Genomic DNA, 226,001 nt, shown 5'->3' on the forward strand with positions numbered 1-226,001 from the left:
GGCACCTCCGAGGACATCCTCGTCACCCCGGCCAACGACTACGTCGCCGCGTTCACGCAGGACGTCGACCGCTCCCGGGTCCTGACCGCGGGCGCCATCATGGCCGACCCCGATGACGGCTTCGTGCAGGCAGACGCGCCCGCCACGGTCGCCGCGGACGTTCCCATCATCGAGCTGTTCACGCCCTGCTCCACCAGCGTGGTGCCGGTGGCCGTGACCGACGAGGACGGCACGCTCATCGGAGTCGTGCCGCGCTCCAGGCTGCTCGCCGTGCTCGGCGAGCCGATGGAGTCCGAGGACGCGGTGGAGGCCCTCGCGAAGGGCTCCGCCGACGAGGCCGCGCAGGACGACGGCGGCAAGACCGCGCAGGACAACGGCGGCAAGAGCGTGGGCAAGGTGAGCAGCGGTGCCTAGGATTCCCTTCGGCGACTGGGTCAATGACTCGGTCGAATGGCTCAGAACGAACATGGACTGGCTGTTCGCGTTCATCAAGACGCTCTTCCAGAACATGTGGGACGGCGTCTACGACGTCCTCTCCGCCCCCGAGCCGCTGCTGATGGCGGGCATCCTCGCCATCGTCGCCTTCTGGCTGCGCGGCGTGGTCGGCGGCATCCTGTCCTTCGCGGGCTTCGCGTTCATCGTCTCCCTCGAACTGTGGGACAACGCGATGATGACGCTGGCCCTGGTGCTCGTCGCGACGTTCGTGGCGCTGGTCATCGCCGTGCCCGTGGGCATCTGGGCGGCGCGCTCCAAGACGGTCAGCGGCATCGTGCGGCCCGTCCTGGACTTCATGCAGACGCTGCCCGCGATGATCTACCTCATCCCGGCGCTGCTGTTCTTCCGGATGGGCGCCCCCGCGGGCATCGTCGCCACGATCGTCTTCGCGCTCGCCCCCGGCGTGCGCATGACCGAGCTGGGCATCCGCCAGGTCGACAAGGAGCTGGTCGAGGCCGCCGACGCGTTCGGCACCACGCCCCGCAACACCCTCTTCCGCGTCCAGTTGCCGCTGGCGCTGCCGACGATCATGGCCGGTGTCAACCAGGTCATCATGCTCGGCCTGTCCATGGCGGCCCTGACCGGCATGGTCGGCACCCCGGGCCTCGGCGCCGACGTCAACGCGGCCATCGGCCAGCTCGACGTCGGTCTCGGCGCGGAGGCGGGCGTCTCCATCGTGATCCTCGCCATCTACCTGGACCGCGTCACCAGCGGTCTCGGCGGCCAGGTCTCCCCGCTCGGCCGCCGCGCGCTCGCCAAGCTGCGGGCCGCGCAGGGCCTGAACCTGTGGAACTACCGTCCCCGGCCCGTCGTCGCGGGCGTCGGTGTCGTCATCCTCGCGCTCGTCGCGGGCGGCATGGGCATCTTCACCGATGACAAGACCGAGTCCGTGGCCGACTCCAAGAACGTCGGCCAGGGCAAGGAAATCAACATCGGCTACATCAACTGGGACGAGGGCATCGCCTCCACCTTCCTCTGGAAGGAGATCCTGGAGCAGCGCGGCTTCAAGGTGAACGCCAGCCTCCTGGACGCGGGGCCGCTCTACACCTCGCTCGCCCAGGGCGACGTCGACTTCCAGACGGACTCGTGGCTGCCGACGACGCACGCCACGTACATGAAGAAGTACGGCGACAAGCTGGAGGACCTCGGCTCCTGGTACGACCAGACGTCCCTGGAGCTGACCGTCCCCGCCTACATGAAGGACGTCGACTCGCTCGCCGACCTCAAGGGCAAGGGCGACAAGTTCGGCGGCAAGATCACCGGCATCGAGCCGAGCGCCGGTGAGATGCAGCTCCTGAAGAGCAAGATCCTCAAGGAGTACGGCCTCGACAAGGAGTACAAGGTCGTCGACGGCTCCACCACGGCGATGCTGTCCGAGCTGAAGGCGGCGTACGACAAGAAGGAGCCGATCGTCGTCCCGCTCTGGTCACCGCACTGGGCGTACAACGACTTCAAGCTGAAGAAGCTCAAGGACCCGAAGGGCGCCTGGGGCAAGGGCGACGGCGTGCACTCGCTGGCGCGCAAGGGCTTCTCGAAGGAGAACCCGCAGGTCGCCAAGTGGCTGAAGAACTTCTCGATGGAGGAGAAGCAGCTCACCAGCCTCGAAGCGGAGATCAACAAGGCCGGCAAGGGCAAGCAGCAGGACGCCGTCCGCGCCTGGCTGAAGAAGAACCCCAAGGTCGTCAACAAGCTCGCCCCGCTGCCGAAGAACACCGGCGGCGAGGAGAAGAAGCGTCCGCTGAAGGCCGCGTACTTCGCCTGGGACGAGAACATCGCCGTCACCAACCTGTGGAAGCGTGTCCTGGAGAAGCGCGGCTACACGATGGAGCTGACGCCGGCCGACGTGGGCCCCGCCTACACCGGTCTCGCGCAGGGTGACATCGACCTCAACCTCGACGCCTGGCTGCCCACCGCCCAGAAGACGTACTGGGAGAAGAACAAGGCGAACCTCAAGGACCTCGGTTCCTGGTACAGCCCGACCTCCCTGGAGGTCGCCGTCCCGTCCTACGTCAAGGACGTCAAGTCGCTCGCCGACCTCAAGGGCAAGGGCGACAAGTTCAAGGGCAAGATCATCGGCATCGAGCCGGGCACCGGCGTGATGCAGGCGCTCAAGGACAAGGTCCTGCCCGGGTACGGCCTGGAGGACGAGTACGAGATCGCCGCGGGCTCGACCCCGGCGATGCTCACCGAGCTGAAGGCCGCGTACGCCAAGAAGGAGCCGGTCGCGGTCCTGCTCTGGTCGCCGCACTGGGCGTACAGCGAGTACAAGCTCACCAAGCTGAAGGACCCCAAGGGCGGCTTCGGCAAGGGCAACACGATCCGCACGCTCTCCGGCAAGGACTTCCCGAGCCAGTACCCGCAGCTCACGAAGTGGCTCAAGAACTTCAAGATGAGCGAGCCGGAGCTGGCGAGCCTGGAAAACGAGATCAACAAGGCGGGCAAGAACAACGAGCCCAAGGCCGTTGACGCCTGGCTGAAGAAGAACCCGGGCTTCGAGGAGAAGATGACCTCCGCGAAGTAGTCCCACCGCGGCACCCTCTGGAGGGGTGGGCCTCGCCCTGTGGCGAAGCCCACCCCTTCCGGCGTTCCCGCGGGCCGTCCCGGTGCCTAATCTCGACTGGGCCCGCCCCATCCGGAACAGAACCATCCGGAACCGGGTCATCCGGAACAGAACCGAACGAACGTGAGCCCCGTGAACGCCAGGCAGCCAAGGACGGCCCGCCTCTACCTCGCCGCCGCCCTCGCCCTGGCCGCCTCCCTGCTCGTCGCGCAGTTCGCGCGGGCGGAGGCCGCCCCCGCGTCCGCGGCCACCGCGCGCCTCGCCGCGCTCGCCGGGGACGTCACCGCCGCCGACGGGCACCGCTACGACATGCGGGACCACACCGGGCGCACCATGGACGCCGCGCAGATCGAGCAGGCCCAGGACGGCAGCTATCTCGCCGTCTACCACACGCTCCTGGCCGACGGCCGTTTCCACGCGGCGGTCGCCACCTCCACCGACCTGCTCCACTGGCAGCGCCGCCACGACTTCGGCCCCGGCACCCACCAGGCCTCGCTCGCCCACGACGGCCGCGGCGGCTACGTCCTCGCCCACGAGAAGGACCCGCGCAACCACATCGCCGTGCGGTCGTACGAGGATGTCGCGGCGCTCCTCGCGGGCCGCGCCCGGCACTCCTTCGACGCGCCGCTCACCCTGTCGCGCTGTGCCGAGGGCACGCCGAGCATCACCGCGGTGCGCGGCGCGACCGTCCACCTCACCGGGCACTACCGCGCGGGCTGCGACACAGACCGCCAGCTCCGGGCCACGCTCACCGGCTTCAGGCACTGGCACGCCGAGCCCGACCGGCGGCTCGACCGGGCCGTGCGGTCCCAGGGCAACGGCGGCAACATCGGGGACCGCGCGCCCGTCGAGCTCGGCGGTCAGCGGGTGGTCCTCGTCGAGGGACAGGGGCGGCGCGGGGACTTCGGGAGCTGGGCCACGTACGCCTACGATCCCCCGAGTGGACGCGCCGACCGCCTCGACATCCGCACCCACGGCGGCAGCCGCGCCTTCGCCAACCCCTCCGCCACGCTGCTGACCGACCCGCGCGGCGAACCGGCTCTCCTCGTGAGCCTGTTCGTGCCCCGCGAGGGTTCCGCCCCGGGCGAATCCGGACAACTGCTCTACTGGCGCGAACTCGGGAAGTAAGGTCGGCGGCCGGAGCTTTTCCGTACCCGCGGTGGGAGGCGAGTGACGGGCGGTCCCGGCAACGGGGCAGAACCGTCCGGCGAACATGCGTAGGGTGCAGACAACCCCTCAGGGTTGAGAGTGGACGATGCGCTGAAGGGAGCCGAGGCGATGGACGAGCACAAGGAGACCCTCCGGGTGGGCTCGGCCGTGCGGCGGCGCCGCAGGCAGCTCGAACTCACCCTCGCCGTCGTCGCCGAGCGCAGCGGCCTCTCCGTGCCGTTCCTCAGCCAGATCGAGAACGAGCGCGCCCGGCCCAGCATGCGCTCCCTGCAACGGGTCGCCGACGCTCTGTGCACCACCGACGTGGAGCTCCTGGCCGCCGCCGACCCGGCCCGCACCGTCGAGGTCGTGCGCGCGGACGACGACACGGACCTGGACCACTCGACACCCGAGGCGCGCGTACGGGAACTGGCGCGCGGCCACCATCAGCTGCACGCCCTGGAGTTCATCGGCGACCACGACGAGGGCCGCGAATTCCAGCACCGCAACGACGAGTTGATGTACGTCATCGAGGGTGCCGTCGAGATGGAGGCGGAGAGCCGCGCCTACCGCCTCGGACGCGGCGACTCCCTCTTCCTCACCGGCGGTGTGCGCCACCGGTGGCGGGCCACCGTGCCGGACACCCGGGTCCTGGTGGTCGCCGTCGGCGACCACATCGAGGCGGTGGACGACGGGGGGCGCTGACGTGCCGCGCGGACCGCTGCGGGTCGTCTCCCTCGTGCCCTCGCTGACCGAGGCGGTCGCCGTCACGGTGCCGGGGGCGCTGGTCGGGGCGACGGAGTGGTGCACCCACCCGGCGGGCCTCGACGTCACCCGCGTGGGCGGCACGAAGAACCCGGACGTGCCCCGCGTCGTGGCCCTCGCGCCCGACCTGGTGATCGCCAACGAGGAGGAGAACCGCGCCCCCGACCTGGCGGCGCTGCGGGCGGCCGGCATCGAGGTCCTGGTGACCGAGGTGCGGACGCTGCCCCAGGCCTTCGTGGAGCTGGAGCGGGTCCTCGTGGCCTGCGGCGCCGGGCGCCCCCGCTGGCTCCGGGAGGCCGAGACCGCGTGGCGGAACCTGCCGCCCCCCACGGCCCGGCTGCGGGCGGCCGTCCCGGTCTGGCGGCGGCCGTGGATGGTCCTCGGCCGCGACACGTTCGCGGGCGACGTCCTGGCGCGCCTGGGCGTCGACAACGCGTACGCCGCTCACGCCGAGCGCTATCCGAAGGTCTCCGTCGAGGAACTGCGGAGCCCGGACCTGGACCTGCTGGTCCTGCCCGACGAGCCCTACCGCTTCACACCCGACGACGGCCCCGAGGCGTTCCCCGACTCCCCGTCGATCGCCCTGGTCAGCGGCCGCCACCTCACCTGGTACGGGCCCTCGCTGGCCCGGGCTCCCGCGGTGCTCGGCGCGGCGCTGCGAGCAGCGATCCGTTGAGGACGCCGCGCAGGGTGTGCGCGAGGGCCACGGCGCAGGCGACGGCGAGGGCGGCGAAGAGACCGGCCGCGAGCCAGTCGTAGGCGGCAAGGCCCGTGTGCCGGGCGAGGCCCTCGGCGCCCGTCACGCAGGTGCCGACGGGGAAGGTGAACGCCCACCAGGTCATCGCGAAGCCCATGCCCTCGCGCCGGGCGCGCAGCACCATGGCTGCCGCGAGGGCCAGCCAGAGCAGGGCGAAGCCCATCACGGGCACTCCGTAGAGCACGGCGAAGGCGAGGAAGCCGCGGGCGAGCGGGGCGGGCAGGACGCCCGGCGCGACGTCCGCGAACTTGTCGGCGGCGGTCGTCGACTGCCCCAGGGGGCCGAGCACCAGCAGGAGCGTGGGGGTCAGGGCGGTCGGCAGCGGGCCCGCGGTCACCAGACGGGCGAAGATCACCGGCAGCATCACCAGGGTGGCGAGCAGGCTCAGGCCGAACATCGCGAAGCAGGCGTACAGCAGCGTCTGCTGCGGCTGGCCCGGGGGCAGATGCGGGACCAGCAGCGGGCCGACGGCGGCCGACACCATCGGCGCGACCACGGGCAGCAGCCAGACCGGCGACGCCTGGTCGGCGGTGATGCGGTGCCGGACCACCATCAGGTACGGGATGGCGACGGCCGCGGCGAGGCCGATGGCCGTGCCGAGGGTGAACAGGACGGTGTCGAGGGCGAGCGCCGCGCCGGTGCCGATCCAGTCCTCGCCCACGAGCAGCGCGCCCGCGCCGACCGAGAGCAGGGCCATCGACAGACAGCCGTAGAACGGTGCGACGGCCGGGTCGAGGAGGTGGGCGCGGGCCTGGTCGCGGTGGTGCGCCCAGTGCGCGGCGCGGGCGACGAGCAGCACGGCGAGCATCACCAGGGACAGCGCCCAGACAGCGGTGCAGGCGGTGCGCAGCCCGGGGAACCCGTAGGGGAGGGCGGCGCCCGCGTTGGCGACGATGGCGGTACCCATGACGCAGGCGTACCAGTTGGGCCCGAGGTGGCGGACGCCTGACGCCCGGGCACCGGCTTCGGGGGCCTGACCTGCGGCTGCGCCGGACGACGCGGTACGAGAGGGTGGGACGGCGGTGACCATGGCCTAACTGTCGTACGGAGCGGTGACCGTCACCAGGAGAGCTCTTCCTATGGGCACATAAGCTGGCTTTATGAGCTCGTCCCCTGTACCGCCTTCCCGTCCCTTCGACCCCGCTTCGCCGCAGGCCTCACTCGCCCACCGGGTCCCCGATCTCGGGGGGCTCCAGCTGCTGCTCGCCGTGGCGCGGCTCGGCAGTCTCGGGCGGGCCGCGCGGGAGCTGGGCATCACGCAGCCCGCCGCGAGCAGCAGGGTCCGCGCCATGGAGCGGCAGCTCGGCGTGGCCCTCGTCGACCGGTCGCCGCGCGGCTCGCGCCTCACGGATGCCGGGGCCCTGGTGACCGACTGGGCGGGGCGGATCGTGGAGGCGGCGGAGGCCTTCGACGCGGGGGCGCAGGCGCTGCGCGACCGGCGGGACTCACGGCTCAGGGTGGCGGCGAGCATGACCATCGCCGAGTACCTGCTGCCGGGCTGGCTCATCGCCCTGCGCACCCAGCGGCCCGACACGGCGGTGTCGCTGCTCGCGGGCAACTCCGCGGCCGTGGCGTCCCGGCTCCTCGCCGGTGAGGCGGACCTCGGCTTCGTCGAGGGCCTGACGGTGCCGGGCGGCCTCGACGACGTGGTCATCGCGCACGACCGCCTGGTCGTGGTGACGGCCCCTTCGCACCCGTGGGCGCGCCGCGACAAGCCGCTCGACCCCGCGGAGCTCGCTGCCACGCCCCTGATCCTCCGCGAGGAGGGCTCCGGCACCCGCCAGGTGCTCGACGCGGCGCTCGGCGGCCTCGCCCGCCCGCTGATCGAGCTCTCCTCCACGACGGCGGTCAAGGCCTCGGCGGTGAGCGGCGCGGGCCCCTCGGTCCTGAGCGAGCTGGCGGTGGGCGAGGAGCTGGCCGCCCGCCGCCTGGTGGAGATCCCCCTGCGTGACGTGCGCCTGCGCCGCGAACTGCGAGCGGTCTGGCCGACGGGCCACCGCCCGGCGGGCCCGGCGCGGGACCTCCTGACCCTGACGAGGAACGGCCCCGGCACGCGCACGGCGTGAGCGGCGGCTACTCCCGCGCCGCCCGGTCCGAGTCGCCCGTATCCGTACGGGAGGCCAGCCGCTCGTACCGCTGCCGGGCGGCCTGCGGGGTGCCGAGGCCGAGGCCGAAGGCGATCTCCGGCCAGGTCATGCCGCGGCCCCGCGCCATCTGGAGCAGCCCGGTCTCCAGTTCGTCCAGCTCGCCGCGGACCAGCGGCAGCAGGGTCAGCGCCGCCGTGATGTCGGCATGGTCCACGTCCGGCTCGCCGTCCGTCGGCTTCGCGGCGCCGCTGAGCAGGAACGACACCAGCCTGACCGCTTCGTGGGGGCCGAGAACCGTGGGGTGTGCCTGCCTGCGCCGCTGCTCGTCGTCGGCGCCGTGCCGTTCGGCGACGCGCATCAGCGCCGCGTAGACCCGCTGGGCGCGGGCCTGCTCCGGGTGGGGTGCGGTGAAGGGGTCGGCGGCGCCGGGGGGCCGCTCGGGAGTGGCTGTCATGAGATCAGCGTGCGCCCGCACACAAGATACTGTCAACCTCTCGTTGTGAACAGAGTGTTTGCAAGGGTTGCGGCTGCCGCTGCGGCGGCCCCGGGCCGGCTCAGGATGCGGCTCTGACCAGCGCCTCCATCACCCGTGTGTCGTCCCCCATCTCCGGATGCCACTGGACGCCAAGTGTCCAGGCGGGGCCGGGAAGTTCGATGGCCTCGGGGGTGCCGTCCTCCGAGTGGGCCGAGACGACGAGGTTCTTGCCGAGGCGGTCCACCGCCTGGTGGTGGTAGGTCGGGACGCCCGTGGAGGCGTCCGGGGCGATCGACGCGTAGAGCGTGCCCGCGACCGGCCGCACCGCGTGGGTGCCGAACGCGCCCACCTTCTCCGAGTGGCCGTCCAGGTGCTGGACCAGCGTCCCGCCCAGCGCCACGTTCAGGAGCTGCATGCCACGGCAGATGCCCAGCAGGGGAGTTCCGGAGTCCAGGGCCGCCTCGATCAGGGCCAGCTCCCAGGCGTCCCGCCGGGGCGCGGGCGGGCCGGTGCGCTCATCCCGTTCGGCGCCGTAGCACGCGGGGTCGACGTCAGGGCCGCCCGCGATCACCACGCCGTCGAGCCGGGCGACGGCCGACGCGGCCCTCTCCGGCTCGTCCGGCGGCAGCATCGCGGCGAGGCCGCCCGCCGCCTGCACCAGGAGCGGGTACCCGGCGGGCAGCAGGGCCGCGGGCAGCTCCCAGGCGCCCCAGCTCGCGCTCGGCACCCAGTACGTACTGACTCCGATCAGTGGCCTGTTCATTGAACTCCCCTCGTGTTGGTGATGTTCACCGTGCCACCGCCGCGCGGCGGTCAGTCGTCAGTCGCGTGCCAGCTCCGCCTCGGCCGCCGCCAGCGCAGCGAACTCCTCCTCCGGGGCGCGCGCCACCAGGTGCTTGCGGCTGTAGAGGCCGAAGTAGGCGAGCGCGACCACGTACACCCCGAGCGCGATGAACGCCGCCGTCACGTCCACGAGGAACGTCGCGACCAGCGCCGCGCAGGCGAGGACCAGCGCGACGGAGGAGGTGAGGACGCCGCCGGGGGTGCGGTAGGGCCGCTCAAGGTCCGGCTCGCGGCGGCGCAGCACGATGTGCGACAGCGACATCAGGGCGTACGAGATGGTGGCGCCGAACACCGCGACGTTCAGCATGCGGGCACCGTCCCCGGTGGCCGCCGCGAGCCCGAAGCCGATCGCGCCGGGGACGAGGAGGCCCAGGTAGGGCGCCTTGCGGCTGCTGGTCAGGGAGAGGAAGCGGGGGAGGTAGCCGGCCCGGGAGAGCGCGAAGAGCTGGCGGGAGCCCGCGTAGATGAGGGAGAAGAAGGAGGCCACCAGGCCCGCGAGCCCGGCGTAGTTGATGACGCGGCTCAGGCCCGTGGCCTTGCCGTCCGGCTGCAACGCCTCCACCAGCGGATTGCCCGCCGACTGGATGGCCGCCGAGCCGCGCGCGCCCGCCGAGGCGAAGAAGGTGAGCAGGGCGAGGAAGACCAGGATGCAGAGCGACCAGCGGATCGCCCTCGGCAGCGTGCGTGCCGGGTCCTTGGTCTCCTCGGCGGCCAGCGGCACGCCCTCGACCCCGAGGAAGAACCACATGCCGAACGGGAACGCCGCCCAGATGCCCAGCAGGCCCAGCGGCAGCCACGAGTTGGAGCCGAGGGCGTCCGTGTCCACGGGGATGTCATTGAGCCGGGAGGCGTCGAACTCCATGAACGCGCCGACCGCGAAGACGAGCAGCGCCACCACCGCGATGCCGGTCACGACGAAGCTGAACCGCAGCGCCTCGCCGACGCCCCAGAGGTGGATGCCGATGAAGACGACGAAGCAGGCGAGGTAGACCGGCCAGCCCGAGGTCAGACCGAAGAGGCCGAGCGACTCCACGTAGTCGCCGATGAAGATGGAGATCGCGGCGGGCGCCAGGATGTACTCGATGAGGATGGCCGTGCCGGTCAGGAAGCCGCCCCAGGGGCCGAGCGCCCGGCGCGCGAAGCCGTAGCCGCCGCCGGCCGTGGGCAGTACGGAGGAGAGCTCGGCCAGCGAGAAGACCATGCAGGCGTACATCACGCCCATGAGCGCCATGGCGATGCCGAGGCCGCCGAACCCCCCTTCCGCGAGGCCCGAGTTCCAGCCCGAGAAGTCGCCGGAGACGACGTAGGCGACGCCGAGGCCGGTGAGCAGCACCCAGCCCGCGTTGCCCCGGCGGAGCGACCTGCGCTCCAGGTAGTCGTCCGCCGGTTCGGCGGGGCGAGGTTCGGCGGCGCCCGGTGCGGCGGGACGTGGTCCGACGGGACCCGGATCGGAGGATTCCACGGTCATGGCACGGCTCCTATGCGGCGGCGGCACTGCGACGGGCGGCTTAATGGAACGGAGCCATACCTTTGCCGCCCCGGGCGGCGGAAATCAAGACCCGTGCGTTACCGCGTGGTTAATGTGTGCCCTCACGTCAAGAATCCCCGCAACAGCGCCGCCGTACCCGCGCAGTGCTCCCGCATCATCTCCCGCGCCCCGTCCGCGTCCCCGTCGAGCACCGCGTCGACGAGCGCGGTGTGCTGACGCTGGGAGTGCTCCAAGTTCCGTACCAGCAGCGGGATGCAGTCCAGGAGCTCGTTCACGGTCGCCCGCACCGCCGCGTACTGCGCGGTCAGCGTCGGCGATCCGCAGAGCTCGGCGAGCGTCAGGTGCAGCAGGGTGTCCAGGCGGCGGTACTCCGCCAGCGGCGCGTCATGCGTCCGCGCCAGCGCGTCCCGCAGCCGGTCCGCCTGCCCCGCGTCGAGACCGTGCGCCGCGCAGAGCCCGGCCGCCCCGACCTCCAGCACCTCGCGGAAGCGCAGCGCGTCCTCGACGTCCACGTCCACGACCCTGCGGCGCAGCTCGTCCTCGCCCGCGGCCCCGGGGCGCCGGCGCACGAAGGTGCCGCCGTACCGCCCGCGCCGCGACTCGACGAGGCCCTGGTCCTGGAGCACCTTCAGGACCTCGCGCAGTGTGACGCGGCTGATGCCGAGGCGGTCGGCGAGCTCCCGCTCCGACGGCAGGCGCTCGCCGCCGGGCACGAGGCCCAGGCGTACGACCTGGAGGATCTGCTCCAGGGCCTCCTCGAAGCCGTTGCCCGCGCGCACCGGACGCAGCACCGGGGTCAGCCGGTCGTCGTCCTGCGGCGCCCGCGCGCTCCCCACGCCCCGCACGGGCGAGGTGTCCTCTTCCGTGTGCGACATGCCCGCACCCCCTTCCCAAGCAAAGGTTCTCCGCAATACCTTATGGCCCTCGGCTGACCCAAGGAGGCTTTTCCCGTGGCAGACCGCACACCCCCGCTCGCCGTCGAGGAGCTCAAGGCCCTCGTCGCGAGCGGCGAGATCGACACTGTCGTCCTGGCCTTTCCCGATATGCAAGGGCGGCTCCAGGGCAAGCGGTTCGCCGCCCGCTTCTTCCTCGACGATGTCCTCGAACACGGCACGGAGGGCTGCAACTACCTCCTCGCCGTCGACCCGGAGATGAACACCGTCGACGGATACGCGATGTCCTCCTGGGACCGCGGTTACGGCGACTTCGCCATGCACGCCGACCTCACCACCCTGCGGCGCGTCCCCTGGAACGAGGGCACCGCGATGCTGGTCGCGGACCTCGCCTGGAGCGACGGCTCGCCCGTGGTCGCCGCGCCCCGGCAGATCCTGCGCCGCCAGCTGGAGCGCCTCGCCGAACTGGGCCTCAGCGCCCACGTGGGCACCGAGCTGGAGTTCATCGTCTTCAAGGACACCTACGAGCAGGCGTGGGACGCCGGGTACAAGGACCTGACCCCGGCCAACCAGTACAACATCGACTACTCCGTCCTCGGCACCGGCCGCATCGAACCCCTCCTGCGCCGTATCCGCAACGAGATGGCGGCGGCAGGCCTCGTCGTCGAGTCCGCCAAGGGCGAGTGCAACCCCGGCCAGCACGAGATCGTGTTCCGCTACGACGAGGCCCTCGTCACCTGCGACCAGCACGCCATATACAAGACCGGCGCCAAGGAGATCGCGGCCCAGGAGGGCGTCTCGCTCACCTTCATGGCCAAGTTCAACGAGCGCGAGGGCAACTCCTGCCACATCCACCTCTCGCTCCAGGACGCCGACGGCGACAACGTCATGGCCGGTTCGCCGGACGACCCCGGAGGCATGTCGCCCCTCATGCGGCACTTCCTCGCGGGCCAGCTCGCCGCGCTGCGCGACTTCTCCCTGCTCTACGCGCCCCACATCAACTCCTACAAGCGGTTCGTGCCCGGCTCCTTCGCCCCCACCGCCGTCGCCTGGGGGCAGGACAACCGCACCTGTGCCCTGCGCGTCGTCGGCCACGGCCGCTCCCTGCGCTTCGAGAACCGGCTGCCGGGCGGTGATGTGAACCCGCACCTCGCGGTCGCGGGGCTCGTCGCGGCGGGTCTGTACGGCGTGGAGCAGAAGCTCGAACTGCCCGAGGAGTGCACGGGCAACGCCTACTCCGGCGAGTACGCACACGTCCCCACCACCCTGCGCGAGGCCGCCGAGCTCTGGGAGAACAGCCCGGTCGCGAAGGCCGCCTTCGGCGACGAGGTCGTCGCGCACTACCGCAACATGGCGCGGGTCGAGCTGGACGCCTTCGACTCCGCGGTGACCGACTGGGAGCTCCGCCGCTCCTTCGAACGCATGTGAGGCAGCCTTGCCAGACGCACCGAACGTCGACGTACTGAACCTCGACGTACTGAACCCGGCGACGGAAGAACTCGTCGCGACCGTCCCCGCCGCCACCCCGCAGGACGTCGACGCCGCCGTCGCCCGTGCGGCGCGCGCCCAGGAACAGTGGGCCGCGGCGGCCCCCGCCGACCGCGCCCGGCTGCTTCGCCGCTTCGCCGCCCAGGTCGACGACCACCTGGAGGAGCTGGCCCGCCTGGAGGTGCGCGAGGCGGGGCACGTCATCGGCAACGCCCGCTGGGAGGCCGGCAACGTCCGCGACCTCCTCGACTTCTCCGCCGGGGGAGCCGAACGGCTGAGCGGCAGGCAGATCCCCGTACCCGGCGGCCTGAACGTCACCGTCCTGGAGCCCCTCGGCGTCGTGGGCGTCATCGCCCCCTGGAACTTCCCGATGCCGATCGCCGCGTGGGGCACGGCCCCCGCCCTCGCGGCGGGCAACGCGGTGATCCTCAAGCCGGCCGAGACGACACCGCTCACCGCGCTCCGCCTCGCCGAACTCGCCCTGGCGGCGGGCCTGCCCGAGGGACTCTTCCAGGTCCTGCCCGGCGTGGGCGGCGTCGCGGGCAGGGCGCTGGTCGAGCACCCCGGCGTAGCCAAGATCGTGTTCACCGGCTCCACTCGCGTCGGCAAACAGATCATGGCCACCTGCGCCGACCGGGTGAAGCGGCTGACCCTCGAACTCGGCGGCAAGAGCCCGAACATCGTCTTCGCCGACGCCGACGTGGAGGCGGCGGCCCTCGCCACCCCCATGTCGTACCTGGACAACTCCGGCCAGGACTGCTGCGCTCGCACCCGCGTCCTCGTGCAGCGCTCGGTGTACGACCGCTTCATGGAGATGGTGGCGCCCGCGGTCGAGTCCGTCGTCGTGGGCGACCCGTCCGACGAGAAGACCCAGATGGGCCCGCTGATCTCCCGGGCCCAGCTCGACCGCGTCCGGTCCTACGTCACCCCCGGCGACGGCATCCACGGGACGGCCCCCGACGGCCCCGGCTTCTGGTTCCCGCCGACGCTGCTCACCGATGTCGACCCGGGCGCCCCGGTGGCCACGGAGGAGGTCTTCGGCCCCGTCGCCGTCGTCATCCCCTTCGAGGACGAGGCCGACGCCGTGCGTCTCGCCAACGCCGGCGACTACGGCCTCTCCGGCTCGATCTGGACCCGTGACGTGGGCCGCGCGCTCCGCGTCTCGCAGGCGGTCAAGGCGGGAAACCTGTCCGTCAACTCGCACTCCAGCGTGCGCTACTGGACCCCCTTCGGCGGCTACAAGCAGTCCGGCCTCGGCCGCGAGCTCGGCCCGGACGCCCTGCACGCCTTCACGGAAACCAAGAACGTCTTCATCAGTACGGAGGCCTGAACCCCTATGTCAGAGAACATCTGCCGCCGCCTCGTCGGCCGCACCGCCGTCATCACCGGCGCCGGCAGCGGCATCGGACTCGCCACCGCGCGGCGCCTCGCCTCCGAGGGCGCCCACGTCGTCTGCGGCGACATCGACGAGGCCGCGGGCAAGAAGGCCGCCGATGAGGTCGGCGGGATCTTCGTGAAGGTCGACGTCACCGACGCCGAGCAGGTCGACGCGCTGTTCAAGACGGCCTTCGACACCTACGGCTCCGTCGACATCGCCTTCAACAACGCGGGCATCTCGCCGCCGGACGACGACTCCATCCTCGACACCGGCCTCGACGCCTGGAAGCGCGTCCAGGAGGTCAACCTCACCTCCGTCTACCTGTGCTGCAAGGCCGCCATCCCCTACATGCGCCGCCAGGGCAAGGGCTCCATCATCAACACCGCCTCGTTCGTGGCCCGGATGGGCGCCGCGACCTCGCAGATCTCCTACACCGCGTCCAAGGGCGGCGTCCTCGCCATGTCCCGTGAGCTCGGCGTCCAGTTCGCCCGCGAGGGCATCCGCGTCAACGCGCTCTGCCCGGGCCCCGTCAACACCCCGCTGCTCCAGGAGCTGTTCGCCAAGGACCCCGAGCGCGCCGCACGCCGCCTCGTGCACATCCCCGTGGGCCGCTTCGCCGAGGCCGACGAGCTCGCCGCCGCCGTGGCGTTCCTCGCCAGCGACGACTCCTCGTTCGTCAACGCCACCGACTTCCTCGTGGACGGCGGCATCTCCGGGGCGTACGTGACCCCGCTGTAGGCACAGCGCGCAGTTCACCAAGGAGCCACCCAGGCGTCAGCCGGGCGTCGCACGACGCCCGGCTGACCTGCGTAGACACGGGAGTGTGTTCGTGAACCTCAAGCGCCGCGCCGCCGCGGCCACCGCTGTACTCGCCGTCGCCGCCGCCGGTCTCGTCGCCGTCCAGGCCACCGCCGAGGCCACCCAGACCGAAGCCCGCGGCCGGTCGCTGACCTGCCCCGCCCTCACCGTCTCCCAGGGCTGGTACGGCGAGAACCGGGCACGGCTCCAGCACATGATCGATACGTACGGCCACTGCGGCCCCCGGCGCCACCACGGCGGGGCCAAGCCCGTCGCCACGTTCGACTGGGACAACACGGTCATCAAGAACGACGTCGGCGACGCCACCATGTACTGGCTGCTGCGCAACGGCAGGATACGCACCCCGGCCGAGGGCGACTGGCACACCACGAGCCGCCATCTGACCGACCCGGCCGCCAAGGCCCTGGCGAAGGCCTGCCCGGCCACCGCCGCCACCCTGCCCACCCGGCGGAACACCGCCTGCGCCGACGAGATCCTCTCCGTCTACGGCGAGGGCACCACGACCGGCGGCGCCCCGGCCTTCGCGGGCTTCGACCACCGCCGCATGGAGCCGCAGTACGCCTGGCTCGCCCAGCTCACCCGCGGCTGGACCACCCAGCAGGTCGAGCACTTCGCGGCGGCCGCCCGCAAGGAGAACCTCACCGCGCCGGTCGGCACCGAACAGCGGGTCGGCAGCGGCAGGGCCACCGGCTGGGTCCGCCACTACGACCAGCAGCGCGACCTGATCCGCACCCTGAAGAAGGCCGGCTTCGACGTCTACGTCGTCTCCGCGTCACCCGAGCCGGTCGCCGAGGTCTGGGCGCGCGGCGTCGGCGTCGACGCCCGCCACACCATCGGCATCCGCAACGTCACCGCCCACGGCAGGCTCACCGCTCACCTCAAGGGCTGCGGCACCGTCAGGGACGGCGACGACTCGATGATCACGTACATCGACGGCAAGCGGTGCTGGATCAACCAGGAGATCTTCGGCGTGCGCGGCGCGGCGGCCGAGAAGGTGCGACCGGCCGCGCACCGCCAGGTGTTCGCGGCGGGCGACTCCGACACGGACGTCTCCTTCCTGCGCGACGCCACCGGGCTGCGGCTCGTCCTGAACCGCAACAAGGACGAACTGATGTGCCGCGCCTACGACAACGGCGACGGCCGCTGGCTGGTCAACCCCATGTTCATCCGGCCCAAGGGCGCGAGGACCGGCCCCTACCCCTGCGCCACCACCGGCTACACCGAACGGGACGGCACACAGGGCCCGGTGCGCCGCGCGGACGGCTCCGTGATCCCCGACCAGAGGGACGCTGTGCACGGCGCGCCGACGCTGTCGTCAGGCTCGTAGTACTGATGTACGGTGCACTCACATGCGTACCAGACACCTTGTGGCGCTGACGCTGGCCACGGCCGCCTCCCTGGCAGCCGTGCCCGCAGCTTCCCCCGCGGCCGCCGCCACGCCCGCGAACTCCCGTACCACCGACGCGCACTGTCCGCAGCTCTCGAAGAAACTGAAGTGGCACGGTGACAACCGCGCCAAGCTCCAGCGGATGATCGACGAGCGCGGACGCTGCTCGGACCCGCACCTCGGACACGGCGGGAAACGCCCGGTCGCCGCCTTCGACTGGGACAACACCATCACCAAGAACGACGTGACCGACGCGACCATCGCCTGGTCCCTGCGGCACGACAAGATCCTGCGGCCCAAGAGCTGGAAGTCCACGAGCAAGTGGATGACCGACGCCGCCGACCGCGCCCTGACCAAGGCGTGCGGCACGAAGGTCCCCGTCGGCAAGCCGCTGCCCACCTCCACGAACACCGCCTGCGCCGACGAGATCTTCGAGGTCCGCGAGGACGGCAGGACGATGAGCGGCGCCGCCGCCTTCGCCGGGAAGTGGGACCACCGCCACACCGTCCCGCAGTACGCCTGGGTGCCGCAGATCTTCGCCGGGCACACCGTCCCCGAACTGGAGTCGTACGCCGCGAAGGCCCGTAAGGAGGCGCTGGCCGCCCCCATAGGCAGCGAGCAGACCGTCGGCACGCACGAGATCCCCGGGTACGTGCGCTACTACGACCAGCAGCGCGACCTGATCCGCACCCTGAAGAAGGCCGGGTTCGACGTCTACATCGTCTCGGCGGGTTCCGAGCCGGTCACCGAGGTGTGGTCCAAGAGCGTGGGCATCGACCGCGCGCACACCGTCGCCATCCGTTCCGTCCTGGACCGCGAGGGCCGCATCACCACCTGGAACCAGGGCTGCGGGGGAGTGCCCGTCAACAAGGGCGAGGCCATCCCGTACATCGACGGCAAGCGGTGCTGGATCAACCAGGAGATCTTCGGCGTCAAGGGCAAGGCGGCCTGGCAGAAGCAGGACCGCGCCCACCGCATCGCGCTCGGCGGCGGTGACGCCGACACGGACGTGACCTTCGTCGGCGACGCCACCGGCGCGCACCTCGTGCTCAACCGCAACAAGGCCGAGTTCATGTGCCGCGCGTACGACGACGCCGACGGCCGCTGGGTCGTGAACCCGATGTTCATCGAGCCGCTGCCGCGCAAGTCCGGCACCTACCCGTGCTCGACCGCCGCGTACAACGAACACGGCGGGGACAAGGGCCCGGTCCTGCGCGCCGACGGCTCGGTCGTGCCAGACCAGCGGGACTCGGTGTACTGACCTTCGCGCCACGTCCTACAGTGCCGGGATGAGTATGTCGCCTCCGCCCGGCTGGTACCCGGACCCGCAGCAGCCCGCCGTCGAGCGCTGGTGGGACGGAACAGCGTGGACCGAGCACCGGCGCACTCCCGAGACCGCTCAAGCGGCCCCGGCGCAGCAGGGCTTCGGCCCGGCGCCGGACCCCGCCGTGACGACGGTGACGGCCCCGGTGTCCTCCGGCGGCGGCCGCGCGAAGATCCTCGCGCTGGTCGCCGCCGGAGCCGTGCTCGTCGCGGCGATCGTCACGGGCGTCGTCGTCCTCGGCAAGGACGGCGACGACCCGGAAGGCGTGGCCGCGCCGAGTACGAAGGCGGAGACGAGTCCCACGGCGACCGCCACGGAGCAGGAGTCGAAGTCCCCGACCGCCGACCCCGACCCGGACACCCTGGTCGACGACCTCAACGGCATCACGCTGCCGGTGCCCGACGGCTGGGAGAAGGACGACGACACCGTCGGCGGCGGCGCCACGATCCAGACGCCCGACATCGTCGACTGCCCCGGTGACTCCGGCAACTGCCGCCACGGGACGGTCACCTCCAGCACGGCCACCGGCACCGACGAGACCGACCCGAAGACCCTCGCCCTCGGGGACATCAAGGACGCGGCGGAAGCCGCCTACGACAAGGACACGCTCGACCGGCAGCCCTACGGCGGCATGACCGGCCACGAGCAGGTCGAGGCGGGCCAGGTGGCGGTCGCGGGCCGCGCGGGCTACTACGTGCGCTGGCGCGTCCACACGGCGAAGGGCCCCGGCGGCTACGTCCAGTCCCTCGCGTTCGCCTCCAGCGTCGGCTCCGAGTCGATGGTCATCGTCCGCTTCGCCGTCGGCGCGCGGGACGGGGCGCCGCCGGTCTCGGACATGGACGAGATCACGAGAGGCATCCGGTCCGTGGACGACGGCGAGTCGAGCGGCGGCGTGGGAAGCGGCGTCACTCCCACGGGGTGAGGCGCCCGGCGCCCTGAAAGCCGGTCAGAGGAAGGTGTGCCCCTCGCCCCGGTAGGTCGGCACGCTCGCCGTGACCGTGTCACCTTCCACCAGCCGCAGGGTGGCGAAGCGTTCGCACAGCTCGCCCGCCTTGGCGTGCCGGAACCACACCTTGTCGCCGATCCGCAGATCGTCCGCCGGCGGGCCGAGCAGCGGGGTCTGCACCTCGCCCGCGCCCTCCTGCGGGTCGTACCGCAGCCCTTCGGGCAGGTACGGCACCGGCGAACGGTCCGGGCCCGCGACACCCGACGCGGGGTAGCCGCCGCCGAGCACCGTCACAATGCCAGGGGCCGGCCTGCGCACCACGGGCTGCGCGAAGAGGGCGGCCGGACGCCCCCGGAAGGACGTGTAGTTGTCGAAGAGCCGCGGCACGTAGAGCCCCGACCCCGCGGCGATCTCCGTCACCGCCGGCTCGGCCGCGGTGTGCTGCACGCTGCCCGTGCCGCCGCCGTTCACGAACTCCAGATCGGGAGCGGCCGCACGGACCGCCGCGATCGTCCGCGCCCGGCGCTCCGCCAGCTCCTTGCGGGCCGCCGCCTGCATCAGCCTGATCGCCCGTGAGCGCGCGGGCCGCCCCTGGACCGCGTCACCGACGCCGGCCACATGACCCTCGTACGCCATGACGCCCACGAGCCGGAACCCGGGCCGCCGGGCGATGGCGCGGGCCAGGGCCGCGACCTGCTCGGGCGAGTGCAGCGGCGAACGCAGGGCGCCGACGCGCACGTGGCCGCCGAGTGCCCGCAGGGAGGTGTCCAGCTCCAGACAGACCCGGATCTCCTCCTTCCCGCCGCCCCTGGCCCCGTCGATCAGCCGGAGCTGGGCGGGGTCGTCGACCATCACGCTGACGCTCGCGGCCAGCTTCGGATCGGCGGCGAGCTCGGCGAACGCGGCCCGGTCCGCCGAGGGGTAGGCGAGCAGCACGTCGTCGAAGCCGGAGCGGGCCAGCCACAGGGACTCGGCGAGCGTGAACGACATGACCCCGGCGAAGCCGTCACGGGCCAGGACCCGTTCGAGCAGGGCCCGGCACCGGACGGACTTGCTCGCGACGCGGATCGGCTTGCCGCCGGCGCGGCGCACCAGGTCGTCGGCGTTGGCGTCGAACGCCTCCAGATCGACGATCGCTACGGGGGCGTCGAGGTGTGCGGTGGCCCGGTCGTAGCGGGCCCTGTCCGCGGCAGGGGCAGTCATGGCCGAAGCCTGTCAGACACGATTACCCGGGGGTAGGGGGATGATCCGGGCAGATCGCCCGGGGGCGCGATCCGGGTTCCCGCGCGACCTGCGTCTGCCCGTAGAGTGACGCGCACGGAGCCTCGCCGGGCCGAGCGCTCCGGCACCGGAGTGCGAGGAGACGGGGGAGCATGAGCACGGAGGCGCGTCGCACCCCGATCCCCCCGAGGCCCGCCACGCCCCCCCGTCCGGCGCTCCCGCCGGACCCCCCGCCGCCCCCGTCGGCCCGCTTCCCCGACGTGCGCCCCCCGGTGGACGAAGACTGGCTCCTCACCGTCCCGGACCCCGCCACGGCCGACACGACCGCCCCTGAGGAAACCTCAGCTCCCGCCGTCTCGAACACCACCGCCCCGGTTGCTTCGGCTCGCCTGCCGGATGGGCGCCCGGCGGCCGTTGAGGGTGCGGGTGATGCCGCGGGCGGCACGGCTGATGGTGGGGACGGTCTGGCCCCCGGGGCGCCTCCGGCTGCTTCGGCTCGTCTTCCGGATGTGCGTCCGGCGGTCGTTGAGGGTGCGGGTGATGCCGCCGGTCGTGCGGCCGGTGTTGTCGACCGTCCGGCTTCCGGGGCGCCTCCGGCTGCTTCGGCTCGTCTTCCGGATGTGCGTCCGGCGGTCGTTGAAGGTGCGGGTGTTGCCGTTGGCCGTACGGCTTCCTCGGGTCGGGCTTCCGGTGCTCGTACGGCGGGCGATGAGGGGCTGCCCCTTGACGGTCCGCGTCAGGAAGCCGGTGCCGACGACAGGTCCGACCGCGCGGCCCGTATAGAGGACCTCCTCGCCCCCTTCGAGCGTGCCCGTACGCCCCGCGAGGTACCGCCTCCGCCGCCGGCGTCGGCACGGCTCCCCGACGCACCCCCGGAGGCCCCCGCGCGGCCCGCCGCCGTGCCGCCGCAGCCCTCCGCCCCGCCCGTCGAGGCCACCCCGCCAGGTGAGCCGCGCCCGCGGCAGGCGCCCCCCGAGGCCGAGGTGCCCGAAGAGACCACCGCCCGGCTGCGGCCCATCCCCGATGCCCCGCGGGCCCGGACGGCGGACACGCACGTGAGCCCACGCGGCGACGCGCCTCGCGCCACGGCCGCCCGGCGTGCCGTCGGGGCCGTCGATCTGACGCCGGGGCCGGGGGCGGGACGGCCCTTCGTCGTGTTCGCCCGGCCCGCCCTGTACGACGACACCACCACCCGGCTGCGCCGCGTCGGCGCCTGGGCGCGCCCCCGCGTGGCCGCCGCCACGGCCTGCGCGGTCGTCGGCCTCGGCCTCATCGGCGGCGCGGCCACCGGCAGCTGGCTGACCGGCGAGTCCGCGGCGAGCGGCAGCGCCGGCAGCGCGTACGAGGTCACCGGCGCGCTCTGGCACAGCGTCCCCGTGGACCGGCTCTTCCCGCGCACCCTCAAGGGTGGCGGCGCGGGCCCCGGCGGCGCCGACCGCTCCTGGACCCGTATCGCCGTCGCCCCGGACGGCAACTGCCGGGCCGCCTTCGACCCGCTGCTGGCCAAGGCCCTCGCCCCCGCGGGCTGCCTGCGGCTGCTGCGCGCCACGTACACCGACGCGACCCGCAGCCACGTCACCACGGTGGGCCTGATGTTCGCCAAGGCGGACGCCGACGCCATGCGGGCGCTGCGGAACCGCATCACGGAGGAGGGGCTCGACCGGCGCACCGACCTCATGCCCCGCGCCTACGCCGCCGACGGCACGGTCGCCGAGGACTTCGGGGACGCCCAGCGCGCGGCCTGGACCCTGTCCGTGCTCCCGGACGCGCCCGTCATCGCGTACGCCGTGTCCGGCTTCGCCGACGGCAGGGCCGTCACCGACCCCGAGCCCGCGGCCGAGGCGATGGACGGCAACGACTCCGCGCCCGCCCAGTCCGGCCTCGGCCACGAGGCGAAGGGCATCGCCGACCGCGTCGAGCGCGGCCTGCGCAAGACCATCGCGGACGCGGAGAAGAACGCGTGAGGACCATGAGGACCACGAAGGCCGCGAAGGCCGCGAAGGCCGCAAAGGCCGCGAGGGTTACGAGGGTCATGACGGCGCGGCAGGGACGGCCGCTCGGCCGGCGGGCCCTCGTCGCCGCCCTCGCCGCCGCGCTGGTGCTCGCCCCGGCCGCCACCGCCCGCGCCGACGACGGCATCCGCGTCCAGCAGTGGGGCCTCGACGCCATGCACACCAGCCAGGTCTGGCAGACCACCAAGGGCAGGGGCGTGACCGTCGCCGTCCTTGACACCGGCGTGGACGACCGGCACCCGGACCTCGCGGGCAACGTCCTCGAAGGCAAGGACATGGTCGGCTTCGGCGCCTCCCGCGGCGACCGCCCCTGGGCCCGGCACGGCACCGCCATGGCCGGCATCATCGCGGGCCACGGACACGGCGAGGGCCGCGGCGACGGCGTGCTCGGCATCGCGCCCGAAGCACGGATCCTGCCGGTCCGCGTGATCCTGGAGGACGGCGACCCCGCCCGCAAGAAGGCCCGCAACACCCGAGGCAACGCCCTCGCCGACGGTATCCGCTGGGCCGCCGACCACGGCGCGGACGTCATCAACCTCTCCCTCGGCGACGACTCCAGGTCCGCCCACCCCGAACCGTCCGAGGACGCCGCCGTGCAGTACGCCCTCAAGAAGGGCGTCGCCGTCGTCGCCTCCGCGGGCAACGCCGGCGAGCGCGGCGACCACGTCTCCTATCCGGCCGCCTACCCCGGCGTGATCGCCGCGACGGCCGTCGACGAGAACGGCGCCCGAGCCTCCTTCTCCACCCGCCGCTGGTACGCCACCGTCGCCGCGCCCGGCGACGACATCGTCATCGCCGACCCCGACCGCAAGTACTACGAGGGCTGGGGCACCAGCGCCGCGTCCGCCTTCGTCTCGGGCGCGGTCGCACTGATCCGCGCCGAGCACCCGGGCCTCGCGCCCGCGCAGATCAAACAGCTCCTGGAGGACACCGCCCGCGACGCCCCGTCCGGCGGCCGTGACGACTCCCGCGGCTTCGGCCTCATCGACCCCGCGGCGGCCCTCGCCCGCGCCGGAAAGCTCAAGCCGGACGAGCTGCGCGCCACGGCGTACGGAGAGACGTACTTCGGCCCGGGGCCTGACGCGGACAAGGGGGACACCAGCCCCGCGGCCTGGACCGGCCCGACCGCGGCCGCCCTCGGCGTGGCCCTGCTGGCGGCAGCGGTCCACCTCTGGCGCACCAGACGCCCCACCCGCTCCGACGGCCACCCGGAGCTGCCGCTGTAGGCCCGGAGGCCTCGCGGGGCACACCCCACCGCCGACTGCGGGCGCCCTATGGGCGAAGCCCCGGTCCGGACGCCGCCCGCAGCCGCCGCCCCTGCGAGGCCCGACCGGCCGTCCTCGCCACGGCTCCCGGGGGCCCACCCGCAGGGCGACCACCCAACCTGCCGCCAAGGCCCCCGGCCCGCCTCTGTAGGGTCGGGGACCGTGGCGAACAAGAACATTCCCGACCCCGGTTTCTCCGACGACGACGGGTCGGCCGACCCCGCGCTCGCCGCGGCGCTCGCCGCCTGGGCCGGGGACCGCACGGCCCACGGCCCCGTCCTCGCGGCCCTGGCCGGAGCCCGGCTGCTCGTCCCCGTCGTCGCCGTGCTCGGCGAGGTCGAGGAGGACGAGAACGGTCTGCGTCGCGAGAAGACCAGCGACATGGCGGTGCCCACCCTGAAGGCAGGCGACCGCAAGGCCCTGCCCGCCTTCACCTCCACCGAGACCCTCGCCCTGTGGGACCCGGCCGCCCGCCCGGTCGCCGTGCCCCTGCACCAGGCGCTCCAGGCCGCCGCCCACGAACAGGCCGACACGATCGTCCTGGACCTCGCGGGCCCCGTCCCCTACGAACTCGGCAGGGCCGCGCTGCTCGCCCTCGCCGAGGGCCGCGCCGACGCGGACCCGCTGGCCGACCCCGCCGTGCGCGAGGCCGTGCGCGCGGCCGTCGCCGCCGAGCCGGCGGTCGTCAGGGCCCACCTCGGTGCCGGCTCCGCCGACGGCACCCTGGCACTGGTCCTCGACGCCTCCGCCGACCCGGCCGAGGCCGCCCAGCGGGTGGCCCGGGCCATCGCCGCCGACGAAACGCTGAGGGCCCGCCTGGTGCGCGGCCTCGACCTGGCACTCCTGCCGGCCGAGGCGACGCCGCCGGGCGAGCCCCTCTACGTACGTACAGCCTGATCCAAGTACGTACAGCTGATCCAGAAGCTCAGCCGAAGACCGGGCCCGTGTACTTCTCGCCGGGGCCCTGGCCGGGCTCGTCCGTCACGACCGACGCCTCGCGGAACGCGAGCTGGAGGGACTTCAGGCCGTCCCGCAGCGGCGCCGCGTGGAACGAGCTGATCTCCGTGGCGCTCGCGTCCATCAGGCCGGCCAGGGAGTGGATCAGCTTGCGGGCCTCGTCGAGGTCCTTGTGGCCCTCGCCGCCCTCGGCGAGGCCGAGGTTCACGGCGGCGGCGCTCATCAGGTGGACCGCCACCGTGGTGATCACCTCGACCGCGGGGACGTCCGCGATGTCACGGGTCATGGTGTCGAAAGTGGGGGAGTCACCGGCGGGGGACTCGGGGGTGGGGGTCGTGTCGCTCATGTCCCACACGATAAGCCGCGCCCGGGGCGGGCCGGGCGCCGGGAGCCGCGGCGCCGAGGGTTCGCTCCACCCCGGCGGAGCTGCTAACCTTGTGTAACGACCGGCCGGACACCCGTGTGCCAACGCGCGAGGTTCCGGCCCACAAGTGGAGGCTCCGTTCTCCCACCTGACCGCTCCCCGGAGCGGCGGGTCACCGGTCAGGCGGCCGAAGTCCATGGGGCTTCGGGTCGTCCGATGTGCGCCCCGCGATCACCGCGGAGGTGCTCCGGTAGTACATGGAGCCCCTTCAGTGTGATCGGTCGGGGCATTTTTTGTGGCCTCGTTCGGTTGGTCGAGTAAACAGACGTAACGCGGCTGTCCGCCAGACGGTCGCGTGGTGCTACCGAGGAGGATCCATCAGCGCCGAGCCCCGCATCAACGACCGGATTCGCGTTCCCGAGGTGCGACTTGTCGGCCCCAGTGGCGAGCAGGTCGGAATTGTTCCGCTTGCCAAAGCCCTGGAGCTCGCGCAGGAGTACGACCTTGACCTGGTCGAGGTCGCGGCGACCGCCCGGCCGCCCGTGTGCAAGCTCATGGACTACGGGAAGTTCAAGTACGAGTCGGCCATGAAGGCCCGTGAAGCGCGCAAGAACCAGGCGCACACGGTCATCAAGGAGATGAAGCTCCGGCCGAAGATCGACCCGCACGACTATGACACCAAGAAGGGTCACGTCGTCCGGTTCCTCAAGCAGGGCGACAAGGTCAAGATCACGATCATGTTCCGTGGTCGCGAGCAGTCCCGCCCCGAGCTGGGTTTCCGACTGCTCCAGCGTCTCGCTTCGGACGTCGAGGACCTCGGGTTCATCGAGTCGAACCCGAAGCAGGACGGCCGAAACATGATCATGGTTCTCGGTCCGCACAAGAAGAAGACCGAGGCGATGGCCGAGGCCCGTGAGGCCCAGGCGGCCCGCAAGGCGGACGCGAAGGCCAATCCGGGCCGTTCGCAGAACTCCGCCGAGGGGGAGGAGCTCGACGAGGCTCCCGCCGAGGCCCCGGCCGAGGCTCCCGCCGAGGCCTGATCCTCCCGGACGCGAGTCCAGGGGATCGCCAACTGACACATATGGCTTCCGGATGCCCGGTTTCACGACCGGGCATCGGAGTGCCACTGACGAGGAGAGAACGGCGCTATGCCGAAGAACAAGTCGCACAGCGGTGCCAGCAAGCGCTTCAAGGTCACCGGCTCCGGCAAGGTGCTCCGCGAGCGCGCCGGCAAGCGCCACCTGCTCGAGCACAAGTCGTCCCGTCTGACGCGTCGCCTGACCGGCAACGCCGAGATGGCCCCGGGCGACGCCAAGAAGATCAAGAAGCTTCTCGGCAAGTGAGCCGGGGCGCGCACCGCGCGCCCGAGCTCTGACCGGGACCCAATCGATATCGGGCCGTGTGATTCCCACCACGGCCCCGCTGCAAGGAGTTAACAAGTGGCACGCGTCAAGCGGGCAGTCAACGCCCACAAGAAGCGTCGGGCGATCCTCGAGGCGGCCAAGGGTTACCGCGGCCAGAGGTCGCGCCTGTACCGCAAGGCCAAGGAGCAGGTCACCCACTCCCTGGTCTACAACTACAACGACCGCAAGAAGCGCAAGGGCGACTTCCGTCAGCTGTGGATCCAGCGCATCAACGCCGCTGCCCGCGCCAACGGCATCACCTACAACCGCTTCATCCAGGGTCTGAAGGCCGCCAACGTCGAGGTGGACCGCAAGATCCTCGCGGAGCTCGCCGTCAACGACCAGAACGCGTTCGCCGCGCTGGTCGAGGTCGCGCAGAAGGCGCTGCCTTCGGACGTCAACGCGCCCAAGGCTGCCGCCTGAGCCGTGCGTCCCTGAGCGCCCCCCGGACCCGTAGGCCACCTGTGGCTTGCGGGTCCGTGTGCGTCCGCCGTCGCCCGCGCCCCTTACGGGGCCTCACATCCCCGAAGGTGAGTTCATGACCGCCGCCCCCGAGTTGCTCTCCCCCAAGTCACCCCGCGTCAGTGCCGCGCGGCGGCTGGCCAAGCGGAATTTCCGGGGCAAGGAGCGGCTGTTCCTCGCCGAGGGGCCGCAGGCCGTGCGGGAGGCCGCCGGGCACGCCGAGACGCTCGTCGAGCTGTTCGCCACCGTCGACGCCGCCGAGCGGTACGCCGACATCGTGGGGGAGGCGCGCGCCGCCGGAGCGCGGGTGCACCTCGCCGATGAGGACGTCATCGCCGACATCTCCACCACCGTGACACCGCAGGGGCTCGTCGGGGTCTGCCGGTTCCTCGACACCCCGTTCGCGGAGATCCTGGCGGCGCGGCCGAAGCTCGTCGCCGTACTCGCCCACGTACGCGACCCCGGCAACGCGGGGACCGTGCTGCGCTGCGCCGACGCGGCGGGCGCCGAGGCGGTGATCCTCACGGACGCCTCCGTGGACCTCTACAACCCCAAGTGCGTACGGGCCTCCGTCGGGTCGTTGTTCCACCTTCCGGTGGCCGTGGGCGTGCCCGTGGAACAGGCCGTGCGCGGGCTCAAGGACGCGGGCGTGCGCATCCTCGCCGCCGACGGCGCGGGCGAGGACGACCTCGACACGGAGCTCGACAAGGGCACCATGGGCACCCCCAGCGCCTGGGTCTTCGGCAACGAGGCCTGGGGCCTGCCGGAGGAGACCCGCGCGCTCGCCGACGCCGTGGTGCGCGTCCCGATCCACGGCAGGGCCGAGAGCCTCAACCTCGCCACGGCCGCCGCCGTGTGCCTCTACGCGTCCGCCCGTGCACAGCGCGCCGCCGGAGGGTGCCGCTCCGTCACATCGAGCTAGTAGTGTGACGGGCTCGGGGGCCCTCCCCAGCTCGCGGTCGCTCCCCCCAAGTTCTCGGTTCCGCTCGCATGTTCCCGGTTCCGCTCGAACAAAAGGGGCACCGCTGAGCTGGAGGCACCCGCACCGGAAGTGCGAGAGGCGGGGTACGGGGAATGAGCGTCGGCACGAGCAGAGCACCGGGAGCACCGGACGTCGTCCGTGCCCGCGCGGACCGCGGCGGTCCCGGTGACCTCGGCGACCTCGGACTCGACCCGGACGAACTGCCCGACGGGCTCGTCGTGGCGGACGAGACGGGCCGGATCATCTGCTTCAACGCGGCGGCGGCGCGCATCACCGCCGTCCGCGCCGACGAAGCCATCGGCGCGCCCCTTGAGCGCGTGCTCCCCTTAGAGGACCTCGAAGGCCGCCGCTGGTGGCAGCTGACCGATCCCTACGGAGGCCTCGCCATCCGCGTGGGCCAGCCCGAGCGCAATCTGCTGCTCCCCGGCGGCCGCGAGGTCCTGGTCTCCGCCCGCTATCTGCGGACCCACCGCACCGGGCCCGTGCGCCGCGTCGTCGTCTCGCTGCGGGACACTGAGGCCCGCCGCCGCACCGAGCGCAGCCACGCCGAGCTGATCGCCACGGTCGCCCACGAGCTGCGCTCGCCCCTCACCTCCGTCAAGGGCTTCACGGCGACGCTGCTCGCCAAGTGGGAACGGTTCACCGACGACCAGAAGAAACTGATGCTGGAGACCGTCGACGCCGACGCGAACCGCGTCACCCGGCTGATCGCCGAGCTCCTCGACATCTCCCGCATCGACTCCGGGCGCCTGGAGCTGCGCCGCCAGCCCGTCGACATCGGCGCCGCCGTCGGGCGGCACATCCAGTCCCATGTCGCGTCCGGCCAGGACGCTGACCGCTTCCTCGTCCGGGTGCAGCAGCCGCTGCCCGACTGCTGGGCGGACCCGGACAAGATCGACCAGGTGCTCGGCAACCTGCTGGAAAACGCGGTGCGGCACGGCGAGGGAACCGTCACCATTGGGGTGGCGCCCTCCTCATCGCCGCGCGAGCGGGGCGGCGCCGAGACCGCCGTGACCGTGAGCGACGAGGGTCCCGGCATTCCGGAGGAGTCGATGGGCCGCGTCTTCACCCGCTTCTGGCGGGGCAGCAAGCGCGGCGGCACGGGACTGGGGCTGTATATCGTGAAGGGCATCGTGGAGGCGCACGGCGGGACGATCACCGTCGGCCGCGCGCCCGGCGGCGGCGCCCAGTTCCGATTTACGTTGCCCGTGGGGGCCCCGGCGTATCTCCAGTAAGGACGCCGTGAGCAGCCCGCGGGCTCATTCGTTCACCACACCCCCGTTAGACTCGGTCGTTGGCACTTTGTGTCCCCATATCTGGGACAGCTTGTCTCCGAGTTGTTGACGGGGACCCATCCGCCAGCCAATCGGAAGCACGGGAAGAGATGTCGGCACCGAACAAGTCGTACGACCCTGTTGAGGTCGAGGCACTGAAACCTGAAGAGATCGAGCGCATGCGGGACGAGGCGCTCGCCGCCTTCGCCGCCGCGGACACGCTCGACGCGCTCCAGGAGGCCAAGGTCGCGCACACCGGCGGCACCTCGCCGCTGGCGCTCGCCAACCGCGAGATCGGCGCGCTGCCCCCGCAGGCCAAGGCCGAGGCGGGCAAGCGCGTGGGCATGGCCCGCGGCGCCGTGAGCAAGGCGCTGGCTGCCCGCCAGACCGATCTTGAGGCCGAGCGGGACGCCCGGGTCCTGGTCGAGGAGGCGGTGGACGTCACACTGCCCTACGACCGCACCCCGGCCGGCGCCCGCCACCCGCTGACCACGTTCATGGAGCGCGTCTCCGACGTCTTCGTCGCCATGGGCTACGAGGTCGCGGAGGGCCCCGAGGTCGAGGCGGAGTGGTTCAACTTCGACGCCCTGAACTTCACGCCCGACCACCCGGCCCGGCAGATGCAGGACACCTTCTTCGTCCAGGGCCCCGAGGGCGCGACCGGCGAGGAGTCCGGTGTCGTACTGCGTACGCACACCTCGCCCGTGCAGGCCCGCGCGCTGCTCGAACGCCGTGAGCCGCCGGTCTACATCGTCTGCCCCGGCCGGGTGTACCGCACGGACGAGCTGGACGCCACGCACACCCCGGTCTTCCACCAGATCGAGCTGCTCGCCGTGGACGAGGGCCTGACCATGGCCGACCTGAAGGGCACCCTCGACCACATGGTCCAGGCGCTCTTCGGCCCGGACATGAAGACCCGGCTGCGGCCGAACTACTTCCCGTTCACCGAGCCGTCCGCCGAGATGGACATGGTGTGCTACGTCTGCCGCGGCGAGTCCGTGGGCAACCCCGACCGCCCCTGCCGCACCTGCGGCAGCGAGGGCTGGATCGAGCTCGGCGGCTGCGGCATGGTCAACCCCAAGGTGCTCACCGCCTGCGGCGTCGACCCCAAGAAGTACAGCGGATTCGCCTTCGGGTTCGGCATCGAGCGGATGCTGATGTTCCGCCACAACGTCGAAGACATGCGAGACATGGTCGAGGGTGACATCCGGTTCACCCGGCCGTTCGGGATGGAGATCTGATGCGGGTCCCGCTTTCCTGGCTGCGGGAGTACGTCGACCTCCCCGCCACCGAGACCGGCCGTGACGTGCAGGCCAAGCTCATCGAGGTCGGCCTTGAGGTCGAGACCGTCGAACAGCTCGGCGCCGGCCTGAAGGGCCCGCTCGTCGTGGGCAAGGTCCTCACCATCGAGGAGCTGGAGGGCTTCAAGAAGCCCATCCGCTTCTGCACCGTCGACGTCGGCACCGCCAACGGCACGGGCGAGCCGCAGGAGATCGTCTGCGGCGCGCGCAACTTCGCCGTCGGCGACAAGGTCGTCGTGGTCCTGCCCGGCGCCGTCCTGCCCGGCGACTTCGCCATCGCCGCCCGCAAGACGTACGGCAAGACCTCGCACGGCATGATCTGCTCCGGCGACGAGCTGGGCATGGGCGACGACGGCAGCGGCGGCATCATCGTCCTGCCGCCCGAGCACGAGGCCGGCACCGACGCCATCCAGCTCCTTGAGCTGGTCGACGAGGTCCTGGACATCGCCGTCACCCCCGACCGGGGCTATGCCCTGTCGATGCGCGGCGTCGCCCGCGAGACCGCCATCGCCTACGGCCTGCCGCTGCGCGACCCGGCGCTCCTCGACGTCCCCGCGCCGAACTCCTTCGGCTACCCGGTCAAGATCGACGACCCGATCGGCTGCGACCGCTTCACCGCGCGCACGGTCACGGGTCTGCGGCCCGAGGCCCGCTCCCCGATCTGGCTCCAGCGCCGCCTTCAGAAGGCCGGCATGCGCCCGATCTCCCTCGCCGTCGACATCACCAACTACGTGATGATGGAGCTCGGCCAGCCCCTGCACGCCTACGACCGCTCCCGCGTCCAGGGCACGATCGGTGTGCGCAGGGCCGAGCAGGGCGAGAAGTTCACCACGCTCGACGGTGCCAAGCGCGTCCTGGACGCCGAGGACCTCGTCATCACCGACGACCGCGGTCCCATCGGCATCGCGGGCGTCATGGGCGGCGCCAACACCGAGATCGCCGATCACGAAGAGACCGGTGGCACCACCGACGTCGTCATCGAGGCCGCGCACTTCGACGCGCTCTCCGTGGCCCGCACCGCGCGCCGCCACAAGCTGGGCTCCGAGGCCGCCAAGCGCTTCGAGCGCGGCGTCGACCCGCAGGCCGCGTCGGCCGCCGCGCAGCGCACCGTCGACCTGCTCGTGCTGCTCGCGGGCGGCACCGCCGAGGCCGGCGTCACCGAGGTCATCGCGCCGACCGCGCCGCGCACGATCACCATGCCCGCCGACCACCCCGACAGGGTCGCCGGTGTGGAGTACGGCCGCGAGACCGTCGTACGCCGCCTCCAGCAGGTCGGCTGCGACGTGTACGGACAGGACGACCTGACCGTCACCGTGCCGTCCTGGCGCCCCGACCTCGCCGAGCCGAACGACCTCGCCGAAGAGGTCATCCGCCTGGAGGGGTACGAGAACCTGCCCTCCACGCTGCCCAAGCCCCCCGCGGGCCGCGGGCTCACCGAGCGGCAGCGGCTGCACCGCAGGGTCGGCCGCGCGCTCGCCGGGGCCGGCTACGTCGAGGCGCTGAGCTACCCCTTCATCGGCGAGAACGTCTTCGACCAGCTCGGCCTCGACGCGGACGACCCCGCGCGCCGCGTCGTCAAGCTGGCCAACCCGCTCTCCGACGAGGAGCCCGCTCTCCGTACGACGCTGCTGCCGGGGCTGCTCTCCGCGCTGCGCCGCAACGACGGACGCGGCAGCCACGACCTGGCGCTCTTCGAGACCGGCCTGGTCTTCTACCCGCGCCAGGAGCTCAAGGTCGCGGTGCGCCTGCCCGTCGACCGGCGGCCTACCGACGAGGAGATCGCCTCCCTCACCGAGGCGCTGCCCGTCCAGCCCCGGCACGCCGCCGTCGTCCTCGCGGGCGCCCGCGAGCAGGCCGGCTGGTGGGGCAAGGGCCGCCCCGCGGACTGGGCCGACGCCGTCGAGGCGGCGCGTTCCGTCGCCCGCGAGGCCGGCGTCGAGCTCATCGTCGACCAAGGGCAGTACGGCCCCTGGCACCCGGGCCGCTGCGCGGAGCTGAAGGTCGTCGTCGACGGCGGCATCGTCTCCGTCGGGCACGCCGGTGAGCTGCACCCGCGCGTCGTCAAGGCACTCGGCCTGCCCGCGCGGACCTGCGCGATGGAGCTGGACCTGGACCGCGTGGAGCAGGCCGGCGAAGGCGCCCTCCAGGCACCGCGGATCTCCACCTACCCGGTGGCGACCCAGGACGTCGCACTCGTCGTCGACAAGGAGGTGCCGGCCGCCGTGGTCGAGTACCACCTCACCGGCGGCGCGGGCGACCTGCTGGAGTCGATCCGGCTGTTCGACGTCTTCGAGGGCGAGCAGATCGGCGCGGGCAAGAAGTCGCTGGCGTACGCGCTGCGCTTCCGCGCGGCCGACCGCACGCTGACCGTCGACGAGGCGTCGGCGGCCCGTGACGCGGCCGTCGCCCTGGCTGCCGAGCGCACGGGCGCCGTGCTGCGCGGAGCGTAGTCACCGCGAGCAGGCGAGAAAAGGCGCACAAGAGGCGCACAGAGGGGCTTGTCCGCACCGCCGGACGGGCCCCTCACTCGTTCGAGTGGCTGGAGAAGTCACCATGGCCCGATAGACCCATCCGATGGTCAGAATCGATCCGGCCGTGGGGGCCTACCTGCGCGCCGTACACGGTCCTGAGGGGGCGTCGGCATGATGCGGATCAAGGCTGGGCCTCCCTGCCGGAAGCTGCTCCGGGCCGGCACGAGAGGTGTGCGCCTGGGCAGGGTGCGGGGTCTTGGCCTGCCCCTGGGCTGGGGCGCCGTCGCCGCCACGTACAAACTGGCCTGTCCGCTCGCGCAGCAGGACGGCCTGGAGGCGCGGCTCGTCAGCAGTGCCGTCTTCTTCGCCGTCGGGACCGGGCTCGTCGTGCACGTCCGCAGGGCGCTGATGCGGGAGCTGCGGCAGCTCCGCGAGGTCGCGGGCGCCGCGCAGAACGTGCTCCTGCGGCCGCTGCCCGCCCGCGTCGCCGGGCTCGCCCTCGCCGCGGGACGCCTCTCCGCCTCGCGGGGTGCCACGGTCGGCGGTGATCTGTACGAGGTGGCCGCCACCGAGCACGGTGTCCGCGTCGTCATGGGGGATGTCCGCGGCCACGGCCTCGCCGCCATCGGGACCGTCGCCGCCGTCCTCGGCAGCTTCCGCGAGGCCGCGCACGACGAACCCGAACTGGCCCTGGTGATGCGGCGCTTGGAGCGGACCCTCGGACGCCACCTGCGGGAGCGGGCGCGCGCTGAGCACCCCGCCAGAGGCGGCCCCGGGCCGGAGACCCCCTCGGCCGAGGAGTTCGTCACCGTACTGCTCATGGAGATCGGCGACGACGGCGAGATCTCCGCGCTCAACTGCGGGCACCCCTGGCCGCATCTGCTGAGCGGACAGGCGAGGCCCCTCACGGAGGCCGAGCCGCTGCCGCCGCTCGGCTCCTTCCCGCTCCCCGCCGAACTGCCCGTGTTCTACGGCGGCCGGCTGCTGCCCGGCGAGACGCTGGTCCTGCACACCGACGGCATGGAGGACGCGCGCGACGCGGCGGGAGCCTTCTTCCCGCTGCGGACGAAGCTCACCGAGGCCGCGGGCAGGCCGGTCACGCCGCAGGGTCTCGTCCACGAGGTCTACGCCGAACTGCGGCGGCACACCGGCCGACCGCCGTCCGACGACGTGGCGCTGCTCGCCCTGCGCAACGACCGCACGAGGCTGCCCGTGCAACACCCGGAGCAGGGACGGCGCGCCGGCACCCTGACGTGAGGCGCCCCGCGCGTGGGAACGGCATGCGCCGCCCGCCCCGCCATGGAGTTGTCGGGCAGACGGCGGGACGGGCGGCGCCCATGAGGACCGCCGCACTGTACGAGGGGGGAGCCGGCGGCCCGGCCGGCCTCCTTAATTGATGAGGCACCTCAGTCAAGCGAGCCCACACGGCATGCGGCAGAGCGCACACCCCCCGGACGCGGGCACTCCGTTCACACCCCGTGTGAAGGCACCTGGACTAATCTGACAAGGGACCGAGCCACCGGAGGGCATCCATGCAGCCCAACACCCTGCTCGACGCGATCCTCGACGAAGCCGGCGTCTCCCACGCGGGACTCGCCGCGCATGTGAACCAGGCCGGCAAGTCCCGGGGTCTCGCGCTGCGTTACGAACACACGGCCGTGTCCCGCTGGCTGAAGGGGCAGCGTCCGCGAGGTCAGGTCCCCGACCTGATCTGCGAGGTGCTCGCGGCCCGGTTGCAGCGGCCCGTCACGCTGGACGACATCGGCCTCGGGCTGCCCGGTGTGCCCTCCGCCCGCGTGGGCTCGGCGGCCACGACGCTCTCCGGCTTCGTGGAGCGGGCCACCGCGCTGTGGCGCTCGGACGAACAGCAGCGCCCGCATCTGCTCGGCGCCCCCGCGGTCACTGGCACGCCCGCGGTGATGCCGGTCTGGGAGTGGGAGAACCCGCCGGAGGACGTCGACGTCTCCCGCGGCGGGCGGCACCCCGTCAGCACGGCGGACATCGAGATGATGCGGGCAGCCCGCGCGCACTACGAGCAGATGTACCGCAAGACCGGCGGCGTCGCGACCCGCACCCGCATCGTCGGCTTCCTCAACGCCGAGGCGGCGCCCCTGCTGCGCGGCAGCTACACGGACGAGATGGGCCGCCAACTGCACCGCTCCACGGGCGGGTTGGTGGCGATAGCGGGGATCTGCGCCTATGACTCCGACGCGCACGGCCTCGCGCAGCGCTACTTCCACCAGGCCCTGCGGCTCGCGAAGGCCAGCGGGGACATGGGGCTCGGGGCGTACGTGATCGCGCTGCTCGTCAACCAGTCGCTGTTCATGCGGGAGTACCGCCAGGCGGTGGCGTTCGCCGAGGCGGCGCTGCGGGCCGCGGGCCGCGACCTCACCCCGGCGCTCGCATCGGATCTGTACGCCATGCAGGCCAAGGCGTACGCGCACCTGGGCGACGGCAGGAGCGCGCTGTCCTGCATCAGGCGTGCCGAGGCCGCGGCCGACCGGATCCTGCGCGGCCGGGAGCCGGACGAGACGGGCTATGTGCAGCCGGGCCTCGTCAACGTACAGGTGGCGGAGGCGCTGCTCAGCCTGGGGGACCTGACCAGCGCCCAGGAGCACGCCGCGGCGGCCGTGGACACACCGGCGCACGACCGGGGCCGGGTCCACCGCCTCGCGATGCTCAGTCAGATCGAACTGCGCCAGGGAAACACCGACCGAGCGGTGGCCACGGCCGTCGAAATGGCGGAACAGGCGCGGGGCATGGAGTCGCAGCGGCTGCGCGACCGGCTGCGCGCGGTGCGCGAGCACCTCGTGCGCAGCGACTGCGCGGGCACCGCCGAGGCGGCCGAACTCATCGCAGGGGCGCTGCGCGTTCCACTGTGACGCGCCGGTGGCGCCGACTTCCGGGCGCGCCGCGCACACCTCTCCGCGCCCCACACACTCTGCTCTGACCTTCCACCTGCTGCGATATTGCCAGCAACTCGGCGGAAGGTGGCAGAACCGTGCAATGGACGAAACAGAACGAACAAACTGTGTATGGAAACCGGTGGTTCACGGTCAATCTCGCAGATGTCGAGCTACCCGACGGCCGGCATCTGGACCACTTCCTCATACGGCTGCGGCCCGTCGCCGTGGCCACCGTCGTCAACGAGGCCAACGAGGTCCTGCTCCTCTGGCGGCACCGCTTCATCACCGACAGCTGGGGATGGGAGCTCGCGGCGGGCGTCGTCGAGGACGGCGAGGACATCGCGTACGCGGCGGCCCGCGAGATGGAGGAGGAGACCGGCTGGCGGCCGGGCCCGCTGCGGCACCTGATGAGCGTCGAGCCCTCCAACGGGCTCACCGACGCCCGGCACCACATCTACTGGTCCGACGAAGGGACGTACATGGGCCATCCGCAGGACGACTTCGAGTCGGACCGCCGTGAATGGGTCCCGCTCAAACTCGTCCCCGACATGGTGGCCCGCGGGGAGGTCCCGGCCGCCAACATGGCCGCGGCGCTGCTCCTCCTGCACCATCTGCGCCTCGGCCAGGACGCGCGCTAGCTAATGGCCGATGGCCTGCCAGACCGCCACGGCCAGTGCCGCGACCGCCGCGAGGGCGACGATGGTGGGCAGCGGCCAGCGCGTGTGTTCCAAGGCGGCGACCCGGGCCTCCAGGGCCTGCACGGTCTTGGCGTTCTGGTCGTCGTGCTGTGTGAGCAACGCCAGCCGTCCGTCGACGCGGGCCAGACCCACGTCCAGGCTACGGCGTAACTCGGCGAGTTCTTCCGGGACCACGGCACTCTCGCCGTCGGTGGTCACGAGCGCACTCCTCTCTGTAATGGCGCGTCCCCCCTTCATCCGCACAGAAAGTGAACTCTCCTGGTGGACAGGGCGGGAGAGTGTGCGATGGGCATATGCGAGCCCATTGCGCACACGGTGTGTGAACGCCGCGGGCCCGGCACTCGCAGGAGTGCCGGGCCCGTCGGGTACGGAGTGTGTTCGTACGGGGAGTGAATCGCTCCGGATGACGCGTGACCGCGCGGCTCAGACGTAGCTGTAGAAGCCCGAGCCCGACTTCCGGCCGAGGCGGCCCGCGTCGACCATCCGCTGGAGCAGCGGGGGAGCGGCGTACAGCGGCTCCTTGTACTCCGCGTACATCGAGTCGGCGACCGAGGCGACCGTGTCCAGGCCGATCAGGTCGGAGAGCTTGAGCGGCCCCATCGGGTGGGCGCAGCCCATCTCCATGCCGTTGTCGATGTCCTCGCGGCTGGCGATGCCCGACTCGAACATCCGGATGGCGGAGAGCAGGTACGGGATGAGCAGCGCGTTGACGACGAAGCCCGAGCGGTCCTGGGCGCGGATCGCGTGCTTGCCGAGGACCTTCTCGACCATGACCTGGGCCCGGCTGATGGTGCCCTCGGACGTGGTCAGCGCGGGGATCAGCTCGACGAGCTGCTGCACTGGCGCCGGGTTGAAGAAGTGTATGCCGATGACCTGGTCCGGACGCGAGGTCGCGACGGCCAGCCTCACGAGCGGGATGGACGAGGTGTTGGAGGCGAGGATCGCGTCCTGCCGGGTCACCACCTGGTCGAGCACCTGGAAGATCTCGGTCTTGACCTGCTCGTTCTCCACGACGGCCTCGATGACCAGGTCACGGTCGGAGAACTCGCCGAGGTCGGTGGTGAAGCTCAGGCGCGCCAGCGTCGCGTCCCGCTCCTCCTCGGAGATCTTGCCGCGCTCAGCCGCCTTGGAGAGCGAGTTGTACAGGCGCGTACGGCCGATCTCCAGGGCCTCGCCGGTGGTCTCCGCGACCTTCACGTCAAGACCGGAGCGGGCGCAGACCTCCGCGATTCCCGCGCCCATCTGGCCACAGCCCACCACTCCGACGCGTGCGATATCGGTCATGGAGTCGGTCACCTCGTGCCTTTCGCTGATTACGGGGGCCGGCAGGCCCCCACCCCCCGTTCGGACGCGGTGCCTGCCTCGGCCGTGAACGTTACTCCGCAACACGGGGTCCATGGCGGGCCGGGTCGGGCATGCTGTGCGCACAACCGGCGGTGGAGCCGGACGGATGCGAGCTCAGGGGCGTAACGATGAGGCATATGTCACGTCGGGGATTCTCGGTGCTGGCCGCGGCGACGGTCGCCGGCCTGACGTCCACGGGGGGCGCGGCGGCGTCCCCCGGACGGCGTCCGCACAAGGGCCGCGAACTGCGCGGCATGTGGCTGGCGACGGTGGTCAACCGCGACTGGCCCTCCAAGCCGGGACTCACCGCGCAAGCGCAGCGGAGCGAGTTGCTCGCCTTCCTCGACTCCGCGGTGAGCCGCAGACTCAACGCGGTCGTCTTCCAGGTGAGACCCACCGCGGACGCGCTGTGGCCGTCGCCGCACGAGCCGTGGACGGAGTACCTCACCGGGGTCCAGGGCAAGGACCCGGGCTGGGACCCGCTGGGCACCGCGGTGAAGGAGGCGCACCGCAGGGGCCTGGAGCTGCACGCGTGGTTCAACCCCTTCCGCATCGCGAACCACACCGACCCCTCGCGCCTGGTGGCCACCCACCCCGCACGCGTCCACCCCGACTGGGTCGTGCCGTACGGCGGGAAGCTCTACTACAACCCGGGCCTGCCCGAGGTGCGGCGCTTCGTGCAGGACGCGATGCTCGACGCGGTGCGGCGGTACGCGGTCGACGCCGTGCACTGGGACGACTACTTCTACCCGTACCCGGTGGCGGGGCAGGTCTTCGACGACGACGACGCCTTCGCGCGCTACGGCGAGGGCTTCCCCGACCGTGCCTCCTGGCGGCGCGACAACATCGACAAGCTGGTGCGCGAGATGTCCGCCCGGGTGAAGAAGACACGCCCCGGCACTCAGTTCGGGGTGAGCCCCTTCGCGGTCTGGCGCAACATCGCGACCGACCCGACGGGATCGGACACCAGGGCGGGGGTGCAGACGTACGACGATCTGTACGCGGACACCCGCGGCTGGGTGGAGAAGGGGTGGCTGGACTACATCGTCCCGCAGGTCTACTGGAACATCGGCTTCACCGTCGCGGACTACGCGAAGCTGGTCCCGTGGTGGAACGAGGTCGTGCGCGGCACGGGCGTGAACCTGTACATCGGCGAGGCCCTGTACAAGGCCGGTGACCCGGCGCAGCCCGCGCCCTGGCAGGACCCGGCGGAGCTGTCCCGGCACCTCACGTTCGCCGAGCGGTACAGCGAGGTGCGCGGGCACATCTACTTCTCCGCGAAGGAGGTCGGCGTCGACAAGAACGGCGCGATGGCGCGCGTCGTCGCCGACCACTACCGCAAGCCGGCGAAGCCGCCGCGCTGACCGGTCGCCGCCGAGTCCTATTCCGTGCCCTGATGCCGTACGACGGTGTCGGGGCCCGGCGACATCAGCGTCTCGTGGCCGTCCTCGAACCGCACCCGGTACGGCGGACCGCCGTCCGGGCCGAGCACCTCGACGATCTCCGCGATCCGGTCGTGCTGCCCGACGATCCTGCCGTGCACCAACAGCTCGTCGCCCACGGTTGCACGCATCTGGTGTGTCCCCTCGTCCCGCTCTGTGGTCGCTATCCGTGGCCGCCAGTGTACGACGAGTGGCGGAAATTGGTGCGGTTCGGACGGCCGGCGGCTCAGCCGCGGGAGCGCTGCGTGACCGCGATGCAGACGAGCACGGCGGCCGCGGTGAGCGGGGCGGCGACGGTGAGGTGCTCACCGAGCAGGAACACCGACCAGACCAGGGTGAGCAGCGGCTGCGCGAGCTGGAGCTGGCTGGCCTTGGGGACGCCGATGGCCGCCATGCCGCGGTACCAGACGACCAGGCCGAGGAACTGCGAGCCGATCGCGGAGTAGAGCAGGCCCGCCGTGCTGTGCCCGGTGAGCTGGAAGGACTCGTGCCCGAGGGCGACGAAGGCGCCCACGGCGTTGAGCGGCAGGCAGAGCATCAGACCCCAGCCGATGACCTGCCAGCCCGGCATCTCGCGGGCCAGGCGGCCGCCCTCGGTGTACCCGGCCGCGCAGATCAGGAGCGCGCCGAAGAGGTAGAGGTCGGCGCCGGTCAGGGCGCCGCCGCTCTGCTGCACGGTGAAGGCGATGACCGCGGCGGCTCCGGCGAGCGCCGCCACCCAGAACATCCGGGAGGGGCGCGCCCCGGTGCGCAGCGCCGAGAAGACCGCGGTCGTCAGGGGGAGCAGCCCCACGACCACGGCGGCGTGGGCGGTGGTGGAGGTCTGCAACGCGAGCGTGGTGAGCAGTGGGAAGCCCACGACGACGCCGGCGCCGACCACCGCGAGCCCCGGCCAGTGGCGGCGGTGCGGGACCGGTACGCGCAGGGCCAGCAGGCAGCCGCCCGCGATGAGCGCGCTCAGCGCGCCGCGCAGGGTCACGAGGCTCCAGGGTCCGATGCCCTCGAGGCCCCAGGCGGTGGCGGGGAAGGTGAGCGAGAAGGCGACGACGCCGAGGGCGGCCATGGCGGTGCCGCTCCGGCGTCTGCCGGTGGCCACGGAGCCGGCCGCGCCGGTGGCCGCCGATCCTGTCGTGCCGGTGGCCGCTTCGCTGACCGCTATCCGCTCCGGGCGGGTAGCGCTATCCTGTGCTGTCATGCATGACGGTAGCAGTGTCGATGATCTGGCGAAACACCTGAAGAACGAGCTGGACCGCTACTCCCCGGGTGGAAAGCTGCCGTCGAGCCGGGCGCTCGTCGAACGGTTCAGGGTGAGCCCGGTGACCGTCTCCCGGGCCCTGGCCCAGCTCGCCGCCGAAGGGCTGGTCGTCACCCGGCCCGGCGCGGGCGTCTTCCGCGCCGAGCCGCAGGCCGCCGTCGCGCCCGCCGGCGACACCTCGTGGCAGGAGGTGTCCCTGAGCGCCGACGCCACGGCGGAGCTTGTGCCGCGCGCCGTCGACGCCTCCGGGGTGCTCGCCACGCTCGCCGCACCCGCGCCCGGCGTCATCGAGTTCAACGGCGGCTACCTCGACCCCGCGCTTCAGCCCGAACGGGCGATGGCGGCGGCGCTCGCGCGGGCGGGACGGCGGCCGGGGGCGTGGGGGAGGCCGCCGATCGACGGGCTCCCCGAGCTGCGGGAGTGGTTCGCGCGGGGGATCGGCGGGGCGATCACGGCCGCCGAGGTACTGATCACGGCGGGCGGCCAGAGCGCGCTGACCACCGCGCTGCGGGCGCTCGCGCCGCCGGGGGCGCCGGTGCTCGTGGAGTCGCCCACCTATCCGGGGATGCTGGCCATCGCCCGCGCGGCCGGGCTGCGTCCCGTGCCGGTGCCTCTCGACACGGACGGGGTGCGCCCGCAGCTCCTCGAAGCCGCCTTCCGGGCCACGGGCGCGAAGGTGTTCGTCTGCCAGCCGCTGTTCCAGAACCCGACGGGGGCCGTGCTCTCCGCCGCCCGCCGCCCCGAGGTCCTGCGGATCGCCCGCGCGGCGGGGGCGTTCGTCATCGAGGACGACTTCGTGCGCCGCCTGGTCCACGAGGACGCCGGGCCGCTGCCCAGGCCCCTCAGCGCCGACGACCGGGACGGCGTGGTCGTGCACGTCTGCTCGCTCACCAAGGCCACCTCACCGAGCTTCAGGGTGAGCGCGCTCGCGGCCCGCGGCCCGGTCCTCGAGCGGCTGCGCGCCATCCAGGTCGTCGACCACTTCTTCGTACCGAGGCCACTCCAGGAGGCGGCCCTCGAACTGGTCGGCTCCCCGGCCTGGCCGCGCCACCTGCGCGCGGTCTCGGCCGAGCTGCGGCTCCGCAGGGACACCATGGCCGCGGCGCTGCGGCTGCGCATCCCCGAGCTGGCGGTGCCGCACATCCCGGCGGGCGGCTACAACCTCTGGGTACGGCTGCCCGACGGCACCGACGAGACGGCCCTCGCCTCGGCGTCGCTGCGCGCGGGCGTGGCCGTGGCCCCCGGCCGCCCCTACTTCGCGGCGGAACCCCCGGCGGCCCACGTCCGCCTGAGCTTCGCGGCCGTCGCGGGCCTCGGGGAGATCAACGAGGGGGTACGGAGGCTGCGGGCCGCCTGTGACGAGGCGGGCGGATAGCGCCACTCAGGCGCGGACGTACTCCGTGACGAGCAGGAGGTCCTTGGCCGGGCCGCCCACCCGCCAGCGGGAGACCCAGCGGTCCGGGGCGGGCACCTCGAACTCGCCGCGGTAGAGGTCCCGCGCGCAGGGATGGTCGACGGTGTGCCGGCCCCTGCGGAGGTCGAGGCCGTGGAAGAAACGCCCGTCGGTGAACTCCACGCGGGCCGTGCCCGGTTCGTCGCCCGGCAGGAACCGAAGGGTCCGCTCGGCGGGGCGCTTGACGCCGCACCAGGTGAACGTCCCCGACTCCTGGTGCAGGAGCCCGCCCTCGTCGGGAGCGGGCAGCGCCGAGAACACCGTCGTACCGGCGAAGCGGCCCTCGGACCCGTCGCCGAGATCGACGACGGTCCGCGTGACGAGCCACTCGCCCGCGAGGTGGGCCAGGACGTCGGGGACGGGATGGAAGGCGGGGCGCGAGGCCGCGCCGCCCCGCCTGTCCCGGGCGGCGCCCACGGCCTCGGCGCTCTCGTCGTCGGAAAGGGACATGCCCGCAGGCTACGCGCCCCCACCGGGCGCTGCCCGTGGCATCGCGGGCGACCTGGTCAGACGGGAGTGTGACGACAGGGCCTAGCGGTCCACCACCGACATGCTGCGCTCGTCGTACCGGCCGCCCGCGATGCGGCCCGCGGGCGCCGCCGCGTCGATCTCCGCGAGCTCGTCGGCGCTCAGCTCGATCGTGGCGGCCGCCACGTTCTCCGCGAGGTACTTCTCGCGGCGCGTGCCCGGGATCGGTACGACGTCGTCGCCGCGGTGCTGCACCCAGGCGAGCGCGAGCTGCCCGGCGGTGACGCCCTTCTTGGCGGCGAGTGCGTTCAGGGCGTCCACGACGGCGAGGTTCCGCTCCAGGTTGCCGTCGGCGAAGCGGGGCTGGGTGCGCCGCAGGTCGTCCTCGGGGAGCCCGTCGAGCGAGGTGTAGCGGCCGGTGAGGAAGCCGCGCCCGAGCGGCGAGAACGGTACGAGGCCGATGCCCAGCTCACGGCAGACCGGCGCGATCTCCGCCTCCAGATCCCTGGTCCACAGCGACCACTCGCTCTGCAGCGCGGCGATCGGATGCACGGCGTGCGCCCGGCGGATCGTGCGCGCACTGGCCTCGGAGAGCCCGATGTGGCCCACCTTGCCCGCCGCCACCAGCTCGGCGAGCGCGCCCACGGTCTCCTCGATCGGCACGTCCTTGTCGACGCGGTGCACGTAGTACAGGTCGATGTGGTCGACGCCGAGCCGCCGCAGCGAGGCGTCACACGCCTCGCGTACGTACGCGGCGTCGCCCCGTATGAGCGGCGGCTCGCCCAGGCGGTTGGCGAAGCCGAACTTCGTCGCCACGACGGCCCGCTCGCGCCGCGTTCCGGCGAGGGCCCGGCCGATGAGCTGCTCGTTGTGACCCTCGCCGTAGAAGTCGGAGGTGTCGAGGAGGGTGACGCCGAGGTCGAGGGCCCGGTGGATCGTCGCGATCGACTGCGCGTCGTCCGCCGGGCCGTAGGCGTGGCTCATCCCCATGCACCCGAGCCCCTGCGCCGAGACGGTCAGCGCGCCGAGCCGGCGCGTGGGAAGGCTGCTGGTCATGGTGTACCTCCTGGCTGGTGCCCCGTGGTCGGTCCCGAGCCTAGGAGCTGGAGTGGACTCCAGGGCAAGGCGGCCGGATGAAGCGTCCTGCGGCCGGCGGGAGTGAGCGTACGGGGGCTGGCCGCAGGGGAGTTGGGGCGCTGCCCCGATGTCGGGGCGCCCTCCGTGTTCGTAGCGTAGTGATCGTCTTCGGCCGGACGGGCGGAGACGATCGCCGTCGACCGAGGGAGCACGATGCACGTCACCTCAGCAGTCACCGCCGGTCTCGGTCTTGCCGGCCTCCTGGCGGGCGGACTGGCCGTCGCGGCGCCCCCACCGGCCCGGACCCACGACTCGGCACGCCACGACCTGGCCTGGGGAGAATGCTCCGCGGACCAGAAGGAGCTGAACGAAGCGGGGGCGCGGTGCGCGAAGGTGACCGTGCCGCTCGACCACGCCGACCCCGGCGGCCCCACGATCCAGCTGGCGATCTCCCGTATCGAGGCGAAGTCACCCGCTGAGCGGCGCGGCATCCTGCTCTCCAACCCGGGCGGCCCCGGCGGCACCGGCCTCGCCCACACCCTCGCCCTGCGCCCGTCGCTCAAGGACGCGGCGGACCGCTACGACCTGATCGGCTTCGACCCCCGCTTCCTCGGCGAGAGCACCCCGATCACCTGCGGTGCCCCCTCCCGTCCCGCCCCGCCGGCGCGGGAGACCACACCGCGCGCGGACTTCGAGGCGTCGGTGCGCGCCGCACGCGACACCGCCCGCCGCTGCCGGCACCACAAGAACAACGCCCGGCTGCTCCCGCACGCTTCGACCCGCAACGTCGCCCGTGACATGGACGCGATCCGCGCCGCGCTCGGCGAGCGCAAGCTGTCGTACTACGGCGTCTCGTACGGCGCCGACCTGGGCGCGGTCTACACCCAGCTGTTCCCGCGCCGCGCCGACCGCGTCGTCCTCGACTCCTCGACCGACCCGGAGGCCACGCAGTACGAGCTGTTCCAGCGCTCGGGGGAGCCGGCCGAGAAGGCGCTGCGAGGCCGCGTACGGAGGGACGTCCTCGCCCTGCTGCGGCGGGCCGAACGGCACCCGATCCCCGCCGCGGGGCAGCAGATCGACGCGCCGCTGCTGCGCCTGCTCGTCAAGCAGCTCGTCCAGCACGAGGAGTACGACCCGCAGCTCGCCGAAGTCGTCGCCGACCTGAAGAGAGCCGCCGCGGGCGAGGAGACCGAGCCGGGGCCCGCGCTCGCCGGACTCCTGACGATGCTGAACTCGCCCGAGCTGGAGAGCAGCATGGTCGGCGGTGCGATCTTCATGTGCGGCGACGGCGGATGGCCCGCGGGCGGCTGGCCGAAGAACCCGGAGACGTACTGGAAGAACATGCGGCACAGCCGTGCCACGCAGCCGGTGTTCGGGCCCTACGTCAACGGAATGATCGCCCCGTGCGCGTTCTGGAAGGGCGAGCCCCGCGAACCCGCCACGCGGATCACCAACGACGTGCCCGTCCTGATGCTCCAGGCCCGTCACGACAACAACGTTCCCTACGAGGGTGCCCTCGCCCTGCACCGCAAGCTCACAGGATCACGCCTGCTCACAGCGGACATCCGCGCGCACGGCGTCTACGGGCGAGGCGACAGCGGTCTCACCCCCGTCCCGTGCGCCGACCGCGCCGTCAACACGTATCTGCGTGCCGGAAAGCTGCCCGACACCGACCTGACCTGCGCGAAGCCGAAGGGGAGCCGATGAGAGAGATCCACCCCGGCACCTCGTCCTACGTCCCGCGGCCGACGGCGTCCGGTACGGCCCGGGGATCGCGTGGCGCCCGGTGGCCGGGCGCACCAGCGCCGCCTTCACGATGCGGGTGGACGGGCCGAAGCGGGAGGCCCGGACGCGGCCGAGCCTCCGCCTGGTCGACGCGGCGCCGGCGGACCGTCGTGCCTGACCGCCGCCCCGGTGGTGGGCGCAGGGTCCGGCGGAGGTGTGGCCAGCCGCGGCAGTCTCGTCGCGGTGACCGCGCCCAGCGCCGCCACCGCCGCGAGGACCGTCAGCGTCGGGCCCATGGCGGAGAGGAACGCGGCTCCGGGCCGGGGGCTCGTGGCCGGGGCGAAGGCTGTCAGCAGGGTGGTCGCCGCGGCGATGCCCAGGGTCGGGCCGACGTTCATCGCCGTCTGCTGGAGGCCGCCGGCCACGCCGGCCTCCGAGGGTGGCGCTTGCCGTACCACCACCGTCGTCGCGGCGACCATCACCGTGCCGAAGCCGGCGCCGACCAGGAGGAAGCCGCCGCAGGCCGGCAGCGCCCCTGAACCCTCGTCCAGGCGGGACAGGGTCAGGACGCCCAGCGTCAGCAGCGTCATCGCCGTCGTGATCGTCCGCCGGGGGCCCTGCCGCCGCAGCAGCACCGCCGCGAGCGGCGCGCTCGCCACCATCATGACCGCGAGCGGCAGCGCCCGTACCGCACTGTTCAGGGGGTCGAGCGACAGGACGTCCTGGAGGAAGTACGTCGCCGTGAAGAGCGTGCCGAACATCGCGGCGGACGCCGCCACCAGGATGGCGAGGGCCGGTCCGACCGCCGCAGAGCCGACGAGCCGCGGCGGCACGAGCGGGCTCGCGGCCCGGCGCTCGTGGCGTACGAACGCCGTGCCCGCCGCCACGGCCACGAGCGTCCCCGCCACGGTGGCCGCCGCCGGGCCGTGCTCCGGGATGCCGACCAGGGTGTGCACGAGGCAGGCCAGCGTCACCGCGAGGAGCCCGGCCCCGGGCAGGTCGAGGCCGGGCGCGGGGCTCTTCCGGGGCGGTGCCGGCAGGCGGACCAGCAGCGCGAGGACCCCGATCACCAGTGCGGGCACCACGCTCAGGAAGAACACCGAACGCCACCCGAGCCGCGTGGCGAGCGCCCCGCCGAGCAGCGGCCCGGCGGCCGCCGCGAGGCCGATGGCGCTGGTCCGCAGCGCGATGGGCATGCCGAGCCGCTCCGGCGGGAACGCCGCCCGCAGCATTCCCAGCGTGGCCGGCTGCAACAGCGCGCCGAAGACGCCCTGGGCGACGCGCAGCCCGATCACCCAGCCGACGCCGGGCGCGAGGCCGATGCCGGCCGAGGCGAGCGCGAAGCCGAGCGTGCCGACGGCGAAGAGCCGCCGGTGCCCGTACCGGTCGCCGAGCCGCCCCGCGAAGACCAGCAGGCTCGCCACGGCGATCAGATACCCGGTGCTGGTCCACTGCACCGCGGCGAACGACGCGCCAAGATCGCGCTGCAGCACAGGCTGCACAACGGTGAGCACGGTCCCATCAAGGGCAACGACCACGGCCCCAAGAACACTGCAAGCCAAAGCGAGACCCGGCCGGGCCGAACCGGGCGAGGTCATGAGCACTCCGGGCTGACGCGCGTGCCCGGCGCGGAGGGCTCGGGGCCGGGGTGCGCGTCCGGTGCGGAGGGCTCGGGGCTGACGTGCGCGTCCGGCACGGAGCGCTCCGGACCGACCTGAGTGCCCCGCGTGGAGGGCTCCGGGCTGGCGTGCGTGCCCGGCGCGGAGGGCTCCGGGGCGACCTGCGTGCCCGGCGGCGTGGAGGGCTCCGGGCCGGCCTGCGCGGCCCGCGCGGTGCGCTCCGGGCCCACGTGGGCCCGGAGCGCAGTCTCGATCAGTGGTTCCGCGGTCTTGGCTCCGGAGGCCAGTGTCAGGCTGCCCCAGTGCCAGAGTTGGGCGATGCCGTGCAGGTTTGCCCAGAGGGCGGCCGCGGCGATCCGGGGGTCGGTGTCGTGGCTGCCGGCCGGCCCACGCGCCTGGGCCACCAGGCCGACCAGGGCTTCGAAGAGCGGCAGGCTCGTGTCCCGCAGCCCCAGCTCGTCGCTCCGGAGCAGATCGTGGCGGAACATCAGCTCGAACATCCCCCGGTGCTCCCCGGCGAAGCCGACGTACGCACGGCTCAGCGCCTTCAGCCGCGTACGGGCGTCCCCGCGGCCGTCGCCCCCCGCCGCCCGCTCCACCTCGGCCGCCAGCTCCGCGAAGCCGCGCCGGGCGATCGCGGAGAGCAGCGCCACATGCGTGGGGAAGTGGCGCCGGGGCGCCCCGTGCGACACCCCCGCCCTGCGGGCGATCTCCCGCAGGGTCAGCGCCCGCACCCCCTCGGCCTCCACCAGCTCGACGCCCACATCCACCAGCCGGGCCCGCAGCCCGGCGTCCTGTTCGCTCATAGACACTGTCTACCGCACCGCGTAGACAGTGTCTACGAGAATTCGGGCCCAAGGGGCACTGTCCGTAAGGGGGGAGGTACGAGATATCTTGATGTCGAGCAATGTTGCAGACGCGGAGCGGAGCACCCGGTGACTGACTCGACCATCATCTACACCCACACTGACGAGGCCCCGGCCCTGGCGACCCATTCGTTCTTGCCGGTGGTCCAGGCCTACGCCTCGACGGCGGGGGTCAGCGTGGAGACGCGCGACATCTCGCTCGCGGGCCGCATCATCTCCAGCTTCCCCGAGCGTCTCGAAGAGGGCCAGCGCATCAGCGACGCCCTCGCCGAGCTCGGCGAACTCGCCAAGACCCCGCAGGCGAACATCATCAAGCTGCCGAACATCTCGGCCTCGATCCCGCAGCTCAAGGCCGCCATCGCCGAGCTCCAGGGCCAGGGCTACGCGCTCCCCGACTACCCGGACGACCCGAAGACCGACGAGGAGCGCGACACCCGCGCCCGCTACGACAAGGTCAAGGGCAGCGCCGTCAACCCGGTCCTGCGCGAGGGCAACTCCGACCGCCGCGCCCCCGCCTCGGTCAAGAACTACGCCAAGGCGCACCCGCACCGCATGGGCGCCTGGACGGCCGACTCCAAGACGAACGTCGCCACCATGGGCGAGAACGACTTCCGCTCGACCGAGAAGTCCGCGGTCATCGCGGACGCCGGTTCGCTGCGCATCGAGCTCGTCGGCGACGACGGCTCCACCACCGTCCTGCGCGAGTCCGTACCCGTACTCGCGGGCGAGATCGTCGACGCCTCCGTGATGCGCGTCGCCGCCCTCCGCGAGTTCCTCACGGAGCAGGTCGCCCGCGCCAAGGCCGAGGGCATCCTCTTCTCCGTGCACCTCAAGGCCACGATGATGAAGGTCTCCGACCCGATCGTCTTCGGCCACGTGGTCCGCGCCTTCTTCCCGAAGACCTTCGCCGCGTACGGCGACGTCCTCGCCGCCGCCGGGCTCACCCCGAACGACGGTCTGGGCGGCATCTTCAAGGGCCTGGACTCGCTGTCCGACGGCGCGAAGATCAAGGCGTCCTTCGAGGCCGAGCTGGCCGAGGGCCCCGAGCTCGCCATGGTCGACTCCGACAAGGGCATCTCCAACCTGCACGTCCCCAGCGACGTCATCGTGGACGCCTCCATGCCGGCCATGATCCGCACCTCCGGCCACATGTGGGGCCCGGACGGCGGGGAGCACGACACCCTCGCGGTCCTCCCGGACAGCAGCTACTCCGGCGTCTACCAGGTCGTCCTCGACGACTGCCGCGCCAACGGCGCCTTCGACCCGTCGACGATGGGCTCCGTCCCGAACGTCGGCCTCATGGCGCAGAAGGCCGAGGAGTACGGCAGCCACGACAAGACCTTCGAGGTCCCGACCACGGGCACCGTGCGGGTCGTCGACGGCGTCGGCGAGGTCGTCCTGGAGCAGGCCGTCGCCGCCGGTGACATCTTCCGCATGTGCCAGACCAAGGACGCGCCGGTCCAGGACTGGGTCAAGCTCGCCGTCACCCGTGCCCGCGCCACCGGCAGCCCGGCCGTCTTCTGGCTGGACGAGACCCGCGCCCACGACGCCGTGCTCATCGGCAAGGTCGAGCGGTACCTCGCCGACCACGAGACCGAGGGCCTGGACATCCGGGTCATGTCGCCGGTCGACGCCACCGCGTTCTCCCTGGAGCGCATCCGCCGCGGCGAGGACACCATCTCCGTCACCGGCAACGTCCTGCGCGACTACCTCACGGACCTCTTCCCGATCCTGGAGCTGGGCACCAGCGCCAAGATGCTCTCGGTGGTCCCGCTGATGAACGGCGGCGGCCTCTTCGAGACGGGCGCGGGCGGCTCGGCCCCGAAGCACGTCCAGCAGCTCGTCAAGGAGAACTACCTGCGCTGGGACAGCCTGGGCGAGTTCCTGGCCCTCGCGGTCAGCTTCGAGCACCTGGCCACCACCACGGGCAACGCGCGCGCCCAGATCCTCGCCGACACCCTGGACCGCGCCACGGCGACGTTCCTGGAGAACGACAAGTCGCCGAGCCGTCGCCTGGGCGGCATCGACAACCGCGGCAGCCACTTCTACCTCGCCCTGTACTGGGCGCAGGAGCTGGCCAGGCAGACCGAGGACGCGCAGCTCGCCGAGGCGTTCGCGGCCCTGGCCAAGACGCTCTCCGAGCAGGAGCAGACCATCGTCGACGAGCTGATCGCGGTGCAGGGCAGCCCGGCCGACATCGGCGGCTACTACCAGCCCGACGCGGCGAAGGCCTCCGCGGTCATGCGCCCGTCCGCGACGCTCAACCAGGCGCTGTCGATCCTGGGCTGACGTCCGCGCGTACGTGAAAGGGGCCTCCCGCCGTTCTGGCGGGAGGCCCCTTCCACGTGCCCGTACACATCCGGGGACCTATGAGTGCCGGCGGGGCTTGCCTCGCTTGGCCGCCTTCGGACGGGCGGCGGCGCCTCGGCCGCCCTTGCCCCCCGCGGGCTTCTTCTTCGGCTGGGCCGAGGTCTTGGCCCTGGCCCGGCCCTTGTCCCCGGCCGCGTCCTTCGCGGGCGCCTGGGAGCGGCCCCGCGAGCTGTTGACCGTACGGCCACGGACGATGCCGATGAGGTCCTCCACCTGGTCCGTGGTCGCCGCCTCCGGCCACGACAGGGCCACACCGGACTCGGGGGCGTCCGTGACGGGGCGGTAGGTGAGGTCCTTGCGGTGGTGCAGCCGGGCGAGGGACTGCGGGACGACGAGGACGCCGATGCCCGCGGCGACCAGGTCGACGGCGTCCGCGGTGGTGGCGGGGCGCTCCTGCGCGGGCAGGCCGGGGCGCTGTTCCCAGGTGAGCGTCTCGTCGAGGGGGTGGAGCACGATCTCGTCGGCGAGGTCCTCCGCGGTCACCTCGTCGACCGCAGCGACGGCGTGGTCCTTGGAGATGAGGACGACCGTCGTCTCGGTGTAGAGGGGGATCGCGCTGAGATCCGTACGGTCGATCGGCAGGCGTACGAGACCGGCGTCCGCGCCGCCCGCCCGCAGCACGTCGGCCGCCTCGTCGGCGGGGACCTGCACGAGGGTCAGTGGGATGCCGGGCAGCCGCTCGTTCCAGATACGCACCCACTTGGTGGGCGTCACCCCCGGGACGTAGGCGAGCCGGAACGAAGGGGTCACTTCCGAGCCTGTCACCTCGCCAGGCTACCCGCCGTGGTCAGCGGCGGCGCACACGCTCGATACCCTGGCCTCATGACGTCGCACCAGACCACCCAGACCATGAAGCCCGCGACCGCGGCGAAGAAGCTGGGTGTGTACCTTCCGGCCACCCCCGCAGAGTTCCAGGAGGGCGTGGTCTCGCGCGGCGAGCTGAACGCGCTCCAGGCCGACCCGCCCGAGTGGCTCCAGGAGCTGCGCCGCACCGGTCCGCACCCCCGCCCCGTCGTCGCCGCCAAGCTCGGTGTCTCCATCGCGGGCCTCGCCCGCGGCGGGATCACGGAGGCGCTCACCACCGAGCAGATCGAGGCGCTGAAGCAGGAGCAGCCCGGCTGGCTCCGCCAGGAGCGCGCCACCCAGGCCGATGTCCGCAAGGAAGCGGTGCGGATCAAGGAGCAGCGGGCCGAACAGGCCGACAAGGCGGCCCGCGCCGACGAGAGCCCCGGCCGCTGAGACCCTGACCCACTGACCCACTGACCCACTGCCGCTCAGCCCCCGCTCGGCTCCTGCTCGTCCGGGCGGATCAGCAGTGTGAACCAGACCGTCTTGCCGACGGGGTCGGGCCGCGTGCCCCAGGCGTCGGCGAGGGCGTCGACCAGGACCAGGCCCCGGCCGTCCTCCTCGGTGCTCTCGGCGAGCCGGGCCCTGGGGCGGGGCGCGCTGTGGTCGGTGATCTCCACGCCGAGTTCACGCACGCTGTGCCATACGCGCAGGTGCAGCGGCCCCTGCGCGTGCCGGACCCCGTTGGTCAGCAGCTCGGAGGCGAGCAGCAGCGCGGAGTCGGCCAGTTCCGTCAGGTCCCACTCCTTGAGCTTCTCCTCCAGGAAGTGCCGCCCGGCAGGAACCGACACGGCCTCGCAGGCCAGCCCCCGCGCCGCGATGTCGAGCGGCGCGGTGGGGAAGCTGACCAGCAGCAGTGTCACGTCGTCGGAGTGCGTCCCGCTGTCGGGGAGCAGTGTGCGCAGGACGCGGTCCGCGGCCGTCTCCAGGTCCTCGGTGGTGTCGAAGGCGCCTTCGAGGGCGCTGGTCAGCAGGTCGAGCTGGACATCGATATCGGTGTCCGAGGTCTCCACGAGGCCGTCGGTGTAGAGGGTGAGGGTCGTTCCCGCCCGCAGCGGCAGCCGCACCTGCTCATGCGGCACCCCGCCCACCCCGAGCGGCAGCCCTGTCGGCACCGGCAGCTCGCGCACCTTGGAGTCCGGCTCGACGAGGAGCACCGGCAGATGACCGGCCGAGCACACGGTGATCTCGCCCTGGGTCGGGTCGGCCTCCAAGTAGAGACAGGTGACGAACGGCTCGGGCAGGTCGCGGGTGAACGCGTCGAGGGTCTGCATCAGCTCGCACGCCGGGAGACCGGCCAGGGCCAGGGCGCGGCCCGCGGAGCGGAGCTGCCCCATCACCACGGCCGCGTCCATGCCGCGCCCCATGACGTCGCCGATGAAGACCCCGACGCGGCCGGCCCCCAGGTCGATCAGGTCGAGCCAGTCGCCGCCGACGCCCTGGCCCTGGGTCGAGGGCAGATAGCGGCTCGCGGTCCGAGCGCCCGGGATCCGCTTGGCCGACCCCATGAGATTGAGGGCCAGCGCGATCTGCCGCTGCTGTGCGTACAACTTGGTGAGCTCGGCCTCGCTCCTCTTGCGTTCCGTGATGTCGCGCATCACGGAGCAGACGGTGGTGATGGTCCCCTCGCGGTTGCGGATGGGCCAGAGGGTGACGTCGATGTCCAGGACGCGTCCGTCGCTGGTGGTGCGACGGGTCTCGTAGTGCTCGATGCGGATGCCGTCGGCGATCTGGGCGAGGAAATGGGCTTCCTCGTCCTTGAGGTCGGGGGGTACGAGCATGCCGACGTGACGGCCGACGGCTTGTGCGGGGGTGTATCCGTACAGGCGTTGTGCGGCCGCGTTCCAGAAGGTGATCTCGCCGTCGAGGGTCTTCATGAGGATGGCGTCCTGTGAGGACTCGACGAGAACGGCCAGCTCGTCGACCCGGGCCTCGCTCCTCTTGCGTTCCGTGATGTCGCGCATCACGGAGCAGACGGCGGTGATGGCCCCCTCGCGGTTGCGGATGGGCCAGAGGGTGACGTCGATGTCCAGGACGCGTCCGTCGCTGGTGGTGCGTCGGGTCTCGTAGTGCTCGATGCGGATGCCGCGGGCGGTCTGCGCGAGGAGGTGTGCCTCTTGGTCCTTGAGGTCGGGGGGCACGAGCATGCCGATGTGGTTGCCGACGGCTTGTGCGGCGGTGTACCCGAACAGGCGTTGTGCGGCCGCGTTCCAGAAGATGATCTCGCCGTCGAGAGTCTTCATCAGGGTCGCGTCCTGTGAGAACTCGACGAGCTCCCTGAACAGCTCCTGCCGGTCGTCGGTGCTCCGCACAGTTTCCACAGACATCATCGCTGCCTCGCTTCGCGTGCCTCCTGCCCACCTGGGCGGCATGTCGGATACTCCAGCACATCGGCTGTCGACATCGCAGATCTGCGAGTAATTCGCCGTTACGGGTGCGCGATTGTCGCTTTCTGCAAGGTATGGACGTCGCACTTCTTCTGATGCCGGGCGATCGCTGCGCGCGAGTGTCCGATCTGTGACGAAGCCCGACAGGTGGCCGATGCCGTCCGCCGGGCCGGGAGCGCGGTGTGCCGGGCCCGTAGGCTGGCGCCACCGAACCCCTCCGGCGTCATCCAGCGGCGATTGCATAAAACTGCGGCTATGCGTATAGTCATGCCATCCAAGAGGAGGGTTCCATGGCGGTACGCGCAGCAGTGGCAGGGGCGAGTGGGTATGCGGGCGGCGAGCTGCTGCGGCTGCTGCTCGTCCACCCCGAGGTGGAGATCGGCGCCCTCACCGGCAACTCGAACGCGGGGCAGCGCCTGGGCGCGCTCCAGCCGCACTTGTTCCCGCTCGCCGAGCGCGTCCTTGAGCCGACCACCCCCGAGGTCCTCGCGGGGCACGACGTCGTCTTCCTCGCCCTGCCCCACGGGCAGTCCGCCGCCGTCGCCGAGCAGCTCGGCCCCGACGTGCTGGTCATCGACATGGGCGCGGACTTCCGGCTGAAGGACGCGGCGGACTGGGAGAAGTTCTACGGCAGCCCGCACGCCGGGACGTGGCCCTACGGCCTGCCCGAGCTGCCCGGCTGCCGCACCGCCCTCGAAGGGGCCAAGCGCGTCGCCGTGCCCGGCTGCTACCCCACCGCCGTCTCGCTCGCGCTCTTCCCCGCGTACGCCGCCGACCTCGTCGAGAGCGACGCGGTGATCGTCGCGTCCTCCGGCACCTCGGGCGCGGGCAAGGCCGCCAAGCCGCACCTGCTCGGCTCCGAGGTGATGGGGAACATGTCCCCGTACGGAGTGGGGGGCGGGCACCGGCACACCCCCGAGATGATCCAGAACCTGAGCGCCGCGGCGGGCGCCCCCGTCTCCGTCTCCTTCACCCCGACGCTGGCCCCGATGCCCCGCGGCATCCTCGCCACGTGCAGCGCGAAGGCCAGGGCCGGTGTCACCGCGGAGAGCGTGCGGGCCGCGTACGAGAAGGCGTTCGCCGACGAGCCGTTCGTCCGCCTGCTGCCCGAGGGGCAGTGGCCCGCGACCGCCGCCGTGTACGGCTCGAACGCCGTGCAGATCCAGGTCGCGTACGACGAGAGCGCCGGCCGCGTGATCGTGATCAGCGCCATCGACAACCTCACCAAGGGCACCGCGGGCGGCGCCCTCCAGAGCATGAACATCGCCCTCGGCCTCGACGAGGCCACCGGGCTCACTACGATCGGAGTCGCGCCGTGAGTGTGACGGCAGCCAAGGGATTCACGGCGGCGGGCATCGCCGCCGGCATCAAGGAGAACGGCAACCCGGACCTGGCCCTCGTGGTCAACACCGGGCCCCGCCTGGCCGCCGCCGGCGTCTTCACCTCCAACCGCGTCAAGGCCGCCCCGGTCCTCTGGTCGGAGCAGGTGCTCAAGGGCGGCCTCGTCTCCGCCGTCGTCCTCAACTCCGGCGGCGCCAACGCCTGTACGGGCCCGCAGGGCTTCCAGGACACGCACGCCACCGCCGAGAAGGTCGCCGAGACGCTGTCGCTGAACGCGGGCGAGGTCGCCGTCGCCTCGACGGGACTCATCGGCCTGACGCTCCCCATGGACAAGCTCCTGCCGGGCGTCGAGCAGGCAGCAGGTGAACTCTCCGCGCACGGCGGCGAGAAGGCCGCCATCGCCATCAAGACCACCGACAGCGTGCACAAGACGTCCGTCGTGACCAAGGACGGGTGGACCGTCGGCGGCATGGCCAAGGGCGCGGGCATGCTCGCCCCCGGCCTCGCCACGATGCTGGTCGTGCTCACCACCGACGCCGACCTGGAGGCCGGTGTCCTGGACCGGGCGCTGCGCGACGCCACCCGCGTCACCTTCGACCGGGTCGACTCCGACGGCTGCATGTCCACCAACGACACCGTGCTGCTCCTGGCCTCCGGCGCGGCCGAGGTCACCCCGGAGTACGACGAGTTCGCCGAGGCCGTCCGCGAGGTCTGCGCCGACCTGGGCCGCCAGCTCATCGGGGACGCCGAGGGCGCCAGCAAGGACATCAAGGTCGAGGTCGTGAACGCCGCGAGCGAGGCCGACGCCGTCGAGGTCGGCAGGACCATCGCCCGCAACAATCTCCTCAAGTGCGCCCTGCACGGCGAGGACCCCAACTGGGGCCGGGTGCTCTCCGCGATCGGCACGACGTCCGCCGCCTTCGAGCCGGACCGGCTCAACGTCGCCATCAACGGCGTCTGGGTCTGCAAGAACGGCTCCGTCGGCGAGGACCGCGACCTCGTCGACATGCGCTACCGCGAGATCGTCATCACCGCCGACCTCGCGGCGGGCGCCGAGACCGCGACGATCTGGACGAACGACCTCACCGCCGACTACGTCCACGAGAACAGCGCGTACAGCTCATGAGCGCACGCAAGCACACCGCACTGCCCAAGGCGCAGATCCTCGTCGAGGCGCTGCCCTGGCTGACCCGGCACCGCGGCAAGACCGTCGTCATCAAGTTCGGCGGCAACGCCATGGTCGACGACGAGCTGAAGGCCGCCTTCGCTCAGGACGTGGTCTTCCTGCACCACGCGGGCCTCAAGCCCGTGGTCGTGCACGGCGGCGGCCCGCAGATCAGCGAGGCGCTCGACCGGCACGGCATCGTCAGCGAGTTCAAGGCGGGCCTGCGCGTCACCACCGAGGACGCGATGGACGTCGTACGCATGGTGCTCGCCGGACAGGTGCAGCGCGAGCTGGTCGGCCTGCTCAACCAGCACGGCCCGCTCGCCGTCGGCCTCACCGGCGAGGACGCGCACACCATCACCGCCACCAAGCACCGGCCGCGCATCGAGGGCGAACTGGTCGACATCGGCCGGGTCGGTGAGATCACCGACATCGACACGGGCGCCATCGAGGCGCTGCTCGCCGACGGCCGCATCCCGGTCGTCTCCTCGATCGCCCGCTCCGAGGACGACGGACATGTCTACAACGTCAATGCTGATACGGCGGCTGCGGCACTCGCTGCGGCGCTTGGTGCCGAGACCTTGATGGTCCTGACCGACGTCGAGGGGCTCTACGAGGACTGGCCCCACTCCGACGAGGTCATCAGCAGGCTCACCGCGCTGGAGCTCGAAAAGCTCCTGCCCGAGCTGGCCAGCGGCATGGTCCCCAAGATGGAGGGCTGCCTGCACGCCGTGCGCAACGGCGTGCACACCGCCCGCGTCATCGACGGGCGCGTCCAGCACTCGATCCTGCTGGAGATCTTCACCGACGAGGGCATCGGCACCATGGTCGTGCCCGACCAGGCAGAGGGGGAGTCATGAGCAACCAGGAGCTGACCACGCGCTGGCAGGGCGCGCTCATGGACAACTACGGCACGCCGAAGCTGCCCCTGGTCCGCGGCGAGGGCAGCAGGCTGTGGGACGCCGACGGCAAGGAGTACGTCGACTTCGTCGGCGGCATCGCCGTCAACGCGCTCGGCCACGCCCACCCGGCCGTCGTCGAGGCCGTGAGCACCCAGATCGGCGCGCTCGGCCATGTGTCGAACCTCTTCGTCGCCGAGCCGCCCGTCGCGCTCGCCGAACGGCTGCTCCAGCTCTTCGGCCGCGAAGGGCGCGTGTACTTCTGCAACTCCGGGGCCGAGGCCAACGAAGGCGCCTTCAAGATCGGCCGGCTGACGGGCCGCTCGCACATGGTCGCCGCCCAGGGCGGCTTCCACGGCCGGACCATGGGCGCGCTCGCCCTCACAGGACAGCCCGGCAAGCAGCAGCCGTTCGTGCCCCTGCCCGGCGACGTCACGCACGTGCCGTACGGGGACGTCGAGGCGCTGCGGGCGGCGGTCGGCGCCGATACCGCCTTCGTGATCATCGAGCCGATCCAGGGCGAGAACGGCGTCGTGGTGCCGCCCGCGGGCTATCTCAAGGCCGCAAGGGAGATCACCAGGGCCACCGGGACCCTCCTCGTCCTCGACGAGGTGCAGACCGGAATCGGCCGCACCGGTCACTGGTTCGAGCACCTGGCCCACGAAGGCGTGGAGCCTGACATCGTCACACTCGCGAAGGGCCTGGGCGGCGGTCTGCCGCTCGGCGCGACCGTGGCGTTCGGCGCCGCGGCGGAGCTGTTCAAGCCCGGTCACCACGGCACGACGTTCGGCGGCAACCCCGTCGCGTGCGCCGCGGGGCTCGCCGTCGTCGACACCATCGCCGCCGAGGGTCTGCTCGACAACGCCAAGCGGGCCGGTGAGAAGCTGCGGGACGGAATCGAGTCACCGGGGCACCCGCTCGTGAACCGTGTAAGGGGCGCGGGCCTGCTGCTGGGTATCGTGCTCACCGAGCCGCTCGCGCCACAGGTGCAGCAGGCGGCTCAGGACGCCGGCTTCCTGGTGAACGTGCCCGCCCCCGATGTCGTACGGCTGATGCCGCCGCTGAACGTGCGCGACGACGAGGTGGACGCGTTCCTCCGGGCGCTGCCCGGCGTACTGGACAAGGCCGCCGAGGCGGCCGACGGGGACGGACGATCCGGAGAATGAGACCACGATGAGCCAGGCGCAAGGCAACGAGCACGTCGACCACGCGGGTCCGGCCGTGCCGCAGACCCGCACCGCACGCCACCGCCGGATCGTGGACATCCTCAACCGGCAGCCGGTGCGCTCGCAGAGCCAGTTGGCGAAGCTGCTGGCGGACGACGGTCTGACCGTCACGCAGGCGACGCTCTCCCGGGACCTGGACGAGCTGAACGCGGTGAAGATCCGCAACGCCGAGGGCGACCTCATCTACGCGGTGCCGAGCGAGGGCGGTTTCCGCACGCCGCGCGCGCCGCTGGGGGAGTCGGCCAAGGAGGAGCGGATGCGGCGGCTCTCCGCGGAGCTGCTGATCTCGGCGGAGGCCTCGGCGAACCTGGTCGTCCTGCGCACGCCGCCGGGCGCCGCCCAGTTCCTGGCATCGGCGATCGACCAGGCCGAGCTGCACGACATCCTGGGGACGATCGCGGGCGACGACACGTTGATGCTCATCAGCAGGGAACCGGCCGGGGGGCAGGCCCTGGCCGACCATCTGCTCCGCCTGGCCTCCAACGAGTAGCGGGCCCCTGGCCCTGAGCCGGGCCCATCGCCGGCTGCGCCCGGCTCGTCCTCAAACGCCGGACGGGCTGATCAGGCTTTCTGGTTGCGGCGGGCCATCCACGCCGCCACCAGCGCTCCCGACACGTTGTGCCAGACGGAGAAGACCGCCGCGGGGAGCGCGGCCAGCGGGCTGAAGTGGGCCGTGGCCAAGGACGCCGCGAGGCCGGAGTTCTGCATCCCCACCTCGAAGGCCATGGCGCGGGAGGCCGGCGGGCCGAGGCGGGAGAGTTTGCCGGCGCCGTAACCCAGGGCCAGGCCCAGGCCGTTGTGGAGGAAGACGGCGAGGAAGACCAGGCCCGCGGCCGACTTGATGGCCGCGGCGCTGCCGGCGACGACGATCGTCACGATGGCCGCGATCGTCAGGGCCGACAGCCACGGCAGCGCGCCGAGCACCCGCCCGACGTACCGCCCGAAGAGCAGCCGCACGAGCAGCCCGGCGATGACGGGCAGCAGCACGGTCTTGAGGATGTCCGTGACCATGGAGCCCGCGTCCACCGGCAGGTACTCGCCCGCGAGCAGCAGCGTCAGCGGCGGGGTGATCAGGGGCGCGAGCACGGTCGAGACGGTGGCCACCGAGACGGAGAGCGCCACGTCACCGCGGGCCAGGTACGTGACCACGTTCGACGCCGTGCCGCTCGGCGCGCAGCCCACCAGGATGACGCCCGCCGCCAGTTGCGGCGAGAGGCCGAGCGCGTGGGCGATGAGCCAGCCGAGCCCGGGCATGATCACGTAGTGCGCGACAAGGCCGAGCGCGACGGCCCAGGGCCGCTTGACCACGCCCTGGAAGTCGAGCGGGGTCATGGTGAGGCCCATGCAGAACATCACCACACCGAGCAGGTACGGGACGTTCGTGCCCCAGCCGTCGAAGGTTCCCGGCGCGGCGAGACCGAGGCCGCCGGCGGCCAGGACGAGGACGGGGAAGACCGTGACGGCACGGCGGGCGGCCTTGTCGGCCGCGCCTGAGTCATCGGTGGGACCTTGGAGCGTCTGTTCGGGTTGCACGGCGCGATGCAACGCCCCGGCCGGTCCGCACGCAACCCCGTCTCGCCATGTGGTCGCTACACGGATCCAGCCGGCTCGTGGGCGGCCGACGTGGGCGGGGACGGAGGCAGCGGGAGCGGCAGTCCCGGCAGTCCGTCGATGCTCTGGGCGATGTACTCCTTCTTGGCGAAGTACGCGCCCAGCGACGCGTCGTCCTCGCGCGCGAACCGCTTGCTGTGCAGATCGCGGTCCTCGTCGTACGACATGAACGGCACCGCGTAGCCGCAGGTGTCACGGATGAGGTCGGCCGTCACGACGATGATGGCCCGCAGGCCGTGCTGCGCCGGGTCGCTGTCGGGGAAGTGGCCGAGGAGTTCGGGGAAGCGCGGGTCGTCGCGGAAGACGGGCTCGCCGCGGCCGTGCACCCGGACGATGTTGGGCGGCCCCTGGAAGGCGCACCACATGAGGGTGATGCGGCCGTTCTCGCGCAGGTGCGCGATGGTCTCGGCGTTGCTGCCCGCGAAGTCCAGGTAGGCGACGGTCAGTTCGTCGATGATCGTGAAGGAGCCCTTGAGGCCCTTGGGCGAGAGGTTGATCGTGCCGTCGTCGGCGAGGGGCGCGGTCGCCGTGAAGAACATCGGCTGCTCCTCGATGAAGGTGCGCAGCCGGCCGTCTATGCGTTCGTAGGTCTTTCCCATGTCTAAGGATTATTCGCTGTAACTCTTCGCCTGTCTAACGACTTGGCGGAACTCGCGGCGGCCCGGGTGGCCGATTGACGAATCATGCATAGTTCTGCATACTCATGCATGGCGGTGCTTGGGCCGCCGTGAGAGCCCGCGCTTCTAAGGAGCACGCAGTGAGCAGCAACAGCGGTGACGTCCGGCTCTGGGGCGGACGGTTCGCCGACGGTCCCGCCGAGGCCCTGGCGAAGCTGTCCGCGTCCGTCCACTTCGACTGGCGCCTCGCGCCGTACGACATCGCCGGATCGCGTGCCCACGCGCGCGTCCTGCACAAGGCGGGCCTGCTCACCGAGGACGAGCTGACCCGCATGCTGGCCGGGCTCGACCAGCTCGAAGGGGACGTGGCCGACGGCTCGTTCGTCGGCACCATCGCCGACGAGGACGTCCACACCGCCCTGGAGCGCGGCCTCCTCGAGCGGCTCGGCCCCGACCTCGGCGGCAAGCTGCGGGCCGGGCGGTCCCGCAACGACCAGGTGGCGACGCTCTTCCGGATGTACCTGCGTGACCACGCGCGGATCCTCGGCGGTCTCATCGCCGAGCTCCAGGGCGCCCTCGTCGGCCTCGCTGAGGCGCACCCGGACGTCGCCATGCCGGGGCGCACGCACCTCCAGCACGCGCAGCCGGTGCTCTTCGCCCACCACGTCCTGGCCCACGTCCAGTCCCTCTCCCGGGACGCGGAGCGGCTGCGGCAGTGGGACGCCCGTACGGCCGTGTCGCCGTACGGCTCCGGCGCGCTCGCCGGATCGTCCCTCGGGCTCGACCCGGAGGCCGTCGCCAAGGACCTCGGCTTCGAGCACGGGAGTGTGGGCAACTCCATCGACGGCACGGCGTCGCGCGACTTCGTCGCGGAGTTCGCCTTCATCACCGCGATGATCGGCGTGAACCTCTCCCGGATCGCCGAGGAGATCATCATCTGGAACACGAAGGAGTTCTCCTTCGTCACCCTCCACGACGCCTTCTCGACCGGCTCCTCGATCATGCCGCAGAAGAAGAACCCGGACATCGCCGAGCTGGCGCGCGGCAAGTCGGGCCGCCTCATCGGCAACCTCACCGGCCTGATGGCCACCCTCAAGGCCCTCCCGCTCGCGTACAACCGCGACCTCCAGGAGGACAAGGAGCCGGTCTTCGACTCCTGCGACCAGCTCGAAGTCCTGCTGCCCGCCTTCACCGGCATGATGGCCACGCTCACCGTCAACCGCGAGCGCATGGAGGAACTGGCCCCGGCCGGTTTCTCGCTCGCCACCGACATCGCCGAGTGGCTCGTCAAGCAGGGCGTGCCGTTCCGTGTCGCGCACGAGGTCGCGGGCGAGTGCGTGAAGGTCGCCGAGTCCGAGGGCAAGGAGCTCGACGCCCTCACCGACGAACAGTTCGCGAAGATCTCCGCGCACCTCACGCCCGAGGTCCGCACCGTCCTGAACGTGCCGGGCGCGCTCGCCTCCCGCGACGGCCGCGGCGGCACGGCCCCCTCGGCCGTCGCCGTACAGCTCGCCGAGGTCAAGGCGGACCTGGCGGCACAGGAGGAGTGGGCGACCGCCCGTAGGTGACACGGGGTCACGGGAGTCGCGGACCCCTCGGGTTACGTTGTCGGGAGCACACCGCACGACGACCCCGAGGAGCCCGCGATGCCCTTCGCCCGGCTGGCCGCAGCCACGACCCCGACCGCGCACCTGGGACTCGGCCTCGCCGCCGTCGGCAGGCCCGGTTACATCACGCTCGGCCGCGAGAGCGACCTGCCGGCCTCCCGCAGCGTCGAGGCCCTGCGCGAGCGCACCTTCGAACTGCTCGACGCGGCCTACGCGACGGGCGTGCGGTACATCGACGCGGCCCGCTCGTACGGCCGCTCCGAGGAGTTCCTCGGCGACTGGCTGCGGGCCAGGCCCGATGTCCAGGACGTCGTCGTCGGCAGCAAGTGGGGTTACACGTACACGGCGGACTGGCGCACCGATGCCGAGGGCCCGCATGAGGTCAAGGACCACGGCACCGCCGCCTACGACCGCCAGCGCGCGGAGACCGCCGAGCTGCTCGGCGACCGGCTCGACCTCTACCAGGTCCACTCCGTCACACCGGAGAGCCCGGCGCTCACCGACAAGGAGCTGCACGCCCGCCTCGCCGCGCTGGCCGCCGACGGGGTGACCGTCGGCCTCTCCGTCAGCGGCCCCGACCAGGCGTCAGCCATCCGCGCCGCCCTCGCCGTCACGGTCGACGGGGAGCCGCTCTTCCGCACCGTCCAGGCCACGTACAACCTCCTGGAGACGTCGGCGGGCCCCGCGCTCGCCGAGGCCCACGACGCCGGCCTCACCGTCATCGTCAAGGAAGGCATGGCCAACGGCCGGCTCGCCGCCCCGCACGCGCCCGCCGCGCTGCGCGAGGCCGCCGAACGGACGGGGTACGGCTGCGACGCCGTGGCGCTCGCGGCGGTGCTGCGCGAGCCGTGGGCGGGCGTGGTCCTTTCCGGCGCGGCGACCGCGGCCCAGCTCGTCTCGAACCTGCACGCCGCCGCGGTCGACCTCGGCCCCGACGAGGCCGAGCGCCTCAGCGGTCTCGCGGAGGAGCCGCGGGCGTACTGGGCGCGACGCGCGGAGCTGCCCTGGCACTGAGGGCCAGGCCAAGGGCCAGGGCCAGGACACGGGGGGCAGGATCAGGGAGCCATCGGCTCCCTTTGAGACGTTAATGTCTCAGGCGTCCTATAGTCGTCTCATGTCTGTCGATCGCGATCAGGTCCTGCGCGGCGCCGCCGCCCTGCTCACCCGCAAGGCCACCTCCACCATGGACGAGGTCGCCCGTGCCGCGGGCATCAGCAGGGCCACCCTGCACCGGCACTTCGCCGGCCGCGACGCGCTCGTACGCGCCCTGGAGGAGCTGGGCCTGCTGGAGTGCGAGGCCGCTCTCGACCGTGCCGCGCTCGACGAGGGCGGCGCGCGGGACGCCCTGCGGCGCCTGGTGAAGGAGATCGAGCCGGCCGCCGGGCTCCTCGCGTTCCTGTACACGGAGAACCAGCTCTTCGAGGGCGACGCCCAGCACGACGGCTGGGCCCACATCGACGCCCGTCTGGCCGCCCTCTTCCGCCGCGGCCAGGAGAACGGGGAGTTCCGCATCGACCTGACACCCGCCTGGCTCACCGAGGCGTTCTACGGCCTCATCGGCTCCGGTGCCTGGGCCGTGCAGGACGGCCGGGTGGCCGCCAAGGACTTCTCGTACATGATCGCCGAGCTGCTGATCGGCGGCGCGCAGCGGAGAGTGGACTCATGACCAGCATCAAGGAGACCGGCAGGACGGACGCGGAGCGCGGCGTGGCCCGCTGGCTCGCGCTCGCCGTGCTCGTCCTGGCCGTACTCCTGGTCGCCGTCGACGCGACCGTGCTCGGCCTGGCGACGCCGTACATCAGCGAGGACCTCAAGCCCTCGGGCACACAGCTCCTGTGGATCGGCGACGTCTACTCCTTCGTCATCGCGGGCCTGCTCGTCTCCATGGGCAGCCTCGGCGACCGGATCGGCCGAAAGAAGATGCTGCTCTGCGGAGCGGTGGCCTTCGGCGCGGTGTCCGTCCTCAACTCCTACGCCACGAGCCCCGAGCTGATGATCCTGGCCCGTGCGCTGCTCGGCGTCGCGGGCGCGACCCTGATGCCGTCCACGCTCGCGCTGATCCGCAACATCTTCCACGACCCGCGTGAGCGGAGCCTCGCGGTCGGCATCTGGGGCGCCATGGCGTCGGCGGGGGCGGCCGTGGGTCCCGTCGTCGGCGGCTTCCTGCTCGAACACTTCTGGTGGGGCTCGGTCTTCCTCATCAACCTGCCGGTGATGGCGGTCCTCGTCCTCGTCGGCATCAAGCTGCTGCCCGAGTCGAAGAACCCGGCGCCCGGCCCCTGGGACCTGCTGAGCGTCCTGCTCTCGCTGGTCGGCATGATCGCCGTCGTGTACGCCATCAAGGAGGCGGCGGCACACGGGCTCCGCTGGGACGCCGGGGCCGCCGCGGTGATCGGCGCCGGCGCGCTGACCTGGTTCGTCCGCCGTCAGCTCACGCTGAGCGCGCCGCTCCTGGACATGCGGCTCTTCAGCCACCGCGGCTTCTCCGGAGCGGTACTCGCCGACCTGCTGACCGTGCTCGGCCTCTCCGGCCTGGTCTTCTTCCTCTCCCAGTTCCTGCAACTCGTGCAGGGCAGGCGGCCGTTCGAGGCGGGCCTCGCGGAACTGCCCGCCGCGGCGGGGGCGGTGGCCGCGGGGCTGATCGCGGGCGTGGTGGCCCGGCGGTTCTCCGTACGCATCGTGGTCGCGGGCGGGCTCGCCGCGGTGGGGCTCTCGCTCGCCGTGCTCACGGGGCTGAGCCAGCACACCGGCTATCCGCTGCTCGGCGCCTCGCTGCTGGTGGTCGGCATCGGCGCGGGCTTCTCGTTCACCGTGACCGCCGACGTGATCCTCTCCAGCGTGCCCAAGGAGCAGGCGGGCGCGGCCTCCGCGGTCTCGGAGACGGCGTACGAACTGGGCGCGGCCCTGGGCATCGCCCTGCTCGGCTCCATCGTGACGGGCGTCTACCGCGGCTTCACGGCCCCGCCGGGCACCCCGCCGGAGGTGGCGTCGGCCGCCCACGAGTCACTGGGCGGCGCGGTCGAATCGACGCAGGACCTTCCGGCCCACGAGGCGGAAGCACTCCTGCACGCGGCGCAGACGTCCTTCGTGGACGGCCTCCGCCTGGCCTCCGGCGTGGGGGCGGCGGTCCTGCTGGCCACGGCCGTGGTGGCGTGGTTCCTGCTGAAGGGCCAGAAACTGGAGGAGGGCGTCGAGCACTGAGCGCTCGCGGCGTCGTCCCGACCGCGGGCCGATCGTGGCTGGTCGCGCAGTTCCCGCGCCCCTGACGGGGCTACGCCGCCTTGGCCTTCGTGGCGTACATGTCCACGTACTCCTGGCCGGACAGCAGCATGACCTCCGTCATCACGGAGTCCGTCACGGCCCGCAGCACGTAGCGGTCGCGGTCCATCCCGTCGTACCGGGAGAACTCCATCGCCTCGCCGAAGCGCACCGTCACCTTGCCGGGCCGCGGCACACCCTTGCCGCCGGGCTGGAGCTTGTCCGTGCCGATCATCGCGAAGGGGACGACGGGCGCGCCGGTCATCAGGGTCAGCCGGGCGATGCCCGTACGGCCCCGGTAGAGCCGGCCGTCGGGGGAGCGCGTGCCCTCGGGGTAGATGCCGAAGACCTTGCCGTCGTCGAGGACGCGCCGCCCCGTCATCAGCGCGGCCACACCGCCGCGGCCACCGTCGCGGTCCACCGGGATCATGCCGACGCCCGTGAAGAACCACGCCATGAGGCGGCCCTTGAGGCCCTTGCCCGTGACGTACTCGTCCTTGCCGATGAAGTACACCGGACGGTTGGCCACGAGCGGCAGGATCATCGAGTCGATGAACGTCAGGTGGTTTCCGGCCAGGATGACCGGGCCGGTCCCGGGGATGTTCGCGGCGCCCTCGACCCGTGGACGGAACATCAGGCGCAAGATCGGTCCGAGCACTGCCTTGATGAGCGCTAGACGGGACAACGAGCCCTCCGGGGTCAACGGGTCGGCGCAGTAAGCGACGGGTAAGTGCAGGTGAGTACGGTACTCGCGGGTTGCGGCCTCTTGCACATCGGGTGCACGCCCCCGATACGCAGGGTTGACCCGGCTCCGCGCGACGCCGCCCGGGAACGTGGCCTTGGCGACGACGGTATCCCCGTGGGACGGGTGTGGCCCGAAGCAGTGGTCCTTGTCACGCACACACTTCTCTCTGCGTAGCGGACGTTTCACACCCGCTGCCCCCTCATGGTGCGCCCATTCGCCATGCCGCGTCATCCTGACGTTCCGTCCAGGGTCTCCCATTGGCCACTCCCGGCGATCTACGATCGGTCCCGCTTTGTCAGGTGCAAGGCAGCGGTACATCGGGAGGAGCGCCAATGGCGACGCAGGATTCGGGTCAGCAGCAGCCGGGGACGAACCGGGGTCGGCGCGCGGTACTGGGGGCGGCGGTTCTCGGCGCGGGGACCGCCGCCATGGGACTGCCCGGCGTGGCGAGAGCGGAGTCACGGCACGGGCACGGCGGCGGCAGAGGCTACAAGAGCCTGCCGAAGCCGACCGTCGTCGCGCACCGGGGCACCAGCGGCTACCGGCCCGAGCACACGCTCGGCGCCTACCAGCTCGCCCTGGACATGGGCGCGCACGTCATCGAGCAGGACATCGTGCCCACCAAGGACGGCCATCTCGTATGCCGTCACGAGAACGACATCACCGCGACGACCGATGTCGCGGCGCACCCGGAGTTCGCCTCCCGCAAGACCACGAAGTCCGTGGACGGCGCCTCGCTCACCGGCTGGTTCACCGAGGACTTCACGCTCGCCGAGCTGAAGACCCTGCGCGCCAAGGAGCGCATCCCGGGCACGCGCCAGCGCAACACCCTCTACGACGGCCGCTGGGAGGTGCCCACCCTGGAGGAGGTCTTCCGGTGGGCCGAGAAGGAGGGCCGCAAGCGGGGCAAGGAGATCTGGCTGCACATAGAGACCAAGCACCCCACGTACTTCCGCAAGCTGGGTCTCGGCCTCGAGGAGCCGCTCGTCAAGCTGCTGCGCCGCTACGGCCGGCACAAGAAGAACTCGCCGAACTTCCTCCAGTCCTTCGAGCCCAGCAGCATCCAGCGCCTGGCCAAGATGGTCTCCGCGCCGCGTGTCGTGCTCCTTTCGGGTGCGAGCTCGCGCCCCTGGGACTTCGTGGAGGCGGGCGACCCGCGCACCGTCGCCGACCTGATCACACCCAAGGGCCTGCGGTGGATGGCGGGCTACGCGCAGGGCATCGGCCCGACCCTCGACCTGGTCATCCCGCGCAAGAGCGACGGCAGCCTCGGCACCCCGACCGGGCTCGTCAAGGACGCGCACGCCGCCGGTCTGATCCTGCACCCGTACACGATGCGCAACGAGAACACCTTCCTGCCCGCGAACTTCAGGAAGGGCACCGACCCGGCCGCCTACGGCGACGCCTTCGGCGCCTTCAAGGCCTACTTCGCGACGGGCATCGACGGCATCTTCTCCGACAACTGCGACACCGCGCTCCTTGCGGCCGCGGACTTCGTCAACGACTGACCGCCGGGCCCCGTTTGGGGTGAGAGCGCGCCGCTCCGGAAACTCCGTCCCGGGGCGGCGCGTCCCGCCGTGCATGACGTACGAGGCCCTGCCCGCGCTCATCCCCGCCCTGCGGCCGCTGCTCGCCGCCGAGGCGTCCGCGGAGACCCTCGGTTCGGGCACCGACCCCGGTGACCTGGAGCAGACGGTGTGGCTGCGGCTCCTTGAGCGGCTCGCCGCCGAGGGGCCGCCCGCCGATCCCGCGCTGTGGCTGCGTGGCACCGTCCAGGCCGAGGCGCGCCGCAGTCGGCGTACCGCCCGGCAGGAGACCGCCTACGCGGCCGAGCCCGCCGACGACCTACGGCGCGGCCCCGAGGACCGTGCCCTGACGGCCGACCGGCGCGCCGCCCTGCACGCCGCGGTCCGCAGACTGCCCGGCCGCTGCCCCGGCCTCATGGCCGCGCTCCTGTCCCCCCAGGACCTCACCTACCGGGAAATCGCAGGAGCGTTGGGAATGTCACAGGGGAGTCTGGGGCCGGAACGTTCCCGATGCCTGGGATGCCTGCGCAGAATGCTGGCGGCAGAGGTTGCGTCTCCGGCCCGTGGGGAAGGGAGCGGTAGACAACCGGTGGAGCAGGTGAGCGGGAGGCATGCACACATGGGCATGAGCGTGACCATCTCGGCGGCGGCCGAAGCGGACGCCGAACAGATCCTCAAACTCCAGTACCTCTGCTACCAGAGCGAGGCGGAGCTCTACGGCGACTACTCGATCGAGCCGCTGACCCAGACACTCGACTCCATCAAGGCCGAGCTGACCTCGGGGACCGTGCTCGTGGCCCGCCTCGGGGACGAGGTGGTGGCGTCCGTGCGCGGCGTGGTCGACGCCGACGGCACGGCGCGGATCGGCAAGCTGATCGTCCACCCCCGGATGCAGCGGCACGGCCTCGGCGGGCGGCTTCTCGACGCGGTCGAGCAACGCCTGGGTGCGGCGGGCGCCGCGAAGTGCTTCCAGCTCCTGTCCGGTCACCGGAGCGAGCAGAACCTCCAGCTCTACCGGAAGCACGGGTACGCGCCCGTGAGCACGCAGTACGTGAACGAGCGGCTCACCCGGATCACGCTCGCCAAGGATGTCCGGGCCGACGCCTTCGTCACCAGCGCGTAGCCCTCCGCAGCCAGAAGATCGCCGTCACCGGCAGGATCACCGGGATGAACAGGTAGCCCATCCCGAAGTCCGACCAGACCGTGGCGTCGGGGAAGGCCGAGGGTTCCACGAGGGTCCAGGTGCCGACGGCCAGGACGCCGACCAGCTCGGCGGCGCAGCACACCAGCGCCGCCCTGCGGGCCATGTCCCCGCCGCGCACCAGCGAGTACGTGATGAAGCCGTAGACGAGGCCCGCGACCGCGGAGAGCGAGTACGCGAGCGGGGCCTTGTCGAAGTCCGTGGAGATCTGCACGGCGGAGCGCGACACCGCGCCGACGACCATCACGCCGTACAGCCACAGCAGTAGGATGCCGGGGCCGGTGATCAGCTTCTGTCCCCGGCTCGCGGGCGTCCCGTTCTCCTCGGGCTCGGTCACGGTCATCTCAGCCACCCCAGATGTCGTAGAGCCGCACTTCGAGCACGGCGAGGACCACGCCGCCCGCGGCGACCGTCGTGGAGCCCCAGCGGGTGCGTTCGGCCAGGGACATGAAGCCCGCCGCGGGGACGCAGGCGAAGGAGCCGAGCAGGTACGCCACGAAGATCGTCGTGCCCTGCTCCGGGTCCTGCCCGCGGGCGAGCTGGACGATGCCGACGACCATCTGGACCAGCGCGAGGAGGGTCACCACGCCCATGCCGATGAAGTGCCAGTCCTTGGTCGGCTGGTCGCGGTAGGCGGCGAAACCGCACCAGGCGGCGAGGGCGAGCGCGGCCACGGCGGTCGCGATCGTCAGGGCAACAAGCATGCCCGTGACTTTATTACGGGCCCTTTGACCCGATGCGCGTGCCCCCGGGGTGCTCCCGCGGGCCCGGCGGCCGGCGAGATCCGGGCCGAGGCCCGCTGCGGCCCGCCGGGGATGAAGGCCGTGGCGTTGACCACAACGCACGGCGCGCCGGCGCTCCCGGCCGATGCCGTCGGCCAGGACCTCTCCGCCGTATCGGCGCAGGCCACGGCGGAGGGCGGAAGGATCACGCCCGCCGGACGGCCACCCCGCGCCCGTCGGCCGTGCCCGTCCCACCGCTGTCCGCATTCCGGACAACGGTGGCGGCCGGGCGTCTCACGCGTGTTTTACTTGGGCCCATGACCACGACGAGCAGCCGCACCCTTGCGACCGAGGCGACGATGACGCCCGGTGCTCGTTGTATGTGTCGAATGTGCGCCTTCTGAGGGCCCCCACACCACCTCTGAGCCTCGCGCCCCGAAGCGAAGCCGCTGTGCCGCGCCCCCGCACGACGTACGCGACGTGAGTCCGTACCGACGCGGGAAGCGAGCCGGCCCCGCGCACACGTCCTCCGGTTCACATCGCCACCGCGAGAACCGTGCCGCGTTCCGAACGAATGCCCCGTGCCCGGCCACACCCGCGCCGCGCACTCGACAGTGACGGAATCCCCTGTGATCACCACTTCCGGCCTCACCAAGGTCTACCGCTCACGCGGTCGTGAAGTAACCGCCCTCGACGGAGTCGACCTGCACGTCCGCGAGGGTGAGGTGTACGGCGTCATCGGCCAGTCCGGCGCCGGCAAGTCCTCCCTGATCCGCTGCGTCAACCTCCTGGAGCGCCCCACCTCCGGCACCGTGACCGTCGCCGGCCAGGACCTCACCGCCCTCGCAGGCCGCGGCCCCCGCGCGGGCAAGGAACTGCGCCGGGCCCGCAGCCGCGTCGGCATGGTCTTCCAGCACTTCAACCTGCTGTCCTCACGGACCGTGCAGGACAACATCGAGCTGCCGCTGGAAATCCTCGGCCTCTCAGGACAGGCGCGCTCCCGCAAGGCCCTCGACCTGCTCGACCTGGTCGGCCTCGCCGACAAGGCCCGGTCCTACCCGGCGCAGCTCTCCGGCGGCCAGAAGCAGCGCGTCGGCATCGCCCGCGCGCTCGCCGGCGACCCGAAGGTGCTGCTCTCCGACGAGGCCACCAGCGCCCTCGACCCCGAGACCACCCGCTCCATCCTGCGGCTCCTGCGCGACCTCAACCAGCAGCTCGGCCTGACCGTCCTGCTCATCACCCACGAGATGGACGTCGTCAAGAGCGTCTGCGACTCCGCCGCGCTCATGGAGAGCGGCCGGATCATCGAGTCCGGCACGGTCAGCGAGCTGCTCGCGACACCCGGCTCCGAGCTGGCCGCCGCGCTCTTCCCGGTCAGCGGCGACACCACGGGCGAGGACCGCACCGTCGTCGACGTGACCTTCCACGGCGAAGCCGCGACCCGGCCGGTCATCTCCCAGCTCTCCCGCACGTACAACATCGACATCTCGATCCTGGGCGCCGCGATGGACACCGTCGCGGGCAAGCAGGTCGGCCGGATGCGCATCGAGCTGCCCGGCCGCTTCGAGGACAACGTCGTCCCGATCGGCTTCCTGCGCGAGCAGGGCCTCCAGGTCGACATCGCGGGCGAGGATCCCGTGCCCACTCCCCGGAACGAGACGCTGCTGGTCAAGGAAGGTGCCAAATGACCTGGTCGGAGATGCGGCCCCTGCTGGAGCAGGCCTGTTGGGACACCCTCTACATGGTGGGCTGGTCGACGCTCATAGCCGTCGTCGCCGGACTGCCGCTCGGCGTCCTGCTCGTCCTCACCGAGCGCGGCGCGCTCCTCCAGAACGCCGTGCTCAACAAGGTCATCGGGCAGATCGTGAACATCGCCCGCTCGATGCCCTTCATCATCCTGATGGTGGCCCTGATGGGCTTCACCCGCTGGATCACCGGCACCACCATCGGCCGCGAGGCCGCCCTCGTGCCGCTGGCCGTCGGCGCCATCCCGTTCTTCGCGCGCCTGGTGGAGACCTCGATCCGTGAGGTCGACGGCGGGCTCGTCGAGGCCGTGCAGTCGATGGGCGGCTCCACCTGGACCGTCGTACGCAAGGTGCTCGTCCCCGAGTCGCTGCCCTCGCTGATCTCCGGCGCCACCACCACCATCGTCGCGCTCATCGGCTACTCCGCCATGGCGGGCACGGTCGGCGGCGGCGGCCTCGGCGACCTCGCGCTGCGCTACGGCTACCAGCGCTTCGAGACCGAGCTGATGTGGATCACCGTGGCGATCCTCGCCGTGGTCATCTCGATCATCCAGTTCGTGGGCGACTACACCGCCCGCAGGCTGCATAAGCGCGGCGGCGGCTCGGCCCCGCTGCTGCTCTTCCGGCCGCTGCGCGGCGCGCTGCCCGGCACCGCCGCCGCCGAGACGACCACCAAGACCGGCTGACCGGGCTCCCCCCCCGCAGTCTTCCCCGCCCACCCAGCGGGGCCGCACCACCCATGGAGAAAGGCACTTTTCGTGCGTAACACCACCAAGATCACCACCGCCGTCCTCGCCGCCGGAGCCCTCACCCTCGGGCTCTCCGCCTGCGGCTCCGACAAGGGATCCGCCGGCGACAAGAACGGCCCGCTCATCGTCGCCGCCACCCCGACGCCGCAGGGCGAGATCCTGTCGTACGTCCAGAAGAACCTCGCCGAGAAGGCGGGCCTCGACCTGGAGGTCAGGGAGTTCACGGACTACGTCACCCCGAACACCGCCGTCCAGCAGGGCGAGGTCTTCGCCAACTACTTCCAGCACAAGCCGTACCTCGATGACTTCAACAAGAAGAACGGCACGGACATCGTGCCCGTCGAGGGAGCCACGGTTCACCTGGAGCCGCTCGGCGTGTACTCCAAGAGCCTCAAGAAGCTCGGCGACCTGAAGAACGGCTCCACCGTCGCCGTCCCGAACGACACCACCAACGAGGCGCGCGCCCTCAAGCTCCTCGCGGACAACGGGCTCATCGAGCTCAAGAAGGGCGTCGGCTACGAGGCCACCCCCAAGGACATCGCGAAGAACCCCAAGAACCTCAAGTTCAAGGAGCTCGAAGCCCCCACGCTGCCGCGCAGCCTGGGTGACGTCGACGCCGCGGTGATCAACGGCAACTACGCCCTGGAGGCGAAGCCCGCGCTCAGCCCCGCCAAGGACGCCCTCGTCGCCGAGAAGGCCAAGGGCAACCCCTACGGCAACTTCCTCGCCGTCAAGAAGGGCGACGAGGACGACCCGCGCGTGAAGAAGCTCGCCAAGCTCCTCACCTCGCCCGAGGTCAAGAAGTTCATCGACGACAAGTACGACGGCGCCGTCGTCGCGGCGTTCTGATCATGCGTACGTCCCTCGCCGCCGCCGCGGCCGGTTCCCTGGCCCTCACGCTGGGCCTCACCGCCTGCGGCGCCGGCTCGGACAGCGGCTCGGGCGGCTCCGGCGACACACTCGTCGTCGGGGCCACCCCGACCCCGGCCGGCGAAGTCCTCACGTACATCAAGGACAACCTCGCGGCGAAGGCGGGGCTCGACCTGAAGATCACGGAGTTCACCGACTACGTCACGCCGAACACCGCGCTCCAGGAGGGCTCCCTCGACGCCAACCTGTACCAGCACGCCCCGTACCTCAAGGACTTCAACGAGTCCAAGAAGACGGACCTGGTGCCCGTGACCGAGGTGTACCTGCCTCCCATGGGCGTGTACGCGAAGAAGACCAAGGACGTGCGCGCGCTCCGCCCCGGCGCGACCGTGGCCGTCCCCAACGACACGACCAACGAGGGCCGCGCGCTCCAGCTCCTCGCCTCCCGGGGCGTCATCGGGCTCAAGAAGGGCGTCGGCGGCGCTGCCACGCCCGGGGACATCACGTCCAACCCGAAGAAGCTGGACATCAAGTCGCTCGATCCGGCGCAGCTCCCGCGCTCGCTCGACGACCTCGACGCGGCGGTCATCAACAACAACTACGCGCTCGACGCCGGGCTCAGCCCCAAGGAGGACGCCATCCTCCTTGAGTCCCCGAAGGGCAATCCCTACAACAACGTCCTCGCCGCCAAGAAGGGCGAGCAGGACGACCCGCGGATCGCGAAGCTGGCGAAACTGCTCACGTCGCCCGAGGTGAAGAAGTTCATCGAGGACAAGTACAAGGGTTCCGTCCTGCCCGTCGCGGCGCGCTGAACGGCGTCCCGCGCGCGGGACGTCGGCACCACGGCCACGGGGTCCTCTCCCGGCGAAGGAGAGGACCCCGTGGTGCGTCTGGGCCCGTGCATGCTGCATGCTGGGCACTTCGGAAGGCCTGAAGGCGAAGGTCCTCGAGGTCTATGACGGTTATGGAGCGGCGCATGACAACAGCCTCCTCGGGCTCCTCCGCGATTCCGGTGTTCCCCGACATCTCCATCAGCACGGAGCGGCTGATGCTGCGTCCCCTCGAAGAGGCGGACGTCCCCGCGTACGCGGAGATGATGAACGACGAACTCGTCACGGCCTGGACCTCCGTGCCCGAGCCCTACACCGAGGCCCACGCGCGCACCTGGATCACCCGCCTCGCCCCCGCCGAGCGCACCGAGGGCCGCGGCATAGTCCTCGCCGTCACCGAGTTCCTCACCCAGCGCCTTGTGGGCATCATCCAACTCCGCGCCACCGACTGGCGGGTGCGCTCGACGGAGCTGAACTACGTCGTCGCCCCCTGGGCCCGCGGCGAGGGCTACGCGTCCGAGGCCGCGCTTGCCGCCGCCCAATGGCTCTTCCACGACCGCGGGTTCGAACGCATCGAGCTGCGCACCGCCGCCGACAACACCGCCGCCCAGCAGGTCGCGCAGAAGATCGGCTGCATCAGCGAGGGCGTCCTGCGCGGCGCGTGGATAGCGCGCGTCAGAAACGGCGGCGACCCCTTCGGCGGCTGGCTCGACGTGCGCACCGACCTCATCGTGTGGAGCCTGCTCCCCGAAGACCTCGAAGGCGTCTCCGAGAGCCTCGCCCAGAGCGGCTTCTCCGCCTTCTCCGACTGGAACTGAACAGGGCACTTCCGGCGCACGCCGGCCACCCGCCGCACGCGTCGCGCAGCAGGTACGCTCGCCCTGGCCGCGTGCGCGGTCGCACCCAGCGTCCACCGCCCCGCCACACGACCCGCGAGAACCCAGGAGACAGACGACGATGGCCGACCGGGTCACGGTGATCGGCTGGGACGGTACGCCGCTGACCGGCGCGGCACGCTCCGCGCTCAGCGCCGCCACGCTCGTGGCGGGCGCCGGCCACCACCTGGCTCTGGACGAGGTCCCCGCCCGTGCGGAGCGGATCCGCCTGGGCAGCGTGAGTCTCGCCGCCCGTCGCGTCGCCGCCCACCGCGGCACCGCCGTGGTCCTCGCCGACGGCGACCCCGGCTTCTTCGGTGTCGTACGCACCCTGCGCGACCCCGAGTTCGGCCTGGAGGTCGAAGTGGTGCCCGCCGTCTCCTCCGTTGCCCAGGCATTCGCCCGCGCGGGCATGCCCTGGGACGACGCGGAGGTCGTGGTCGCCCACCGCCGCACCCTGCGCCGCGCCGTGAACGTCTGCCGGGCCCACTCCAAGGTCGCCGTCCTCACCTCGCCGGGAGCGGGCCCCGCCGAACTCGGCCTGCTCCTCGAAGGCGTCCACCGCACCTTCGTGATCTGCGAGGAGCTCGGCACCGCCCGCGAACGGGTCTCCGTGGTCACCTCGGACAAGGCCGCCGACCACGCCTGGCGCGACCCGAACGTCGTCATCGTCATCGGCGGCGCCCCCGCCTCGCCCGACACCGGCTGGATCGCCGGGCGCGAACCGGCCACCTCGCCGCGCGGCTGGGCACTGCCCGCCGCCGAGTACGGCGGTGACGTCTGGCTCGGCGAGGGGGAGAACGACCGGCTGCGGGCCGCCCAGCTCGCCCGCACGGGGCCGCGCGTGGGCGACCTCGTCTGGGACATCGGCTGCGGCAGCGGCGCCTTCACCGCGGAGGCGGCCCGCTTCGGCGCCGCCGTGATCGCCGTCGACAGGGACGCCGACGCCCTCGGCCGCACCACCGCGGCCGTACGCCGCTTCGGGGTCCAGGCGCAGACCGTGCACGGCGTCGCGCCGCACATCCTGGAGGACCTGCCCGAACCCGACGTCGTACGGGTGGGGGGCGGAGGAGCCGCTGTCGTCTCCGCGGTCGCCGACCGCCGCCCGGAGCGCATCGTGACGCACGCCGCGACACGCGACGCCGCCGAACTCATCGGCAGGGATCTGAGCGAACACGGGTACGGCGTGGAGTGCGCCCTGCTGCAGTCCGTGGAGCTCGACACACGGGCCTGGCGGGAGGAGAAACGGACCGTTGCGTTCCTGCTCACGGGGCGTCTTCAGGACCGTTCCCCGTGACTCTGGCGCGGGATGGCGCGGGGTAGGCTGGCCGATCGTTGTACCGCACCCGGGTGTCCGGCAGTCCGTTGGTCGAGGTCCGGAAAATCCACCCGTATTGGGGGAAGCGTGTGGTACGGCGCAGCACCGGAGGACGCGCAACGTGGCGCAGTCCACAGCGGACCGTGGCCGATCACGCTGCCACGACGGCGGACCGACCGGGACAATACCTCTTGTCCGGCAAGCGGTTCGTGCCGCTCGGCGCACACGCTCGTTGAGGATGACGGGCGGTTGGTGCGCCGCTCCGGGCAATGGGGCCTCCCCGGCCGAAGGCGGCGGGGCGGTCGAAGAAGCACTAACCGATGGGCGAGGGGTTACGCATGACCGACACCGGCCAGGTCCCGGGCGAGGGGCTGCCGGAGGGCGCAGGCAACGGTGTACCTACCGGGCCCGTGCAGGGCATGGGGGCGCAGCAGCCGGGCGTTCCCGCACCGGGTGCGTATCCGTTCACGGCCCCGGCCGACCCCTCCGCGTCCACCGCCGATGACGACGACCTGCTGTTCATGCCGGGCGCCCAGGGCGCCTGGAGCGAGGCGCAGCAGGCGGCGCACGGTTCCGCGCAGGGCCGCCCCCAGGCGGCTCACGTTCCCGGCCCGCACGAGACGTCCGGCAGGGACAGCGGCTCGGTCGACCTGAACGGCGTCCGGATGCCCGCCGCCGCGTCCGCCGCGTCCCACCCGGGTACCGCCCGCCGCCCGCTCCACCACGGCCCGACCGGACCCGCGGTGCCCGACGCCACGGCGGGGCCGGTGCGTTCGCTCGCCGACCGGGGCCCCGCGGGGGCGCAGCACGCCGCGCCGACGCCGACGCCGTCGCGCCACGCGGGACCGCCGACGATCGGTCCCGAGTACCTCGACATCCCGCGTGACGACGCCGCCCTGCCCGGGCCGCAGCTCGGCGAGATTCCGCCGCAGGGAGGGGAGCCTTGGGGGGCTCCGGAGCCGTCGGCGGTGCAGGGGGTTCAGCCGCAGGGTGAGGACGCTTCTGTGGCCCCTGTCGTGGCGGATGCCGTAGCCCCTGCCGCGGCAGGAGAAACGGTCGTCCCAGGGGCCCCGGAAGTCCCGCAGGCCCCGGAAGTCACACAGGCCCCGGAGGTCACACAGGCCTCGTACGCCGTCCAGGGCGCGCCGCCCCAGGGCGTCGGGTCGTTCCCGGCGGCGGGGGAGCCGGCGCCCGGCGTCGGGCAGCCCGCGTTCGCCGTCGCATCGGCACAGCCGTGGGAGAGCGCCCAGGCTCCGCCCGAGGAGACCGGTTTCGCCCCGGCCACGCAGGCCGACGGGTTCGGCGTACAGCCGGGCTTCGCGCAGGACGGCGGCCACCCGGCCGAGGTCCCGCACGCCCCGCAGGACTCGTACGCGCCCGTGGAGGGTTCTCTCGGCGGCGCCCAGGCGGCCATGCCGATCGGCGAGTTCGTGCCGGTCGACGGCACCGTGCCGACCACGCCCCACCTCGCGCCGACGCCCCCGCAGCCCGTCGCCGTGCCGCAGCCGGTCGCCGTGCCGTCGGCGGAGGTGGCCGCCGAGGCCGAGGCCGAGGCCGAGGCCGATCCCGCGGCCCCGGAGGCCACTGCCGCTCCTGAGGCTTCTGCGGTTCCTGAGGCCGCTGCTGCTCCCGAGGCGCCTGCCGTTTCCGAGGCTCTCGCGGCCCCGGAGGCCGCTGCCGTTCCTGAGGCTTCTGCCGTTGCCGAGGCTCCTGCTGCTCCCGAGGCGGCTGCCACGCCGGAGGCCATTGCCGTTCCTGAGGCTCCTGCTGCTCCCGAGGCTCCTGCCGCTCCGGCAGTTGAGCCCGCTTCGGCAGGCGAGGCCGCTCCGGCAGCTGAGCCCGTGCCGGAAGCCGGAGCCGCACTCGAGGCCGCAGCCGTGCCGATGGCCGTCGCCGCTCCGGAGGCGGTAGTCGTACCGGAGGCCGAACCCGCGCCGGAAGCCACCGCCGCTCCCGAAGCCACCGCCGCTCCGGAAGCCGCCGCCACCCCGGACCCCGCCGCCGCTCCCGAGGCCGCCGTCACGCCCGGCGCCCCGCAGCTCGCGGCCCAGCAGCCCCCCCTGCCCCAGGCCGACGCGCCGGGGCCGGAGTCGGGCGGTGGGCCCGCCTTCGTACCGCCCGTGGACCCGGCGCAGGCCCCGCTGCCCGAGGCAGTCGCCGTGGAGAGTTCGGCGGCTGCCGACGAAGCGCCGGAAGCGGCCCAGCAGCCCGCCGCGACCGTGCCCGCCCCGCGCGACGGTGCCGAGCCCGCGGCCGAAGCCGAAGCCGAAGCCGAAGCGAGCGTCGAGCCCGCCCAGGACCCGGTGGCCGCCGTCGTGGCCCCGGTGGAGTTCCCGGCCGCCGCGGGGGCGGCGGGCCAGGCCGAAGAGTTGGACGAGGCCGACGAAGTCATCTCGTTCGAACCGATCAAAGCGAACGAAGTGACTGAAGTGACCGAACTGGCCGAAGTACCGCAGCAGGCCGAAGCGCCCGCAGCAGCCGTGACGACCGAGGCCCCCGAGGCCGTCGCCGCGCAGGAGTTCCCCGAGGCCCCCGTCGCCGACGGGGAAGCCGCCGAGCCCGTGCCGTCACCCGGCCCGGCCGCGCCCGGCTACGACGACGCCGAGCGCGAGGCCGTCCTGCGCGTCATGCGCGAACGCCGCGACATCCGCAACGGCTTCCGCCCCGACCCGATCCCGCACGAGGTGCTGCTGCGCGTCCTGGAGGCCGCGCACACCGCGCCCTCGGTCGGCCACTCCCAGCCCTGGGACTTCGTCGTCATCAAGTCCGCCGAGACCCGGCGCTCGATGCACGACCTGGCCACGCGTCAGCGCGACGCGTACGCCAAGTCCCTGCCCAAGGGCCGCGCCAAGCAGTTCAAGGAACTGAAGATCGAGGCGATCCTCGACACCCCGGTGAACATCGTCGTCACCGCCGACCCCACCCGCGGCGGCCGCCACACCCTCGGCCGGCACACCCAGCCGCAGATGGCCCCGTACTCCTCGGCGCTCGCCGTCGAGAACCTCTGGCTCGCCGCCCGCGCCGAGGGCCTCGGCGTCGGCTGGGTCAGCTTCTTCGACGAGCGCGAGATGGTCCGCGCCCTCGGCCTGCCCGAGCACCTCGACGTGGTCGCGTACCTCTGCGTGGGTTACGTCGACGAGTTCCCCGACGAGCCCGAGCTGATGCAGGCCGGCTGGTCCAAGCGCCGCCCGCTCTCCTGGGTCGTCCACGAGGAGACGTACGGCCGCCGCGCCCTGCCCGGCGAGGAGCCGCACGACCTGCTCGCCGAGACGGTCACCAACATCCGCCCGCTGGACGCCAAGGCGCTCGGCGAGGCCTGGGAACGCCAGAAGCGGATGACGAAGCCGCCGGGCGCGCTCGGCATGCTGGAGATCATCTCCGCCCAGCTCTCCGGCCTCTCCCGGATGTGCCCGCCGCCGATCCCGGAGCCCGCGGCCGTCGCGGTCTTCGCGGGCGACCACGGCGTGCACGCCCAGGGCGTCACCGCCTGGCCCCAGGAGGTGACCGCGCAGATGGTCGCCAACTTCCTCGGCGGCGGCGCGGTCTGCAACGCCTTCGCCAACCAGGTGGGCGCCGAGGTCTGCGTCATCGACGTGGGCGTGGCCTGCGAACTCCCCGCCACGCCGGGCCTGCTGCCCCGCAAGGTGCGCGCGGGCACCGCCGACATGACGACGGGCCCCGCCCTGACCCGCGAAGAGGTCAAGGCCGCGATCGAGGTGGGCATCGAGACGGCCCGTGACCTGGTGGCGGCGGGCAACAAGGCGCTGCTCACCGGCGAGATGGGCATCGCGAACACCACCGCGTCCGCGGCCCTGATCTCCGTCTACACCGACACCGACCCGGCCGAGGTCACCGGCCGCGGCACCGGCATCAACGACGAGATGCACACCCGCAAGATCGAGGTGGTCCGCCGTGCCCTCGACGTCCACCAGCCGGACCCCGCGGACCCGATCGGCGTCCTCGCGGCCGTCGGCGGCCTCGAACACGCGGCCATGGTGGGTCTCCTCCTCGGCGGCGCATCCCTGCGCACGCCGGTGATCCTGGACGGCGTGAGCGCCGGCGCCGCCGCCCTGGTGGCCCGCGCCATCGCCCCCGAGGTCCTCGCGGCCTGCATCGCGGGCCACCGCAGCGCGGAGCCCGGCCACGTGGCGGCCCTCAACAAGCTGGGCCTGCGCCCCCTGGTCGACCTGGACCTCCGCCTCGGCGAGGGCACGGGCGCGCTCCTGGCGCTGCCGATCGTCCAGAGCGCGGCCCGCGCGATGCACGAGGTGGCCACCTTCGACTCGGCGGGCGTCACCGAGAAGTAGCCGCAGCGGGGCTAAGCCCCCGTATCGCGGCATCGGGCGGGGCTGGGGGAGACCCCCGGCCCCGCCCCAGCCATACTGAACCCGCACGTCAAGCAGCCGCTCCAGCGCCGCAGCGGTACCGCACCGTCAAGACTCCGCCCGCACGAGGAGCCCCAGAGCCATGGCCGAGAACCCCGCCTATCCCGTAGGCCTCCGCCTCGCAGGACGCCGCGTCGTCGTCCTCGGCGGCGGCCAGGTGGCCCAGCGCCGCCTGCCGGCCCTGATCAAGGCAGGCGCCGACGTCCTCCTCGTATCCCCCTCGGCGACCCCGTCCGTCGAGGCGATGGCGGACACGGGCGAGATCACCTGGGCCAGGCGCCGCTACGAGGACGGCGACCTGCGCGACGCCTGGTACGCCCTGATCGCCACCAGCGACGACGAGGCGAACACCCGTGCCTCGGCCGAGGCCGAGGCGCACCGCGTCTGGTGCGTCCGCTCCGACGACGCCGAGGCGGCCACCGCCTGGACCCCGGCCACCGGCCGCTCCGAGGGCGTCACCGTCGCCGTGCTCTCCAGCGACATCCACGACCGCGACCCGCGCCGCACCGCCGCCATCCGTGACGCGGTGGTGGAGGGACTGCGCGACGGCAGCCTGGTCGCGCCCCATCTGCGTACGCGTACCCCGGGCGTGGCGCTCGTCGGCGGCGGACCCGGCGACCCGGACCTGATCACCGTCCGCGGCCGTCGGCTGCTCGCCGCCGCGGACGTCGTCATCGCCGACCGGCTCGGCCCCCGCGACCTCCTCGACGAACTGCCGCCGCACGTCGAGGTCATCGACGCCGCGAAGATCCCGTACGGCCGTTTCATGGCGCAGGAGGCGATCAACAACGCGCTGATCGAGCACGCCAAGCAGGGCAAGGCGGTCGTCCGGCTCAAGGGCGGCGACCCCTACGTCTTCGGGCGCGGCATGGAGGAGGCCAAGGCGCTCGCCGAGGCGGGCATCGCCTGCACGGTGGTCCCCGGCATCAGCAGCTCGATCTCGGTGCCGTCGGCCGCGGGCATCCCGGTCACGCACCGGGGCGTCGCCCATGAGTTCACCGTGGTCAGCGGCCATGTGGCCCCGGACGACGAGCGCTCCCTGGTCGACTGGGCGGCCCTGGCCAAGCTCCGCGGCACCATCGTGATCCTGATGGGCGTCGACAAGATCGGCAGGATCGCCGAGGCCCTGATCGCCCACGGCCGCTCGCCCGAGACCCCGCTCGCCCTCGTCCAGGAGGGCACGACGGCCGCCCAGCGCCGCGTCGACGCGACGCTCGCCACGGTCGCCGAAGCGGTCCGCGTCCACGAGGTGCGGCCCCCGGCCGTCATCGTCGTCGGCGATGTCGTACGGGTGGGCCCCGAAACCCTCGGATGACCCCTGAGGACCACTCGCGTGACCCCCGAGAACCACTCGCGTAACCAGCGGTAACGGAACACCCTCCGCAGCCGTTGGCACCACACCCCGGACAAGGCAGTATCACCCTGTGGCTGATCTCATCACCGTCGACGACCCCGACGACCCCCGCCTGAGCGACTACACCGGCCTGACCGACGTCGAGCTGCGCCGCAGGCGCGAACCGGCGGAGGGCCTGTTCATCGCGGAGGGCGAGAAGGTCATCAGACGGGCCAAGGACGCCGGGTACGAGATGCGCTCGATGTTGCTCTCGGCCAAGTGGGTCGACGTCATGCGCGACGTCATCGACGAACTCCCGGCGCCCGTGTACGCGGTGAGCCCGGAGCTCGCCGAGCGGGTCACCGGCTACCACGTGCACCGGGGCGCCCTCGCCTCGATGCAGCGCAAGCCGCTGCCCACGGCCGACGAACTGCTCGCCACCACCCGCCGCGTGGTCGTCATGGAGGCGGTGAACGACCACACCAACATCGGGGCCATCTTCCGCTCGGCGGCGGCGCTCGGCATGGACGCCGTCCTGCTCTCCCCGGACTGCGCGGACCCGCTCTACCGCCGCTCGGTGAAGGTCTCGATGGGCGCGGTCTTCTCCGTCCCCTACGCCCGCCTCGAATCCTGGCCGAAGGGCCTGGACGGGGTGCGCGAGGCCGGTTTCAACCTGCTCGCCCTCACGCCGGACGAGAAGGCGAGGTCCCTGAACGAGGCGGCGCCCCACCGCATGGACCGCGTCGCGCTGATGCTCGGCGCCGAGGGCGAAGGCCTCTCCCGGCAGGCCCTGGTCGCCGCCGACGAATGGGTCCGCATCCCGATGGCGCACGGCGTGGACTCGCTCAACGTGGGCGCTGCCGCGGCGGTCGCGTTCTACGCGGTGGCGACGGGCCGCCCGGAGCTGTAGCCGGGAGCTGTAGCCGGTGGGCCTACTGGGCCCCTGATTCACCCTGCCGGACGCCCGACGGGCCGCCGCCCAACGGCTGGGACGAGATCCGCGTCTGGTCGCGCACCTCAGAGTCCCCGCTCCCCATGCTCCGCGCCGGACCCTGGCACCCCTGGGCCGCCGCGATGCCGAGCGCCACGAGCAGCGTCACGACGACGAACACGGTGAGCCGCTGCCGCAGCAGCCGCGGATTGGCGGGCCCGCGCAACCGGGTCCTGGTGGTGCGTGGCCCCGCCCGGCCGGTACCGCCGCGGGGAGCGGGCCTCTTGCCGGGCCGCGAGGTGCCGCGGGGCGCGGGGGAGCGCGACGCGCCGGTACGGGAAGAGCCCGTGCGCGGGGAGGCACCCGTACGGGAGGACCCGGTCCGCGACGCACCCGTACGGGACGCACCAGTACGGGAGGCGCCCGTACGGGACGCACCGTTGCGCTGGCCGGTCGGCCTCGGCGGGGGAGTGGTGCCCGGCGGGGAGCGCCGCTGGGTGTGCTGGTCCGCGTAGCTCTCGGCGAGCCGGCCCGTGGGCCGGTCGAGGTCCTGGCGCGGCGCCGGCGGGCGCGGATCGCCGAGGCCCTGCGCCTCGCGGGCGGCGATCTCCTTGAGCCGCAGCGAGAGCTGCAACGTGCTCGGCCGCTCCTCCGGGTCCTTGGCGAGGCACGCCCTGATCAGCGGCGCCAGGGAGTCCGGCACGCCCCGGAGCTGCGCCTCCTCGTGCACCACCCGGTAGAGCATGACCTCGGAGCTGCCGTGGCCGAAGGGGGAGTCAGCCATGCCCGCGTAGGCGAGGGTCGCGCCGAGCGCGAAGACGTCGGTGGCGGGTGTGACGGCGGCGCCGCGGACCTGTTCGGGCGCGAGGAAGCCGGGCGAGCCGACCGCCGTGCCGACATGGGTGAGGGTGGAGGCGCCGGTGGCCCAGGCGATGCCGAAGTCGATGATCCGCGGGCCCTTCGGGGACAGCAGGATGTTCGACGGCTTGAGGTCACGGTGGACGACACCGGCCTCGTGCACGGCCACCAGGCCTTCGGCGAGCGCCGAACCGACCACGGCCACGTCGGCCGCCGCGAGCGGTCCCTCGGCGGCGACCTTGTCGTGCAGCGAGGGCCCGGGGACGTACTGCGTGGCGAACCACGGCCGGTCCGCGTCGAGATCGGCGGCGACGAGCCGTGCCGTGCACCCGCCCCTGATCCGCCGGGCGGCCGAGACCTCCCGCGCGAACCGCGAACGGAACTCCTGATCCTCCGCCAGATCGGGCCGGATCACCTTCAGGGCGACGCGCTGCCCTCTGCGGTCCGACCCCAGATAGACGACCCCCATGCCGCCGGCGCCCAGGCGCCTGTGCAGCCTGAACGAGCCGACGACACGCGGGTCCTCGCGCCGGAGCCGCATCATCGCCATGTCCATCCCCGCTACCCGGTCCGTTTGACGAGCCACAGCTTACGTTTCCACGGGCGGGCACGTGCAGAGGCCGCGCCCTCGCGGGCCGACGGATTGTCAGTGCCGGGTGGGAAACTTGAAGAGTGGTCAGGGGGCGCGGTGGCCACGGCCGTCGATGCTGCCCCGATCTCCAACCATCCGTCGCCGAAGGGGGATTGATCGCGTGAAGGGTGATCGTGTGGAGATAGTCGTGGATGCCGGGGACACGACGCGGACGTACGAAGTGGTGGCGAGCCGGGCGGGCCGCCGGGTGGAGACGGCGGTGCGCAGGGGAGTGGTCGAAGTGAGCGAAGTCACCCGTAGCGGGTCGGTGGTGCGCACGGCTCGGTTCATGGCCACGCGGGTGCTCGCCCTGGTGGAGCAGCCGGTTCCGAGGGAGGACGTCTCCGAGGCCAAGCCCGGTCCTCTACGGGAAGACCCTGAGTCCTAGGTCCCCGTCTCCAACTAGAGGAGTACGCGGGCGCGGGCCGCTCATCCTCGGGGAGGCCCGCCAATCGGTACGAGGGCATGACGTGCCGCGGCCCGCCTGGACCTAGATTTGAGGTCAAGCGGCGGGTGCAGCACTCGTCCCCCGAGGTCAAGCACCCGTCGCTGCCAGAGCCACATCGAGATCGGTCAGGAGAGGAACCATGGCGGACATCGCACCGCGGACTTTGATCCGCACCCGGGGTCGCAGGTTCTCCGCGTTCGGCGTCCGGCCCTCCGGCACGCGTCACCCCCTGGTGGCGACGGCCATGGTCCTTCCTCTGGCAGCCCTGCTCGTGGTCGCCTTCGGCGGCTGGGAAGCAGTGGTCACACAAGCGTCGTCCGTGGGCGTGATGCTGGGGCGCTGAGCGGCGCCCCAGGCCCGGAAGAGCGGTCCGGGCGGGGACATCCGGCCAGGAAACCCCGTGGGGACGGGGGTGCGGCGGACGGCAGAATGCCCGCGCAGCTGGGGAGCTGCGCGGGCATTGCCATGCGTGGGCCGCTTCGGTTTTACGGTTTTACGGGATCGGGGGCGAGCGAGGCTGGTCGGCGGCCCCGATGGCTCGGACGAGGCGTGGCTCGGCGTGGCTCAGGTGGCTCGGCGTGGCTCAGTGGCGGTACGCGGCAGTCGCGGTCTCGACGAAGGACCGGATCAACGGGTTGGTGTCGCCTTCATTCCATGCCGCCACAACCCGGCTCGGCGCCATGTCGGCCAGCGGCACCGCGACAAGACCGGCGGGCAGGCCGTGGCCGAGCGGGGCCACGCCGACGGTGCCGTTCCACAGCACGGCTTGCAGGCACTCCTGGACGACGCGGACGACGGGGCCCTCGCGCGGCTCGCCGCCGTTCCAGTACGACTGCCAGGCGGGGTCGGTCCCCTGCGGGAACTGGAACCAGTGGCGGTCGCCCAGCTCGGCCAGGCGCAGACGGGGGCGGCGGGCCAGCGGATCGTCGGAACGCAGGACCACGCCGACCGGATCGCTGCGCAGCTCACGCACCGACAGGGCGGTCTCGTCGAACGGCGCCCGGGTCAGGGCGACGTCGACAATTCCGGCCCGCAGTCCACAGGTCGGGTCGGTCAGGTCCGTGTCGCGGACGCGGATGCCGATGCCGGGGTGGCTCCGGCGGTACGCGGCGGCCAGCCTCGTCGCTCCGTCGTCGGTGCTGTCGCCCAGGATGCCGACGGTGAGGGACGTGACGCGGGCCGCCGCGCTCACGCGTGCGCGGACGCGGTCGGCCTGGCCGAGCAGGGCCCGCGCCTCGTCGAGCAGCACCGTGCCCACCGGGGTGAGCGTGACGCCGACGGGCGAGCGGGTGAACAGCGGAGCCCCGACTTCCGTCTCCAGCCGCTTGATCGCCCGGCTCAGCGGCGGCTGGCTCATGTGCAGGCGGGTGGCGGCCCGGCCGAAGTGGAGTTCTTCGGCGACCGCCACGAAGTAACGCAGGGTCCGTAGCTCCACGCTGCGACGATACTCCGCAGGTATCGGCCTCGCGGAACAGGTCTTGGACACTCGCGGGCCACCGGCGGTGCACTGGGGAACATGACCGACGAAGCAAGAACCGGCCCACCGCAGCCCGACCCCGCCGTATCGGTGGTCGGACCCGCCGACGGCGAGATGATCGACCTGGGCACCACGCGCATGCGCGTCCTCGAAGACGGCAGCCATACCGGGCACCGCCTCGGCATCACCGAATCCGTCCTCGCCCCGCACACCCCAGGACCGCCGCAGCACCGCCACGCCGAGCACGACGAGGGCTTCTACATCGTCTCCGGCACGGTGCGGTTCACCGTCGGCGACGAGGACCACGACGCCACCCCGGGCACGCTCGTGGTGGTCCCGCCCGGCGCCCCGCACACCTTCGCCAACGTGACCGATGCCCCTGCCGTCATGCTCAGCGTCTTCACCCCCGACCTGTACGTGCAGTACTTCCGGGACCTCCAGGACATGCGCGCCGCCGGCCGACTGACGCCACAGTCCGGCATCACCACAATGAGCCACTACGCGACCGAGCCCGCCCAGCCGGTCCAGCCTGCCGACGAGCCGGCCCAGCCTGCCGAGTCCGTCCAGTCCGTCCAGTCCGCCGAGTCCGCGCAGCCCGCCCAGCCGGTCCAGTCCTTCCAGTGCGCCCAATCGTCCTAGTCCGTCCAGCCTGCCGAGTCCGCGCAGCCCGCCCAGCCGGTCCAGCCCGTCCAGTGCGCCCAGTCGGCCTAGTCCGTCCGGCCGGTCCAGTCCGGGTAGCCGGGGCAGCTGGTTCAGTCCGTCCAGCCCGTCCGCCCGGCCTAGTCCCTCCAGCCGGTCCAGCCGGTCCAGCCGGTCCAGCCGGTCCAGCCGGTCCAGCCGGTTCGGCCGGCCCAGCCAGTCCAGTCCGCCCGCCCGGTCCCGTCCGTCCAGCCGCTCCAGCCGCTCCAGCCGGGCTGGCGCCGGTGTCCGCCCTCCCCGCAGGCCACCGCACGCCCACGAACGCCGGTCGCCCCCCGGCCCGTAAGCCTGCCGCCCCGTCGCCACCCCGCACCCCCCACCGCATACGCTCGACCCTCGTGACCACCGCCCTGTTGCCCGCGCTCGCCTCCGAGGCCCGGAGTGCGGCTCATCCGGCCGGTGGGGCGTGTCCCTGTGGTGTCGGCGGAGCCGGTGACGCCGTGCTCGCCGACCGGGACGACGCCCAAGTCGTACGGCACGGAGACGTGGTCGCCAAGGCCCACGCACCCGGCACGGACCGGCGGGAACTGGCCATGCGTCTCGGCGTGGCCGCCCGCCTTCCCGAGCTGCTCCTGCCGCCCCTGCGCGAGGCGCCCGCCGTCCTGCACGGCCGCCTCGTCACGTTCTGGCCGCACGGCACCCCCGTGGACCGCGAGGCCCCCGACGCCGCCCCCTGGGAGGCCGCCGCCACGCTCCTCGCGGGGCTGCACGCCACCGACCCGGCGGCGCTGCCCCAGCCGCTCCCTGCGATGCGCGGCCCCGCCAAGGCCGCCCGCGCCATGGCCCGGCTCCGCGCCGCGGGCCCGCATCCCGCCGCGCCCCCGGTCCTGCGCGCCTGGGCGGCCCTGCCGGCATGGGCCCGCGGCGAGGCCCCCGCCCCGTCGGGACGCCGGCGGCTGTGCCACGGGGACCTGCACCTCGGCCAGCTCGTACGCACCGAGAGCCGCGGCTGGCGGCTCATCGACGTCGACGACCTCGGCACGGGCGATCCGGCCTGGGACCTGGCCCGCCCGGCGGCCTGGTACGCCTGCGGGCTGCTCTCCCCCGAGGAGTGGACCCGCTTCCTGGAGACCTACCGCCACGCGGGAGGCCACGCGCTCCCGGCGGGCGGCGCCGACCCCTGGCCGGTGCTCGACGTCCCGGCCCGTGCCCTGACCGCGCAGACCGCGGCCCTGGCGATCGCCAAGGCCGTCGCCGCAGGTCGCCCACTGGACGAGATCGAGCAGTCCCTGGTCGACGCCTGCGACCGGATGGCCGGAGTGACGGCGGTCCCGCCGGAGTTGGCCCCGGGTGTGACGAAGTAGGGTGCAACGCACCGAAGCCGGGAAGAGGTCCGGCGAAACAGTCACCACCGGCGAGGAGTTGAGCCGTCCATGCAGTGCCCCAAGTGTCACGCACCGATGCACACGTACAACCGCAATGGCGTCCAGATCGAGCAGTGCAACGGCTGCCGCGGCATCTTCCTCGACTACGGCGAGCTCGAGTCCCTGACCCGCCTGGAGACCCAGTGGGGCCAGCAGGCTCCGCCGCCCCCCGCGCCCCCGCAGCAGGCCTACCCCGCGCCCCCGGTCGCCCCGCAGCAGGCCTACCCCGCGGCCCCGGCCCCCGCCTGGGGCGCCCCGCACGGCGGCCACGGCGGTCACCACGGCCACCACAAGCGGCACAAGAGCTTCGGTCACATGCTCTTCTCGTCCTGAGCGCGGATACGTCCTGAGCGACGGACTCGTTCTGAGCGACGGATACGTCCTGAGCGACGGATACGTCCTGAGCGACGGACACGACGAAGCCCCCGGCCGTGGAGACGGCCGGGGGCTTCGTGGGTGGTGCGCGATACTGGGATTGAACCAGTGACCTCTTCCGTGTCAGGGAAGCGCTCTCCCGCTGAGCTAATCGCGCGGGTGACCTGCGTGTGCTGCGCACGGCGTCCGCCGTCTCCGGCTTCCGCTGCGTACTGCGTGCGCGATACTGGGATTGAACCAGTGACCTCTTCCGTGTCAGGGAAGCGCTCTCCCGCTGAGCTAATCGCGCGGGACGATCTCCATGAAGCCGATCATCACGATCCCATCGGCCTTCACCAAGATCCAGTGGACGATACTGGGATTGAACCAGTGACCTCTTCCGTGTCAGGGAAGCGCTCTCCCGCTGAGCTAATCGTCCTTGGAGGTGGAGACGGGATTTGAACCCGTGTAGACGGCTTTGCAGGCCGTTGCCTCGCCTCTCGGCCACTCCACCAGGAGTGCGGGGGTTCGGGAAGATCCCCCTCTTCCTGCGAGCGGACGACCAGGTTCGAACTGGCGACCTCAACCTTGGCAAGGTTGCGCTCTACCAACTGAGCTACGTCCGCTTGTCTTTCCCGGCCCGCTTGCGCGTCCCGGCGACGTGTTGAACTCTAGCGGATTCCTGGGCCAGTACAAAAACGCGTTTGCGCAGCGTGCTGCGCTGTCATCGGCCCGGGGCGCGCCCCGGGCACCGGCCATAGACTCGCAGCCGTGCACAACCCCGCTCCGACGTCGTCTTCGACGCTCCCTCCGCTGGCGCGCTTCGGTGGCCGTGTGGCCACCGGTCTGCGTGACGTGACCAGCGACCCCGCAGCCCTGGACTCCACCGGCTTCTGGGCGGTGACCGCCGACTTCGAGGGCGGCCTGACCTGCGCACGCTTCGACGACGTACGCGAAGAGCCCGTGCCCGCGCCCGTCCCGGGCAAGTGGCGCGGACCGGCCACCGGTGACTGGACGTCGTCCCTCGACCGCGCCGCGTACACCGAGGGCGTGCGGCGGATACGGGAGTACATCGCGGCCGGCGAGGTCTACCAGGCGAACCTCTGCCGCGTCCTGTCCGCGCCCGTCCCGGCCGACGCCGATGTCGACGCCCTGACCGCCCTCCTCGCGCGCGGGAACCCCGCTCCCTATGCGGGAACGATTCGCCTGCCCGAGCACGGCGTGGAGGCGGCCACCGCCTCGCCGGAGCTCTACCTGCGCCGCGAGGGCCGTGCCGTGGAGTCCGGCCCCATCAAGGGCACAGGAAGGACCGAGGCGGACCTCCTGGAGAAGGACTACGCCGAGAACGTCATGATCGTGGACCTCGTCCGCAACGACCTCGGGCGCGTCTGCGCCACCGGGTCCGTGACCGTCCCCGACCTCTGCGTGGTCGAGAAGCACCCCGGCCTCGTCCACCTCGTCTCCACCGTCCACGGCGAGCTGCGCCCGGACGCGGGCTGGCCGGAGCTGCTCGACGGAACGTTCCCGCCCGGCTCCGTCACGGGCGCCCCGAAGTCCAGCGCCCTGCGGATCATCGAGGAGCTGGAGACCGCGCCCCGCGGCCCCTACTGCGGCGGCATCGGCTGGGTCGACGCCGACCGGGGCACGGGCGAGCTGGCGGTCGGCATCCGCACCTTCTGGATCGACCGGTCCGAAGGCATGCTGCGCTTCGGCACGGGAGCGGGCATCACCTGGGGTTCCGACCCCGAGGGGGAGTGGCGGGAGACCGAGCTGAAGGCCGCACGGCTGCTGGCGGTAGCGTCGGGGGCGTACGAAGCGAGTGGAGGAAACCCAACGTGAAGATCTGGCTCGACGGCGGGCTGCAGGACGCCGAGTCCGCCCGTGTCTCCGTGTTCGACCACGGCCTCACGGTCGGCGACGGCGTCTTCGAGACGGTGAAGTCGGTCCAGGGCCGGTCCTTCGCTCTGACCCGCCACCTGGCCCGGCTCGCCCGCTCGGCGCGCGGTCTCGGGCTGCCCGAGCCGGACCTCGACGAGGTGCGCCGCGCCTGCGCCGCGGTCCTGGAGGCCAACCCGCTCCCGCTGGGACGGCTGCGGATCACCTTCACCGGCGGCCTCTCACCGCTCGGCTCGGACCGCGGCGACGAGGGCACCACGCTCGTCGTGGCACTCGGCGAGGCCCAGCGGCGCCCCGACTCCACCGCGGTGATCACCGTGCCGTGGACCCGCAACGAACGCGGGGCGCTGACCGGCCTGAAGACCACTTCGTACGCGGAGAACGTCGTCGCCCTGGCTCGCGCCCGCGAACAGGGCGCTTCCGAGGCGCTGTTCCCGAACACGGTCGGGCAGCTCTGCGAGGGCACGGGGACCAACGTCTTCGTGGTGCTCGACGGCGAGATCCACACCCCGCCGGTGGCCTCCGGCTGTCTCGCGGGCATCACGCGCGAGCTCGCCGTCGAGTGGACGGGCGCCAAGGAGACCGACCTGCCGATGGACGTCCTCGACCGTGCCGACGAGGTCTTCCTGACGTCGACGCTCCGCGACGTGCAGGGCGTCCACCGCGTGGACGAACGCCAACTGCCCGCGGCGCCCGGGCCCGTGACCGCCAAGGCGATGCGGACCTTCGACGAACGGGCGGCCGACGACCTCGACCCGTGAGGCCGGACCATTTCGGGGACAACCGGGCCATGTCGGGGAACAACGGGACCATGTCGGGGTACGACCGGGAGAAACCCTGGTGACGAGGTGGCCGTGGGGTGGGTAGAACACCTGTGATGACCACGACCCTGCGGCCGACCGGGCCGCTTCACCTGAGCGCCGACGGTTCCAAGGCGCGCACGTTCGACGTCTGTGTGAACAGCCGTCCCGTGGGCTCCATAGCCCTCGCCACCCACGACGTCTTCGGGCCGGAGGTCTGCCGGGTCGTCGAACTGCGCATCGACGGGCCCGACCGCGGACGCGGCCGCGGCACCGTGGCGGCGCTGGCCGCCGAGGAGGTGGCGCGCGGCTGGGGCTGCCGTCGCATGGAGGCCGCCGTCCCCGCCGAGTCGGCGGAGGCGCTGCGCCTCGCCACCGCGCTCGGATACGTGGAGCGCAACCGCGCCATGGCCAAACGCCTGGAGGCCGAGCCGGCCGCGCTGCCCGAGGGCGTGCGGTGGCGGCCGATGACCGAGGACGAGTACGCGGCATGGCTGGCGGAGGCCAAGCTGTCGTACGCCCGCACCTGGATCGAGCGCGGCGTGCCGGAGGCCGAGGCCCGCGCCAAGTCCGAGGCGGACCACACGAACAACCTGCCGCAGGGCCTCGCCACCCCCGACGTCCTGATGAGCGTGCTGACCGACCAGGGGGAGAGTGTCGGCAACCTCTGGCTCAAGATCAACGACGACAGGGGGTTCGTCTTCGACGTCGAGGTCGAGGAGCGGCACCGCGGGCGTGGCCACGGCCGCTCACTGATGCTCGTGGCCGAGGCGCAGACCCGGGCAGCGGGCAGGGACCGCCTCGGCCTCAACGTCTTCGCGGGGAACACCCCGGCCCTGCGCCTGTACGAGTCACTCGGCTACGAACCGCTCTCGTACCATCTCTACAAGCCCCTGCTCTAGCGTCCGGCGCTTCGGCGGGGCCGGGGTGGCCGGGGTCAGTCCTCGGCCGCCAGCAGGCCGTCGACGATCTTCTCGACGCGCTCGCGCAGGCCGTCCTGGCTCTTGCCGCCGTCGAGACGCTCACCGCCGACGACGTACGTGGGCGTGCCGGTGACGCCGATCGCCTTGCCCTCGGCCTGGTCGGCGTCGACGATCAGGATGTGCCGGCCGTCGACGAGGGCGGTGTCGAACTCCTCGGCGTCCAGGTCCAGTTCCCGGGCGCTCGCCACCAGGAAGGGCTCGCCCGAGCGGTCCAGCTCCTCGACCCGGCCGAGCACGGCCTCCACGTACGGCCAGCCCTTGCCCTGCTCGAAGGCCTCCTCGGCGGCCTGCGCGGCGGCGAAGGAGTGCTTGTGCTTCTCCAGGGGGAAGTGGCGCAGACGCAGCTCGACGCGGTCGCCGTAGCGGGCGCGCAGGGCGCGCACGTCGTCCAGGGCGGTACGGCAGTCGGGGCACTGCAGCTCGCACCAGACGTCGATGACGACGGGGCGCGCGGGGGTGGAGTCAGTCATGGTCCCAGTCTTTCAGCACGTGGGAGGACGCCCCAACCGGGACCTGGGGACGAGGCCGGACCCTGAGATGACCCGGAGATGTCCCTGAAGTCCGTTCCGGACGTGGCTCCGCGGTGCCCTCACGGTGCAGGATGGAGGGGACGACAGAGCCATGTACGACGTACGTCTGTATGCCTGGAGGGCCGGATGATTGCCGAGACCATCTGTTCCGCCGTGTCCGCGGCCGGCCTCGGCATCGCCGCGGTCACGGCCTACCGCAAGCGTTTCCTGGCCGCCGCCCGCCTCGCGGCGTACTCACTGGTGCCGGTGGGGCTCGTGCTGACGGGTGTCGTGGGCTGGGCGGCCGACACCGCGTTCAGCCTCAAGGCGTGGGTCGGCTTCGGCGTACTCGGGGCGGCCTGGCTGATCTTCCTCGGGACGCGCGCGGTCGAGCGCCGCTCCGGAGGCACCCGCAAGGAGCGCAAGGCCGCGAAGGCGGCCCAGCGCGAGGCGGTGGCCCCCGCGGCCTCGGCGCCCTCGCTGGGGCAGAGCGCCCGCCCGGCCGCCGCCAAGCCCGCCGCGAAGCCCCGCTCCGCCGCACCCACGGAGGACTTCAGCGACATCGAGGCGATATTGAAGAAGCACGGCATCTGACGCTTCCGTCAACAACCGTCTGCGCTTCGGGGCCGTGACGCTCACTCGTTCGAGTGCGGGCGGCGCCGCCGCGCCGTGCGGTGGCAGGGCCCCGTGCTCCGGGCGGATCGTGCCTGACGCTGGCCTTTCGCCGGCCCGCGAAAGATGGCGCGAAAGCCTGACGGCCGGGCTCCTTGGTCATCCGCCGCCGTCCGGCTGCGTCATCATCACGACGAGATGCTGGACACCACCAATGAGGGCGGCACCGCCCCGCCGGACGACGCCCCGCCGGACAACGCCCCGCCGGACGACGAGGAGCGGCGAGGCTGTCTCTTCGCCCTCTCCCAACCGCCCCTGATGATCTTCCTGACCGTGATCAGCACCCTGATCCTGCTGGCGTCGCTGCACGACCTGCTGCTGCTCTGACGGCTCCGCTCAGCCCGCGGCTTCCTTGCGGCGGGCGCGGTAGGCGGCGACATGCAGGCGGTTGCCGCAGGTGCGGCTGTCGCAGTAGCGCCGGGACCGGTTGCGCGAGAGGTCGGCGAAGGCGCGCCGGCAGTCCGGTGCCTCGCAGCGCCGCAGCCGGTCCTGTTCCCCGGCGACCACGAAGAAGGCCAGGGCCATGCCACAGTCGGCGGCCAGGTGGTCGGCGATGGAGGCGCCGGGCGCGAAGTAATGGATGTGCCAGTCGTAGCCGTCGTGGTCGGTGAGGCGGGGCGTGGTGCCCGCCGCCGCGATGAGCTCGTTGATGATGCGGGAGGCGGTCTTCGGCTCCGGGTTGGCGAAGACCTCGGCGAAGCGGCCGCGGACCCGGTGCACATCGGCGAGGTCCCCTTCGGTGAGCACCCCGACATCGCTCACCTCGTGGCTCCGCGCGAAGTCACCGAGCGCCGCCACGTCCGCGAGCCCGTCGGCGCCGTCCTCCTCCGGTGCGGTGTTCACCAGATCGACCACCGCGTCGAGAGAACACCGGGTGTCGTGGGTGATCAGCACGATTCGCTCCCTGGCCTGGGGGTCGGGCCGGTGCCCGCCGATGCTGGCCGATGCTAGCGGTATCCCAGGCGAAGACAGCGGCGCCGTCACAGCGGAGAATCTCCGCGGCGACGGCGCCCGTGTCTGTTTCTCTGCGGCGAGCGTCTCGCGCCGTGACCATTCGCGCCGTCGCCCCGAGTCGGACGGCGTGAGGGGATCCCGACGCTCCTGGCGCGGTTAACTTTCCGCCAGGATGTGAGAGAGCTCGGTGTCGAGATCGAAGTGGCGGTGCTCCGTACCGGGGGGCACGGCCGCGTCGGTTCGCTTCAGGAAGGACTCCAGGGCCCGCGCCGGGGCCTCGAGCAGAGCCTCGCCCTCCGGGGAGCTCAGGGCGATGCATACGACGCCCTGACCGTGGCTCCGGGACGGCCAGACTCGGACGTCGCCGGTACCGGTGGGCCGGTGCAGGCCCTCGGCGAGGAGATCGCGGGCGAATACCCACTCGACCGTCTCCTCGGCTCCGGTGTGGAAGGTGGCGTGCACGGCATAGGGATCGGCCGTGTCATACCGCAGTCCTGCGGGAACAGGCAGTGAGGACTCGCTCGACACAACGAGGCGCAGGTGCAGCTCGCAGCTGACCGTGGTGTTCATAAGCGCCAGGGCCTTTCGCTCAGTGTGCGCTCGGGGATTCGCACGTCGGCGAAATCGACATGCCACCTACGGTGCCGTTGTAAACCCCTCTGAGTGTTTTGCGTGTCTTTAGGTAGCTCTTTTGGCGGGTTGTCTCTCTTGACCATGCGGCCATTCCGGTGACGGGTTTCCATCCGGTAGGGTTTGGCCGTATGAATACGGGGAGTAACGAACCGCCGGAGGTCGCGGAACCGGTCGACGGGGTGGCCGCGGAGCCGCCCCTCGGGTCCCGTGCGCCGCAGTACGTCCAGTCGCGCAGGGTGCTGCACCTGAGCTGGCAGGTGGGCGTCTTCATCGTGGGGCTGGCGGTGGTCGTCGCGGGCATCATCATGCTGCCCCTCCCCGGCCCCGGCTGGCTGGTGATCTTCGGTGGCATGGCGATCTGGGCGACCGAGTTCGTCTGGGCCCAGCTGGTGCTGCGCTGGACGAAACGCAAGGTCACCGAGGCGGCACAGCGTGCGCTCGACCCCAAGGTGCGCCGTCGGAACATCATTCTGACGACGATCGGCCTGGTCATCATCGCGGTGCTCGTCGCCGTGTACGTCTGGAAGTTCGGCATCACGATGCCGTGGAAGATCAAGGAGTGACCCACGGGTGACTCCGGGGCGGTCGGAGGCACCCGCTGACATGCGGTAATGTTCTCCATGCGCCCGGGGCGATTAGCTCAGTGGGAGAGCGCTTCGTTCACACCGAAGAGGTCACTGGTTCGAACCCAGTATCGCCCACCCCGGATTACGGCCCGGAGGCTTTTCAGCCTCCGGGCCGTTCTCGTATTCACTTATGAGCCAAGGGAATTGACGGGTCCACATACGCGCGGGTCCACATACGCGCGGCTGTCCGGCTTTCACCGCATTCGGTTCAGCACATTCCGGAACCCCCGCGCGCCGCGCGGCCGTTGCTCATACGCGGCGCCGATGGCGAGAATCAGCGGCTCCCCGAGGGCTGCATCTGCGCCCCCTGCGGGCAGACTCGGACCATGGACTGGTGCCGTTACCGCTTCCACACCCGCTGGGACCTCCCCGCGGCCCCCGATGACGTCTACGCGGCTTTTGAGCGGGTGCGGGACTATCCGCTGTGGTGGCCCCAGGTGCGCGAGGTGACGTCGGCCGACGGCCGCAGCGGCGTCGCCCGCTTCCGGTCCTTCCTCCCGTACGACTTGGTCGTCGGCGCGCGGGAGGCCCGGCGTGATCCCGGCGCCGGGATTCTTGAGATACGGATGACCGGCGATCTGGACGGGTGGGCGCGCTGGACGGTCGGGGCCGCGCCCGCGGGGACGCGCGCCGTCTACGACCAGGAGGTCGAGGTGCGCAGGCCGCTCATGCGGCGCCTGGCCGTGCCCGGCCGGCCGTTCTTCGTCGTCAACCACGCCCTGATGATGCGGGCGGGACGGCGTGGGCTCGTCGCCCATCTCGCCGCCAGGGACCGCTCGTAGCCGCTCGTGGCCGCTCTGGGCCGGTCGTGGCCGGTCGCTCGGTGGCCGCGGCGGGAGCGGGGGGAAGACGGTTTGAAGGAAGGGCGCCGGGACCTGTATTGTTCAGTGCGTTCCCGGGCGATTAGCTCAGTGGGAGAGCGCTTCGTTCACACCGAAGAGGTCACTGGTTCGAACCCAGTATCGCCCACCGGAGAACGCCGGTCCGTCAGCAGACGGACCGGTTTTTTCTTTGCCCTGCTAGTGGCGCGCGTGACCGCCGACGGTCAGGCGGCGGCCCGCAGTTCGGGCCGCAGCGGCCACGCCGGGTCCACCGTCTCCGGTGTGCCGCTCTTCGCGAACCACGCCTGTAGCCCCCGCGCCTGCGCCGCGTGCCAGACCGCCTGGAGCGTGTGCAGCTCGGCCGGCGAGAGGCGTTCCAGGCGGGACGCGAAGCGGCGCCCTATCGCCCGTACGACGTCGAGGGCCGCCTGGGCGTCCGCCGCCGCGTCATGGGCCTCGGACAGCTCCACCTCGTACTGCTCGCACAGGTCGGTGAGCGTACGGCGGCCCTTGCGGTAGCGGTCCAGGTGCTTGTCCAGGACCCGTGGATCGATCACGCAGAGGGCGGAGCCCTCCATGTAGCGGCCGAGCGACGACGCGCGGTGCCTGCGCAGCTCACGGTCGAGCATCGTCAGGTCGAACGGCGCGTTCATCACTACGATCGGCCGGCCGGCGGCGCCCTGCTCGGCCAGATCGCGCGCGATCTCCTCCATCACCGGCGCCGGCCAGCGGCCGGTGCGCTGAAGGTGATCCTCCGTCAGTCCGTGGACCGCGGTGGCCTCCTCGGGCACCGGAACGCCCGGGTTGACCAGCCAGCGGCTGATGCGCGGCCTGGTGCCCGCGCCCTGCTGGACGACGACGGCGGCCGACACTATGCGGTCGGTCTCGACGTCGACGCCCGTGGTCTCCGTGTCGAATGCGGCCAAGGGCCCCTCGTACCAGCACGTCATGGTCGTGCAACTCCTCGCTCAGTTCCGGCAGATGACGTCGGTCCTCCGCCCACACCGGTGATACCCGGGCCGTTTGCGCCGTACGCGGGCCGGAGACAACAGAGGTGCGGGGCCCTTGACATGACGGCCCGCGCTGGGAACCGTCCTTTTGCGGAAGGCCTGTTGGACATGGCGCTCGCGCAGCCCGAACAGGGTGGGCTGCTGCCCGAGCGGATCGCACCGCCGCGCGGCACACTCGCCACCACCGCCTGTATGGAGACACTTCAGGTGGGCTACCTGCACGCCGTCGCGGCGGCCGCGGGATGCTCGCTCTCCCAGCCCTTTCCGGACAACGGCATCGACTGGCACGTCAGCCACAGCGCCCCCGGGCACACGGTCGACGACGAGGTCACCATCAAGGTCCAGCTCAAGTGCACGTACCAGATACCGCCGGTCCCGGTGCCCCCGGACGACGGGTCCACGCGGCCCGCCTTCTCCTTCACGCTCGACAACGCGCACCTGGAGAAGCTGGCGCGTACGCCGGTCTCGGTGCACAAGATCCTTGTCGTGATGATCGTGCCCAGGTCCCGGGACGACTGGCTGCGGGCCGGTCACGACCGGCTCGACCTGCGGCACTGCTGCTACTGGACCAACCTCGCCGGGCATCCCGTGACCGGCAGGCGCAGGACCACCGTGCGCGTCCCCACCTCGCGGATCTTCGACGACCGCGCGCTCTGCGAGATCATGACGCGGGTGGGAAGGGGAGGGAGACCCTGATGCACCGCCCCCACGAAGAGCCCCTGCCACCGGCCCGCCCCCACCCGGTGCCCGCCGCCGGCCTGTGGCCGGAGCCGCCCGAGCCCGGCCTCGTCGACCCCGCGGTGCTCGGCGCGCTGCTCGCCCGGCACGGCTGGCACCGGCGCGGCGGAACCCCCGGCCGCTACGCCCGCTGGACGCCCCCGGGACCCGGTGGCGGCGGCACCAGCCTGCTCGTCCCCGAGAGCCGGGCCTTCCCCGACTGCGAGGACCTCATCGGCGAGGCCCTCGTCGCGCTCTCCCGCAGCGCTTCGCCGACCGCCCGTGACGTCCTCGTCGCTCTCGCCGTGCCCAGCGACGAGATCCACTGGTGGCGTGACGTACCGGAGGGGCCCGCGGGCGCCGCGACCTGGCCGGCCGAGGAGCGACTGCGCTCGGCGGCCCGGCAGACACTGCTCGCCGGAGCGCTCGCCGCGCGCGCTCGCGCCGGGTACCACGGGGCGCGGCACCGCGGGGCCGCCGCGACCGCCCTGGAGAACGTGCTGGTCGGGCCCGCGCCCGGCGGCCGCAGGCTGACCGCGTATCTGCCGGTCGGTACCGGGCGGCCGCTCGCCGTCCGGCTCCATCAGGCGCTGTACGCGGTCCGCGAGGCCGTCGACTTCCAGCGCGCCACCGGTGGCATGGACGCCTTCGACGGGGCGGTCGAGGCGGGTGCGAGCCATGAGCTGACCGAGGCGATCGTGGCGCTGGTGCACGGCACGGAGGGGGCGCGCGTCGCGGTGGAGTGGGCGCCGGGCGCGGGGGTGCCCGAAGGGTGCGCGGCGCACGCGGAGCCCGTGGAGTTCTCGCCCGGCGACCTGGCGGCGCTGCGGGCGGCGAGCGCCCGCTATCTGCGGGGCGAGCCGTCGGTGCCGGTTCACCTCACCGGGGCCGTGGTGCGGATGCGGCGCTCGTCGCCGCGCGGGCCGGGCACCGTCCGGGTCAGGGTGATCGCCGGGGCGGACGTCCCGCAGGTGCGGATGGTCCTGGACGAGGAGTCGTACCTCGTGGCCGTCCAGGCCCATCTGGTGGGGCTGCCGATCCAGGTGCGCGGACGCCTGGAGAGCCGGGGCGGCTTCCGCCGGCTGACCGGGGCGAGCGGCGTGGCGCCGGTGCAGGTGGACGAGGCGGAGCGGGACCGGCTGATGAAGTCGCTCCAGGAGAACATCGACTTCTTCGAGGAGGCGTGCGGGACGGAGTGAGGCGTGCGCGGTGATGGAGTGAGGTCTGCGCGGTGTGCGTCGCCGGGGAACAGTCGCCCCGCACCAGGGGGCGGAGGGGTCGCTTCCGGGCGGGCGGGGAGATCCGTTTCGCGGGGGAAGCCCCGGGCTCGGTACGATCCCTATTGCGCGCGCAGGAGAATGCGCCGCACCCCCCTTCAGCTAGGAGAGACCGGTGTCAGACGTCCGTGTGATCATCCAACGCGATTCCGAGCGGGAAGAACGCGTGGTGACGACGGGCACTACGGCCGCGGAGCTCTTCCCCGGTGAGCGCACCGTCGTCGCCGCCCGCGTGGCCGGCGAGCTGAAGGACCTGGCCTACGCCGTGGCCGACGGCGACGAGATCGAGCCCGTCGAGATCTCCTCCGAGGACGGCCTGAACATCCTGCGCCACTCCACCGCGCACGTCATGGCGCAGGCCGTGCAGGAGCTCTTCCCCGACGCCAAGCTGGGCATCGGCCCGCCCATCCGGGACGGCTTCTACTACGACTTCGACGTCGCCGAGCCGTTCACCCCCGAGGACCTCAAGCGCGTCGAGAAGAAGATGCAGGAGATCCAGAAGCGGGGCCAGAGGTTCTCGCGCCGCGTCACCACCGACGACGACGCCCGCGAGGAGCTGGCCGGGGAGCCGTACAAGCTGGAGCTCATCGGTCTCAAGGGCAACGCGGCGAGCGCCGCCGAGGGCGCGGACGCCGAGGTGGGCGCCGGCGAGCTGACCATCTACGACAACCTCGACGCCAAGACCGGTGAACTGTGCTGGAAGGACCTCTGCCGCGGTCCGCACCTGCCCACCACGCGGAACATCCCCGCGTTCAAGCTGATGCGCTCCGCCGCCGCCTACTGGCGGGGCAGCGAGAAGAACCCCCAGCTCCAGCGCATCTACGGCACCGCATGGCCGTCGAAGGACGAGCTGAAGGCGCACCTGGAGTTCCTCGCCGAGGCCGAGAAGCGCGACCACCGCAAGCTCGGCTCCGAGCTGGACCTGTTCTCCTTCCCGGAGGAGCTGGGCCCGGGCCTCGCGGTCTTCCACCCCAAGGGCGGCGTGATCCGCAAGGAGATGGAGACCTACTCCCGCAAGCGGCACGAGGACACGGGCTATGAGTTCGTGAACACGCCGCACATCTCCAAGGAGCGTCTCTTCGAGATCTCCGGGCACCTGCCGAACTACTCGGACGGCATGTTCCCCGCCATCGAGTTCGACGAGCAGAACTACCGCCTCAAGGCGATGAACTGCCCGATGCACAACCTCATCTTCAAGGCGCGCGGCCGCTCCTACCGCGAACTGCCGCTGCGCCTCTTCGAGTTCGGCACGGTCTACCGCTACGAGAAGTCGGGCGTCGTGCACGGCCTGACCCGCTCGCGCGGCTTCACTCAGGACGACTCGCACATCTACTGCACCAAGGAGCAGATGGCGGGCGAGCTCGACTCGCTCCTCACCTTCGTCCTGGACCTGCTGCGCGACTACGGCCTGAACGAGTTCGAGCTGGAGCTGTCCACCCGCGACCCCGAGTCGGACAAGTTCATCGGCGAGGACGCGGAGTGGGAGGAGGCCACCGAGGCGCTGCGCCAGGCGGCCGCAAAGCAGGACCTCCCGCTGGTCCCGGACCCGGGCGGCGCCGCGTACTACGGCCCGAAGATCTCCGTGCAGGCCAAGGATGCGATCGGCCGGTCCTGGCAGATGTCGACCATCCAGGTCGACTTCCAGCAGCCCAAGCGCTTCGGCCTGGAGTACACCGCGCCTGACGGCACGAAGCAGCAGCCCGTCATGATCCACCGGGCGCTCTTCGGCTCCATCGAGCGGTTCTTCGCGGTGCTCCTGGAGCACTACGCGGGCGCCTTCCCGGTGTGGCTGGCCCCCGTGCAGGCGCTCGGCATCCCGATCGGCGACGCCCACGTGTCCTACCTCCAGGAGTTCGCCGCCAAGGCGAAGGAGCGGGGTCTGCGGGTGGACGTCGACGCCTCGTCGGACCGCATGCAGAAGAAGATCCGCAACGCCCAGAAGTCCAAGGTGCCCTTCATGGTCATCGCGGGCGACGAGGACATGGCCAACGACGCCGTCTCCTTCCGCTACCGCGACGGCTCGCAGGAGAACGGCATCCCGGTCGACGAGGCGATCGCCAAGATCACCAAGGCCGTCGAGGACCGTGCCCAGGTCTGAGGCGGGCATACGCTCAGCGGCCCCCGAGGCGTGTCCTCGGGGGCCTCTCCTCGTACAGGCATGCGGTTCCGCCCCGCCGACGCGTTCCGTACGGGTGAAGTCATATGCTGCACCTCATGACGAGTGAGCCGGAGCAGCAGATCGGAGTGGGGACGCAGGACGCGTTCCAGCGCCTGTGGACGCCCCACCGGATGGCGTACATCCAGGGCGAGAACAAGCCGACGGGCCCGGGGGCCGACGACGGCTGCCCCTTCTGCTCCATCCCGGCCAAGTCCGACGAGGACGGCCTGGTGATCGCGCGGGGCGAGCACGTCTACGCGGTGCTCAACCTCTACCCGTACAACGGCGGCCACCTCATGGTCGTGCCCTACCGGCACGTCGCCGACTACACCGGTCTGACCGCGCCCGAGACCGCCGAGCTCGGTGAGCTGACCAAGCAGGCGATGACGGCCCTGCGCACCGCGTCGGGCGCGCACGGCTTCAACATCGGCATGAACCAGGGAACGGTGGCGGGCGCCGGCATCGCCGCCCACCTGCACCAGCACGTCGTGCCGCGCTGGGGCGGCGACACCAACTTCATGCCCGTCGTGGGTCACACGAAGGTGCTGCCGCAGCTCCTCGCCGACACCCGCGGGATGCTCGCCGACGCCTGGCCGGTCCAGGCCGCCTGACCCGGCTCACGCGTCGTAGACGTCCGCCTTCCTCGGCATCGGGTCCTGGATCGCCCCGCTGAGGAAGCCGGAGCGGGCACCGAACTTCTCGGTGTTCACGCCGTTCTCCGCCAGGACCTTGATCGCCGCCGAGTGCACCACGCGCAGCACGGGTGTGGCGGCGCGCAGCGCGTCGTCGGCCATGAAGCGGTGCCGCCACGGCTTGTCGGCCCAGGCGTGCCGCAGGCCGAACGGCTCGGGCAGGACCAGCTTGCCGCCGAGGTGGTCCAGCAGCGGCGGGTACCAGGTGAAAGGGGCGCGGACGGCGAGTCGCACCACCTCGTCGGCGTCGACCAGGGGCAGACTGCGGTCCACGGTCTCCCAGAACTTGATGGGCTTGGCGACCGTCTTCGTCTTCGGGTCGGGCTTGCTGGTGAACAGCGAGTGCACGGGGCCGAGCGCGTGCCCGGTGACCTCGATGCGCAGCGTCTCGTGCAGCACGGTCACGGTGATGAGCATCGTGATGACCAGCTGGCCGTCCCAGAGCGTGAACTGCACGCCCAGGTAATGCCGCTCGCCGCTGCCGAACTGCTGTTCATTGCAGATCCGCTGTACCTCGTGACCGCGGATCTGGAAGGCCTCCACGTCCGTGCCGGTGGGGCGGGCCACCGCCTTGGCGTTCTCTCCGATGGGGGAGACGATCCAGTGGTTTATCTCGGGCTTGGTGAAGCCGCCGGTGTGCAGGGGGCCGCGTTCCAGGAGGCGGAGCTGGTCGTGCACCGCGCGTATGACGTCCCAGCTGCGGAAGGGGTGGATCTCCTTGCCGTCCTCGGCGGGCACCAGCTCCTCGGCGAGCTGCCAGCTCCCCCAGCGCGTGCCCATGCCCAATATGCCCTTGGGCCCGGCGTAGAAGACGGAGTTGCTCTGCTGCTCGGCGGAGAGCCGCGCCAGGCTCTGGCGCAGCCGCTCGGCGGCCGTCTCGCCGGGGCTGCCGGGCACCGCCTCGGGGATCTTGGCGCCGATGCCACCGCCCGCGAGCAGGGCGGACCAGCGCTCGCGCATGTCCTTGGCCGTGCGCTCGGCGATCTGCTTGGCCCAGAACCAGCCCACCACGGGCAGCACGATCGCCGCCCGCAGATACCAGGCCCAGAAGCCGCCGAACGGCAGCTTGATCAGGGCGAGGGCGGCCAGCACACCCACCGCGACCAGGACGGCCGTGGCGAGCGCGCCCGTCCGTTTGTTCTCGCTCTTGGCGACCTGGCGCCGGATGGTGAAGACCGCGAGCCAGACGATGAGGCCCGGCAGGAAGAGCACACCGCACAGGACCATCACGGCCGTGAGCCAGCTGTCGCGCTCCTTGCGGATGCGGTTGGCCGCGAGGCAGTGCTCCACGACGACCTGCGGCTCGGTGCCGAAGGACTGGATGAGCGGCTTGCGGCCGCCGCCCAGCATCCGCACCTGCACGGTCCGCGCGAACGCCTCACCGAGGCTCGGTTTGAACAGTGACCATATGCCGGGCTTCACCTCGGACTTGTGCCACTCGTTGTTCGCCTTCAGGATCTCGGCCACGTCGCTGTCGCGATACGCGGCCGAGGCCAGGGCGTGCGTCGCCGCCGTCTGGCCCGCGGCGCCCGAGAGCGGGACCTGGGCCCCGGGCCTGAAGTCGAATACATCGTCCGCCACTGCCGCCCCCTTGCCGCGACGCCTTCGCTGCTGCGGCTCTTCCCGACTTCCCTGTCCGGCACACCTGTTGACGTCCGGCGCATCTGTTGATCAGGTCATCAGCGTATCGGGGAGCACCGACATCCGGCAGTGGGCACCGGGGTGCCGCCCGCGCGCGAGGGGCGCGACGGACGGCACTCGTCCACCGTTCGACTACGAGGCGCCCTCCGCTCGACTACGAGGTGGCCTCCGCCCGTTCGCGGATCTTCTCCGAGAGCTGCGGGGGCATCGGCTCGTGGCGCGCGTACGTACGGCTGAAGCGCGCGGTGCCCTGGGAGAGGGAGCGCAGGTCCACCGCGTACCGGCCGATCTCGATCTCGGGCACCTCCGCGCGCACCAGCGTGCGGCCGCCGGGTGCCTGCTCGGTGCCGACGACGCGGCCGCGGCGCCCCGACAGATCGCTCATCACCGCGCCGACGTGGTCGTCGGCGACGAGCACCCGCACTTCGGCGACGGGTTCGAGCAGGTGGATGCGGGCCCCGGCCGCCGCCTCGCGCAGCGCGAGCGCGCCCGCCGTCTGGAAGGCGGCGTCGGAGGAGTCCACCGAGTGCGCCTTGCCGTCGAGGAGCGTCACGCGTACGTCGATCAGCGCGTACCCGGCGGCGACGCCCTTCGCCGCCTGCGCGCGCACGCCCTTCTCGACGGACGGTATGAACTGCCGCGGCACCGCGCCGCCGACGACCTTGTCGACGAACTCGATGCCGCTGCCGCCCGGCAGCGGCTCCACCTCGATCTCGCAGATCGCGTACTGGCCGTGCCCGCCGGACTGCTTCACATGGCGCCCGCGGCCCCCTGATCTCCCCGCGAACGTCTCCCGCAGGGGAACCTTGTGCGGCACCACGTCGACCTGCACGCCGTAACGGCTGCGCAGGCGCTCCAGGGCGACGTCGGCATGGGCCTCGCCCAGGCACCACAGGACTACCTGGTGGGTGTCCTGGTTGTGTTCGAGCCGCATCGTCGGGTCCTCGGCGACGAGCCGCGAAAGGCCCTGGCTGAGTTTGTCCTCGTCCGCCTTGCTGTGCGCCTGGATGGCGAGCGGCAGCAGCGGGTCGGGCATGTCCCAGGGCTCCATGAGGAGCGGGTCGTCCTTGGCCGACAGGGTGTCGCCGGTCTCCGCGCGGTTCAGCTTCGCCACGCACGCCAGGTCACCGGCGACGCACCGCGTGAGGGTGCGCTGCTGCTTGCCGAACGGCGCGGAGAGCGCGCCGATCCGCTCGTCGGCCTCGTGCAGCGCGCGCGGTTCGTGCCCGGCGTCGGTCAGGCCGTGCCCGGAGACGTGCACGGTCTCGTCGGGCCGCAGGGTGCCGGAGAAGACCCGTACGAGCGAGACGCGTCCTACGTAGGGGTCGGACGCCGTCTTCACCACCTCGGCGACCAGCGGGCCCGCGGGGTCGCAGGTCAGCGCCGGGCGGGGCGCGCCGCTCGGCGTGGTCACGGCGGGCACGGGGTGTTCGAGCGGCGTGGGGAAGCCGCCGGTGATCAGCTCGAGGAGCTCGACGGTGCCGATGCCCTGGCGGGCGCCGTCCGCCGCGGGCGCGGCCGCGAGCACGGGATGGAAGACGCCGCGGGCCACGGCCCGTTCCAGGTCGTCCACGAGGGACTTGTAGTCGATGTCCTCGCCGCCGAGATAGCGGTCGAGGAGGGACTCGTCCTCGCTCTCGGCGATGATCCCCTCGATCAGTTCGCTCCGTGCCTCCTCGATCAGTGGGAGCTGGTCCTCGCCCGGCTCGGACTCCTTGCGTTCGCCCGACGCGTAGTCGAACACCCGCTGCGAGAGCAGCCCGACGAGGCCGGTCACGGGCGCGTGCCCGTCAGGGCCCTGCTCGCCGTGGAGCGGCAGGTACAGCGGCAGGACGGCGTCCGGGTCGTCGGCGCCGAACGCCTCGGCGCACGTCCGCGTCATCCCGGCGAAGTCCGCGCGGGCCGACTCCAGATGCGTCACCACGATGGCGCGCGGCATGCCGACCGCCGCGCACTCCTCCCACACCATCCGGGTCGCGCCGGTGATGCCCTCGGCGCCCTCCGCCGCCGAGACGACGAAGAGGGCCGCGTCCGCCGCACGCAGACCGGCCCGCAACTCCCCGACGAAATCGGCGTATCCAGGGGTGTCCAGTAGGTTGATCTTGAAGCCGTCCCATTCGACGGGTACCAGGGAAAGCTGGACCGAGCGCTGCTGCCGGTGCTCGATCTCGTCGTAGTCGGAAACGGTGCCGCCGTCCTCGACGCGGCCCGCCCGGTTCACCGCCCCCGCGGTCAGCGCGAGGGCCTCCACCAGAGTCGTCTTGCCCGAGCCGCTGTGGCCGACCAGCACCACATTCCGTACGGACGCGGGGTGGTCGGCCGATACTGCCCTGCCGGCGGCTCCGGGGTGTGCGTTCGCCTTGTCGCCCATGCCTTGCCTCCCGGTTACGTGCACGGTGAGGAGGCGCAGCCCCCTCGGGGATGCTGGCTGCTCGCGGGCGCGCGGGGCCGGGGTGCGGGGCGGCTCCGACGGCGCCCGTGTCGCTTTCGAGCTTTCCACCCGGGTCACTCTGCGTCCATACGTCGTACGCGATGGTGAGGGGGCGAGCCGGTCGGTGAAGGGCGTGACTACGATGGGCCAGCCGGTGGCCAACGGGGCCACGCGGCGCACCGACCCCTCGGGAAGGCCATGCTGAACAAGTACGCGCGTGCATTCTTCACGCGTGTTCTCACACCGTTCGCCGCGTTTCTCATCCGCCGCGGGGTCAGCCCCGACGCGGTCACCTTCATCGGCACGGCCGGTGTGGTGGCGGGAGCGCTGGTCTTCTTCCCCCGTGGTGAGTTCTTCTGGGGCACGGTCGTCATCACCCTGTTCGTCTTCAGCGACCTCGTCGACGGCAACATGGCCCGCCAGCTCGGCCGCTCCAGCCGCTGGGGCGCCTTCCTCGACTCCACGCTCGACCGCGTGGCGGACAGCGCCATCTTCGGCGGGCTCGCACTCTGGTACGCCGGTTCCGGCGACGACAACATCCTCTGCGCCGTCTCGATCTTCTGCCTCGCCAGCGGCCAGGTGGTCTCGTACACGAAGGCGCGCGGCGAGGCGATCGGCCTGCCCGTAGCCGTGAACGGCCTTGTGGAGCGCGCCGAACGGCTGGTGATCTCGCTGGTCGCCGCGGGCTTCGCGGGACTGCACAAGTTCGGCGTGCCCGGCATCCAGATCCTGCTGCCCATCGCGCTGTGGATCGTCGCCGTCGGCAGCATGGTCACCCTCGTCCAGCGGGTCGTCACGGTCCGCAAGGAGTCCGCGGAGGCGGACGCCGCCTCGGGGACCGCGCAGGAGAGTGAGGCCGCGCAGTGAAGGACCGACTGACGGACGGGCTCTACGGAGCCGGCTGGAGCACCGTCAAGAAGCTCCCCGAGCCGGCCGCCGTGCGGCTCGGCCGCATCATCGCCGACGTGGCCTGGAAGCGCCGCGGCAAGGGCGTGCTGCGCCTGGAGTCCAACCTCGCGCGCGTGGTGCCCGACGCCACCCCCGAGCGGCTCGCCCAGCTCTCCAGAGCGGGCATGCGCTCCTACCTGCGGTACTGGATGGAGTCCTTCCGGCTGCCGTCCTGGAGCAGGGACCGCGTCAGGAACGGCTTCGAGCCGACGGGCCTGCACAACCTCACCGACGCCCTGGCCGCGGGCAAGGGCGTCGTCGTCGCCCTGCCGCACCTGGGCAACTGGGACCTCGCGGGCGCCTGGGTCACCGCCAAGCTGGAGACGCCCTTCACGACCGTCGCCGAGCGCCTGAAGCCGGAGACGCTCTACGACCGCTTCGTCGCCTACCGCGAGAGCCTCGGCATGGAGGTCCTGCCGCACACCGGCGGCTCCGCCTTCGGCACCCTCGCCCGGCGGCTGCGCGCCGGCGGCCTGGTCTGCCTCGTCGCCGACCGCGATCTCTCCGCCTCCGGCGTCGAGGTGAAGTTCTTCGGAGACACCGCCCGGATGCCCGCGGGGCCCGCCATGCTGGCCCAGCAGACCGGGGCGGTGCTCCTGCCGGTCACCCTCTGGTATGACGGGACCCCCGTCATGAAGGGCCGCATCCACCCACCTGTCGACGTGCCCGAGACAGGTACGAAGGCCGAGAAGACGTCTGCCATGACACAGGCGCTGGCAGACGCCTTCGCCATCGGTATCGCCGACCACCCGGAGGATTGGCACATGCTGCAGCGACTGTGGCTCGCCGACCTGGAGTCCCGCCCCGAGCAGGCCCCGGCGGGGGAGGCGTCGTGAGGATCGGCATCGTCTGCCCGTACTCGTGGGACGTGCCGGGCGGCGTCCAGTTCCACATCCGCGATCTGGCGGAGCACCTCATCCGCCTGGGGCACGAGGTGTCCGTCCTCGCCCCGGCCGATGACGAGACCCCGCTCCCGCCCTACGTCGTGTCGGCCGGACGAGCCGTCCCCGTGCCGTACAACGGCTCCGTCGCGCGGCTCAACTTCGGCTTCCTTTCCGCCGCGCGGGTACGCCGCTGGCTGCACGACGGGACCTTCGACGTCATCCACATCCACGAGCCCGCCTCGCCCTCGCTCGGCCTGCTCGCGTGCTGGGCGGCGCAGGGGCCGATCGTCGGCACCTTCCACACGTCCAACCCGCGCTCCCGGGCGATGATCGCCGCGTATCCCATCCTCCAGCCCGCCCTGGAGAAGATCAGCGCGCGCATCGCCGTGAGCGAGTACGCGCGCCGCACCCTCGTGGAACACCTGGGCGGCGACGCGGTCGTCATCCCCAACGGCGTCGACGTCGGTTTCTTCGCCGAGGCCGAGCCGAAGCCGGAGTGGCAGGGCGAGACCATCGGCTTCATCGGCCGCATCGACGAGCCCCGTAAGGGCCTCCCCGTCCTCATGAAGGCGCTCCCGCAGATCTTCGCCGAGCGTCCGAACGCCCGCCTGCTCGTCGCGGGCCGCGGCGACGAGGAGGAGGCGGTGGCCTCGCTCCCCGCCGAGCTGCGCTCCCGGGTGGAGTTCCTCGGCATGATCAGCGACGAGGACAAGGCACGGCTGCTGCGCAGCGTCGACCTGTATGTGGCGCCGAACACCGGCGGCGAGAGCTTCGGGATCATCCTGGTCGAGGCGATGTCCGCGGGCGCGCCCGTGCTCGCCAGCGACCTGGACGCCTTCGCCCAGGTCCTCGACCAGGGCGGGGCCGGCGACCTCTTCGTCAACGAGGACGCCGACTCCCTGGCCAAGTCGGCGATCCGCCTCCTGTCCGACCCGGCACGCCGCAAGGGCCTCCATGACCGCGGCAGCGCCCACGTACGCCGCTTCGACTGGTCGACGGTGGGCGCGGACATCCTCGCGGTCTACGAGACGGTGACGGACGGCGCGGCCTCCGTGGCGGAGGACGAACGGGTGGGGCTGCGGGCACGGTTCGGCCTCGCACAGCGGAACTAGCCGGGCGCATCGCGGAACCGGCCCCGGCCAGGATCAGCCCGTCCGGCGTTCGAGGACCGGGGGCTCGGGGGGCGGAGCCCCCGTGACGGTGCCCACGAGGGCGGCCACAGGCCGAAGGCCGGGCGGCGGGACAGGGCACCCACCCACCGGCGGTAGCCTTGCCGCCCGTGACCTCCACACTGATCTGGATCGCCGTCGCGCTGTTCGCGATCGGCCTCTACCTGAGCTGGACCGCGGGCCGGCTCGACCGGCTGCACGCCCGCATCGACGCGGCCCGCGCCGCCCTCGACGCCCAACTGCTGCGCCGCGCCTCGGTCGCCCAGGAACTCGCGACCTCCGGAGTGCTCGACCCGGCCGCCTCGATCGTGCTCTACGAAGCGGCGCACGCGGCACGTCAGGCCGAGGAGGAGCAGCGCGAGGTCGCCGAGAGCGAACTCAGCCAGGCGCTGCGGGCGATCTTCGGTGAGGCCCAGCAGGTCGAGGCGGTGCGCGAGGCCCCCGGCGGGGACGAGGCGGCCACCGAGCTGGCCGCGGCCGTGCGCCGGGTGCCGATGGCCCGCCGCTTCCACAACGACTCCGTACGCGCGGCCCGCGCCCTGCGCAGGCACCGCACGGTCCGCTGGTTCCGCCTCGCGGGGCACGCGCCCTTCCCGCTGGCGTTCGAGATGGACGACGAGCCTCCGGTGGCGCTGGCCGACCGGGCGACCGCGTAGGGGCCTGACCAGGCACGTACCGGCGGTCTGACCAGGAGGGCCGTGGAAAATGAGCCACCGGTCACCCATTGGCCCTTGCTGTGGCCTGGTCGCCGGGAGTTTCCTCGTAGACGTAGCAGCCGTCTCCATCGAGTGAGGTCACTCCGTGTCCAGCACCCCCTCCAGCAGCAACCCGTCGCCCGAGACCGGCACCGCGCGCGTGAAGCGCGGCATGGCCGAGCAGCTCAAGGGCGGCGTCATCATGGACGTCGTCAACGCCGAGCAGGCGAAGATCGCCGAGGACGCCGGCGCCGTGGCCGTCATGGCGCTGGAGCGGGTGCCCGCCGACATCCGCAAGGACGGCGGCGTGGCCCGGATGTCCGACCCCAACATGATCGAAGAGATCATCGAGGCCGTCTCGATCCCGGTCATGGCCAAGTCCCGCATCGGCCACTTCGTCGAGGCCCAGGTTCTCCAGTCCCTCGGCGTGGACTACATCGACGAGTCCGAGGTCCTCACCCCGGCCGACGAGGTCAACCACAGCGACAAGTTCGCCTTCACGACCCCGTTCGTCTGTGGCGCCACCAACCTGGGCGAGGCCCTGCGCCGCATCGCCGAGGGTGCGGCCATGATCCGCTCCAAGGGCGAGGCCGGCACCGGCAACGTCGTCGAGGCCGTCCGCCACCTGCGCCAGATCAAGAACGAGATAGCCCGGCTGCGCGGCTTCGACAACAACGAGCTGTACGCCGCGGCCAAGGACCTCCGCGCCCCCTACGAGCTGGTCAAGGAGACCGCCGAGCTCGGCAAGCTGCCGGTCGTCCTGTTCTCCGCCGGCGGTGTCGCCACCCCCGCCGACGCCGCGCTGATGCGCCAGCTCGGCGCCGAGGGCGTCTTCGTCGGTTCCGGCATCTTCAAGTCCGGCGACCCGGCCGCGCGCGCCGCCGCCATCGTGAAGGCCACCACCTTCTACGACGACCCGAAGGTCATCGCGGACGCCTCCCGCAACCTCGGCGAGGCCATGGTCGGCATCAACTGCGACACCCTGCCCGAGAACGAGCGCTACGCGAACCGGGGCTGGTGATGACCACTCCCGTAGTGGGCGTCCTCGCCCTCCAGGGGGACGTACGGGAGCACCTCATCGCCCTGGCCTCGGCGGATGCCCTGGCCAGGCCGGTGCGGCGCCCCGAGGAGCTCGCCGAGGTCGACGGCCTGGTCATCCCCGGCGGTGAGTCCACCACCATCTCCAAGCTGGCCGCGCTCTTCGGGCTGCTGGAACCCCTGCGCGCCCGCGTGCGCGACGGCATGCCGGTCTACGGCAGCTGCGCCGGCATGATCATGCTCGCCGACAAGATCCTCGACCCGCGCTCGGGCCAGGAGACGGTGGGCGGCATCGACATGATCGTGCGGCGCAACGCCTTCGGGCGGCAGAACGAGTCGTTCGAGGCCGCCGTCGCGGTCAAGGGCGTCGAGGGGAACCCCGTCGAGGGCGTTTTCATCCGGGCGCCCTGGGTGGAGTCGGTCGGCGCCCGGGTCGAGGTGCTCGCCGAGCACGAGGGCCACATCGTCGCCGTGCGCCAGGGCAACGCGCTCGCCACCTCGTTCCATCCCGAGCTGACCGGCGACCACCGGATTCACGCCCTGTTCGTCGAGATGGCGCGGGGCAACCCGCGCGCGGGAGCCTTGTAGGATCTCCGGGGACCCCCTCCCGGGGCTCAGAGCCTGTGCCACAACCCCCGCCGGGGCTATGACACAGGCTCTAAGCTCTGGGAAAGTTCGTACTGGTTGTTGGGTAACGCGAAGGAGACAGGCAGATGTCCGGCCACTCTAAATGGGCTACGACGAAGCACAAGAAGGCCGTGATCGACGCCAAGCGCGGCAAACTCTTCGCGAAGATGATCAAGAACATCGAGGTGGCGGCCCGCACGGGCGGCGCCGACATCTCGGGTAACCCGACCCTCTTCGACGCCATCCAGAAGGCCAAGAAGAGCTCGGTCCCGAACAAGAACATCGACTCCGCGGTCAAGCGCGGCGCCGGTCTCGAAGCCGGTGGCGCCGACTACGAGACGATCATGTACGAGGGCTACGGACCGAACGGCGTCGCGGTGCTCATCGAGTGCCTCACCGACAACCGCAACCGCGCCGCGTCCGACGTCCGCGTCGCCATGACGCGCAACGGCGGCTCGATGGCCGACCCGGGCTCCGTCTCGTACCTCTTCAACCGCAAGGGCGTCGTGATCGTCCCCAAGGGCGAGGGCGAGCTGTCCGAGGACGACGTGCTCGGCGCGGTCCTCGACGCGGGCGCCGAAGAGGTCAACGACCTCGGTGACACCTTCGAGGTGCTCAGCGAGGCCACCGACATGGTCGCGGTCCGCACCGCGCTCCAGGACGCCGGCATCGAGTACGACTCGGCCGACGCCAACTTCGTCCCGACCATGCAGGTCGAGCTCGACGAAGAAGGCGCGCGGAAGATCTTCAAGCTCATCGACGCCCTGGAGGACAGCGACGACGTGCAGAACGTCTTCGCCAACTTCGACGTGTCCGACGAGGTCATGGCCAAGGTCGACGCATAGCGCTGCCGCGAGCTGAGCGGTTTCGGCGGGCCGGGTGGGACACACGTCCACCGGCCCGCCGCTGTTGTCGGTGCCTGCGGATAGCCTGGCACGAGGTCAATGATCGCCGCCGCGAAGAGGGGGAGGGACGCGCATGCGCGTACTGGGGGTGGACCCCGGACTGACCCGGTGTGGCGTCGGCGTCGTCGACGGAGTCGCCGGCCGGCCGCTGACGATGCGCGGCGTCGGTGTCGTACGGACCCCGGCCGACGCGGAGTTGGGCCTGCGCCTGGTCGCCATCGAGCGCGGCATCGAGCAGTGGCTGGATGAGCACGAGCCGGAAGTCGTCGCCGTGGAGCGCGTGTTCAGCCAGCACAACGTCCGTACGGTCATGGGCACCGCCCAGGCCAGCGCGGTCGCCATGCTCTGCGCCTCCCGCCGCGGCATCCCCGTCGCCCTGCACACCCCCAGCGAGGTCAAGGCCGCCGTCACTGGCAGCGGCCGCGCCGACAAGCCGCAGGTCGGCGCGATGGTCACCCGCCTGCTCCGGCTCGACGCGCCGCCCAGGCCCGCCGACGCCGCCGACGCCCTCGCGCTGGCCATCTGCCACATCTGGCGCGCCCCCGCGCAGAACCGCCTCCAGCAGGCGGTCGCCCAGAACCGCTTCCAGCAGGCAGCGGCCCTGCACGCGGCGAAGAACCCCACAGCACAGAAAGGCCGTATCTCATGATCGCCTTCGTCAGCGGCCCCGTGGCCGCGCTCGCACCCGACACCGCGGTGATCGAGGTCGGCGGCGTGGGCATGGCCGTCCAGTGCGCGCCGAACACCCTCTCCACGCTCCGGGTCGGCCAGCAGGCCAAGCTCGCCACCTCGCTGGTGGTGCGGGAGGACTCCCTGACGTTGTACGGCTTCACGGACGACGACGAGCGCCAGACCTTCGAACTGCTGCAGACCGCGAGCGGCGTCGGACCCCGCCTGGCCCAGGCCATGCTCGCCGTCCACAGCCCCGACGCGCTGCGCCGCGCGGTCTCCACCGGCGACGAGAAGGCCCTGACCGCCGTGCCGGGCATCGGCAAGAAGGGCGCCCAGAAGCTGCTCCTGGAGTACAAGGACCGCCTCGGCGAGCCCCTCGGCCCCGGCGGCCCCGCCATCGGCACCGCCGTCACCGCGGGCTGGCACGACCAGCTCCACGCCGCCCTGATCGGCCTGGGGTACGCCACGCGCGAGGCCGACGAAGCCGTCGCCGCCGTGACCCCGCAGGCCGAGGCGGCCGGAGGCACACCGCAGGTGGGCCAGCTCCTCAAGGCGGCGCTCCAGACCCTGAACCGCACCCGTTAGCCGGACCGTGACCGTCCGGCAAGACGGTGAACCGCACCCGCGGGCCATCCCCGTACGGCATCCCCCGACCGCACCTCTGAACCGCATCGCGAGGCACACCGCATGAACTGGGACGACACGACCGACGACGCTGCCGGTGCGGCCGAGCGGCTGGTCGGTGCGTCCGCCGACGGCGAGGACCAGGCCGTCGAGGCCGCCCTGCGCCCCAAGGACCTCGGCGAGTTCATCGGCCAGGAGAAGGTCCGCGAGCAGCTCGACCTCGTCCTGCGCGCGGCCCGCGCCCGTGGCGCCACCGCCGACCACGTGCTGCTCTCCGGCGCCCCCGGCCTCGGCAAGACGACCCTGTCAATGATCATCGCGGCCGAGATGGGCGCCCCGATCCGCATCACGAGCGGCCCCGCCATCCAGCACGCGGGCGACCTCGCGGCGATCCTGTCCTCCCTCCAGGAAGGCGAGGTCTTCTTCCTCGACGAGATCCACCGGATGTCGCGGCCCGCCGAGGAGATGCTGTACATGGCGATGGAGGACTTCCGCGTCGACGTCATCGTCGGCAAGGGCCCAGGCGCCACCGCCATCCCGCTCGAACTGCCGCCCTTCACGCTGGTCGGCGCCACCACGCGCGCGGGCCTCCTTCCGCCGCCGCTGCGCGACCGCTTCGGCTTCACCGCGCACATGGAGTTCTACGAACCCGCGGAGCTGGAGCGTGTCGTCCACCGCTCGGCGGCGCTGCTCGACGTGGAGATCGACCCGGAAGGCGCCGCCGAGATCGCGGGCCGCTCCCGGGGGACGCCCCGTATCGCCAACCGTTTGCTGCGCCGCGTGCGGGACTACGCCCAGGTGAAGGCCGACGGCTCGATCAACAGGGACATCGCGGGCGCCGCCCTCGCCGTGTACGAGGTCGACGAGCGGGGCCTCGACCGCCTCGACAGGGCCGTCCTCGAAGCCCTGCTCAAGCTGTTCAGCGGCGGTCCGGTCGGCCTGTCGACGCTCGCGGTCGCCGTGGGGGAGGAGCGGGAGACGGTCGAGGAGGTGGCCGAGCCCTTCCTGGTGCGCGAGGGACTGCTGGCCCGCACGCCCCGCGGCCGTGTCGCCACCCCCGCGGCGTGGGCGCACCTGGGCCTCGTCCCCCCGCGCCGAACGGACGGAAAGGGACAACAGGATCTGTTCGGGGCGTGACGGGGCGGCCAGGGGGCGGCCCGGGGGCCTCATGGTGGCGCAACCTCGACGGAACGGCGCGGATAGTCGCGGGGTCAGGAACCCCGGTGCCATGCTGAGCGTTGTTCGTAAGGCGCGGACTCGCTTAGACTCCGCCGATGCCGCCCTTGCGGGCGGCGTGCCCACCCCCATCCAGTAGGCCGCTTTTACCCGCGCGGTCGTGCGAAGGAAATTCCGTCCCGTGAATATCGTGACCCTCCTCCCGTTCATCGTGCTCATCGGGGCCATGTTCCTGATGACCCGGTCGGCGAAGAAGAAGCAGCAGGCCGCCGCGTCGATGCGTAACGACATGCAGCCCGGCGCCGGCATCCGCACGATCGGTGGCATGTACGCCACCGTCAAGGAGGTTCACGACGACGCCGTCCTCCTTGAGGTGGCCCCCGGTGTCCACGCGGTCTACGCCAAGAACTCGATCGGCGCGGTCCTCTCCGACGACGAGTACAACCGCATCGTGCACGGCACCGAGGACGACCTGAAGGAGGACACCCCCGTCGTTCCCGACGACGCCTCCTCCCTGACCGAGACCGACGAGCCCGCCGCCGCCTCCGACGACTCGCGCATCGACCTCGGCAAGAAGGACGCTGCCCCCGAGGCCGAGGCCGACGACGCGGAGCCGAAGAAGACCGACGGCGAGTCCGACGCGAAGTAGTCACGACCGGGGCTCGCGGGGCGCGCCGCTCGCGCGCCACGGGCTCCGGACTCCGTGCATCTCGCGCCGGGTCTCGACACCACTTCATGGCCGCCCGCCCGGGTCCTCCCCGCAACCGTGGGGGCCGGACCGGACGCCGGGCGGTTGGACAGGGAGAACGAGAAGGTGGCAGCACCGAAGAAGGGCCGAAGGCAGAGCGCTCCGGGCAAGCCGGGTCGCGCACTGGCCTTCATTCTGATCGCCCTCGTGGCGCTGACCGGGGGAATGTTCCTTTCCGGGCACACCACGCCGCGTCTGGGCATCGACCTCGCGGGTGGCACGAGCATCACGCTCGAGGCGAAGAACGAGCCGGGCCAGAAGAACGCGATCAACCCGACGAACATGAACACCGCGGTTGACATCATCAACAACCGTGTCAACGGCCTGGGTGTCTCCGAGGCCGAGGTTCAGACCCAGGGCGATCGCAACATCATCGTCAACATCCCCAAGGGGACGAACGAGAAGCAGGCGCGCGAGCAGGTCGGCACGACCGCTCAGCTCTTCTTCCGTCCGGTGATCACGCAGGCCGCAGGCGCGCCGACTCCCGATCCGTCCGCCACGGAGAAGGAGAAGGACAAGGCCACCGACAAGGCGACGGACAAGGCCACCGACAAGGCCACGGACGGGGCGAACTCCCCGGACTCCTCCGCGTCGCCGCAGGGCCGCGCCCTCACCGACGCCCTGAAGGCCGACCCGACGCCCTCCGCCTCGGACAAGCCCAAGGACGGCGAGGACGGCACGAAGAAGGACGAGACGCCGGCCCCCGACCCGGCCACGGCCAAGCTCCAGGAGCAGTTCACCAAGCTGGACTGCACGGACAAGACGGCCCGCGCCGAGGCCGGCCGCGGCGTCAAGGCCTCCGACCCCACCGTCGCCTGCGGCAAGAGCGCCGACGGCAAGACGTGGGACAAGTTCATCCTTGCCCCGGCCGAGGTCAACGGCAAGGACGTCGACGAGGCGCAGGCGACCATCAGGCAGGACACCGGTGCCTGGATCGTCAACATGGAGTTCACGAAGGGCGGCGCGAAGAAGTTCTCGGACGTCACGAGCAAGCTCTCGCAGCAGCAGCCCCCGCAGAACCAGTTCGCGATCGTCCTCGACGGCGACGTCGTCTCGGCCCCCAGCGTCAACACGACCCTGAGCAAGAGCGCCGAGATCTCCGGCAGCTTCACGCAGCAGTCCGCCAAGGACCTCGCCAACGTCCTGTCGTACGGCGCCCTGCCGCTCACCTTCCACGAGCAGAGCGTCACGACGGTCAGCCCGGCCCTCGGCAGCGAGCAGCTCGAGGCGGGCCTCATCGCGGGCGCCATCGGTCTCGCGCTGGTCGTCATCTACCTGGTGGTCTACTACCGCGGCCTGTCGCTCATCGCCATCGCGAGCCTTCTGGTCTCCGCGGCGCTGACGTACACGATCATGACGCTGCTCGGTCCGACCATCAAGTTCGCGCTGAACCTGCCCGCGGTCTGCGGAGCCATCGTCGCGATCGGCATCACGGCGGACTCGTTCATCGTGTTCTTCGAACGCGTACGTGACGAGGTCCGCGAGGGCCGCACGCTGCGCCCCGCCGTCGAGCGCGGCTGGCCGCGCGCCCGGCGCACCATCCTGGTCTCCGACTTCGTGTCGTTCCTCGCCGCCGCCGTGCTCTTCGTGGTGACGGTCGGCAAGGTGCAGGGCTTCGCGTTCACGCTCGGCCTGACCACGCTCCTCGACGTCGTCGTGGTCTTCTTCTTCACCAAGCCGCTGATGACGCTCATGGCACGCAAGAAGTTCTTCGCGGGCGGTCACAAGTGGTCCGGCTTCGACCCGGAGCGGCTCGGGATCAAACCCCCGATCCGCCGGGTCCGCCGCGCCCCCGGTTCCTCCGCTGGCCCTGTCGACCCGAAGGAGGCCTGAGGTGTCGAAGCTCGGTAATCTCGGCGCCAGGCTCTACCGCGGCGAGGTCGGCTACGACTTCGTCGGCAAGCGCAAGATCTGGTACGCCGTCTCGATCCTGATCACCATCACGGCCATCGTCGGCCTCGCGGTGCGCGGCCTGAACATGGGCATCGAGTTCGAGGGCGGCGCCGTCTTCAACACCCCGAAGACGAGCGCCTCGGTCTCGAAGGCGGAGGAGTCCGCGGAGAAGGCCTCCGGGCATGACGCGATCGTCCAGAAGCTGGGCGACGACGCCATGCGCATCCAGATCGCCGGCGTGGACATCGAGAAGTCCGACCAGATCAAGAAGGCGCTCGCCGAGGACCTCGACGTCAAGGCCGGCGACATCAACGCCGACCTGGTCGGCCCCAGCTGGGGCGAGCAGATCGCCAACAAGGCCTGGCAAGGCCTGGCGATCTTCATGGTCCTGGTGGTGATCTATCTGGCCATCGCCTTCGAGTGGCGCATGGCCCTGGCGGCACTCGTCGCGCTCATCCACGACATCACCATCACCGTGGGTGTGTACGCACTGGTCGGCTTCGAGGTCACGCCGGGCACGGTGATCGGTCTGCTGACCATTCTCGGTTACTCGCTCTACGACACGGTGGTGGTCTTCGACAGCCTCAAGGAGCAGTCGAAGGACATCACCAAGCAGACCCGCTTCACCTACGGCGAGGTCGCCAACCGCAGTATCAACGGCACCCTGGTGCGCTCCATCAACACCACGGTCGTCGCGCTGCTCCCGGTCGGCGGTCTGCTCTTCATCGGTGGCGGTGCCCTGGGCGCGGGCATGCTCAACGACATCTCGCTCTCGCTGTTCGTCGGCCTCGCGGCCGGTGCGTACTCCTCGATCTTCATCGCCACGCCGCTCGTCGCCGACTTCAAGGAGCGCGAGCCGCAGATGAAGGCCCTCAAGAAGCGGGTGCTCGCCAAGCGCGCGGCAGCCGCGGCCAAGGGCGAGTCGGCGGAGGCACCGGAGTCCGCGGGCGACGACGAGCCGCAGGACGACGGTTACGAGGACGACGCCGCCCCGGCGGTCGTCGGCCCCCGCACCCAGCCCGCGTCGCGCGGCCGCGGCAAGGGCCGTCCTTCGGGGAAGCGCCGATGACCGAGCTGACGGACGTCACGGGGCTGCTGCTCAGCCGCATCCGTGACGTCCCGGACTACCCGGTGCCGGGCGTGATGTTCAAGGACATCACCCCGCTGCTCGCCGACCCGGTGGCGTTCGCGGCGCTCACGGAGACGCTCGCCGACTTCAGCGTGCGGCACGGCGCCACGAAGATCGTCGGCCTGGAGGCCCGCGGCTTCATCCTCGGCGCCCCCGTCGCGCTCCGCGCCGGGCTCGGCTTCATCCCCGTACGCAAGGCGGGCAAGCTCCCCGGGGCGACGCTCAAGCAGAGCTATGACCTGGAGTACGGCAGCGCCGAGATCGAGGTGCACGCCGAGGACCTGACCGCGGGTGACCGTGTCATGGTCATCGACGACGTCCTCGCCACCGGTGGCACAGCCGCCGCCTCGCTCGACCTGATCCGGCGCTCCGGCGCGGAGGTGGCCGGGGTCGCCGTGCTCATGGAGCTCGGCTTCCTCGACGGGCGCCAGAAGCTCGCGGGCGCTCTGAACGGCGCGCCCCTGGAGGCGCTGATCACCGTCTGAGCCGGATCGCCGTCCGGGACGGCGTACGGCACAGTGAGACGGGCGTTCCGGCCACCGGCCGGGGCGCCCGTCGCCGTTTCAGCCGTGTCCGTCGGCGTTTCAGCCGTGCCCGTCCCCGTTTCGGCCGGTTCCCGCCCTGGACGGCGCCCCGGGGGGTCGGCAAGGGTCGGCAAGGATCGGCGCGGGCCCGGATCGAGGCCGGACGAGGGCGGCCGGCGCCCGCGGCGGGAATCGGCGGCTCGTCCCACGCGTTTCTCCAGTACAGAGCAGTCTCACCGGCCCAGGGCGAGCCGAAGGCCCAGGATCGATACCATGAAGTATTCGGGGCCTGTCCGGGGGACCCCGATCGCGCACAGGGAGCGCTCTTGCCAGACGAGTCCCAGCCACTCACCGCCGCCAAGGCCGCCCAGAAGGCCCAGCAGGCCTCGGCGGACTCCGTCGCGCCCGCGAAGAAGGCGGAGGGCGGGCAGGGCGGCACCTCCGCCGGGCAGGGCGGCACCTCCGCGCAGCGCGCCCAGGGAGAGGTCTCCCGGGGCGACAAACCGGCCGAGCAGCCCCGTCCGAAGCTGCCGGCGGACCACCATCCGACGGCCCCCGCGATCCGCCCCGCCACGGGGCAGCCCCCGCGCTCCGGCTCCTCCAACCGCGTACGGGCCCGCCTCGCCCGCCTCGGCGTGCAGCGTTCGAACCCGTACAACCCGGTTCTGGAGCCCCTGCTGCGGATAGTGCGCAGCAACGACCCGAAGATCGAGACGTCGACGCTGCGGCAGATCGAGCGCGCCTACCAGGTCGCCGAGCGCTGGCACCGCGGGCAGAAGCGCAAGAGCGGCGACCCGTACATCACGCACCCCCTCGCCGTGACGACGATCCTCGCCGAGCTCGGCATGGACCCGGCGACCCTGATGGCGGGGCTCCTGCACGACACCGTCGAGGACACCGAGTACGGCCTGGACACCCTCAAGCGCGACTTCGGCGACCAGGTCGCCCTGCTCGTCGACGGCGTCACCAAGCTGGACAAGGTCAAGTTCGGCGAGGCCGCGCAGGCCGAGACCGTGCGCAAGATGGTCGTCGCCATGGCCAAGGACCCCCGCGTCCTGGTCATCAAGCTCGCCGACCGCCTGCACAACATGCGCACGATGCGGTATCTCAAGCGCGAGAAGCAGGAGAAGAAGGCGCGCGAGACCCTGGAGATCTACGCGCCGCTCGCCCACCGCCTGGGCATGAACACCATCAAGTGGGAGCTGGAGGACCTCGCCTTCGCGATCCTCTACCCCAAGATGTACGACGAGATCGTGCGCCTGGTCGCCGAGCGCGCCCCCAAGCGCGACGAGTACCTCGCCATAGTGACCGACGAGGTCCAGGCGGACCTGCGCGCCGCCCGCATCAAGGCGACCGTCACCGGGCGCCCCAAGCACTACTACAGCGTCTACCAGAAGATGATCGTCCGCGGCCGTGACTTCGCGGAGATCTACGACCTGGTGGGCATCCGCGTCCTCGTCGACACGGTCCGCGACTGCTACGCCGCTCTCGGCACGGTCCACGCGCGATGGAACCCGGTCCCCGGCCGGTTCAAGGACTACATCGCGATGCCGAAGTTCAACATGTACCAGTCGCTGCACACGACGGTCATCGGACCCAACGGCAAGCCCGTCGAGCTCCAGATCCGTACGTTCGACATGCACCGCCGCGCCGAGTACGGCATCGCCGCGCACTGGAAGTACAAGCAGGAGCCCTCCGCTGGCGCCTCCAAGGTGCGCACCGACGTGCCGAGGAAGGCCGGCGGCAAGGACGACCACCTCAACGACATGGCGTGGCTGCGCCAGCTCCTCGACTGGCAGAAGGAGACCGAGGACCCCAGCGAGTTCCTGGAGTCGCTGCGCTTCGACCTGTCGCGCAACGAGGTCTTCGTCTTCACGCCGAAGGGCGACGTCATAGCGCTCCCGGCGGGCGCCACCCCCGTCGACTTCTCGTACGCGGTCCACACCGAGGTCGGCCACCGCACCATAGGGGCGCGGGTCAACGGCCGTCTCGTGCCGCTCGAATCGACCCTGGACAACGGCGACCTGGTGGAGGTCTTCACCTCCAAGGCTGCGGGCGCGGGCCCGTCCCGCGACTGGCTGGGCTTCGTCAAGTCGCCGCGGGCGCGCAACAAGATCCGCGGCTGGTTCTCCAAGGAGCGCCGCGACGAGGCCATCGAGCAGGGCAAGGACGCCATCGCGCGCGCCATGCGCAAGCAGAACCTGCCGATCCAGCGGATTCTGACCGGCGACTCCCTGGTCACGCTCGCCCACGAGATGCGCTACCCCGACATCTCGTCGCTGTACGCGGCCATCGGCGAGGGCCATGTCACCGCGCAGTCCGTCGTGCAGAAGCTCGTCCAGGCCCTCGGCGGCGAGGAGGCCGCCAACGAGGACATCGCCGAGAGCGCGCCGCCCTCGCGCAGCCGCAGCAAGCGCCGCGCCAACGCCGACCCCGGTGTCGTCGTCAAGGGCGTCGAGGACGTCTGGGTCAAGCTGGCCCGCTGCTGTACGCCGGTGCCGGGCGACCCCATCATCGGCTTCGTCACGCGCGGCAGCGGCGTATCGGTGCACCGCAGCGACTGTGTGAACGTCGACTCGCTCTCCCGCGAGCCCGAGCGGATCCTGGAGGTCGAGTGGGCGCCCACCCAGTCGTCGGTCTTCCTGGTCGCCATCCAGGTCGAGGCCCTCGACCGCTCGCGCCTCCTCTCGGACGTCACGCGCATCCTCTCGGACCAGCACGTGAACATCCTGTCGGCGGCGGTGCAGACCTCGCGCGACCGCGTCGCCACGTCCCGCTTCACCTTCGAGATGGGCGACCCCAAGCACCTGGGGCACGTGCTCAAGGCGGTCAGGGGCGTCGAGGGCGTGTACGACGTGTACCGCGTGACGTCGACGCGAAGGCCCTGAACCGGCTGTACGGGACGCGCGAAGGCGCTGAACAGGCTGTACGGGACGCGCGAAGGCGCTGAACAGGCTGTACGCGACGGAAGGCCCGGCAGGTGTCACCTGCCGGGCCTTCCGTCGTACGCGGTGCGGGCGTTCAGCCGCCGAACTCGTGCAGGCCCTTCAGCGCCTGGTCGAGCAGCGCCTGGCGGCCGTCGAGCTCCCTCTGGAGCTTGTCGGCCTTCGCGTTGTTGCCCGCGGCGCGCGCCGTCTCGATCTGGCCGTGCAGCTTGTCCACGGCCGCCTGGAGCTGACCGGTGAGACCCTCGGCACGCGCGCGTGCCTCCGGGTTCGTGCGGCGCCACTCGGCTTCCTCGGACTCCTGGAGCACCCGCTCCACGGCGTGCATACGGGCCTCGACCTTCGGGCGCGCGTCACGCGGGACGTGGCCGATGGCCTCCCAGCGCTCGTTGATCGAGCGGAACGCTGCGCGGGCCGACTTCAGGTCCTTCACCGGGACGAGCTTCTCGGCCTCCTCGGCCAGCTCCTCCTTCAGCTTCAGGTTCTCCGTCTGCTCGGCGTCACGCTCGGCGAACACCTCGCTGCGTGCCGCGAAGAAGACGTCCTGGGCGCCGCGGAAGCGGTTCCACAGGTCGTCCTCGTGCTCGCGCTGGGCGCGGCCCGCGGCCTTCCACTCGGTCATCAGGTCGCGGTACCGCGCGGCCGTCGGACCCCAGTCCTTCGAGCCGGACAGCGCCTCGGCCTCGCCGACCAGCTTCTCCTTGGCCTTGCGGGCCTCCTCGCGCTGCGCGTCCAGCGAGGCGAAGTGCGCCTTGCGGCGCTTGGAGAACGCCGAGCGGGCGTGCGAGAAGCGGTGCCACAGGTCGTCGTCCGACTTGCGGTCCAGACGCGGCAGGCCCTTCCAGATGTCCACCAGGGCCCGCAGCCGCTCACCGGCCGCCCGCCACTGCTCGCTCTGGGCCAGCTCCTCGGCCTCGACGACCAGGGCCTCCTTGGCGTGCCGCGCCTCGTCGGACTGCTTGGCCTTCTGGACCTTGCGCTCCTCGCGGCGGGCCTCGACGGTCTCGACCAGCTTGTCGAGCCGCTTGCCCAGGGCGTCCAGATCGCCTACCGCGTGCGCCTCGTCGACCTGCTGGCGCAGGTGCTCGACGGCGGTCATGGCGTCCTTGGCCGACAGGTCGGTCGTCTTCACCCGGCGCTCGAGAAGTCCGATCTCGACGACCAGACCGTCGTACTTGCGCTCGAAATAGGCGAGGGCCTCATCAGGAGATCCTGCCTGCCACGAACCGACCACTCGCTCGCCGCCGTCGGCCGTACGCACGTACACGGTCCCCGTCTCGTCGACGCGGCCCCACGGGTCGCTGCTCACAGCGCCTCCTCCACATGATGCCTGCGCAGGGCCTCGGGGCCCCCGGCATCGTCCACAGTTTCGTCACCGCCAACATAGGCGACCGGCGGGGCGGCTGTCCGCATCCCGCACGACCGAAGTTGCCCGGCGGCCCTCATGATCTGGTGACGGTCGCCTTGTCGATGACCACGGTCGCGTTCGGGCTGCCGTCGCCCTGCCCGCTGCTCTCCCCGGCGTCGGCGATCTTCTTGAGCACCTTCATCCCGGAATCGGAAATGGTCCCGAACGGTGTGTAATGGGGCGGGAGCTGACTGTCCTGGTACACGAGGAAGAACTGGCTTCCGCCGGAGTCGCGGCCCTCCTTCGTCTTGGCGTTGTACTGGTTCGCCATGGCGACCGTGCCCGCCGGATACACGTTCCCCTTCAGCCGCTTGTCCTTGAGGTTCTCGTCCGGGATGGAGTAGCCGGGGCCGCCCTTGCCGGTGCCCTTCGGGTCGCCGCACTGAAGGACGTAGATGCCGCCCGTGGTGAGGCGGTGACACGTGGTGTGGTCGAGATAGCCCTTGTTCACCAGGAAATTGAACGAGTTCACCGTGTGCGGCGCCTTCGCCGCCGACAGGTCGAGGGCGATGTCGCCGCACGTCGTCTTCAGGTTCATCGTGTAGTCCGCCGACTTGTCGACGGTGAGCGCCGGCTCCTTCTCGAAGTCCAGCGGCTTCACCTTGCCGGGCGCCGCCTTCTCGCACGGGTCCTTCGGCGTGCTGGTCGGCTGTGCGGCGGCCGCGTCGTCCTTCGTCCCGCCGTCGTCGCCGTCGAAGGCGCCCGCCGCATACGACACCGCGCCTCCCGCCACCACCACCGCGAGCGCCGCCGCGATCACCGCGTTGCGCATCCGCGCCCTGCGCCGGGCGGACTCCCGCCGCTCCTGTTGACGCCGGAACTTCTCGCGGGCGAGCTGCCGCCGCCGCTGATCGTTGCTGACCACCGGGTTCTCTCCCCTTTTCTGGTGACCGCCTGAGTGTGCCCGTACCGTATATGGGTTACCTGTGGAATCGGCAGCGCCGGTAGGCTCTGATCTGCCGTGATCCTCCGCCGGGGGGCCGCGGTCCCTTCCGCCGGACGACGAATGAAGGACGATCGTGCTCATTGCCGGGTTCCCCGCCGGGGCCTGGGGGACCAACTGCTACGTGGTCGCCCCCGCCGCCGGCGAGGAGTGCGTGATCATCGACCCGGGCCACCAGGCCGCCCAGGGAGTCGAGGACGCACTCAAGAAGCATCGGCTCAAGCCCGTCGCGGTCATCCTCAGCCACGGCCACATCGACCACGTCGCCTCGGTCGTGCCGGTCTGCGGTGCGCACGACGTACCCGCGTGGATCCACCCCAGCGACCGGTACATGATGAGCGACCCCGAGAAGGCCCTCGGCCGCTCCATCGGGATGCCGCTCATGGGCGAGCTGACGGTGGGGGAGCCCGACGACGTGCGGGAGCTGTCCGACGGCGCGGCGCTGAAGCTGGCGGGACTCGACTTCTCCGTCGCGCACGCGCCGGGCCATACGAAGGGGTCGGTGACCTTCCGGATGCCCGAGACGCAGGAGATCCCCTCGGTCTTCTTCTCGGGCGATCTGCTCTTCGCCGGCTCCATCGGACGCACCGACCTGCCCGGCGGCAGCCACACCGAGATGCTCGAGTCGCTGGCACGCGTGTGCCTGCCGCTCGACGACTCGACCGTGGTGCTGTCAGGACACGGCCCCCAGACATCCATCGGCCAGGAGCGCGCCACCAACCCGTATCTGCGGCAGGTGGCCGCCGGCCTGGGCGCGGACGAGACGTCCGCCCCGCGACGAGGAATGTGACGAGAGAATTCCGTGAGCACCTTCAAGGCCCCCAAGGGCACCTACGACCTGCTCCCCCCGGACTCCGCGAAGTTCCTCGCGGTCCGCGAGGCGATCGCCGCACCGCTGCGCAACTCCGGCTACGGCTACATCGAGACGCCCGGGTTCGAGAACGTCGAGCTGTTCGCGCGCGGTGTCGGTGAGTCCACCGACATCGTCACCAAGGAGATGTACGCCTTCACGACCAAGGGCGGCGACGAGCTCGCCCTGCGCCCCGAAGGCACCGCCTCCGTGCTGCGCGCCGCCCTGGAGGGCAATCTCCACAAGGCGGGCAACCTCCCGGTCAAGCTCTGGTACTCGGGCTCGTACTACCGCTACGAGCGCCCCCAGAAGGGCCGCTACCGCCACTTCTCGCAGGTGGGTGCCGAGGCGATCGGCGCCGAGGACCCGGCGATCGACGCCGAGCTGATCATCCTGGCCGACCAGGCGTACCGCGCGCTCGGCCTGCGGAACTTCCGCATCCTGCTCAACTCCCTCGGCGACAAGGAGTGCCGTCCCGTCTACCGGGCCGCGCTCCAGGACTTCCTGCGCGGCCTCGACCTGGACGAGGAGACACGTCGACGTGTCGACATCAACCCGCTCCGCGTCCTGGACGACAAGCGCGCCGAGGTCCAGAAGCAGCTCGTGGGCGCCCCGTCGCTGCGCGACTCCCTGTGCGACGCGTGCAAGGCGTACCACGAGGAGGTACGTGAACTGATCACCGCGGCGGGCGTCGCCTTCGAGGACGACGAGAAGCTGGTCCGCGGCCTGGACTACTACACCCGCACGACGTTCGAGTTCGTCCACGACGGCCTCGGCTCGCAGTCCGCGGTCGGCGGCGGCGGCCGCTACGACGGCCTGTCCGAGATGATCGGCGGCCCCTCGCTGCCCTCGGTCGGCTGGGCGCTCGGCGTGGACCGCACGGTCCTCGCCCTGGAGGCGGAGGGCGTCGACCTCGAACTCCCCGCGTCCACCAGCGTCTTCGCGGTCCCGCTCGGCGACGAGGCCCGCCGGGTCCTCTTCGCCAAGGTGACGGAGCTGCGCAAGGCGGGCATCGCGGCCGACTTCGCGTACGGCGGCAAGGGCCTCAAGGGCGCCATGAAGAACGCCAACCGCTCCGGCGCGCGCTTCACCGTCGTCGCGGGCGAGCGTGACCTCGCCGAGGGCGTCGTGCAGCTCAAGGACATGGAGTCCGGCGACCAGATCGCCGTCGCGGTGGGGGAGATCGTGCAGGTGCTGACAGGGAAGCTGGCCTAGCGAGCCGCTCACGGGGGCGAGGGCGGATGGCCTTCGCCCCCGACGGGGCCGGCGTCGAGCATTCCGCCGGACCGGACGCCCCGGGACCTCCGTGCGTACCCCCTTGTGTCCATCGACCGGTGGACACACAGGTGCGTGCGGCACAATGTCCCTGCCCGCGGCCACGACAAGCGACGGAACGGCGTGATGAGCAAAACGATGTCAGCGAAGGACGACGCCCCGGACCGTGAGGAGCGGGTGGCCGCTTCGAGGAGTGTCGGCGGGAGCGGCGCGCTCGCCCTGCTCCTGGTGATCACGGGCGTCGGCGGGCTGCTCGCCTCCTGGATCATCACCCTCGACAAGTTCGAGCTCCTCAAGGACCCGAACTTCCAGCCGGGGTGCAGCATCAACCCCGTGGTCGCCTGCGGCAGCATCATGAAGAGCGAGCAGGCGGAGGTCTTCGGGTTCCCGAATCCGATGCTGGGCCTGGTCACCTACGCCATCGTGGTCGGCGTCGGCATGAGCCTGCTGGCGGGGGCCCGCTTCCCGCGCTGGTACTGGCTGACGTTCAACGCGGGAGCGCTCTTCGGCGTCGGGTTCTGCACCTGGCTGATGATCCAGTCGCTCTACCACATCAACGCGCTCTGCCTCTGGTGCTGCCTGGCCTGGGTCGTCACGCTGCTGATCTTCTGGTACGTCACGTCCTTCAACATCCGCCACGGCTTCCTGCCCGCGCCCCGCTGGGCCAAGGGCTTCCTGGAAGACTTCACCTGGGCGCTGCCGGTGATGCACATCGGCGTCATCGCCATGCTGATCCTCACCCGCTGGGGCGCCGACCTCTGGGCCTGAGCGGAGGCCCGTGCCCCGGGCGGCCTGAGCGGCCGCCCGGCGGGACTGTCAGTGGCGTGACATAGGGTTCTGGACGTGGAGCCCGACCTGTTCACCGCCGCAGCCGAAGACCGCCAGGAGAAGGATCCGTCCAGCAGCCCCCTGGCCGTCCGGATGCGCCCGCGTACCCTCGACGAAGTCGTCGGCCAGCAGCATCTGCTCAAGCCGGGCTCGCCCCTGCGCCGCCTCGTCGGCGACGGCGGCGGTCCAGCCGGACCGTCGTCGGTGTTCCTGTGGGGGCCGCCGGGCATCGGCAAGACGACTCTCGCGTACGTCGTCTCCAAGGCGACGAACAAGCGCTTCGTGGAGCTCTCCGCGATCACCGCGGGCGTGAAGGAAGTGCGCGCGGTCATCGAGGGCGCCCGCAGGGCGATGGGCGGCCACGGCAAGGAGACCGTCCTCTTCCTCGACGAGATCCACCGGTTCAGCAAGGCCCAGCAGGACTCCCTGCTCCCGGCCGTCGAGAACCGCTGGGTGACGCTCATCGCGGCGACCACCGAGAACCCGTACTTCTCGATCATCTCCCCGCTCCTCTCCCGCTCCCTGCTGCTCACCCTCGAACCGCTCACCGACGACGACCTGCGCGCCCTGCTGCGCCGGGCCCTCACCGACGAGAGGGGCCTCGGCGGCGCGGTCGAGCTGCCCGACGAGGCCGAGGCGCACCTGCTGCGGATCGCGGGCGGCGACGCCCGGCGCGCGCTCACCGCCCTGGAGGCCGGGGCGGGCTCCGCCCTCTCCAAGGGCGAGAAGGAGATCACCCTCCAGACGCTGGAGGAGTCCGTCGACCGGGCCGCCGTGACGTACGACAGGGACGGCGACCAGCACTACGACGTCGCCAGCGCCCTCATCAAGTCCATCCGCGGCTCCGACGTCGACGCGGCCCTGCACTATCTGGCCCGCATGATCGAGGCGGGCGAGGACCCCCGCTTCATCGCCCGGCGCCTGATGATCTCCGCGAGCGAGGACATCGGCCTCGCCGACCCGACGGCCCTGCCCACGGCCGTCGCCGCCGCGCAGGCCGTCGCCATGATCGGCTTCCCGGAGGCCGCGCTCACGCTCAGCCACGCCACGATCGCCCTCGCCCTGGCCCCGAAGTCGAACGCGGCGACGATCGCCATCCAGCAGGCCCAGGCCGACGTCCGCGGCGGCCTCGCGGGACCCGTCCCGCCACACCTGCGCGACGGTCACTACAAGGGCGCGGCCAAGCTCGGCCACGCGCAGGGGTACGTGTATCCGCACGACGTCCCCGGCGGCATCGCCGCCCAGCAGTACGCCCCGGACACCATCGAGGGCAAGCGGTACTACCAGCCCACCAGGTACGGCGCCGAGGCGCGCTATGCCGACGTGGTCGAGCGCGTGCGCGCCCGGCTGAAGGGCGAGCAGCCCGAGGTCTGAGGCACCTCGCCGCACCCGGTACACTTGTCGCCAGTGCTGAGTCCCGTGCCCGGTCTTGTACCGGCACCACCAGAGCGGGACACCCAGCCGGAACCCCGGCGCCGCGAGGCCAAGGGGATCCAGGAGCGTCGCGCACCGTCGAAGGTGTCGCGGGCAGCCCACCACCATCTCGTACTCCGGGAATCGGTCGGTGGGCCACTCGCGTGCTGCACATAGTGCCCAGACCAGGGAGCGGCTGCCTCGTGAGCCCAAGGCTCGTGGGGTTTCCCAGGCTGCGGATGCGACCTCCCCTAACCACTGGTGAAGCCGATTTCACAATGAACAGAGAGGTTGGTTCATGCCGAACCAGTCCCGCCCCAAGGTCAAGAAGTCGCGTGCCCTCGGCATCGCGCTGACCCCGAAGGCCGTCAAGTACTTCGAGGCCCGCCCCTACCCGCCGGGCGAGCACGGCCGTGGGCGCAAGCAGAACTCGGACTACAAGGTCCGTCTGCTCGAGAAGCAGCGTCTGCGCGCGCAGTACGACCTCTCCGAGCGCCAGCTCGTCCGTGCCTACGAGCGCGCGTCCAAGACGCAGCTCAAGACCGGTGAGGCCCTGGTCATCGAGCTGGAGCGTCGTCTCGACGCCCTGGTTCTGCGTTCGGGCATCGCCCGCACGATCTACCAGGCCCGCCAGATGGTCGTGCACGGCCACATCGAGGTCAACGGCGGCAAGGTCGACAAGCCGTCGTTCCGCGTCCGTCCCGACGACGTCGTGATGGTCCGCGAGCGCAGCCGCGAGAAGCCGCTGTTCCAGGTCGCGCGCGAGGGTGGCTTCGCCCCCGACGGCGAGACCCCGCGCTACCTCCAGGTGAACCTGAAGGCCCTGGCCTTCCGCCTGGACCGCGACCCGAACCGCAAGGAGATCCCCGTGATCTGCGACGAGCAGCTCGTCGTCGAGTACTACGCCCGCTGACCCGGACGTAGCTCACCCTGCTTCAGCCCGTCGTCTCCCCGCCCTTCCCGGCGGGGCAGGCGGCGGGTTTGCTCGTATCCGGACCCGGCGCGCAGCGCCCGCGCCACCGCCGCGTCGAGGCCGAGCCCCGCACCCGTGCGCGCGCACTCCTCGTACCGCGCGTCGCCGAGCGCCTCGCGGACCCGCTCCTCGCAGACCGCGTGCGGCCCGCCGAAGTTGCCCGAGCCGAACAGCGGCAGCCCGACCGAGGGCCAGATGCGGGACGCGGCGCCCTGGAGCACCGCCGCCTCCGCCGCGTCGCCCGCCTCCGCCGTGAACAGCGCGATCAGCTCGACGGAGAGGACCGTGCCGAGCAGATCGTGGAAGCGGTGGCCGAGCTCCAGCGACTCGGCGAGCAGCTCGCGCGCCGTCCCCGTCTCGCCGCGCGTCCAGGCCGCGTACCCGAGGACGTACAGGGCGTACGCGAGGGTCCAGCGCTCGCCGTGGTCCTCGCAGATCCTGCGCACGTCCTCGCACAGCTCCACCGCCACCCCCAGCTCGCCCCGGAACAGCAGGGCCATGGCGAGCTCCACCTGGCTCATCAGGACGTTGCTGTTGAGCTCGCCGATCTCCTGGTAGCGGTCGAGGGCCGAGCGCAGCAGCGTCTCCGCGCGCGGGATGTCGTCGGTGACCAGGGCGAGGCAGCCGATGCGATGCTCCGCGTACGCCGCGGCGAGCGCGCTGCCCGACAGCTTCGCGCCCTCACGGCACTCGTGCAGCGCGGCCAGGGCGGCGATCGTGTCGCCCTGGAGCACCGCCACGTAGCCGAGCACCCAGAGCGCCTTGAGCCGCGTGTCCTCGTGGCCGCCGTCGAGTTCGAGGGCGCGGTCGAGCCAGTGCCTGCCCTCCGCGAGCCGGCCGCAGCCGACCCAGTAGAACCACAGCGTGCCCGCGAGGTACTGCCCCAGGTGCGCCTCGTCGCGCTCGGTCAGGCAGAACTCCAGGGCGGCCCGCAGATTGGGCAGCTCCATCTCGACCAGCTCGGCGACCGCGGCCTGGCGCGGCGAGAACCAGTCCAGCTCGCACCACGTGGCGAGCCCCGTGTACCAGTCGCGGTGCCTGCGCCGCAGCCGTGCGGCCTCGCCCGCCGCCTCCAGCCAGTCGAGGCCGTACGCCCTGACCGTGTCGAGCATCCGGTAGCGGACGCCCGCTGCGCCCTCCTCGCGGACCACGACGGACTGCGCGAGCAGCTCGTCGAGTACGCCGAGGATGTCCTCGGAGTCCAGTCCGTCCCCGGCGCAGATGTACTCGACGGCCTCCAGGTCGAACTGCCCGGCGAACACCGAGAGCCGCGACCACAGCAGCCGCTCGGGGGGTGAGCACAGCTCATGGCTCCAGCCGATGGCCGTGCGCAGCGTCCGATGGCGTCGCGGCACGTCACGGCGGGCGCCGGTCAGCAGCCGGAACCGGTCGTCGAGCCGGGCGAGGAGCTGGGCGGGGGAGAGCGCCCGCAGCCTGCCCGCCGCCAGCTCCACGGCGAGCGGGATGCCGTCCAGACGTCGGCAGAGCTCCAGGACGTCCTCGCGGTTGCCGTCGTCCAGGGTGAAGCGGGAGAGGCAGGCCGCCGCCCGGTCGGCGAAGAGCTCGGCGGCCTCCTCCTCGGGCATCGGCGCGACGTCGATGAGCCGTTCGCCCTCGGTCTCCAGGGGCCTGCGCCCCACGGCGAGGACGCGGAGCCCGGGGGAGTGCACGAGGAGGTCACGCACCAGCGGGGCGCACGCCTCGACGAGGTGCTCGAACCCGTCGAGCACGAGGAGCAGCTCGCGCCCGGCGAGGTGTTCCCGCAGGCCCTCGACGGGCGGTCTGCTCGTGTGGTCGGTGAGTTGCAGGGCCTCGGCGAGTGCGTGCTCCACGAGGTCCGCGTCCCGCAGCGCCGCGAGCTCCACCAGCCAGGCGCCGTCGCGCGGAGGGCTCTCGGCCGCGGCCCGAACGGCGAGCCGCGACTTGCCGACCCCGCCGACGCCGGTCACGGTGACGAGCCGCGCGGTCCTCAACGCGGCGGTCAGCTCGGCCAGTTCACGCGTGCGGCCGATGAAGGCGTTGAGTTCCAGGGGCAGATTGCCGGGGCGAAGTAAGGACATGAGGTACGGAGCGTACTCATCCGCATGCGGTCCGTACAATCGCTTCGGCCGCCTCCCCTGACGTGGAGAGGCCGGGCGGTAGGGAGCGGCGGCCCCGGCGCGATAGGCTCGGGAAACGACTTTTCGATGTTCAGGGACGATGTCTCAAGGAGCGGTGCCAAGTGTCCGGTGGAGAGGTTGCCGGGATCTTGGTGGCCGTCTTCTGGGCGATCCTGGTCTCCTTCCTCGCGGTGGCACTCGCGAGGCTGGCCCAGACGCTCAGGGCGACCACCAAACTCGTCGCGGACGTGACCGAGCAGGCGGTGCCCCTGCTGGCGGACGCCTCCACCGCGGTGCGCTCGGCGCAGACCCAGATCGACCGCGTCGACGCCATCGCCTCCGACGTCCAGGAGGTCACGTCGAACGCGTCGGCACTGTCCACGACGGTCGCCTCCACCTTCGGCGGCCCGCTCGTCAAGGTGGCCGCGTTCGGTTACGGCGTACGCCGGGCCGTCAGCCGCAAGGCAGGACCTGAAGCAGGGGAAGTGCCCGCCAAGCCGTCCCGTCGTACGGTGATCGTGGGCCGCACGGTGCCGTCCGCGCGCCAGAAGAAGCGGGACAACCGGAATAAGAGGGACTGACACCGATGTTCCGCCGTACGTTCTGGTTCACCGCGGGCGCAGCCGCCGGTGTGTGGGCCACCACCAAGGTCAACCGCAAGCTCAAGAAGCTGACGCCCGAGAGCCTGGCCGCGCAGGCCGCGAACAAGGCGATCGAGGCGGGCCACAAGCTCAAGGACTTCGCGCTCGACGTCCGCGACGGCATGGCCGAGCGAGAGGCCGAGCTGGGCGAGGCCCTCGGCCTGAACGCCCACCCCGACGCCGTCCCCGCGTCGCGCCGCTTCGCGGTCATCGAGAACCGCAGCCCCGCCAAGCACGACAGCAGCAACGACAAGAAGACGAAGTACCTCGAGAACACGACGTACTCGTACAACCGGAATGAGGACCACTGATGGAGTCGGCTGAAATCCGCCGCCGCTGGCTGAGCTTCTTCGAGGAGCGCGGGCACACCGTCGTGCCTTCGGCGTCGCTCATCGCGGACGACCCGACTCTGCTGCTCGTCCCCGCCGGCATGGTGCCCTTCAAGCCCTACTTCCTCGGTGAGGTCAAGCCGCCGGCACCGCGCGTCACCAGCGTGCAGAAGTGCGTGCGTACGCCCGACATCGAAGAGGTCGGCAAGACCACGCGCCACGGCACGTTCTTCCAGATGTGCGGCAACTTCTCCTTCGGTGACTACTTCAAGGAAGGCGCCATCAAGCTGGCCTGGGAGCTGCTCACCGGCTCCGTGGCCGACGGCGGCTTCGGCCTGGACCCGGAGAAGCTCTGGATCACCGTCTACCTCGACGACGACGAGGCCGAGCGGATCTGGCACGAGGTGGTCGGCGTGCCCAAGGAGCGCATCCAGCGCCTGGGCAAGAAGGACAACTTCTGGTCCATGGGCGTCCCCGGACCCTGCGGCCCGTGCTCGGAGATCAACTACGACCGCGGCCCCGAGTTCGGCGCGGAGGGCGGCCCCGCCGTCAACGACGAGCGTTACGTGGAGATCTGGAACCTGGTCTTCATGCAGTTCGAGCGCGGCGCCGGTGACGGCAAGGAGGACTTCCCGATCCTCGGCGAGCTGCCCTCGAAGAACATCGACACGGGCCTCGGCCTCGAACGCCTCGCCATGATCCTGCAGGGCGTGCGGAACATGTACGAGACGGACACCCTGCGCGTCGTCATGGACAAGGCCACCGAGCTGAGCGGCGTGCGCTACGGCGCCGACGCGGGCTCGGACGTCTCCCTGCGCGTCGTCGCGGACCACATCCGTACGTCCGCCATGCTCATCGGCGACGGTGTCACGCCGGGCAACGAGGGCCGCGGGTACGTCCTGCGCCGCATCATGCGCCGCGCCATCCGCAACATGCGCCTGCTCGGCGCCACCGGCCCCGTCATCAAGGACCTCATCGGCGTCGTCATCGACACGATGGGTCTTCAGTACCCGGAGCTCATCGCCGAGAGCAAGCGCATCGAGACCGTCGCCCTCGCCGAGGAGGCCGCCTTCCTCAAGGCCCTCAAGGGCGGCACCAACATCCTCGACACCGCCGTCACGGAGACCAAGGCCTCGGGCGGCAAGGTGCTCTCCGGCGACAAGGCGTTCCTGCTGCACGACACGTGGGGCTTCCCGATCGACCTCACCCTGGAGATGGCCGCCGAGCAGGGCCTCTCCGTGGACGAGGACGGCTTCCGGCGCCTGATGAAGGAGCAGCGGGACCGCGCCAAGGCCGACGCCAGGGCCAAGAAGACCGGCCACGCGGACCTGCACGCCTACCGCGAGATCGCCGACAACGCCGGAGCCACCGACTTCACGGGCTACTCCGCCACGGAGAGCGAGGCCCGGATCGTCGGCCTCCTGGTCAACGGCGTCTCCTCGCCCGCGGCCACCGAGGGCGACGACGTCGAGATCGTCCTCGACCGCACCCCGTTCTACGCGGAGGGCGGCGGCCAGATCGGTGACACCGGCCGCATCCGCCTGGACAGCGGCGCCGTCGTCGAGATCCGCGACGTGCAGAAGCCGGTGCCCGGCGTGCACGTCCACAAGGGTGTCGTCCAGGTCGGCGAGATCACCGTCGGTGCCCCGGTGTGGGCCTCCATCGACGCGCACCGCCGCCGCGCCATCGCCCGCGCCCACTCCGCCACGCACCTCACGCATCAGGCGCTGCGCGACGCGCTCGGCCCCACGGCCGCCCAGGCCGGTTCGGAGAACCAGCCCGGCCGGTTCCGCTTCGACTTCGGTTCGCCGTCCGCCGTGCCCACGGCCGTGATGACGGACGTCGAGCAGAAGATCAACGCGGTCCTCTCCCGGGAGCTGGACGTCCAGGCCGAGGTCATGTCGATCGACGAGGCCAAGAAGCAGGGTGCCATCGCCGAGTTCGGCGAGAAGTACGGCGAGCGCGTGCGCGTCGTCACCATCGGCGACTTCTCCAAGGAGCTGTGCGGCGGCACGCACGTGCACAACACCGCCCAGCTCGGCCTGGTCAAGCTGCTCGGCGAGTCCTCCATCGGCTCCGGCGTGCGCCGCATCGAGGCCCTGGTCGGCGTCGACGCGTACAACTTCCTCGCCAAGGAGCACACGGTCGTCGCCCAGCTCCAGGAGCTGGTCAAGGGCCGTTCCGAGGAGCTGCCCGAGAAGATCTCCGCCATGCTCGGCAAGTTGAAGGACGCCGAGAAGGAGATCGAGAAGTTCCGCGCGGAGAAGGTCCTCCAGGCCGCCGCCGGTCTCGTCCAGGGCGCCAAGGACGTACGCGGTGTCGCCGTCGTCACCGGTCAGGTGCCCGACGGCACGGGCGCCGACGACCTGCGCAAGCTGGTCCTCGACGTGCGCGGGCGCATCCCCGGCGACCGCCCTGCGGTGGTCGCCCTGTTCACGACGGCCAACGGCAAGCCGCTCACGGTCATCGCCACCAACGAAGCCGCGCGTGAGCGCGGCCTCAAGGCCGGCGACCTGGTCCGTACGGCCGCCAAGACCCTCGGCGGCGGTGGCGGCGGCAAGCCGGACGTCGCCCAGGGCGGCGGCCAGAACCCGGCCGCCATCGGCGAGGCCATCGCCTCCGTCGAGCGCCTCGTCACCGAGACGGCCTGATGCACGAGTCCATGCGCAGGGGCCGGCGTCTGGCCATCGACGTCGGTGACGCCCGGATCGGGGTCGCCTCGTGCGACCCCGACGGGATCCTCGCCACGCCGGTCGAGACGGTGCCGGGGCGCGACGTCCCGGCCGCTCAGCGCCGGCTGAAGCAGCTCGTCGAGGAGTACGAACCGATCGAGATCGTCGTCGGCCTCCCTCGCTCCCTCAACGGGGGCGAGGGCCCGGCGGCCGCCAAGGTCCGCGCGTTCACCCAGGACCTCGCCCGCATGGTCGCCCCGGTCGCGGTGAGGCTCGTGGACGAGAGGATGACCACAGTGACGGCCAGTCAGGGGCTGCGCGCCTCGGGCGTGAAGTCCAAAAAGGGCAGGTCTGTCATCGATCAGGCGGCGGCCGTGATCATCCTTCAGCAGGCCCTGGAGTCCGAACGGGCGTCAGGTAAAGCTCCCGGCGAGGGCGTCGAAGTGGTCATCTGATCGCGATACGGTAACGTTCCGCGCGATGCGGCGGTGTTCGAACAGCTGCCGCACAGCATCAAGAGGCGGAATGGTTGCCCGGCCCACCAGACGGCGGCCCCGCCTCGCGGCATGTAGGGGATCGATGACTGAGTATGGCCGGGGTCCAGGCTCCGAACCGTGGCATCCGGAGGACCCGTTGTACGGGGACAGCGGATGGGGAGGACAGCAGCCCGAGGGCGGCCAGTCCACCTACGGCGGCCAGGGGCAGTACCACCCGCAGCAGCCGCACCAGCATCAGCAGCCGCAGCAGGGGCAGGGGCAGTACGGCGGCGACTGGAACACCGGTCAGCAGCAGGCCGCCTACGACCAGTCGTACGGCGGCCAGCAGGGTTACGAGGGCGGGCCCGCCCAGGCGTACGGAGGCGACCCCGGCCAGGGGTACGGCGGCCAGGGCCACGGCCAGGGTCAAGGGCAAGGGCAGGGCCACGGTCAAGGCCAGGGCCACGGGCAGGGCCACGGCCACGGCCAGAACGGCGGCTCGGAGTCCGGATACCCCGCGGGGCCCGACTCCGCGTACGGCGGCGGCCACGACCCCTATGGCGGCGGTGGCTATGACACCGGACAGCAGCCGCAGGCCCCCTACACGGGCGATCCGATGGACCCCTACGGCGGCCGCCCCGCGGAGTACGCCCAGGAGAGCCCCGACTACTACTCCACGCCCGATGCGTACGAACCGCCGGAGCCGCCAGGCCGCCGCCGCCCGGTGGAGGCCGAGCCGGGGTCGGACACGGACTGGGACCCGGGGCCCGACCAGGGCGAACATGCCTTCTTCGCGGGCGACGATGACGACGGCTCCGACGACGACCCGGGCCGCGGCGGCGGACGGGGCGACCGGCGCGGCCGGGGCGGCAAGAAGCCGAAGAAGCGCCGCAGCGGCTGTGCCTGTCTGGTCGTCACCATCGTCTTCGGCGGCGGCCTCGCCGGCGTCGGCTACTTCGGCTACCAGTTCTACCAGGATCGTTTCGGCACGGCGCCCGACTACGCGGGCGACGGCTCGGGCGCGGTCACGGTCGACATCCCCGAGAACTCCACCGGCTATCAGATCGGCGCGGAGCTGAAGAAGGCCGGTGTCGTCAAGAGCGTCGACGCGTTCGTCTCGGCCCAGGGCAAGCGCCAGGACCAGGCGATCCAGTCGGGCGTCTACACGCTCAAGAAACGCATGTCGGCGGCGAGCGCCGTGGATCTGATGCTGAATCCCAAGAGCCGCAGCAACCTCGTCATTCCCGAGGGCACGCGGAACAAGGCGATCTATCAGCTGATCGACAAACGCCTGAAGGTCGCGGACGGCACCACGGAAAAGGTCGCCAAAAACGACTACAAGAGCCTCGGTCTGCCCGACTGGGCGAATACGAACAAGGACATCAAGGACCCGCTGGAAGGCTTCCTCTACCCCTCCAGTTATCCGGTCGCGAAGGGCCAGAAGCCCGCGGACGTCCTGCGCAAGATGGTCGCCCACGCAAACAAGAAGTACGAGGAACTCGACCTCAAGTCGAAGGCCGCGGAACTGAACCTGGAGAACCCGCTCCAGGTCCTCACGGTGGCGAGCCTGGTCCAGGCGGAAGGCAAGTACAAGCACGACTTCGAGAAGGTCGCGACGGTCGTCTACAACCGCCTGAAGCCCACGAACACCGAGACCTACGGCCTGTTGGACTTCGACTCCACCGTGAACTACCTCCGCGGCGAGTCCAAGCTCGGCACGGGCACGGTCGACGCACTCCGCAGGATCGAGGACCCGTACAACACCTACAAGATCAAGGGTCTGCCGCCCGGCCCGATCAGCAACCCGGGCGAAGTGGCGCTGAATTCGGCGCTGCATCCCGCCAAGGGCAATTGGTACTACTTCGTTTCGGTCAGCGAGGACAAGACGCTCTTCGCCGAGACGAACGAAGAGCAGAACCGCAACCGCGAGAAATACCTGAAGGGGCAATGAGCGCGCAGAAGCGTCGAGCCGCCGTCCTGGGCTCCCCGATCGCCCACTCCCTCTCCCCGGTGCTGCACCGTGCCGCATACGAGGAGCTGGGGCTGAGCGAGTGGACGTACGACCGTTTCGAGACCGACGAGGCGGCGCTCCCCGAATTCATCGGGAAACTCGGCCCCGAATGGGCGGGGCTCTCGCTGACGATGCCGTTGAAGCGGGCGGTCATTCCGCTGCTCGACGAGATCAGCGCGACCGCGGCGTCCGTCGAGGCCGTGAACACGGTGGTGTTCACCGACGACGGCCGCAAGATCGGCGACAACACCGACGTCCCCGGCATGGTCGCGGCCCTGCGCGAACACGGCATCGAACAGGTCGAGTCCGCCGCGATCCTCGGCGCGGGCGCCACGGCGTCCTCCGCGCTCGCCGCCCTCGCCCGGATCTGCACCGGCGAGGTCGTCGCGTACGTGCGCAGCGACGCGCGGGCCGCGGAGATGCGGCAGTGGGGCGAGCGGCTCGACGTGGAGGTCAGGACCGAGGCCTGGGAGGACGCCAGGGAGGCGCTGGACGCCCCCCTGGTGATCGCCACGACCCCGGCGGGCACGACGGACGCGCTGTCCGGCCTCGTGCCCGAACGCCCGGCCACCCTCTTCGACGTGCTGTACGACCCGTGGCCCACCACCCTCGCCGCCCGCTGGTCGGCGTACGGCGGGGCGGTGGTCAGCGGCCTCGACCTGCTCGTGCACCAGGCGGTGCTCCAGGTCGAGCAGATGACCGGCTGTGCGTCCGCGCCGCTCGACGCCATGCGCGGGGCGGGCGAGCACGCGCTCGCCGAACGGTAGACGTCCCTCCGTCGGGCGGGCGTCCGTCTGATGGACCTGGGGCCGGGCCCGCCACCGGATCGTGGGAGGATCGGGGCATGGCGGGCCAGGGCCGCGCACCCGGCCTCGCCGTCGAAGACCGCAGTTCCAGGCGCGAGCATGAGGAGCACCGTTGAGCAGGTTGCGCTGGCTGACCGCTGGGGAGTCCCACGGACCCGCACTTGTGGCGACGCTGGAGGGACTTCCCGCCGGCGTTCCGATCACCACGGAGATGGTGGCGGACCACCTGGCCAGGCGGCGGCTGGGCTATGGACGCGGTGCGCGCATGAAGTTCGAGCGCGACGAGATCACCTTCCTCGGCGGCGTCCGGCACGGTCTGACCATGGGCTCGCCCGTGGCCATCATGGTGGGCAACACCGAGTGGCCCAAGTGGGAGCAGGTCATGGCGGCCGACCCGGTCGACCCCGAGATCCTCGCCGACCTGGCCCGCAACGCCCCGCTGACCCGCCCGAGGCCCGGCCACGCCGACCTCGCGGGCATGCAGAAGTACGGCTTCGACGAGGCACGGCCGGTCCTGGAGCGCGCCTCCGCCCGCGAGACCGCGGCCCGCGTCGCGCTCGGCGCGGTCGCCCGCTCGTACCTCAAGGAGACGGCCGGGATCGAGATCGTCAGCCATGTGACGGAACTGGCGGCGGCGAAGGCCCCCTACGGCGTCTACCCGACCCCCGCCGACGTCGACAAGCTCGACGCCGACCCGGTGCGCTGCCTGGACGCCGACGCGTCGAAGGCGATGGTCGCGGAGATCGACCAGGCCCACAAGGACGGCGACACCCTGGGCGGCGTCGTCGAGGTGCTCGCCTACGGAGTGCCGGTCGGCCTCGGCTCCCACGTGCACTGGGACCGGCGGCTCGACGCGCGGCTCGCCGCCGCGCTCATGGGCATCCAGGCCATCAAGGGCGTCGAGGTCGGAGACGGCTTCGACCTCGCGCGCGTGCCGGGCTCCCAGGCCCACGACGAGATCGTCTCCACCGACGACGGCATCCGGCGCACCTCCGGCCGCTCCGGCGGCACCGAGGGCGGCCTGACCACCGGTGAGCTGCTGCGCGTACGCGCCGCCATGAAGCCCATCGCGACCGTGCCGCGCGCGCTCGCCACCGTCGACGTGGCGACCGGTGAGGCCACCAAGGCGCACCACCAGCGCTCCGACGTGTGCGCCGTGCCCGCCGCCGGCATCGTCGCCGAGGCCATGGTCGCGCTCGTCCTCGCCGACGCCGTCGCGGAGAAGTTCGGCGGCGACAGCGTTCCTGAGACCCGGCGCAACGTCCGGTCCTACCTCGACAACCTGCAGATCCGGTGACCGGCCCGGCAGCGGACGGCCCGCGCGTCGTCCTGATCGGACCCATGGGCGTCGGCAAGACGACGGTCGGCGAGCTGCTCGCCGACCGGCTCGGGACCACGTTCCGGGACACCGACGCCGACATCGTCGCCGCACAGGGCCGCGAGATCGCGGACATCTTCGTCGACGAGGGCGAGCCGTACTTCCGTGACCTGGAACGGCAGGCCGTGCGAGCGGCCGTCGAGGAGCACGACGGCGTCCTCGCGCTCGGCGGGGGAGCGATCCTCGACGACACCACGCGCGCGCTGCTCTCGACGCACCCCGTCGCCTATCTGTCGATGGACGTCGAGGAGGCCGTCAAGCGCACCGGCCTCAACCAGGCGCGTCCGCTGCTCGCCGTCAACCCGCGCAAGCAGTGGCGCGAGCTGATGGACGCCCGCCGCCATCTGTACGCCGAAGTCGCCCGCGCGGTCGTCGCCACCGACGGCCGCACCCCCGAAGAGGTCGCCCAGGCGGTCCTCGACGCACTGGAGTTGAAGGAAGCATGACGACGGAGCAGACCCCCACCCGTATCCACGTCGGCGGCACCGCCGGCACGGATCCGTACGAGGTACTGGTCGGTCGGCAGCTCCTCGGCGAGCTGCCCGGACTCATCGGCACCCAGGCCAAGCGCGTCGCCGTGATCCACCCCGAGGCGCTCGCCGGGACCGGTGACGCGCTCCGCCAGGACCTCGCCGACCAGGGCTACGAGGCCGTCGCCATCCAGGTCCCCAACGCCGAGGAGGCCAAGACGGCCGAGGTCGCGGCGTACTGCTGGAAGGCGCTCGGCCAGTCCGGCTTCACGCGCAGCGACGTCATCGTCGGCGTCGGCGGCGGTGCCTCCACCGACCTCGCCGGGTTCGTGGCCGCGACCTGGCTGCGCGGCGTCCGCTGGATCGCCGTGCCGACCACGGTGCTCGGCATGGTGGACGCGGCGGTCGGCGGCAAGACCGGCATCAACACCGCCGAGGGCAAGAACCTGGTGGGCGCCTTCCACCCGCCGGCCGGGGTGCTCTGCGACCTGGCGGCGCTGGACTCGCTTCCCGTGAACGACTACGTCTCCGGGCTCGCGGAGATCATCAAGGCCGGGTTCATCGCGGACCCGGCGATCCTGGAGCTCATCGAGGCCGACCCGCAGGCCGCGCGCACGCCGGCCGGGCAGCACACCGCCGAGCTCATCGAGCGCTCCATCAAGGTCAAGGCCGAGGTCGTCTCCGGTGACCTCAAGGAGGCGGGGCTGCGGGAGATCCTCAACTACGGGCACACGCTGGCGCACGCCATCGAGAAGAACGAGCGGTACAAGTGGCGGCACGGGGCCGCCGTCTCCGTGGGCATGCTCTTCGCCGCCGAACTCGGCCGTCTGGCGGGGCGGCTCGACGACGCGACCGCCGACCGGCACCGCAGCGTCCTGGAGTCGGTGGGCCTTCCCCTGACGTACCGCTACGACCAGTGGCCGAAGCTGCTCGAGACCATGAAGGTCGACAAGAAGTCCCGCGGTGACCTGCTGCGCTTCATCGTCCTCGACGGCCTCGGCAAGCCGACGGTCCTGGAGGGCCCCGACCCGGCGGTGCTGCTCGCCGCGTACGGCGAAGTGGGCGAGTAGAGGGCCTTACTTCGCCCTGCCGGCCCCGCTGATTCGGCCACGGGCACTTCGGGGGCTCCCCGGCCGTTCACACAACGGTGGCCGGGGACGGTACCGTTCGGTAAGAGTCTGGCCGGGGTTGTCGCACAGACTCTGACGGGCGGGCCCAACAGCCGCCCGACCAGCGTCAGTCGTACGAGACGGAGTGGCACCGGATGCAGCACGCAGTGGGGTCTCCGCTGCCGCCGCCCCATCAGCCGGGGCACGGACCGGCCACCGGCTGGTCCCCGGCCGCACAACACCCGAGCGCTCCACCCCAGGGAGCCGCACCGCCACCCCCCGCGGGGGACCGGGCACCGCAGGACCCACGCCAGGCACCGCACGTCCAGCACGCGCACGGCCAGGCGCCGGCCGCGCATCCGCCGGGGCCCGTGTCGGCCGCGCACCCGCCTCCTGGGCCTGTATCGGCGCCTGGGCCTGCATCGGCCGCGCCCCCGCCGCCGGGGCCCGTGCCGCCCGCGCCGGACACCACCGGGCACATCCAGCTGCCGCCGGGCGGCCCCGTGGCGATGCCGAGTCCGCCGCCGGGCACGGCGCAGGCCGACACGGGGGCCACCACGCTCGCCGTGCTGCTCATCGGGCCCGCGGGCGCGGGCAAGACGAGCGTGGCGAAGTACTGGGCCGAGCACCGGCATGTGCCGACGGCCCACATCAGCCTCGACGACGTACGCGAATGGGTGCGCTCCGGCTTCGCCGACCCGCAGTCGGGCTGGAACGACCACTCCGAGGCGCAGTACCGCCTGGCCCGCCGCACCTGCGGCTTCGCCGCGCGGAACTTCCTGGCGAACGGCATCTCCTGCATCCTCGACGACGCGGTCTTCCCCGACCGCCCGGTCGTCGGCCTCGGCGGCTGGAAGCGCCACGTGGGCCCCGGCCTGCTGCCCGTCGTCCTCCTGCCGGGCCTGGAGATCGTCCTGGAGCGCAACGCCCAGCGCAGCGGCAACCGCCGCCTCACCGACGAGGAAGTGGCCCGCATCCACGGCCGCATGGCGGGCTGGTACGGCTCGGGCCTCCCCATCATCGACAACTCCCAACTGGACGTCCCCACCACGGCCCGACTCCTGGACGACGTCCTCACCCGAGCAATCGCGAGCCCGCCGCAGTGGTGAGCGGCCCGGCCGAGCCGGTTTCCGCCGGTGACGGCCCCCCGACGCCCGGTCGGACGCGCTGATCGGGCCGGATCGCGGTGGCGCTCGTAGGCTCGGCCCATGTCTGAGGTGTACGCGGTCCGCAGGGAGCGGGTGAGGGAGCGGTGTGCCGCGGGTGGGGGTGCCGCGGCGCTGGTGTCCCGGCCCGCCAATGTCCGCTATCTCGCCGGGGCGGCGCCCCTGGGTGCCGTTCTGCTGGTGGGCGAGGACGAGGACGTCCTGCTGTGCGGGAGACCTCCCAGCGATCAGCACGGCGAGGGACGGCCCGACGAGGGCCTGCGGATGCGGCTCCTTTCCGAGCCGGGCGCCGACCCGGCCGTGGCCGGCGCGGGGCTCGCGGTCGCCCAGGGCGCCGAGTCACTGGCCGTCGAGGAGCACCACCTGACCGTCGCCCGGCACCGGGCCCTCGGCTCGGTCGCCCCGAGGCTGCGCCTGGTGGACCTCGGCGGGGCGGTGGAGCAGCTGCGGTACGTCAAGGACGAGGAGGAGATCTCCTGTCTGCGGATCGCCGCCGAGATCACCGACCAGGCCCTCGGAGAGCTCCTGGAGTCCATCCTCGTCGGGCGGACCGAGCGGCATCTCGCCCTTGAGCTGGAGCGGCGGCTGGTGGATCACGGGGCCGACGGTCCCGCCTTCGCCACCTCGGTCGGGACCGGGCCCAATTCCGGCAGGGGCGGGCACAGGCCGTCGGACCGGAGAGTGGAGGAAGGGGACTTCCTCTCCGTCTGCCTGGGGGCCGGCTACCGCGGATACCGATGTGAGATCGGACGTACGTTCGTCATCGGCACATCTCCCGCCGACTGGCAGATCGAGCTGTACGACCTCGTCTTCGCCGCTCAGCGAGCGGGCAGGGAGGCCCTCGTGCCCGGCGCGGCCTGCCGCGACGTGGACCGCGCGGCCCGTCATGTGATGGACTCGGCCGGGTACGCGGACGGACTCGCTCCGGTGACCGGTCACGGCGTGGGGCTCGAAATCGACGAGGACCCTCAATTGGCGCCCGCGGCCATGGGTAAACTGGACGCTTGCGTGCCTGTCACCGTCGAACCGGGGATCCACCTCCCGGGCCGGGGCGGTGTCCGGATCGATGACACGCTCGTCGTACGCCCCGAGGCGGACGGCGGACCCGAGCTACTCACCATCACGACCAAGGAGCTGCTCGCGCTCTAGCCCCGAGCTGAGCGCGCGCGCCGGGGTCGTCCACGTCAGTCCAGGAGATTGAAGCAACCGTGGCTTCCACGAACGACCTCAAGAACGGCCTGGTGCTCAAGCTCGAAGGCGGCCAGCTCTGGTCCGTCGTCGAGTTCCAGCACGTCAAGCCCGGCAAGGGCCCGGCTTTCGTGCGCACCAAGCTCAAGAACGTGCTCTCCGGCAAGGTCGTCGACAAGACGTTCAACGCCGGCGTCAAGGTCGACACGGCCACGATCGACAAGCGCGACATGCAGTTCTCGTACATGGACGGCGACTACTTCGTCTTCATGGACATGGAGACCTACGACCAGCTGCACGTCGACCGCAAGGCCGTCGGTGACGCCGCCAACTTCCTGATCGAGGGCTTCACCGCCTCCGTGGCGCAGCACGACGGCTCGGTGCTCTTCGTCGAGCTGCCCGCCGCCGTGGAGCTCGTGATCCAGGAGACCGAGCCGGGCGTCCAGGGCGACCGCTCCACCGGCGGCACCAAGCCCGCCACTCTGGAGACCGGCCACCAGATCCAGGTCCCGCTCTTCATCACGACGGGCGAGAAGATCAAGGTCGACACCCGCACCAGCGACTACCTCGGCCGGGTGAACAGCTAACCGTGGCTGCTCGTAATACGGCCCGTAAGCGCGCCTTCCAGATCCTCTTCGAGGCCGACCAGCGTGGCACCGACGTCAGGACGGTCCTCGCTGACTGGGTGCGCCACTCGCGGTCCGACACCCGGCAGCCGCCGGTGAGCGAGTACACGATGGAGCTCGTCGAGGGGTACGCGGAGCATGAGCGCCGCATCGACGAACTCATCTCGCAGTACGCCGTCGGCTGGACCCTGGACCGGATGCCGGTCGTCGACCGCAACATCCTGCGGCTCGGCGCCTATGAACTGGTCTGGGTCGACGGGACACCCGACGCGGTGGTGCTCGACGAGGCGGTCCAGCTCGCCAAGGAGTTCTCCACGGACGAGTCGCCGTCCTTCGTGAACGGCCTGCTCGGGCGCTTCAAGGACCTGAAGCCGTCCCTGCGCCGCGACGAGGCGTAAGGCATCTCGTAACGTCACCCGGAGGGCCCGCGGCGATACAGCCGCGGGCCCTCCGGGTTTTCCCGTGCAAAGGCGCGTATGCGTCCATGGCGGGGCCACACACCAAAGGGCGCTCCGAAGGCCGCGCCCATGGGCGGGGGGCCAAAGCTTTGGGTAAAGCAGAAACCGCCGGGGTGGGCGCCGCCCTTTTGCTCTCTCCCCCCCCACAACACGCTTCTCCTTCGTGCTAGGGGTTTGTCCACACCCTTCGTGGGCAAAAAGGCAGAGAGCGTTCTCCTCCCGGAAGCCCCCACTGATGAGCTGCTCGGTGAGGACCGAGGGGGACTGGTCATAGATCACGGCGAGGGTGCGCAGGTCGTCCTGGCGGATCGAGAGCACCTTGCCGTTGTAGTCCCCGCGCTGGGACTGGATCGTGGCGGCATAACGCTGGAGCGGGCCCGCCTTCTCGGCCGGCACGTGGGCAAGACGCTCCAGGTCGAGGACGAGCTTCGGCGGCGGCTCGGCGGCTCCACCGGGGGCGGTACCAGGCAGGAGCTCCTGCACCGGGACGCCGTAGAAGTCCGCCAGCTCGGCGAGGCGCTGCACGGTCACGGCACGGTCACCGCGCTCGTACGACCCCACCACGACCGCCTTCCAGCGTCCCTGGGACTTCTCCTCGACACCGTGGAGGGAAAGGCCCTGCTGGGTACGGATCGCACGGAGCTTGGCTCCGAGCTGCTTGGCGTATTCGCTGGACATATAGCTCCCCGGACGCTGCGACAATCAGGCGGCTCCGCCGCGTGGCTGGTAACTCACTGTGAGGTTACGCAGCGTTACTTGCCTGCGTCAAGCCGAATGGTCTCTACCGCTCCTTCGGTGGAGTCGGATGTCGTACTCGGTCATCCGTACTGGTAGTGTGGTGGCGCAATTTCGACGTCCTTTAAGGTCCGTCCCGTGAGGCGGAGAAGGAGGTCCGTTTTCACATGGACACGCAGGAAACGAACGACTCCGCTGTCGCGCGCCCCGTTCTCGAGGGCCCCGACATCGCGCGGGTACTGACCCGCATCGCCCACGAGATCGTCGAGCGCGCCAAGGGCGCGGACGACGTGGTCCTCCTCGGCATTCCCACCCGTGGCGTCTTCCTCGCCCGACGGCTCGCCGAGAAGCTCCAGGACATCACCGGACGCGAGGTTCCGGTCGGCTCCCTCGACATCACCATGTACCGCGACGACCTGCGCATGCACCCGCCGCGCGCGCTGGCCCGCACCGCGATCCCCGGTGAGGGGATCGACGGCCGCCTGGTCGTCCTCGTCGACGACGTCCTCTTCTCCGGCCGCACGATCCGGGCCGCCCTCGACGCGCTGAACGACATCGGGCGCCCCCGCGCGGTGCAGCTCGCCGTCCTCGTCGACCGCGGCCACCGCGAGCTGCCCATCCGCGCCGACTACGTGGGCAAGAACCTCCCCACGTCGCTGCGGGAGACGGTCAAGGTCCAGCTCACCGAGGAGGACGGCCGCGACGCCGTGCTGCTCGGCGCCAAGCCCGTCTCCGCCTGAAGGACCGGCTTCCTCCCACACGGGCAGCACGGGACCAGGGCACAGCCCTGCGCGCCCGCGTGCCCGCAGACCTCCACGACACCGGAGTACACCCCCGATGATGCGACACCTCATCTCGGCCGCCGACCTCTCCCGCGACGAAGCCGTCCACATCCTCGACACGGCCGAGGAGATGGCCCGGGTCGCCGACCGGCCGATCAAGAAGCTGCCCGCCCTGCGCGGCCGGACCGTCGTCAACCTCTTCTTCGAGGACTCGACGCGGACCCGGATCTCGTTCGAGGCCGCCGAGAAGCGCCTCTCCGCCGACGTCATCAACTTCGCCGCCAAGGGCTCGTCGGTCTCCAAGGGCGAGTCGCTCAAGGACACCGCGCAGACCCTGGAGGCGATGGGCGTCGACGCCGTCGTCATCCGGCACGGCGCCTCCGGCGCGCCCTACCGCCTCGCCACCTCGGGCTGGATCGACGCGGCCGTCATCAACGCCGGTGACGGCACCCACCAGCACCCCACCCAGGCCCTGCTCGACGCCTTCACCATGCGGCGCCGCCTCGTCGGACCCGACGAGGGGATCGGCAAGGACCTGGCCGGCCGGCGCATCACCCTCGTCGGCGACATCCTGCACAGCCGCGTGGCCCGCTCCAACGTCGACCTGCTGCACACACTCGGCGCCGAGGTCACACTGGTCGCCCCGCCCACCCTGGTGCCGGTCGGCGTCGAGAACTGGCCCTGCGAGGTCAGCTACGGCCTGGACGGCGTCCTCGCGAAGTCCGACGCCGTCATGATGCTGCGGGTGCAGCGCGAGCGCATGAACGCCGCGTTCTTCCCCACCGAGCGGGAGTACTCACGCCGCTACGGCCTGGACGGCGAGCGCATGGCGAAGATGCCCGCGCACGCCATCGTGATGCACCCGGGACCGATGGTCCGCGGCATGGAGATCACCGCCGAGGTCGCCGACTCCGACCGCTGCACGGTCGTCGAACAGGTCGCCAACGGCGTCTCCATCCGCATGGCCGTCCTCTACCTGCTCCTTGGCGGCAACGAGCCCGCCGCCGCCCACACCCGTACCGAGGAGAACAAGTAAAGATGAGCAAGATCCTGATCCGTGGTGCGAAGGTACTCGGCGGCGAGGCGCAGGACGTCCTGATCGACGGCGAGACGATCGAGGCCGTCGGCACCGGTCTGAGCGCCGAGGGCGCGGACGTCGTCGAGGCCGGGGGCAAGATCCTCCTGCCGGGCCTCGTCGACCTGCACACCCACCTGCGCGAGCCCGGCCGCGAGGACTCCGAGACCGTCCTCACCGGCACCCGCGCCGCCGCCTCCGGTGGCTACACCGCCGTGTTCGCCATGGCCAACACCTTCCCCGTCGCCGACACCGCGGGCGTCGTCGAGCAGGTCTACCGGCTCGGCAAGGAGTCCGGCTACTGCGACGTACAGCCCATCGGCGCCGTCACCGTCGGCCTGGAGGGCAAGAAGCTCGCCGAGCTCGGCGCCATGCACGAGTCCGCCGCAGGGGTCACCGTCTTCTCCGACGACGGCAAGTGCGTCGACGACGCCGTGATCATGCGCCGCGCCCTGGAGTACGTGAAGGCCTTCGGCGGTGTCGTCGCCCAGCACGCGCAGGAGCCGCGGCTCACCGAGGGCGCCCAGATGAACGAGGGCGTCGTCTCCGCCGAGCTCGGCCTCGGCGGCTGGCCCGCGGTGGCCGAGGAGTCGATCATCGCCCGCGACGTCCTGCTCGCCGAGCACGTCGGGTCCCGCGTCCACATCTGCCACCTCTCGACCGCCGGGTCCGTGGAGATCGTGCGCTGGGCCAAGTCGCGCGGCATCGACGTGACGGCCGAGGTCACCCCGCACCACCTCCTCCTCACGGATGAGCTGGTCCGCTCCTACAACCCCGTCTACAAGGTCAACCCGCCGCTGCGCACCGAGCGCGACGTCATGGCGCTGCGCGAGGCCCTGGCCGACGGCACGATCGACATCGTCGCCACCGACCACGCCCCGCACCCGCACGAGGACAAGGACTGCGAGTGGGCCGCGGCCGCCATGGGCATGGTCGGCCTGGAGACCGCGCTCTCCGTCGTCCAGCGGACGATGGTGGAGACCGGCCTGCTGACCTGGGAGGCCGTCGCCGACCGCATGTCGGCCAAGCCCGCGGAGATCGGCCGGGCCACCGGCCACGGACGCCCCGTCTCGGCAGGTGAGCCCGCGAACCTCGTCCTGGTCGACGCCGATTACCGTGGGGAAGTGGACCCCGCGAGCTTCGCCTCGCGCAGCCGCAACACTCCCTACGAGGGCCGTGAGCTGCCGGGCCGCGTCACGCACACGTGGCTCCGGGGTCGGGCCACGCTCGTCGACGGGAAGCTCGCGTGACAACTCTTCTGGAACTGGCCGCCGGCAAGGAATCGGCGGACGTGACCGACTGGGCCGCACGGCTCGGCTGGGTCGTGGGACTGCTGCTCTTCATCGCGCTCGTCTACTGGCTGATGCGCGAGGGCTGGAAATGGCGGGGCACGCTCCAGAGCGACCTGCCGGAGCTGCCCAGCGCGCCGAGCGACCCGGGTCCGGTGAGACTTGAGCTGACCGGCCGCTACCACGGCTCGACCACGGCCGGGCAGTGGCTCGACCGCATCGTGGCGCACGGCCTCGGCACCCGCAGCCGGGTGGAGCTCACGCTCACCGACGCGGGCCTGGACGTCGTACGCCCCGGGGCGGCCGACTTCTTCGTCCCGGTGGACCGGCTGCGCGAGGCCCGGCTCGACAAGGGCATCGCCGGCAAGGTCCTCGCCGAGGGCGGCCTGCTGATCGTCACGTGGGAGCACGGCGACAAGCTGCTCGACTCCGGCTTCCGCTCCGACCACGCGGCCGAGCAGGCCGAGTGGGTCGAGGCCATCAACACATTGATCAATACGTCCAGCACTACGGAAGGCACCGCACGATGACGACCTCCACCAAGGGAGCCAGCAAGGCTCCCGCCGTACTCGTCCTGGAGGACGGCCGCATCTTCCGCGGACGTGCCTACGGGGCCGTGGGGGAGACCTTCGGCGAAGCGGTGTTCTCCACCGGCATGACCGGCTACCAGGAGACGCTCACCGACCCCTCGTACCACCGCCAGGTCGTCGTCATGACGGCCCCGCACGTCGGCAACACCGGCGTGAACGACGAGGACCCCGAGTCCAAGCGGATCTGGGTCTCCGGCTACGTGGTGCGCGACCCCGCGCGCGTGCCCTCAAGCTGGCGCTCCCGGCGCACCCTGGACGACGAGCTCACCGAGCAGGGCGTCGTCGGCATCAGCGGCATCGACACCCGGGCGCTCACCCGCCACCTGCGTGAGCGCGGCGCCATGCGCGTGGGCATCTTCTCCGGAGAGGCGCTCGCCGACGACGCGGTGCTCCTCGCCCGCGTCAAGGAGACCCCCGAGATGGTGGGCGCCAGCCTCTCCACCGAGGTCACCACCACCGAGTCCTACGTGGTCCCCGCCGTCGGCGAGAAGAAGTTCACCGTCGTCGCCCTGGACCTCGGCATCAAGGGCATGACCCCGCACCGCATGGCCGAGCGCGGCATCGAGGTGCACGTGCTGCCCGCCACCGCCACGCTCGACGACGTGTACGCGGTCAACCCGGACGGCTTCTTCCTTTCGAACGGCCCCGGCGACCCCTCGACGGTGGACCTCACCGTGGTCAAGGGTGTCCTGGAGCGCAAGACGCCGCTCTTCGGCATCTGCTTCGGCAACCAGATCCTCGGCCGCGCCCTCGGCTTCGGCACGTACAAGCTGAAGTACGGCCACCGCGGCATCAACCAGCCGGTGCAGGACCGCACGACCGGCAAGGTCGAGGTCACCGCGCACAACCACGGCTTCGCCGTCGACGCCCCGCTCGACAAGGTCAGCGACACCCCCTACGGGCGCGCCGAGGTCTCCCACGTCTGCCTGAACGACCAGGTGGTGGAGGGGCTCCAGCTCCTCGACCAGCCGGCTTTCAGCGTCCAGTACCACCCCGAGGCGGCCGCGGGCCCGCACGACGCCGCCTACCTCTTCGACCGCTTCACGTCTCTGATGGACACCGCTCTGATGGAGGGCCAGCGTGCCTAAGCGCACCGATATCCAGTCCGTCCTGGTCATCGGCTCCGGCCCGATCGTCATCGGCCAGGCCGCCGAGTTCGACTACTCCGGCACCCAGGCGTGCCGCGTCCTCAAGTCCGAGGGCCTGCGCGTCATCCTCGTCAACTCCAACCCGGCGACGATCATGACCGACCCGGAGATCGCCGACGCCACGTACGTCGAGCCGATCACCCCGGAGTTCGTCGAGAAGATCATCGCCAAGGAGCGCCCCGACGCGCTGCTGCCCACCCTCGGCGGCCAGACGGCCCTGAACACGGCCATCTCCATGCACGAGCAGGGCGTCCTGGAGAAGTACGGCGTCGAGCTGATCGGCGCCAACGTAGAGGCCATCAACAAGGGCGAGGACCGCGAGCTCTTCAAGGGCGTCGTCGAAGAGGTCAACAAGAAGATCGGGCACGGCGAGTCCGCCCGCTCGTACATCTGCCACTCCATGGACGACGTCCTCAAGGGCGTCGAGGAGCTGGGCGGCTACCCCGTCGTCGTCCGCCCCTCCTTCACCATGGGCGGCGCCGGCTCCGGCTTCGCCCACGACGAGGAGGAGCTGCGCCGCATCGCCGGGCAGGGCCTCACCCTCTCGCCGACCACCGAGGTGCTCCTGGAGGAGTCCATCCTCGGCTGGAAGGAGTACGAGCTGGAGCTGATGCGCGACAAGAACGACAACGTCGTGGTCGTCTGCTCCATCGAGAACTTCGACCCGATGGGCGTGCACACCGGCGACTCGATCACCGTCGCCCCGGCGATGACGCTGACCGACCGCGAGTACCAGACCCTGCGGGACGTCGGCATCGCGATCATCCGCGAGGTCGGCGTCGACACCGGCGGCTGCAACATCCAGTTCGCGATCGACCCGACCGACGGCCGCGTCATCGTCATCGAGATGAACCCGCGCGTGTCGCGGTCCTCCGCGCTCGCATCCAAGGCCACCGGCTTCCCGATCGCGAAGATCGCCGCCAAGCTGGCCGTCGGCTACACGTTGGACGAGATCCCGAACGACATCACCGAGAAGACCCCGGCCTCCTTCGAGCCGACCCTCGACTACGTCGTCGTCAAGGCCCCGCGTTTCGCCTTCGAGAAGTTCCCCTCGGCGGACTCGACCCTGACGACCACCATGAAGTCGGTCGGCGAGGCCATGGCCATCGGCCGCAACTTCACCGAGGCGCTCCAGAAGGCGCTGCGCTCGCTGGAGAAGAAGGGCTCGCAGTTCACCTTCGTCGGTGAGCCCGGCGACAAGGCAGGGCTCCTCACCGAGGCCGTCCGGCCCACCGACGGCCGCATCAACACCGTCATGCAGGCCATCCGCGCGGGCGCGACCCCGGAAGAGGTCTTCGACGCCACGAAGATCGACCCGTGGTTCGTCGACCAGCTCTTCCTGATCAAGGAGATCGCGGACGAGCTGGCGGCCGCCGAGCGCCTGGACGCCGACCTGCTCACCGAGGCCAAGCGGCACGGCTTCTCCGACGCCCAGATCGCCGAGATCCGTGACCTGGGCGAGGACGTCGTCCGCGAGGTCCGCCAGACCCTCGGGGTGCGCCCGGTCTACAAGACGGTCGACACCTGCGCCGCCGAGTTCGCCGCGAAGACGCCGTACTTCTACTCCTCGTACGACGAGGAGAGCGAGGTCGCCCCGCGCGAGAAGCCCGCGGTGATCATCCTCGGCTCGGGCCCGAACCGCATCGGCCAGGGCATCGAGTTCGACTACTCCTGCGTCCACGCCTCCTTCGCGCTCAGCGACGCGGGCTACGAGACCGTGATGGTCAACTGCAACCCCGAGACCGTCTCCACGGACTACGACACCTCCGACCGGCTCTACTTCGAGCCGCTCACCCTGGAGGACGTCCTGGAGATCGTCCACGCCGAGGCGCAGGCCGGGCCGATCGCGGGCGTCATCGTCCAGCTCGGCGGCCAGACCCCGCTGGGCCTGTCGCAGGCGCTCAAGGACAACGGCGTGCCCGTCGTCGGCACCTCGCCCGAGGCCATCCACGCCGCCGAGGACCGCGGCGCCTTCGGCCGCGTGCTCGCCGAGGCCGGTCTGCCCGCGCCGAAGCACGGCACCGCGACGACGTTCGCCGAGGCAAAGGCCATCGCCGACGAGATCGGCTACCCCGTCCTCGTACGCCCCTCGTACGTGCTCGGCGGCCGCGGCATGGAGATCGTGTACGACGAGACCCGCCTCGCCGTGTACATCGAGGAGTCGACCGAGATCAGCCCCTCGCGGCCCGTCCTGGTCGACCGCTTCCTGGACGACGCCATCGAGATCGACGTGGACGCGCTCTACGACGGCACCGAGCTCTACCTCGGCGGCGTCATGGAGCACATCGAGGAGGCCGGCATCCACTCCGGCGACTCGGCGTGCGCGCTGCCCCCGATCACGCTCGGCGGCTTCGACATCAAGCGCCTGCGCGCCTCCACGGAGGGCATCGCCAAGGGCGTCGGCGTGCGCGGTCTGATCAACATCCAGTTCGCGATGGCCGGCGACATCCTGTACGTCCTGGAGGCCAACCCGCGCGCGTCGCGCACCGTTCCCTTCACCTCGAAGGCGACCGCCGTCCCGCTGGCGAAGGCCGCCGCCCGGATCTCGCTGGGCGCGACCATCGCCGAGCTGCGCGAGGAGGGCCTGCTGCCCAAGCACGGCGACGGCGGCACGCTCCCCATGGACGCGCCGATCTCCGTCAAGGAGGCCGTCATGCCGTGGTCGCGCTTCCGCGACATCCACGGCCGCGGCGTCGACACCGTCCTCGGCCCTGAGATGCGCTCCACCGGCGAGGTCATGGGCATCGACTCGGTCTTCGGCACCGCCTACGCCAAGTCCCAGGCGGGCGCCTACGGCCCGCTGCCGACCGGTGGCCGCGCCTTCATCTCCGTCGCCAACCGCGACAAGCGCTCGATGATCTTCCCGGCGCGCGAGCTGGTCGCGCACGGCTTCGAGCTCTTCGCCACGTCCGGCACGGCCGAGGTCCTCAAGCGCAACGGCATCAACGCCACCATCGTGCGCAAGCAGTCCGAGGGCGAGGGCCCGAACGGTGAGAAGACCATCGTCCAGCTCATCCACGACGGCGGCGTCGACCTCATCGTCAACACCCCGTACGGCACCGGCGGCCGCCTCGACGGCTACGAGATCCGCACGGCGGCCGTGGCGCGCTCCGTGCCGTGCCTCACGACGGTCCAGGCGCTCGCCGCGGCCGTCCAGGGCATCGACGCGCTGGGCCGCGGGGACGTGGGCGTGCGCTCACTCCAGGAACACGCGGAGCATCTGACCGCGGCTCGCGACTAAGGCCGACAGGACCTAGGGGGACACCGATCCGGTGTCCCCCTTCTGGTGAGGACACCTTCATGTACAAGCTCTTCTTCCATCTCGTCTTCAAGCGCATGGACCCGGAGCAGGCCCACCACATGGCCTTCCGCTGGATCCGTCTCGCGGCCCGCGTCCCCGTCCTGCGCACCTTCGTCGCGGCCGTCCTCGCGCCGCGCCACGAGGAGCTGCGCACCGAGGCCCTCGGGCTGCGGATGCACGGCCCCTTCGGGCTCGCCGCGGGCTTCGACAAGAACGCCGTCGCGATCGACGGCATGTCGATGCTCGGCTTCGACCACATCGAGATCGGCACCGTCACGGGGGAGGCGCAGCCCGGCAACCCCAAGAAGCGCCTCTTCCGCCTCGTCCCCGACCGTGCGCTGATCAACCGCATGGGCTTCAACAACGAGGGCTCGGCCGCCGTCGCCGCGCGCCTCGCCGCCCGCAGGCCGGTCTTCAACACGGTCGTGGGCGTCAACATCGGCAAGACCAAGGTCGTCTCCGAGGAGGCGGCCGCGGGCGACTACGTGAAGTCGGCCGAGCGGCTCGCCCGCCACGCCGACTACCTCGTCGTCAACGTGTCGTCCCCGAACACCCCGGGCCTGCGCAACCTCCAGGCCACCGAGTCGCTGCGGCCGCTGCTGACCGCCGTGCGCGAGGCCGCGGACCGCAGCGTGGCGGGCCGTCGCGTACCGCTCCTGGTCAAGATCGCGCCCGACCTCGCCGACGAGGACGTCGACGCCGTGGCCGACCTCGCGGTCGAGCTCGGCCTGGACGGCATCATCGCCACGAACACCACCATCGCGCGCGAGGGCCTCGGCCTGAAGTCGGACCCGGACCTCGTCAAGGAGGTCGGCGGACTCTCCGGCGCGCCGGTCAAGGAGCGCTCCCTGGAGGTCCTGAGGCGCCTCTACGCGCGCGTGGGCGACCGCATCACCCTCGTGGGCGTCGGCGGCGTCGAGAACGCCGAGGACGCCTGGCAGCGCATCCTCGCGGGTGCCACCCTCGTCCAGGGGTACAGCGCCTTCATCTACGAGGGTCCGTTCTGGGCCCGCGCCATCCACAAGGGCCTCGCCGCGCGGCTGCGCACGAGCCCCTACGCCACCCTCGCCGACGCGGTCGGCGCCGATGTGAGGAAGTCCGCATGAGCGTCCAGGAGCCCTTCGGCACGCGCCTTCGCCGCGCCATGGACGAGCGCGGCCCGCTGTGCGTCGGCATCGACCCGCACGCCTCGCTGCTCTCCGCGTGGGGCCTGAACGACGACATCGCGGGCCTGGAGCGGTTCACGGGCACCGTCGTGGAGGCGCTCGCCGGGTCCGTCGCCGTGTTCAAGCCGCAGAGCGCGTTCTTCGAGCGCTTCGGTTCGCGGGGCGTCGCGGTCCTGGAGAAGGCGGTCGCGGAGCTGCGGGCGGCCGGCGCCCTGGTCGTCATGGACGCCAAGCGCGGGGACATCGGCTCGACCATGGCCGCGTACGCCGAGACCTTCCTGCACAAGGACTCGTCCCTGTTCAGCGACGCGCTCACGGTCTCGCCCTACCTCGGGTACGGGTCGCTGAAGCCGGCCGTCGACCTGGCGCGCGAGAACGGCGCCGGGCTCTTCGTGCTCGCCCTGACCTCCAACCCCGAGGGCGCCGAGGTCCAGCACGCGGTCCGTGCGGACGGGCGCACGGTCGCGGCCACCGTCCTGGGTCACCTCGCCGCCGAGAACGCGGGAGAGGCACCTCTGGGGTCCTTCGGCGCGGTCGTCGGGGCGACGCTGGGCGACCTGTCCTCGTACGACCTGGCCATCAACGGCCCGCTGCTCGCCCCCGGCATCGGGGCGCAGGGCGCGACCCCCGCCGATCTGCCCGGCGTGTTCGGCGCGGCCGTGCGCGACGTCGTGCCGAACGTCAGCCGGGGGGTGCTGCGGCACGGACCCGACGTCGCGGGCCTGCGGGAGGCCGCGGAGCGCTTCGCGGACGAGATCCGGGTTGCGGTCGAAAGGGCCTGAGCGAGGTGCGGGGGAGCGCGCCCACGTCTTACTGACGGCATGTCAGCGGAAATCGGGGGTGAAATGCCGGGTTTGTGTGGCTCGACAGAGGCTGACCAGGACTTTTCGTCTGTTCTCGCTGACTCTGGCGGCCGTGGCCGCTAGTCTCCGACGAGAGGTGTGGGGCGACTAGGTTCCTCACCGGTCCGTATCCGACAGTTCGACATCCGAGGTGACGTAGGCGTGGCTCTTCCGCCCCTTACCCCTGAACAGCGCGCAGCCGCGCTCGAAAAGGCCGCCGCGGCTCGCCGGGAGCGGGCCGAGGTCAAGAATCGACTCAAGCACTCCGGTGCCTCTCTTCACGAGGTCATCAAGCAGGGCCAGGAGAACGATGTCATCGGCAAGATGAAGGTCTCCGCCCTCCTGGAGTCCCTGCCTGGCGTGGGCAAGGTCCGCGCCAAGCAGATCATGGAGCGTCTTGGCATCTCCGAGAGCCGCCGTGTGCGCGGTCTCGGCTCCAACCAGATCGCGTCTCTTGAGCGCGAGTTCGGTGGTGGCGCTGCCTGACGTTCTCAGGCACTCCTGAGAACCTGGATAATCGCTGCATGGCTGCAACATCCCGGGGGACGACCCCCGTACCCCCGGACGTACGTCCGCGGCTGACCGTGCTCTCCGGCCCCTCAGGGGTCGGCAAGAGCACGGTCGTCGCTCATATGCGCAAGGAACACCCCGAGGTCTGGCTCTCGGTCTCCGCCACCACGCGGAAGCCGCGCCCCGGTGAGAAGCACGGTGTCCAGTACTTCTTCGTCTCCGACGACGAGATGGACAAGCTGATCGCCAACGGTGAGCTCCTGGAGTGGGCCGAGTTCGCGGGCAACCGCTACGGCACCCCGCGCGACGCGGTGCTCGCCCGCCTGGAGGCGGGTGAGCCCGTCCTCCTGGAGATCGACCTTCAGGGCGCGCGCCTGGTGCGCGAGTCGATGCCCGAGGCGCAGCTCGTCTTCCTCGCCCCTCCGAGCTGGGACGAACTGGTCCGCCGGCTCACCGGCCGGGGGACCGAGGCACCCGAGGTGATCGAGCGCAGGCTGGTCGCGGCGAAGACCGAGCTCGCCGCCGAGGCCGAGTTCGACACCACCCTGGTCAACACCTCCGTCGAGGACGTGGCCCGTGAGCTGCTAGCCTTGATGAGAGTCCTTTAGAGTTACACCCCTGTCCTGACCTCTGGTCACGACGTCATTTGAACCCATCGGAAGGCGAAGAGTGTCCTCTTCCATCACCGCGCCCGAGGGCATCATCAACCCGCCGATTGATGAGCTGCTCGAAGCCACCGACTCGAAGTACAGCCTCGTGATCTACGCCGCCAAGCGCGCGCGCCAGATCAACGCGTACTACTCGCAGCTCGGTGAGGGCCTCCTGGAGTACGTCGGCCCCCTGGTGGACACGCACGTCCACGAGAAGCCGCTCTCGATCGCGCTCCGCGAGATCAACGCCGGCCTGCTGACGTCCGAGGCCATCGAGGGCCCGGCGCAGTAAGCGGTTCGTACCTTCACCACAGGCCCGGCAGTACGACTGCCGGGCCTGTGGTGTGTCATGGAAGCAGTACGCATCCGAGCGCGGGGAGACAAGGCAGTGGCCGAGAAGCCGAAGGTTGTCCTGGGGGTCAGCGGTGGCATCGCCGCCTACAAGGCGTGCGAGCTGCTGCGGCGGCTGACCGAGTCCGGCCACGACGTGCGCGTCGTGCCGACCGAGTCGGCGCTGCACTTCGTCGGCGCCGCGACCTGGTCCGCGCTCTCCGGGAACCCCGTGTCGACCGAGGTCTGGTCCGACGTCCACGAGGTGCCGCACGTCCGCATCGGCCAGGGCGCCGACCTCGTGATCGTCGCGCCCGCCACCGCGGACATGATGGCCAAGGCGGCCCACGGCCTCGCCGACGACCTGCTCACCAACACGCTCCTCACGGCGCGCTGTCCCGTGGTCTTCGCCCCCGCCATGCACACCGAGATGTGGGAGCACCCGGCCACCCAGGAGAACGTCGCCACGCTGCGCCGCCGCGGCGCCCTGGTCATCGAGCCCGCCGTCGGCAGGCTCACGGGCGTCGACACCGGCAAGGGCCGCTTTCCCGACCCGGCCGAGCTCTTCGAGGTCGTACGCCGCGTCCTCGCCCGCGGGAATCTGGCGCAGGACCTGGCCGGGCGCCATGTCCTGGTCAGCGCGGGCGGCACCCGTGAGCCCCTCGACCCGGTCCGCTTCCTGGGCAACCGCTCCTCGGGCAAGCAGGGCTACGCGCTCGCCCGCAGCGCCGCCGCGCGCGGCGCCCGCGTCACGCTCGTGGCGGCCAACGCGGCGCTGCCCGATCCCGCCGGGGTGGACGTCGTGCCGGTCGGCACGGCCGTGCAGCTCCGCGAGGCGGTCCTGAAGGCGGCGGCCGACGCCGACGCCGTCGTGATGGCCGCGGCCGTGGCCGATTTCCGCCCCGAGACGTACGCGGCGGGCAAGATCAAGAAGAAGGACGGCCAGGAGCCCGCGCCCATCACCCTGGTCCGCAACCCCGACATCCTCGCCGAGATCGCGGGGGAGCGCCCGCGCCCCGGCCAGGTGATCGTGGGTTTCGCGGCCGAGACGGACGACGTCCTCGCCAACGGCCGGGCCAAGCTCGAACGCAAGGGCTGCGACCTGTTGGTCGTCAACGAGGTGGGCGAGCGCAAGACCTTCGGCTCCGAGGAGAACGAGGCCGTGGTGCTCGGCGCCGACGGCAGTGAGACGCCCGTGCCGTACGGCCCCAAGGAGGCGCTGGCGGACACGGTGTGGGACCTGGTGGCGCGGCGGCTTGTCTGAGGCGGTGGCCCGGGGGCGGCCGGTCCGGGGCGCCGGCGCGAGCTCTGTCCTCTTCTGGCGGAACTCGGCCAGGTTCTGATGCGTTACTTGACGGAGCCTTCTTCCCGGGGGCTCAATGTCACTTTCGCTCCACCAGGAGCGTCACTCCGTGTCCACCAAGAGCCGCGAACCGGGTCAAAGCGGGTGCGTGGCCCTCTGGTGGATACTGATCGGCGTGACGCACAATGCAGTGTCGCAGGTCACAGGGCTCCCAAGTGGCGAGACATGTGGTCCGGCGGACGAGTGTGACCGATAAACTGGTCTCGGACGAGCCGGGCGCAGCTCCCGGCAGTCCACCAATGATCAGCCAGCAGCCGCTGCAACCACAGGGAGCGATGTGTCCCGGCGCCTCTTCACCTCGGAGTCTGTGACCGAGGGTCACCCCGACAAGATCGCTGACCAGATCAGCGACACCATTCTCGACGCGCTTCTGCGGGAGGACCCGACGTCCCGGGTCGCCGTGGAGACGCTGATCACCACCGGCCTCGTCCACGTGGCCGGCGAGGTCACGACGAAGGCGTACGCGCCGATCGCGCAGCTCGTGCGCGACAAGATCCTCGAGATCGGTTACGACTCCTCGAAGAAGGGCTTCGACGGCGCCTCCTGTGGCGTCTCGGTGTCCATCGGCTCGCAGTCCCCCGACATCGCGCAGGGCGTCGACACGGCGTACGAGAAGCGCGTCGAGGGCGACGAGGACGAGCTCGACAAGCAGGGCGCGGGCGACCAGGGCCTGATGTTCGGCTACGCCTGCGACGAGACCCCGGAGCTCATGCCGCTCCCGATCCACCTCGCGCACCGCCTCTCGCGCCGCCTCTCCGAGGTGCGCAAGAACGGGACGATCCCCTACCTGCGCCCCGACGGCAAGACCCAGGTCACCATCGAGTACGACGGCGACAAGGCCGTCCGCCTCGACACGGTCGTGGTCTCCTCGCAGCACGCCTCGGACATCGACCTGGACTCGCTCCTGGCCCCCGACATCCGTGAGTTCGTCGTCGAGGCCGAGCTGAAGGCCCTCCTTGAGGACGGCATCAAGCTCGACACCGAGGGCTACCGCCTCCTGGTCAACCCGACGGGACGCTTCGAGATCGGCGGCCCGATGGGCGACGCCGGCCTCACCGGCCGCAAGATCATCATCGACACGTACGGCGGCATGGCCCGCCACGGCGGCGGCGCCTTCTCCGGCAAGGACCCGTCCAAGGTGGACCGCTCGGCGGCGTACGCGATGCGCTGGGTCGCCAAGAACGTCGTCGCGGCCGGCCTCGCGGCCCGCTGCGAGGTCCAGGTCGCCTACGCCATCGGCAAGGCCGAGCCGGTCGGCCTCTTCGTCGAGACCTTCGGCACGGCCACGGTCGACACGGAGAAGATCGAGACGGCGATCGCCGAGGTCTTCGACCTCCGCCCGGCCGCGATCATCCGCGACCTCGACCTGCTCCGCCCGATCTACGCGCAGACCGCCGCGTACGGCCACTTCGGCCGCGCGATCCCCGACTTCACGTGGGAGCGGACGGACCGCGTGGACGCGCTGCGGAAGGCGGCGGGGCTGTAGTCCCTGCCTCCTCGGTCCACCGGGGCCCGGCTCTCCCCTCGGGGAGGGCCGGGCCTTCGTGCTTTTCTCGGCGCTGTCAGTCCCGTCTGGTAGGAATGCTGCTGTGAGCAGGGAGAACGGGTCCGGTGCGGGCGAAGGCGGGGGTGGGATGCCGGAGCCGGAGCAGCTTGCCCTGATCCGGGAGAGCGTGCGCGAGGCCAAGGTGCCGCGGGCCAAGCCCCGGACGTGGCGGGGGGCCGCGCTGGCCAAGGAGCTGCCCGTGGCGCGGGTCCTCGTCGACAAGGGCGTGCTGCACCTCGACCGGTACTTCGACTACGCGGTGCCGGAGGAGCTGGACGAGGTGGCCCAGCCGGGGGTGCGGGTCAGGGTCCGCTTCGGGGCCGGGTCGCGGAACGTACGGGATGGGCGGCGTGAGGGCGGCGGACTGATCGACGGGTTCATCGTCGAGCGGTGCGCCGAGACCGAGTACAGAGGGCCGCTGGCCGCGCTGGCCCAGGTCGTCTCGCCGGAGCCCGTGCTCGGCCCTGAGCTGCTCGGCCTCGCACGGGCCGTCGCCGACCGGTATGCCGGGAGCCTCGCCGATGTGCTTCAGCTCGCCGTCCCGCCCCGGCATGCCCGGGCCGAGTCGCGGGCCGCCGCCGAGCCTCCCGCGCCGCCCGCCGCGCCCGACGCCGGGAGCTGGCGGCGGTATGGCCACGGGGAGGAGTTCCTCGCCGCGCTCGCCTCCGGGGCCTCGCCCCGCGCGGTGTGGACGGCCCTGCCGGGGCCCCAGTGGGCGGAGGAGATCGCCCGTGCGGTGCGGGCCACGCTGGCCTCCGGCCGGGGCGCGCTCGTCGTCGTGCCGACCGGGCGGCCCGCCGCGCGCGTGGACGCCGCGCTGACCGAGCTCCTCGGCGCCGGGCAGCACGCGCTGCTCACCGCCGACGCCGGGCAGGAGCGGCGGTACCGCGAGTGGCTCTCCGTGCGCCGCGGGGAGGTGCGGGCCGTCGTCGGGACGCGGGCCGCCATGTTCGCGCCCGTACGGGACCTGGGCCTCGTCGCCGTGTGGGACGACGGGGACTCCAACCACAGCGACGACCGCGCTCCCTTCCCGCATGTGCGGGAGGTGCTTGAGCTGCGGGCCTCGCGGGACAAGTGCGGCTTTCTGCTCGGCGGCTGGAGCTGCACGGTCGAGGCCGCCCAGCTCGTCGAGAGCGGGTGGGCCGCGCCGCTCGTCGCCGACCGTGAGCAGGTGCGGGGCTCCGCGCCGCTGGTGCGGACCGTGGGCGACGGTGACCTCGCGCGGGACGAGGCGGCGCGGGCCGCGCGGCTGCCGACGCTGGCCTGGCGGGCCGTCCGCGAGGGGCTCAAGCTCGGGCCCGTCCTGGTCCAGGTGCCGCGGCGCGGCTATGTGCCCCGCCTCGCCTGTGAGCGCTGCCGGGAGCCCGCGCGGTGCCGCCGGTGCGCGGGGCCGCTGGAGGCGCAGGACGGCGGGGCCGCGCTGCGGTGCGGCTGGTGCGGGGTTGAGGAAGCCGCCTGGCACTGCGGGGAGTGCGGCGGGTTCCGGCTGCGGGCGCAGGTCGTCGGGGCGCGGCGGACCGCGGAGGAGTTGGGGCGGGCCTTTCCCGCCGTGCCGGTGCGCACCTCGGGGCGCGAGCAGGTGCTCGACACCGTCCCCGCGGCGCCGGCCCTGGTGGTGAGCACGCCGGGGGCCGAGCCGGTCGCCGAGGGCGGCTATGCGGCGGCCCTGCTGCTCGACGGCTGGGCCATGCTGGGGCGGCCCGACCTGCGGGCCGGCGAGGACGCGCTGCGGCGCTGGATAGCGGCCGCCTCGCTCGTGCGCCCGCAGAGCGCGGGCGGCACGGTGGTCGTCGTCGCCGAGCCGACGCTGCGGCCCGTCCAGGCCCTCGTGCGGTGGGACCCCGTGGGGCACGCGGTGCGGGAGCTCGGGGAGCGGGCCGAGCTGGGGTTCCCGCCGGTCTCCCGGATGGCCGCGGTCTCCGGCACGCCGGAAGCCCTCACCGATTTCCTCTCGGCGGCCGAACTGCCGCCGGACGCGGCGGTGTTGGGGCCCGTGCCGGTGCGGGACGCCGGGCCGGGACCCTCGCGGCGGCCCGGTGCGGCGCCCGCCGGTGAGCAGTGGGAGCGCGTGCTGATCCGGGTGCCCCCGGGCAGCGGCGCGGCGCTGGCCGCCGCCCTGAAGGTGGCGCAGGCCGCGCGGATGGCCCGTGGCGCCAAGGGCTCACGCGAGGGCCAGACCGAAGCGGTGCGGATCCGGGTGGACCCGCTGGACATCGGCTGAGGGGGTTCCGCTCAGGGGCCGGTGAGCCGTGCCCGGCGCACCCCGGCCCCCAAGTCACTCCCGCCTCCGAGACACCCCGGCCTCCGAGACACCCCGGCCTCCGAGACACCCCGGCCTCCGAGACACCCCGGCCTCCGAGACACCCCGGCCTCCGAGACACCCCGGCTTCCGAGACACCCCGGCCCCCGAGACACTCCCGCCCCAAGACACCCCGGCCCCCAAGTCGCTCCCGCCCCAAGTCGCTCCCGCCCCAAGTCACTCCCGCCCCAAGTCACTCCCGCCCCAAGACACCCCCGTCCCCAAGTCACTCCCGCCCCAAGACACCCCGGCCCCCAAGACACTCCCGCCCCCAACACACCCCCGCCCCCAAGCCAAGAGGCAAGGGGGCGGGAAAGGGTGTCGCTCGGGTGGGGTCAGCCGTTGCGGGGGCCGGGGAAGGCCGGGGGCCTGGGGTCCTCGCGGAGAGTGGGGCTGCCCGCAGTCGGCTGCGTCGGCATCGTGCGCGCCGCGGGGACGGACGGCAGGGGGGCGCCGACCGGCACCGGGCGGGTGACCGTGGTCGTCGTCGCCGCCGCGGCGGCCGGAGCCGGCGCTTCCGCCGCCCGCTCCGCCTCGGCGGCGGCCTGCGTGGTGGCCCGCCGCGCGCCGTAGCGCCGGTGGACCGCCTGCTTGGTGACCCCGAGGGCGGAGCCCACCGCGTCCCACGAGAACCCGAGCGAGCGGTCGAAGTCCACCGCCGCGGTGACCAGCGTCTCGACGCTGTCCCGCAGTTCCTGGGCGAGGCGTACGGTCGGTGCGGGGGCCCGTCCGTAGACGACGAAGCCCGCGGAGGGGCTGGAGCGCCGCGGGCGGTAGACGTTTCCGAGCTGGGCGGTGAGCGTACGCAGTGCGTCCACCTGCCGGCGGACCCGCTCGATGTCCCGTACCAGAAGGTGCAGGCTGGCCCGAGCCTGGGCGTCGTGGGTTGCGTGGTCGGCCATGAACAAGCCTCTCGAACCGGCGTGGAAAAGGATCGGGCCACCTGTGCGGCCCTTTGTGGTCAACTCTTTCTTGACCAACGCGCTAGCTCCTGAGGGGTCACGGTGCAGGGGGCGTATGTGCATATGCACAGGGCGCGCGGCGCTTCGTACGCCCCCAGGAGCGTCAACGGAACTCACCCGAAAGGACGCCCCGGCCGGTGCCTCGGAGCGGCCCATAGACTGGTGCGCTGCCGTCGCCCACTCCAGAGATCCGAGGTATCCCCCAGTGAAGCTCGTCTTCGCAGGCACCCCTGAGGTCGCCGTCCCCGCGTTGGACGCCCTGATCGCCTCCGGCCGGCATGAGGTGGCCGCCGTCGTGACCCGCCCCGACGCCCCCGCGGGCCGTGGCCGCAGGCTCGTCGCGAGCCCGGTCGCGCAGCGGGCCGAGGAGGCGGGCATCGAGGTGCTGAAGCCGGCGAAGCCGCGGGACGAGGACTTCCTGGCGCGGCTGCGCGAGATCGCCCCCGACTGCTGCCCCGTCGTCGCCTACGGCGCGCTGCTGCCCCAGGTCGCCCTTGACGTGCCGGCCCACGGCTGGGTCAACCTGCACTTCTCGCTCCTGCCCGCCTGGCGCGGCGCCGCCCCGGTGCAGCACGCGGTGATGGCGGGCGACGAGATCACCGGGGCCTCCACCTTCCTGATCGAGCAGGGCCTCGACTCCGGGCCCGTCTACGGCACGGTGACCGAGGAGGTGCGCCCCACCGACACCAGCGGGGACCTGCTGACGCGGCTGGCCCTCGCGGGCTCCGGGCTGCTCGTCGCCACCATGGACGGCATCGAGGACGGCGGCCTGAAGGCGGTGCCGCAGCCCGCCGACGGCGTGACCCTCGCCCCGAAGCTCACCGTCGAGGACGCCGAGGTCGACTGGGCCGCGCCCGCCCTGCGCGTCGACCGCGTGGTGCGCGGCTGCACCCCCGCGCCCGGCGCCTGGACCGTCTTCCGGGGCGAGCGGCTGAAGATCATCCAGGCCGCGCTCGTCACGGACCGCACCGACCTCGCGCCGGGCGAGCTGTCCCCGGCCAAGAACAACGTGTACGTCGGCTCCGGATCGCACGCCGTCGAGCTCCTCTGGGTGCAGCCGCAGGGCAAGAAGCCGATGCGCGGCGCCGACTGGGCCCGCGGGGTGCGGATCGCCCCCGGTGAGCGCGTGGGCGCGGGCGACGTAGGCTAGATAAGTTCGACCCACACCAGCAGCGGAGCACCTTTGAACGACCAGCCGAACCGGCGTCCCCACAAGACGACGGGCAAGCCCGCGGGGAAGCCGGGCAAGCCCTACCGCCGTCCCCAGAAGGACCCCGTCCGTGTCCTCGCCTTCGAGGCGATGCGGGCCGTGGACGAGCGCGACGCGTACGCGAACCTCGTCCTGCCGCCGCTGCTGCGCAAGGCCAGGGAGAAGGGCGGCTTCGACGCGCGGGACGCGGCGCTCGCCACCGAGCTGGTCTACGGAACGCTGCGCCGCCAGGGGACGTACGACGCGATCGTGGCGGCCTGCATCGACCGGCCGCTGCGCGAGGTCGACCCGCCGGTCCTCGACGTGCTCAACCTCGGTGTGCACCAGCTCCTCGGCACACGCATCCCGACGCACGCGGCCGTCTCCGCCTCGGTGGAGCTGGCACGCGTGGTGCTCGGCGACGGGCGCGCCAAGTTCGTCAACGCCGTGCTGCGCAAGGTCTCCCAGGACGACCTCGACGGCTGGGTGGAGAAGGTCGCGCCGCCCTACGACGACGACCCCGAGGACCACCTCGCCATCGTGCACTCGCACCCCCGCTGGGTCGTCTCGGCCCTGTGGGACTCCCTCGGCGGCGGCCGTGCCGGCATCGAGGACCTGCTCGAAGCCGACAACGAACGCCCCGAGGTCACCCTCGTCGCCCGGCCGGGACGCTCCACCGCCGACGAGCTGCTCGACTCGGTGGGGGAGGAGTCGGCGCTGCCCGGGCGCTGGTCCCCGTACGCCGTGCGGCTCAGCGAGGGCGGTGAGCCCGGCCTCGTCGACGCGGTGCGCGAGGGGCGCGCGGGCGTGCAGGACGAGGGCAGTCAGCTCGTCGCGCTCGCCCTGGCCAACGCCCCGCTGGACGGCCCCGACACGAAGTGGCTCGACGGCTGCGCGGGCCCCGGCGGCAAGGCGGCCATGCTCGCCGGGCTCGCCGCCCAGCGCGGTGCGACCCTGCTCGCCTCCGAGAAGCAGCCGCACCGGGCGGGGCTCGTAGCCAAGGCGCTCGCGGGCAACCCCGGTCCCTACCAGGTCATCGCCGCCGACGGCACCCGGCCGCCGTGGCGGCCCGGCACCTTCGACCGGGTCCTGATGGACGTGCCCTGCACCGGACTCGGCGCGCTGCGCCGCCGCCCCGAGGCCCGCTGGCGCCGCCGCCCGCAGGACCTGGACGGCTTCGCCCCGCTGCAACGCTCCCTGCTGCGCGCGGCGTTGGAGTCCGTGCGGATCGGCGGGATCGTCGGCTACGCCACGTGCTCGCCGCACCTGGCCGAGACCCGCGCGGTCGTCGACGACGTCATCAAGCACGCGGCGGGCGCCGAACTCCTCGACGCGCGGCCGCTCATCGAAGACGTCCCCGCGCTCGGCGACGGCCCCGACGTACAGCTGTGGCCGCATCTGCACGGGACGGACGCGATGTACCTGGCACTGATCCGGCGCACGGCCTGAGGCGCACGGCCCGAGGCGCACCGCCTGAGCCGCAGCGTCTGAGCCGCGTGCGTCAAGGGTGCGATCACTCCGTCGGGGGCCGTTCCGCCTCGGAAGAACCCGCCGGTCGCCGGGCGAGGGCGTGCGGCCACCACACCTTCGGGCCCACGTCCAGGAACAGGGACGTGACCAGGACCGACCGTACGACGAAGGTGTCGATGAGCACGCCGAGGGCCACCGCGAAGCCGACCTCGGCGAACGCCACCAGCGGCAGGGTGCCGAGCGCGGCGAACGTGCCCGCGAGGACCAGACCCGCCGAGGTGATCACCGCGCCGGTCGCCGCCAGTCCCGTCAGGACGCCCCGGCGGGTGCCCTGGCGTGCGGCCTCCTCGCGGATGCGGGTCGCCAGGAAGATGTTGTAGTCGATGCCGAGCGCCACCAGGAACACGAAGACGAAGAGCGGGAAGTCCGTCGGCTCGCCCGCGTAGCCGAAGAGGTGGCGGAAGGCCAGCGCGCTCAGGCCGAGGGCCGCGGCGAAGGACAGGACCACCGTCCCGATGAGCAGCAGCGGGGCGACGACCGCCCGCAGCAGCACCGCGAGGATCAGCAGCACCACGGTCAGGACCAGCGGGATGACCAGCTTGTTGTCGTGCGCGGTCGCGTCGTCCATGTCGACCAGGGTCGCCGTGCCGCCGCCCACCCGCGCGTCCGCTTCGGGCACGGCGTGGACGGCGTCGCGCACCCGCTCCACGGTCCGCTTGGCGGCCGGGCTGTCGGACGGGTCGGTGGGCGTCGCTTCCAGCAGCACCCTGCCGTCGTGCACGGCCTTCGTCCCCGGTGGCCGGCCGACGCTGTCCGGCACCACGCCCCGCGTCTGACGGACCGCCCGGGCGACCTCGCCGCCCCGCGCCCTGTCCGCCACGATGACCAGCGGATCGCCGGAGCCCGCGGGGAAGTACTCGGCAAGCACTTCCTGGCCGGTGACCGAGTCGGGCTTGCCGGTGAACGAGTCGGCGTTGCTGAGCCCCTCGGGCCGCAACTGGAACAGGCCGAGCGACAGCAGCGCCAGGACCGCCGCCGTGGCACCCCAGATCACCCGCGGGCGCCGGGCGATGCGCCGGCCCGTGCGGGCCCACAGGCCGCGCTCGGTCGGCTCGGGAGAGCCCATGTGCGGGACCAGCGGCCAGAAGAGCCAGCGGCCGAAGATCACCAGCAGCGCGGGGAAGAGCGAGAGCATCGCGACGAGCCCCACGGCGACGCCGATGGCGGCGACAGGACCGAGGCCCCGCGTGGAGTTCATCTCGGCGGCGAGCAGGACCAGCATGCTCAGGACGACCGTCGCGCCCGAGGCGAGGACCGCGGGGCCCGCCCGGTGAGGGCGAGCGCCATGGCCTCGTGACGGTCCTCGTGGCGGCGCAGCTCTTCGCGATAGCGAGCGACCAGGAGCAGGGCGTAGTCGGTCCCCGCGCCGAAGACGAGGACGGTCAGGATGCCCGCGCTCTGGCCGTTGACCGTCAGGCCGGCGTGCTCGGCCAGCAGGTAGATGAGCGCCTGCGCGGTGAACAGCGCCGTGATCACCGCGACCAGCGGCGCGAGCAGCAGGGTGGGGCTGCGGTAGGTGAACAGCAGGATCACGACGACGATGCCGGCGGCCGAGAGCAGCAGCGTCGAGTCGATGCCCTCGAACGCCTCGGCGGAGTCGGCGGCCGTGCCGCCGGGCCCGGCCACGTGCACCTCGAGGCCGCCCTCGCCGCCGCCCACGCGCTCGCGGACGGAGTCGACGGCGGGCCCGATCCGTTCCCAGCCCTCGGCGTCCATCGTGATCGGGACGAGGATCTGGGCCGCCTCCGGGTCCCGCTTCTCGTCGTACGAAGGCCCGCGTACCTCCGCGCCGCGGACGCCGTGGGCGCGCAGTTCCCCTGCCTCGCGCACGTCCTCGCGGATCCGGGCGCGGTCGGCCGCGGTGAGGCCGCCTTCGCGGGCGTACACGACGACCGCGGGGATCACCTCGGGCCTGAAGTCGCCGGACAGCGCGAGGACTTGGGTGGACTCGGCGGAGCCGGGCAGCCAGGAGTCCGCGTCGTTCTCCTGGGCGCCGGTCAGCTTCTGGGCGAGCGGCGCCGCGACGACGACGACCAGCAGCCAGAAGAGCACCACCAGCCACTTGGCGCGCCGTCCGCACACCAGCCGGGCGACTCCACGCCGCTCGTGCCGCTCCTCTGCGTCCGCCATGGCTTTCCCCCCGCTGGGCCGTGCCGCGGTGCCGGTGGACCGCTCAGCATGGCATGGGGCGCGCCCTCGGGGGAGTTGCCGTGCCCACGGCTCGGACCGCGGTCCACGACCGGCGCCGGGCATGGCAGTCTTGGGGCATGGCCCCGCAGATCAACCCCAGCATCCTGTCCGCGGACTTCGCCCGCCTTGCCGAGGAGGCAAAGGCCGTCGAGGGCGCCGACTGGCTCCACGTCGATGTGATGGACAACCACTTTGTCCCGAACCTCACTCTCGGGGTGCCGGTCGTAGAGTCGCTCGCCCGCGCGACGGACACGCCTCTGGACTGCCACCTGATGATCGAGGACCCCGATCGCTGGGCGCCGCAGTACATCGAAGCGGGGGCCGGGTCGGTCACCTTCCACGCGGAGGCCGCCGCCGCTCCCGTGCGCCTGGCCCGCGAGATCCGCGCCAAGGGCGCCCGCGCCTCCATGGCGCTGAAGCCCGCGACGCCCATCGAGCCCTACGAGGACCTGCTCCCCGAGCTCGACATGCTGCTGATCATGACCGTCGAGCCGGGCTTCGGCGGCCAGTCCTTCCTCGACATCATGCTGCCCAAGATCCGCCGCACCCGTGAGCTGATCAGCAAGCACGGCCTCGAACTCTGGCTCCAGGTCGACGGCGGCGTCTCGGCCTCGACGATCGAGCGCTGCGCCGAGGCGGGCGCCGACGTCTTCGTCGCGGGCTCGGCGGTCTATGGCGCGGACGATCCCGCGGAGGCGGTACGTTCACTGCGTACCCAAGCGGCGGCAAAGACCGCGTCAAGCGCCTGGGCATGCGGCCACTGAGCCACGGGAACGTGAACGCAGTCCCTCAGGGCTGATCAACCGGGCCGGATCTGCAAGGATGAACGGCGTACGCATTTTGTGAACAGCAGTGAGGAGAGCGCCGTGTCGGCCATGTCGGCGGGTCGGTCAGCCATGCGGATGGGACCCGCGGAGCTGGTGCAGGCGGCGGCCATGGCCCGCCGCTTCTACCTCGAGGGCAAGTCCAAGATCCAGATCGCCGAGGAGTTCGGCGTCAGCCGCTTCAAGGTGGCCAGGGTCCTGGAGACCGCCCTTGAGCGGGATCTCGTACGCATCGAGATCCGGGTCCCCGCGGAGCTGGACGCGGAGCGCTCCGACGCGCTGCGGGCCCGCTACGGCCTGCGGCACGCGGTCGTCGTGGAGTCGCCCTCGCCCGCCGACGAGATCGACGAGTCCCCGGACCCGGAGAACCTCGGCGAGGTCGCGGCCGACCTGCTCGGCGAGCTCGTCACCGAGGGCGATGTGCTCGGCCTCGCCTGGGGACGCTCGACGATCCACATGGCGGCCGCGCTCGACCAGTTGCCGCCGTGCACGGTCGTGCAGCTCACGGGCGTCTACGACGCGGGCACCGCCGAGCGCGGCTCCGTCGAGGCGGTCCGCCGCGCGGCCCAGGTCTCCGGCGGCGAGGCGCACCCGATCTACGCGCCGATGCTGCTGCCCGACCCCGCCACCGCGGCGGCGCTGCGCAACCAGACCGGCATCGCGCGGGCCTTCGAGTACTTCGACAAGGTCACGGTCGCCGCGGTCTCCATCGGTTCCTGGGAGCCGGGGATCTCCACCGTCCACGACATGCTCAGCGACGAGGAGCGCGCGCACTACGCCTCGCTGGGCGTGGCCGCCGAGATGTCCGCGCACCTCTTCGACGCCGAGGGGCGCCGGGTCGGGCGGGACCTCGGGGAGCGGTGCATCACCGTCGAGACGGACCGGCTCCGGCGGATTCCCGAGGTCGTCGCGATCGCCGGGGGGCGGCGGAAGGCCGCCGCCATCGACGCGGTGCTCCGGTCGGGCCTCGTCACCAGCCTGGTCACGGACACCGCTGCCGCTGATCAGCTCCTCGTGGCGGGGACCGCACCACGGCCCGCACTGAACCGGGCGGACCCGGACGGTTTCTGAGGCGCCACAGCACTCCGCGGCCCTTGCGGGGTGCTGTCGCTGTGGCAGCATCTGGCCCATGGTGACCGGAAGTGATCCCGTGGAGCTCTCCCTCGTCGGGGTGAGGGACAAGGCCGCGTTCATGGAGCGGTGTGCGCGGGCGCTCGCGCTGCCCGAGTACTTCGGGCGCAACTGGGATGCCCTCGCCGACTGCCTGACCGATCCCTCCTGGGCGCCGGACGTCCTCGTCGTCTCCGGCTGGCAGGAGTACGCGAGGGCCGCGCCGGGGGAGTGGGAGATCGCGCGGGAGGTGTTCTCCGCCGCCGCCGAACACTGGCGGGGCGTGGCGGGCCCCGGCCCGGAGATCGTGCTCGTCCCCGGCGGCACCAGCCTCCACATGGACACCCGGCGTGGCGAGAGCTGAACGCACCGTTCCGCGCGGCGGGCACCCTTGGACGATCCGACCAGAGGCCCGGCCGACGGCCTGGGTGATCATCCCAGCCCGTGCGGCCCCCCTGACGTGGGACACTGAAGTACGTGCTTTTCCCTCGGGCTAACTGTCCGGGGGCCACCTCTGATCGACTGGGATGAGCAGCACGTGCGCTTCCTCAACGACATCCAGCCTGCGTACGACCTGACGTACGACGACGTCTTCATGGTCCCGAGGCGCTCCGCCGTCGGTTCCCGCCAGGGCGTGGACCTGTCATCGCCCGACGGCACCGGCACCACGATCCCGCTGGTCGTCGCCAACATGACCGCGATCGCCGGCCGCCGCATGGCCGAGACCGTCGCCCGCCGCGGCGGCCTTGTCGTCATTCCGCAGGACATCCCGATCGAGGTCGTCACCGACGTCGTCTCCTGGGTCAAGACGCGCCACCACGTCCTGGACACCCCCATCGTCCTGGCCCCCGGCCAGACCGTCGCCGACGCGCTCGCGCTGCTGCCCAAGCGCGCGCACAACGCGGGCGTCGTGGTCGACGAGGACTCCAGGCCCATCGGCGTCGTCACGGACGCCGACCTCAGCGGCGTCGACCGCTTCACCCAGCTCTCCGAGGTCATGTCCAGGGACCTGCTGCTCCTCGACGCCGACATCGACCCGCGCGCCGCGTTCAACAAGCTGGACGGCGCCAACCGCCGGTACGCGCCCGCCGTGGACAAGGACGGCCGCCTCGCGGGCATCCTCACCCGTACGGGCGCCCTGCGCGCGACCCTGTACACCCCGGCCGTGGACGCCAACGGCGGGCTGCGCATCGCCGCCGCCGTCGGCATCAACGGCGATGTGGCGGGCAAGGCCAAGCAGCTCCTCGACGCGGGCGTCGACACCCTCGTGGTGGACACCGCCCACGGCCACCAGGAGTCGATGATCTCCGCGGTCAAGGCCGTGCGCGCGCTCGACCCGCGGGTCCCGATCGTCGCGGGCAACATCGTCGCCGCCGACGGCGTACGTGACCTCATCGAGGCCGGTGCCGACATCATCAAGGTGGGTGTCGGTCCCGGCGCCATGTGCACCACGCGCATGATGACGGGCGTAGGCCGCCCGCAGTTCTCCGCGGTCCTCGAATGCGCCGCGGAGGCCAAGAAGTTCGGCAAGCACGTATGGGCCGACGGCGGCGTCCGGCACCCGCGTGACGTCGCCATGGCGCTGGCCGCTGGCGCGTCGAACGTCATGGTCGGCTCCTGGTTCGCGGGTACGTACGAGTCCCCGGGCGACCTCCAGCACGACGCCCAGGGCCGCGCGTACAAGGAGTCCTTCGGCATGGCCTCCGCCCGCGCGGTGCGCAACCGCACGTCCGAGGAGTCGGCGTACGACCGGGCCCGCAAGGCGCTCTTCGAGGAGGGCATCTCGACCTCCCGCATGTTCCTGGACCCGACCCGCCCCGGCGTCGAGGACCTGATCGACTCGATCATCGCGGGCGTCCGCTCCTCCTGCACGTACGCGGGCGCGGGCTCCCTGGCGGAGTTCGCCGAGCGGGCCACGGTCGGCGTCCAGAGCGCCGCCGGGTACGCCGAGGGCAAGCCTCTGCACGCCAGCTGGGTCCAGTAGTCACCTGCCGCTCGCGCGCGGCCGATCACGTGGAACCCCGCGCCCCTCAGGGGGCGCGGGGTTCTTTTTCGTCCACGGAGCGCAACGGACTAAACGGACTGCGCAACGAAGAGACGCATATGCCCGAAGCGCGCAATGATCGACTGGCGTTGCGCAAGGTTGCTGCATTACGGTCGGGAAGGCGCTGACCTTAGAGTCAGGCGCTGAACGTGAGTGGCGGGGACTGCCTGCTCGGCGGTTCCCCACCTCTGGTGCGGGTCCCACGGGTCCTCGCCGCCTGACCGGCAGCGATGAAGGAGCCAGCGCGTGCTCGACCAAGGCGCACCACCGCAGAACCCTCCGAGCCCCCGGGCACCCACCGGGCTCGGCGGCCGCTTGATGCGCCGCAAGCCGGTGGAGAGCCTGGTCGCGGAGGGGGGCCAGGGTGAGGGTGGCTCGCTGAGGCGTTCCCTCGGCATGTGGCAGCTGACCATGATCAGCATCGGTGCCACCCTTGGCACCGGCATCTTCGTCGTCCTCGGCGAGAGCGTCCCCAAGGCCGGGCCCGCCGTGACCCTGTCCTTCGTGATAGCCGGCCTCACCGCCCTCTTCTCGGCCCTCTCGTACGCCGAACTGGCCGGCACCATCCCGGTCGCGGGCTCCTCCTACTCGTATGCGTACGCAACGATGGGTGAACTCATCGCCTGGGTCTGCGGCTGGTGCCTGGTCCTGGAGTACGGGGTGTCCGTCGCCGCCGTGGCCGTCGGCTGGGGCGAGTACCTCAATGAACTGCTCGACGGCACCATCGGCGTCACCATCCCGGCCGTGCTCTCCGCGGCGCCCGGTGAGGTCGACGGCGCCATCATCAACCTGCCCGGCCTGCTCGTGGTGCTCCTCGCCATGGTCTTCCTGCTCGGCGGCGCCAAGGAGTCGGCGCGCGCCAACACGATCATGGTCATCGTGAAGATCGCCGCGCTCGTGCTCTTCTGCTCCATCGGCTTCATGGGCTTCAAGTCCGGCAACTACTCCGACTTCATGCCGCTCGGCATGGCCGGCGTCAGCGCCGCGGGAGCCAGCCTCTTCTTCTCCTACATCGGCTTCGACGCCGCCTCCACCGCCGGTGAGGAGGCCAAGAACCCGCAGCGCGACCTGCCGCGCGCGATCATGCTCTCGCTGATCATCGTCACCGCGCTCTACGTCCTGGTCGCCGCCGTCGCCGTCGGCGCCTGGAACTGGAAGGACTTCGAGGGCTCCGAGGCCACGCTCGCCGCGATCATGAACGACGTCAGCGGCCAGAGCTTCTTCGGCACGCTGCTCGCCGCCGGTGCCGTCATCTCCATCGCGTCCGTCGTCCTCACCGTCCTGTACGGCCAGACGCGTGTGCTCTTCGCCATGTCCCGCGACGGCCTGGTCCCCAAGGCGTTCGGCAAGGTCAGCAAGAAGACCGGCACGCCCCGCGTGAACACCGTCATCGTCTCGCTGTTCTGCGGCGCCCTCGCCTCGGTCATCCCGCTCGGCAAGCTCGTCGACGCCACCAGCATCGGCACGCTCTTCGCCTTCGGCCTGGTCAACATCGCCGTCGTCGTGCTGCGCAGGACGCGCCCCGACATGCCCCGCAGCTTCCGGGTGCCGCTCGGCTGGCTCTTCCCGGTCCTCGGCTTCGGCTTCTGCGCGTACAACATGTTCAGCCTCGACTCCGTGACCTGGGTCGTCTTCGGTGTCTGGATGGCCGTCGGCCTCGTGTTCTACTTCGGGTACGGCATGCGCCGTTCCCGATTGGCCACAGCAGAGAAGTGATCCACCCGCCGTGCGACTGAACGATCTCGACGAACGCATCGTGCACGCCCTCGCCGAGGACGCCCGCCGTTCCTACGCCGACATCGGCCAGATGGTCGGCCTCTCCGCACCCGCCGTGAAACGCCGCGTGGACCGGCTGCGGGCGACGGGCGCCATCACCGGGTTCACCGTACGGGTGGACCCGGCGGCCCTCGGCTGGGAGACCGAGGGGTTCATCGAGATCTACTGTCGCCGCAACACCTCGCCGGAGGCGATCCAGCGAGGTCTCGAGCGGTATACCGAGGTCGCGTCCGCGTCCACCGTGACCGGTGACGCGGACGCCATCGTGCAGGTCTTCGCCGCGGACATGCGGCACTTCGAAAGGGTCCTCGAACGGATCGCGGGAGAGCCGTTCGTGGAGCGGACGAAGTCCGTGCTCGTGCTCTCGCCCCTGATGCGGCGGTACTCGTCCGGATCGCCCGCCTGACGCTCCCCGTCAGTTCGTCGGGTACGGCGGCTTCCACGGCAGGACGCGGAAATCGCCGGTGCCCTTCCTGACCTTCTCGAACGGGGCGGAGCTGTTGCACTTCGACAGGTTCTTGGTGCCGTCGGGGCCACCCGTCGCGGCCCAGCTGTATCCGACGCGGTCGTGCTTGCCCTGGTCGTGGACGCTGAAGCCGACGCGGCCGCCCTTGATCGAACGCATCTGGGCGTCGGGGCTGGTCTCGGTGACGATCCCGGTAGCCGTGGCCACCTTGCCGCCCGTGACCAGGCAGTCGATGCGGCCCTTCGCCCAGCCGCCCTTGCCGCCCGGCTTCTCCAGATGCACGAACTCGAAGGTGCCTGTCGCCTTGTCGGGGCGCCCGTTGTCCGCGGCCGCCAGATGCGCGTCGAAGGTGAACGTCACGTCCTCGGTGGTCTTGCGGAACATCTTCGCCGAGCCGGTGAGCGCGGCGGCCTCGCGGGCCTGCGGGTGCGCCGTGGTCCGGCTCCGCGCGGTGTCGTCGCGCGAATCACCGTCGCCCGACGCGACGGCCGCTCCCGTGGCTCCCGCGCAGATCAGCAGGGCGGTTCCCAGGGCGATCACGCGGCCGCGGCTGCTGGTCAGGCGGCCGACGGTGATCCGGGTGCGTGCGTTGTGGCTCATGGGGAGCCTCCGTCCGATGTGCTCTTCGCCCGGTCCTTCCGGGTGGGACCACGCTCTCGTGGAAGGGGGGTCCGCCACGTCCGGCCACGGGCGGCACTTCCCTTCCGCCGCGCGGCGGGCACCGGCCCCCGCGCCGTGCGACCCGAGGCGGACGGCACCGATACCCGGGGCGCACACCCCCGCCCGGCCGCCACGCAACGAATCGCCGCCCCGGCGTCCCCACACGCAACGGATACGGCGGCTGCCCGCAACACTCGCGCCTTGTCCGGGCACGGCCGCCGACCGTACGGTCTAACGGACCCCACCAGCCCCTTCGTACGTCATGAGGATCCGCCATGCCTGCGCTCCGCACCGCCCTGCTCCAGAGCTCGGGGCAGCCCGGATCCGTCGACGCGAACCTCGCGGAACTCGACGCGGCCGCGGGGCGCGCCGCCGCCGCGGGCGCCGGGCTGCTCGTGACGTCCGAGCTGTTCCTCACCGGGTACGCGATCGGCGACGACATGGCCCGTCTCGCGGAGCCCGCCGACGGCGCCTCGGCCACGGCGATCGCCGGGATCGCGGCACGGCACGGGGTCGGCGTCGTCTACGGCTACCCCGAGCGCGAGGGCGGGACGGTCCACAACTCCGTCCAGCTCATCGGCCCCGACGGGGCGCGCCTGGCGAACTACCGCAAGACCCACCTCTTCGGCCGCTTCGAGCGCGACGCCTTCACCCCGGGCGACCTGCCGGTGGTGCAGGCCGACCTCGGCGGCGTACGCGTGGGCCTCATGATCTGCTACGACGTCGAGTTCCCGGAGAACGTCCGGGCGCACGCGCTGGCCGGCACCGACCTCCTCGTCGTCCCGACCGCGCAGATGCACCCCTTCCAGTTCGTCGCCGAGTCCGTCGTGCCGGTGCGGGCCTTCGAGAACCAGATGTACGTCGCCTACGTCAACCGGGCCGGCCAGGAGGGGGAGTACGAGTTCGTCGGACTCTCCACGCTGGCGGGACCCGACGGCGTGGCGCGCGCCCGCGCGGGCCGCGCCACCGAGCTGGTCGTCGGCGACGTCGACCCCGACTTCCTGAGCGCGTCCCGCGCGGCCAACCCGTATCTGAGCGACCGCCGCCCCGGCCTGTACGGCTCACTGGCCTGACCGCGCCCGCGCCCTTCCCCGCTCGCCTCGTCCTTCAGTCCGCGCAAGGAGTCCGTACCCCCATGACGTCCACGGTGCCCACCGCCATCCAGCACACCGACGCCCAGCCGCCGATCACCATGTTCGGACCGGACTTCCCGTACGCGTACGACGACTTCCTCGCCCACCCGGCCGGGCTCGGCCAGATACCCGCGACCGAGCACGGCACCGAGGTCGCCGTCATCGGCGGCGGGCTCTCCGGCCTCGTCGCCGCGTACGAGCTGATGAAGATGGGCCTCAAGCCCGTCGTCTACGAGGCCGACCAGATCGGCGGGCGGCTGCGCACCGTCGGCTTCGACGGCTGTGACCCTTCGCTGACCGCCGAGATGGGCGCCATGCGGTTCCCGCCGTCCTCGACCGCCCTCCAGCACTACATCGACCTGGTGGGCCTCACCACCCAGCCGTTCCCCAACCCCCTCGCCGAGTCGACGCCCTCCACGGTCGTCGACCTCAAGGGCGAGTCGCACTACGCCGAGACCGTCGCCGACCTGCCGCAGGTCTACCGCGATGTGGCCAAGGCGTGGAACGACTGCCTTGAGGAGGGCGCGGACTTCTCCGACATGAACCGCGCGCTGCGCGAGCGCGACGTACCGAAGATCCGCGAGATCTGGGCGAAGCTCGTCGAGAAGCTCGACAACCAGACCTTCTACGGCTTCCTCTGCGAGTCCGAGGCCTTCAAGTCCTTCCGGCACCGCGAGATCTTCGGCCAGGTCGGCTTCGGCACCGGCGGCTGGGACACCGACTTCCCGAACTCCATCCTGGAGATCCTCCGCGTCGTCTACACGGAGGCCGACGACCACCACCGCGGCATCGTCGGCGGCAGCCAGCAGCTCCCGCTGCGCCTGTGGGACCGCGAGCCGCAGAAGATCGTGCACTGGCCGATGGGCACCTCCCTCAGCTCGCTGCACGAGGCCGGCCGGCCGAAGCCCGCCGTGACCCGGCTGCACCGCACCGCGGGCAACCGTGTCACCGTCACGGACGCGTCGGGCGACATCCGCACCTACCGGGCGGCGATCTTCACCGCCCAGTCCTGGCTGCTGCTCTCGAAGATCGAGTGCGACGACTCGCTGTTCCCCATCGACCACTGGACGGCGATGGAGCGGACCCACTACATGGAGTCCTCCAAGCTGTTCGTCCCCGTCGACCGGCCGTTCTGGCTGGACAAGGACGAGGAGACCGGCCGTGACGTCATGTCGATGACGCTCACCGACCGCATGACGCGCGGCACGTACCTCCTTGACGACGGCCCGGACAAGCCCGCCGTCATCTGCCTCTCCTACACCTGGTGCGACGACAGCCTGAAGTGGCTGCCGCTCTCGGCGAACGAGCGCATGGAGGTCATGCTCAAGTCGCTCGGCGAGATCTATCCGAAGGTCGACATCCGCAAGCACATCATCGGCAACCCGGTGACCGTGTCCTGGGAGAACGAGCCCTACTTCATGGGCGCCTTCAAGGCGAACCTGCCGGGCCACTACCGCTACCAGCGCCGCCTGTTCACCCACTTCATGCAGGACCGGCTCCCCGAGGACAAGCGCGGCATCTTCCTCGCGGGCGACGACATCTCCTGGACGGCGGGATGGGCCGAGGGCGCCGTCCAGACCGCGCTGAACGCGGTCTGGGGCGTGATGAACCAGCTCGGCGGCGCCACCGACCCGACCAACCCGGGCCCCGGCGACGTGTACGACGAGATCGCGCCGGTGGAACTGCCGGAGGACTGACCCGCGGGGGAGCGGTTCAGTCCGGCAGCGGGGTGAGCAGGACACGGCCGACGAGTCCCACCGCCCCGTCGAGCCGCTCCCCGAACTCCGCCGCGACGCCCGGCAGATGGCGCAGCGCCCACAGGGCGCGCGCCGCCACCCACGCGCCGTCCCTGGCCCGCTCCAGGCTCCAGGACCCGGCCAGGTGGGTCAGCGGATCGCCGATCTGGAGCAGGTCGGGCCCCGGCATCAGCTCCTCGCGGATGCGCTCCTCCAGGGATACGAGGATGTCGCCCACGCTGTCGAACTCGTCCTCCAGGTCGGCCGGTTCGCAGTCGAGCGTGTGGCAGGAGTCCACCAGGGCGAGCGCAAGATCGTGGCCGATGTGCGCGTTGATGCCGGCGAGCGCGAACTGAAGCGGGTGCACGCCGGGATGGCGGCGGTACTGGAGGAGCGGGCGCCAGCAGGCGGGTGCGCGGCGCTCCTCGAAGCCGTCGCCGACGGCCGTCAGATAGCGCTCGGCGAACCGGACGTCCAGCGTGGCGGCGCTGCGCACGTCGGGGAAGGTGCCGGCGCCCAGGTGCCTCGCGACCTCTTCGGTGACCGACAGATAGAGCCGGTTGAAGACGGCCACCCCGTCCCGCGGCGGCCACCCGTCGCCCAGCGCACGCATCCGTGCCACCACGCCGTCGACCCCGTGCGCCGGGGTCCTGCTCTCCGCGAACCGCTCCAAAGGCGCCATGGCGGCAGGGTCCCAGCTACGGGCGGGCCGGGGTGCGGGCGCACCGGCCGCTTCCCCGAAACGAGGGAACGGCCGGTGCCACGGGCGGGCCCGGCGACGCCGACAACTGGTGCCTACGTGCCTACGTGCCTACGCGTCGGCGCGCTGCCGGGCCGTGGCCGGCGCAGGGGCCCGTCGCCGCAGGGCGAGTGCCGTGCCCCCGGTGACCAGGGCGAGGGCGACCAGGAGCGCGCTGACCCAGAGCGGTGAGCGGTGACCGAGCCCCGCGGAGAGGGCGATGCCGCCGCACCACGGGCCGAGCGCGGCGCCCACGTTGAACGCGGCGGTGGCGAAACCGCCCGCGAGCGTGGGGGCTTCGGCCGCCGCGTAGAGGGCCTGCGAGATCAGCGTGGCGCCGACGCCGAACGACAGGGCGCCGAGCACGGGGACGAGCACCGCCACGGCCACCGGGTGCGCGGCCGTCACCGCGAACAGCGCCCAGCCGCCGAGCAGCGCGCACGAGCCGCCCACCAGAAGCGGCAGCGGCCGTACGTCGGCGACGCGCCCCGCCACGCTCACCCCGGCGAACGAGCCGACGCCGAAGAGCGCGAGGACCACCGGGACCCAGCCGGAGCCGAGCCCGGTGACCTCGGTGACCAGCGGTGCCAGGTAGGTGAACGTACAGAAGGTCGCGCCGTTCACCAGCGCGCCGAGCAGCAGCGTCAGCCGGAGCCGAGGCGAGCGCAGCGCGCGCAGCTCACCGAGGGCGCTCGGCCCCGCGGTGTCCGGCCCCGCGGTGTCCGGCCCCGCGGTGTCCGGCCTGCCCGCGGGCACCGCCCTGGCGATGGCGATCAGCGCGGGCAGGGAGAGCAGGGCCACGGCCCAGAACGCCGACCGCCAGCCCCACACCTCGCCGAGCAGCGCACCGGCGGGCACGCCCGCGACGCAGGCCACGGTCACCCCGCCGAGCAGCGCGGAGGTCGCGCGCCCCTTGGCGTTCGGCCCGGCCAGGTCCGCGGCGGTGATGAGGGCGACCGCGAGGAACCCGGCGTTGGCGAGCGCGCCGACGACGCGGGTCACCAGCAGCACGGTGAAGCTCGTGGTGAGGGCGCCGGCCACATGGACGGCGAGGAAGGTGACGAGGAAGGCGAGCAGGGCGCGCCGGCGTGAGAAACGCCGGCTCAGGACGGCCATCAGCGGCGCGCCGACGATCATTCCCACGGCGAACGCCGAGGTCAGATGGCCGGCGGTCGGGATGGAGACGCCCAGGTCCCGGGCGATGCCGGAGACCAGTCCTGACAGCATGAATTCGGAGGTGCCTTGCGCGAAGACGGCAAGGCCGAGCAGATGGATGGCAAAGGGCACAGCGGGACTCCGCAACCACGAGGTGCAGCAAAGGGATCAGGGCACGGGGGCCGGTGATCCGGTGGTGGCTGTGCCTGGGGTCGCGGACGGCCGCCCGAAGGGCGGCGGGAGTGTCAGCGCGACAGCACGGGAAGCCACCGGACGACCGGTGGCCTGAGTCTTGATGCCTCGGGGCTGGACATGGTGCGCAACCCTAGCCAGGGCCGCGCACCACGTCCAGCGAGTAAGCGCCGTCCAGCGAGTGAGCGCCGTTCAGCGCTTGGCGCCCGCGTCGCTCGCGTCGCCCGCGTCGCCCTCTTCGTCGTACGTCGAGGTGCCCGAATCGAGCAGCGGCTCCTGCGTCTTGAGGTGCGGCGGGGCGAACGCCCGCAGGACGTGGTAACCGGTGATGACCACGATCGTGCCGAGGGCGATGCCGCTCAGCTCGAAGTTGTCGGTGAACTTCAGGGAGACACCGCCGACACCGATGATGATGCCCGCGGCGGCGGGGACGAGGTTCAGCGGATTGCGCAGATCGACCCCGGCGTTGATCCAGATCTGCGCGCCGAGCAGGCCGATCATGCCGTACAGGATGACGGTGATGCCGCCGAGCACTCCGCCCGGGATCGCGGCGACGACGGCGCCGAACTTGGGGCAGAGGCCGAAGAGCAGCGCGAAGCAGGCCGCAGCCCAGTACGCGGCCGTGGAGTAGACGCGGGTCGCGGCCATCACGCCGATGTTCTCGGAGTACGTCGTGTTGGGCGGGCCGCCGACCGCGGTGGAGAGCACGGAGGCGGCGCCGTCGGCGGAGATCGCGGTGCCCAGCTTGTCGTCGAGGTTGTCGCCGGTCATCTCGCCGACGGCCTTGACGTGCCCCGCGTTCTCCGCGATCAGGGCGATGACGACGGGCAGCGCCACGAGGATCGCCGACCACTCGAAGCTCGGCCCGTGGAAGGAGGGCAGGCCGATCCAGTCGGCGTTGCCTACGGCGGACAGGTCCAGGCGCCAGTGGTCGACGACCTTGCCGGAGCCGTCCGCCGAGTGGATCTTGCCGAAGACCTGGTCGAGTACCCAGGAGATGCCGTAGCCGAAGATCAGGCCGAGGAAGATCGCGATGCGCGACCAGAAACCGCGCAGGCACACCACGGCCAATCCGGTGAAGAGCATCACCAGGAGCGCCGTCCACTGGTCCTGCGGCCAGTAGGTCGAGGCGGTGACCGGCGCCAGGTTGAAGCCGATCAGCATGACCACCGCGCCGGTCACGATCGGCGGCATCGCCGCGTGGATGATCCGCGCGCCGAACTTCTGCACGGCGAGGCCCACCAGGAACAGTGCGGCGCCGACCACGAGGACGGCGCCGGTCACGGTCGCGCTGGAGCCGCCCTGGGCCCGGATCACGGCGGCGACGCCGACGAAGGAGAGCGAGCAGCCCAGGTAGCTGGGGACCCGGCCGCCGGTGGCGAGCAGGAAGATGGCGGTCGCGACACCGGACATCATGATGGCCAGATTCGGGTCGAGGCCCATCAGGACGGGTGCCACGAACGAGGCGCCGAACATGGCCACGACGTGCTGCGCGCCGAGCCCGAAGGTCCGTGGCCACGAGAGGCGCTCATCGGGCCGTACGACCGCGCCGGGGGCGGGGGTACGGCCGTCGCCGTGGAGTTTCCAGCGCACGCCGAGATCCATGGTGAGTGTCGCTTTCTGTGCGCTGAGCCGGGCCGTGTCGCGTGGCCCGAAATGATCGACGCCATGTTAATGCGACGCAAGTGCGACTTCTCCCCGGTCCGGTCCCGAGGAGCGGGGATCAGGGCCGGCGGTCGGGCGCCGCGGCCTCCGCCGTCGAGCTCTGCGCGGCCTTGCGGCCGTCCGTGCGCAGCACGTTCGCGAAGAGGACGAGGCCGAAGGCGAGCAGCGTCACCAGGCCGAAGGAGGTCACGAGGCTCGTCGCGTCCGCCAGCGTCCCGATCGCCGAGGGCGCGATCAGACCCGAGGTGTACGTGATGGTGGCGACGCCCGCGATGGCCTGGCTGGGGTTCGGTCCGCTGCGGCCCGCCGCGGCGAAGGCCAGCGGGACCACGACCGCGATGCCGAGGCCGAGCAGGGCGAAACCGGCCATGGCCATGAGGGGGTGCGACGAGAGGACCACGAGCAGCCCGCCGAGCACCGCGAGGACGCCGCCCGCCCGCACCGTCCGCACCGCGCCGAACCGGTCGACCACGGCGTCGCCCGCGAGCCGCGCGATCGCCATGGTGAGCGTGAAGCCGGTGGTCGACGCGGCGGCGACACCGGCCGACGTGTCGAGGACGTCCCGCAGATAGACCGCCGACCAGTCCAGGCTCGCGCCCTCGGCGAAGACCGCGCAGAAGCCGACCGCGCCGATGAGCAGCGCCGACTTCGGCGGCAGCGAGAACCGCGGCGGCGCCTCCTCCTCGGGTTCCGCCTGTACGTCGAGCACGCCCTGGCAGGCCACCAGGCCGAGCGCGGTGAGCGCGGCGGCGGCGAGCGCGTGGTGCAGACGGGCGTCGGAGCCCAGGTGGGCGGCGACCGTGCCGGCCGCCGAGCCGATCAGGGCGCCGACGCTCCACATGCCGTGCAGGCCCGACATGATCGACTTGCCGATGCGGGTCTCGGTCTCGACGCCGAGGGCGTTCATCACCACGTCCGACATGCCCGAGGAGGCGCCGTACACGAAGAGCGCCAGGCAGAGCGTGAGCAGGTTCGGCGCGAGCGCGGGCAGGATCAGGGACAGCGTCCACATGGCGAGCAGTCCGCGCAGCGCGGGGCGGGCGCCGAAGCGGTGGCTGATGCGGCTCGCGAGCGGCATCGCCACGGAGGCGCCGATCGCCGGGAAGGCGAGGGCCAGGCCGAGCATGCCCGCGCTGACCGACGCGTGCTCCTGGATCCAGGGCACCCGGGTCGCGAAGGAACCGGTGACGGCGCCGTGCACGCAGAACACGGCCGCCACGGCGATCCGCGCACGCCGCAACCGCGCCTTGTCGTAGACCACTTCACTCATCCCGTTCCGCCCCTCCCGAGGACTGCCCCGATACGGCGACGTAAACTATCAGGAACCCTGCCTGATAAATAGAAGCGCCGTGTGGAAGGATCCCGGCATGCCTGCCTCACCGAGTACCGCTCGGGCCATCAACGACCGGCTCGCGCTGGGCCTCCTGCAGAGCGAAGGGCCCCTGACGGCCAACCAGTTGAAGCAGCTCACCGGTCTCTCCAGGCCCTCCGTGGCCGACCTCGTCGAGCGGCTCCAGGGCTCCGGGCTCGTCACCGTCGTGGGCGAGGCGGGTGCCCAGCGGCGCGGGCCCAACGCACGGCTGTACGGAATCGTCGCGGACCGGGCCCACCTCGCCGCGCTCGACGTACGTACGGAGAGCGTCTCCGTCGTCGTCACCGATCTGCTCGGCGCGGTCCTCGCCGAGGCCTCCGCGCCCGTCGGCGGCGACCCGGACGCCGCCCTGGAGTGCGCCCTCGGCCTCGTCGTCAGCACGGCGGGCGCGGGCGGCGTCCAGCGGCTGCACACGGTCGGCGTCGGCGCCCCCGGCCTCATCGACCCCGCAACGGGCGATCTGCACGACACCACCTCCCTGCCCGTCTGGCACCGCAGGATCGCGGGCGCCCTCCAGGAGCGGCTCGGCGCGCGCGTCCTGGTGGAGAACGAGACGAACCTCGCGGCCCGCGCCGAACAGCGGGACGGCGCCGCGCACGGCACGGACACCTTCGTGCTGCTCTGGCTCGGGGACGGCGTGGGGGCCGCCGTCGTGCTCGACGGGACGCTGCGCAGGGGCGCCTCGGGCGGCACCGGGGAGATCGGCTTCCTGCCGGTGCCTGGCACGGGCGGCCTGCCGTCGGCCACCGGCTGCGAGGGCGGCTTCCACTCGCTGGCCTGCGCCGCGGCGCTCCTCGAACTCGGCGCGCAGCACGGGTTGCGGTCCCCGGAGATGTCCGCGTCCGACCTCGTGCGGCACGCGGTGGAGACCGCCGACGGCGCCTTCCTGGACGCCGTCGCGGACCGCGTCGCCGTGGGCGCCGCGGCCATGGCGGCGATCCTCGACCCCGGGTGCGTCGTCCTCGGCGGCGAGGTGGGCCGCGCGGGCGGTGCCGCGCTCGCCGCCCGGGTCGAGGACCGCGTCACGGCCATGTCCCCCCTGCGCACGGAGGTACGCGCCAGCGCGCTCGGCGGCTCCGCGGTGCTGCGCGGCGCGCTGCTCGCCGCGAGGGACGCGGCCCAGGAGGAGCTGTTCGGGCCGGGGGGCTGAGCGGGCGGCACGGAGCCGCTCACTCCCGCTGGGGTGGGCCAGGGGGAGTGAGCGGCGGTCAACGGTTCAGCAGGCGCCGAGGTCCTGCCAGACGCCCCACTCGCCGCCGGCGCCGGGCTCGTCGCCCTTCGTCCACCACTTGGCCTTCCAGGTGTGGGACTTGTGGGACACGGTCTTGCCGGAGCCGTACTCGCTCGACGCGCTCCACGCCGGAGCCGCGCACGTGCCGGGCGGGTCCGTCGGTCCCGGCGGGTCGGTCGGTCCCGGCGGGTCCGTCGGCCCGGGACCCGTGCCCGGCTCGACCAGCGTGGTGCCGCGCGCCAGGTCACCGGCGAGCGCGTACTTCTTGCCGCTGATCTCGACGGTCCAGTTCCACGGCGTGGACGTCGGCAGGTAGTAGTTGAAGGAGAGGTCCACCGAGGAACCGGGCGCCAGCGACTGCCAGGCCGGCAGTTTCAGCGAGACGCGGTGGAAGTCGCCCTTCAGCCCGCCGACATTGCTGCCGGTGTGATCGCTGCTGATCACCTTGGTGCCGAAGCCGGACTGGTCGGAGGCGTTGCCGGGAGCCGAGGTCGAGTAGTCGAACTGGAACTCCGTGCCGCCGGGCAGGGCCGTCTTCGTGTTGTTGGTGATCTTCACCTTCGGGGTGATCGGGTAGTTGGAGTCACCGAGCTTGAAGTCGCCGAACTCGACGCCGATGTCCACCGCCTCGGTGGGCAGCTCCTTGTTCGAGACCTTCGCGCCGTAGGGCTTCGCGGTCTTGAACTTGTCGTACATCAGCGAGGTGAGGGTGTCCCCGATCTCGTACTGGCCCTTGGCCGCGTTCCAGCGGTAGTCGCCCGCCATCTCCCAGACCATGGTGCCGCCGATGCCGCGGTCGACCACGTAGTCGGCCTTCTTCGCCACCGACGTCTCGTCCTCGGTGGACAGGAAGACCTTCTTCTCGGCGTTCCACAGCCACGGGGCGACCAGCGTCGAGTCGTACTTGCGGGCGTAGGTGCCGGTCAGCCTGGTGTCCGCGGGGAAGCCGTACTTGGTGACGTAGTCGCCGACGATCCCCTTCTCCAGGTTCTTCGCGTGCCACATCGGGTTGGAGCCCGCCGGGGACTCCTTGCCGTTGTCGTCCTTGTCGTGCCAGAGGTTGTCGATGCCGACCGCGCCGTCACCGCACTTGGTCAGGCCCGACCCGGCGGGGCAGGTGCTCGCCGCGGCCTTGCCCCACAGGCCGTCCGTGCCGCCCTGCACGTTCTTGTGGCCGCGGGTGTAGTACGGCAGGCCGATGTTGATGCGGCCGGCCGGCATCGAGCCGCGGAAGTAGTGGTACGCCCAGTCGGTGTTCAGATAGCCGACGCCGCCGTACTGCTGGCTGCCGTAGACGCCGGCCGCCGCCAGCTCGGCGTCCTTGCCGTCGTCGAAGAGCGAGGCGTTGGGACCGACGTACTCGTTCCAGGCGCCGTGCAGGTCGTAGGACATGATGTTGACGTAGTCCAGGTACTTCTGGACCTGGAAGGTCTCCATGCCGCGCAGCAGATAGCCGGAGGAGGGGGCCGCCACGGTGAGCATGTAGTGCTTGCCGTCGGCCGCGCCCGCCTTGTCGAGCTTCTCGCGCAGGCTCTTCATCAGCGCCGCGTACCCCTTGACCAGGCCGCCGCGCCGGGCGTTGGAGATCGGGAAGTCGGCGGGGTGGCCCGCGTCCTTCATGGAGGTCGGGTACTCGTAGTCGATGTCGACGCCGTTGAAGCCGTACTTCTTGATGAAGGCGACCGCGGAGTCCGCGAAGGTGTCGACGCCCGCATGGTTCACCGAGCCGTCGGCGTTGGTCGCCATCGAGTAGAAGCCGCCGGAGTCGACTCGCTTGCCGTCGTCGCCGAAGTAGCCGCCGGTCTCGGCCCAGCCGCCCACCGAGATCAGCGTCTTGACGTTCGGGTGCTGCTTCTTGAACTTGTTCAGGAGGTTGAAGTGGCCCTTGTAGGGCAGCGACGGGTCCATCTCGGCGCCCGCGACGCCCGGCCAGGTCATCCCGGTCGCGGCGTTCTTCTCGCCGTCGGAGCCGACGGAGAGCTTGTTGTCCTTGCCGATGTGCCCGAAGGCGTAGTTGACGTGGGTGACCTTGTCCCACGGGATGTCCGGGGCGAGGTAGGCGGGCTCGCCGTTCTTGCCCGTGCGCCAGCCGGTGAAGTAGCCGATGACGCGCCGCTGGTGGTCGGCGCCCATCTTCTCCCGTCCTTCGCTGTCGTAGACGGAGCAGTAGGGGACGTCGACGCCCGGGGTCCGGTAGAGACCGTCGGGGCGGCAGGACGCGTCGTCGGCGGCGTGCGAGGCGCCGCCGGAGACCAGGCCGAGCAGCAGTCCGGCGACGGCGGCGCCGGTCGCGAGCAGCGTGGGTCTCGCGCGAGTGAGGGACGGCAAGGGGAACCTCCGGGTGCGGGGGCGGTACGCGAACGGGGCAGAACACGGGCGAAGTCGTGAAACGTGTCGGGGCCCGGTGTGCGCACACCGTCGGCTCCGGCTCCTGGAGGTGACGCAGAGATTAAGAGGACTAGACCAAAGCGTCAATAGGTCTGGACCAAAGTCGGCATCCCGTGATGCCCGGAGTGGTGCGTGTGACGCGTGTGGCCCTATGCCCGAAGTGCCTGTGAGTCAGCCCACAGGCCGCCGCCCGGCGGGCCGACGATCAGACGTGGCAGACTGGCCTCGTACCAGAAGCAGCGCACTCCGGGGTCGGTGTAATTCCGAACCGGCGGTTACAGTCCGCGACCCGGCCGCCTCCAGCGGCCGGTTGACCAGGTGAAATTCCTGGACCGACGGTGAAAGTCCGGATGGGAGGCAGTGCGCGGCGGGCGGGCATCTTTGCACGCCGTCGTAGTGGCTTGTTCCTGGACCTCCGAGGAGGTCGGGGCGGTTCCCGGTATTTTCCGGGGACGGTTCTCGGGAGATCCCGAGGACAGGTGTCATCGGCGTCGGCGTCGCCACAGGTGCCGTTGCCCGTACGTGTCGTCGTCTTTCGACAGCCCCGGAGTCCGTGCCCAAAGAGGCAGGAGATCCGGTGGCCACCGCCGTAGCCGAAGAGACCGCCATGCGGCGCGCCGTCGCGCTGGCCGCCCGCGGACTCGGCTCCACCAGCCCCAACCCCGTCGTCGGCTGCGTCGTCCTCGACGCCTCCGGCGAGGTCGCGGGCGAGGGCTGGCACCAGCGCGCCGGCGGGCCGCACGCCGAGGTCAACGCCCTGCGCGCGGCCGGCGAGCGGGCCCGCGGCGGCACCGCCCTCGTCACCCTCGAACCCTGCGACCACACCGGCCGCACCGGCCCCTGCACGCAGGCCCTCATCGAGGCGGGGATCGCCCGCGTCGTCTACGCCGTCGGCGATCCGACCCCCGCGGCGACCGGCGGCGCCGAGACCCTGCGTACGGCCGGGATCTCCGTCGAGCAGGGCCTGTGCGAGGCCGAGGCCGCCGAGGGCAACGCCGCCTGGCTCACCTCCGTCCGGCTCGGCCGGCCCCACGTCACCTGGAAGTACGCGGCCACGCTCGACGGCCGCACCGCCGCCGCCGACGGCACGAGTCGCTGGATCACCTCCGCCGAGGCCCGCGCCGACGTCCACCGGCTGCGCGCCGAGTGCGACGCCGTGCTGGTCGGCTCCGGCACCCAGCGCGCCGACGACCCGCACCTCGCCGTGCGCGGCGTCGAGGGCGCCGTCCAGCCGCTGCGGGTCGTCGTCGACACCAACGGCACCGCCGTCACGGCAGGAGCCCGCGTCCTCGACGACGCGGCGCCCACCCTCATCGCCGTCGCCGACGATGTACCGCCAAGGACCGGTGCCGAGACCGTACGGCTCCCGCGCGCCGACGGCGGGCTCGACATCCCCGCGCTGCTCGCCGCCCTGCACGCGCGCGGAGTGCGGTCCGTACTCCTCGAAGGCGGCCCGACGCTCGCCGGGGCCTTCGTCGCCGCGGGCGCCGTCGACCGCGTCGTCGGCTACGTCGCCCCCGTCCTGCTCGGCGCGGGCCCGGCCGCTCTCGCGGGCGGCGGAATCACCACCATCACCCAGGCGTTGCGGCTCGACGTGAGCGAGACCCGCCGCCTCGGACCCGACCTGCGGATCACCGCGACCCTCGTAGCGAAGGAGCACTGACGTGTTCACCGGAATCGTCGAAGAGCTGGGCGAGATCACCGCCGTCGAGAACCTTCCCGACGCCTCCCGGTTCCGCCTGCGCGGCCCCGTCGTCACCGACGGCGCCAAGCACGGCGACTCCATCGCGGTCAACGGCGTCTGTCTGACGGTCGTGGAGCACGAGGGCGAGGAGTTCACCGCCGACGTCATGGCGGAGACCCTGAACCGCTCCAGCCTCGGCGCGCTCGCGGTCGGCTCCCGCGTCAACCTGGAGCGCCCCACCGCGGTCGGCGCGCGCCTCGGCGGACACATCGTGCAGGGCCACGTCGACGGCACCGGCGAGATCGTCGAGCGCAAGCCGTCCGAGAACTGGGAGATCGTCAAGGTCTCCCTGCCCGCCGGACTCTCGCGCTACGTCGTCGAGAAGGGCTCCATCACCGTCGACGGCGTCAGCCTGACCGTCGTCGACGCGGGCCCCGACTTCTTCACCATCAGCCTCATCCCCACCACCCTCGCGCTGACCACGCTCGGCATCAAGCAGCCCGGCGACCCGGTCAACCTCGAGGTCGACGTCATCGCCAAGTACGTGGAGCGACTGCTCGGCGACCGTGCCCAGGGCCCTGATCAGGAGGCCACCAAGTGAACTGGCTCAACGCGGAAGCCTTCACGGCCTTCGACCAGCACATCCTCTGGTCCGACATGATCGGCAACACCATCGGGCTGATCGCCCTCGCGCTCGGCTGGCGGCGCTCCATATGGACCTGGCCCGCCCAGCTCCTGTCCGGCGTCATCCTCGTCGCCGCGTACGCCTCCGCGCAGCTCTCCGGCGGCGTCGGCAAGCAGCTCCTCGTCATCGGCGTCGCGCTGTGGGGCTGGCGGCAGTGGACGCGCGGCAGGCAGCAGGCGCAGGACGGCTCCATCGCCATCCGGTTCGCCACCTGGAAGGAGCGGGGCATCATGCTCGCGGGCACCGCCGTCGGCACGCTCGCGGTCGGCGCCCTGTTCACCGCCGTGCCCGACCTGTCCTGGAACCCCTGGCCGGACGCCTACATCTTCGTCGGCACGCTCACCGCGATGGTCGCCCAGGCCCGCGGCCTCGTCGAGTTCTGGTTCGCCTGGCTCCTCGTCGACCTGGTCGGTGTGCCGCTCGCCTTCAGCAGCGGCCTGGCCTTCTCCGGCCTCGTGTACGTCGTCTACCTCGCCCTCGTCCTGTGGGGCATGCGCGACTGGTGGCTGCGCTCCCGCGCGGCGGCCTCTCAGCCCGTCATGGAAGGAGCCCCGGCATGACTGCGGCACCCCTCTGGTACAGCACGGACAACGTCGAAGACCTGTCCCTCGACCCCGTCGAACAGGCCATCCGCGACATCGCCGCCGGCCGGCCCGTCGTGGTCGTCGACGACGAGGACCGCGAGAACGAAGGCGACCTCGTCGTCGCCGCCGAGAAGGCGACCCCCGAGATCGTCGCCTTCATGATGAGCGAGTGCCGCGGCCTGGTCTGCGCGCCCATGGAGGCGGAGGAGCTCGACCGGCTGCGGCTGCCGCAGATGGTCGAGCACAACACCGAGTCGATGAGCACCGCCTTCACCGTCTCCGTCGACGCCTCCGCCGCGCACGGCGTGAGCACCGGCATCTCCGCCGCCGACCGCGCCACCACGCTCCAGCTCCTCGCGGGCGGCGAGGCCACCGCCGACGACTTCGTGCGCCCCGGGCACATCTTCCCGCTGCGCGCCAGGTCCGGCGGCGTCCTCGTCCGCAACGGCCACACCGAGGCCGCCGTCGACCTCGCCCGCCTCGCGGGCCTGCGCCCGGCCGGGGCGATCGTGGAGATCGCGGGCGAGGACGGCAGGATGCTCCGCCTGCCGGAGCTGATCCCCTTCGCCCGCAAGCACGGCCTGACGATCATCTCCATCGAGGACCTGATCGCCTACCGCCGCTCCTCGGAGCCCACCGTCCGCCGCGAGGCCGAGGTCCGACTGCCCACCGCCTTCGGCGACTTCACCGCGTACGGCTACCGCTCCACCGTCGACGGCGTCGAGCACGTCGCCCTCGTCCACGGCGACCTCGGCGACGGCGAGGACGTCCTGGTGCGACTGCACTCCGAGTGCCTGACCGGCGACGTCTTCCACTCCCTTCGCTGCGACTGCGGCCCGCAGCTCGAAGCGTCCATGGAGCGCATCACCGGGGAGGGCCGCGGCATCGTCGTCTACCTCCGCGGCCACGAGGGGCGCGGCATCGGCCTGCTCTCCAAGCTGCGCGCGTACGAACTCCAGGAGCGCGGCAGCGACACCCTCGACGCCAACCTGGAGCTCGGCCTGCCCGCCGACGCGCGGGACTACGGCGCGGGCGCCCGCATCCTCGCCGACCTCGGCGTGCGCGGCGTCCGGCTGATGACCAACAACCCCGACAAGACCGACGCGGTCCTGCGGCACGGCCTGAAGGTCACGGGGCGCGAGCCCATGCCCGTCAAGGCCGGCGAGCACAACCTGCGCTATCTGCGCACCAAGCGGGACCGCATGGGCCACGACCTGCCCTGGCTCGACGCCCCCGGCGTCTCCGCCTGCGGCAACCAGTGACCGGCAAGCAACGTACACACACCACGGAAACGACCAGGAGAAGCACGTGAGCGGCAAGGGTGCACCCGAACTGAGCGTGAAGAACTGCGGCGACCTGCGGGTCGCGGTGATCGCCGCGCAGTGGCACGAGAAGGTCATGGACGGCCTCGTCGACGGCGCCCTGCGCGCCCTGACCGAGCTCGGCATCAGCGAGCCCACCGTCCTGCGCGTGCCGGGCAGCTATGAACTGCCGGTCGTCGCCAAGGTCCTCGCCGGACGCGGTTACGACGCGATCGTCGCGCTCGGCGTCGTCATCCGCGGCGGCACCCCGCACTTCGAGTACGTGTGCCAGGGCGTGACGCAGGGCCTCACTCAGGTCTCCGTCGACACCGGAGTGCCCATCGGCTTCGGCGTGCTGACCTGCGACACCGAGGAGCAGGCGCTCGACCGCGCGGGCATCGAGGGGTCCAGCGAGGACAAGGGGCACGAAGCGGTCACCGCGGCCGTCGCCACCGCGACCACTCTGCGCACCGTCTCCGAGCCCTGGCGCTGAGCGGCGCCGCTCGGGCGCGTAGAGTGAACGGCATCATGTCCAAGAAGACTTTCGAGGAGCTCTTCACCGAGCTCCAGCACAAGGCCGCCAACGGCGACCCCGCCACCTCCCGCACCGCCGAGCTGGTGGACAAGGGCGTCCATGCCATCGGCAAGAAGGTCGTCGAGGAGGCCGCCGAAGTCTGGATGGCCGCCGAGCACGAGGGCAAGGAAGCCGCCGCCGAGGAGATCTCGCAGCTCCTCTACCACGTCCAGGTGATGATGGTCGCCCGCGGCATCTCCCTCGACGACGTGTACGCCCACCTCTGAGCCCGCCACCGGCTCGCCCGACCACCCGTCACGCCTCCACGCCCTCACGCAAAGGAATCCGACCTCATGCTGCGCATCGCCGTCCCCAACAAGGGTTCACTGTCCGGACCTGCGTCGGCGATGCTCCATGAGGCCGGGTACCAGCAGCGCAAGGAGTCCAAGGAGCTCGTCCTCGTCGACCCCGAGAACGAGGTCGAGTTCTTCTACCTGCGCCCCAAGGACATCGCGATCTACGTCTCGGCGGGCCGCCTCGACATCGGCATCACCGGCGAGGACCTGCTCGTCGACTCCGGCGCAGGTGCCGAGAGCATCCTGCCGCTCGGCTTCGCCCGCTCCACCTTCCGCTTCGCCGCGAAGCCGGGCACGGCCACCGGCGTCGAGGACCTCGCGGGCAAGACCGTCGCGACCTCGTACGAGGGCATCGTCGCCAAGCACCTCGCGGGCCACGGCGTCGACGCCTCCGTCGTCCACCTCGACGGTGCCGTCGAGACCGCCATCGAGCTGGGCGTCGCCCAGGTCATCGCGGACGTCGTCGAGACCGGCACCTCCCTGCGGAACGCGGGCCTGGAGGTCTTCGGCGAGCCCATCATGAAGTCGGAGGCGGTCGTCATCCGGCGCACCGGCGCCGACACCTCCGACGCCGCGCAGCCCAAGATCGAGCAGTTCCTCCGCCGCCTCCAGGGCGTCCTCGTCGCCCGTTCGTACGTGATGATGGACTACGACTGCCGCGCCGAGCACCTGGAGCGCGCCGTCGCCCTCACCCCGGGCCTCGAGTCGCCGACCATCTCGCCGCTGCACAACGAAGGCTGGGTGGCCGTGCGCTCCATGGTCCCCGCCAAGGAGGCCCAGCGCGTCATGGACGACCTCTACGCCCTCGGGGCGCGGGCCATCCTCACCACGGCGATCCACGCATGTCGCCTCTGAACCGGCAGGAAGACCCGTCCCGTGTCTGAGCTTCCCTCTCTCCCCGTCACCTTCAGGCCGAAGCGGACCAGGACGGTCCTGCTCAGCGCGGGCGCCGCGATGTTCGTCGTCCTCACGGTGATCGCCCTCATGCTGCCCGGCATCGGCCCGGGGGAGCGGGCCAGCTTCATCCTCACCGGCGCGCTGCTCTTCGGCGTGCTCGTGCTGCTCGGCAGGCCCAAGGTCGTCGCCGACGAGTCCGGCGTACACGTCGTCAACATCGCCACCGGCAGGCGCCTGGAGTGGGCGGAGATCGTGCAGGTCACCCTGCGCCCCGGCGACCCGTGGGTGTTCCTGGACCTCAGCGACGGCACCCGGCTGCCCGCCCTTGGCATCCAGCCGGGCCTCGCGCGGCAGCAGGCGTTCGCGGACGCCCGCGCCCTGCGCGACCTCACCGAGGCCCGCGCCCCGCTGGGGGACTGACCATCCGCGCCCGGTTCTGATTAATCTGGTGGCGGGACGGCCCGGTGTGCCGTCCCGCCCCTGACGGGCCCGCCCGGCCCCCAGGGGCTCCTGCTAACCGAGGAGTGACTCCCTCCAGCGATGGACGGATCGTCCTGTAGTACCTGCGCCGCCCCCTCCCGGCACACCGGGACCCGCACGACATGGGAGGCGGCGGCATGACAGTCCCGCTGCTGCTCCTCGGGGCGGCATTCCTGCTGATTCTCGCCAACGGCTTCTTCGTGGCGGCCGAGTTCGGTCTCGTCACCGTGGAGCGGCCCGAAGCGGAGAAGGCCGCGGCCGACGGCGACCGCCGGGCCCGCACGGTCGTCCAAGCCCTCAAGGAGCTGTCGTTCCAGCTCTCCGGCACCCAGCTCGGCATCACGATCACCTCGCTCGTCGTCGGCATGCTCGCCGAACCGGCGCTCGCCGAGCTGCTCGCGGTCCCGTTCACCGCGGTCGGCGTGCCCGAAGGCGCCGTGGGCGGCGTCTCCGTGGTGGTCGGCATGCTGCTCGCCTCCGCCGTGCAGATGGTCATCGGCGAGCTGGTCCCCAAGAACTGGGCGGTCTCCAGGCCGTTGCAGGTCGCGCGGTTCGTCGCGGGCCCGCAGCACGCCTTCGCGCGGCTCCTGCGGCCCGTGATCGCCCTCCTGAACGCCGTCGCCAACCGCCTGGTGCGGATGCTCGGCGTGGAGCCCACCGAGGAGCTCGCCTCCGCGCGCACCCCCGGCGAACTGGTCTCCCTGGCCCGCCACTCGGCGCAGGCCGGCACCCTGGAGCAGGACACCGCCGACCTGTTCGTCCGCACCCTCTCGCTCGGCGAGCTGACCGCGCAGCACGTGATGACGCCGCGCGTGAAGGTCAGCGCGCTCCAGTCGTCGGCGACGGCCGAGGACGTGGTCAACCTGACCCGCGCCACCGGCCTGTCCCGCTTTCCCGTGTACCGCGAGCGGATCGACGAGATCGTCGGCGTGGTGCACCTCAAGGACGCCCTCGCGGTGTCCGCGCACGAACGCCTGCGCACCCCGGTCGTCCGCATCGCGCAGGCGCCGCTCCTGATCCCCGAGACGCTGCCCGTGAAGCCCCTCCTGGAGCGGCTGCGCAGCGAACAGCCCATGGCCGTCGTCGTCGACGAGTACGGCGGCACGGCGGGCGTGGTCACCCTGGAGGACATCGTCGAGGAGCTCGTCGGCGAGGTCCGCGACGAACACGACCTGCACGACCTGCCCGAACTGTGCGCGGCCCCGCCGGAGGACGGCAGGCCGAGCTGGGACGCCGACGGAGGCAGCCGGGTCGACACGCTCCGGCGCATCGGCCTCGACGTGCCCGAGGGCCCGTACGAGACCGTCGCGGGCCTCGTGGCCGACCTGCTCGGCCGCATCCCGGTCCCCGGCGACCGGGCCGAGCTGCCCGGCTGGCGGCTCTCGGTCCGCCAGGTCGGGCACTACCGCGCCGAGCGGGTCCGGATCGTCAAGGTGGCCCAGGCGCCGGCCCCCGTACCCGCGGAGGCCCTTCGATGAGCCTGCTCCAGCTTCTCTTCGCCGTCCTGCTGGTGCTCGCCAACGGCTTCTTCGTGGGAGCCGAGTTCGCGCTCGTCTCCGTGCGCCGCAGCCAGATCGAGCCCCTGGACTCCAAGCGGGCCCGCCAGGTCCTCTACGGGCTCGAACACCTGCCGCAGATGATGGCCGCCGCCCAGTTCGGCATCACCGTCTGCTCGTTGACGCTCGGCGCGGTCGCCGAACCCACCGTCGCGCACCTCCTTGAGCCGCTGTTCGCGGCGGCCCACCTGCCCGAAGGCATGATCCACCCGCTCGGCTACGTGATCGCGCTCGCCGTCGTCATCTTCCTCCACCTCGTCATCGGCGAGATGGTCCCGAAGAACCTCGCGATGGCGGCCCCCGAGAAGACCGCGCTCTGGTTCAGCCCCGGCCTGGTCGCCTTCGCCCGGCTGTGCCGCCCGGTGACGGTGGCGCTCGGGGCGTGCGCGCGCGTCGTCCTGAAGGCCTTCCGGGTGGAGCCTAAGGACGAGGTGGAGGCCGTCTTCACCAGCGAGCAGCTCAACCGCCTCGTGGAGGACTCCGGCCAGGCGGGCCTGCTCGACCCCGAGGAGCAGGAGCGCCTGGAGGACGCCCTGGAGCTGGGCTCGCGCCCGGTGACGGATGTGCTGCTCGACCGGGCGTCACTGGTGACCGTCGACGCCTCGGTCACCCCGGGCCAGGTCGTCGGGCTCACCGGACGCACCGGCTTCTCCCGCTTCCCCGTCTGCGCGGAGAACGGCGCCTTCATGGGCTATCTCCACGTCAAGGACGTCCTTGACCTGGAGGAGACCGACCGTGCCGTGCCGCAGCAGGTGTGGCGGCCGATGACGACTCTGCGGGCGGAGCTGCCGCTGGACGACGCCCTGACCGTGATGCGCCGCGCCGCGACGCATCTGGCCCAGGTCGCCGACGCGTCGGGCAAGGTGCTCGGCCTGGTCGCCCTGGAGGACGTCCTCGAACTCCTGGTCGGCGAGGTCCGCGACCCGGCGCACCGCGTCGTCGCCGTGCCGCGCCCGCAGGCCGAGACCGAGGACGTGCCCGAGAGCCTGGACGGCGCCCTGGTGGGCTGAGCCGGACGGCGTGGGACGCGCCCGGGACTTCAGATCCCGGGCGGGTCCTGCGGTCCCCGCCCCGAGAGGACCTCTCCGTAGGCCTGCATCAGGTCCGGGAGCCGCAGGGTGGCGAGGTCGTCGCGGGAGGGCTCGCCGGGGTAGCCGGAGAGCCGCAGATCGCGGTAGGCGCAGCTCTTCTCGTAGAGCGTGCGCAGGAACCTGCCGTTGCCCAGCTCGTCGATCCAGGACTGGTCGACGACGTGTCCGCTGATGGAGCGCAGCTCTTCCAGCGCCTCCTCGTCCCACACGTCACCGTTCTCGGCCGCGAGCACCTCGCCGATGGCGGTCAGCTCCAGGGGGCGGTACGAGGGGAAGTCGACGCGTGTCGTGAAGCGCGAGGACAGGCCGGGGTTGGCGGCGAGCAGCCGGTCCATGCCCTCGGGGTAGCCCGCGAGGATCACGACGAGGTGGTGCCGGTTGTCCTCGGCCCGCTTGAGCAGCACCTGAAGGGCCTCGTCGCCGTAGGCGTCGCCCTTGCCGTACCCGGAGTTGGAGAGGGAGTAGGCCTCGTCGACGAAGAGGACGCCGCCGATCGCGGAGTCGATCAGCTCGTTGGCCTTCACGGCGGTCTGGCCCAGGTACTCGCCGACCAGGTCGGCGCGCTGCGCCTCCACCAGGTGGTCGCCGCCGAGCAGCCCGAGCGCGTAGAAGACCCGGCCGAGGATGCGGGCCACGGTGGTCTTGCCGGTGCCCGAGGGCCCGGAGAAGACGAAGTGTCGTTTCGGCGGCTGTACGGGCAGTCCCTGGGCGGCCCGCAGGCGCGCCATGTTGAGCTGCGCGGAGAGCGCCTTGACCTGCCGCTTCACGGGCTCCAGGCCGACCATGCCCTCCAGTTCGGCGAGCGCGGCCTCCAGGAGGGCGGGGTCGGTGGAGCCCGGCGAAAGCTGCGGGGCGCCGCCCGGCTTGATCGGGACGACCGCCTTCTCGCGGACCGCGTCGGCGTCGGAGGGCCCGGCGGGGCCGGTGCCGGGGCCCTGGGTGCCCGGAGCGCCGCCGGCCGGGGGAAGCTGGGAGTCGGTCACCTTCACGTCCCGGCCCTCGGCGCCGAAGAGCGTGTCGATGCCGTCCGGTCCTTCGAGGACGTCCTGCCCCGTGCCGGCCAGGCTGATCGCGGCGGCGAGGTCGGCCGCCTCGTCGTAGCCGTCGCCCTCGGCGATGGCGGCGAGCCGTGCCGAGGTGTCCATGAAGGAGGCGTCGACCCGGTGCACCGCGCGGTACAGGGGGAGCGCCGCGGCCGAGCGTCCCGTGCCCTCGTGCGCCCTGGCCAGCCAGTACCGCAGCTCCTTGCGCTGGGGCTGTTCGCTGCGGCAGCGCATCAGGGCGGCGGAGAGCAGCGGCTCGGCCTGCCCGTACATCTCCAGGCGCACCCGGGCCATGCCGCCGAAGAGCCCGGCCTCGATGCCCAGCATCGGGTCGTCGACCAGCGGGTCGGTGTGTCGCACGAGCTGGTCCCAGTCCTTGACGAGATAGGCGCGGCAGGCGTGCAGGAAGCGGACCTGCGGGTCGGCGTCGACCGGCGGCAGCCCCGCGAGCGCCCGGTCGAGCTCGGGGACGTGGCGGCCGTCGAGCCAGTGCGAGGCGTGCGCGAGGAGCAGGTCGCGGGTGCTTTCCAGGACGGGCTGGACCCACCAGCCCAGCCAGTACCAGGAGTTGAGGGTGCGGGTGTGCCGGGTGCGCTGTTCCCCGAACCGCTCGCGGTACTGGAACATCCGCAGCAGTGCCGTCGTCGTGTCGATGCGCAGCGCGTGCAGGCCGAGCCAGCCGTCGGCCATGCCGGGATCCATCCGGACCGCGGAGCGGAACTCCTCCTCCGCCTGCGGATAGGCGCCCATCGTGTAGGCGTCGACGCCCCTCAGCCAGGCCAGGTCGGCCGGGGCGGGTGTGCCCACCGCGTCGAAGTCCATCACGTCCCCCACAAACCGTGCCCCCGTGTGCGAACCGCCGGACCGGTGCCCGTCGGCCACTTCGTCGAACCGCCGTGCTGTGGACGGGAGTTGCCTCGGTGCGCAGAGCAGCCGTCCGGAAAGGCGCACCGATGGGCATCGTACCTGCGGGGGAGCGGTCGGCCGTAGGGTGCCGCAGCGATAGATCGGCCGGGGGTGGCCGTCGAGCGAGGTCCCGATGGTGACCGAGGGTGAGCGAATGGCGGCTCGCGGCGGCCGAAAATGTAGGCCTTGAGGCAGAACGAAGCCCCCGATCACGGGGGAACAACCGGGGGCTTCGCGTCTGCGGTCGGTCCCTCAGGACCGCACATTCAGAACGTAAGTCCTGTAAGGCCCCCGGGTCAAGCAGAGTTGAGGCACTCGTGAAAAAGTCTCGGGCCCAACTGGAAGGCGCTTTCCGGAGGTTCAGCGGACCGCCGATGGTCCTTCACACTCAGTGACGAGTTGGGTCCCCACTGATGTCCCACAGGGCCCTGGCAGCACCTCGTATCCCTCGGGGAACTGCCGCACCAAAACGTCGGCGAAGGGCCGTGAGGGGTCCTCGGCGAAGTGCCGCAGCTCCGCGGGTTCCCATCCGTCCCAGAAATCCCGCTGGGCAGACCCGTCCCGCAGGCGCCCGCGCCGCCATGCCGCCTCCCGCGTCACGTCCATCCACAGCAGGGCGGCGAGATGCGGCCGCAGCGCCGCACGGCCCGCGCCGACCCCCTCGACGATCACCACGGGCGCGGACGGCAGCGTCTGCTCGGCCGGGCCGAACCTGCGCTCCACCCAGTCGTACGTCGTGAAGCGCGCCGTCTCGCCGAGGGCGAGCGGCCGAAGGACCCACCGCCGCAGCCGGTCCGTCCAGCCGAACAGCTCGCCGTGGCTCGCGATGTCGTCGAGGCGCAGGACGGGCGCGCCCCCGAGGGCCTCGGCGAGGTGCCGCGCGAACGTCGACTTCCCCGAGCCCGCGTGCCCGTCCACGGCGATCAGCCGGACCGGGCCGCAGGAGGGCGGCAGCCGGCGCAGGGCTCCGGCGAGGCGCGGCAGCGGGGGAGGCGGATCGTGCGGCTTCGGGCTCTTCGCGGGCGGGTCCGGGGTCATTCCGGCAAGCGTACGACCCCGGAAGGAGGTGTTCCGCGCGCCGACGCAGGTCATGCCATTGGTTGAGGCCAATATAAGTGGGTGCGGCGGTGCCCGAAGCGCTGGCAGAAATCGGCGGGGAACGGCCATAGTTGGCCCACTTCCGTGCACCTGACCGAGCCTTTCCCGTCCCGCAGGAACCACGTCGACTGGGGGTCCCCTTGATGGACCGAGCTGACCGACCCGACCGAGCTGACGCCATGTCCCGCAGATCCGTCCTCGCCTCGGCCGCCGCCGTGGCCGCCCTCGCGGCGAGCGCGGGGCCCGCGCTCGCCGTCCCGGCCGCGGGGCCGGGGCAGCGCCGCCCGCGCGCCGACCGGCACGTGGACAACCGCTTCTGGACCACGGGCGCGGACTGGCGCACCGGCACCGCCGAGGGCACGGCCGTCACCGCGGAGGCCAGGCCCGGGCTGCGCGTCGGCAGGGCCGCGGGCCGCGCCGACTACGCGGACCCGCACACCGGCAGGACCGCCACCTGGGAGTACGCCCGGTGGACCTCGCCCGTGCACCGCTCCACCGTCCCCGCGACGGAGCTCATCGCCTCCTGGAACGCGGACACCCCCGCGGGCACCTGGCTCCAGACCGAGCTGCGGGGCACGTACCAGGACGGGACGAAGACGCCCTGGTACGTGATGGGCCGCTGGGCCTCGGGGGACGACAAGGAGAAGGACATCCGGCGGACCTCCGTCGACGACCAGACCGACGGCAAGTCCACGGTCTGGACGGACACGCTCTCGCTGAACGACGCGGCGGCCGGGCCGCGCGTCGTCTCCTACCGGCTGCGGCTCACGTTGTACCGCAGGCCGGGGGCGACCGTGACCCCCACGGTCTGGCGGGCCGGGGTGATGGCCTCCGCGGTGCCCGACCGCTTCACCGTCCCCGCCTCGAAGCCGGGGCTCGCCAAGGAGCTGAAGGTCCCGCGGTACTCGCAGGAGATCCACGCCGGGCAGTACCCCGAGTACGACAACGGCGGCGAGGCCTGGTGCAGCCCGACCTCCTCGCAGATGATCATCGAGTACTGGGGCCGCAAACCCGCGCCGGCCGACCTGGCCTGGGTCGACCCCTCCTACGCCGACCCGCAGGTGTGCCACGCGGCCCGCGCCACGTTCGACTACCAGTACGACGGCTGCGGCAACTGGCCCTTCAACGCGGCGTACGCGGCCACGTACAGGGACCTCCAGGGCGTCGTGACCCGCCTCGCCTCGCTCACCGAGCTGGAGACGCTGATCGCCGCGGGCATCCCGGCCATAACGTCCCAGTCCTTCCTCAGGGAGGAGCTGACCGGCGCCGGATACGGCACGGCGGGCCACCTGATGACCGTCATCGGCTTCACGGCCGGCGGCGACGTCATCGCCAACGACCCGGCGTCCCCCAGCAACCCCGCGGTGCGCCGCGTCTACAAGCGCCGCGAGTACGAGAACATCTGGCTGCGGACCAAGCGGTACAACGCCACGGGCAAGGTGGTGTCGGGCACCGGCGGCGTCTGCTACCTGTACTTCCCGGTGAAGCTGAGCGCGGCGCAGAAGAAGGCGCTGGCGGCCGTCGGCGTCAAGTGACCGGGTGACCCGGTGACCGGTCGGGGGCGCGGGCCCTGGCGTCCGCACCCCCGGCCCCGCACTCACGTCACCGGGTCGACCACCCAGTCGGGGTGCCCCGGCATCGGCGGGGTCTTCGAGCCGTACAGCCACGGGTGGAGGAAGCCTTCGAGGTCCTCGCCCGCGACCTTCGACGCCAGGCCGACGAACTGCCGTGTGCTCGCCGCGCGGCCCTTGAATCCGCTGACCCAGGCGCGCTCGATCCTCTGGAACGTGGCCTCGCCGACCTTCTCGCGCAGCGCGTACAGGACGAGCGCGGAGCCGTCGTACCGCATGCGCTTGAAGAGGTTGGGCTCGGTCGGCTCCGCGGGGGCGCCGAAGTCCTTGCGCCACTGGTCGTGTGCCGCGTAGGCGGTCTTCATCGCGGCCTCGAAGCTGTCCCCGCCGTTGGCCTCGGAGTACAGCCGCTCGTAGAACCGGGCGTGTCCCTCGCTCACCCAGAGGTCGGACCAGCTCTTGAGGGCCACGCTGTCGCCGAACCACTGGTGGGTCAGCTCGTGCACCATGTTCCGCTCGGCGTCGACCTTGGTGCCGAGCAGGTCCGCCTTGGGGACGAGCGACAGCGTCTGCGTCTCCAGGGCCACGCCGAGGTCGGTGTCGCCGACCAGGATGCCGTAGCGGTTGAAGGGATAGGGGCCGAGCCGCTCCTCCAGCCACTTCAGATGGTCGGGCGTGAGCGCGCGGTAGGCGGCCGTCGGCTCGACGAGGGCGTCCGGCACGACGTCCCGCAGCGGGAGACCGCCGGGCCCCTCGCTCTCGACCAGCTGGAACTTGCCCACGGCGAGCTGGACGAGCTGGGTGGAGAGCGCCTGCTCGGAGTCGTACGTCCAGCGCAGCCGGCCGCCGGGGGCCTGGGTGCGCGAGACCAGCTTGCCGTTGGCGACGGCCGTGCGGTCGCCCGGCGTGGTGATGCGGAAGGTGACCGGTGCCCGCTGACTGGGGTGGTCGTTGCCGGGGAAGATCAGCCGGGCGCCGTTGGGCTGCGGGTAGACGACCGTGCCGTCGGGCGTGGGAATCCAGCCGTAGTCCTCGATCGCGTCGTCGCGGTGCCGGGTCTGCGTCGGATCGGCGGTGTAGGTGACCTTGACGGTGAAGGAGCGGCCCTTGGGTATCGGGGACCCGGGCGTCACGGTCAGCTCGTCGCCGGCGCGGGAGGCGTCCGCCTTCGAGCCGTTCACCGTCACGGCGTGCAGGGTGTTGCCCGCGAAGTCCAGGTTGAAGCGCGAGAGTGCCTGGGTGGAGGTCGCCCTGATGGTCGTCGCCGCCTCGAACGGCGTCCTCGGGGCCTGCCAGTCGAAGTCCAGGTAGTAGCGGTCCACGCGGTAGCCGCCGTTCCCGTCCAGCGGGAACATCGGGTCACCGAGCCCCGGCGCGCCCGGCGACGGCTTCTGGGCGGGGGTCTGAGCGGCCTGCGAGACGGGTGCGGTGAGGGTGGCCGCCACGGCGACCGCGGCCGCGAGGGTGAGCCGCGCTCTGCGGTGGGACGTCCGGTACGTGCTCATCGGGAACCTCTCGGTCGGATGCTGCCCGGTCGGCGCGTCGTGTCTCATCTCTCGTCCGGGACGCGTCGTGTCCCGTCTTAGACGCACGGCACCCGTGCGCAGTTGTGGGGTGACCAAGCTCTCTCCCGCAACCTGCCGAGCGACTGGCAAGGTGGAGAGGTCCCGTGGGGGGAAGACCAGTCGAACGTCTGCGAGAGAACATGACCGCGACCTCTGCCACCGCCACCCGCGTGCGGGCCCGTACCGGCGGCCCCAAGGAAGACGGACCGAACCTGCTCGAACACCTCGCGGGCTGGGCGCTCGTCGTCGTCCTCGCGATGCTCGTCACGCAGGCCGGCCTGCTGTGACCGCCGTCACGCCCTGCGCGGCGGTGTGCGCGAGGCGATGACCGCGGCGCTCGCCGAAGGGGTGGGAGCCGGCGTGCGGCTCCCACCCCTTCGGCAATGTCGGACCACCGGTCAGTTGATGGCCTTGATCAGCTCACCGTTGGCCGTGTCGCCGCTGAGCTCCCAGAAGAACGTGCCGCCGAGGCCCTGCTGGTTCTTGTAGGTCATCTTCCCCGCGATGGTCGCCGGGGTGTCGTAGCTCCACCAGTTGTTGCCGCAGTGGGCGTACGCGGTCCCGCCGACCGTGCCGTTGGCCGGACACTTGGTCTTCAGCACCTTGTAGTCGTCGATGCCCTGCTCGTACTTGCCCGCCGCCGGGCCCGTGGCCGTGCCGCCGGGCGCCTTCTGTGTCACGCCCGTCCAGCCGCGGCCGTAGAAGCCGATGCCGAGCAGCAGCTTGTTCGAGGGGATGCCGAGGCCCTTGAGCTTCTTGATGGTGGCGTCGGAGTCGTAGCCGTCCTTCGGTATGCCGCTGTAGGACGTGAGCGGCGAGTGCGGGGCTGTCGGCCCCTTCGCGTCCCAGGCACCGAAGTAGTCGTACGTCATGGGGTTGTACCAGTCGACGTACTGGGCGGCGCCCGCGTAGTCGGCGGCGTCGAGCTTGCCGCCGGCCGAGGCGTCGGCCGGGATCGCCGCGGTCACGAGGTTGCCGCCGCCGAACTTCGAACGGACCGCCGACATCAGCTTCTTGTACGCGTCGCGCCCACTGGTGTCGCACGTCAGGCCGCAGGCGTTGGGGTACTCCCAGTCGATGTCGATGCCGTCGAAGACATCGGCCCACTTGGAGTTCTCGACCAGGTCGTAGCAGGACTTGGCGAACGCCTCGGGGTTCTTCGCGGCCTCGGTGAACCCGCCCGACCAGGTCCAGCCGCCGAACGACCAGAGGACCTTGAGGTTCGGGTGCTTCTTCTTCAGCTTGCGGAGCTGGTTGAAGTTGCCGCGCAGGGGCTGGTCCCAGGTGTCCGCGACGCCGTCCACCGACTGGTCGGCGGTGTAGGCCTTGTCGGTGGCCGCGTAGGCGTCGCCCATCGCGCACTTGCCGTCCTGGACGTTGCCGAAGGAGTAGTTGATGTGCGTCAGCTTGGCGGCGGAGCCGGACGTCTCGATGTTCTTGACGTGGTAGTTCCGGTCGTAGACGCCCCATTCGGTGAAGTAGCCGACGACCTTGGAGCCGGCGGCGGCCTTCTGCTGTGGGGCGGGGCTCTGTCCGGCGGTCGCGGTGCCCGCGCCGGCCAGCAGGCCCGCGCCGAGGACGGCACAACAGGCGGTGGCGACGAGGGCCCGGAAGCCCGGGCGGGAAGAGTGCGGTCTGAGCATCGTGTCTCCTCGTGGGGGAGGACCCTGCGTGGGGCGGACCCCTGCGCGAAGGGAGGGGGAAGTGGTGCTGTGGACCTTGGCATGAACGCGGTAAGACGTTCGGGGGAACAGTAGGAGGACTAGACCAGTGTGGTCAATGGTGCGTACCAATGCGGACGCTCTCAACGACCTTCGTGGCGATCTCGCATCTCTTTCGAGTAAGCGGTCGTTAACTAGTGACTGGCTGCCGCCGATCGGGCATACTCAACGCGCCACAGCCGCTGGTCAGCCGCTTCCGTGACCCGGAAGGAGACCCTGGCTCGGCATCGTTTCTCGGCGGCGCCGCCTCACCCTGCGCGGGCGTCCGTCGTAGCCCCACAGGGAGGAGAGCGACATGCCCGACCACGCCTTGCAGCCGGTGGAACGTCAGCTGCCCACGGACGAGGCCAGGGATCTGCTCTCGCTCGTCCGGGACATCGTCCAGCGCGAGATCGCGCCGAAGGCGGCCGAGGAAGAGGACGCGGGGCACTTCCCGCGCGAGGTCTTCACGCTGCTCTCCGAATCAGGCCTGCTCGGCCTCGCGTACGCCTCCGAGTTCGGCGGCGGCGACCAGCCGTACGAGGTCTACCTCCAGGTCCTCGAAGAGCTCGCGGCGGCCCGTCTGACGGTCGGCCTCGGCGTCAGCGTCCACTCCCTCTCCTGCCACGCCCTCGCCGGGTACGGCACCAAGGAGCAGCAGGCCGCGCACCTGCCCGCGATGCTCGGCGGCGGCCTCCTCGGCGCGTACTGCCTCTCCGAGCCCGCATCGGGCTCCGACGCCGCCTCGCTGCGCACCAAGGCGGTGCGCGAGGGCGACGACTGGGTCATCACCGGCACCAAGGCCTGGATCACGCACGGCGGTGTCGCCGACTTCTACACCGTCCTCGCCCGCACCGGCGGCGAGGGCGCCCGCGGCGTCACGGCCTTCCTGGTGCCGGGCGACGCCGAGGGGCTCTCGGCCGCGGTGCCCGAGAGGAAGATGGGCATGAAGGGCTCGCCCACCGCCCAGATCCACTTCGACGGCGTACGCGTGCCCGACTCCCGGCGCCTCGGCGACGAGGGCCAGGGCTTCGCGATCGCGCTCTCCGCGCTGGACTCGGGGCGGCTCGGCATCGCGGCCTGCGCGATCGGCGTGGCCCAGGCGGCGCTCGACGAGGCGCTCTCGTACGCCACGGAGCGGCAGCAGTTCGGCCGGCCGATCGCGGACTTCCAGGGGCTCCGCTTCATGCTCGCGGACATGGCGACGCAGATCGAGGCGGGCCGGGCGCTCTATCTGGCCGCGGCGCGGCTGCGGGACGCGGGCCGGCCGTTCTCCAAGCAGGCGGCGATGGCGAAGCTGCTCTGCACGGACGCCGCGATGAAGGTGACGACCGACGCCGTGCAGGTCCTCGGCGGGTACGGCTACACCGCGGACTTCCCCGTCGAGCGTTTCATGCGCGAGGCGAAGGTGCTCCAGATCGTCGAGGGCACCAATCAGATCCAGCGCATGGTCATCGCGCGTCACCTCGCGGGTCCGGACTCCCGCTGAACGGACCGCGCGGCACCGGCGGCGCCACGAGCATGCACCACTCCGGGTCGTGGCGCCCGGGCAGGGTCCGGCCGCGGTCGGCCCAGATCCGGATCAGGGCGCGGTAGATCGGCGGGTCCTGGACGGCCGGGGGCGGCTGATGGGCGGTGAGCTGCGCCTGCGGGTACATGGCCTGGTACGTCTGCTGCGGCTGAGGCTGGCGGGGCTGCCAGGACTGCTGCGGCAGCTCGGCCTGCGAAGGCTGCGGGGCCCGCTGGGTCCTCCGGGAAACCGATTCTGCGGAGGCGGGCACCGTCACCAGGGTGCGCCGCCTGCGACCGGCGGGGAAGTGCGTCGGACCACTGTCCGTAGAGGTCATGCCAGGCCAACGCCTGTGGCTGCCCCAAGGTCACCGGCGCGCGGAATCGGGCGTCAGTTCACGGAGGTCCGGCGCCCGCGAGGCAGCGGGCGCCCGTAAGGCGGCTCCTGGTGAGTCGGGTCGTACACCCGGGCGGCTCAGGCCGCGGGCCGGTCCTGCCGCGGCACGTGGAAGGGGCGCGAACCCGGCCCGCCCACGTGGGAGAAGGGCTGCGTCCGCCAGTCGAGTCCCTGAGGGAGCGTCAACAGCAGTGCGGTGTCCTGCTCCTGAGCCTCCATCGTCTCGTCGGCGGGCTCGGCGTCGGCCGCGTCGCGCCCGGTGCCCGCACAGACCGTGAGCCCGAACGGATTCCACGGAGTGGGGCACAGCGCGTGCTCCGGCAGGACGTCCTCGTCGGCCAGGAGCGCGATCGGCTGCCCGCAGTCGGGGCAGTTCACGCGGTACATCTCGAAGGTGTCGTACGCGTCGAGAAGGGCGTCGGCCGGTTCGACGCCCTCCGGCTCGGGCTCGACGGCCGGCTGCTGCTTCGCGCGGGCGGATCGGGCGGGACGCTTCAGATTCTGCATGGAACTCTCCCCCTTGGGTGGGCCGACAAGGCGCTGCGGCCTCGACCACAGCAAGCACTTCCCGTCCCGTCGTAGGGGTAATCGTGACATCTCCCGGGACCCCGCCGAAGAGGTGTGGCCTTCATCACATGCCAGGGGAAGTTGCCTGGCCGGAGGCGTCCCGGTGGCCACAAGGGGAACGCGGGCGCACGGGAATCCCGCACGCCCCTTCCCGCCGCTCGGGTATCCGGGGGGATCAAGAGCCCTGTAGGTTCACCGCATGGAGGAGCTGGACCAACAGATCGTGCAGCTGCTCGTCAAGGACGGGCGGATGAGCTACACCGACCTGGGCAAGGCCACGGGCCTGTCCACGTCGGCCGTGCACCAGCGGGTGCGCCGCCTGGAACAGCGAGGCGTGATCCGCGGCTATGCCGCGGTCGTCGACGCCGAGGCCGTCGGGCTGCCCCTGACCGCCTTCATCTCGGTGAAGCCGTTCGACCCCAGCGCCCCCGACGACATCGCCGAACGCCTCGCGGGCGTCCCGGAGATCGAGGCCTGCCACAGCGTCGCGGGCGACGAGAACTACATCCTCAAGGTGCGCGTCGCCACCCCGCTGGAGCTGGAGCACCTGCTCGGCAGGTTGCGCGCGCTCGCCGGCGTCTCCACGCGCACGACCGTCGTGCTCTCCACGCCCTACGAGGCCCGCCCGCCGCAGTTCTGACCCGGCACGCCCGGCGGGCGACCCCGGCGTCCCGCCCCCGCGCGCAGGGGCGAGACTGGTCCCATGAGTGAGAGCACCGCCCCCGGGGGCGACCCGCAGGACCCCCAGGCCCCCCAGGACCACCGCACCGTGCTGCTGCGCGGCGGCGACGTCCACAGCCCCGCCGACCCGTTCGCCACCGCGATGGTCGTCGAACGCGGACATGTCGCCTGGGTCGGCTCCGAGGGCGCGGCGGACGCCTTCGCGAGTGGCGTCGACGACGTGGTCGATCTCGAAGGTGCCCTGGTCACCCCGGCGTTCACGGACGCCCACGTGCACACCACGGCCACCGGCCTCGCACTGACGGGACTGGACCTCTCGGGAGCCCGTTCGCTGGACGACGCACTCGTGTCCGTACGCGAACACACCGCCGCGAGGCCGCACGACAAGGTCCTGCTCGGCCACGGCTGGGACGCCGCCCGCTGGCCCGGCGGACGCCCGCCCACGCGCGCGGAGCTCGACGAGGCCACCGGCGGCCGGCCGCTCTACCTCTCCCGCATCGACGTCCACTCGGCGGTCGCCACCACCGCCCTGCTCGACCTGGTGCCCGGCATCACCGGGCGGCCCGGTTTCCACCCGGACGCCCCGCTGACCGCCGACGCCCACCACGGGGTGCGGGCCGCCGCCCTCGCCGCCGTCACGCCGGCCCAGCGCGAGGAGGCCCAGCGCGTCGCCCTGCGGCACGCCGCCTCCCTAGGCATCGGCTCCGTGCACGAGTGCGCGGGGCCCGAGATCTCCGACGAGGACGACTTCACCGGGCTGCTGCGGCTCGCCGCGCGGGAGGCCGGGCCGCGCGTCATCGGCTACTGGGCCGAACACGGCGCGGAAGGCGTGGCACGCGCGCGTGAGCTGGGCGCGGCCGGCGCCGCGGGCGATCTCTTCGTGGACGGCGCCCTCGGCTCGCACACCGCCTGCCTGCACGAGCCCTACGCCGACGGCGGCCACACCGGCACGGCCCACCTGGACGCCGCCGCCGTCGCGGCCCACGTCGTGGCGTGCACCGAGGCGGGCCTCCAGGCGGGCTTCCACGCCATCGGGGACGCCGCTGTGGGCTCGGTGGCCGACGGCATGCGCCAGGCCGCCGAGAAGGTCGGCCCGGCCCGCGTACGGGGCGCCAGGCACCGCGTGGAGCACGCCGAGATGCTCACGCCGGAAACGATCGCCGCCTTCGCCGAATTCGGCCTCACCGCGTCCGTGCAGCCCGCCTTCGACGCCCTGTGGGGCGGCGAGGACGGCATGTACGCCCGGCGCCTCGGCGCCGAGCGGGCGCGCACCCTCAACCCGTTCGCGGCCCTGCTGCGCGCGGGCGTGCCCCTGGCCTTCGGCTCCGACAGCCCGGTGACGCCGCTCGACCCCTGGGGCACGGTCCGCGCGGCCGCCTTCCACCGCACGCCCGAGCACCGCGTCTCGGTGCGCGCCGCGTTCACCGCCCACACCCGGGGCGGCTGGCGGGCGTCCGGCCGCGACGACGCGGGCGTCCTGGTGCCCGGCGCGCCCGCGGACTACGCCGTGTGGCGCACCGCCGATCTGGTGGTCCAGGCCCCGGACGACCGGGTCGCCCGCTGGTCCACCGACCCGCGCTCGGGCACCCCCGGCCTGCCCGACCTGTCACCGGGGGCGGAACTCCCCGTCTGCCTGCGCACGGTGGTGGCCGGTCGAACGGTCTACGTGCGGCCACAAGAGTGATGTCACGGCGGTGCGCGGCGCCGGTCCCGGCCGGGCGTGGCTCCGTACGACCTGGGAATCCCGGGCGCTGACCTGGCGGTCCGTGACGGCACCGCAGTTCACGGGGCTATTGACAGGAAGCCGTCGCGGGCCGGTAGGTTCGGCCGGGTCCACCACAGGACGTCCGACCGGCGAACCTCCACGCGGTCGTCGAACGCCGCTGGGTCACGGGCGGTGTGCCGCACCGGCGCACCACCACCGGGAGCCAGGTCCAGCGCCCGCGACGCGGAGGAGAGGGAACGTCACAGCCGGCCGGCAGGTGGAACTCGGGTGGGGCCCGGACGCTCAGTAGACAACGGCACTCGGTCGATCCGCAGCCAGCGGGTCCCAGGCCGGCCCGAAGGGCGCCGGGCCCCGATCCGCACGTCCTGCCCGCCCCGACCCCCGTGCGGACGCTGCGGCGCAGGCCGCGGCCACTATGGTGGTCCTCTGCGTACGAACGAAGGGGCAGTAGTGAACGACGGCGGTCGGGTCTCCGAAGCGGGGGACCAGGGGAGGCAGTTCGGCTCGCTCGGCACGGCCTTGGTGATCATTCCGACCTACGACGAGGCGGAGAACATCAAGTCCATCGTCGGCCGGGTCCGGGCCGCGGTCCCGGACGCGCACGTCCTGGTGGCCGACGACAACAGCCCCGACGGCACCGGCAAGATCGCCGATGAGCTCGCGGCCGACGACGACCACGTGCACGTGCTGCACCGCAAGGGCAAGGAAGGGCTCGGTGCCGCCTATCTGGCGGGCTTCCGCTGGGGCCTGGAGAACGACTACGGCGTCGTCATCGAGATGGACGCGGACGGCTCCCACCAGCCCGAGGAGCTGCCGCGCCTGCTGACCGCGCTCAAGGGCGCCGACCTCGTGCTCGGCTCGCGCTGGGTGCCCGGCGGCCGGGTCGTCAACTGGCCCAAGCACCGGGAGCTCATCTCGCGGGGCGGCAGCACGTACTCCCGCCTCCTGCTCGACGTGCCCATCCGCGACGTCACGGGCGGCTACCGCGCCTTCCGCCGCGAGACCCTCGAAGGCCTCGGCCTGGGCGAGGTCGAGTCGCAGGGCTACTGCTTCCAGGTCGACCTCGCGCGCCGCGCCGTCAAGGCGGGTTACCACGTCGTCGAGGTGCCCATCACCTTCGTCGAGCGGGAGCTCGGCGACAGCAAGATGAGCCAGAACATCGTGGTCGAGGCGCTGTGGCGGGTCACGGCCTGGGGCGTCGGGGAGCGCGTGGGCCGGGTCATCGGCCGCAAGCAGCCCTGATCCCGGCGGGCGGAGCCGCCCGCGCCCGCACTTCTTGATCATCCCCCTTATCCCGGCCTGAGGCCGCTCCAGGCACACTGGGAGCATGACGAATGGCGCACCGCCTCCCATCCGCCCTGACAGACCCCGGCGCTCCGGGCCGCTGAGGTACCTGCCGCTCGGCGTCGCCGCGTGGCTGGTCCTGGAGATCTGGCTGCTCACCGTCGTGGCGGGCGCCACGAGCGGGCTCGTGGTCTTCCTGCTCCTTGTCGGCGGCCTGCTGCTCGGCTCCGCGGTGATCAAGCGGGCGGGGCGCAGGGCGTTCCGCAAGCTCCAGGAGGCGGTGCAACAGCAGCAGAGCGGCATGGCTCCGACCGAGGAGCGCCGGGGCGGTGGCGGCGCCCTGACGATGCTGGGCGGCCTGCTGATCATTCTGCCGGGGCTGATCTCGGACGCCCTGGGGCTGATCCTGCTGGTGCCGCCGGTCCAGAAGGCGCTGGGGCGGTATGCGGAGCGCACCCTTGAGCGCAAGGTCCGCGAGGCGACGCCCGGCGGTTTCGGGGACGCCTTCCAGCAGGCCCGGATGCACCGCCCCGACGGCAAGGTCGTCCCCGGTGAGGTCATCAAGGACGACGAGCCGCCGCGCGGGCCGCGCCCGGACGACCCGCAGCTCCCGCGCTGAGGCGTTTCGCTTCCCGGAGGCACGCGAAGCCGCTTCCGGGAGGCACGCGGAAGTCCGCTTCCCGGAGGCACGCGAAAGAGGTCCGGGGCCACTGCTGAGCAGTGGCCCCGGACCTCTTTGGTGCGCTTGATGCGTGGTGCGGTTGTGCGCCGGGTCCGTTGTCAGGCGGACTTGCGGCTGTCCCGCGGATGCACCGCGATGTTCATGGCGCCGGACCGGAGAACCGCGAGACGCTCCTCCAGGACCTCCTCGAGTTCTTCTCGAGTACGCCGCTCCATGAGCATGTCCCAGTGCGTACGCGCCGGCTTGCCCTTCTTCTCCTCAGGTCCGTCGCCGTCCACCAGGAGTGCCTGGGCCCCGCAGACCTTGCACTCCCACTCCGGCGGGATCTCCGCCTCGACCGAGAACGGCATCTCGAAACGATGTCCGTTCTGGCATGCGTACTCCACGGCCTGGCGCGGAGCCAGGTCGATGCCGCGGTCGGTCTCGTAGCTTGTCACCACGAGGCGCGTGCCGCGAAGAGCTCGCTCACTCATGAATCGTGCCTCCCGGGCTTGTCGCCCACAGGACAGGTGTCGCTGTCGTCGTCATCCGGTCAACGTCCGGTCGGCGGTAAAGATTCCCGTTAAGGGTCATGCGTCGCCGTCGTATGCCGCCCCTTGTTGTACCCACCAGTGCCCGGTTTGTCACCTCTGGCAGCAGATGTCACCCAGCGTTCTTGACACTTAAGCTCGCAGTAACGGTCCGCCTGGCAGGCCAAACGCGTACACTACCGGCCTTTGGCCTCAGTTGCTAAATCCGCTCGGGTACCGGGTTCCCCGCGTCGCGCACCGCACGCCGTACCGGCACCCTCGCGAGCAGGGCGAAACCCAGCAGGAAGAAGACCACGAGGGAGACGATCGCGTCCCGGTAGCTCCCCGTGAGCTGGTAGGTGAGCCCGAAGATCAGGGGCCCGAGCCAGGCCATGCCGCGGTCGCTGATCTCGTACGCGGAGAAGTACTCGGCCTCCTTGCCGCGCGGGACCAGGTGCGAGAAGAGCGAACGGGAGAGCGCCTGGGTGCCCCCGAGCACAAGTCCGATTCCGGCGGCCAGGACGAAGAACCAGACGGGCGCCCCCGCCGGCAGGAAATACCCGGCCCCGATCGTCACCGTCCAGGCGAGCAGGGAGCCGAGGATGGTTCTCTTGGCCCCGTGGGTCCGCGCGAGCCTGCCCATGGTGAGCGCCCCGGCGACCGCGAGGACCTGCACGAGCAGGACCGCGACGATCAGCGTGGACTGGCCGAGCCCCAGTTCCTCGGAGCCGTAGACGGACGCCTGCGAGATCACCGTCTGCACGCCGTCGTTGTAGACCAGGTAGGCCAGCAGGAACGCCAGCGTGTGGGGGTGGCGCCGCATGTCACGCACCGTCGACGCGAGCTGCCGAAGCCCCCCGGGCGCGGCGGACTCCGACGGCGCGGCCCGCCGGTCCCGCAGCCGCTTCAGGGGTACGAGGGTGAAGGCGCCCCACCACACGCCCGCCGCGGCCAGGCAGATGCGGACCGCCGTGCCCTCCGAGACGCCGAAGCTGTCGTGAGCCAGGAACAGCACCAGGTTCGCCACCAGGACGAGCGCGCCCGCGGCGTAGCCGAAGGCCCAGCCGCGCGAGGAGACCGCGTCCCGTTCGTGGGGGAGGGCGATCTGCGGAAGGTAGGAGTTGTAGAGCACCATCGAGACGGCGAGCGAGGCATTGGCGACGATCAGCAGGAAGCCGCCGAGTAGATAGCGGTCGCCGTCCAGGAAGAACATGCCCGTCGTCGCGGCGGCGCCCAGATAGGCGGCCACCGCGAGGAGCGGCTTCTTGCGGCCGCCGCGGTCGGCGGAAGCGGCCGCCATCGGCATCACGAAGACCGACACCAGCACGGACGCGGAGACGGTGTACGCGAAGAACGATCCGGCGCTGACCGGGATGCCCAGCGGATGGACGTACCCGTCGGGGCCGGCGGCCGCCTTGGCGATCTCCGTGAGATAGGGCCCGAGGAACACGGTCAGGACGCTCGTGGAGTAGACCGAGCAGGCCCAGTCGTACACGTACCAGCCCTGCTGCTCGCGCCGTCGTCCGGCGCTCTCGGCCGCCGCCTCCCGCACGGTGTCGGTGCTCACCCATGACCTCGCTGTTCCCCGTGGTGTGCCGCCCTTGTGGCGGTCAGACCCAGGTCCCCCGGTCCTTCAGCACCTCGCGCAGCGTCTCGATGTGATCGGAAACTATGCCATCCACGCCCAGGTCAAGAAGGGCGGCCATCCGCTCGGCGTCGTTCACCGTCCACACGTGCACCTGAAGCCCGCGCGCGTGGGCCGCGCGGACGAAGCGGCGGTCGACGACGCGGATCCCGGCGTGCGTCTCGGGCACCTGCGCGCAGACCGCCGAGCGGTGCGGGGCCACCGGGACGCCGTACGAGAGCAGGCGCAGCGCCGCCACGCCACGGGTGCCCAGCGAGGTGGCGAGGCGCGGGCCCGCGATGCGCCGGGCCCTGGCCACCCGGGCCTCGGAGAACGAGCCGACGCAGACGCGGTCCCAGCTGTCGGTGCGGCGGAGCAGCTCAAGGAGTGGCAGGAGCGCGGGCTCCGCCTTCACGTCCACGTTCCAGCGCACCTCCGGGAACGCTTCGAGCAGCTCCTCGAAGAGGGGCACCGGTTCATGGCCGGCCACGCGCGCGTGGCGCACCTCGCTCCAGGGCAGGTCGATGATGCGTCCCGCCGCGTCCGTCACGCGGTCCAGCGTCTCGTCGTGGAAGGCCACGAGGCGCCCGTCGGACGTGGCGTGCACATCGGTCTCGATGTAGCGGTAGCCCAGCTCGACCGCCCGCCGGAACGCGGCGGCGGTGTTCTCCAGGCCGTCCGCGGCGCCCCCGCGGTGGGCGAGGGCGAGCGGCCCCGGGTGATCGAGATAGGGATGGCGTACGCGCGAGGTCACGGCTGAAGTATCGCCTGCTCCGAAGGCCCTCCCGAGGCCGCCGCATGTCCGGCGGCCGGCGAGGGCAGGGCGAAGAGGCGCAGGAAGTACTGGGCGAGCGGGCCGATCGACAGGGCGTAGAGGACCGTGCCGACGCCGACGGTGCCGCCGAGCGCGAAGCCGGTGGCGACGACGGCCACCTCGATCGAGGTCCGGATCAGCCGGACCGAGCGGCCGGTGCGCGCGTGCAGGCCCGTCATGAGGCCGTCCCTCGGCCCGGGACCGAAGGCGGCGGAGATGTAGAGCCCGGTCGCCACTCCGTTGAGGAGGACTCCGGCGGCCAGCAGCGGGACGCGGACGGCGAGGGTGTGGGTGTCCGGCAGCAGCGCCAGGACGGCGTCCATCGCCACACCGCAGACGATGACGTTCGACACCGTGCCGAGGCCGGGCCGCTGGCGCAGCGGTATCCACAGGAGGAGCACGGCCGCGCCCACCACGATCGACACGATGCCGATGGAGTGGCCGGTCAGTTCCGACAGGCCCTGGTTGAGCACGTTCCACGGCTCGGGCCCGAAGCCCGCCTCGATCATCAGCCCGGAACTCACGCCGTACAGGACGAGGCCTCCGTAGAGCTGGATCAGCCGTCGGGGAAGGAGGGACCGCGGGTGCGGCGCGCTGCGGGGTCTCGGACCAGGCTTCGTACCGGGCCGCGTGCGGGGCTTCGTAGTGGACTTCCTACCGGACAAGGAAAGCTCCCCCTGTGGTGCTGGTGGCTGGACACGTGACACCCTGTGGCGTGGAAGCAGGCCGCAACCATGGCCAATTCGGGGAAGGTGGACCGGTCATCATGGCTCAGTGGACTTCGGCGATGGGCTCGACGCAGCTCGCCAGGCTCCTCGCCTCCCAGCAGGCCAGGCCGAGCGGCACGGGCACACGACGGCCGCCCGCCTACCGGGCCCTGGCCGACGGTATCCGACTGCTCGTCCTCGAAGGCCGCGTCCCGGTCGCCGCCCGCCTGCCCGCCGAGCGGGAGCTCGCCCTGGCCCTCGCCGTCAGCCGCACCACCGTCGCCGCCGCCTACGAGGCGCTGCGCACCGAGGGGTTCCTGGAGTCCCGCAGGGGAGCGGGGAGCTGGACGGCCGTCCCCGCAGGGAACCCGCTGCCCGCGCGCGGCCTCGAACCGCTGCCGCCCGAGGCGCTCGGCTCCATGATCGACCTGGGGTGCGCCGCGCTGCCCGCGCCCGAGCCCTGGCTCACCCGCGCCGTCCAGGGCGCCCTCGAAGCGCTGCCGCCGTACGCGCACACGCACGGCGACTACCCCGCCGGGCTGCCCGCGCTGCGCGAGATGCTCGCCGAGGGCTACACCGCGCGCGGGATCCCGACCATGCCCGAGCAGATCATGGTGACCACGGGCGCGATGGGCGCCATCGACGCCATCTGCCATCTCTTCGCCGGGCGCGGCGAACGTATCGCCGTCGAATCCCCCTCGTACGCCAACATCCTCCAGCTCATGCGCGAGGCCGGGGCGAGGCTCGTCCCCGTGGCCATGGCCGAGGGGCTGACCGGCTGGGACATGGACCGCTGGCGGCAGATCCTGCGCGACGCCGCGCCCCGGCTCGCGTACGTCGTCGCCGACTTCCACAACCCCACCGGCGCGCTCGCCGACGAGGACCAGCGCAGGCAGCTCGTCGAAGCCGCACGCTCGGCGGGCACGGTCCTCGTCGTCGACGAGACCATGAGCGAGCTCGGGCTCGACGCGGACCTGGACATGCCGCGCCCCGTCTGCGGGTTCGACCCGGCGGGCTCCACGGTCATCACCGTCGGCTCGGCGAGCAAGGCGTTCTGGGCGGGGATGCGCATCGGCTGGGTGCGGGCCGCCCCCGACGTGATCCGCAGCCTGGTGGCCGCCCGCGCCTACGCCGACCTCGGCACCCCCGTGCTCGAACAGCTCGCCGTGAACTGGCTCCTGAACACCGGCGGCTGGCAGTCCGCCGTCGGCCTGCGCAAGGACCAGGCCAGGGAGAACCGTGACGCGCTGGTCGCCGCCGTCCGCCGCGAGCTGCCCGACTGGGAGTTCGAGGTGCCGCGCGGCGGCCTGACGCTCTGGGTGCGCACCGGGGGGCTCTCCGGGTCACGCCTGGCCGAAGTGGGCGAGCGCGTCGGCGTGCGGGTGCCGTCGGGGCCGCGCTTCGGGGTCGACGGCGCCTTCGAGGGGTACGTACGACTGCCGTTCACCGTGGGCGGCGCGGTGGCCGAGGAGGCCGCGGTGCGGCTCGCCGCGGCGGCCCGCCTGGTGGAGAGCGGCGCAGGCGCCGGCACCCAGGCCACGCACTCCTTCGTCGCCTGACGCCCCGGGCGGCTCAGCCCTCCGCCGCGTGGGCGACCTCGGCCGGGGCGCTCCGCGGCGGGAGCAGTTCCATGACCGCCCAGCGGTGCGTCTCGCTCGTGGCGTCGTCGTAGGGGTCGGGCGTGGCGGGCACCTGGAGGCGGTGCACCGGTCCTGTGCCGAGCCGCGCGTAGCCCCTGCCCGGCGGGACGTCCGGGGTTGGGGTCGTGTGCGGTGGTGTGCCGAGTACTTCCGCGAGCTGGTACGGAACGGCGGGCCCGAGCACGACACGCGCGCGTGTGTGCTGCCGCACGGCGTCGCTCAGGGCGTCCAGGCAGTCGAGCTGTTCGGCCACCACGACCGTCACGTTGGCCGCCCTGCCGTGCCGCAGCGGGACGTGGAGCAGTGACTGCGGGTCGTCGCGGCCGTCGGCCGCGGCGAGGTGGCCGAGCGCGCTCGGGCGGTCGATCAGCAGCCACAGGGGGCGCTTGATGTCCTCGGGCTGGGGATGGCCCGCCTGCCGGGCGCGGTTGGCGGCGATGAGCCTGCGCTCGGTCTCGTGCGCCGCCCATTCGAGGCTCGCCCGCGCCCCGGCGAGGCCGCACTCGATGGCGAGCACTCCCTCGCGGCCCGCCAGGCACGCGTAGTCACCGGTGCCGCCGCCCTCGACGATCAGGACGTCGCCGTACTGGAGCGCCTGGAGGGCGATGGACCGCAGCAGCGTCGTGGCGCCGCTGCCCGGCCGGCCCGCGATCAGCAGATGGGGCTCGGTGGAGCGGATGCCCGTGCGCCACACGACGGGGGGCGCGTCGCGCGTGCCGTCGCCGTCGGCCACCGGGAGGGTGCGCTGCACGCCGGTCTCGTCGGTGAAGCCGAGGACGGTCTCGCCGGGGGCGGTGACGAAGCGCTGGGCCGCGATGTCGGTGGGCAGGGGCGCGAGGACGGTGACCGTCAGTTCGTTGGCCTCCTCGTCCCACGCGAAGTGGTACTCGCGTCCGCGCCCCGCCTTCGCGTGCAGCAGCGCCTCCACGCGCGCGCGGGACTCCAGGTCGCCGTCCGCGAAGTACGCGGGATAACGCACGCCGAGGCAGGAGACGCGGCCGGTGTCGTCGAAGTCGTACGAGATGAGGGCCGCTTCCCAGTCGCCGCCGTGGGCGTAGAGCGGGGCGGGGTCCTCGGGGACGGAGAAGTAGGGCACGAGCGCTTCGTAGAGGGACTGGAGCCGCTGCGCCTGCGCCTCGTCGGGGCCCTCCGGAACGGGTTCGGTGCGCTCGCGGCCCGCCCAGGCGGCCGCTCCCATCAGGCAGATGAGGGCCAGCATGCCCCCGAAGGGCACGAGGGCCACCACGAGGACCACGGAGGCGGCCATGAACAGCAGGGGCCCGCGCCTGTCCTTGGGCGTGTCCGACCACTTGCGCCGCCCGGCCCCGGCGAGGCGGCGCAGCCCACGGGTGATCGTGATCAGCGGGTGGAGGACGTCGGTGGCGCTGTCGGCGGCCGACCGTGCCATCTCCCGGCCGCGCGCGATGGACGCGGTGCCGTTGCTCAGAATGCGGGGGAGTGGGCGCCTGGCCACGTCTGTCTCCTGGAGGTGCGTACGGGGGGCGGGGCGGTCAGAACTTGATCCCGCCGAGAAGGCTCGCCAGGCTCGCGCCGCTGGCCTTGATGCTCGGCGCGAGGGCGGTGCCGGCGAGGTAGAAGCCGAAGAGGGCGCAGACCAGGGCGTGGGAGGCCTTGAGTCCGTCCTTGCGGAAGAAGAGGAAGACGATGATTCCGAGCAGCACGACACCTGAGATGGACAGGATCATGAGCGTTCTCCTGGTCGAGGGGACAGTCACCATGAGTTGTTCCAGGCTCACAGCATGTATCCATACGACAAAAGGTGCAAATGGGTGAAATCTTCACGATTTCGCTCGAACGGCGGAGGGCTCCAGGGCCACTCGTGAGCAGGTCAGGCCATCCGTGGCGGTGGTCATGGCCTCCGCATCGGCCGGACCGCGCCATGTGCCCGCGAGGGCAGTACCCTGTCGATTCACTCGTACGGCTGCACACGCAGCGCACCCAGAAAGGCGGACGCCCCCATGAGCGAAGCCCATGACCCCGAGGTCGTGGAGCTGGCGACCAAGATCTTTGATCTGGCACGCCAGGGCGACACCGCGGCGCTCGCGGCATACGTCGACGCCGGTGTCCCGGCGAACCTCACCAACGACAGCGGCGACACCCTGGTGATGCTCGCCGCCTACCACGGGCACGCCGAGGCCGTCCGGGCGCTCCTGGAGCGCGGCGGCGACGCCAACCGCTCCAACGACCGGGGACAGACGCCGCTCGCCGGGGCCGTCTTCAAGGGCGAGAACGAGGTGATCCGGGCTCTCCTCGACGGCGGCGCCGATCCGGCCGCGGGCACGCCGTCGGCGATCGACACCGCCAGGATGTTCGCGAAGACCGAGCTGATCGAGCTGTTCGGGGCCGCCTGAGCGGGTACCTGACCAGCAACGACGGGGGCGCAGGAAATGTGGTCGCGGCGGGCACGACCGCCGGGTCATCATGACGAAGTGATTCACGGACGCGACGGCGGGGCAGGTTCTGCCGCACCGCGTGGGCCGTGAGCGGCCCGCCCCCGGACCTCCCGTCCGGGACCCATGGGGCCACTGACGAGAGGCAGAGGAAAATGGTCTTCGACAAGCAAGAGACCGCGGGCGGCCCGACGTGTTGGCGCACGGCCAGGTAATGCGAGATTCCCGGTTGCGTCGACGCTTGATGTGAGGCTGTTTCCCATGTTCGATCCGGTCATAGCGCCCAGCGGTACGCTGCTCGGCCTGTTGCAGCGGGGCCGCGGCGACGGCACCCTGCACGCCCTCACGGCACCCCGGCACGAGGCGCTCGCCGCCATCGACCACTGCGTGCTGAACGATCCACGCCACGACTGGCAGGTGGAGAACCGTTCGCTGTACTACGCACGGCTCTACCTCGACCTGAACGGCGGGCTCGGCGAGATCGAGCGGCACCTCTTCGACGCCGAGGACGTCCTCGACACCGACGACTCACGGACCGGGCTCGCCCTGGCGGTCCTCGGCCACCTCGCCTCCTACGGCCGCGACGACGCCCTGGAACTCCTGCGCGGGTACGCGCGATCCGGGGCCAACTGGGCCTGGGCCCTCGACGAGCTCGCCCTGCGGGACGACGACGCGGGCCTGCGCGCCCTCGCCGCCCCCGTGCTCGCCAGGTTCCCCGCCGACGCGGAGGGCGAGGCCGAGCTGGCCGCCGTCGTCCGCGACGCCTACGAACCGCGCCCCTGGCGGCTCTGGGAAGAAGATCCGCGCCCCGACGTCGGTGCCCGCGTGCGAGCCGCGCGCGAGCAGGGCTCCTTCGACCGCTGGCAGCGCCAGATGCGGCCGTCCGGGCCGCGCCCCGGCTGGAGCGTCCAGGCCGTCTTCGACTGGGCCCAGGAGGGTCTGGAGCGCGGAGCCGTGCTGCACGTGCCGGCCGCCCGCTGCCTGTCCGCCGTCGCGGGGCCCGACGACAGGACCGAGATCATCGAGGCCGCCCGCGGCGGCTCCGACGGGGCCCGCGGCACCGCCCTGCGCTATCTGGCCGACGCCCAGGACCCGGCCGTCCTCGACCTCATCGAGTACGCCGTGGAGGACTCCTCCCGGGTCGTCGTGGACGCCGCCCTTGAGGCCTTCGAACGGATGCGGAGCGTCGCCGCCGTCGAGCGCGCCCGACGCTGGGCCTACCGGCCGGACGAACTCGGGGCCGCCGCCGGGCGCGTGCTCGCCTGCCGGGGCGGGGCACAGGACAGCAAGCCGGTCCTCGCCGCGCTGCGCGAGGCGGTCAGGGGCGAGGGCCCCGACGCGCCGACGCTGTGGAGCCTCGTCGACGGCGCGGGACGCCTCGGCATCGCCTGCGCGGCCCCCGTGCTGCGCCACGTCTACCGCGAGACCGCCTCATCCCACCTCCGCGGCCGCGCCGCCCGCGCGCTCGCCGCCACCGATCCCTCCTTCGCCGCCGGATTCGCCGTCGAGTGCCTCTGGGACTGCGAGGAGTCCACCCGCGAGGTCGCCGCGCGGCACGCCGAGACCGGTGACGCCCGCGTGGTCAACCGCCTCCGCAGGCTCGCCGCCGACCCCGCCGAGGAGGACGAGGTGCAGACCGCGGTCCGCAGCCGGATCGGCCCTGACGCTCCTGCGGTGTAGCCGGAAGTCCGCCGGAGCCACGGCCGCGGGGCCGTGGCTCCGGCGGGGTCAGCGGCGGCCGACGCGGACGAAGCGCACCGGCGTCCCCGGTGGCGCCTGGGCCGCCGCCGCCAGGTCCGCCTCGCGGACGACCGCGACGACCGGGTAGCCCCCGGTGGTGGGGTGGTCGGCGAGGAAGACGACGGGCCTGCCGTCGGGCGGCACCTGGACGGCGCCGAGGACCATGCCCTCGCTCGGCAGCTCGCCCCCGGCGGCGCGCTCCAGGGCGGGCCCCTCGGTGCGCAGGCCGATGCGGTTGCTCGCCGACGACACGCGGTACGCGCGCGTGGTCAGCGTGCGCAGCGCCGCCGCCGTGAACCAGTCCGACCGAGGCCCGAGCGTCACCGCGAGCACCAGCTCCTCGGGGGGCGCGGGCTGCGGAGCGGCGTCCACGCGTGCGTGCGTACCGCTCGGGTCGCCGAGCGGCAGTACGGCGCCCGTCGCGAGCGGCGGCGGGCCGAGCCCGGAGAGCAGATCCGTCGAGCGGCTGCCGAGCACGGGATCGGCTGCCACGCCCCCGTCGAACGCGACGTAGCTCCGTACTCCGGAGACGACGGACCCGACGTTCAGGAGCGCCCCGGCCGGCACCCGCAGCGGGGCTCCCCAGGCAGCGGGGCGGCCGTCCACGGTCACCGGGCAGGGGGCGCCGCCGACCGCGACCGTCACGGGGCGGCGGGGGCGCACGGCACAGCCGTCGAGGGTGGTCTCCAGGACGGCGGCCTCGGGGTCGTTGCCCACCAGGCGGTTCACCAGGCGCGCCGCGGGCGGGTCGAGGGCTCCCGAGCGGGGCACCCCGAGGTGGGCGTGGCCGGGGCGGCCGCGGTCCTGCACGGTGGTCAGGGCCCCGGGCCGCACGACGACGAAGGCACGGTCGGTCATGGGCCCTCCGGTGCGCCGACCGCGACGAAGCGGACGCGCACGCCGGGGGAGAGCAGGGCCGCGGGCACGCGCGCATGATCCCACAGCACGACGTCCGTCGAGCCGATCAGTTGCCAGCCGCCGGGCGAGGCGCGCGGGTAGACGCCCGTGTACGGCCCGGCGAGCGCGACGCTGCCGCGCGGGACGGTGGTGCGGGGCGTGGCCCGGCGGGGCACTTCGTAGCGCTCGGCGAGGCCGGTCAGATAGCCGAAGCCGGGCGCGAACCCGCAGAACGCGACGCGGAACTCGGCCGCCGAGTGGATGCGTGCCACCTCCGGCACGCCCACACCCCAGTGCGCCGCCACGTCGGCGAGGTCGGGGCCGTCGTAGCGCACCGGGATCTCCAGGACGGCGCCCTCGCGCGGGGGCAGCGGCGGGACCTCCCAGTGCGGCAGCTCGGCCCGGACGCGTGCGGGATCGTCGAGGCCGTCCAGGAGCACGGTCCGGGCCGCGGGAACGATCTCCCGCACCCGCAGGGCGCCCGTGGCCCTTCGGCGCAGCAGCTCGGCGTGGAGCGCCTGGGCCTCGGTACCGTCGGCCAGTTCGACCAGCAGGGCATGCTCGCCCACCGGCAGGGCCCTCATACGAAGGCCTCCACGCGGACGCCCGCCGACTCCAGGCGGGAGCGCACGCGCCGGGCCAGGTCCACGGCTCCCGGGGTGTCGCCGTGCAGGCACAGCGACCGCGCGCGGACCGCGATCTCGCGCCCCGAGAGCGAGGTGACGACGCCGGGCCCGGCCATGCCGAGGGAGCGTTCGACGACCGCGTCCGCGTCCGTGATCACCGCGCCCTCGCTGCCGCGCGGGACCAGGGTGCCCTCGTCGGTGTAGGCGCGGTCCGCGAACGCCTCGGTGACGACCGGGAGACCGGCCTCGTCCGCCGCCTCCAGGAGGCGCGAACCGGGCAGCCCCAGGAGGGGCATCGAGTCATTCGCGAGGAGGACGCCCTCGACGACCGCGCCCGCCTGGTCCTCGTCATGGACGACGCGGTTGTAGAGCGCGCCGTGCGGCTTGACGTACGACACGCGCGTGCCCGCCGCCCGCGCGAACACCTCCAGGGCGCCGATCTGGTACGCCACTTCGGCCGCGAGCTCGGCGGCCGGCACGTCCATCGCGCGCCGGCCGAAGCCCGCCAGGTCGCGGTAGGAGACCTGCGCCCCGATCCGTACTCCGCGCTCGGCGGCGCGCTCGCACACCCGGCGCATGGTGGCCGGGTCGCCCGCGTGGAAGCCGCAGGCCACGTTGGCGCTGGTGACGACGGACAGCAGCTCTTCGTCGTCGGTCAGGTGCCAGCGGCCGAAGCCCTCGCCGAGATCGGCGTTGAGGTCGATGGAGGGGGTGCTCATACGGGTAAGTCTCCTGTGGTTCTCATCGGTCACGCCACGCGGTACTGCGCGTCCCGGGCGTCGGTGACGAACATTCGGCCGGGCGCGTGCGTGATCGCGAAGGGTGGCTCGGACGCCATCACCGCGGCCTGCGGAGTCACCCCGCACGCCCAGAAGACCGGGATGTCGCCGGGCCGCAGGGCCACCGGGTCACCGAAGTCGGGCCGGTCCAGGTCGGCGATGCCGAGCCCCGTGGGGTCACCGCAGTGCACCGGGCTGCCGTGCACCGCGGGCATCAGGGAGCTCTCCCTGATGGCGTCGGCCAGGTGCTCGGGCGGCACGGGCCGCATGGAGACCACCATGGGGCCGTGCAGGCGCCCGGCGGGGCGGCAGGGGCGCTCGGTCACGTACATCGGGACGTTGCGGCCCTGCTCGATGTGGCGCAGGGGTACGCCCGCGTCGGCGAGCGCCCATTCGAAGGTGAAGCTGCACCCGATCAGGAACGACACCAGGTCGGCACGCCAGTGCTCGACGACGTCGGTGGGCTCGTCGGTGAGCTTCCCGTGCTCCCACACGCGGTAGCGCGGCAGATCCGTGCGCAGATCGGCGTCCGGGGCCAGGGGAGTGGTCCAGGAACCCGCGTCCGTGACGTCGAGCACGGGGCAGGGCTTCGGGTTCCGCTGGCAGAACAGCAGCGTCTCGTACGCCCAGTCGGCGGGGACGGAGATGAGGTTGGCCTGCGTGTACCCGGCCGCGCAGCCCGCGGTCGGCCGCGTCTCGCCCGCGCGGAAGGCCGCACGGGCCTCGGCGGCGCCGCGGTACTCGGGGGCCGTGGTGTGTGTCTGTCGCGTCACAGCAGTTCCCTTCCCCGTGTCTCCGGGAGTCCGAACAGCGCGACGACGGCGAGGCCGTAGCCGAGGGCGCCGAAGACCAGCGCGCCGCCGACGCCCCAGCTGTCGGCGAGGAAGCCGACCATGGTGGGGAACACGGCGCCGACCGCGCGGCCGGTGTTGTACGTGAAGCCCTGTCCTGTGCCGCGCACGGCGGCCGGGTACAGCTCGCTGAGGAACGAGCCGAAGCCGCTGAAGATCGCCGACATGCAGAAGCCCAGCGGGAAACCGAGCACCAGAAGAAGGCCGTTGGCCCCGTCGGGGATGTTCGTGTACGCCAGGATGCAGGCCGCGGAGAGGAAGGCGAAGAGCGTGATGTTCCGCTTCCTGCCGAGCTTGTCGGTGAGATAGCCGCCGGCCAGATAGCCGATGAAGGCGCCGGAGATCAGGAAGGCCAGATAGCCGCCGGTGCCGACGACGGTGAGACCGCGGTCGCTCTTCAGATACGTGGGCACCCAGGTGGCCAGCGTGTAGTAGCCGCCCTGCACGCCCGTGGACAGGAGCACCGCGAAGAGCGTGACGCGCAGCAGTCCCGGTTTGAAGATGGCCGTGAACGAGCCCTTGTCGGCGCTCTTGCGCCGCTCCTCGGCGGCCTCGGGCGCGTCCTGCACGTTGCGGCGCACGTAGATGATCAGGAGGGCGGGCAGCGCGCCCGTCCAGAACATCACGCGCCAGGCGAGGTCCTCGTCGAGGAACTGGAAGACCACGGTGTAGACGATCACTGCGAGTCCCCAGCCCACGGCCCAGGAGCTCTGGATCGCGCCGAGCGTGCGGCCGCGGTTCTTGGCGGAGGTGTACTCGGCGACGAGGACCGCGCCGACCGCCCACTCACCGCCGAAACCGAGTCCCTGAAGGGCCCGGAAGACCAGCAGCGTCTCGTAGTTGGGCGCGAAGCCGCAGGCCACGGTGAAGACGGCGTAGGTGATGACCGTGATCATCAGCGCCTTGACCCGGCCGATGCGGTCGGCCATGACGCCCGCGATGGCGCCGCCCACGGCGGAGACCACCAGGGTCACGGTGGTGATGAGCCCGGTCTGGCCGCTGTCGAGGCCGAAGTAGGCGGCGAGCGCCACCATGCTCAGCGGCAGCGTGAAGTAGTCGTAGGAGTCGAGGGCGTAGCCGCCGAACGCCCCGGCGAAGGCCCGGCGGCCGCGCGGACCGAGCGCGCGCAGCCAGCCGAAGGCGCCGCTGTCGTCGGGGCGTATGTCCTTTCCGGGGCCGGTGTCCTTCTCGGGGCCGATGTCGGCCGGGGCGGCCTTGACGGGAGGGGTCGTGCTCATGGGCACCTCGCAGATGAGGGACGGAGGGTGCTGGAGCGGGTCGAGCCGGAGCGGGTCGTACGCGAGCGGTTCGAGCGCGATGGACCCGCCGGGTGGTGAGCCGTGCCCGCCAAGGTAGAGGATCGTTGAACGATCCCTCAATACCCATGTTGTCTCGTTCTTGTATCTGCGATTGAATCCCGGCATGGCGGAGGCGATGACTGGAGTGCGCGGCCTGGCCGACGACCGTGCGCTCCTCGGGCGCACCAGCACGGCCGAGCGGGTGTCCGACATCCTCAGGAGCCGCATAGCCGAGGGGTACTTCCCGCCCGGCGCACGGCTCTCCGAGGACGCCATCGGCGGAGCACTCGGCGTCTCCCGCAACACGCTCCGCGAGGCCTTCCGGCTGCTCACGCACGAACGGCTCCTCGTCCACCAGCTCAACCGCGGCGTCTTCGTGCGGGTGCTCACGGTCGAGGACGTCGAGGACATCTACCGCACGCGCCGCCTCGTGGAGTGCGCGGTCGTCCGCGGACTCGGCGAGCCCCCGTACGCGCTGGACGGCGTCGCGGGCGCCGTCGCGGACGGTGTGGCCGCCGCCGCGGACGAGCGCTGGAAGGGCGTCTCCACCGCCAACATCCACTTCCACCGCGAGCTCGTGGCCCTCGCGGGCAGCGCGCGCACCGACGAGCTGATGCGCAGCGTCTTCGCCGAACTGCGCCTGGCCTTCCACGTCGTGGACGATCCGCGCCGCCTCCACGAGCCCTACCTCGAACGCAACCAGCAGATCCTCCGGACGCTGCGGGCGGGCAGCGCCGCACGGGCCGAACAGCTCCTGGCCGCCTACCTGGAGGACTCCCTCGCGGGCCTGGTCGAGGTGTACGGGCGACGGGTGGGCAGCATCGGCTGAGCGGCGACGGCGGTGCCGGGCCCGCTGAGGGTTCTGCCCGTTTCGACCGTTGTCAGACCGAGGACTTAGTCTGTGCACCGTGACTTCGCCTGCCGTTACGGACACTGCTCCGCCCCAGCTCAGCGCGGGGCCGAGGCCCGCTCAGGGCCCGGCCGCCGACGAGGGCCTGGCGCGCCGCCTGCGCGCCCTCGCCTGCACGGCTCCGCTGCACGACCTCGACGTGCGCAAGGCCAACCTCGCGGGCGAGTACACGGTGTACGCGATGGCGGAGGTGGCCCTGTCGGCCATCGACCTCGTCACGCTCAACATGGACTTCGACACCGGCGCCGACCACGAGCAGATCGTCGCCCGGCTGCTGCCACGCGTCGCCGCCCAGGCCCCGCGCCGCCCGGCCGCCGAGCACGAGCGGGTGGCCCGCTGGGTCCTGGAGAACCTGATCAACGTCGGCAGCGTCGACCGCGGCTTCCGCGCGGTGTACGGCACGTTCGCGCCCGACGGCACCTATGTCCGCAGGGACTACGACTTCAAGCTCCTCGAAGAGGTCCCCGGGTACGGCGGCAGTGTCTATCTGCGCACGACCGACGAGGCGGTCAACGTCCTGGTGGGCGCCCTCGACACCGACGTCACCAGCGCCCAGATCGCCGCCGAGGTGAAGCTGGAGGTCCTGATCAACCGCGGCAGGCTCGC

Annotated in this window: 201 protein-coding genes, 7 tRNA genes, 5 pseudogenes and 1 riboswitch (2 of these 214 running past the window's edge); of the genes and pseudogenes, 149 read left to right on the forward strand and 64 right to left on the reverse strand. The window is 71.9% G+C overall.

Features of this window, described 5'->3' with window-relative positions; genetic code table 11:
* The 5 genes from ACZ6JY_RS18990 to ACZ6JY_RS19010 form a co-directional block, all read left to right on the forward strand.
* Window positions 1–414, forward strand: partial view of a quaternary amine ABC transporter ATP-binding protein gene (locus tag ACZ6JY_RS18990; RefSeq protein WP_469197141.1) — the end only. Its footprint begins 732 nt before the window's first position; 414 of the gene's 1,146 nt are visible here — the last part of the coding sequence; the start codon falls outside the window, past its left edge; its stop codon occupies window positions 412–414.
* Window positions 407–3,016 (forward strand): ABC transporter permease/substrate binding protein, encoded by a 2,610-nt coding sequence (locus ACZ6JY_RS18995; protein ID WP_469197142.1) that lies wholly within the window; start codon window positions 407–409, stop codon window positions 3,014–3,016. The genes ACZ6JY_RS18990 and ACZ6JY_RS18995 overlap by 8 nt, the downstream gene beginning before the upstream one ends.
* A 171-nt stretch (window positions 3,017–3,187) precedes the next feature.
* The gene (locus ACZ6JY_RS19000) at window positions 3,188–4,183 is read left to right on the forward strand and encodes a hypothetical protein (protein WP_469197143.1); all 996 of its coding nucleotides are present in this window, start codon (window positions 3,188–3,190) and stop codon (window positions 4,181–4,183) included.
* A 150-nt stretch (window positions 4,184–4,333) separates the two neighbouring features.
* Window positions 4,334–4,909: a helix-turn-helix domain-containing protein gene (locus tag ACZ6JY_RS19005; protein ID WP_469197144.1), complete on the forward strand. Its 576-nt coding sequence runs from the start codon at window positions 4,334–4,336 to the stop codon at window positions 4,907–4,909.
* 16 nt (window positions 4,910–4,925) lie between these two features.
* On the forward strand, window positions 4,926–5,645 hold the full coding sequence (locus ACZ6JY_RS19010; protein WP_469197348.1) for a helical backbone metal receptor: 720 nt from the start codon (window positions 4,926–4,928) through the stop codon (window positions 5,643–5,645).
* Here the strand turns inward: ACZ6JY_RS19010 and ACZ6JY_RS19015 are convergent.
* The gene (locus ACZ6JY_RS19015; RefSeq protein WP_469197145.1) at window positions 5,572–6,756 is read right to left on the reverse strand and encodes a TDT family transporter; all 1,185 of its coding nucleotides are present in this window, start codon (window positions 6,754–6,756) and stop codon (window positions 5,572–5,574) included. The genes ACZ6JY_RS19010 and ACZ6JY_RS19015 overlap by 74 nt on opposite strands.
* A gap of 70 nt (window positions 6,757–6,826) precedes the next feature.
* On the opposite strand from ACZ6JY_RS19015, the gene ACZ6JY_RS19020 reads away from it, so the two are divergent.
* Window positions 6,827–7,792: a LysR family transcriptional regulator gene (locus ACZ6JY_RS19020; RefSeq protein WP_469197146.1), complete on the forward strand. Its 966-nt coding sequence runs from the start codon at window positions 6,827–6,829 to the stop codon at window positions 7,790–7,792.
* Window positions 7,793–7,799: 7 nt separating this feature from the next.
* On the opposite strand, the gene ACZ6JY_RS19025 is transcribed toward ACZ6JY_RS19020, so the two are convergent.
* The 4 genes from ACZ6JY_RS19025 to ACZ6JY_RS19040 form a co-directional block, all read right to left on the reverse strand.
* Complete coding sequence (locus ACZ6JY_RS19025; RefSeq protein WP_469197147.1) at window positions 7,800–8,267, reverse strand: DNA-binding protein; 468 nt, start codon at window positions 8,265–8,267, stop codon at window positions 7,800–7,802.
* Window positions 8,268–8,367: 100 nt separating this feature from the next.
* Complete coding sequence (locus ACZ6JY_RS19030) at window positions 8,368–9,051, reverse strand: gamma-glutamyl-gamma-aminobutyrate hydrolase family protein (RefSeq protein ID WP_469197148.1); 684 nt, start codon at window positions 9,049–9,051, stop codon at window positions 8,368–8,370.
* Between the two features lie 57 nt (window positions 9,052–9,108).
* On the reverse strand, window positions 9,109–10,599 hold the full coding sequence (gene eat, locus ACZ6JY_RS19035; protein ID WP_469197149.1) for an ethanolamine permease: 1,491 nt from the start codon (window positions 10,597–10,599) through the stop codon (window positions 9,109–9,111).
* A gap of 122 nt (window positions 10,600–10,721) precedes the next feature.
* A complete protein-coding gene (locus ACZ6JY_RS19040) occupies window positions 10,722–11,495 on the reverse strand; it encodes a FadR/GntR family transcriptional regulator (protein ID WP_469197150.1) in 774 nt (257 codons plus the stop codon).
* A 75-nt stretch (window positions 11,496–11,570) separates the two neighbouring features.
* Between ACZ6JY_RS19040 and ACZ6JY_RS19045 the strand changes: the two genes are divergently transcribed.
* From ACZ6JY_RS19045 to ACZ6JY_RS19070, 6 genes are all read left to right on the forward strand, one after another.
* Complete coding sequence (locus tag ACZ6JY_RS19045; protein WP_469197151.1) at window positions 11,571–12,941, forward strand: glutamine synthetase family protein; 1,371 nt, start codon at window positions 11,571–11,573, stop codon at window positions 12,939–12,941.
* Between the two features lie 7 nt (window positions 12,942–12,948).
* A complete protein-coding gene (locus ACZ6JY_RS19050) occupies window positions 12,949–14,331 on the forward strand; it encodes an aldehyde dehydrogenase family protein (protein WP_469197152.1) in 1,383 nt (460 codons plus the stop codon).
* Window positions 14,332–14,337: 6 nt separating this feature from the next.
* Window positions 14,338–15,117, forward strand: a complete 780-nt coding sequence (locus tag ACZ6JY_RS19055; protein ID WP_469197153.1) for a 3-oxoacyl-ACP reductase — start codon at window positions 14,338–14,340, stop codon at window positions 15,115–15,117.
* A 91-nt stretch (window positions 15,118–15,208) separates the two neighbouring features.
* On the forward strand, window positions 15,209–16,525 hold the full coding sequence (locus ACZ6JY_RS19060) for a haloacid dehalogenase-like hydrolase (protein WP_469197154.1): 1,317 nt from the start codon (window positions 15,209–15,211) through the stop codon (window positions 16,523–16,525).
* A gap of 22 nt (window positions 16,526–16,547) precedes the next feature.
* The gene (locus ACZ6JY_RS19065; protein WP_469197155.1) at window positions 16,548–17,846 is read left to right on the forward strand and encodes an HAD family hydrolase; all 1,299 of its coding nucleotides are present in this window, start codon (window positions 16,548–16,550) and stop codon (window positions 17,844–17,846) included.
* 28 nt (window positions 17,847–17,874) lie between these two features.
* Window positions 17,875–18,831 carry a DUF2510 domain-containing protein gene (locus tag ACZ6JY_RS19070; RefSeq protein WP_469197156.1) on the forward strand — a complete coding sequence of 319 codons (957 nt, stop codon included), beginning with the start codon at window positions 17,875–17,877 and terminating at the stop codon, window positions 18,829–18,831.
* A 24-nt stretch (window positions 18,832–18,855) separates the two neighbouring features.
* Here ACZ6JY_RS19070 and ACZ6JY_RS19075 read toward each other — a convergent pair whose 3' ends face one another.
* Window positions 18,856–20,058, reverse strand: a complete 1,203-nt coding sequence (locus ACZ6JY_RS19075; protein WP_469197157.1) for an amino acid deaminase/aldolase — start codon at window positions 20,056–20,058, stop codon at window positions 18,856–18,858.
* 917 nt (window positions 20,059–20,975) lie between these two features.
* Between ACZ6JY_RS19075 and ACZ6JY_RS19080 the strand changes: the two genes are divergently transcribed.
* The 3 genes from ACZ6JY_RS19080 (at window position 20,976) to ACZ6JY_RS19090 (ending at window position 24,250) form a co-directional block, all read left to right on the forward strand.
* Window positions 20,976–22,040, forward strand: a complete 1,065-nt coding sequence (locus ACZ6JY_RS19080; protein WP_469197158.1) for a hypothetical protein — start codon at window positions 20,976–20,978, stop codon at window positions 22,038–22,040.
* Window positions 22,041–22,108: 68 nt separating this feature from the next.
* Window positions 22,109–23,314 carry a type VII secretion-associated serine protease mycosin gene (gene mycP, locus ACZ6JY_RS19085; protein WP_469197349.1) on the forward strand — a complete coding sequence of 402 codons (1,206 nt, stop codon included), beginning with the start codon at window positions 22,109–22,111 and terminating at the stop codon, window positions 23,312–23,314.
* Between the two features lie 201 nt (window positions 23,315–23,515).
* The gene (locus ACZ6JY_RS19090) at window positions 23,516–24,250 is read left to right on the forward strand and encodes an SseB family protein (protein ID WP_469197159.1); all 735 of its coding nucleotides are present in this window, start codon (window positions 23,516–23,518) and stop codon (window positions 24,248–24,250) included.
* A 28-nt stretch (window positions 24,251–24,278) separates the two neighbouring features.
* Here the strand turns inward: ACZ6JY_RS19090 and ACZ6JY_RS19095 are convergent, their stop codons facing one another.
* A complete protein-coding gene (locus tag ACZ6JY_RS19095; RefSeq protein WP_469197160.1) occupies window positions 24,279–24,656 on the reverse strand; it encodes a DUF1844 domain-containing protein in 378 nt (125 codons plus the stop codon).
* 395 nt (window positions 24,657–25,051) lie between these two features.
* Here ACZ6JY_RS19095 and infC point away from each other — a divergent pair, with 395 nt between their 5' ends.
* The 10 genes from infC to ACZ6JY_RS19145 all read left to right on the forward strand — a co-directional run bounded on the left by infC (window position 25,052) and on the right by ACZ6JY_RS19145 (window position 36,111).
* Window positions 25,052–25,714: a translation initiation factor IF-3 gene (infC, locus tag ACZ6JY_RS19100; RefSeq protein WP_268775508.1), complete on the forward strand. Its 663-nt coding sequence runs from the start codon at window positions 25,052–25,054 to the stop codon at window positions 25,712–25,714.
* A 108-nt stretch (window positions 25,715–25,822) separates the two neighbouring features.
* A complete protein-coding gene (rpmI, locus tag ACZ6JY_RS19105; protein WP_007829094.1) occupies window positions 25,823–26,017 on the forward strand; it encodes a 50S ribosomal protein L35 in 195 nt (64 codons plus the stop codon).
* A 96-nt stretch (window positions 26,018–26,113) separates the two neighbouring features.
* Window positions 26,114–26,500, forward strand: coding sequence for a 50S ribosomal protein L20 (rplT, locus tag ACZ6JY_RS19110; protein ID WP_447036361.1), 387 nt, complete (start codon window positions 26,114–26,116; stop codon window positions 26,498–26,500).
* A gap of 115 nt (window positions 26,501–26,615) precedes the next feature.
* On the forward strand, window positions 26,616–27,461 hold the full coding sequence (locus ACZ6JY_RS19115; RefSeq protein ID WP_469197161.1) for a TrmH family RNA methyltransferase: 846 nt from the start codon (window positions 26,616–26,618) through the stop codon (window positions 27,459–27,461).
* A gap of 152 nt (window positions 27,462–27,613) precedes the next feature.
* Window positions 27,614–28,756, forward strand: coding sequence for a sensor histidine kinase (locus tag ACZ6JY_RS19120; RefSeq protein ID WP_469197162.1), 1,143 nt, complete (start codon window positions 27,614–27,616; stop codon window positions 28,754–28,756).
* A gap of 149 nt (window positions 28,757–28,905) precedes the next feature.
* Window positions 28,906–30,036 carry a phenylalanine--tRNA ligase subunit alpha gene (gene pheS / locus ACZ6JY_RS19125; RefSeq protein WP_469197163.1) on the forward strand — a complete coding sequence of 377 codons (1,131 nt, stop codon included), beginning with the start codon at window positions 28,906–28,908 and terminating at the stop codon, window positions 30,034–30,036.
* Window positions 30,036–32,546 (forward strand): phenylalanine--tRNA ligase subunit beta, encoded by a 2,511-nt coding sequence (pheT, locus tag ACZ6JY_RS19130; protein ID WP_469197164.1) that lies wholly within the window; start codon window positions 30,036–30,038, stop codon window positions 32,544–32,546. The genes pheS and pheT overlap by 1 nt, the downstream gene beginning before the upstream one ends.
* Before the next feature lie 192 nt (window positions 32,547–32,738).
* Window positions 32,739–33,824: a PP2C family protein-serine/threonine phosphatase gene (locus tag ACZ6JY_RS19135; RefSeq protein ID WP_469197165.1), complete on the forward strand. Its 1,086-nt coding sequence runs from the start codon at window positions 32,739–32,741 to the stop codon at window positions 33,822–33,824.
* Window positions 33,825–34,099: 275 nt separating this feature from the next.
* The gene (locus ACZ6JY_RS19140; protein WP_469197166.1) at window positions 34,100–35,449 is read left to right on the forward strand and encodes a transcriptional regulator; all 1,350 of its coding nucleotides are present in this window, start codon (window positions 34,100–34,102) and stop codon (window positions 35,447–35,449) included.
* Window positions 35,450–35,568: 119 nt separating this feature from the next.
* Window positions 35,569–36,111, forward strand: coding sequence for an NUDIX hydrolase (locus ACZ6JY_RS19145; RefSeq protein ID WP_363249924.1), 543 nt, complete (start codon window positions 35,569–35,571; stop codon window positions 36,109–36,111).
* On the opposite strand, the gene ACZ6JY_RS19150 is transcribed toward ACZ6JY_RS19145, so the two are convergent.
* Window positions 36,112–36,369 carry a hypothetical protein gene (locus ACZ6JY_RS19150; RefSeq protein ID WP_469197167.1) on the reverse strand — a complete coding sequence of 86 codons (258 nt, stop codon included), beginning with the start codon at window positions 36,367–36,369 and terminating at the stop codon, window positions 36,112–36,114.
* A 225-nt stretch (window positions 36,370–36,594) separates the two neighbouring features.
* A complete protein-coding gene (locus ACZ6JY_RS19155; protein ID WP_469197168.1) occupies window positions 36,595–37,455 on the reverse strand; it encodes a 3-hydroxybutyryl-CoA dehydrogenase in 861 nt (286 codons plus the stop codon).
* Between the two features lie 188 nt (window positions 37,456–37,643).
* Here ACZ6JY_RS19155 and ACZ6JY_RS19160 point away from each other — a divergent pair, with 188 nt between their 5' ends.
* Window positions 37,644–38,879 (forward strand): glycoside hydrolase family 10-like protein, encoded by a 1,236-nt coding sequence (locus tag ACZ6JY_RS19160; RefSeq protein WP_469197169.1) that lies wholly within the window; start codon window positions 37,644–37,646, stop codon window positions 38,877–38,879.
* Window positions 38,880–38,896: 17 nt separating this feature from the next.
* On the opposite strand, the gene ACZ6JY_RS19165 is transcribed toward ACZ6JY_RS19160, so the two are convergent.
* A complete protein-coding gene (locus ACZ6JY_RS19165) occupies window positions 38,897–39,088 on the reverse strand; it encodes a DUF1918 domain-containing protein (protein WP_469197170.1) in 192 nt (63 codons plus the stop codon).
* A 95-nt stretch (window positions 39,089–39,183) separates the two neighbouring features.
* Window positions 39,184–40,152 (reverse strand): DMT family transporter, encoded by a 969-nt coding sequence (locus ACZ6JY_RS19170; protein ID WP_469197171.1) that lies wholly within the window; start codon window positions 40,150–40,152, stop codon window positions 39,184–39,186.
* Here ACZ6JY_RS19170 and ACZ6JY_RS19175 point away from each other — a divergent pair.
* Window positions 40,151–41,587 (forward strand): aminotransferase-like domain-containing protein, encoded by a 1,437-nt coding sequence (locus ACZ6JY_RS19175; RefSeq protein ID WP_469197172.1) that lies wholly within the window; start codon window positions 40,151–40,153, stop codon window positions 41,585–41,587. The two genes, ACZ6JY_RS19170 and ACZ6JY_RS19175, sit on opposite strands and share 2 nt — an antisense overlap.
* Before the next feature lie 6 nt (window positions 41,588–41,593).
* On the opposite strand, the gene ACZ6JY_RS19180 is transcribed toward ACZ6JY_RS19175, so the two are convergent.
* Together ACZ6JY_RS19180 and ACZ6JY_RS19185 are read right to left on the reverse strand one after the other, a co-directional pair.
* Window positions 41,594–42,115 carry a DUF6314 family protein gene (locus tag ACZ6JY_RS19180; RefSeq protein ID WP_469197173.1) on the reverse strand — a complete coding sequence of 174 codons (522 nt, stop codon included), beginning with the start codon at window positions 42,113–42,115 and terminating at the stop codon, window positions 41,594–41,596.
* A gap of 81 nt (window positions 42,116–42,196) precedes the next feature.
* Window positions 42,197–43,189, reverse strand: a complete 993-nt coding sequence (locus tag ACZ6JY_RS19185) for an aldo/keto reductase (protein WP_469197174.1) — start codon at window positions 43,187–43,189, stop codon at window positions 42,197–42,199.
* Window positions 43,190–43,423: 234 nt separating this feature from the next.
* Between ACZ6JY_RS19185 and ACZ6JY_RS19190 the strand changes: the two genes are divergently transcribed.
* Window positions 43,424–44,917 (forward strand): alpha/beta hydrolase, encoded by a 1,494-nt coding sequence (locus ACZ6JY_RS19190; RefSeq protein WP_469197175.1) that lies wholly within the window; start codon window positions 43,424–43,426, stop codon window positions 44,915–44,917.
* A 104-nt stretch (window positions 44,918–45,021) separates the two neighbouring features.
* Here the strand turns inward: ACZ6JY_RS19190 and ACZ6JY_RS19195 are convergent, their stop codons facing one another.
* Window positions 45,022–46,533, reverse strand: a complete 1,512-nt coding sequence (locus ACZ6JY_RS19195) for an MFS transporter (RefSeq protein ID WP_469197176.1) — start codon at window positions 46,531–46,533, stop codon at window positions 45,022–45,024.
* Window positions 46,534–46,772: 239 nt separating this feature from the next.
* Window positions 46,773–47,360, reverse strand: a pseudogene (locus ACZ6JY_RS19200) (TetR/AcrR family transcriptional regulator); the annotation flags it as partial.
* Between the two features lie 129 nt (window positions 47,361–47,489).
* On the opposite strand from ACZ6JY_RS19200, the gene ACZ6JY_RS19205 reads away from it, so the two are divergent.
* A complete protein-coding gene (locus ACZ6JY_RS19205; protein ID WP_469197177.1) occupies window positions 47,490–49,709 on the forward strand; it encodes an NADP-dependent isocitrate dehydrogenase in 2,220 nt (739 codons plus the stop codon).
* Window positions 49,710–49,787: 78 nt separating this feature from the next.
* Here ACZ6JY_RS19205 and ACZ6JY_RS19210 read toward each other — a convergent pair whose 3' ends face one another.
* A complete protein-coding gene (locus tag ACZ6JY_RS19210; RefSeq protein WP_469197178.1) occupies window positions 49,788–50,555 on the reverse strand; it encodes a LysR family substrate-binding domain-containing protein in 768 nt (255 codons plus the stop codon).
* 57 nt (window positions 50,556–50,612) lie between these two features.
* On the opposite strand from ACZ6JY_RS19210, the gene ACZ6JY_RS19215 reads away from it, so the two are divergent.
* A complete protein-coding gene (locus ACZ6JY_RS19215; protein ID WP_469197179.1) occupies window positions 50,613–51,029 on the forward strand; it encodes a DUF5997 family protein in 417 nt (138 codons plus the stop codon).
* Window positions 51,030–51,064: 35 nt separating this feature from the next.
* Here the strand turns inward: ACZ6JY_RS19215 and ACZ6JY_RS19220 are convergent, their stop codons facing one another.
* The gene (locus ACZ6JY_RS19220; RefSeq protein WP_469197180.1) at window positions 51,065–52,963 is read right to left on the reverse strand and encodes a PAS domain S-box protein; all 1,899 of its coding nucleotides are present in this window, start codon (window positions 52,961–52,963) and stop codon (window positions 51,065–51,067) included.
* Window positions 52,964–53,313: 350 nt separating this feature from the next.
* On the opposite strand from ACZ6JY_RS19220, the gene argC reads away from it, so the two are divergent.
* Genes argC through ACZ6JY_RS19245 form a run of 5 tightly spaced genes read left to right on the forward strand, consistent with a single transcriptional unit; the run spans window position 53,314 to window position 58,144 of the window.
* Entirely contained in the window at window positions 53,314–54,342 is a 1,029-nt protein-coding gene (argC, locus tag ACZ6JY_RS19225) for an N-acetyl-gamma-glutamyl-phosphate reductase (protein WP_469197181.1), read from the forward strand.
* Window positions 54,339–55,490, forward strand: coding sequence for a bifunctional glutamate N-acetyltransferase/amino-acid acetyltransferase ArgJ (gene argJ / locus ACZ6JY_RS19230; RefSeq protein ID WP_469197182.1), 1,152 nt, complete (start codon window positions 54,339–54,341; stop codon window positions 55,488–55,490). Before argC ends, argJ begins: the two co-directional genes overlap by 4 nt.
* Window positions 55,487–56,389, forward strand: coding sequence for an acetylglutamate kinase (argB, locus tag ACZ6JY_RS19235; RefSeq protein WP_469197183.1), 903 nt, complete (start codon window positions 55,487–55,489; stop codon window positions 56,387–56,389). Before argJ ends, argB begins: the two co-directional genes overlap by 4 nt.
* Window positions 56,386–57,594: an acetylornithine transaminase gene (locus ACZ6JY_RS19240; RefSeq protein WP_469197184.1), complete on the forward strand. Its 1,209-nt coding sequence runs from the start codon at window positions 56,386–56,388 to the stop codon at window positions 57,592–57,594. The genes argB and ACZ6JY_RS19240 overlap by 4 nt, the downstream gene beginning before the upstream one ends.
* Window positions 57,595–57,601: 7 nt before the next feature.
* Window positions 57,602–58,144 (forward strand): arginine repressor, encoded by a 543-nt coding sequence (locus ACZ6JY_RS19245; RefSeq protein ID WP_062779421.1) that lies wholly within the window; start codon window positions 57,602–57,604, stop codon window positions 58,142–58,144.
* A 71-nt stretch (window positions 58,145–58,215) separates the two neighbouring features.
* On the opposite strand, the gene ACZ6JY_RS19250 is transcribed toward ACZ6JY_RS19245, so the two are convergent.
* Together ACZ6JY_RS19250 and ACZ6JY_RS19255 are read right to left on the reverse strand one after the other, a co-directional pair.
* The gene (locus tag ACZ6JY_RS19250; protein WP_469197185.1) at window positions 58,216–59,187 is read right to left on the reverse strand and encodes a bile acid:sodium symporter family protein; all 972 of its coding nucleotides are present in this window, start codon (window positions 59,185–59,187) and stop codon (window positions 58,216–58,218) included.
* A 56-nt stretch (window positions 59,188–59,243) separates the two neighbouring features.
* Entirely contained in the window at window positions 59,244–59,864 is a 621-nt protein-coding gene (locus ACZ6JY_RS19255; protein ID WP_469197186.1) for a pyridoxamine 5'-phosphate oxidase family protein, read from the reverse strand.
* A 158-nt stretch (window positions 59,865–60,022) separates the two neighbouring features.
* On the opposite strand from ACZ6JY_RS19255, the gene argH reads away from it, so the two are divergent.
* The 4 genes from argH (at window position 60,023) to ACZ6JY_RS19275 (ending at window position 64,690) form a co-directional block, all read left to right on the forward strand.
* Entirely contained in the window at window positions 60,023–61,450 is a 1,428-nt protein-coding gene (gene argH, locus ACZ6JY_RS19260) for an argininosuccinate lyase (protein WP_469197187.1), read from the forward strand.
* Window positions 61,451–61,528: 78 nt separating this feature from the next.
* Entirely contained in the window at window positions 61,529–62,503 is a 975-nt protein-coding gene (locus ACZ6JY_RS19265; RefSeq protein WP_469197188.1) for an aldo/keto reductase, read from the forward strand.
* Window positions 62,504–62,603: 100 nt separating this feature from the next.
* Complete coding sequence (locus ACZ6JY_RS19270; protein ID WP_469197189.1) at window positions 62,604–63,155, forward strand: TetR/AcrR family transcriptional regulator; 552 nt, start codon at window positions 62,604–62,606, stop codon at window positions 63,153–63,155.
* Entirely contained in the window at window positions 63,152–64,690 is a 1,539-nt protein-coding gene (locus tag ACZ6JY_RS19275) for an MFS transporter (protein WP_469197190.1), read from the forward strand. Before ACZ6JY_RS19270 ends, ACZ6JY_RS19275 begins: the two co-directional genes overlap by 4 nt.
* A 70-nt stretch (window positions 64,691–64,760) precedes the next feature.
* On the opposite strand, the gene ACZ6JY_RS19280 is transcribed toward ACZ6JY_RS19275, so the two are convergent.
* Window positions 64,761–65,381: a lysophospholipid acyltransferase family protein gene (locus tag ACZ6JY_RS19280; protein WP_469197191.1), complete on the reverse strand. Its 621-nt coding sequence runs from the start codon at window positions 65,379–65,381 to the stop codon at window positions 64,761–64,763.
* A 443-nt stretch (window positions 65,382–65,824) separates the two neighbouring features.
* Here ACZ6JY_RS19280 and ACZ6JY_RS19285 point away from each other — a divergent pair, with 443 nt between their 5' ends.
* From ACZ6JY_RS19285 to ACZ6JY_RS19295, 3 genes and pseudogenes are all read left to right on the forward strand, one after another.
* Window positions 65,825–67,000, forward strand: a complete 1,176-nt coding sequence (locus tag ACZ6JY_RS19285; RefSeq protein WP_469197192.1) for a glycerophosphodiester phosphodiesterase — start codon at window positions 65,825–65,827, stop codon at window positions 66,998–67,000.
* Between the two features lie 73 nt (window positions 67,001–67,073).
* Window positions 67,074–67,574 (forward strand): annotated as a pseudogene (locus ACZ6JY_RS19290) (sigma-70 family RNA polymerase sigma factor); the annotation flags it as partial.
* Between the two features lie 63 nt (window positions 67,575–67,637).
* Entirely contained in the window at window positions 67,638–68,141 is a 504-nt protein-coding gene (locus tag ACZ6JY_RS19295) for a GNAT family N-acetyltransferase (protein WP_469197350.1), read from the forward strand.
* Here the strand turns inward: ACZ6JY_RS19295 and ACZ6JY_RS19300 are convergent.
* Together ACZ6JY_RS19300 and ACZ6JY_RS19305 are read right to left on the reverse strand one after the other, a co-directional pair.
* Window positions 68,128–68,562, reverse strand: a complete 435-nt coding sequence (locus ACZ6JY_RS19300; RefSeq protein WP_469197351.1) for a hypothetical protein — start codon at window positions 68,560–68,562, stop codon at window positions 68,128–68,130. The genes ACZ6JY_RS19295 and ACZ6JY_RS19300 overlap by 14 nt on opposite strands.
* A gap of 1 nt (window position 68,563) precedes the next feature.
* Window positions 68,564–68,923 carry a hypothetical protein gene (locus tag ACZ6JY_RS19305; RefSeq protein WP_469197193.1) on the reverse strand — a complete coding sequence of 120 codons (360 nt, stop codon included), beginning with the start codon at window positions 68,921–68,923 and terminating at the stop codon, window positions 68,564–68,566.
* Between the two features lie 647 nt (window positions 68,924–69,570).
* Between ACZ6JY_RS19305 and ACZ6JY_RS19310 the strand changes: the two genes are divergently transcribed.
* The 9 genes from ACZ6JY_RS19310 (at window position 69,571) to ACZ6JY_RS19350 (ending at window position 81,956) form a co-directional block, all read left to right on the forward strand.
* Entirely contained in the window at window positions 69,571–70,629 is a 1,059-nt protein-coding gene (locus ACZ6JY_RS19310; RefSeq protein WP_469197194.1) for a methionine ABC transporter ATP-binding protein, read from the forward strand.
* A complete protein-coding gene (locus tag ACZ6JY_RS19315; RefSeq protein ID WP_469197195.1) occupies window positions 70,626–71,372 on the forward strand; it encodes a methionine ABC transporter permease in 747 nt (248 codons plus the stop codon). Before ACZ6JY_RS19310 ends, ACZ6JY_RS19315 begins: the two co-directional genes overlap by 4 nt.
* A 72-nt stretch (window positions 71,373–71,444) precedes the next feature.
* Complete coding sequence (locus ACZ6JY_RS19320; RefSeq protein ID WP_469197196.1) at window positions 71,445–72,284, forward strand: MetQ/NlpA family ABC transporter substrate-binding protein; 840 nt, start codon at window positions 71,445–71,447, stop codon at window positions 72,282–72,284.
* Between the two features lie 2 nt (window positions 72,285–72,286).
* Window positions 72,287–73,117 carry a MetQ/NlpA family ABC transporter substrate-binding protein gene (locus ACZ6JY_RS19325; protein ID WP_469197197.1) on the forward strand — a complete coding sequence of 277 codons (831 nt, stop codon included), beginning with the start codon at window positions 72,287–72,289 and terminating at the stop codon, window positions 73,115–73,117.
* Between the two features lie 152 nt (window positions 73,118–73,269).
* Window positions 73,270–73,953: a GNAT family N-acetyltransferase gene (locus ACZ6JY_RS19330; protein WP_469197352.1), complete on the forward strand. Its 684-nt coding sequence runs from the start codon at window positions 73,270–73,272 to the stop codon at window positions 73,951–73,953.
* A 139-nt stretch (window positions 73,954–74,092) separates the two neighbouring features.
* Window positions 74,093–75,307: a precorrin-6y C5,15-methyltransferase (decarboxylating) subunit CbiE gene (gene cbiE / locus ACZ6JY_RS19335; protein WP_469197198.1), complete on the forward strand. Its 1,215-nt coding sequence runs from the start codon at window positions 74,093–74,095 to the stop codon at window positions 75,305–75,307.
* A 359-nt stretch (window positions 75,308–75,666) separates the two neighbouring features.
* Window positions 75,667–79,635, forward strand: coding sequence for a nicotinate-nucleotide--dimethylbenzimidazole phosphoribosyltransferase (cobT, locus tag ACZ6JY_RS19340; RefSeq protein ID WP_469197199.1), 3,969 nt, complete (start codon window positions 75,667–75,669; stop codon window positions 79,633–79,635).
* Window positions 79,636–79,795: 160 nt separating this feature from the next.
* Window positions 79,796–81,028, forward strand: coding sequence for a uroporphyrinogen-III C-methyltransferase (gene cobA, locus ACZ6JY_RS19345; RefSeq protein WP_469197200.1), 1,233 nt, complete (start codon window positions 79,796–79,798; stop codon window positions 81,026–81,028).
* A gap of 109 nt (window positions 81,029–81,137) precedes the next feature.
* Window positions 81,138–81,956: a TrmH family RNA methyltransferase gene (locus ACZ6JY_RS19350; RefSeq protein ID WP_469197201.1), complete on the forward strand. Its 819-nt coding sequence runs from the start codon at window positions 81,138–81,140 to the stop codon at window positions 81,954–81,956.
* A 22-nt stretch (window positions 81,957–81,978) separates the two neighbouring features.
* On the opposite strand, the gene ACZ6JY_RS19355 is transcribed toward ACZ6JY_RS19350, so the two are convergent.
* Entirely contained in the window at window positions 81,979–83,391 is a 1,413-nt protein-coding gene (locus ACZ6JY_RS19355; RefSeq protein ID WP_469197353.1) for a serine/threonine-protein kinase, read from the reverse strand.
* 196 nt (window positions 83,392–83,587) lie between these two features.
* Here ACZ6JY_RS19355 and ACZ6JY_RS19360 point away from each other — a divergent pair, with 196 nt between their 5' ends.
* Window positions 83,588–83,854 carry a hypothetical protein gene (locus ACZ6JY_RS19360; protein WP_469197202.1) on the forward strand — a complete coding sequence of 89 codons (267 nt, stop codon included), beginning with the start codon at window positions 83,588–83,590 and terminating at the stop codon, window positions 83,852–83,854.
* A 199-nt stretch (window positions 83,855–84,053) separates the two neighbouring features.
* On the forward strand, window positions 84,054–84,257 hold the full coding sequence (locus tag ACZ6JY_RS19365) for a hypothetical protein (RefSeq protein ID WP_469197203.1): 204 nt from the start codon (window positions 84,054–84,056) through the stop codon (window positions 84,255–84,257).
* 240 nt (window positions 84,258–84,497) lie between these two features.
* On the opposite strand, the gene ACZ6JY_RS19370 is transcribed toward ACZ6JY_RS19365, so the two are convergent.
* Entirely contained in the window at window positions 84,498–85,349 is an 852-nt protein-coding gene (locus tag ACZ6JY_RS19370) for a LysR family transcriptional regulator (protein ID WP_469197204.1), read from the reverse strand.
* A gap of 81 nt (window positions 85,350–85,430) precedes the next feature.
* On the opposite strand from ACZ6JY_RS19370, the pseudogene ACZ6JY_RS19375 reads away from it, so the two are divergent.
* The 3 genes and pseudogenes from ACZ6JY_RS19375 to ACZ6JY_RS19385 form a co-directional block, all read left to right on the forward strand.
* A pseudogene (locus ACZ6JY_RS19375) lies at window positions 85,431–85,907 on the forward strand (cupin domain-containing protein); the annotation flags it as partial.
* 521 nt (window positions 85,908–86,428) lie between these two features.
* Complete coding sequence (locus ACZ6JY_RS19380) at window positions 86,429–87,394, forward strand: phosphotransferase (protein WP_469197205.1); 966 nt, start codon at window positions 86,429–86,431, stop codon at window positions 87,392–87,394.
* Between the two features lie 69 nt (window positions 87,395–87,463).
* Window positions 87,464–87,787 (forward strand): TFIIB-type zinc ribbon-containing protein, encoded by a 324-nt coding sequence (locus ACZ6JY_RS19385; protein ID WP_469197206.1) that lies wholly within the window; start codon window positions 87,464–87,466, stop codon window positions 87,785–87,787.
* Between the two features lie 124 nt (window positions 87,788–87,911).
* Here ACZ6JY_RS19385 and ACZ6JY_RS19390 read toward each other — a convergent pair.
* The 5 genes from ACZ6JY_RS19390 to ACZ6JY_RS19410 form a co-directional block, all read right to left on the reverse strand.
* Window positions 87,912–87,986: transfer RNA gene (locus ACZ6JY_RS19390), tRNA-Val, on the reverse strand.
* Between the two features lie 60 nt (window positions 87,987–88,046).
* Window positions 88,047–88,118: transfer RNA gene (locus ACZ6JY_RS19395), tRNA-Val, on the reverse strand.
* Window positions 88,119–88,175: 57 nt separating this feature from the next.
* Window positions 88,176–88,247: transfer RNA gene (locus ACZ6JY_RS19400), tRNA-Val, on the reverse strand.
* A gap of 1 nt (window position 88,248) precedes the next feature.
* Window positions 88,249–88,322, reverse strand: a tRNA-Cys gene (locus ACZ6JY_RS19405).
* Between the two features lie 39 nt (window positions 88,323–88,361).
* Window positions 88,362–88,434, reverse strand: a tRNA-Gly gene (locus ACZ6JY_RS19410).
* A 145-nt stretch (window positions 88,435–88,579) separates the two neighbouring features.
* Here ACZ6JY_RS19410 and ACZ6JY_RS19415 point away from each other — a divergent pair.
* The 3 genes from ACZ6JY_RS19415 (at window position 88,580) to ACZ6JY_RS19425 (ending at window position 91,406) form a co-directional block, all read left to right on the forward strand.
* Window positions 88,580–89,647, forward strand: a complete 1,068-nt coding sequence (locus ACZ6JY_RS19415; protein ID WP_469197207.1) for a chorismate-binding protein — start codon at window positions 88,580–88,582, stop codon at window positions 89,645–89,647.
* Window positions 89,644–90,465 (forward strand): aminotransferase class IV, encoded by an 822-nt coding sequence (locus ACZ6JY_RS19420; protein WP_469197208.1) that lies wholly within the window; start codon window positions 89,644–89,646, stop codon window positions 90,463–90,465. The genes ACZ6JY_RS19415 and ACZ6JY_RS19420 overlap by 4 nt, the downstream gene beginning before the upstream one ends.
* Window positions 90,466–90,581: 116 nt before the next feature.
* On the forward strand, window positions 90,582–91,406 hold the full coding sequence (locus ACZ6JY_RS19425; protein WP_469197209.1) for a GNAT family N-acetyltransferase: 825 nt from the start codon (window positions 90,582–90,584) through the stop codon (window positions 91,404–91,406).
* Window positions 91,407–91,441: 35 nt separating this feature from the next.
* Here ACZ6JY_RS19425 and ACZ6JY_RS19430 read toward each other — a convergent pair whose 3' ends face one another.
* The gene (locus tag ACZ6JY_RS19430; protein ID WP_469197210.1) at window positions 91,442–91,957 is read right to left on the reverse strand and encodes a DsbA family protein; all 516 of its coding nucleotides are present in this window, start codon (window positions 91,955–91,957) and stop codon (window positions 91,442–91,444) included.
* 186 nt (window positions 91,958–92,143) lie between these two features.
* Here ACZ6JY_RS19430 and ACZ6JY_RS19435 point away from each other — a divergent pair, with 186 nt between their 5' ends.
* On the forward strand, window positions 92,144–92,590 hold the full coding sequence (locus ACZ6JY_RS19435; RefSeq protein ID WP_469197211.1) for a hypothetical protein: 447 nt from the start codon (window positions 92,144–92,146) through the stop codon (window positions 92,588–92,590).
* 216 nt (window positions 92,591–92,806) lie between these two features.
* Window positions 92,807–92,995: a hypothetical protein gene (locus tag ACZ6JY_RS19440; protein ID WP_469197212.1), complete on the forward strand. Its 189-nt coding sequence runs from the start codon at window positions 92,807–92,809 to the stop codon at window positions 92,993–92,995.
* Window positions 92,996–93,004: 9 nt separating this feature from the next.
* Here the strand turns inward: ACZ6JY_RS19440 and ACZ6JY_RS19445 are convergent, their stop codons facing one another.
* Together ACZ6JY_RS19445 and ACZ6JY_RS19450 are read right to left on the reverse strand one after the other, a co-directional pair.
* Window positions 93,005–93,562, reverse strand: a complete 558-nt coding sequence (locus tag ACZ6JY_RS19445) for a CGNR zinc finger domain-containing protein (protein WP_469197213.1) — start codon at window positions 93,560–93,562, stop codon at window positions 93,005–93,007.
* Window positions 93,563–93,778: 216 nt separating this feature from the next.
* Window positions 93,779–94,192: an SsgA family sporulation/cell division regulator gene (locus ACZ6JY_RS19450; RefSeq protein WP_003959770.1), complete on the reverse strand. Its 414-nt coding sequence runs from the start codon at window positions 94,190–94,192 to the stop codon at window positions 93,779–93,781.
* 191 nt (window positions 94,193–94,383) lie between these two features.
* Here ACZ6JY_RS19450 and ACZ6JY_RS19455 point away from each other — a divergent pair, with 191 nt between their 5' ends.
* The 4 genes from ACZ6JY_RS19455 (at window position 94,384) to ACZ6JY_RS19470 (ending at window position 95,850) form a co-directional block, all read left to right on the forward strand.
* Window positions 94,384–94,818 (forward strand): TIGR02611 family protein, encoded by a 435-nt coding sequence (locus ACZ6JY_RS19455; RefSeq protein ID WP_469197214.1) that lies wholly within the window; start codon window positions 94,384–94,386, stop codon window positions 94,816–94,818.
* Window positions 94,819–94,884: 66 nt separating this feature from the next.
* Window positions 94,885–94,956 (forward strand) — tRNA-Val (locus tag ACZ6JY_RS19460).
* A 251-nt stretch (window positions 94,957–95,207) separates the two neighbouring features.
* The gene (locus ACZ6JY_RS19465) at window positions 95,208–95,663 is read left to right on the forward strand and encodes an SRPBCC family protein (RefSeq protein ID WP_469197215.1); all 456 of its coding nucleotides are present in this window, start codon (window positions 95,208–95,210) and stop codon (window positions 95,661–95,663) included.
* Between the two features lie 115 nt (window positions 95,664–95,778).
* A tRNA-Val gene (locus ACZ6JY_RS19470) sits at window positions 95,779–95,850 on the forward strand.
* A gap of 76 nt (window positions 95,851–95,926) precedes the next feature.
* On the opposite strand, the gene ACZ6JY_RS19475 is transcribed toward ACZ6JY_RS19470, so the two are convergent.
* Complete coding sequence (locus ACZ6JY_RS19475) at window positions 95,927–96,652, reverse strand: exonuclease domain-containing protein (protein ID WP_469197216.1); 726 nt, start codon at window positions 96,650–96,652, stop codon at window positions 95,927–95,929.
* Window positions 96,653–96,820: 168 nt separating this feature from the next.
* Between ACZ6JY_RS19475 and ACZ6JY_RS19480 the strand changes: the two genes are divergently transcribed.
* The 4 genes from ACZ6JY_RS19480 (at window position 96,821) to ACZ6JY_RS19495 (ending at window position 101,475) form a co-directional block, all read left to right on the forward strand.
* Window positions 96,821–97,408 carry a DUF4365 domain-containing protein gene (locus ACZ6JY_RS19480; protein ID WP_469197217.1) on the forward strand — a complete coding sequence of 196 codons (588 nt, stop codon included), beginning with the start codon at window positions 96,821–96,823 and terminating at the stop codon, window positions 97,406–97,408.
* A complete protein-coding gene (locus tag ACZ6JY_RS19485; protein ID WP_469197354.1) occupies window positions 97,405–98,628 on the forward strand; it encodes a hypothetical protein in 1,224 nt (407 codons plus the stop codon). Before ACZ6JY_RS19480 ends, ACZ6JY_RS19485 begins: the two co-directional genes overlap by 4 nt.
* 193 nt (window positions 98,629–98,821) lie before the next feature.
* Window positions 98,822–100,804: a threonine--tRNA ligase gene (thrS, locus tag ACZ6JY_RS19490; RefSeq protein ID WP_469197218.1), complete on the forward strand. Its 1,983-nt coding sequence runs from the start codon at window positions 98,822–98,824 to the stop codon at window positions 100,802–100,804.
* A gap of 104 nt (window positions 100,805–100,908) precedes the next feature.
* Window positions 100,909–101,475: an HIT family protein gene (locus ACZ6JY_RS19495; protein WP_469197219.1), complete on the forward strand. Its 567-nt coding sequence runs from the start codon at window positions 100,909–100,911 to the stop codon at window positions 101,473–101,475.
* A gap of 6 nt (window positions 101,476–101,481) precedes the next feature.
* On the opposite strand, the gene ACZ6JY_RS19500 is transcribed toward ACZ6JY_RS19495, so the two are convergent.
* Both ACZ6JY_RS19500 and ACZ6JY_RS19505 read right to left on the reverse strand, forming a co-directional pair.
* Window positions 101,482–103,137 (reverse strand): hypothetical protein, encoded by a 1,656-nt coding sequence (locus tag ACZ6JY_RS19500; protein ID WP_469197220.1) that lies wholly within the window; start codon window positions 103,135–103,137, stop codon window positions 101,482–101,484.
* Window positions 103,138–103,351: 214 nt separating this feature from the next.
* Window positions 103,352–105,568 carry an elongation factor G-like protein EF-G2 gene (locus tag ACZ6JY_RS19505; RefSeq protein WP_469197221.1) on the reverse strand — a complete coding sequence of 739 codons (2,217 nt, stop codon included), beginning with the start codon at window positions 105,566–105,568 and terminating at the stop codon, window positions 103,352–103,354.
* Window positions 105,569–105,826: 258 nt separating this feature from the next.
* Between ACZ6JY_RS19505 and pgsA the strand changes: the two genes are divergently transcribed.
* The 15 genes from pgsA (at window position 105,827) to ACZ6JY_RS19580 (ending at window position 121,548) form a co-directional block, all read left to right on the forward strand.
* Window positions 105,827–106,495, forward strand: coding sequence for a phosphatidylinositol phosphate synthase (pgsA, locus tag ACZ6JY_RS19510; protein ID WP_469197222.1), 669 nt, complete (start codon window positions 105,827–105,829; stop codon window positions 106,493–106,495).
* The gene (locus ACZ6JY_RS19515; protein ID WP_469197223.1) at window positions 106,492–107,412 is read left to right on the forward strand and encodes a phosphatidylinositol mannoside acyltransferase; all 921 of its coding nucleotides are present in this window, start codon (window positions 106,492–106,494) and stop codon (window positions 107,410–107,412) included. Before pgsA ends, ACZ6JY_RS19515 begins: the two co-directional genes overlap by 4 nt.
* A complete protein-coding gene (locus tag ACZ6JY_RS19520) occupies window positions 107,409–108,572 on the forward strand; it encodes a glycosyltransferase family 4 protein (protein WP_469197224.1) in 1,164 nt (387 codons plus the stop codon). Before ACZ6JY_RS19515 ends, ACZ6JY_RS19520 begins: the two co-directional genes overlap by 4 nt.
* Window positions 108,573–108,739: 167 nt before the next feature.
* Window positions 108,740–109,285: a hypothetical protein gene (locus tag ACZ6JY_RS19525; protein ID WP_469197225.1), complete on the forward strand. Its 546-nt coding sequence runs from the start codon at window positions 108,740–108,742 to the stop codon at window positions 109,283–109,285.
* Window positions 109,286–109,430: 145 nt separating this feature from the next.
* On the forward strand, window positions 109,431–110,345 hold the full coding sequence (gene pdxS, locus ACZ6JY_RS19530) for a pyridoxal 5'-phosphate synthase lyase subunit PdxS (RefSeq protein WP_447036298.1): 915 nt from the start codon (window positions 109,431–109,433) through the stop codon (window positions 110,343–110,345).
* Window positions 110,342–110,950, forward strand: a complete 609-nt coding sequence (gene pdxT / locus ACZ6JY_RS19535; RefSeq protein WP_469197226.1) for a pyridoxal 5'-phosphate synthase glutaminase subunit PdxT — start codon at window positions 110,342–110,344, stop codon at window positions 110,948–110,950. The genes pdxS and pdxT overlap by 4 nt, the downstream gene beginning before the upstream one ends.
* Before the next feature lie 125 nt (window positions 110,951–111,075).
* Window positions 111,076–111,834: a YebC/PmpR family DNA-binding transcriptional regulator gene (locus ACZ6JY_RS19540; RefSeq protein WP_447036296.1), complete on the forward strand. Its 759-nt coding sequence runs from the start codon at window positions 111,076–111,078 to the stop codon at window positions 111,832–111,834.
* A 133-nt stretch (window positions 111,835–111,967) separates the two neighbouring features.
* Window positions 111,968–112,543: a crossover junction endodeoxyribonuclease RuvC gene (gene ruvC, locus ACZ6JY_RS19545; RefSeq protein ID WP_469197227.1), complete on the forward strand. Its 576-nt coding sequence runs from the start codon at window positions 111,968–111,970 to the stop codon at window positions 112,541–112,543.
* Window positions 112,540–113,151, forward strand: coding sequence for a Holliday junction branch migration protein RuvA (gene ruvA, locus ACZ6JY_RS19550; protein ID WP_469197228.1), 612 nt, complete (start codon window positions 112,540–112,542; stop codon window positions 113,149–113,151). The genes ruvC and ruvA overlap by 4 nt, the downstream gene beginning before the upstream one ends.
* Before the next feature lie 102 nt (window positions 113,152–113,253).
* Window positions 113,254–114,327 carry a Holliday junction branch migration DNA helicase RuvB gene (ruvB, locus tag ACZ6JY_RS19555; protein ID WP_469197229.1) on the forward strand — a complete coding sequence of 358 codons (1,074 nt, stop codon included), beginning with the start codon at window positions 113,254–113,256 and terminating at the stop codon, window positions 114,325–114,327.
* 220 nt (window positions 114,328–114,547) lie between these two features.
* Window positions 114,548–115,015, forward strand: coding sequence for a preprotein translocase subunit YajC (gene yajC / locus ACZ6JY_RS19560; protein ID WP_469197230.1), 468 nt, complete (start codon window positions 114,548–114,550; stop codon window positions 115,013–115,015).
* 165 nt (window positions 115,016–115,180) lie between these two features.
* Window positions 115,181–116,947: a protein translocase subunit SecD gene (gene secD / locus ACZ6JY_RS19565; protein ID WP_469197231.1), complete on the forward strand. Its 1,767-nt coding sequence runs from the start codon at window positions 115,181–115,183 to the stop codon at window positions 116,945–116,947.
* A 1-nt stretch (window position 116,948) separates the two neighbouring features.
* A complete protein-coding gene (secF, locus tag ACZ6JY_RS19570) occupies window positions 116,949–118,076 on the forward strand; it encodes a protein translocase subunit SecF (protein ID WP_469197232.1) in 1,128 nt (375 codons plus the stop codon).
* Complete coding sequence (locus ACZ6JY_RS19575) at window positions 118,073–118,621, forward strand: adenine phosphoribosyltransferase (RefSeq protein WP_469197233.1); 549 nt, start codon at window positions 118,073–118,075, stop codon at window positions 118,619–118,621. Before secF ends, ACZ6JY_RS19575 begins: the two co-directional genes overlap by 4 nt.
* Before the next feature lie 566 nt (window positions 118,622–119,187).
* Window positions 119,188–121,548, forward strand: a complete 2,361-nt coding sequence (locus tag ACZ6JY_RS19580) for a RelA/SpoT family protein (protein WP_469197355.1) — start codon at window positions 119,188–119,190, stop codon at window positions 121,546–121,548.
* Window positions 121,549–121,681: 133 nt separating this feature from the next.
* Here the strand turns inward: ACZ6JY_RS19580 and ACZ6JY_RS19585 are convergent, their stop codons facing one another.
* Window positions 121,682–122,914 carry a DUF349 domain-containing protein gene (locus tag ACZ6JY_RS19585; protein WP_469197234.1) on the reverse strand — a complete coding sequence of 411 codons (1,233 nt, stop codon included), beginning with the start codon at window positions 122,912–122,914 and terminating at the stop codon, window positions 121,682–121,684.
* Window positions 122,915–123,047: 133 nt separating this feature from the next.
* Window positions 123,048–123,878, reverse strand: a complete 831-nt coding sequence (locus tag ACZ6JY_RS19590; protein WP_469197235.1) for a peptidylprolyl isomerase — start codon at window positions 123,876–123,878, stop codon at window positions 123,048–123,050.
* A gap of 154 nt (window positions 123,879–124,032) precedes the next feature.
* On the opposite strand from ACZ6JY_RS19590, the gene ACZ6JY_RS19595 reads away from it, so the two are divergent.
* The 5 genes from ACZ6JY_RS19595 to rpsD all read left to right on the forward strand — a co-directional run bounded on the left by ACZ6JY_RS19595 (window position 124,033) and on the right by rpsD (window position 129,235).
* Window positions 124,033–124,746, forward strand: coding sequence for an MBL fold metallo-hydrolase (locus ACZ6JY_RS19595; protein WP_469197236.1), 714 nt, complete (start codon window positions 124,033–124,035; stop codon window positions 124,744–124,746).
* A gap of 12 nt (window positions 124,747–124,758) precedes the next feature.
* Entirely contained in the window at window positions 124,759–126,021 is a 1,263-nt protein-coding gene (hisS, locus tag ACZ6JY_RS19600) for a histidine--tRNA ligase (RefSeq protein ID WP_469197237.1), read from the forward strand.
* Window positions 126,022–126,207: 186 nt separating this feature from the next.
* A complete protein-coding gene (locus ACZ6JY_RS19605; RefSeq protein ID WP_469197238.1) occupies window positions 126,208–126,849 on the forward strand; it encodes a vitamin K epoxide reductase family protein in 642 nt (213 codons plus the stop codon).
* 75 nt (window positions 126,850–126,924) lie between these two features.
* The gene (locus ACZ6JY_RS19610; RefSeq protein WP_469197239.1) at window positions 126,925–128,283 is read left to right on the forward strand and encodes a replication-associated recombination protein A; all 1,359 of its coding nucleotides are present in this window, start codon (window positions 126,925–126,927) and stop codon (window positions 128,281–128,283) included.
* Between the two features lie 337 nt (window positions 128,284–128,620).
* On the forward strand, window positions 128,621–129,235 hold the full coding sequence (rpsD, locus tag ACZ6JY_RS19615; RefSeq protein ID WP_055543665.1) for a 30S ribosomal protein S4: 615 nt from the start codon (window positions 128,621–128,623) through the stop codon (window positions 129,233–129,235).
* On the opposite strand, the gene ACZ6JY_RS19620 is transcribed toward rpsD, so the two are convergent.
* Window positions 129,223–131,355, reverse strand: coding sequence for an ATP-binding protein (locus ACZ6JY_RS19620; RefSeq protein ID WP_469197240.1), 2,133 nt, complete (start codon window positions 131,353–131,355; stop codon window positions 129,223–129,225). The two genes, rpsD and ACZ6JY_RS19620, sit on opposite strands and share 13 nt — an antisense overlap.
* Before the next feature lie 161 nt (window positions 131,356–131,516).
* Between ACZ6JY_RS19620 and ACZ6JY_RS19625 the strand changes: the two genes are divergently transcribed.
* The 13 genes from ACZ6JY_RS19625 to nusB all read left to right on the forward strand — a co-directional run bounded on the left by ACZ6JY_RS19625 (window position 131,517) and on the right by nusB (window position 144,664).
* Window positions 131,517–131,975: a DUF948 domain-containing protein gene (locus tag ACZ6JY_RS19625; RefSeq protein WP_469197241.1), complete on the forward strand. Its 459-nt coding sequence runs from the start codon at window positions 131,517–131,519 to the stop codon at window positions 131,973–131,975.
* 5 nt (window positions 131,976–131,980) lie between these two features.
* Window positions 131,981–132,346 carry a DUF6167 family protein gene (locus ACZ6JY_RS19630; RefSeq protein ID WP_469197242.1) on the forward strand — a complete coding sequence of 122 codons (366 nt, stop codon included), beginning with the start codon at window positions 131,981–131,983 and terminating at the stop codon, window positions 132,344–132,346.
* Entirely contained in the window at window positions 132,346–135,015 is a 2,670-nt protein-coding gene (alaS, locus tag ACZ6JY_RS19635) for an alanine--tRNA ligase (protein WP_469197243.1), read from the forward strand. The genes ACZ6JY_RS19630 and alaS overlap by 1 nt, the downstream gene beginning before the upstream one ends.
* An 11-nt stretch (window positions 135,016–135,026) precedes the next feature.
* Entirely contained in the window at window positions 135,027–135,491 is a 465-nt protein-coding gene (gene ruvX, locus ACZ6JY_RS19640) for a Holliday junction resolvase RuvX (RefSeq protein WP_469197356.1), read from the forward strand.
* 124 nt (window positions 135,492–135,615) lie between these two features.
* Window positions 135,616–137,463 carry an endolytic transglycosylase MltG gene (mltG, locus tag ACZ6JY_RS19645; RefSeq protein ID WP_469197244.1) on the forward strand — a complete coding sequence of 616 codons (1,848 nt, stop codon included), beginning with the start codon at window positions 135,616–135,618 and terminating at the stop codon, window positions 137,461–137,463.
* Window positions 137,460–138,290 carry a shikimate dehydrogenase gene (locus tag ACZ6JY_RS19650; RefSeq protein ID WP_469197245.1) on the forward strand — a complete coding sequence of 277 codons (831 nt, stop codon included), beginning with the start codon at window positions 137,460–137,462 and terminating at the stop codon, window positions 138,288–138,290. The genes mltG and ACZ6JY_RS19650 overlap by 4 nt, the downstream gene beginning before the upstream one ends.
* Window positions 138,291–138,441: 151 nt before the next feature.
* Window positions 138,442–139,626: a chorismate synthase gene (aroC, locus tag ACZ6JY_RS19655; RefSeq protein WP_469197246.1), complete on the forward strand. Its 1,185-nt coding sequence runs from the start codon at window positions 138,442–138,444 to the stop codon at window positions 139,624–139,626.
* A gap of 44 nt (window positions 139,627–139,670) precedes the next feature.
* Window positions 139,671–140,153 (forward strand): shikimate kinase, encoded by a 483-nt coding sequence (locus tag ACZ6JY_RS19660; RefSeq protein ID WP_447041868.1) that lies wholly within the window; start codon window positions 139,671–139,673, stop codon window positions 140,151–140,153.
* Window positions 140,150–141,247, forward strand: coding sequence for a 3-dehydroquinate synthase (gene aroB / locus ACZ6JY_RS19665; RefSeq protein WP_469197247.1), 1,098 nt, complete (start codon window positions 140,150–140,152; stop codon window positions 141,245–141,247). The genes ACZ6JY_RS19660 and aroB overlap by 4 nt, the downstream gene beginning before the upstream one ends.
* Before the next feature lie 194 nt (window positions 141,248–141,441).
* On the forward strand, window positions 141,442–142,395 hold the full coding sequence (locus tag ACZ6JY_RS19670; protein WP_469197248.1) for an AAA family ATPase: 954 nt from the start codon (window positions 141,442–141,444) through the stop codon (window positions 142,393–142,395).
* Between the two features lie 99 nt (window positions 142,396–142,494).
* Window positions 142,495–143,601, forward strand: coding sequence for an aminopeptidase P family protein (locus tag ACZ6JY_RS19675; RefSeq protein ID WP_469197249.1), 1,107 nt, complete (start codon window positions 142,495–142,497; stop codon window positions 143,599–143,601).
* A gap of 59 nt (window positions 143,602–143,660) precedes the next feature.
* Window positions 143,661–144,227: an elongation factor P gene (gene efp / locus ACZ6JY_RS19680; protein ID WP_447036265.1), complete on the forward strand. Its 567-nt coding sequence runs from the start codon at window positions 143,661–143,663 to the stop codon at window positions 144,225–144,227.
* A gap of 2 nt (window positions 144,228–144,229) precedes the next feature.
* Entirely contained in the window at window positions 144,230–144,664 is a 435-nt protein-coding gene (gene nusB, locus ACZ6JY_RS19685; protein ID WP_469197250.1) for a transcription antitermination factor NusB, read from the forward strand.
* Between the two features lie 246 nt (window positions 144,665–144,910).
* On the opposite strand, the pseudogene bldD reads toward nusB, so the two are convergent.
* Window positions 144,911–145,402, reverse strand: a pseudogene (gene bldD, locus ACZ6JY_RS19690) (transcriptional regulator BldD); the annotation flags it as partial.
* 224 nt (window positions 145,403–145,626) lie between these two features.
* Between bldD and pyrR the strand changes: the two are divergent.
* From pyrR to ACZ6JY_RS19760, 14 genes are all read left to right on the forward strand, one after another.
* Entirely contained in the window at window positions 145,627–146,199 is a 573-nt protein-coding gene (gene pyrR / locus ACZ6JY_RS19695) for a bifunctional pyr operon transcriptional regulator/uracil phosphoribosyltransferase PyrR (RefSeq protein ID WP_469197251.1), read from the forward strand.
* 97 nt (window positions 146,200–146,296) lie between these two features.
* Window positions 146,297–147,277 (forward strand): aspartate carbamoyltransferase catalytic subunit, encoded by a 981-nt coding sequence (locus tag ACZ6JY_RS19700; protein ID WP_469197252.1) that lies wholly within the window; start codon window positions 146,297–146,299, stop codon window positions 147,275–147,277.
* A 2-nt stretch (window positions 147,278–147,279) separates the two neighbouring features.
* Window positions 147,280–148,566: a dihydroorotase gene (locus tag ACZ6JY_RS19705; protein ID WP_469197253.1), complete on the forward strand. Its 1,287-nt coding sequence runs from the start codon at window positions 147,280–147,282 to the stop codon at window positions 148,564–148,566.
* Complete coding sequence (locus ACZ6JY_RS19710; RefSeq protein WP_469197254.1) at window positions 148,563–149,135, forward strand: PH-like domain-containing protein; 573 nt, start codon at window positions 148,563–148,565, stop codon at window positions 149,133–149,135. Before ACZ6JY_RS19705 ends, ACZ6JY_RS19710 begins: the two co-directional genes overlap by 4 nt.
* Window positions 149,132–150,283 (forward strand): glutamine-hydrolyzing carbamoyl-phosphate synthase small subunit, encoded by a 1,152-nt coding sequence (gene carA / locus ACZ6JY_RS19715; protein ID WP_469197255.1) that lies wholly within the window; start codon window positions 149,132–149,134, stop codon window positions 150,281–150,283. The genes ACZ6JY_RS19710 and carA overlap by 4 nt, the downstream gene beginning before the upstream one ends.
* Window positions 150,276–153,584, forward strand: coding sequence for a carbamoyl-phosphate synthase large subunit (gene carB, locus ACZ6JY_RS19720; protein WP_469197256.1), 3,309 nt, complete (start codon window positions 150,276–150,278; stop codon window positions 153,582–153,584). The genes carA and carB overlap by 8 nt, the downstream gene beginning before the upstream one ends.
* Before the next feature lie 59 nt (window positions 153,585–153,643).
* Window positions 153,644–154,750: a quinone-dependent dihydroorotate dehydrogenase gene (locus ACZ6JY_RS19725; RefSeq protein ID WP_469197257.1), complete on the forward strand. Its 1,107-nt coding sequence runs from the start codon at window positions 153,644–153,646 to the stop codon at window positions 154,748–154,750.
* Window positions 154,747–155,592: an orotidine-5'-phosphate decarboxylase gene (pyrF, locus tag ACZ6JY_RS19730; RefSeq protein ID WP_469197258.1), complete on the forward strand. Its 846-nt coding sequence runs from the start codon at window positions 154,747–154,749 to the stop codon at window positions 155,590–155,592. Before ACZ6JY_RS19725 ends, pyrF begins: the two co-directional genes overlap by 4 nt.
* A gap of 222 nt (window positions 155,593–155,814) precedes the next feature.
* A complete protein-coding gene (locus ACZ6JY_RS19735; protein WP_005319887.1) occupies window positions 155,815–156,138 on the forward strand; it encodes an integration host factor in 324 nt (107 codons plus the stop codon).
* A 38-nt stretch (window positions 156,139–156,176) separates the two neighbouring features.
* Window positions 156,177–156,770 carry a guanylate kinase gene (gmk, locus tag ACZ6JY_RS19740; RefSeq protein WP_447036255.1) on the forward strand — a complete coding sequence of 198 codons (594 nt, stop codon included), beginning with the start codon at window positions 156,177–156,179 and terminating at the stop codon, window positions 156,768–156,770.
* Between the two features lie 61 nt (window positions 156,771–156,831).
* Complete coding sequence (gene rpoZ, locus ACZ6JY_RS19745; protein ID WP_005319902.1) at window positions 156,832–157,104, forward strand: DNA-directed RNA polymerase subunit omega; 273 nt, start codon at window positions 156,832–156,834, stop codon at window positions 157,102–157,104.
* Between the two features lie 57 nt (window positions 157,105–157,161).
* Window positions 157,162–158,406 (forward strand): bifunctional phosphopantothenoylcysteine decarboxylase/phosphopantothenate--cysteine ligase CoaBC, encoded by a 1,245-nt coding sequence (gene coaBC, locus ACZ6JY_RS19750; protein ID WP_469197259.1) that lies wholly within the window; start codon window positions 157,162–157,164, stop codon window positions 158,404–158,406.
* 376 nt (window positions 158,407–158,782) lie between these two features.
* Window positions 158,783–159,991 carry a methionine adenosyltransferase gene (gene metK / locus ACZ6JY_RS19755; protein WP_469197260.1) on the forward strand — a complete coding sequence of 403 codons (1,209 nt, stop codon included), beginning with the start codon at window positions 158,783–158,785 and terminating at the stop codon, window positions 159,989–159,991.
* Window positions 159,992–160,094: 103 nt separating this feature from the next.
* The gene (locus ACZ6JY_RS19760) at window positions 160,095–162,272 is read left to right on the forward strand and encodes a primosomal protein N' (RefSeq protein ID WP_469197261.1); all 2,178 of its coding nucleotides are present in this window, start codon (window positions 160,095–160,097) and stop codon (window positions 162,270–162,272) included.
* Window positions 162,273–162,685: 413 nt separating this feature from the next.
* Here ACZ6JY_RS19760 and ACZ6JY_RS19765 read toward each other — a convergent pair whose 3' ends face one another.
* Window positions 162,686–163,252 carry a hypothetical protein gene (locus ACZ6JY_RS19765; RefSeq protein ID WP_469197262.1) on the reverse strand — a complete coding sequence of 189 codons (567 nt, stop codon included), beginning with the start codon at window positions 163,250–163,252 and terminating at the stop codon, window positions 162,686–162,688.
* A gap of 265 nt (window positions 163,253–163,517) precedes the next feature.
* Between ACZ6JY_RS19765 and fmt the strand changes: the two genes are divergently transcribed.
* Both fmt and ACZ6JY_RS19775 read left to right on the forward strand, forming a co-directional pair.
* A complete protein-coding gene (gene fmt / locus ACZ6JY_RS19770; RefSeq protein WP_469197263.1) occupies window positions 163,518–164,462 on the forward strand; it encodes a methionyl-tRNA formyltransferase in 945 nt (314 codons plus the stop codon).
* Between the two features lie 33 nt (window positions 164,463–164,495).
* Window positions 164,496–165,950 (forward strand): RsmB/NOP family class I SAM-dependent RNA methyltransferase, encoded by a 1,455-nt coding sequence (locus ACZ6JY_RS19775; protein WP_469197264.1) that lies wholly within the window; start codon window positions 164,496–164,498, stop codon window positions 165,948–165,950.
* Window positions 165,951–166,014: 64 nt separating this feature from the next.
* Here ACZ6JY_RS19775 and ACZ6JY_RS19780 read toward each other — a convergent pair.
* Window positions 166,015–168,161 (reverse strand): annotated as a pseudogene (locus tag ACZ6JY_RS19780) (MMPL family transporter).
* Window positions 168,162–168,298: 137 nt separating this feature from the next.
* Between ACZ6JY_RS19780 and rpe the strand changes: the two are divergent.
* The 6 genes from rpe (at window position 168,299) to ACZ6JY_RS19810 (ending at window position 174,381) form a co-directional block, all read left to right on the forward strand.
* Entirely contained in the window at window positions 168,299–168,985 is a 687-nt protein-coding gene (gene rpe, locus ACZ6JY_RS19785; RefSeq protein ID WP_469197265.1) for a ribulose-phosphate 3-epimerase, read from the forward strand.
* A gap of 78 nt (window positions 168,986–169,063) precedes the next feature.
* On the forward strand, window positions 169,064–170,116 hold the full coding sequence (locus ACZ6JY_RS19790) for a sugar-binding transcriptional regulator (RefSeq protein WP_447036246.1): 1,053 nt from the start codon (window positions 169,064–169,066) through the stop codon (window positions 170,114–170,116).
* 58 nt (window positions 170,117–170,174) lie between these two features.
* Window positions 170,175–170,519, forward strand: a complete 345-nt coding sequence (locus tag ACZ6JY_RS19795) for a barstar family protein (protein WP_469197266.1) — start codon at window positions 170,175–170,177, stop codon at window positions 170,517–170,519.
* A gap of 174 nt (window positions 170,520–170,693) precedes the next feature.
* A complete protein-coding gene (locus tag ACZ6JY_RS19800) occupies window positions 170,694–172,139 on the forward strand; it encodes a GuaB1 family IMP dehydrogenase-related protein (protein WP_469197267.1) in 1,446 nt (481 codons plus the stop codon).
* Between the two features lie 306 nt (window positions 172,140–172,445).
* Window positions 172,446–173,915, forward strand: coding sequence for an amino acid permease (locus ACZ6JY_RS19805; protein ID WP_469197268.1), 1,470 nt, complete (start codon window positions 172,446–172,448; stop codon window positions 173,913–173,915).
* 10 nt (window positions 173,916–173,925) lie between these two features.
* On the forward strand, window positions 173,926–174,381 hold the full coding sequence (locus ACZ6JY_RS19810) for an Lrp/AsnC family transcriptional regulator (protein WP_469197269.1): 456 nt from the start codon (window positions 173,926–173,928) through the stop codon (window positions 174,379–174,381).
* A gap of 9 nt (window positions 174,382–174,390) precedes the next feature.
* On the opposite strand, the gene ACZ6JY_RS19815 is transcribed toward ACZ6JY_RS19810, so the two are convergent.
* Complete coding sequence (locus ACZ6JY_RS19815) at window positions 174,391–175,041, reverse strand: Repetin (RefSeq protein WP_469197270.1); 651 nt, start codon at window positions 175,039–175,041, stop codon at window positions 174,391–174,393.
* 335 nt (window positions 175,042–175,376) lie between these two features.
* Here ACZ6JY_RS19815 and ACZ6JY_RS19820 point away from each other — a divergent pair, with 335 nt between their 5' ends.
* Window positions 175,377–176,174 carry a carbon-nitrogen hydrolase family protein gene (locus tag ACZ6JY_RS19820; RefSeq protein WP_469197271.1) on the forward strand — a complete coding sequence of 266 codons (798 nt, stop codon included), beginning with the start codon at window positions 175,377–175,379 and terminating at the stop codon, window positions 176,172–176,174.
* 62 nt (window positions 176,175–176,236) lie between these two features.
* Entirely contained in the window at window positions 176,237–177,931 is a 1,695-nt protein-coding gene (locus ACZ6JY_RS19825; RefSeq protein WP_469197272.1) for a flavin monoamine oxidase family protein, read from the forward strand.
* Window positions 177,932–177,947: 16 nt separating this feature from the next.
* On the opposite strand, the gene ACZ6JY_RS19830 is transcribed toward ACZ6JY_RS19825, so the two are convergent.
* From ACZ6JY_RS19830 to ACZ6JY_RS19845, 4 genes are all read right to left on the reverse strand, one after another.
* Window positions 177,948–178,652 carry a DUF5995 family protein gene (locus ACZ6JY_RS19830; RefSeq protein ID WP_469197273.1) on the reverse strand — a complete coding sequence of 235 codons (705 nt, stop codon included), beginning with the start codon at window positions 178,650–178,652 and terminating at the stop codon, window positions 177,948–177,950.
* Between the two features lie 129 nt (window positions 178,653–178,781).
* On the reverse strand, window positions 178,782–179,996 hold the full coding sequence (locus tag ACZ6JY_RS19835; RefSeq protein WP_469197274.1) for a Cmx/CmrA family chloramphenicol efflux MFS transporter: 1,215 nt from the start codon (window positions 179,994–179,996) through the stop codon (window positions 178,782–178,784).
* A 252-nt stretch (window positions 179,997–180,248) separates the two neighbouring features.
* Window positions 180,249–181,661: a uracil-xanthine permease family protein gene (locus tag ACZ6JY_RS19840; RefSeq protein ID WP_469197275.1), complete on the reverse strand. Its 1,413-nt coding sequence runs from the start codon at window positions 181,659–181,661 to the stop codon at window positions 180,249–180,251.
* Between the two features lie 118 nt (window positions 181,662–181,779).
* Window positions 181,780–182,991: an MFS transporter gene (locus ACZ6JY_RS19845; protein WP_469197276.1), complete on the reverse strand. Its 1,212-nt coding sequence runs from the start codon at window positions 182,989–182,991 to the stop codon at window positions 181,780–181,782.
* Window positions 182,992–183,088: 97 nt separating this feature from the next.
* Between ACZ6JY_RS19845 and ACZ6JY_RS19850 the strand changes: the two genes are divergently transcribed.
* Window positions 183,089–184,243 (forward strand): ROK family transcriptional regulator, encoded by a 1,155-nt coding sequence (locus ACZ6JY_RS19850; protein WP_469197277.1) that lies wholly within the window; start codon window positions 183,089–183,091, stop codon window positions 184,241–184,243.
* A gap of 66 nt (window positions 184,244–184,309) precedes the next feature.
* Here the strand turns inward: ACZ6JY_RS19850 and ACZ6JY_RS19855 are convergent, their stop codons facing one another.
* Complete coding sequence (locus ACZ6JY_RS19855) at window positions 184,310–186,652, reverse strand: chitinase C-terminal domain-containing protein (RefSeq protein ID WP_469197278.1); 2,343 nt, start codon at window positions 186,650–186,652, stop codon at window positions 184,310–184,312.
* A gap of 297 nt (window positions 186,653–186,949) precedes the next feature.
* Window positions 186,950–187,080: riboswitch (FMN riboswitch) on the forward strand.
* Between the two features lie 239 nt (window positions 187,081–187,319).
* On the opposite strand from ACZ6JY_RS19855, the gene ribD reads away from it, so the two are divergent.
* The 10 genes from ribD (at window position 187,320) to ACZ6JY_RS19905 (ending at window position 195,779) form a co-directional block, all read left to right on the forward strand.
* Window positions 187,320–188,375 carry a bifunctional diaminohydroxyphosphoribosylaminopyrimidine deaminase/5-amino-6-(5-phosphoribosylamino)uracil reductase RibD gene (gene ribD, locus ACZ6JY_RS19860; protein ID WP_469197357.1) on the forward strand — a complete coding sequence of 352 codons (1,056 nt, stop codon included), beginning with the start codon at window positions 187,320–187,322 and terminating at the stop codon, window positions 188,373–188,375.
* Between the two features lies 1 nt (window position 188,376).
* Entirely contained in the window at window positions 188,377–188,997 is a 621-nt protein-coding gene (locus tag ACZ6JY_RS19865) for a riboflavin synthase (protein WP_469197279.1), read from the forward strand.
* A gap of 56 nt (window positions 188,998–189,053) precedes the next feature.
* Entirely contained in the window at window positions 189,054–189,641 is a 588-nt protein-coding gene (locus ACZ6JY_RS19870) for a nicotinamide mononucleotide transporter family protein (RefSeq protein WP_469197358.1), read from the forward strand.
* Window positions 189,638–190,927, forward strand: a complete 1,290-nt coding sequence (locus ACZ6JY_RS19875) for a bifunctional 3,4-dihydroxy-2-butanone-4-phosphate synthase/GTP cyclohydrolase II (RefSeq protein WP_469197280.1) — start codon at window positions 189,638–189,640, stop codon at window positions 190,925–190,927. Before ACZ6JY_RS19870 ends, ACZ6JY_RS19875 begins: the two co-directional genes overlap by 4 nt.
* Before the next feature lie 46 nt (window positions 190,928–190,973).
* On the forward strand, window positions 190,974–191,459 hold the full coding sequence (ribH, locus tag ACZ6JY_RS19880) for a 6,7-dimethyl-8-ribityllumazine synthase (protein ID WP_447036228.1): 486 nt from the start codon (window positions 190,974–190,976) through the stop codon (window positions 191,457–191,459).
* Window positions 191,460–191,494: 35 nt separating this feature from the next.
* On the forward strand, window positions 191,495–191,767 hold the full coding sequence (locus tag ACZ6JY_RS19885) for a phosphoribosyl-ATP diphosphatase (protein WP_055564821.1): 273 nt from the start codon (window positions 191,495–191,497) through the stop codon (window positions 191,765–191,767).
* Between the two features lie 66 nt (window positions 191,768–191,833).
* On the forward strand, window positions 191,834–192,691 hold the full coding sequence (gene hisG / locus ACZ6JY_RS19890) for an ATP phosphoribosyltransferase (protein WP_469197281.1): 858 nt from the start codon (window positions 191,834–191,836) through the stop codon (window positions 192,689–192,691).
* A gap of 21 nt (window positions 192,692–192,712) precedes the next feature.
* Window positions 192,713–193,153, forward strand: a complete 441-nt coding sequence (locus ACZ6JY_RS19895; RefSeq protein ID WP_469197282.1) for a PH domain-containing protein — start codon at window positions 192,713–192,715, stop codon at window positions 193,151–193,153.
* Between the two features lie 197 nt (window positions 193,154–193,350).
* Window positions 193,351–194,691: a hemolysin family protein gene (locus ACZ6JY_RS19900; protein WP_469197283.1), complete on the forward strand. Its 1,341-nt coding sequence runs from the start codon at window positions 193,351–193,353 to the stop codon at window positions 194,689–194,691.
* Window positions 194,688–195,779 (forward strand): hemolysin family protein, encoded by a 1,092-nt coding sequence (locus ACZ6JY_RS19905; protein ID WP_469197284.1) that lies wholly within the window; start codon window positions 194,688–194,690, stop codon window positions 195,777–195,779. The genes ACZ6JY_RS19900 and ACZ6JY_RS19905 overlap by 4 nt, the downstream gene beginning before the upstream one ends.
* Window positions 195,780–195,808: 29 nt before the next feature.
* On the opposite strand, the gene ACZ6JY_RS19910 is transcribed toward ACZ6JY_RS19905, so the two are convergent.
* Window positions 195,809–197,725, reverse strand: coding sequence for an AAA family ATPase (locus ACZ6JY_RS19910; protein WP_469197359.1), 1,917 nt, complete (start codon window positions 197,723–197,725; stop codon window positions 195,809–195,811).
* 444 nt (window positions 197,726–198,169) lie between these two features.
* A complete protein-coding gene (locus ACZ6JY_RS19915) occupies window positions 198,170–198,847 on the reverse strand; it encodes a uridine kinase family protein (protein ID WP_469197285.1) in 678 nt (225 codons plus the stop codon).
* Window positions 198,848–199,086: 239 nt separating this feature from the next.
* Here ACZ6JY_RS19915 and ACZ6JY_RS19920 point away from each other — a divergent pair, with 239 nt between their 5' ends.
* Window positions 199,087–200,442, forward strand: a complete 1,356-nt coding sequence (locus ACZ6JY_RS19920) for a peptidase C39 family protein (protein WP_469197286.1) — start codon at window positions 199,087–199,089, stop codon at window positions 200,440–200,442.
* Between the two features lie 62 nt (window positions 200,443–200,504).
* On the opposite strand, the gene ACZ6JY_RS19925 is transcribed toward ACZ6JY_RS19920, so the two are convergent.
* A complete protein-coding gene (locus ACZ6JY_RS19925) occupies window positions 200,505–201,983 on the reverse strand; it encodes a M1 family metallopeptidase (protein WP_469197287.1) in 1,479 nt (492 codons plus the stop codon).
* Window positions 201,984–202,183: 200 nt separating this feature from the next.
* Here ACZ6JY_RS19925 and ACZ6JY_RS19930 point away from each other — a divergent pair, with 200 nt between their 5' ends.
* A complete protein-coding gene (locus tag ACZ6JY_RS19930; protein WP_469197288.1) occupies window positions 202,184–202,330 on the forward strand; it encodes an SCO1431 family membrane protein in 147 nt (48 codons plus the stop codon).
* Window positions 202,331–202,441: 111 nt separating this feature from the next.
* On the opposite strand, the gene ACZ6JY_RS19935 is transcribed toward ACZ6JY_RS19930, so the two are convergent.
* Complete coding sequence (locus ACZ6JY_RS19935) at window positions 202,442–203,686, reverse strand: glycoside hydrolase family 18 protein (protein WP_469197289.1); 1,245 nt, start codon at window positions 203,684–203,686, stop codon at window positions 202,442–202,444.
* Between the two features lie 373 nt (window positions 203,687–204,059).
* Here ACZ6JY_RS19935 and ACZ6JY_RS19940 point away from each other — a divergent pair, with 373 nt between their 5' ends.
* The gene (locus ACZ6JY_RS19940; protein ID WP_469197290.1) at window positions 204,060–205,232 is read left to right on the forward strand and encodes an acyl-CoA dehydrogenase family protein; all 1,173 of its coding nucleotides are present in this window, start codon (window positions 204,060–204,062) and stop codon (window positions 205,230–205,232) included.
* Here ACZ6JY_RS19940 and ACZ6JY_RS19945 read toward each other — a convergent pair.
* Both ACZ6JY_RS19945 and ACZ6JY_RS19950 read right to left on the reverse strand, forming a co-directional pair.
* Window positions 205,195–205,590 carry a hypothetical protein gene (locus ACZ6JY_RS19945; protein ID WP_469197291.1) on the reverse strand — a complete coding sequence of 132 codons (396 nt, stop codon included), beginning with the start codon at window positions 205,588–205,590 and terminating at the stop codon, window positions 205,195–205,197. The two genes, ACZ6JY_RS19940 and ACZ6JY_RS19945, sit on opposite strands and share 38 nt — an antisense overlap.
* Window positions 205,591–205,727: 137 nt before the next feature.
* Entirely contained in the window at window positions 205,728–206,156 is a 429-nt protein-coding gene (locus tag ACZ6JY_RS19950; RefSeq protein WP_469197292.1) for a hypothetical protein, read from the reverse strand.
* A gap of 259 nt (window positions 206,157–206,415) precedes the next feature.
* On the opposite strand from ACZ6JY_RS19950, the gene ACZ6JY_RS19955 reads away from it, so the two are divergent.
* The 4 genes from ACZ6JY_RS19955 (at window position 206,416) to fxsA (ending at window position 210,526) form a co-directional block, all read left to right on the forward strand.
* Window positions 206,416–206,856: an Lrp/AsnC family transcriptional regulator gene (locus ACZ6JY_RS19955; protein WP_469197293.1), complete on the forward strand. Its 441-nt coding sequence runs from the start codon at window positions 206,416–206,418 to the stop codon at window positions 206,854–206,856.
* 63 nt (window positions 206,857–206,919) lie between these two features.
* The gene (locus tag ACZ6JY_RS19960) at window positions 206,920–208,581 is read left to right on the forward strand and encodes an amidohydrolase (RefSeq protein ID WP_469197294.1); all 1,662 of its coding nucleotides are present in this window, start codon (window positions 206,920–206,922) and stop codon (window positions 208,579–208,581) included.
* A 492-nt stretch (window positions 208,582–209,073) separates the two neighbouring features.
* A complete protein-coding gene (locus ACZ6JY_RS19965) occupies window positions 209,074–209,865 on the forward strand; it encodes a polyprenol monophosphomannose synthase (RefSeq protein WP_469197295.1) in 792 nt (263 codons plus the stop codon).
* A gap of 85 nt (window positions 209,866–209,950) precedes the next feature.
* On the forward strand, window positions 209,951–210,526 hold the full coding sequence (gene fxsA, locus ACZ6JY_RS19970; RefSeq protein WP_469197296.1) for an FxsA family membrane protein: 576 nt from the start codon (window positions 209,951–209,953) through the stop codon (window positions 210,524–210,526).
* A gap of 161 nt (window positions 210,527–210,687) precedes the next feature.
* Here fxsA and ACZ6JY_RS19975 read toward each other — a convergent pair whose 3' ends face one another.
* The 4 genes from ACZ6JY_RS19975 to yczE form a co-directional block, all read right to left on the reverse strand.
* A complete protein-coding gene (locus tag ACZ6JY_RS19975; RefSeq protein WP_030360404.1) occupies window positions 210,688–211,062 on the reverse strand; it encodes an RNA polymerase-binding protein RbpA in 375 nt (124 codons plus the stop codon).
* A gap of 256 nt (window positions 211,063–211,318) precedes the next feature.
* Window positions 211,319–212,665 (reverse strand): MFS transporter, encoded by a 1,347-nt coding sequence (locus ACZ6JY_RS19980; RefSeq protein ID WP_469197297.1) that lies wholly within the window; start codon window positions 212,663–212,665, stop codon window positions 211,319–211,321.
* A 43-nt stretch (window positions 212,666–212,708) separates the two neighbouring features.
* On the reverse strand, window positions 212,709–213,476 hold the full coding sequence (locus ACZ6JY_RS19985) for a glycerophosphodiester phosphodiesterase (protein ID WP_469197298.1): 768 nt from the start codon (window positions 213,474–213,476) through the stop codon (window positions 212,709–212,711).
* Complete coding sequence (gene yczE, locus ACZ6JY_RS19990; protein ID WP_469197360.1) at window positions 213,473–214,096, reverse strand: membrane protein YczE; 624 nt, start codon at window positions 214,094–214,096, stop codon at window positions 213,473–213,475. Before yczE ends, ACZ6JY_RS19985 begins: the two co-directional genes overlap by 4 nt.
* A 206-nt stretch (window positions 214,097–214,302) precedes the next feature.
* Between yczE and ACZ6JY_RS19995 the strand changes: the two genes are divergently transcribed.
* The gene (locus ACZ6JY_RS19995; protein ID WP_469197299.1) at window positions 214,303–215,802 is read left to right on the forward strand and encodes an SCO1417 family PLP biosynthesis transcription factor; all 1,500 of its coding nucleotides are present in this window, start codon (window positions 214,303–214,305) and stop codon (window positions 215,800–215,802) included.
* Window positions 215,803–215,815: 13 nt separating this feature from the next.
* Here ACZ6JY_RS19995 and ACZ6JY_RS20000 read toward each other — a convergent pair whose 3' ends face one another.
* Both ACZ6JY_RS20000 and ACZ6JY_RS20005 read right to left on the reverse strand, forming a co-directional pair.
* The gene (locus tag ACZ6JY_RS20000) at window positions 215,816–217,357 is read right to left on the reverse strand and encodes a hypothetical protein (RefSeq protein ID WP_469197300.1); all 1,542 of its coding nucleotides are present in this window, start codon (window positions 217,355–217,357) and stop codon (window positions 215,816–215,818) included.
* A 37-nt stretch (window positions 217,358–217,394) separates the two neighbouring features.
* Window positions 217,395–217,589: a hypothetical protein gene (locus ACZ6JY_RS20005; RefSeq protein ID WP_062779671.1), complete on the reverse strand. Its 195-nt coding sequence runs from the start codon at window positions 217,587–217,589 to the stop codon at window positions 217,395–217,397.
* 273 nt (window positions 217,590–217,862) lie between these two features.
* Between ACZ6JY_RS20005 and ACZ6JY_RS20010 the strand changes: the two genes are divergently transcribed.
* The gene (locus ACZ6JY_RS20010; protein ID WP_469197301.1) at window positions 217,863–218,255 is read left to right on the forward strand and encodes an ankyrin repeat domain-containing protein; all 393 of its coding nucleotides are present in this window, start codon (window positions 217,863–217,865) and stop codon (window positions 218,253–218,255) included.
* A 300-nt stretch (window positions 218,256–218,555) separates the two neighbouring features.
* A complete protein-coding gene (locus ACZ6JY_RS20015) occupies window positions 218,556–219,974 on the forward strand; it encodes a HEAT repeat domain-containing protein (RefSeq protein ID WP_469197302.1) in 1,419 nt (472 codons plus the stop codon).
* A gap of 48 nt (window positions 219,975–220,022) precedes the next feature.
* Here the strand turns inward: ACZ6JY_RS20015 and ACZ6JY_RS20020 are convergent, their stop codons facing one another.
* From ACZ6JY_RS20020 to ACZ6JY_RS20040, 5 genes are read right to left on the reverse strand one after another with little or no spacing between them, the layout of a single operon-like run.
* Window positions 220,023–220,892, reverse strand: coding sequence for a 5-oxoprolinase subunit C family protein (locus ACZ6JY_RS20020; protein ID WP_469197303.1), 870 nt, complete (start codon window positions 220,890–220,892; stop codon window positions 220,023–220,025).
* Window positions 220,889–221,515 (reverse strand): 5-oxoprolinase subunit B family protein, encoded by a 627-nt coding sequence (locus ACZ6JY_RS20025; protein ID WP_469197304.1) that lies wholly within the window; start codon window positions 221,513–221,515, stop codon window positions 220,889–220,891. Before ACZ6JY_RS20025 ends, ACZ6JY_RS20020 begins: the two co-directional genes overlap by 4 nt.
* The gene (locus ACZ6JY_RS20030; protein ID WP_469197305.1) at window positions 221,512–222,276 is read right to left on the reverse strand and encodes a LamB/YcsF family protein; all 765 of its coding nucleotides are present in this window, start codon (window positions 222,274–222,276) and stop codon (window positions 221,512–221,514) included. Before ACZ6JY_RS20030 ends, ACZ6JY_RS20025 begins: the two co-directional genes overlap by 4 nt.
* A gap of 29 nt (window positions 222,277–222,305) precedes the next feature.
* Window positions 222,306–223,109 carry a putative hydro-lyase gene (locus tag ACZ6JY_RS20035; RefSeq protein ID WP_469197306.1) on the reverse strand — a complete coding sequence of 268 codons (804 nt, stop codon included), beginning with the start codon at window positions 223,107–223,109 and terminating at the stop codon, window positions 222,306–222,308.
* Window positions 223,106–224,425, reverse strand: a complete 1,320-nt coding sequence (locus tag ACZ6JY_RS20040; RefSeq protein WP_469197361.1) for an MFS transporter — start codon at window positions 224,423–224,425, stop codon at window positions 223,106–223,108. The genes ACZ6JY_RS20035 and ACZ6JY_RS20040 overlap by 4 nt, the downstream gene beginning before the upstream one ends.
* A gap of 184 nt (window positions 224,426–224,609) precedes the next feature.
* Here ACZ6JY_RS20040 and ACZ6JY_RS20045 point away from each other — a divergent pair, with 184 nt between their 5' ends.
* Both ACZ6JY_RS20045 and ACZ6JY_RS20050 read left to right on the forward strand, forming a co-directional pair.
* Entirely contained in the window at window positions 224,610–225,314 is a 705-nt protein-coding gene (locus ACZ6JY_RS20045) for a GntR family transcriptional regulator (RefSeq protein ID WP_469197307.1), read from the forward strand.
* A 79-nt stretch (window positions 225,315–225,393) separates the two neighbouring features.
* Window positions 225,394–226,001, forward strand: partial view of a hypothetical protein gene (locus ACZ6JY_RS20050; RefSeq protein WP_469197308.1) — the beginning only. Its footprint extends 919 nt past the window's final position; the window shows 608 of its 1,527 coding nt (coding positions 1–608); the start codon lies at window positions 225,394–225,396; its stop codon lies beyond the right edge, outside the window.

This window comes from Streptomyces sp. NPDC046335, from assembly GCF_055587985.1.

What these genes read in the sequence shown, in the direction of transcription:
- ACZ6JY_RS19995 (WP_469197299.1), top strand. Translation starts at nt 214,303, where the DNA reads ATGGCTCAGTGGACTTCGGCGATGGGCTCGACGCAGCTCGCCAGGCTC.
- ribD (WP_469197357.1), top strand. Translation starts at nt 187,320, where the DNA reads ATGCGGCGCGCCGTCGCGCTGGCCGCCCGCGGACTCGGCTCCACCAGC.
- alaS (WP_469197243.1), top strand. Translation starts at nt 132,346, where the DNA reads ATGGAGTCGGCTGAAATCCGCCGCCGCTGGCTGAGCTTCTTCGAGGAG.
- ACZ6JY_RS19240 (WP_469197184.1), top strand. Translation starts at nt 56,386, where the DNA reads ATGAGCAACCAGGAGCTGACCACGCGCTGGCAGGGCGCGCTCATGGAC.
- ACZ6JY_RS19905 (WP_469197284.1), top strand. Translation starts at nt 194,688, where the DNA reads ATGAGCCTGCTCCAGCTTCTCTTCGCCGTCCTGCTGGTGCTCGCCAAC.
- ACZ6JY_RS19870 (WP_469197358.1), top strand. Translation starts at nt 189,054, where the DNA reads ATGATCGGCAACACCATCGGGCTGATCGCCCTCGCGCTCGGCTGGCGG.
- ACZ6JY_RS19215 (WP_469197179.1), top strand. Translation starts at nt 50,613, where the DNA reads ATGACGTCGCACCAGACCACCCAGACCATGAAGCCCGCGACCGCGGCG.
- pyrR (WP_469197251.1), top strand. Translation starts at nt 145,627, where the DNA reads ATGGACACGCAGGAAACGAACGACTCCGCTGTCGCGCGCCCCGTTCTC.
- ACZ6JY_RS19575 (WP_469197233.1), top strand. Translation starts at nt 118,073, where the DNA reads ATGACCGAGCTGACGGACGTCACGGGGCTGCTGCTCAGCCGCATCCGT.
- ACZ6JY_RS19765 (WP_469197262.1), bottom strand. Translation starts at nt 163,252, where the DNA reads ATGGCCGACCACGCAACCCACGACGCCCAGGCTCGGGCCAGCCTGCAC.
- mltG (WP_469197244.1), top strand. Translation starts at nt 135,616, where the DNA reads ATGACTGAGTATGGCCGGGGTCCAGGCTCCGAACCGTGGCATCCGGAG.
- ACZ6JY_RS19670 (WP_469197248.1), top strand. Translation starts at nt 141,442, where the DNA reads ATGCAGCACGCAGTGGGGTCTCCGCTGCCGCCGCCCCATCAGCCGGGG.
- ACZ6JY_RS19875 (WP_469197280.1), top strand. Translation starts at nt 189,638, where the DNA reads ATGACTGCGGCACCCCTCTGGTACAGCACGGACAACGTCGAAGACCTG.
- ruvB (WP_469197229.1), top strand. Translation starts at nt 113,254, where the DNA reads ATGAACTGGGACGACACGACCGACGACGCTGCCGGTGCGGCCGAGCGG.
- ACZ6JY_RS19505 (WP_469197221.1), bottom strand. Translation starts at nt 105,568, where the DNA reads ATGGGCGACAAGGCGAACGCACACCCCGGAGCCGCCGGCAGGGCAGTA.
- ACZ6JY_RS19795 (WP_469197266.1), top strand. Translation starts at nt 170,175, where the DNA reads ATGGTGACCGGAAGTGATCCCGTGGAGCTCTCCCTCGTCGGGGTGAGG.
- ACZ6JY_RS20030 (WP_469197305.1), bottom strand. Translation starts at nt 222,276, where the DNA reads ATGAGCACCCCCTCCATCGACCTCAACGCCGATCTCGGCGAGGGCTTC.
- ACZ6JY_RS19850 (WP_469197277.1), top strand. Translation starts at nt 183,089, where the DNA reads ATGCCTGCCTCACCGAGTACCGCTCGGGCCATCAACGACCGGCTCGCG.
- ACZ6JY_RS19170 (WP_469197171.1), bottom strand. Translation starts at nt 40,152, where the DNA reads ATGACAGCACAGGATAGCGCTACCCGCCCGGAGCGGATAGCGGTCAGC.
- pheS (WP_469197163.1), top strand. Translation starts at nt 28,906, where the DNA reads ATGTCGGCACCGAACAAGTCGTACGACCCTGTTGAGGTCGAGGCACTG.
- ACZ6JY_RS19295 (WP_469197350.1), top strand. Translation starts at nt 67,638, where the DNA reads ATGGGCATGAGCGTGACCATCTCGGCGGCGGCCGAAGCGGACGCCGAA.
- ACZ6JY_RS19830 (WP_469197273.1), bottom strand. Translation starts at nt 178,652, where the DNA reads ATGGCGCCTTTGGAGCGGTTCGCGGAGAGCAGGACCCCGGCGCACGGG.
- rpmI (WP_007829094.1), top strand. Translation starts at nt 25,823, where the DNA reads ATGCCGAAGAACAAGTCGCACAGCGGTGCCAGCAAGCGCTTCAAGGTC.
- ACZ6JY_RS20015 (WP_469197302.1), top strand. Translation starts at nt 218,556, where the DNA reads ATGTTCGATCCGGTCATAGCGCCCAGCGGTACGCTGCTCGGCCTGTTG.
- ACZ6JY_RS19925 (WP_469197287.1), bottom strand. Translation starts at nt 201,983, where the DNA reads ATGAGCACGTACCGGACGTCCCACCGCAGAGCGCGGCTCACCCTCGCG.
- ACZ6JY_RS19280 (WP_469197191.1), bottom strand. Translation starts at nt 65,381, where the DNA reads ATGTTCCGTCCACGGGTCGAGGGCGCCGCGAACATCCCCGGGACCGGC.
- ACZ6JY_RS19945 (WP_469197291.1), bottom strand. Translation starts at nt 205,590, where the DNA reads ATGACCTCTACGGACAGTGGTCCGACGCACTTCCCCGCCGGTCGCAGG.
- ACZ6JY_RS19605 (WP_469197238.1), top strand. Translation starts at nt 126,208, where the DNA reads ATGAGCAAAACGATGTCAGCGAAGGACGACGCCCCGGACCGTGAGGAG.
- ACZ6JY_RS19020 (WP_469197146.1), top strand. Translation starts at nt 6,827, where the DNA reads ATGAGCTCGTCCCCTGTACCGCCTTCCCGTCCCTTCGACCCCGCTTCG.
- ACZ6JY_RS19650 (WP_469197245.1), top strand. Translation starts at nt 137,460, where the DNA reads ATGAGCGCGCAGAAGCGTCGAGCCGCCGTCCTGGGCTCCCCGATCGCC.
- pyrF (WP_469197258.1), top strand. Translation starts at nt 154,747, where the DNA reads ATGAGCGTCCAGGAGCCCTTCGGCACGCGCCTTCGCCGCGCCATGGAC.
- ACZ6JY_RS19920 (WP_469197286.1), top strand. Translation starts at nt 199,087, where the DNA reads ATGTCCCGCAGATCCGTCCTCGCCTCGGCCGCCGCCGTGGCCGCCCTC.
- ACZ6JY_RS19255 (WP_469197186.1), bottom strand. Translation starts at nt 59,864, where the DNA reads ATGGGAAAGACCTACGAACGCATAGACGGCCGGCTGCGCACCTTCATC.
- carA (WP_469197255.1), top strand. Translation starts at nt 149,132, where the DNA reads ATGACGACCTCCACCAAGGGAGCCAGCAAGGCTCCCGCCGTACTCGTC.
- ACZ6JY_RS19495 (WP_469197219.1), top strand. Translation starts at nt 100,909, where the DNA reads ATGCTGCACCTCATGACGAGTGAGCCGGAGCAGCAGATCGGAGTGGGG.
- ruvX (WP_469197356.1), top strand. Translation starts at nt 135,027, where the DNA reads ATGCGCAGGGGCCGGCGTCTGGCCATCGACGTCGGTGACGCCCGGATC.
- coaBC (WP_469197259.1), top strand. Translation starts at nt 157,162, where the DNA reads ATGGAAGCAGTACGCATCCGAGCGCGGGGAGACAAGGCAGTGGCCGAG.
- ACZ6JY_RS19930 (WP_469197288.1), top strand. Translation starts at nt 202,184, where the DNA reads ATGACCGCGACCTCTGCCACCGCCACCCGCGTGCGGGCCCGTACCGGC.
- ACZ6JY_RS19425 (WP_469197209.1), top strand. Translation starts at nt 90,582, where the DNA reads ATGACCACGACCCTGCGGCCGACCGGGCCGCTTCACCTGAGCGCCGAC.
- rpe (WP_469197265.1), top strand. Translation starts at nt 168,299, where the DNA reads ATGGCCCCGCAGATCAACCCCAGCATCCTGTCCGCGGACTTCGCCCGC.
- ruvA (WP_469197228.1), top strand. Translation starts at nt 112,540, where the DNA reads ATGATCGCCTTCGTCAGCGGCCCCGTGGCCGCGCTCGCACCCGACACC.
- ACZ6JY_RS19285 (WP_469197192.1), top strand. Translation starts at nt 65,825, where the DNA reads ATGGCGACGCAGGATTCGGGTCAGCAGCAGCCGGGGACGAACCGGGGT.
- ACZ6JY_RS19175 (WP_469197172.1), top strand. Translation starts at nt 40,151, where the DNA reads ATGCATGACGGTAGCAGTGTCGATGATCTGGCGAAACACCTGAAGAAC.
- gmk (WP_447036255.1), top strand. Translation starts at nt 156,177, where the DNA reads ATGGCTGCAACATCCCGGGGGACGACCCCCGTACCCCCGGACGTACGT.
- cobT (WP_469197199.1), top strand. Translation starts at nt 75,667, where the DNA reads ATGACCGACACCGGCCAGGTCCCGGGCGAGGGGCTGCCGGAGGGCGCA.
- ACZ6JY_RS19005 (WP_469197144.1), top strand. Translation starts at nt 4,334, where the DNA reads ATGGACGAGCACAAGGAGACCCTCCGGGTGGGCTCGGCCGTGCGGCGG.
- ACZ6JY_RS19315 (WP_469197195.1), top strand. Translation starts at nt 70,626, where the DNA reads ATGACCTGGTCGGAGATGCGGCCCCTGCTGGAGCAGGCCTGTTGGGAC.
- ACZ6JY_RS19115 (WP_469197161.1), top strand. Translation starts at nt 26,616, where the DNA reads ATGACCGCCGCCCCCGAGTTGCTCTCCCCCAAGTCACCCCGCGTCAGT.
- argC (WP_469197181.1), top strand. Translation starts at nt 53,314, where the DNA reads ATGGCGGTACGCGCAGCAGTGGCAGGGGCGAGTGGGTATGCGGGCGGC.
- cobA (WP_469197200.1), top strand. Translation starts at nt 79,796, where the DNA reads ATGGCCGAGAACCCCGCCTATCCCGTAGGCCTCCGCCTCGCAGGACGC.
- ACZ6JY_RS19095 (WP_469197160.1), bottom strand. Translation starts at nt 24,656, where the DNA reads ATGAGCGACACGACCCCCACCCCCGAGTCCCCCGCCGGTGACTCCCCC.
- ACZ6JY_RS19450 (WP_003959770.1), bottom strand. Translation starts at nt 94,192, where the DNA reads ATGAACACCACGGTCAGCTGCGAGCTGCACCTGCGCCTCGTTGTGTCG.
- cbiE (WP_469197198.1), top strand. Translation starts at nt 74,093, where the DNA reads ATGGCCGACCGGGTCACGGTGATCGGCTGGGACGGTACGCCGCTGACC.
- mycP (WP_469197349.1), top strand. Translation starts at nt 22,109, where the DNA reads ATGACGGCGCGGCAGGGACGGCCGCTCGGCCGGCGGGCCCTCGTCGCC.
- ACZ6JY_RS19705 (WP_469197253.1), top strand. Translation starts at nt 147,280, where the DNA reads ATGAGCAAGATCCTGATCCGTGGTGCGAAGGTACTCGGCGGCGAGGCG.
- ACZ6JY_RS19015 (WP_469197145.1), bottom strand. Translation starts at nt 6,756, where the DNA reads ATGGTCACCGCCGTCCCACCCTCTCGTACCGCGTCGTCCGGCGCAGCC.
- ACZ6JY_RS19480 (WP_469197217.1), top strand. Translation starts at nt 96,821, where the DNA reads ATGGCGCTCGCGCAGCCCGAACAGGGTGGGCTGCTGCCCGAGCGGATC.
- ACZ6JY_RS19820 (WP_469197271.1), top strand. Translation starts at nt 175,377, where the DNA reads ATGCCTGCGCTCCGCACCGCCCTGCTCCAGAGCTCGGGGCAGCCCGGA.
- fxsA (WP_469197296.1), top strand. Translation starts at nt 209,951, where the DNA reads ATGACGAATGGCGCACCGCCTCCCATCCGCCCTGACAGACCCCGGCGC.
- ACZ6JY_RS19630 (WP_469197242.1), top strand. Translation starts at nt 131,981, where the DNA reads ATGTTCCGCCGTACGTTCTGGTTCACCGCGGGCGCAGCCGCCGGTGTG.
- ACZ6JY_RS19330 (WP_469197352.1), top strand. Translation starts at nt 73,270, where the DNA reads ATGGAGCGGCGCATGACAACAGCCTCCTCGGGCTCCTCCGCGATTCCG.
- ACZ6JY_RS19180 (WP_469197173.1), bottom strand. Translation starts at nt 42,115, where the DNA reads ATGTCCCTTTCCGACGACGAGAGCGCCGAGGCCGTGGGCGCCGCCCGG.
- ACZ6JY_RS19910 (WP_469197359.1), bottom strand. Translation starts at nt 197,725, where the DNA reads ATGGACTTCGACGCGGTGGGCACACCCGCCCCGGCCGACCTGGCCTGG.
- ACZ6JY_RS19075 (WP_469197157.1), bottom strand. Translation starts at nt 20,058, where the DNA reads ATGACTGCCCCTGCCGCGGACAGGGCCCGCTACGACCGGGCCACCGCA.
- ACZ6JY_RS19220 (WP_469197180.1), bottom strand. Translation starts at nt 52,963, where the DNA reads ATGTCTGTGGAAACTGTGCGGAGCACCGACGACCGGCAGGAGCTGTTC.
- ACZ6JY_RS19140 (WP_469197166.1), top strand. Translation starts at nt 34,100, where the DNA reads ATGCAGCCCAACACCCTGCTCGACGCGATCCTCGACGAAGCCGGCGTC.
- ACZ6JY_RS19900 (WP_469197283.1), top strand. Translation starts at nt 193,351, where the DNA reads ATGACAGTCCCGCTGCTGCTCCTCGGGGCGGCATTCCTGCTGATTCTC.
- ACZ6JY_RS19660 (WP_447041868.1), top strand. Translation starts at nt 139,671, where the DNA reads ATGGGCGTCGGCAAGACGACGGTCGGCGAGCTGCTCGCCGACCGGCTC.
- hisG (WP_469197281.1), top strand. Translation starts at nt 191,834, where the DNA reads ATGCTGCGCATCGCCGTCCCCAACAAGGGTTCACTGTCCGGACCTGCG.
- ACZ6JY_RS19675 (WP_469197249.1), top strand. Translation starts at nt 142,495, where the DNA reads ATGTCTGAGGTGTACGCGGTCCGCAGGGAGCGGGTGAGGGAGCGGTGT.
- ACZ6JY_RS19435 (WP_469197211.1), top strand. Translation starts at nt 92,144, where the DNA reads ATGATTGCCGAGACCATCTGTTCCGCCGTGTCCGCGGCCGGCCTCGGC.
- ACZ6JY_RS19185 (WP_469197174.1), bottom strand. Translation starts at nt 43,189, where the DNA reads ATGACCAGCAGCCTTCCCACGCGCCGGCTCGGCGCGCTGACCGTCTCG.
- ACZ6JY_RS19365 (WP_469197203.1), top strand. Translation starts at nt 84,054, where the DNA reads ATGGCGGACATCGCACCGCGGACTTTGATCCGCACCCGGGGTCGCAGG.
- ACZ6JY_RS19430 (WP_469197210.1), bottom strand. Translation starts at nt 91,957, where the DNA reads ATGACTGACTCCACCCCCGCGCGCCCCGTCGTCATCGACGTCTGGTGC.
- ACZ6JY_RS19355 (WP_469197353.1), bottom strand. Translation starts at nt 83,391, where the DNA reads ATGGACATGGCGATGATGCGGCTCCGGCGCGAGGACCCGCGTGTCGTC.
- ACZ6JY_RS19190 (WP_469197175.1), top strand. Translation starts at nt 43,424, where the DNA reads ATGCACGTCACCTCAGCAGTCACCGCCGGTCTCGGTCTTGCCGGCCTC.
- ACZ6JY_RS19475 (WP_469197216.1), bottom strand. Translation starts at nt 96,652, where the DNA reads ATGACGTGCTGGTACGAGGGGCCCTTGGCCGCATTCGACACGGAGACC.
- eat (WP_469197149.1), bottom strand. Translation starts at nt 10,599, where the DNA reads ATGACCGTGGAATCCTCCGATCCGGGTCCCGTCGGACCACGTCCCGCC.
- ACZ6JY_RS19135 (WP_469197165.1), top strand. Translation starts at nt 32,739, where the DNA reads ATGATGCGGATCAAGGCTGGGCCTCCCTGCCGGAAGCTGCTCCGGGCC.
- ACZ6JY_RS19025 (WP_469197147.1), bottom strand. Translation starts at nt 8,267, where the DNA reads ATGACAGCCACTCCCGAGCGGCCCCCCGGCGCCGCCGACCCCTTCACC.
- ACZ6JY_RS19815 (WP_469197270.1), bottom strand. Translation starts at nt 175,041, where the DNA reads ATGAGCCACAACGCACGCACCCGGATCACCGTCGGCCGCCTGACCAGC.
- argB (WP_469197183.1), top strand. Translation starts at nt 55,487, where the DNA reads ATGAGCGCACGCAAGCACACCGCACTGCCCAAGGCGCAGATCCTCGTC.
- ACZ6JY_RS20005 (WP_062779671.1), bottom strand. Translation starts at nt 217,589, where the DNA reads ATGATCCTGTCCATCTCAGGTGTCGTGCTGCTCGGAATCATCGTCTTC.
- aroB (WP_469197247.1), top strand. Translation starts at nt 140,150, where the DNA reads ATGACGACGGAGCAGACCCCCACCCGTATCCACGTCGGCGGCACCGCC.
- ACZ6JY_RS19300 (WP_469197351.1), bottom strand. Translation starts at nt 68,562, where the DNA reads ATGACCGTGACCGAGCCCGAGGAGAACGGGACGCCCGCGAGCCGGGGA.
- ACZ6JY_RS19975 (WP_030360404.1), bottom strand. Translation starts at nt 211,062, where the DNA reads ATGAGTGAGCGAGCTCTTCGCGGCACGCGCCTCGTGGTGACAAGCTAC.
- ACZ6JY_RS19385 (WP_469197206.1), top strand. Translation starts at nt 87,464, where the DNA reads ATGCAGTGCCCCAAGTGTCACGCACCGATGCACACGTACAACCGCAAT.
- ACZ6JY_RS19265 (WP_469197188.1), top strand. Translation starts at nt 61,529, where the DNA reads ATGCCCTTCGCCCGGCTGGCCGCAGCCACGACCCCGACCGCGCACCTG.
- ACZ6JY_RS19960 (WP_469197294.1), top strand. Translation starts at nt 206,920, where the DNA reads ATGAGTGAGAGCACCGCCCCCGGGGGCGACCCGCAGGACCCCCAGGCC.
- ACZ6JY_RS19540 (WP_447036296.1), top strand. Translation starts at nt 111,076, where the DNA reads ATGTCCGGCCACTCTAAATGGGCTACGACGAAGCACAAGAAGGCCGTG.
- ACZ6JY_RS20020 (WP_469197303.1), bottom strand. Translation starts at nt 220,892, where the DNA reads ATGACCGACCGTGCCTTCGTCGTCGTGCGGCCCGGGGCCCTGACCACC.
- ACZ6JY_RS19725 (WP_469197257.1), top strand. Translation starts at nt 153,644, where the DNA reads ATGTACAAGCTCTTCTTCCATCTCGTCTTCAAGCGCATGGACCCGGAG.
- ACZ6JY_RS19950 (WP_469197292.1), bottom strand. Translation starts at nt 206,156, where the DNA reads ATGCAGAATCTGAAGCGTCCCGCCCGATCCGCCCGCGCGAAGCAGCAG.
- ACZ6JY_RS19440 (WP_469197212.1), top strand. Translation starts at nt 92,807, where the DNA reads ATGCTGGACACCACCAATGAGGGCGGCACCGCCCCGCCGGACGACGCC.
- ACZ6JY_RS19305 (WP_469197193.1), bottom strand. Translation starts at nt 68,923, where the DNA reads ATGCTTGTTGCCCTGACGATCGCGACCGCCGTGGCCGCGCTCGCCCTC.
- ruvC (WP_469197227.1), top strand. Translation starts at nt 111,968, where the DNA reads ATGCGCGTACTGGGGGTGGACCCCGGACTGACCCGGTGTGGCGTCGGC.
- rpsD (WP_055543665.1), top strand. Translation starts at nt 128,621, where the DNA reads ATGCCGAACCAGTCCCGCCCCAAGGTCAAGAAGTCGCGTGCCCTCGGC.
- ACZ6JY_RS19245 (WP_062779421.1), top strand. Translation starts at nt 57,602, where the DNA reads ATGAGCCAGGCGCAAGGCAACGAGCACGTCGACCACGCGGGTCCGGCC.
- ACZ6JY_RS19275 (WP_469197190.1), top strand. Translation starts at nt 63,152, where the DNA reads ATGACCAGCATCAAGGAGACCGGCAGGACGGACGCGGAGCGCGGCGTG.
- ACZ6JY_RS19270 (WP_469197189.1), top strand. Translation starts at nt 62,604, where the DNA reads ATGTCTGTCGATCGCGATCAGGTCCTGCGCGGCGCCGCCGCCCTGCTC.
- ACZ6JY_RS19455 (WP_469197214.1), top strand. Translation starts at nt 94,384, where the DNA reads ATGAATACGGGGAGTAACGAACCGCCGGAGGTCGCGGAACCGGTCGAC.
- ACZ6JY_RS19465 (WP_469197215.1), top strand. Translation starts at nt 95,208, where the DNA reads ATGGACTGGTGCCGTTACCGCTTCCACACCCGCTGGGACCTCCCCGCG.
- ACZ6JY_RS20045 (WP_469197307.1), top strand. Translation starts at nt 224,610, where the DNA reads ATGGCGGAGGCGATGACTGGAGTGCGCGGCCTGGCCGACGACCGTGCG.
- ACZ6JY_RS19620 (WP_469197240.1), bottom strand. Translation starts at nt 131,355, where the DNA reads ATGTCCTTACTTCGCCCCGGCAATCTGCCCCTGGAACTCAACGCCTTC.
- ACZ6JY_RS19935 (WP_469197289.1), bottom strand. Translation starts at nt 203,686, where the DNA reads ATGCTCAGACCGCACTCTTCCCGCCCGGGCTTCCGGGCCCTCGTCGCC.
- ACZ6JY_RS19160 (WP_469197169.1), top strand. Translation starts at nt 37,644, where the DNA reads ATGAGGCATATGTCACGTCGGGGATTCTCGGTGCTGGCCGCGGCGACG.
- ACZ6JY_RS19940 (WP_469197290.1), top strand. Translation starts at nt 204,060, where the DNA reads ATGCCCGACCACGCCTTGCAGCCGGTGGAACGTCAGCTGCCCACGGAC.
- ACZ6JY_RS19915 (WP_469197285.1), bottom strand. Translation starts at nt 198,847, where the DNA reads ATGACCCCGGACCCGCCCGCGAAGAGCCCGAAGCCGCACGATCCGCCT.
- pheT (WP_469197164.1), top strand. Translation starts at nt 30,036, where the DNA reads ATGCGGGTCCCGCTTTCCTGGCTGCGGGAGTACGTCGACCTCCCCGCC.
- ACZ6JY_RS20040 (WP_469197361.1), bottom strand. Translation starts at nt 224,425, where the DNA reads ATGAGCACGACCCCTCCCGTCAAGGCCGCCCCGGCCGACATCGGCCCC.
- ACZ6JY_RS19030 (WP_469197148.1), bottom strand. Translation starts at nt 9,051, where the DNA reads ATGAACAGGCCACTGATCGGAGTCAGTACGTACTGGGTGCCGAGCGCG.
- ACZ6JY_RS19065 (WP_469197155.1), top strand. Translation starts at nt 16,548, where the DNA reads ATGCGTACCAGACACCTTGTGGCGCTGACGCTGGCCACGGCCGCCTCC.
- ACZ6JY_RS19055 (WP_469197153.1), top strand. Translation starts at nt 14,338, where the DNA reads ATGTCAGAGAACATCTGCCGCCGCCTCGTCGGCCGCACCGCCGTCATC.
- ACZ6JY_RS19840 (WP_469197275.1), bottom strand. Translation starts at nt 181,661, where the DNA reads ATGGATCTCGGCGTGCGCTGGAAACTCCACGGCGACGGCCGTACCCCC.
- ACZ6JY_RS19885 (WP_055564821.1), top strand. Translation starts at nt 191,495, where the DNA reads ATGTCCAAGAAGACTTTCGAGGAGCTCTTCACCGAGCTCCAGCACAAG.
- ACZ6JY_RS19070 (WP_469197156.1), top strand. Translation starts at nt 17,875, where the DNA reads ATGAGTATGTCGCCTCCGCCCGGCTGGTACCCGGACCCGCAGCAGCCC.
- ACZ6JY_RS19195 (WP_469197176.1), bottom strand. Translation starts at nt 46,533, where the DNA reads ATGACCTCGCCCGGTTCGGCCCGGCCGGGTCTCGCTTTGGCTTGCAGT.
- pgsA (WP_469197222.1), top strand. Translation starts at nt 105,827, where the DNA reads ATGCTGAACAAGTACGCGCGTGCATTCTTCACGCGTGTTCTCACACCG.
- ACZ6JY_RS19325 (WP_469197197.1), top strand. Translation starts at nt 72,287, where the DNA reads ATGCGTACGTCCCTCGCCGCCGCCGCGGCCGGTTCCCTGGCCCTCACG.
- ACZ6JY_RS19700 (WP_469197252.1), top strand. Translation starts at nt 146,297, where the DNA reads ATGATGCGACACCTCATCTCGGCCGCCGACCTCTCCCGCGACGAAGCC.
- ACZ6JY_RS20025 (WP_469197304.1), bottom strand. Translation starts at nt 221,515, where the DNA reads ATGAGGGCCCTGCCGGTGGGCGAGCATGCCCTGCTGGTCGAACTGGCC.
- ACZ6JY_RS19845 (WP_469197276.1), bottom strand. Translation starts at nt 182,991, where the DNA reads ATGAGTGAAGTGGTCTACGACAAGGCGCGGTTGCGGCGTGCGCGGATC.
- ACZ6JY_RS19120 (WP_469197162.1), top strand. Translation starts at nt 27,614, where the DNA reads ATGAGCGTCGGCACGAGCAGAGCACCGGGAGCACCGGACGTCGTCCGT.
- ACZ6JY_RS19155 (WP_469197168.1), bottom strand. Translation starts at nt 37,455, where the DNA reads ATGACCGATATCGCACGCGTCGGAGTGGTGGGCTGTGGCCAGATGGGC.
- ACZ6JY_RS19825 (WP_469197272.1), top strand. Translation starts at nt 176,237, where the DNA reads ATGACGTCCACGGTGCCCACCGCCATCCAGCACACCGACGCCCAGCCG.
- ACZ6JY_RS19955 (WP_469197293.1), top strand. Translation starts at nt 206,416, where the DNA reads ATGGAGGAGCTGGACCAACAGATCGTGCAGCTGCTCGTCAAGGACGGG.
- ACZ6JY_RS20010 (WP_469197301.1), top strand. Translation starts at nt 217,863, where the DNA reads ATGAGCGAAGCCCATGACCCCGAGGTCGTGGAGCTGGCGACCAAGATC.
- ACZ6JY_RS19165 (WP_469197170.1), bottom strand. Translation starts at nt 39,088, where the DNA reads ATGCGTGCAACCGTGGGCGACGAGCTGTTGGTGCACGGCAGGATCGTC.
- ACZ6JY_RS19040 (WP_469197150.1), bottom strand. Translation starts at nt 11,495, where the DNA reads ATGTCGCACACGGAAGAGGACACCTCGCCCGTGCGGGGCGTGGGGAGC.